Here is a 225,497-nt window from a genome sequence, read left to right as displayed (position 1 = left end):
GATGCGCGGGCTGGCTTGGGCCGACGGTTTCATGGCCGTTCCCCCTGGCGGAGTGGAAGCAGGCGAACCCGTCCCGGTCATGCCGCTGCCCTGGACCAGCGCCTGGACAAAGGCGCAAGCAACCACAGATTTCCCCAACTTGTCAGGAAGGTACGCACCATGGCACGGATGACACAGCGCCGGAAGATACACCGCTTCCATCTGGACGGGACAGGTACCGAATATCCGGTGCGGTTCAAGGAAGATGTCCTCGCCGCCGAGGAGCCCCTGGAAATCAGGATCGGCGGCCGCTCCTTCGCCGTGACCATGAGGACTCCAGGAGACGACTTTGACCTCGTAGCCGGATTCCTGGTGTCCGAGGGCATCATCCGCAGCCAGTCCGAGCTGATATCCCTGCGTTTTTGTGCCGGCGAGAAGGACGGAACGCAAACCTTCAACGTTGTGGAGGCCCAGCTTCGCTCCGACGTGCAGATGCCCGACACCATGCGGCACGTCTACACCTCCAGCTCGTGCGGCATCTGTGGAACGGACTCCATCGAAGCCGTCCGCAAAACCCTCCACTTCGATCCCTCCCAGGACCCGCTCCGGGTTCCCGTTGACATCCTGGCCGAACTGCCTGAGCGCCTCCGGGAAGCCCAGGCGGTGTTCGACAGGACCGGTGGCGTCCACGCCGCCGGGCTCTTCAGGGTGGACGGCGCCACCCCCGAGCTCCTCTGTTTGCGGGAGGACGTGGGCCGCCACAACGCCGTGGACAAAGTAGTGGGCTGGGCACTGCGCCAGGATCTGCTGCCCCTGACGGGCTTGGTCCTGCAGGTTTCAGGACGTGCATCGTTCGAGCTGGTCCAGAAGGCTGCCCTCGCCGGCATCCCCGTCCTGTCAGCCGTGAGCGCACCCTCCAGCCTTGCCGCGGACCTCGCTACTGAGACCGGCGTGACCCTGGTTGGCTTCAGCCGTGGTCACAGCCTCAACGTCTACGCCGGACGCGACAGATTGATCCGCCCCCGCAAAGCAGCACGTGAGGAGGTCTACGCCGGGCTCTGACCGCCCGTTTTCCGCGTTTGCACGCAGCTAAAGCCCTGTTGATGCCGATAGGGTGCGTTTGCTGTGCACAAACTCCCCGCGTGTTTCAAGGCCCGTGTCCGTGTCGGACTAGGATGAGGAAAGACGAGGAGCATGCCGGGCAGGGCTTTACAGCCCCGGCCGCCTGCTTGGGACAACGACACGAGGCATCATGGCCCCACGCAACAATCCAGACATCGAGAAGGACGCAGACGCCCAAGGCGGCGGCGTCCAATCAGTGGACCGCGCGCTGCAAATCCTGGAAATCCTTGCACGCGAAGGGGATGCCGGCGTCAGTGAAATCGCTGACGAAATGGGCGTCCATAAATCCACGGTGTCCAGGCTTGTGGGCTCGCTGGTAAACCGCGAGCTTGTCCGGCAGAACAGCGAGAGGGGCAAGTACCAGCTGGGCTTCGGAATCCTTCGGCTGGCGACCTCCATCCCCGGCAGGCTGAGCGTCGTGCACGAGGCCAGGGAAGTACTGGAAGCACTTGCGGGTGAGTACAAGGAAACGGTCAACCTTGCCGTGCTTCGGTCCAACTACGCAGTCAACGTGGATCAGGCCATGGGCCCCTCAACGCTTGCCACCTACGACTGGGTGGGCAGCCTGACCCCGCTGCATGCGACATCCAGCGGCAAAGTGCTTTTGGCCGCGCTGACGGCCGATGAGCGGAACCAGGTCCTCAAGACAGTCGGCCTGCCTGCCCGCACACCCCGCACCATCACCAATCGCGCGGAGCTGGAGAAGCAGCTGCTCGACGTCGCACGGAACGGCTACGCAGTCGTGCATGAAGAGTTCGAGATCGGCCTGACGGCGGTAGCCGTGCCCATCTTTAACCACATGGGCAATGTCATCGCTGCGGTGAGTATCTCCGGCCCCGCCTTCCGCTTTGCCCCGGAGGAGCACCCAGGGCTCATAGACGCCCTCCGTGAGGCTGGCTTCACCATCAGCGCCAAAATGGGCTACCGACGCCGCTAGGCGCTGCCAGGCCGCTTCTCGACGCTTCAAACCGCTGGCATCAGCATGCCCATTTTTGGGTGGGAAAATCGCTTGTTACGCAACAGTAGGCACGATATGCAACAGACTGCGCATGTCGGCGGCGCTGTCAAGGTGCCGCGAAATGGAACAGAAACACCTTGACATTGCCCTGTGACGGGGCGCACTCTGTTGCTTAGCGCGAGAACTGTTGATTCTTGCGAAACGCACGAAGGCGATTCAGCCAAAGCGACCAGAAACCCGTTCCCCGACTAAAAGAGGTGCACATGCGCAAGGCCTGCCCCACTGGTGAACCCGCTCCCGGGGAGGCGCTGCGGCTCGATACTGCTCCAACCATCATGGTCATCCAACCGGAGGAAGCCCCCAACCTTCCATCCGGCCCCACCCTCCAGGGCCATGTATAAACCCAAGCCCATGACTCGCCGAGCAAAGGACCCGCTCATGGCTATAAATAGCGATTTAAAGCCTTTAACTCCCGAGGAATTGCCCGCCAACGATAACCTGGCTGACACTCCCTCATCACGTAAGACAAACCGTCTGGAGAACCCTGGAGACGTCATCAGCGTCTCCCCAGATGAAACCAACCCCGCAGTCCTCGACGATGAGGGCGAAGGCGCAGAAGCACTCCCGGATACTGAGGAATACGCACAGATCCTGGAAGAACTGCGCCATGCCAGGACCGAGCAGGCAGTCAGCGCCCGCCGGAACCGCAAACTTACGCTGGACAAAGTCACCTTCGGAATCACGGGCGCCATCGCCGTCGCCTTCGTGGTCTGGGGCTTCGTCGGCCGGGACAGCCTTTCCGAATCTTCCAAAGGCGCCCTGAACTGGGTCATGGAATACACCGGCTGGCTCTTCATGGTTCTTGCCTCTTTGTTCGTCGTCTTCGTCCTCTGGCTCGCGCTGGGCAAGTTCGGCAACATCCCACTGGGCAAGGACGGCGAGAAGCCGGAATTCCGTACTGTCTCCTGGGTAGCGATGATGTTCGCCGCCGGCATGGGCATCGGGCTCATGTTCTATGGCGTGGCTGAACCCCTCTACCACTACATCTCGCCACCACCAGGCACTGTGGACGGCCGCACCCCTGCTGCCATTCAGACTGCCATGGCCACCTCGATCTTCCACTGGACCCTGCACCCATGGGCCATGTACGCAGTGGTGGGCATTGCCATGGCATACGGCACCTACCGCCTGGGCCGCAGGCAGCTGGTCTCCGCAGCGTTCACATCGCTGTTCGGCATCAGGATGGTGGAAGGCCCCCTCGGGAAATTCATCAACATCCTGGCCATCTTTGCCACGCTGTTCGGTACCGCCGCTTCCCTGGGCCTTGGCGCCCTTCAGATCGGCAGCGGCATGACCTCCAACGGCTGGGTGGGCGAGATCGGCACCCCGGTACTCGTGGTCATCGTGGCCATCCTCACCTTCTGCTTCGTCGCATCAGCAGTCTCCGGAATCAGCCGTGGCATCCAGTGGCTTTCCAACATCAACATGGTGCTGGCAGTCGTCCTGGCAATCATCGTCTTTGTTGCCGGCCCTACCCTGTTCATCCTCAACCTGATCCCTTCCGCAATCGGCGACTACGCCAGGGACCTGGCAGAAATGTCGTCCCGGACCGAAGCGGTCGGGGACGAAGCATTGCGTAGCTGGATGACCAGTTGGACCATTTTCTACTGGGCCTGGTGGATCTCCTGGACGCCCTTCGTCGGCATGTTCATTGCGCGCATCAGCCGCGGCCGGACCATCCGCCAGTTCGTCACCGGCGTCCTGCTGGTGCCAAGCATCGTCAGCGTTATCTGGTTCGGTATCTTCGGTGGAGCTGCCTTCCATGTCCAGCAGGAAGCTGACAAGGCCGGCACACCCGGCCTGGTGACCATGACCAACGGCGTGCCTTCCGTCAATTTCGACGGCGCACTCTTCGATCTCGTCAAGAACCTGGGCATGCCCGGCTGGGCCACCGCAGCAGTGATCGTGCTGGCCGTGGTGCTGGTGGCAATCTTCTTCATCACTGGTGCCGACGCAGCCTCCATCGTCATGGGGTCGCTCAGCTCCAACGGAGCCGAACATCCCCGCCGCGGAGTAGTGATCTTCTGGGGAAGCCTTACCGGTGCAGTAGCAGCGGTTATGCTCCTGGCCGGCGGCGACGAACCATCCGAGGCATTGGCCGGGCTCCAAAGAGTCACGATTGTTGCCGCCCTGCCGTTCGTCATTGTCATGCTGCTGCTCTGTTTCGCCCTGACGAAGGATCTGCGCCGTGATCCTCTGTCACTGCGGAAGCGCTTGGCGACATCCGTAGTTGAACGTGCGATTCGTACGGGCGTGGAACAACATCGGGGCGTTCAATTCGATCTGGTCACGAGGCACGAGTGTGCGGAAGACTGCCCGGATTCCGACTGTCCCGGGGGAACTCCGACCGGAACCATCCCCACGGTTCAGCCTCCCCGCACCCAGCCGACCGACAAGTAAGGTATCCCGCCATGTCGCAAACCCATGAACACCAAAGCACCCTGCGTGTCTCCAGCGATTCCGGGGACACCGTGAGCTTCACCCTGGATGCAACGAAACCCGTAACGGTCAAGCTCCAGGTTGACGGTGGTTGCACTTGTGGAACCACCGCCACGGTCCAGGGCTCCTACGTCGATAGCGACCTGGGCAAGCGCTGACCATTCATTTCCAGACCCAAAACAGCAGGCGCCGGAATCTGAGCAGTACAGATTCCGGCGCCTGCTTTTTGTTTGCGGACTGGCGGGTTACTTGGGCATCGGGTTACTTGGGCATCAGCACGGAGTCGATCAGGTAAACCGTTGCGTTGGCCGTGTGGACGCCGCCACAGATCACGTTGGCTCCGTCAACTGTGAGGGCATCTTTGCTACCGCCAACCGTCACTTCGCCACCCTGGACCGTCTTGTGGGTTCCGACCACCTGGTCCGGAGTCAGCTGGCCTGGGACTACGTGGTAGGTGAGGATCTTGCTCAGCAGGGCATCGTCCGTCTTGAGCGTTTCAATCGTGGCGGGGTCGATCTTTGCGAAAGCATCGTCAACAGGTGCAAAGACTGTGAATTCACTGCCGTTCAGGGTGGAGACCAGGTCCACTTTCGGGTTGAGCTTGCCGGAAACAGCGGCAGTGAGGGTCTTAAGCAGCGGGTTGTTCGAAGCAGCAACGGCCACCGGGTCCTGGGCCATTCCCACTACCGAACCGGCACCATCCGGAACCTGCGCGGCGTAACCGGCACAGCCGGGGCCAACAAGATCACGCGCGGGATCCATGGCTGCACTGGTCATGGATGAAGCCGACGGCGACGGTGCCGCGGACGTCATCTCCGGGGCGGCGGACGACGACGAAGGTGTGCTGGAACTGCTTGAACCACCACAAGCGGTGAGTCCGAGAAGGGCGGCGGCAGTGAGGCCAACGAAGGCGAGGGCGGGGCGCTTTGTGGACAACATGTCATTCTCCTTGTTCGTGGAACCAGGGCATTGGGTCCATTGGGTGTGGGCACTGGCTCCCCGGCGCTGCATCTGCGTTGCCAGCGGTTTGTGCCTCACCAGCTATTCGGAGGTCGCACCGGCGTGGATGGGTGCGGATTGAAAAAGTTTTTAAACCAAGCCATCGCGGCTGCGGCTCCGAACTGCCTACAGATATCCGGAGCCGGCACCCTTAAGGGCCGGTCCGGCGAACGTTGGGAGACGCAATGCTGCAACTAGCACTTATCGGCCTGTTGGGCGGGTTGATTACAGGTATCTCGCCCTGCATCCTGCCCGTCCTGCCCGTCATCTTTCTTTCCGGAGGTGTTCAGGGTGCACGCAAAGGCTCTCCAACCAGCTCCGCGGTAACAGAGGTGCCGCCATCCGCCGTCGAACTTAAGACCCGGTCCAGGCAGCGACGGCGGGCGGGCCTGCGCCCGTACCTGGTGATCCTGGGCCTGGTCATCAGCTTCAGCACCTTTACGCTGGTTGGTTCGTTCCTGCTGACCCTGGTGAACCTGCCGCAGGACCTGCTTCGATGGATCGGGCTGGTGGTGCTGGTGCTGATTGGTTGCGGCCTGATTTTCGATCGCTTCCAGCACATCCTGGAGAAGCCGTTCTCCTGGATCCCGCAGCGAAAGGTTGGTACTGGGAACGGTGGGTTGGTGCTGGGACTGGCGCTCGGCGTCGTCTATGTCCCCTGTGCAGGACCAGTGCTTGCCGCCATTGCCGTGGCCGGTGCCACGGGACAAGTGGGCCCCGAAACTATCGTCCTCACGTTGACATTTGCCGTGGGGGCGGCCGTTCCGCTGTTGGTGTTCGCGCTGGCTGGGCGTCGCGTCGCAGAGCGGGTCAAGGCGTTTCGCAAGAACCAGCGCAAGATCCGCATAGCCGGTGGCATCATGATGATCGCCCTGGCAATCGGGTTGGTGTTCAACCTTCCCCAGCTACTGCAGAAACTGGTGCCCGACTACACGTCCACACTCCAGGAACAGGTTCAGGACAACGAGGCCGTGAAGAAGGCCCTCGATCTTGGTGGACTGGTAAATGACCAAAACCGTGATCTGGACAAGTGCAGCAACGGTGCCACCGAGCTCGAATCGTGTGGCATAGCGCCGGATATCAAGGGCATCCAGGAATGGTTCAACACCCCTGGCGGCCAGGCCGTGAACTTGAAGGACCTTAAGGGCAAGGTAGTCCTGGTGGATTTCTGGGCCTACTCCTGCATCAACTGCCAGCGCTCCGTTCCGCACCTCACGGATTGGTACAGCAAGTACAAGGACTCCGGCCTGGAAATCATCGGGATCCACTCCCCCGAGTACGCGTTCGAGAAAGAGACCCGCAACGTCATGTCCGGTGCGATGGACCTGGGCATCACGTACCCCGTAGCCATCGACAACACCCTGTCCACGTGGACCAACTACCGCAACCGTTACTGGCCTGCCCACTACCTGATCGACTCCGAAGGAACAGTCCGGCACATCAAATTCGGCGAGGGCGGCTACCAGACCACTGAGAAACTGATCCGCAAACTACTGCAAGAGGCCAACCCTTCAGCGGCGCTCCCCGCGCCCACTGAATCGTCCGACGACGGGCCGGTAGCAGGTGCCACCACTCCGGAGACGTACTTGGGCACCACCAAGAAGGTCAACTATGCGGGCACGGAACCCTATAAAGCCGGGGTTGGGCTGTATACAGTGCCGGCAGACCAGCCCGGTGACAGCTTTTCCTTGAAAGGTTCGTGGGATCTCGGGACACAATCCATAACTCCTGCCGGCGACGGCTCCTCTATTGCCCTGAACTACCACGCCAAGCAGGTGTACATCGTGGTCAGTGGTGAAGGCATGATCGATGTTGTCCGCGATGGCAAGACCACGTCCGTGGCGGTCTCAGGGACGCCCACGCTACATCAGATCGTGGACGACCCCGAAATCCGCGGGGGCAAGCTCGAGGTCAAGGTCCCGCAGGGCATCCAGGCGTACTCCTTCACGTTCGGATAGGGTGCGCGCTGGAAGCTGGATAGGGGCCTTGCCGCTTCGCGATGCCCTCCACGCCGCGGCCCCCTATCCAGCTTCCGCTTCGTCGTTAGAAATACGGCTTCGTGATCAGCTCCAGCGCGTGGCCAGAGGGGTCCTTGAAATAGACACCGCGGCCACCGTGCTCCGTATTGGTCTCGCCTGGACGGGTCATCTGAGGATCCGCCCAATGCTCGACGCCGGCACTCACCAGCCGCTGGTAGGCACGGTCAAAATGCTGGTCGTCAACGAGGAAGGCATAATGCTGCATCTGGATCTCGACCGGGGGCTCAGCGAATTGGAGCATTACGCCGCCAGCCAAGGTCAGGTTGGTGAAGGGTCCCCAACCGGGTGCTTCGTCCGCTTCGAGGATGTCCCTGTAGAACCCGGCCGAGACGGCGCGATCGATGGACGCAATGATGGTGTGGTTGAAATGTGCGGGCATGCATGACTCCTTGGATGTGGGTTTGAAATCGATGGGCTGAAATTCATCGATCCACAGGGAGGAGCGCGCGGGACGCCACCGCTCTGGCTGACAGAGCGCGTCAGAGGTCGGCCGGGTAGCCAATCCGTGCAGGGCAGGTGCCCGATCCGGTCATCACGTCCGCCAGTCTAGCGAAGAGTCGGGCGGCGGTGACAGGATGGGCGGCATGGCAATCGAGGTTCGCCCGGCAACGGTGTTCGAGGACGTGAAAACCATCGTCGGCCCCAAACGTCCGGACGCCAACGTGTGCTGGTGCCTGAGCTACCGGATTCCCTCGAAACAAAATCTTGCGCTCCAGCGGGAGGAACGGGGAAAGTTCGTGGAAAAGCTGGTGGCGGAGGATCCGCCACCAGGCGTTCTCGCTTACGACGGCGGCGAAGTAGTTGGGTGGGCTGCCGTGCACCCCCGGGCCGACACCAGCTTCGCAACCAACCGGAAGATTCCACACGTGGACGACGCCGCCGTCTGGTCTGTCTGGTGCATCAGGGTGCGGCCCGGGCATCGAGGCAAGGGCATCTCCCATCATCTGCTGGAGGGTGCCATCGAGATGGCCCGCGAGTACGGCGCGCCAGCCATTGAGGGCTATCCAGTGGACAACAAGGGCAGCAAGGTGGACTTGACCATGGCGTACGTGGGGACCCGCAGACTGTTCGAGAAAGCCGGCTTCACAAAGGTCGCAGAGACAACGTCCGTCCTCAACGGTTTCCCCAGGGTACTCATGCGCCTGGACCTGCGCTGACCCAACTGAGTCGCATTAGAGCGCGTTTAGAGCCGTCAAAACGCGACAAATGCGACTCAGTTGGGTCAGCTTTGCAGTTTCGCGGTCATTCGGTGAGCTTCCTCAAGCAGCAACTTGCCGAGGAATTCCTGTCGATCAGGACGGAACCGGGGTTCGATCCCCGTCAAGGAAAGGGCCCATGCGGGGCGCCCCTGTTGGTCAAAGACGGCTGCGCCCATCCCCCAGCTTCCTTCAAGGATCAGCCCCGGATTTACCGAGTAGCCCGTGAGCCGGGTGCGCTCAAGGTTGTCCCGAACCACGTCGGCCGGGTGTCCCACGGCAAAGTCGCCAGCGTGCGCCGGCCAGTCGTTCAGCAGGGTTTCCTGCTCATCGGCGGGCAGGAAAGCCATGATCGCAGTCCCTGCCGACGCAACTCCCAACGGAAAACGTACGCCTTCATGCAGCACGAAGGATCTCACCGGGAACGAGCCTTCCTCGCGCAACACGCAGACGGTTTCGTTGCCGCGACGGATGGAGAAGAACGCGCTCTCGCCGGTCTCCGCGGCGAGCCGGCGCAGGCTGGGCCGGGCAATATCCTCCATGGGGAAGCGTGCCGCCGCTACCGATCCAAGGAGGAAGATCTCCGGCCCCAGAACCCACTTCCCGGCGGCTGAATCGTGCTCCAGCAAACCCTCCGCGGCAAGGGACGTCAGCAGCCGGTGCACTGTTGGCCGCGTCAGCCCTGATTCCCGAACCAATCCGGCCAACGACGTCCCCTCGGGTTTGCGCCCAACAAGCCTCAGCAACAGGGCGACCCGGCCCACGACCTGGGCACCCTGCACTGGGTTTTGCGTGGATTTCTGTTCCGGCATAGGGCCTCCTATGAAGATTCATCCACAATATGGACACGACTGAGCCTACAGTCCACACCATGAGTAGCCAAGCGGTCTGGTCGTTGACCCTGGGTGGGATGAAACCTAGGCTCCTCTACAGGTCACAAGTCCACAAAGTGGATACGTCCACCACGAACACTCAAAGAGGAGCTCCCATGTCGAAGATGCACGCCAGCGCAACCCAAGCGCTCCAGGACTTGATGGCAGACGGCCTGACGATCGCCGTCGGGGGTTTTGGCCTGAGTGGCATCCCCGCCGACCTGATCGATGCCGTCCGTGAGTCGGGCGCCAAGGATCTCACCATCGTCTCCAACAACATGGGGGTGGATGGCAAGGGGCTCGGTGTGCTGATCGAGGCAGGCCAGGTCAGGAAGGTCATCGCTTCCTACGTCGGCGAGAACAAGCTTTTCGCCGAGCAGTACCTCGCAGGCAAGCTCGACGTCGAGTTCACTCCCCAAGGCACCCTTGCCGAACGCCTCCGTGCGGGCGGCGCCGGCATCCCTGCCTTCTACACGCGGACCGGCGTGGGCACGCTTGTTGCCGAGGGCAAGCCGTTGGAGGAGTTCGACGGCGTGACTTACGTCCGCGAGCGCGCCATCACCGCCGACGTCGCGCTGGTTCATGCGCACACCGCGGACACTGATGGAAACCTGATCTACCGCTACACGGCGAGGAACTTCAACCCGGTGGTGGCAACGGCCGGCGCCGTCACCATCGCTGAGGCGGAGGTCATTGTGCAGCCCGGCGGGCTCGACCCCAATCACATCGTCACTCCAGGCGTCTACGTCCAGCGACTGGTGCAGGCCAGCGCACGGGTTAAGGACATCGAACAGCGCACAGTCCGCCCCCGGCGCGAAGCAGTAACGGTCTAAAGAAGCGCTAACGGTTTAAGGAACAAGGAGCACAATCATGGCTTGGACACGAGACCAGATGGCCGCCATCGCGGCTGAAGAATTGAACGACGGCGACTACGTCAACCTCGGCATCGGCATCCCCACGCTGGTTGCCAATAACCTGCCCGATGGCGTGCGGGTTGTCCTCCAGAGCGAGAACGGCCTGCTCGGAATGGGCCCGTTTCCGTACGAGGGCGAGGAAGACGCCGACCTCATCAACGCCGGCAAGCAGACCGTGACCATCACCCCGGGAGGCAGCATCTTCGATTCCGCTACCTCGTTCGGCATGATCCGTGGCGGGCACGTAAAGGTGGCCATCCTGGGCGCGATGCAGGTGTCCGGCGGCGGCGACCTCGCCAACTGGACCATCCCCGGCAAGATGGTCAAGGGCATGGGCGGCGCGATGGACCTGGTGGCCGGGACGCCGCGGGTGGTGGTCCTCACCGAGCACAACGCCAAGGACGGCTCGGCAAAGATCGTCACCGAATGCACACTGCCGCTCACGGGGCTCAAGTGCGTTGACCGGATCATCACGGACCTCGCCGTCTTCGACATAGCACCGGACCCGGAAAACCACGACGGCGGCACGCGACTTCTGCTGACCCGCCTCGCCCCGGGCGTCACCGTGGAAGAGATACGCAGTAAGACCGAAGCCGAGTTCGCTGTTGCGCTCGAGTCTGAAGACGAAAGCACCCTTGAAGGAGTAAACGCATGAGCCTGAAAGACCAGTTCGGCAAGGACGTCCTGCTCACAGGATGGGGCCACAGCAAATTTGGCAAGCTCACCGACGAGACCCTGGAGTCCCTGATCGTCCAGGTGGCCGGGGAAGCCATCCGTAACTCGGGGCTGGAACCGAAGGACATCGACGAGATCTACCTCGGCCAGTTCAACTCAGGCATGCAACCGCTGGGTTTCGCGTCGTCCTTGGCCCTCCAGCTCTCCGCAGACCTGGCCAACGTTCCCGCGACTCGCACCGAGAATGCTTGTGCTTCGGGTTCCGCAGCGTTCCAGCAAGGCGTGAAAGCTGTGCTCGCCGGAACTGCGCGCAATGTTTTGGTGATCGGCGCGGAAAAGATGACCGACGCCGGAGCGGACGTCGTGGGGGCGGCTTTGCTTGGTGCGTCGTACGAGATGGCGGGCAAGGCCTCCACCACAGGGTTCACGGGGTTGTTCGCCGAGGTGGCGAAGCACTACGGGAAGCGGTACGGCACGGGCATTGACGCCGCCAACTACCCCGGGGGCCTGGGCGATGTCCTCGGTTCCATTGCAGCCAAGAACCACCACAATGGCATGGACAATCCTTACGCCCAGATGCACCGGGACTTTGGCGAGGAATTCTGCCGCACCATCTCGGACAAGAACCCGATGGTTGCCGAACCCTTGCGCCGCACGGACTGTTCGCCGGTCTCGGACGGTGCGGCCGCCGTCGTGATTTCAGCTACGGCTACCGGCGGCACAACCGCCCCGGTGCGGCTGGCTGGCTTCGGTCATGCGAACGATTTCTTCCCCGCGGAGAAGCGCGATCCCACCGAATTCGCTGCCACCCGAGCATCGTGGGAGCGCGCGCTGGGCATGGCGGGCGTAGGCATCGATGGACTGGACTTCGCCGAAGTCCACGACTGCTTCACCATCGCCGAGCTCATCATGTACGAGGCCATGGGCCTGACTCCCCGCGGCGAGGGCTCGCGCGCTGTCCAGGAGGGCTGGGTATACAAGGACGGCAAACTTCCCGTGAACGTGTCTGGAGGCCTTAAGGCGAAGGGGCATCCTGTGGGCGCAACTGGAGTGTCGCAGCATGTCATTGCGGCCATGCAGCTCACGGGGACCGCCGGCGACATGCAGCTTCCCAATGCCCGGCGGGGCGCCGTCCAGAACATGGGCGGAGTGGGCATCGCCAACTACGTCAGCATCCTCGAGTCCCTTTAGCCCATCTGAGTCGCAGTAGTGCGCGTTTAGAGCCGTCAAAACGCGCACTAATGCGACCTAGTTGGGCTGGCGGGCACGGGCGGGGGGGCGGGCGGGGCCGGTCAGCGGTTCCGGATCAGAGCCGCGATCTCCGTGAACCCGAGCCGCTCTGCGTTCTGCAGGGCGGTTCGGCCTTGCGGATCACGGATATCCGGATCAGCTCCCGCGGCCAGCAGCTGCCGGACCACGTCCTGCTGGTTCGGCCCGCCGTTGTTGAGCAGGATGGCTTCCTGCATGGCCGTCCAGCCCAGGTTGTTCACGTGGTTCACAGGCACGCCCGCGGCGATCAGGATCCGTACAGTTTCGGTGTGGCCATGCTCGCTCGCCGGAATCAGGGCTGTGCCGCCGTATCGGTTGATGCTGTCGACGTCGGCCCCGGCCGCCAACGTCAGTTGCAGCACCTCGTTGAAGCCTTCCGCCCCCGCGTAAAGGAACGCCGAGTCCTGGATGTCGTCCTTGGCATTGACGTTGCCACCTGCCGCGATCAGTTCCCGCACCCGCACGGGATCGTTGGCTTTCGCGGCGAGGATCAGGAGCCTGTCGGTTTCCATTTGAGCCTCCGGTGACAGCTTGGGCGGCAAGGCAACGGACGACGCCGGGACAGGACTGACACTCGACGGTGCCGCTTGGGTGGGTGCCGGGCTGTCAGGTGAGGCGGCCGCCGTCGTACTCGATGTTTGCGAACCGGACGTCTGTGAGTCAACAGGCGAGGACGGCCCGCAGCCAGCCAGAAGCCCGGCGACCACCAAACCTGCGCCGATTGCCGAGCCCACAGCCAGCCCGCGCGCCTTCATGGAACCCATACCTTCGAGGCTACTTCGCAGCTGTGGCCAAGACCTCGGCACCAGCAGTCGCGCACGCCTCGTCCAAGGCGCCGTCGGGAGCACCGCCGACGCCGATGCCAGCCACGGATACGCCGTTGACCTTCAACGGGACACCGCCAGCCAGGAAAAGCGTGCCGGGAAGGTCCGCTATGGACGGTCCGGTGCCGTTGATGCGCTTGGCCAGTTCGCTGGTGGGGGCACCAAAGGCAGCCGCCGTGTAGGCCTTCTGCTTGGCGGCTTCGATGGTGTGCTCGGCGGCGTTGTCGCCGCGGAGAAGGGCCTGGACCGTACCGAAGCGATCCACCAGGGCGACCGTCACGAACGGAAGCTTGTCCGTCTGGCACTTGGAAAGCGCCGCATTTACGGCCGCACTCGAAGCACCCACTGTGATTCGGTTCTGGGCAACCACATTCTCCGGAGCAGGCTGGACTTCGGCAGCTACCGGCGCGGCAGGTGCGGTAACAGGCGCGGCCGCGGGGGCCACGGCATTGGCTACTGCGGTAACCCCGCCTGTGAGCAACAGCGCTCCAGCAGCGGCGGCAGCAATCATCTTGTTGGACTTCTTCATGGAGTTCTCCTCGTGGCACGCATCGGCAATTTCGGGTACATATCCATGCTTCCGGGGCAGCTCCGGGCAGGCATCGGCCGTGAGCCGGTTCCAAGGTCAGCCTTTCCGCCAGCCGTATCAGCCAAAAGGTGGAGAGACCAGCAATCACACGGGATCTAGCATGGAAAGAGCGCCTACTACCGACCGGAACGGAAACGGGAACCACCCAATGCCAGAAGCCCTTCAGCGGCCGGATTCCAGCACCCGGCCCGAGCCCAGCAGTATCGAGCCAAGTCGGATCGATACCCGCATCGATGCGGTGGTGCACCTGGGCTTTGCCGTGCTGATGGTCGCCTCTGCTGTCCGTTACGTCATGCGCCACTCCCCCGCGGACAACCTGTGGACTGTGGCCTTGGCGGTCGCCGTGTGTGCTCTGTACGTCGTGACAGCGTTGCTGGCCCAACACCGCCAGCCTGGGCAGAGCCAACACCGCCACCTCACCCAAATCCGCCCTGGGCAGAGCCAACAAACCCTGAACCGCAAGCTGTGGATGTTTGCCTTGGTGGCGGTTTGGTCGGCTCTGGTGATCGCGGCGCCCAGCTTCGCGTGGTGTTCCTTCGCCATTTTCTTCCTCAGCCGCACCGCGTTCCGAGGGTGGGCCGCGTATCTGGCTGGTGGCGCGACGGCGGCGGCCACCGCCGTCGGGCTTTTCCGTATGAGCGGATGGACGGACGTCGCCATGCTGCTTGGACCGCTGGCTGCCGGCGCGCTGTTGACGCTGGTTTACGACAAGATCGAGCGCGACGGCGCCCTCCAGCGAAAACTCTTCGAAGACGTAACCCAGGCCCAGGAACGGCTGGCGGCGAGTGAACGAACGGCAGGAATCGCGGCGGAGCGCGAGCGTGTTTCACGTGAAATCCACGACACCATCACCCAAGGCCTCGCGAGCGGCTTGCTCCACTTGGAGGCAGCCCAACGTTCCTGGCCTGATCCCGCGGCGCACCACGAGGTCAGCAAAGCAACCAGCCTCCTCCGCGGAAATCTTGCCGACACCCGGAGCCTGGTGCACGAGCTCTCGGCACCTGGCCTGGAAACTGCGCCCCTTCACGAGGCCTTGGAACGCGCCGCCCGGACGTATCTGGACCACGTCCGCGTGCAGGTCACCGGCGAGACCCGTCCCATCCCGGCCGAGGCCCGGCACGCCCTGCTCCGCGTGGCCCAGAGCGCCGTGGCCAACATCAAACTTCATGCCCACGCCGACAACGCCAGCGTGACTCTTGGGTACCTGCCGAACGCAGTCACCCTGGACGTGTTCGACGACGGCCGCGGCTTTGATCCGGGAGCGGTACCTCCGCCGTCGGAATCGGGAGGATACGGCCTGCGCGCCATGCGGCAACGCATTGAGCAACTGGGCGGAGAATTGTCCGTGGAGAGCGCCCCGGGTGAAGGTACGATCATCGCGGCGCAGCTTCCGCTGACAAGGTCGCCCGAGGACACCTGGCCCGAAGATCCATCGAAGGAGTCCCTGTGACTACCATTTCCGTACTCCTTGTGGACGACCATACGGTGGTCCGGAGCGGGCTGAAGGCGCTGTTGGGCACCCAGGCGGATATCGTCGTCGTCGGCGAAGCGGCATCCGGTGAGGAAGCGCTGGAGGCGGCACAACAGCACTCACCGGCAGTGGTTCTCATGGACCTTGCGATGGGCGCGGGAATGGACGGCATCGAGGCCATCAAACAGTTGCGGCAGCGCAACCCCGGCCAGGCGGTGATCGTGTTCACCACCTACGATTCCGACGCCGACATCGTCCGTGCCGTCGATGCCGGCGCCATGGGGTACCTGCTCAAGGACGCAGCACCGGAAGAGATCTTTGCAGCTGTGCGAGGCGCCGTGCAGGGCAAAAGCGTGATGAGCGCGCCCGTTGCGTCCCGGCTTTTCCAACAGCTGCGGAACCCGGACGAAATCCTCACACCCCGGGAGGCAGAGCTCCTGAGCCTCCTGACGGAGGGCCTCAGCAACCGCGATCTGGGCAAACGCCTCTTCATTTCGGAAGCAACCGTCAAAACCCATCTGGCCCACATCTATGCCAAGCTCGGCGTGGAGACGCGGGCGGCGGCCATCGCAACGGCCATCCGTCGTGAGGGCATGCGGTAGGCAGGCCGCGCCTGGCGATTCAAGGCTCATTGCTATATATCCGCAGCCCGCCTTCGATTAAGCTGGCACTATGTCCGACGCTTCGGCACGCAAGATGTTCAAACATTCCGGAACCGCCCTGCTGGTCCGCGGAATTCTGGCCGTACTCTTTGCCTTCCTCGTGGCATCTTTGCCGGTAGCCACGGTCTTCGGGCTGGTTATCGTGTTCGGTATCTTCGCAATCGTGGACGGCCTCACCAACGTAGCCCACTACTTTTATGACCCTTCACGCCATTCCGGCTGGACGATGGTGGGCGGCTTCATCTCCATCGCCGCGGGTTTGGTGGCGGTTGCATGGCCGGGAATCACAGCTGCAGCACTTGGCATCCTGATTGGGCTCTGGGCCTTGGTCCTGGGGCTTTCCGAGATCGTCTTCGCGTTTGCTGCAAGGAACTCGGTCAATGGTTGGGGCGTCTGGTTGCTGACAGGTCTTGTGACTGCGGTATTTGGACTCTTTGTCCTGATCAATCCCAGCCTCGGGTTCCTGGGCGTGGTGGGTTTGCTGGCAGCATTCTCCGCTGTTGCGGGGCTGTTGTTGATCGTTTGCGGCATCAAGATGCGCAGGGGCGCCTCGTCTGCCTTCATGTACGCCCACTAATCGGCCTGTCACGCTCAATCCTTCATGAGGGGATGCGCTCGGCGCTAAGTTCGGTAAGTTAGTGGCTGTGAAGATAGCTACCTGGAATGTGAACTCCCTCCGTGCCCGTGCCGACCGCGTGGAAGCGTGGCTTGAGCGCAGCGACTGTGATGTCCTGGCCATCCAGGAGACCAAGTGCAAGGACGATAACTTCCCGTGGGAGCTCTTTGAGCGCATGGGCTACGAGGTTGCGCACTTCGGCGTGAACCAGTGGAACGGCGTCGCCATTGCGTCCCGCGTTGGGCTGGAGGATGTAGAACGCACTTTCCTGGACCAGCCGATGTTCGGCAAGGCCGGCAAGGATCCCGCGCAGGAAGCCCGCGCTATTGCCGCCACCTGCGGCGGCATCCGCATTTGGAGCCTGTATGTTCCCAATGGCCGCTCCCTGGACGACGAACACATGCCGTATAAGCTCAAGTGGCTTGACGTCCTTCAAGGCAACGCCGCGGAGTGGCTCAAGACCGAGCCCACCGCCCAGGTGGCGCTCATGGGCGACTGGAACATTGCACCGTTCGATGACGACGTCTGGGACATCGAACTGTTCCGCAACAACAACTTCACGCACGTCAGCGAGCCGGAGCGCGCCGCTTTCCACGCCTTCGAAGCGGCCGGTTACACAGATGTCGTTCGCCCCTACACACCCGGCCCTGGCGTCTACACGTACTGGGACTACACGCAGCTGCGCTTCCCCAAGAAGGAAGGCATGCGCATCGACTTCTGCCTGGCTTCACCGGCGCTTGCTGCCCGGGTCACCGGTGCCTCCATCGACCGCGAGGAACGTAAGGGCAAGGGCGCTTCCGACCATGCTCCCGTGATCGTGGAGCTTGCAGACTAATCACCGCTAATGGACGAAAGGGGCCGGCTGGAGATGACTGGAAACCTGTATAGGGGCCAGGCAGGACTGCCGTTCTCTTCGTCCCTGCGCATCTACGAGCCCCTTGAGGCGTTTCCGCCGGAGCAGCAGCGCCAGCTCGTGGCGGACAGCAGCAAGATCCGGTCCCGGGCCGCCGTCGAAAACGCTGAGCTCCAAGCCTCGCTGGGGCGCATCACCCGGACGGGCGGGGACCCCTTCCCCACCGGCCGGACTGATCTGGTGCGAATGACGCGCGTCCCTGGCGGGCGGCACACTGCGGCGGACAGTTCCACAGATGCCGCCACCGGCGCGTCGGCCCAGGATAAGGACGCCCACGACGCCGGACGGCTGCTTTACTGCCCCAGCCAACTGGTGATTCGCGCCGGGTTGGCAGCGAATGCCCTCATGGATGGTGTGCACAGCCCGCTGGCCGATCTGCTGATTCCGGTTTCGCAGCGGGACAAGCACCAAGCGCGGATCGATCGCATCAACGCCGGGGAGGAAGCCAAGCGGGTCCACACCCGGGCCTCCACCTGGGGTATCCCTTTTAGTTGGTTCTCGCTTTTCGCTGAGTCTGACCGCAAGGATGTGGTGGAATCGGACGGGCATATCCTCACTGTCCGGGTGTGGACGCCGTTGACGGAGGCCCTGGACAGGGCACGCTTCGCCGTAGCCCATCTGGCTTTGGCAGCCCCGGACCTGGACATGCTGGACGATCTCACGCAGCTCACCGAGTGGCTGGAGCTGTTCCATGTCCAGTCCATGGTGGAGTTGGATTACGGAGCTGTGGCGGACAAGGTGTACCCGGACGAATCCCCCATGGATGTTCGCCTCGGGATCGAGTGCCTTGCTGAGGGAGATATGACGGGCGCAGCGGCAGCTTATCGCCGGCTGGCCTCGCGCTGGATCCCCATCCGGCAGTTGGCGCGGGCCTCGTAGGCTGTCATCACCGGCACGGCGGTGCTGTTGTCTCCCGGACAATCAATTGGTGCGGCGCTACCTCTGAATGCACGGCACCGGCGATGCCATCGAGTTCGTCCAAAAGCATCTTGGTGCCCAGTTCGGCTTGGTCGTCCGGCCGTTGCCCCACCGTTGTCAGGCCCAGGGCTTCGGAGAAGTCGTGGTCGTCGATTCCGATGACTGAGAGGTCCGCGGGCACTCGAACGCCGTGTCGCGTGGCTTCGAAGATGACCCCCATGGCCATTTCATCGGAGGAACAGAAAATGGCCGTAGGCTTGCGTCCGGGCTGGCTCCAGAGGCGGTTGAATGCCTGCTGCCCGCTGGCAACCGTGAAGTCACCCCATTCGTCCCACTCGGGACGGACTTCCAAACCGGCGTCGGTCATGACGTCCTGGAAGGCGCGGATCCGGACGCGGGGAACGTCGAAGTTCAGGTCTGTCTCGTCATCGCCATGGAGCAGGGCAATGTCCTTGTGTCCGAGGTCCAGCAGGTGCCGCACGGCGGTGGTTGCGGCGTCGTAATCGTTGATACCGATGTAGGCACAATCCTCAACGTGTCCGCCAACAACCACCAACGGGATGTCGATCTTGTGGAGGTGTTCCAGTTCGTCCTCGCTGAGCGCCATACACAGCACCAGCAGGGCGTCGATCTGTTTGTAAACCATGGTGGAGCTGAAGAGCCGCTCGCGATTGCTGCCATGGCCGCCAAGGTTGAACAGGGAGAGGTTGTACTTGCGTGAGTGCAGTTCCCTGTCCGCGCCTTCGATTGCCTTGGAGAAGAACCAACGGCTGACGAAGGGCGCCAGGACACCGATGGTGCGCGTGCGCCCGGTGGCCAGACCCGACGCCGACGACGACGCCACATAACCCAGCGACGCCGCCACTTCCAGGATCTTTTCACGGGTTGCCGGCGAAACCCGTGGCAGTCCCCTGACGGCCCTGGAAACGGTAGCCGTGGACACTCCCGCTGCTGCTGCGACGTCCTCGATGCTGACGCCTGTATGACCACCGCGCTGGGACCTACCCGTTGTTCGTGTCACAGGCCCCCCTCTCCGGCTGCCTTCACTTCGCCGTTCTCTGTCTCATGGCGAAGAATCAGTCTATTTTGTGCAGGCCTTGGTTACGCAGCGGAGTCGTTCCGCTGCGTAACCAACGCTGCAATTGTCTAGCCCTTGAGACCGCCGGACAGCAGGCCCCGGACGAAGTACCGCTGCAGGCCGAAGAACACCAGAAGCGGGATGATGATCGACACGAAGGCCGCGGCCGGGTTCAAGTAGTCCCTGGCACCGCGCGTGCCGGAAATCTCGGCCAGACGCTGGGTGATAGGTGCTACGTCGGCCGTTCCGCCGGAGAACACCAGCGCAACCAGGAGGTCGTTCCAGACCCACAGGAACTGGAAGATCGCCAGAGAAGCCAGGGCCGGAACGGAAAGCGGCAGGATGATCCGCCAGAAAATGGTGCTGTGTCCCGCACCGTCCACCCTTGCCGCCTCGATAACCTCACCCGGGATCTCGGAGATGAAGTTGTGGAGGAGGAAAATACCCAGGGGAAGGCCGAACATGGTGTGGGCAATCCACAGCTGCGCATACGAACCCGCAGGCAAATGCAGGGTTTGCGTGAAGAGTTGCAGGAGCGGAATCAGTGCCATCTGGAGCGGGATGATCTGCAGGGCAAAGACGAAAATGAAGAGTGCGTCGCGGCCCTTGAACTTCCCCCATGCGAAAACATAGGCGGCCATGGACGCCAATACCAGCACAAAGATGGTGACTGGAATGACGATCGCCACGGAGTTGATGAAGTACTGGGAAAGGTTGGCGGACTGCGAGCCCGCCGGGGTAAGGACATCCACATAGTTCTTGAAGGTGAAGTCCCAGTCAAGGAAGGCATTCCACCAGCCGTTTGAGCGGGGGCCTACTTGCTTGGCTGCGGGCCTGAATGAGGTAACAAAGAGGCCAAAAGTCGGGACAGACCATACGACGGCGATGATGATCGCTGCCGCTGTGGCCCACTTGGAAGTGAGCTTGGTCTTGACCCTGCGCATCATCGGCTGGGCGTCCTCCGTGGGGTCCGATCCAGGACGCTGCCGGGTGGCGGCCTTGGACGCCTCTTTCGGGGCTGGCGTGGCTGTCAATGGATCTCCCTTTGCTTGCGAAGGACTCGAGCGTTGTACACGACGATGGGCAGCACCATGAGGAACAGGATCAGGGCCAATGCGGCACCTCGTCCCGGCTCACCGGCACGGAAGGCCTGCGTATACATTTCGTTGGCCACAACCGACGTGTCGTAGTTACCGGCCGTCATGGTTCGAACAATGTCGAATACCTTCAACGTGGCGATCGTAATAGTAGTCAGGACCACCACCAGCGCCCCACGGATACCCGGGACCGTCACGTTGCGGAACTGCTGCCAGGCGTTGGCCCCATCCAAGCGGGCCGCCTCGATGAGTTCCACGGGGACACCCTTGATGGCCGCGGAGAGAATCACCATGGCGAAGCCGGTTTGGATCCAGACCATCACGATGATCAGGAACACCGTGTTTTCCGGGGCGTCGAGGAGGAACTGCTTGGGGTTCATTCCCAACGCGTCACGGATGAAGTTGATCACACCAGTCTGTTCGATGCCGGGGCCGCGGTAGTCATACACGAGCTTCCAGATGATACCGGCGCCTACAAAGGAGATGGCCATCGGCATGAAGACCAGGGACTTCAGAACCCGCTCTCCGCGGGCCTTATCGATAAAGACGGCGTAGGCCAAGCCGAAAGAGGTTGACAACAGGGGGACCAGGACGGTCCAGATAATGGTGTTACGCAGCGTGGTCAAAGCCTCAGGCTGGGTAAACATCCAAACAAAGTTGTCGAATCCGTTGCCTTGGCCACTGGCGTCCGTGAAGGCCAACATTGACGTGCGCACCGCTGGGTACACGAGGCCCACCAGCATCAGGATTCCGGCGGGAGCCAGGAATCCTGCCACCGTAACTTTGTCCTTGACTGATTTCGGTGCTCTGTCCACCACCAGCATGAGGATGCCGATAATAGCGGCAAAGATCGCGAGGGCGATCACTACTTGAAGGAGTTTTCCTCCGATAAATTCCATACCCAACCTCCGGGGCGTGAGTGAATCACTAGGTTCCGGGAAAAACGCTGCCTCCCCGACTGGGCAAACCAGCCAGGGGAGGCAGCGCTTTCGGAGTTAGCCCTTGGGCCAGCTGGACTCGATGCTGTCAGTTACCTGCTGGGCGGAGCTGCCATTGATCCAGGCAACGATGCCCTTCCAGAACGAGTTGGAACCCACGGCGCTCGGCATCAGGTCCGAACCGTCAAAACGGAAGACGGTCTTGGGATCCTGAAGGAGCTTGATGGACTGCTTGTCCAGGGCCGACTGTGCGTTGTTCGGGTCAAGGCCCTTGTTTGCGCTGATGGCGCCGCCGAGCTTCACACGGTTGTTGGCGAAGTCGGCGCTAGCCATGAATGCCAGGTATGCCTGGACCTCAGGGGTGTCCTTGTACGCGGCAACCGACTCGCCACCACCGGTGATGGCAGTGCCCTTGGATTCATCCACCGGAGGCGTCATGAATGCCCAGACGTCGCCGTCTTCGGCCACGTTGGTACCGGCAGGCCAGTTGGCTGCCTGGAACGATGCCTGGTGGTGCATGGCGCACTGTCCGTCCAGAACCGGCTGGCCAGCCTGGGCAAACGCGGTGCTCAAGATCGAGCGTGGGTCACCGAAGCCGCCGTTGACGTAATCCGGGTTGAGGAGGATGTCGCCAACCTTGTTGAAGGAGTTGACGATCTTGGGGTCATTGAACGGAATCTGGTGCGTGATCCACTTGTCATAGACTTCCGGGCCTTCGGCACGCAGGACAACGTCCTCGATCCAGTCGGTACCCGGCCAACCCGTGGCTTCGCCCGATTCAAATCCGGCACACCATGGCTTCATGGTCTTGTCGTCTGCGATCTTCTTGGTCAGGTCCATCATTTCGTCCCACGTCTTGGGGACCTGCCAACCCTTGTCCTTGAAGGTCTTGGGCGAGTACCAGACGTATCCCTTGACGTTCGCAAGCATCGGGGCGGCGTAGAACGTGCCATCCACCGTGCCGTACTTCTTCCAGTCTGCGGACCAGTTCTTGTCCACAAGATCGGACACAGTCTTGGGAGCGGGCTTCAGGTAACCGGCCTTGGCCTGCGTTGCCAGAAGACCGGGCTGGGGGAAGATCGCTACGTCAGGGGCCGTACCGGACTGGGCCCGGACACCGATCTGGGTCTCGAACTCCTTGCTGCCCTCGTACTTGACCGTAATGCCGGTGCACTTTTCGAACTGTGCCCAGGATTCCTCGAGGTTTGTCGCTTCGACGTCGACGATCGTGGAGTACACGGAGACCGTCTTGCCGTCGTGCTTGCCGTAGGTTTCGTATGCGGAACAGTCGTCCGACGCGGTGCTTCCGCCGCCGCCGCCGCTGTTTCCGCTACATGCGGACATGGTAAGTGCCAGAACGCCGGCCGCTGCGACCGGGAGCAGGTACTTGGTTTTTTTCATGCTGAAGACTCCTCGCTGAGTACAAGAAAATCGTGGCGCGATTGATGTGGTGGCCCTCACACTAGCGAGGTTGTCCATAGAAATGCAAGCGCTTACACCGACCGTAACCACAACGATACAAAGTAACCTTTGCATCGCGCCGGAACTGCACCGCAGCGATTGCCGGGCGCCGTCGTCGACGTCTTGAAACCGCCGCCTGCAGCCGCCGCCACCGCACGGGCAAGAGGAAGGCGAGGGTCCAACATGCACGTCATGAGATTTGTTTGCCCAGTATTGCCTATGCAACAGTGGGAAGTGTGGATGAACTTGAAGCACTCCAGACTATCGGCCGCCTGATCAAAGAAGAACGGCTGGCCCAAGGGCTGAGCCAGGTGCAGTTGGCCAAGCAGGCTGGAACGGCAATCAAGACTGTACGAACGCTGGAATCCGGTACGCGCCGCACCCAGGAAATCAATCAGCGCAAGCTCGAGCACGCCCTGGGGTGGCGCGCTGGATCCATGTCTGAAGTCCTCAAGGGAAAATCCAGCTTCGCTCCGGACCAAATCACTCCGGACGACATGCGCAGCAGCGACGAGCCACGGCAGTCCCCGGGGCCTCGCGTCATGGTACCGGCAGCCCCTATAGCCCGGGCCTCGCATCTTTCAGACGAGGAACTCCTCGCAGAACTGACGTACCGGATGATGCACCGCAACAGGGGCTAGCTGGTTGCTGACAGTTGCTGCCGGCGCACCATCTCGTTGATCCAGGCAGGCGCGAACGGAGAGGTGCAGTTGGGCGGAGTTGGGTAATCCTTCAGAACCTCCAAGCGCTCACCAATACTCAAGGCGCGGGCGCGATACTCCGGGTGTTCGATGCCGATCTGGGCAAGACAGGTGTTCATCGCCCACTGCAGGCGGTCCGGGGCGTCCTTCATCCCCTCCTCGATGGCATCCAGCAGCCCGGTAAGGTCCAGGCCGGCCGGATCCTTGACGACGCGCTCCGAGGTCAGCGCCCAACCGGCACTCGCCACCAAGGGATCCTTGTCCGCAAACCAGGCCACCCGCAGCTCTTCGGCGTGCGGATTCTTCTTGACCACGTAATTCACGAGCCAGTCATGGACTTTGGGGGTTCGGGCCTCGCGCAGCATGGTGTCCAGATCATCGGATCCGTACGACTTAGGCCGGCAGATCAGCAGTGCCAGCAGCTTCGCCGCGGTGTCATCGGTCTCCCAAAGCTCGCGGGAAAGTTCCGGCTGTATCTTCAACCGCTTCGCAATCGCGCGCAACTTAGTGAGGTTCACACCGTGATCGTCACCGTGTTTTTCGTTCACCTCGCGCGACCTCGGGTCTTCCAGCGCGGCCAGCTCGGCCATGACGCCAGCCAGCGTCGTCCCAGTTGCAGCCGTACCAGTCGCAGTTTTCCCGACCACTGGAGCCTCCCATCCATCGCGTGTGAAACTCAGCCTACTAGGCGTGGATGTGCGGGTTCGCCGATTAGCCGCAAGGCGGGATGACAGCTCATAAGGTGCGGTCCACCACGTTCCTGAACTGCCATCCCCGCACCATGCGGTTAGGGCTACTTCCCGCCCTTGAACAGGCCTGCGATCTTGGAGCCGAGACCCTTCACGTTTTCGGTAACATCTCCGGCGATTTCCCTGGATTTCCCGGCAACGTCACCAGCAAGTTCCTTAGCATTCTCACTCACGTCACCGGCGAAAAATTCCTTGACGTTTTCTGCTGCATCGCCTGCGAATTCCTTGACGTTTTCTGCAGCCGCTCCAGCAAACTCCTTGACATTTTCAGCGGCCTCGCCGGCAAATTCCTTCGCATTTTCAAGTGCCTCGCCAGCTACATCCTTGGCCTTGCCCGCAGCGCCTTCCACTGCTTCCGATCCCGTGGTTTCTTCACTCATGGTGCTCTCCTTCGTGACGGTTGAACGCTGATCACTCCCGGTATTTACCCTGCAAAGCAATCAATCGCATCAGGGAGTTTCCCCCTCTACTTTCAAACTATTGGCATCCACGCGGGTTACGCAACGCAAAACACCCGGAGTGAAATATTCGGCAAAATTAGCCAGGACAGTCAGCGAACCCGTTCAGCTTTTGTAAATTTCGCACGGGCCCCTGATGCCATATGGACCAATACGGGCGTCTTCTTGCCGATCACCAGGTCCAGGGCTTCGACCAGCCGTGAAATTTCGGCGGCAAGGAGGTGCGGTGCCACGCCCTGCCGGGGCTGGATGCGCACCCTTAATCCGGGCTGGCCTTTGACCTCATACGTGGCCACAGACGCGCCGGCGAGGTCCGGCCGATCTGCCAAAGCTGCCCGGAGCGCCTGTTCCGCGACGCCGCCACCGATCTGGACCTCACCGTCCACATGGCTCTCATCGTCGCTGGCCACCAGAAGGTTGGCCCGGCCTTTACCCTGTTGCGACACCCAGGCGACCATCGCAATAATGATGGCCACCAAAACCACACCGGCCACAATCCACAGCCAACTTTCCTCACGGCCGGGGAACCGGGTTCGCTGGAATGCATCCTCGGCACGGGCCCACATGTCCGCGGCCCAGCCGTGCCACCACGTTGCTACGGCCGGAACAGTCGCCAGCAGGAGAAGAAGCAGCCCAACGGCCAGGAGTTTCACGCCAATGATGAAGAGAAGCACCCGGTTGAGGGCACGCGGTGTTTCGTTCATGCGCCGACCACCCCCGACGTAGAGAGGTTCACCCGAACAGTGGGCATGGGAAAGGGGGACATTTCATCGAGTTCGGACTGCACTGCCTGTAGGACGGCTTCCTCGCTGACCCTGCTGCCGGAGGTGGGCCGGACGTTGACCACCACTGACTGCCTGGACACAATCACCATGACCTGTTCCGGTGTCACGTTGGCGGCAGTCCGCGCACGACGAGCAAGTGCCGAGGCCAGCACTTCGTCATCAACGACGACGGCGGTGCGTGGGTCCCGCAGCAAATGCCGGGCCCGTCTGCCTGGTAAAACAGCGTGAAGGAGGAAAAACAGTCCGACCATGGCAATGACAGCACCGCTGGCGCCAAGCAGAAGAGGCGGCATGCCCGCCGGAAGTGCGATGATGCGCTCCGCTGCCGTGCTTGGGTCAATAAGCCATGGCGGTTGGCCGATGGCTCGGAGCGCAGATTCCAGAAGCGCGAGGACGCAGAGAATGATCACCAGCACGGCGGCGATGGTGGCTGCTCCAGCCCGGGACGAGTGCGTTTCCCTGCGCAGGACACGGCTCATTGCCGGGTCCTCGCCGGCGATGGGGCCGGCTCCGGAGCCAGCGTCAGAAGGTTCAATGATCGTTTGCTGGTCCTGTGTCACCGGACGCGGCCTCCCTCTGAAACGTGGGCTCCACTGATCCTGATATCCACCCTGCTTATGCGGAAACCACTGAGCCGGGTCACACGCTCCAACACCGTTGCCTTTGCGGCCACAGCACGGTCCCAGATGGAGCCGCCGAAGCCCTGGACACGCTCCGGATTGCGCAGTACTTCACTCAACGCGGGGATGCTGATAGGTGCCACGATGGACAAAGCCAGCAGGCCGTCGTCGTCCGACCAATCTGCGCGGATGTCGCTGGGTTCCACGCCGAGAGCCTCGGCGGCAGCGGCCTGTGCCAGCGATGTCAAAGCCTGGGTACTGATCCGGTTATGTCCGGCCAGGCTGGTGGTAGGTTCCACAGCCCCAGCCACGCTCATGACGAAGAGCGCCGGCCCGTAATGGCGTCCAGGACGCTGCGAAGATCAAGCTTGCCTTCAGCTGCACGGCCCAGGAGGGCGCCTATGCCCATGAAGAGCAGGGAGATAAGGAAGCCCCACAGCCCGAATTGGAAGGACATGAACGCCACGAAGGCGCCAATCGCGATTCCCACAACGGTCATGCTCATTGCAGTGCCTCCCTTTCGACCACGACGGTTTTGGGCTTGGGCGGCGGGGCCACATAGACATCGTTAATCTCGATGTTGACCTCGATGACCTGCAGCCCGACGAGTTCCTCAACAGCCCGGTAAACAGCAGCGCGGACCTGGTTGGCGACGCTGTGCAAGGGATGCCCATAGACAGCCACAAGGTTGATGTCCACCGCTACCTGGGTCTCGCCCACTTCGGCGCGAACACCCGCGGCATGGTCCGAACTGCCAACAGCGTCACGGATTGCGCCAAGCGCGCGGGATGGACCTGAGCCCAGGGAGTAGACACCTGGAACCGCGCGTGCAGCGATGCCGGCTACTTTTGCCACTGCCGCCTCGGAGATGATGGTGCGTCCGGTACCGAGGACCTCGCCCTCAGGCGCAGGGTCGATCTGCAAGTTCTGATCTGACATCGAAGCACTCCCCTTCTCTTGAGTACCACCCTAGCGTCTAGCTCCGACGCTTTGTGAGAGAAGCGAGTGTGCGCGGCGGCTACTTGCAGTTCTTATCCATCCAGTCCTGGATCGGCTTCATAAGTTCCTCGAATTCAGGCTCCCCGTACTTGCGGAAATCCGTTCCGGCGGACTCCGTATACGCCCTCAGCTTCTCAAAGCTCGGCTTCAGTTCGTCAGGCACCTTGCCCTGCATTTGCGACAGTTCTTCCTTGGCCTTCTTGATATCTTCCGGGTCGCCGCCCACCAAGGCCGCCAACGGAAGGATGGTCACGCTCAGCATGGCGGCACTGACGGAGATGCACGCTTCAGACAAGGAAGCGAACTCGCCATAGACGCCGCCTGTGCCTGTGGTCGCATCCGGGCTTGCACTGATCTCCGCGGACGGCTCGGCACTGGATTGTGGGGCGCTGGCTATTGGGGCGTTCGACGACGCAATTGGCGTCGGCTGTGCAACCGGCAGCGGGAAAGAGCAGGCACTGAGCGCCAAGGTCCCGGAGAGAAGACACCCAAGCAACAGCGGGCTTGTACCTCGCCGGCCTGCACCTTTCCTGCGATTCCTTCCAGGAAGACTGGACGTGCTGGAGCCTGTGGTTTCGATCATGGTGTCCCCCATATTGGATTGCGTGCGATGACGAACCGGCGAGGGCAAGAATACGCCTGGCGGCCTGCAGTGAACAGAGGTCGGGTTATCCACAGGCAGTTCTCTTCGAGAGGGTCCTTGAAGCCCGCGCCACCTAGACTGGCCGACACATCACCAAACAGCCGCTGGGGAGCCTGTCATGCCACGCCTTTCGTTTGCCTCTTTTACTGTTCTCATCGTCCGCGTGGCAGCTGCTGCGCTCGGGGTTTCGCTGCTGCTCACCGGCTGCCAGGGCGGCAGCCCACCGGGCAAACCATCTTCAGAAACAGGCCCGACGACGGCGTCCCCCACCTCTGGCGCGTCCGGCTCACCTTCTGCCGTTGGTCCTTCCGCGACCACCGCTCCCTCCGGCGTCTACAGGCCCGCGGATGCGAAGGGCAAAGCGCAGAACGTGCCGGTGCCCGTTATGCCCGAGCTGGCGAAGGAGAACACGAAGGAGGGGCTGGAGGCGTTTATCCGTTATTGGTTTCAGTTGTTCAGTTACGCATACGAGACGGGCGAAACGACTGGCGTAACGGAAAAATCCTCAATGACATGCGTGCTCTGCGGTCATCTCGTAAAATCCATAAACGCCAACTACACCGACAATCGCTGGCTTGTAGGGGGAACGTTTCAGACGCCGGTTGTCGAAGTCTTCTGGGATCCAGCATTGCCTTCGCAGCAGGGCAAGGTGCAGGTAATTCAGCAGGAAATTCACTACTTCGATCCCGGAGGAAGGGAGAGTCGTTCGGCAACTGCAGGAACCAATGACGCGGCTGCCTTCTTTGCTGACTATCGTGACGGTTCTTGGCAGACCACAGATGTGGGCATCATCCGATGATGTTTTTGAAGGCTGTGTGCGCTGTTGCGCTTGCGGTCACACTGCTCATTCCAGCCGTCGAGGTCGCAGCAGGCACCAAGATCGCCTTGGAACCGAAGACCCGGTCCAAAACAGAACCTGCCCCCGATGCAGGCTTCCAAGAGGGCTCGGCTTATGTGGGCGCTGTATGGCAGTTCGATCCGATCACCGGGAAGTCGTCCCCGAAGCTAGACGGCCCATCAGCCGCGGAGGATCCCAACCAGTACATGGCCGATACCCACTGCCGGGCGGACGGCCCCGACACCGTCGACCCCGGTTGCCTGGCCTTAAGCTGCCCTGCCACAACACCGGGCGGTGATGAAGGAACACCGGTGATCTGGAAACAAGCCCCCAAGTCCATCACCAACCCCGGCTGGACCAACTGGATCCCCGTCAGCGGACCCACCTGCCTGTACGACGCCCAACCCGAAAACGTTCTCGCGAACATTGCAGCCCGGATCCTGAACGACTTCCGCCAACTCCCCGTCAACGCGGGAACCCTCGAGGCCCAACCCTTCCCCCACACCCTCAAAGGCGGACCCACAAACTTCTACACCACCGCCACCGAACAAGCCTTCAACATCACCATCCTCGGCCAAACCGTCCACCTGACAGCCACCCCGGCCAGCTTCACCTACACCTTCGGCGACGGCACCAGCCTCGGCCCCACCCCCGCAGCCGGCTATTCGATCCCCGAAGCCGACTGGCTCCTCAACGACACCCGCACCAGCCACAGCTACACGGCAACAGGGAACTACCCCGCCACCATCACCACCAGCTTCACCGGCACCTACTCCGTGAACAACGGCCCACCACTGCCCATCAACGGAACCCTGGACCTGACCACCCCACCAAAAACCATCCAGGTCTGGAAAACAGAAAAAGCACTCGTCGCCGACACCTGCCAGGAAAACCCCACATCCTGGGGCTGCCCCAACGCCGAAAAATGACGGAACCCGTCGCTTCCCGACCCCCTTGAGAGAAAAAGGGACCCAGATCGCCCGAAAACAGCAGCCTTGGCCCGCAAAGAAGGTCAGGAAGCCACAGCACCCAAGAGGAACACACCCAAGGGGATCAGGAGAACCACTTGTCCGGCGGAGAAGCCGTGTGCAGCAATGGCAACGCGATGGCGCGGGACGGGGCAAGAGGCTGGCCCAATTCGCCCAGGACTTGCCGCGCCAGGGCTACATCGTTGACGCAGATCCCATCGACTCCGAGTTGGACGGCTGCGCTGATTTCATCACTTGTCGCCAGAGTCCAAGGGAACACCTTGAGGCCGGCGCCATGAGCCTCGGCGACCAATCCGGCGTCGAGAATTTCAAAGGCGGGCGCAATGGCGGAAGCGCCGGTTGCCAAAGCAGCCATCACAAATTCCTTAACGGCAGAAGGATAGAGGCCTACCGACCGGACGGGGCTCTCCCTGCTCAGCGCCACCAGCGGAACTCCAGGCAACATTCCTGACAGTGCCCGAATGATTTGAGGATCGAAGCTGCGGACGCGCAAGGCCTGTTCACCCTGGTGAGCCTTGAGCAGCCTGGACAATTCAGTCACTATTCCGTGGCCATACTGGTCCCAGGCCGCACCGTCAGTTTTGACCTCAATGTCCAGAACGACGTCGGCGGCATTGGCGAATCGCAACAACGCAAGGGTCTCGGACAGCGACGGCGCACGCGTTTCAGGATCGACGTCGGTAATCGTCGCCGGGTGCTTCTCAACTACAGCCTGAAGCATGCTTTCCAACCTGATGTCGGCGGTTCCGATGACGGCGTCGTGCCTCAATACCAGTTGCATGTCAGACGTGAGCCAGACATCGACTTCTATGGCATCAACGCCAAGGCGAAGTGCCTCGACGAAGCTCGCCAACGTATTCCCGTGCCGTGTGGCAAGAACGCCCCGGTGGCCCTGAATTTCGATCATTGATCTTCCTATTCCGATTCGTCCACGACGGAAACTTCAATAACAGTGGTGAGCTGGGACAGTTGGGCCACGATGTCCGACGCTGCCATGGTGCCTTCAATCTCCAGCTCTATCTCAATGAGGTCAGCTGTGGCGGCGGTTTCGGTAGCAGTCATCAACCGGTCCATCACGCCCTTGGACTCGGCCGAACCCCGCGTCGTAGCGAAACCTTGAACACGGAAACCTTGCTCGGTGCACGTTCGAAGCACGTCCCTCAGGGCTCCGACACCGTCCATATAGGTAACTTTCAACATCCACTGGCTTGGCAAACCAAAGCGGAGCTTCGCAGTCACCACGGGATAGACATAGACGATGACGAAGTGGGCTGCGGTGACGAATACCGCGGGAAGCAGGAGGCCTGCCCCGGCGGACGTTCCGACTGCTGCTGTAACCCAGATGGAGGCTGCTGTCGTCAATCCGCGGACTTGGTTCCGCCGCACGAACACTAGCCCCGCCCCTATGAAGCCAATGCCGGAAACCACTTGAGCCGCCAGGCGGGAGGGATCCAGCCTCACCAGGTCCACCGTCAGGACGTCGCTAAAGCCATATTTGCTCACCACCATGAACAGTGCGGCTCCAAGTCCTACCATGGCATGAGTTCTCATGCCCGCCGACTTGTTCTTGCTCTGGCGTTCAAACCCTATGGCTGTGGATAGGACGAGTGCTGCGGCCAAGGCCAGACACATCTGCCACCACTGTGTATCCGCGCTGAAGATCACTTACTGCTCCGATTCGGTTATCAACCCCCTTCTTCTGTCCTCTTTGTGGAAGATCCAGTCCGATACGGATGTTCCATGCAAAAGCAGCCCAAGGTAGGCACGACGCGAGCCGGTCCTCCCGCTAATTCTTCAAGCCACGGAACGTACCAGTCAACGCTTCTGCACATTCGTGCAAATTGACCGACGAACTTTGTAAGGACGTATTAGCATGATATTTTCAGCCAGTATTTGTGGCTGGAATGCCCGGCAACACGCCACGGAAGCCTATTTCCACCGTCGCGGAATCGGGTCTTGTGATCAGCCATCTTTGTGTGTAGGTTGACCATGACCTGAAGTTAGGTTGTCAGGTCAAATTTGAAACAAATGCTTTTTTGCAAGTGCTAAGTCGCCCGGACAGCGATGACGAGGGGGTCAACGTGAGGGTTTTCCATGGGCAGATTAGGTACAAGTGATGCGCAAACCAGCAGGGCACCGGTCCACAGACCGCCAATAAGCACCCCGAAGAACCGACGGTGGAACCGGAGAACACGCAGGGACGCATGGGTTTTTGCCGCTTTTGCGGCACCCAATGTCCTGCTCATCCTCCTCTTTACATACCGTCCGCTGGTCACCAACTTCTACTATTCCACCCTCGACTGGACGCTCGGGGCGGCCACAGCAACGAGTGTGGGACTGGGTAACTATGTGGAGTTCTTTACCTCCCCCGACGCTTCAAGCGTGCTGGGCGTAACTGCCATATTTACGATCACCACCGTTGGCGGTGCGATGATGCTGGGCCTGCTGGTGGCGTTGGCTCTTAACCAGAGGCTGAAGGGCACAACATTCGCCCGGGCAGTGGTTTTCGCGCCCTATGTCCTTTCCGGCGTCGGCGTCGGCTTGGTGTGGTTGTTCATTTTCGATCCGACGTACGGCGTCCTTTCATGGATGCTCCGCACAGTTGGCCAGGCGAGTCCCCAGTGGGTCAACGATCCTAAGCTCGCGCTGCTCATGGTCATCATCGTGTACGTGTGGAAGAACCTCGGCTATTGCGCAGTGGTATATCTGGCAGGTCTGCAATCCATTCCCACCCAGCTCCTGGAGGCTGCCTCGTTGGATGGTGCCAGTAGCCTGCGGCGCTTCACGTCGGTGGTGCTTCCCCTTCTTTCCCCCACCACCTTCTTCCTCCTGATCACCTCACTGCTGAGCTCCCTGCAGGCGTTCGACATCATCCGCATCATGACTCCATCCGGCAACGGAACCAGCACGCTGATCTTTGACTCCTACCTTCAGGCATTCGGCTCCTACAACCGGGCCGGATACTCCGCGGCCATCTCGGTTGTGCTGTTCGCCGGATTGCTCGTCATGACGGCCGTGCAGTTGCGCTTCGTGGAGCGAAAGGTTCACTACTCATGAGCACCAACACCGTTGAAGCCACACCACGCCGTGACCGCCCGTTCTCCTGGCAAAACCTTGGCAAGACGATTGCCGGGGGTTACGTCCCCCTTCTGCTTGCAACCATGGTTGTCTTCGTGCCCCTCCTATGGATGATGTTGTGTTCCCTCAAAGCGCCCGGCGAGATCGTGACAACAAACCTGACCTGGCTGCCGAAGAGCCCCAGCTTTCAGAACTACGCAGACGCAGCATCCACCGTGCCCTTCGCGCGATTCTTCCTCAACAGCGTGATCGTCACGGTCATCGGATCCACCATTAAGTGCGTACTTGCAGTCTTCACGGCCTACGCACTCGTGTTTGTCCGTTTCCCCTTCAAGAGGGTGATCTTCCTCCTGATTCTGGTTGCGCTGATGGTCCCGCCGCAGGTTTCCGTGCTTCCCAACTACGTTTTGATCGCAGGCATGGGAGGGCTCAACACGTATTGGGGAATTATCCTTCCAGGCCTCGGAACGGCGTTTGGCACTTTCCTCCTCCGGCAGCATTTCCTCACACTGCCGCCGGCAATCCTGGAATCGGCGGAAATCGACGGAGCGGGCCACTGGCGCAAGCTCTGGAAGATCGTTGTCCCGGTGTCCGTGCCGAGCATCGCAACCGTGGCTTTGGTGACAATCGTTTCTGAATGGAACGAGTACATCTGGCCACTGATCGTCACCGACCATCCAGACATGATGACCCTTCCTGTGGGTCTAACGCAGCTGGTTAACAGCGATGGCAGCACCCAGAACTGGGGCATGCTCATGGCCGGCGCGGTGATCGTCCTTCTACCGATCTTGCTCATCTTTGCCGCACTGCAGCGATACATCGTCTCCGGACTCACCCAGGGCTCGGTTACAGGCTAAAACTCCACCCTTCGAGGTTGCTTGGGCACCTCGATCACTAGAAAGGCACTTCCCCTATGTCAAAAACACTTTCCCGGAAGCATTTCCTCGGCTTGGCTGGTGCTTCAGTCACCGCCGTCGCGCTTGCAGCCTGTGGCGGTCCCTCGACTGATGCCGGAAGCACATCCGCAAAGGCGCTCTCCCCGGAGGATTGGTCCAAGATCAAACCTGCCCCAAGCATCAGTTTCATGTCCAGCCATCCCGGTAAGTCCCGGGATACGGAGCAGAAGCTGATAGAGGCCTTCCAAGCGGCCAATCCGGATATCAAAGTCAACCTCATCACCGGAGGCTCAAACTACGAGGAAGTGGCGCAAAAGTTCCAAACCTCCCAGGCCGGGAGCGAAGTACCGGACGTGGTCGTGGCGTCGGACGTGTGGTGGTTCCGCTACGCCGTTTCAGGTGCCATCCTTCCGATTAATGCGCTTCTCAAAGCCGTCAATGTCAGCTCCTCCGACTACAAGTCCGGTTTGATCGCCGATTACGAATATTCTGATCAGCTGTGGGCAGTCCCCTACGCCCGTTCAACCCCGTTGTTCTACTTCAATAAGGACCACTTCAAGGCGGCCGGAGTTCCCGAGCGGGCGCCAAAAACCTGGGAAGAGTTCGCCGAGTGGGCACCCAGGATCAAGTCGGCGAATGCTTCAGCTTCCGGATACCAAAACGCCTACCAGTACCCGGCGATCGCAGGTTACGCCGGCTGGACCCTGCAAAACGTCCTGTGGGGCCAAGGCGGCGGCTGGTCCAAGGAGTGGGAGATTACGGCAAATTCAAGCCAATCTGTTGCCGCGATGCAGTGGGTGCAGGACTCCATTGTGAAGAATGGCTGGGCCGGGGTCTCCTCCAAGAACGCCATTACCGACCTTCAAGCCGGTGCAATCAGCGCCACGATCAGCTCGTCCGCCGACCTCGCCGCCACCCTAAAGGCTGCGAAAGAAGCCAACATGAGGATCGACGTCGGATTTTTGCCGGGCGGTTCGGCCGCGGCGTCGCAGGTTTGTCCCACTGGCGGTTCCGGTTTGGTGATCGCCAGCAAAACGTCGCCCGAACGGCAGCTTGCAGCGGCCAAGTTCGTCACGTTCATGACGAACGCGCAGAGCACGTCAACTCTGTCTGCCGCAACCGGCTACCTACCTGTGGCCGAGGCGGCAGATATCTCGGCGATTGTTGCCCAGACACCGGAATTCCAAACTGTCGTAGACCAGCTCAAAGAGACCCGCACCCAGGACTTTGCCCGAACGTTCCTTCCCGGCGGAGACCAGGAGCTGGCCAAGGCAGCCACCAGGATCATGAATGAAAAGGCCGATGTGCAAGCAACGCTGACCGAGCTGAAGGGAACGTTGGAAGGCATTTACAACAAGGATGTGAAACCGAAGCTGAAGTCGTAAGCCCCGGCGGCGTAAGCGTAGGCATCGTTGGGGGTGCCTACGCTTACGCACGAGGATTAACGAACCGGATTGCTGCCCTTTCCGGGGTGCCACGGTGCTTGTATGCTGTGGAGCGGAGAGCCGGGAAGCCTGGTCGGCCCGTGGCTGAAAGCCGCGGAACGCTCTGGCGTCCGCCGGTCGCGTTCGTCTGTGGACCCGAGGAGCGGACCGGCCATGAACGCATTACTCCACCCCATCATTGAATCGACGCAGCTCACCAAAGACTTCGGCCGGACACGTGCCTTGAACGGTCTCAATCTCAAAGTCTCCGACGGGGAGATCCACGGATTTCTTGGTCCCAATGGGGCCGGAAAATCAACAACGCTCAGGGTGCTGCTGGGACAGATCCGCCCTTCATCGGGAACCGTTCGCGTCTTCGGCCGCGATCCTTGGGTGGAACCCGTCCGTGCCCGCCAGGATATTGCCTATGTTCCCGGCGACGTCGCACTGTGGCCGAACCTCACCGGCGGTGAAGTCATTGACCTGCTTACAGGGCTGCGAGGCGGGGCTGATGAGGCTTTGCGCAGACGACTCATCACCGACTTTGAGTTTGATCCGCGGAAAAAATCGCGAACCTATTCCAAGGGCAACCGCCAAAAGGCGGCACTCATCGCCGCCTTCGCCCGCACCGCCCGGCTTTACCTGCTCGATGAACCCAGTTCCGGGTTGGATCCCATCATGGATGCAGTGTTCCGTGCTGAGATTCAACGGGTCCACCAGGAGGGAGCCACTATCCTGCTCTCCAGCCATATCCTCAGCGAGGTCGAACAACTGTGTGACCGGGTCACTATTATCCGGTCCGGCACGGCCGTCGAAACAGGGACCTTGGCAGACCTACGGCACCTAAGACGCACCCGCTTCCGGGTGACCGGACTGACCGGTCCAGGTCGACTGGCATCGCTTCCGGGAATCCATGACCTGAGCATTGACGGAACGAGCGCTGAATTCGATGCCGACGCCGGCGACGTTCCCGCTCTCCTCGCCGGGCTATCTGCCTTGGGATTCGATGGTTTCTCCGCCTCGCCGCCTTCCCTGGAATCGCTGTTCCTGGGCCACTATGGCCAGGCCACTCCGGAGATGCAGTGAAGCCCGGCCTGCTGCAGCTGGTGCGTTTCCAGGCCCAGCGGGACAAACTAGTGCTCCCCTTATGGGTTGGAGGCATAACGGTGCTGGAGTTCGCCACGGCAACAGCGGTCGCCACTCAATTCGGAGACACGCCCTCACGCACTGCGATCATCACGGTGGCCACGTCAAGTCCGGCCTTCCTTTTCGTCCGGGGCGTCCCGGACGGCACCAGCACCGGCGCGGTCGTATTCTTCCAGGGTTACGCGTTCACGGCCGTCCTCGCCGCGCTGATGAGCACCTTCCTGGCTGTGCGGCACACGCGCACGGATGAAGAGCTCGGACGCGCAGAACTCCTGGGTTCCACACCACACCGGAGGTCCGCGCCGTTGATCGCCACACTGGTGCTGGCTGCGGCTGCCAACCTTGTGCTGGCGGGGACAGTGGGCGCGGGATTCATCGCTGCCGGGCTACCGGTAATTGGTTCCCTGATGACCGGGGCAGCCGTGGCCTTTGTAGGGCTATTCTTCGGCGCGGTCGGCTCAGCGGTGGCCCAGGCCATGCCATCAGGGCGCAGCGCCAACGGGGTAGCTGCCGCTTTGGTGGGTGCCTCTTACCTTATGCGCGGTGTCGGGGATGCCGTGGGCACTCCCGACGCCGATCTGCAGCACGTGACAAGCTCGTGGGTCTCGTTGCTGTCGCCAATCGGGTGGGGCCAACGCTCCCGGCCTTTCACCGCTGCCGATCCACTGCCTTTGCTGGTACTTCTGGCGGCGGCTGTCCTGTTGGCCTCCGCCTCCGTTCTCGTGAGGGAACGCCGGGACCTTGAGGCCGCTCTGCTAAGCCGGCGGTACGGGAAGGAAAGAGCGGGCCTGGGAGGCGGGTCGTTGTTTGGTCTGGCTTGGCGGCTGCAGCGCTCCACCATCGTGGGCTGGTGCGTTGGAGCGGGGGTGTTGGGTGCCATGGCCGGTGCTTTTGGACCCATCGTCAGGGAAGCCCTGTCAGGCAGCTCAGCCCTCCAGGATCTGATCTCCCGGCTTGTCCCCGGCGTCCATGTTGATGCGGTGGACCTTTTCATCACAGCTTTGTTGGGAATTGTGGGGGTACTGGCTGCAGCGTCAGGGATCCAGGCCGTGCTACGCACGCGAGCCGAAGAAGCAGAAGGCAGGGCTGAGCTCCTACTCTCAACGCCCCAGTCCGTGGAACGTTGGCTCGGCGCCAACGTTCTGGTGGCGGCCGGGTCAGCCGTGCTGGTGATGATAGCCGGCGGGACGGCGGCGGCCGCGGGTCTGGGGCTCTCCGGGGCGGCTGCTCAACCGGCAGGCTACCTGCTGCCCGCGGCACTGGCGCATGCCCCTGCGGCATTCGTGTTCCTGACATTCACCGCGTTGGCATTCTCAATCGCCCCACGACTTAGCATCCCCCTGGGCTGGGGAATCCTTGTCATCTCGCTGGTGCTGGACCAGTTCGGGGACTTCTTCGGGATACCCGGATGGCTGGTGGGCCTAAGCCCGTTCCGGCACTCCTCGGCAATGCCAGTGGAGGATTTCAACGTCGCGGGTGCCATCGCACTAACGGCGGTCGCCTCCGCACTTGCGCTGTCCTCCGTCGCGCGGATCCGACGCCGGGACCTCACCGCATGAACAGACCGTCACCCGGACTGACGATGTCTGTGATGCGTTGAATAGCTGTCAAACACCTCCAGGGATGTCGTCCCAGGATGACGGAATCTGCCACGAAGAACCGTTGCGAGATCTTCCAAAGCTGCCTCCAGCATCCGCCCGGCAAACTGGAGTTCCCTGTTCTCACTCGCTTTGGCTCCCGACGCAAGGTCATGGGCATATATGACAGTGGCCGGCAGGGATCCCCTGGGCTCGACTTCATGGAAGTAATAGGTTTCGTGGAAAGAGAGCATGTCCACGCTTACGGACGCGACGCTTCCTGCCAGCGATTCGAGGAGTCCGGCGGCATGGCGCGGATCCAGTGAAGATGCGCCGGCAGGGCCTGCAGCTTCCCTGAACAGGTTCAGTTGGTGGGCAAGAGCCCGACGGCGGTTCAGGGCAGGGTACATCTGAAGGATCCAGGAGACCGTGGCCGTCAGCAAGCCGAAACCCGTGACGGCTTCGGAGGCAGAGACCAGCCTGAGCAGAGGGTTGCCTGCCACTACGTCTCCAAAACCCACCGTGGAAAGCGTGACCATCGAGACGTAAACCGCTTCGAAGAAATCACTCTGCTGCGGCACCCCCGCTTCGTAAACGAAACCCTCCGGCAGGTGCGGTAGGTAGAGCAGAGCCCAGCCCACGACTACCAGGCTTGCCCAAGCGCCGATAACTGCAGCCATTGCCACGGGAGCTGCCAACGAAGAGGCCCGTCCCCTGACTCGTTTGGAGAGAAGCCAGAATCCGCGCATTATCATCCTGCTCACCGGCCCCGAACCGTGCGGATAAAGCAGCGTGTGGAAGACGTCGACGAGCATAAGCAGAATCAGCCCGGCTCCCAACACGGTCCACAACACGTCTCCGAAGTCCATGCCTCATCATAGAATCCTCCCGGACTCAGCGGCGGTCGCTGTGTGCCGCCTGACCCCGCTGATCCTGGGTTATAGGACAAAACGTGTGTATGGGAGGGGCTTGCATTCCAGTGATCGCGGGGGAAATCCGGGTTAGCTAAGCTTTTGAAGCTTAGGGTGGCTGGGGTGCTTGCATATCTCCGGAGTGTTTGATTTGTGGTCGCGGGCTGGTTCGGAACGGGAAAACAGCTGCCGGGAAGCAGCGGTACCGGTGCCTGGAGTGCGGGGCGAGCCGCTCGGGTGAACGTCCCGATGTGAGCCGCCGGGCTGAATTGGATGCGTTCCTGGGCTGGCTGCTGGGCACGTCAAACCAGTCCGCGGCAACCTCGTTCGGCACCGCCCGTTCCTTCCGGCGCCGAACAGGGTGGTGCTGGAACATCGCCCCGAAGATTCCGGCCACGGGCGAGGTCCATGACCAGGTCCAGGTCGACGGGATTTATGTGGGCTCGTGGTGCTGTTTGATCGCTGTGGCCGGGGATTACGTGCTGGGTTGGCAGTGGTGCGATACCGAGAAGAAGGCCGCGTGGGCTGCCCTGCTCGCACGGTTCCCCGCCCCCACCGTCGTGGTCACCGATGGTGGCTCCGGCATCGCAGCGGCCCTGTCCGAGTGCTGGAGTGAGACCGCGGTTCAGCGGTGCCTGGTCCACGTCCAACGCAACGTCCGCACCTACCTGACCGGCCGGCCCAGGACTGAGGCGGGCAAGGCGTTGCTGCGGCTCGGGCGCGCCCTAACGAGGATCACCACCGCGGCCGAAGCCGCCGCGTGGCTGGGCGGGCTCCATGACTGGCACCAGAGCTACGGGAACCTGGTCAAAGCCCGCACCTATCGCAACGGCAGCGCCGTTGTGCCCGGGTGGGTCAGGGCGAATCAAACCTGGTGGTACACCCACGACAGGCTCCGTAAGGCCTACCGGCTGTTGGAACGGCTCAGCCAGGCCGGGACACTTTTCACCTACCTGCGCGCCGAGTTCGCCGGCCTCCAGATCGCCTCGACCACCAACCGCATTGAAGGCGGCACCAACGCCCAACTCCGGTTACTGCTGCGGGCCCACCGGGGCATGAGCGAAGAGCACCGCAAACGGGCGATCGAGTGGTACCTCTACCTCCACAGCGAACAGCCCCTGCCACCGGCGAAACTCATCAAAGCCCAGCACCACCACCCGGCCAAGACCGAAACCAGGACCCCGATCGAGCAGGAACCCGGGCCCGAGCTCTACAGCACCGGACTCAGCGCCGAGGAAGGCCTCTGGGACCGCAAAGGCTGGGCCGGACGCACATGACACACCCGGGATTTACACACGTTTTGTCCTATAACCCCTGATCCTCGCGATGGGCCCGGTCTGCAGAAACCCATTTCCGGGGAGCATGGAGGACGTAAAGAAAAACCCCGCCATTTCCCTTTATTGCTGGGAAAGACGGGGTTTTCGCTGGTGGCTCCGACCGGCGTCGATCCGGTGACCTTTCGATTTTCAGTCGAACGCTCTACCAACTGAGCTACAGAGCCTAGGTGACAAGTCACCTTGAGAACCGAAATTACTTCCGGCGCTCAGAGCGACCCTGACGGGACTTGAACCCGCGACCTCCGCCGTGACAGGGCGGCGCGCTAACCAACTGCGCTACAGGGCCTTGCGTTTGCAGTATCTCTACCGCGTTTTTTTCAAGGCTTCTAGCTTACCAGACTTTTTTCATCCGATTTACCACTTGCCTTGCGTACCCCCAACGGGATTCGAACCCGTGCCGCCGCCGTGAAAGGGCGGTGTCCTAGGCCGCTAGACGATGGGGGCCTGAACTCAATTCGGATTATGCGAGGAAAAACAACACTTTATGCGTTCTTTTCGGTTCTCACCCGTCCGAACTGGACTCTAAAACTTTAGAGCATAGATGGCGATATTCCCAAATCGAGGTCTGCGCGACTATGCAATAGCGACTACGGGACGTGCTCAAGGAGGTCACCGACCTGGCAATCAAGCGCCTCGCAGATGGCTGTCAGCGTGGAGAATCGAATGGCCTTCGCCCGGTCATTTTTGAGAACGGACAGGTTGACGAGGCTCACCCCAACTCGACGGCTGAGCTCCGTCAGCGTCATGCCGCGGAGCTCCAGCAACTCATCCAGCCTGCAGTGGATGGCGATCGTCTCTTCGGCTGGCATCAGACAAGGCCTTCGGTGTCGCTCTGTAGGCGTCGCCCGAATTGGAACACGCCCCCCAGCAACACAAGCACCCCGCCAGCCACCAAAGGTGCCGGGTCGAACCCGGAAATGTAGACCAACGTTTCCCCGACCCTCGCCGGCATGGCTCCAAGCTGTTCGGCCAGCCGACTCTTAGCGGTGGAATCCAGAATCTGGGCGGCGCTTCCCGAGATTGCCAGGAGCATGCCGACGGACCCAACGATGACGGCAGTGCGCAGGCCGAACAGCACCCTGCTCGTAAGCCGATAGGCCAGCAGGACCAGGAGGGAAACGACGCAGAGGACGGCCACCAGACTCATGGCTGCCGACCAACCCAGGAGTGAAGCCTCATATTCAGGAAGGGCGGGGAGGGTTGCCTGCACTTCCGAGACGCGGGCTACGGCACCGAGATCCAGCGCTTCCGACTCCCGGGTGGAAGGGTCAAGGGGCAGCCGCAGGACCACCTCTCCGTCGCCATTACTGATGATCGTCGAGACTGTTGAAAGCGAAGCGGCAATGGCCACCGCCACCGAGACGACAATGAGTACGGCCGAATCCACTCTTGACAGCACACTCACGCGCGCCAGCGAATCCACGATCCTTCTTTTTGAACCCACAGCTTCCCCCCAATGGTTATCGAAATTCGTTAATATCGAACATCGATAAGCTAACCCCGCAACCACGCGGCGTCAAAAATTGGCAGTTTCTTGCCGTGACGCGTCCGAAAACCGCCAGCCCCGCCAACCTCCCCGGCACTAGATTGGCTCTATGACAACCACCACCCCGGCCGAACCCGGCCAGCCGTCCCCGGGCATGCAACCGCGCAACACCCCCGCGCCTGCAGCTCCCATCAGCAAACTTGGCATCGCCGCCGTCGTCGTCACCGTAGTCCTTTGGGCTTCAGCGTTCGTCGGCATCCGCGCTGTGGGCCCGAGCTTCTCCCCCGGTTCCTTGACGCTCGGACGGTTGGCGGTTGCCGCCGTCGTTCTTGGAATCGTGGTGCTGCCCACCCTGAAAGTCTGGCCACGGGGCAAGGAATGGTTGCCCATCATGGCGTACGGGGTGATGTGGTTCGGCGGTTACAACGTGGCGCTGAACGCTGCGGAGCACATGCTCGACGCCGGTACCAGCGCCATGCTGATCAACGTCTCGCCGATCCTCATTGCAATCCTCGCCGGAGTAGTCCTCAAGGAAGGCTTCCCACGGTGGCTTCTGATCGGGAGCGCCGTTGCGTTCGGTGGCGTGGCGATGATCGCCCTCGGTTCGGGACAGCGTTCGACGGCGGATGTCGCCGGGGTGTTGTTGTGCTTGCTTGCCGCCGTACTCGCCTCCGTCAGCGCGATCCTGCAGAAGCCGGTGCTCCGGAAATTCACAGCCGGCCAGGCCACCTGGTTCGGCATCATGGTAGGCACCGTGTGCTGCCTGCCGTGGACGGGCCAACTGATCAGCGAGGTCCAGTCGGCGCCGCTGCCGGCCACACTCGGCTTGGTCTACCTGGGCATCTTCCCGACGGCCATCGCCTTCACCACATGGGCGTACGCGCTGTCCTTGATCTCGGCCGGAAAACTCGCCGCCACGACGTACCTGGTCCCCGGCACCACCATCCTCATCTCTTGGGCTGTGCTTCAGGAAGTCCCAACCATCTGGGGACTGATCGGTGGCGTGGTGTGCTTGATCGGCGTGGGCCTGACCCGACGAACGGCAATGGCTGCCCGGCGAACGGCAAAGTGACTAGCGGGCCATACCCGCAAGGAGCTCCCGGTGCGTGGGCGGATTGGCGCCCGGACGGCCAACGGTAATAGACGCTGCCATGGATGCCGTGGTTCCGATCCGCTCCAGGACCGTAGGCGCCAGACCGTCGCTGCCACGCAGGAGCAGGCCCATAATCAGCGCCGACATATATGAATCCCCGGCGCCGATGGTGTCGGCCACGTTCGATGGAATGGCGGGAACTGTGAGTTGCATGTGCCGGGTGGCCATGAGCGAACCGCTGGAGCCCCGGGTCACTACCGCAAGTACAGTGCCAAGGTCCAGGAGGTGACTCGCGGTGTCCTCCAAATCCTTGCCCGGGTACAGCCAACGGGCGTCGTGGGCGCTCATTTTCACGACGTCCGTCAATGGCACCAATTCTTCGAACAAGGAAAGTGCTTCGTGGTGGCTGCCAAGGAGGTCAGCACGGATGTTGGGATCGTAGGTGATCATGCAGCCGCCCTGCGCCTGCTCCAGAAGGCTCCGGACAACGCTGGCCCCAGGTTCAAGGAACGTGGCGATCGAACCCGTGTGCAGGATTCTTGGTGCATACGGCAGCGCGAGCGGAGCAAGTGCCCAATCAATTTCGAACGTGTACTCGGCCGAACCGTCGGCATCGATCCGGGCGGTCGCCGTCGCCGTCTTGCCCAAGGACTTTGATCCGGGCAGCAGTACCACGCCCGCGCCCTGAAGGTGCGAGGCAATGGCGTCGCCCCGCTGGTCCCGTCCGATGGCGGTCAGCAGGCCAGCCTTTACATCCAGGCGGCCGAGCCCATAAGCAACGTTGGCCGGCGAGCCTCCGGGATACTCGATCTGCCCCTCGGGCGACTCCACGATGTCGATGAGCGCCTCACCTACCACGACGACGTCGAGGGGCTCAGGTGCGGAGGTAGGCGTGGCGGTCATGCGGTTCCTGTTCGTTCGTTGGTGAGATGCGGGGCTGGCCTACGGATTGCCGTTCGACGAGCTCGCATTCGAACAGTTCAGCATGACCTGGGGACGGTGCACCAGCGCGTACCAGCTCCAGGGCGTCAATGTTCCTTGTTGGGACTAGAGTCGGATCATGTCCGCGAATCTCCCTCCCGGCCTGCCCATCGTTCCCGACGGCGATCTCCCCTCCTCGCCGCTTCCGGAGCGGAAAGCAGTGCATAGCCCGATCGAGCATGCCCCCACCGAGGGCGCTGGATTAGCCGGAGTTCACGCGGATATCCCTGCCGCGCCGTTCGAAATGTCGCCGGAGGAGTTCGAAGAAGCTGTGAGCGACGCCTTGCAGCTGATCCCACCCAAAGCTGCAAGCGCCATGGACAACGTGGCAATCTTCATCGAGGACGACTACACACCACGCCCGGATGAAGATCCGGACACCGTACTACTTGGTTTATACGAGGGCGTGCCGTTGACCGAACGCGACTCCTGGTGGGAAGCGGGCTCCCTGCCGGATCGGATCACTATTTTTCGCCAGCCCATCCTGGACATCTGCTCCACCCGCGAGGAAGTCATCGACGAAGTGGCCGTGACGGTGATCCACGAGATCGCCCACCACTTCGGAATTGACGACGACCGCCTGCATGAGCTCGGCTGGGGCTAGCCTTGTAAGCATGGGGCACGATCACAACCACTCCCACGGAGTAACCGCAACCGGCAAGCATCGCAAACGGCTTATTGCAGTCCTGGCCATCACCTTGGGTGTGGTGGGCATCCAGGTGGTTGGCGCGCTCATCTCTGGCTCGCTTGCGCTGCTGGCCGATGCAGGCCACATGCTGTCCGACGCCGCAGGCGTGTTCATCGCATTGATGGCGGCGTGGATCGCTACCCGCCCGGCGAGCGATCAACGGACTTACGGATATCAACGGGCCGAGGTGCTGGCGGCCTTGGCCAACGCCCTTGTACTCATCGTCATCGCAGTCGTCATCATGATCGAGGCCATCCGGCGCTTTGGGGAGTCGCCGGAAATCCACACGGACGTCATGCTGTGGGCCGCGATCCTGGGCGCCCTGGCCAACCTCATTTCCCTGATGATCCTGCAGGGGGCCCAAAAGGAAAGCCTCAACGTCCGGGGAGCCTATCTTGAGGTCCTTGGCGATCTTCTCGGATCGATTGCCGTTATCGCGGCGGCCATCGTCATCATGACCACGGGCTTCACTGCCGCTGACCCCATTGCTTCTGTCCTGATCGCCCTCATGATCATCCCCCGCGCCTGGCACCTGCTCCGCGACGTTGTGGACGTACTTCTGGAAGCTACCCCCAAGGGCGTGGACGTGAACATGATCCGCGAGCACATCCTTGCCGTGGACGGCGTAGTGGAGGCCCACGACATCCACATCTGGACCATCACATCCGGGGTGCCCGTGTTCTCCGCCCATGTTGTTGTGGAAGACGAGGTCCTTAACGCCAGCGGGGCAGACAGCATCCTGGACCAGCTTGGATCCTGCTTGGGGCGCCATTTCGACACCGAGCACTGTACCTTCCAGCTGGAACCTGTCAGCCACTCCGAGCACGAGTCACACCAGCACGCCTAGCCGGGCGCGTCACCGGGTGTCGCAGTTACCGTTCCTGCTGCTCCATCCACCGTGATGATCTGGCCTGAGCTGATCCGCAGGGTCGCGTCGGGCACGCCCACCACCGCAGGTATGCCGTATTCGCGGGCCACCACGGCGCCGTGGGAGTTGGGACCGCCCATTTCCATAACTAGGCCGCCGGCGGTGAGGAACAAGGGTGTCCAGCCGGGGTCGGTGGAGGGCGCCACGAGGATTTCCCCAGGTTCCAGATGAGCGCCAACCGGGTCCAGGATGACCCGCGCCGGGGCTGTGATGACGCCCGCCGACGCCGGACTGCCGGAGAGCGCTCCGGGAGAAGCCGGGGTTCCGCCAGCTGCGGCAGTGGCTTCAGGTTCTGTCCCGTCTGAGAGCAGTACCCGCGGAATATGCCGACGCCTCAGTTCCTGCGCGTATTCTGCGCGGCGATCTGCCACGAGTTGGTGGAGCTTGCTGCCAGCCAGGGCAGTCTCTACTTCGTTGAGGTCCAGGAAGAAGATATCCTCCGCGCTTTCAATCCGCCCCGCCTCTGCCAGTTCTGCTCCGACCAGCGAGAGTTGTTCCCTTGCCGAAGCCAAGCCGAGGACGAGGTTGTATTTGGGCAGCTCCCTCATCCCGGCAAACCTGCGCGTACGGTCCAACGCCGCACGGACCAGCTTGGCATGGAGCGGACTCTTGGCCCTTGCCCGCGCAACCAATCTGGCAACCTGTTCATCTGCCTCCCGGGCAGCTTTCCCGAACTGCTGGTCGGGTGCGTCCGCCGTGCGCTCGAGCCGCAGATAGTTGACCACGACGCCGAGTATGTGGGTTGGGTCGTCCGACCATCGGGGCATGCCGAGATCGATCTCAGCCACAGCCCTGTGCCCGTAGGTGCGGAGGAAAGCTTCAAGCCCGGATTGCGCAACTGCTGGTAGTGCTCTGTCCTTGTACTGCTGAACGAGTTCGTCGAGTGTGGGGTAACTCAGGAAGGCCAAGGCCTCCGGATCTTCCCTGATCTCCTTCGCAAGCTGCCACAGCGCAAGGTCCATCTCGGTGGTGACATTGTTGGGTAGCCCGCGGATGACTGTTTGGAGCTGGTCCCAGGAGGCTTGCCCGCCCAACACCTTCCGGACGAGTCCAAGCATCGCAAAGCCCAGAACGGGAAGGGGCAGCACTTGTGGAACCGTTGCGAATACTTCCTCCCCCAGGATTCGCTGCACGTGGGCAATTCGCTGGTGGGCGGTGACGCCCTCCGGCACCCGGAGGGCCTGATGGAGCTCTGCCTCAAGCTGCTCTTGGCGCTTCATGGCGGCGTCGGGACGGAAAAGAGCCCGGACTACCGACTCAGGGACACGGTATTTAGCAGCAACAGGCGCAACGTGCCTGATGAGTCTTATCGGAGTTTTGATGGTGACGGCGAACCGCGGGTCATCGAAGAGGCCGCGAATCACCGCCGCGGAACGGGCCTCCATGATGTCAAAGATGCGCGGCACAATGGCCCGGCCCACCTTGCTGCGCAGCACGGATGTGAAGTCGAAGAAGATCCTCTGCCCGGCCTCATAGTAGGGCGATGGTCCCGAGCGTGGATCGGGGACATCGAAAGCCGCCCTGCGGGCAACGCTGGAAGCTATCAGGCGGATACCCGCCATGCCCATGGGCGTCAGAGGCCTGGTGAGTCCTTGGGCGAGGCTGAAGTTCAGGAACGCGTGCTCACCGGGAGTCGCCGGCACCCGCGAGGTCAGCGGATAGAGGGTAGTAATGGGCCTTGCCTGCGTGAGCCAGAGTTTCCCGGACGAATCGATCGCCCATTCTGTATCCTGCGGGGCTCCATAGTGGGCCTCGACGCGCCTTCCCAACTCGGCCAGCGCGTGGATCTGGTCATCGCTGAGGCACGGCTGCACGGCGTGATTCTCGGTTGCCGCGGCCTGACCGGCCCGCTCAATTCGTTCGGTGCCACCGCCGGCAAGCGATCTGATCTCTACCTGCCGGTCACCCAGCGACCGCTTCAGGATGGAGTTGGTCTGCATATCAACTACGTACTGATCGGGATTAACGGCGCCTGACACTACGGCTTCTCCCAGACCAGGGCTGGCATCGATCACAGCTTCACGGCGCCGACCCGTCACCGGGTTGGCCGTGAACATCACACCGGCCGTCGCGGAATCCACCATCTCCTGGACAACGACGGCCAGCGTCACCGTGGCATGGTCAATACCGTTGGTTGTCCGGTAGCTCACTGCCCGGTCCGTCCAGAGGGATGCCCAACAGCGGCTTACGGCGTCCAGAACTGCGTCTGCTCCCACTACGTTCAGGAAAGTGTCCTGCTGCCCGGCGAAACTCGCGAAGGGCAAGTCCTCGGCCGTGGCTGAGGACCTCTCTGCGACGGGGGCGGCCTCTCCCAACCTCTGGTACGCCGTCCGTACCGACTCAGCGACGTCGGTGGGAACTCCGGCGTCGAGCACCAAGGATCTTGCCCGGGCGGCGAGCCTATTCAGTTCGTCAAGGTCAGAAGCTCCGGCGTCCTGTAGAAGTGCAAAGATCTCCTCCATTCCAATCGCGGAAAGGGCGTACCGGTAGGCCGACGTTGTAAGGCAAAAGCCCGGCGGCACAGGAAGGCGGGCGGCATTCAGCTCGCCGAGATTGGCGGCCTTGCCGCCTACCTCGGGGAGCATGTCCGCCCGGATGTCCGCAATATCCCGAATGAAGACTTGCCCGTTTACATCCGGGCCCGCGCTGTCTTCCTGCCTATGCTTCCCGGGCTGCTGGTTATCCATGGACGGTTCGCGCCATGGCCCTAAGCCGCGCCGAGCATGGGTCCGAATTTGGGCCGGTCTGCCAGCCGCGGATCCTCGCGGTCCGGAACAACGAGGACCGGCCCCTTGGCGTGATGGAGCACGCCATCAGAGGTGGAACCAAGGAGCATGCCTGCGAAACCACCCCGGCCCCGCGTACCCAGGACAACCAACTCCACTCCCCGGCTGGCCTCAACCAACACGTCCACTGGTGAGCCGTCCCTAAGGTCCGTTTCCACGGGCAGCTGCGGGAAGTGGCTGCGGAGCCAGGCGACGCCTGCATCCAATTGGACTTTGATATCCGCGAACAGGGCATCGCGATCCAACGGTGCCGGCACCCAGGCCAAGGAGCCGCTGTACTGCGGGACTGCGCAGATGACGCGGAGTTTGGCCCCCATCCGCTGGGCTTGTTCGGCTGCCTCGAGAACGGCGACGCGGGCCTGCTCCGAACCGTCCACACCCACGGCGACGACGTTTTCCACCGTTCGCGGCCCGGCCTTGGCGTGCTCAGCCTTGATGTGCTTGTCCTCGGTGTTCTCACCCAAACGATCGGCGCAATACAGCGGGACCGTTACGGTGGGGCATTTTGCGTGGGCCGGCAAGGCGCTGCTGACCGAGCCCAGGAGACGCCCGACAAAGCCACCACGGCCACGGCTGCCAAACACGAGGAGTGCAGCGTTCGCAGAGAGGTCAAGGAGGACACCCGCAGCATCACCATTCTCCACTGACGCATCGACGTCAATGTTGTAGCTTGAGACCTTATCCATGGCTTGCTTGACGATTGCTTCCGCGCCCTCGCGGATCACGGAATCGTCCACGGTAGCGTATCCGCCGTCGAGGCCGGACGCTGCGAAGATGGGCACCGAATAAGCCGTGACTATATGCAGGGGAAGTTGGCGCCGTTCCGCCTCACGCGCAGCCCATACAAGGGCGCATTGACCATGCTCGGAACCGTCCACTCCGACGACGATTCCACCAGGCGCCACAGCCTGGTCCCCGCCGTCCCGTGGTTCTTCAATGTGTCTGCCGTGCTGGTCCATGGGGCCCGCCTCTCCACCTACTGCTTGATGTTCCGGCCATTCTGCCAGAGGTTCTCCCTACCGGTGATCCCTTGCTGGCGCGCAACCAATAGCCGGGGCCGAAGAAACCCTCGGGGTTCTCCTTCCAATGCCCACTATTCTCGGTTGGCAATGCCGAATCAAGGCGACTTTGGGCTATGTGGATAACGGTCCGGGCTCGGTTTCCGGCACGCTCACCACGCGCCGGGTTGCGCTGCGGATGAACATCCAAAACACGCTGTCGCCGAGGCTATCCATGGCAGAAAAAGTTCGGTAGTGTTCGAGTCACCGAATGGCCGGCAAAGGTGTCCCAGGACACAACCCGGCCATTTATTTGCGGCCGCTTGGGGAACTCGGACGCGATCCAGCGCGCTGCCGAAGGCACACACGTCAAGGAGGAACCCAAGCAGTGTCACTCACTCCTGATTCCGTCACGGAACGGACTACCACCGTGGTGATCGGCACCGGCCTCTCCGGCCTGGCTGTTGCCAGCGAGCTCAGCCGCTACGGCGTCGGTTCCATCGTGCTGGATGGCTTTGGTTCTTTATCGACCACCGGACCAGCGGTCCACACGGGAATGCTCCAGCGCTGCGACGCAGCAGACCCCGCGGCAATGCAGGAGCGCAACGAGATCCTGCGCCATTTGCGCAACTACGCCGCCAGCCATCACTTGGATGTCCGCACCACCACACGCGCTGTCCGGCTGGACTTCCTGGGTGGCGACTCGTCGTTGCAGCTTGGATACGGACCTGTCGCCAGCCTGACCACGGGCAGTCTGAGGGCTGGGATGAGCGTCTATGGCCCCCTTGAATCCACCCCACGTCAATGGGCCGTGCATACAGCCAGCGGGGTTCTCCTGGCAGACCACATCGTGGTGACGCGCTGCGCCCAGAGCCAGCTGCGCCGAATGCTTGCCGATCTGGGAATCGCCATAGGCCAGAACTTCGTGGCAGCCATGCGTGCAGTCGGGATGCACTTGGTGGGCGTTGGGGAACTTATTACACCCACGCCCAAGGAAGTACTACGGCAAGCCAAGGCAGTGGGGCAAGCGATCTCATCCAAGGTGGCCCTCCCCGCCGGGCCGGGCATCGCCCTCGCGTAGAAACCTGCCTGGAGCCTTTACCTGGAACCCTGCGCGTAGATACCTGGCAGAGAACCCTGGCCTTGAAACGATCGAGCCAACCAAAGAATGTTCCTAAAAAGAACAAAAATTAACCCAAAAGGCCGGCGCCTCCGAAGACATTTGTCCTCGAAAGCACCGGCCTTTGAGTTGGAGCGTGAAGCTTAGGCGCCAGCGCGTACGTACGTGATGGGGCCGGTTGCGGTGAGCCAGCTGATCGGGTGGATGCCCGTCTGGTTGCCGTTGATGCCACCGCTGATAGCCTGGCCGTTGCCGATGTAGATGGCTACGTGGCCGGACTGGACGATCATGTCACCGGGCTGGGGGTCGCTGACAACTTTGCCGTAGTTCAGGAACTGCATGGGTGCGAGGTCGCCAACCGGGATGCCGGCAGAGCCGAGGGCCCGCTCCACCATCGCGGTGCAATCCTGCATGATGCCGATCTGGGCGTAAGCCGAGGCGACCATGGCAGCGTTGATGCCACCAACAGCCGGAGCTGCAGCAGGCGCGGATGCCACAGGGGCGGTAGCCGTAGTGGTTGCAGCGGCCTGGACGGTAGCCGTTGCGGGCGCCTTCTTGGCCGCCGGAGCCGGAGCAACAGGAGCCGGCTTTTCAATGACGGGAGCCGCTACGGAAGCAACCGCGGGGCGCTCGAAGTTGATGGTGGCCGTCGATGCGGCCGTAACAACCTTGGTGGGACCCTCGGTGACGGTTTCGGCGACAGTAGCGGGGCTGGAGTCGCGCTGAACAGGGGTCTCTGCTGCGTGGGCAGCGATGGAGCCCGTCAGGACCAGGCCTGAAGCTGCTGCGATGACAGCGGCTTGGCGACCTGCGCCGGATGCGTTGCTGGCAACAGCCTTGGAGATGGAGATGAACGGATTAGGACGTACGCTGTCCGCCTTACGACGGCCGCGAAGAATGCGTGAAGACATGAAAGAGCCTCTCCCGATGCCTGCGAGGTTAGCTGTCGGATTCGGATGGGAGTCACCCGGCCACTATCCCCCGCTGTGCAGCGGAAGCTTCGTGACTTCACCCCAAGGCGCGCTCTGAAAGTGGGCCAAAATGGGTTCCCCGTCTCTGCCGTAGGTTTGTCTGCGAACGGATTCCGGACTGCGGCAGAGCTAGGCAATCAGACCGGAATGCCTGTTACGTGGAACAGGCACAGGTACAACCGTACGGGAAGATCACCCCAAAGTCACATTTACGTAACGAGCAGTTCGTTTTTGGCGTGTCGCAGTAACCGTTTCGAGATCTTCGCAAGTATGTAGAAAACCCCGCTATTCCGGGGAATTTTCGCCATCCGGGTCGTTGGGGGCCGCCAGCTTCTTCCGGGCTGTAACAGCGAGGAAGATCACCAGACCGATCGCCACCACAGCGAGGCCAACGATGCTCCAGGGGAAGGGCTGGGAAGCTGCCGGAGCCGGCTCAGTATTTTCCGTACCGGGGGCCGCTGTGCCCGCCGTCGGAACAGCCGCCGAAGCCGGGGCGGAGGCACCTGCCGAGCCGCTCGCCGTCGTCGTGCTTGTCCCGGAAACTGTGAACTTGAAGGTTCCCTCGATCGGGTGGGAGTCTGAACTGACCACACGCCACACCACGGTGTATTCGCCGGCTGGAGCGCCCTGACGCAGCTTCTGGACAGCCATGTTGTCGATGATTTCCACTGCGCCATCTGCCCAGTTTTCGCCCCCGGCGGTGACGGTCACCCCGGAACCGATGGCCAGTGGCTGGTTGTTGAACGTGATGGATACCGACGCCGGCGCTTCAGCCACCCTGGCACCGTTGGCCGGAGTTGTTGATTCGGCGACGTCGTGCGCGGAGGCCGGAGCAGCTCCAAGCAGCAACGCGGAAGCGAAAGCAAGAGCGGCTACGACGGCGGCCAGAAGCGGGCGGATGGTACGCATGGGGCGGTTTCTCCTAGTGTTGGCTTCCTTACAGACTAGGCGAATCGTTCCAGTACCCCACATTGGCGGGCATAGGATTTGAGAGCAAACTCCCCCGATCCCCGGAGACCTTCATGCTTAAACAAGGTTCTGCAATCGACCGCTACTTCAAGATCTCCGAGCGCGGGTCCACATACTCGCGGGAAATCCGCGGCGGCTTCGCGACCTTCTTCGCCATGAGCTACATCGTGGTGCTGAACCCGCTGATCCTCTCCGGGGCAGACTCGAGCGGAGCATCGCTCGGCTTCACGGCCGTAGCGGCAACCACTGCCTTCGTTGCGGGCATCCTCACGATCCTCATGGGCGCCTGGGCGAAGCACCCCTTCGCGGTGGCAACGGGCCTGGGAGTGAACGCATTCGTCGCCGTGACGGTTGCCTCCCACCCGGAACTGACCTGGCCGGACATGATGGGGCTGGTGGTGCTTTCGGGTGTCACCATGCTCATCCTGGTACTCACCGGATTCCGCACCGCCGTTTTCAGGGCCGTCCCGGAAGCGCTCAAGACGGCAATCGTGGTGGGCATTGGCCTGTTCATCGCCTTGATCGGGCTGGTCAACGCTGGTTTTGTCCGACGCATCCCGGATGCCGCCGGCACCACGGTCCCGCTGGGCCTTGGCGTGGATGGCAAGCTGATGGGCTGGCCGACGTTGGTGTTCGCTGTCGGCCTGGTCCTGACCATTGCGTTGGTGGTGCGAAAGGTCCGCGGGGCAATCCTGATCGGCATCGTGGTGTCCACCGCTCTGGCCGCCATCCTCGAATTCACGCTTCACATTGGTCCCAGCTTCGACGGTAAGAACGTCAACCCCCGTGGCTGGTCACTTGTGGCACCGACGCTTTCCGAATGGGGCGCCCCTGACCTCTCCCTGATCGGCAAAGCCAACCCCTTCGGAGCCTTCGAACACCTCGGTTTTGTGGCTGCTGCGCTGTTGGCGTTCGTGATCCTCCTTAGCATCTTCTTCGACGCCATGGGCACTATGGTGGGCCTGGCCAACGAGGCAGGAACCGTGGACGAACACGGCAACATTCCCAATGTGGACCGCGTCCTGCAGGTTGATGCCCTGGGCGCAATCGTCGGCGGCGGTGCCTCCGTTTCGTCCAACCAGATCTTCGTTGAATCGGGCGCGGGCATTGGCGAGGGCGCCCGCACCGGTCTCGCCTCCATTGTCACGGGCCTGCTCTTCCTGGTGGCCATGTTCTTCACGCCGCTCATCAACCTGGTCCCGTTCGAAGCCGTGGCTCCTGCGCTTGTGGTGGTGGGCTTCATGATGGTGTCCCAGGTTGGGAAGATCGACTGGCAGGACTGGGGCGTTGGCATTCCCGCCTTCCTGACTATCGCCCTGATGCCATTCACGTACTCGATTGCCAACGGCCTGGGCGCCGGCTTCATCTCCTACGTCCTGATCCGCACTTTCCAGGGCCGTGCCCGTGAAGTCCACCCCCTGATGTGGGCAGTGGCGGCTGCGTTCCTGCTGTTCTTTGGCATTGGAACTGTGGAGGAGTTGTTGGGCGTCAAGTAGCGATGTCCGGCATCCCGGACACTGCAGCGCGCTGTAGCTGTTTTTTGGCCCGCTGGTGGGGTGTGCTTAAAGCATGGCTCCAAACACCAGCACCAACCCTTCCGTAGACGTCCTTCCCGCACCATGGACCGGCCGCTTTGACGGCGACGGCGACGAACATCGCCGCTGGTGGCAGGCCATCCAACCCCTTACGTCCCCGGCCATTCCCGGCGCCTCGCGTCCCGCCGTCGTGCTGGGTTTCTGCAGCGACGCCGGAGTGCGGCGCAACAAGGGCCGTGTGGGTGCCTCCGCGGCTCCGGCCGCCATCCGCTCGGCGCTGGCTCCGCTGGCTTTCCACCTGGACCGTGACGTGTTCGACGCCGGTGACGTGGTTGTGGAGGACGACTCACTGGAAGAAGGCCAGCAGCGCGCCGGACGCGCCGTCTCGGAACTGCTCGACGCCGGAAACCTCACCGTGATGCTGGGCGGCGGCCACGAGACGGCATTTGCCAGCTACCTGGGCGTTGCCGGATCCAATGCCGTGCGCAGTGGAAAGCGCTTGGGTGTCTTGAACCTGGATGCCCACTTTGACCTGCGCGACGAGCCGACCCCGAGCTCCGGGACTCCATTCCTGCAGATGGCGCAGGAGGAAACCGCCGCTGGACGCGAACTGAGGTACGCCGTCGTCGGAATCTCGGAGCCCAACAACACGCGGACGCTCTTTGACACCGCTGACCGCCTGGGCGTGAAGTACTTGCTGGACGAGGACTGTTCCGCGGAGCGCGTCGAGACGTTCGTAGCCGATTTCGTGGCTGGAATCGATGTGCTGTACTTGACGATCGACCTGGACGTCCTGCCTGCTTCGGTGGCGCCCGGCGTCAGTGCCCCCGCCGCGTTTGGGGTGCCGCTGTCCGTGATCAGTGCCGTTTGCCGTCAGGTAGCGGCAAGCGGGACGCTGTTGCACCTGGACGTTGCCGAATTGAACCCGGAGTTCGATATTGATGGACGAACCGCGAAAGTGGCAGCAAGGCTGGTAAACACGCTGTTGGCATAGAGGCCTGTTCCCGGTCCCTGTCCTGCGTTTAGCCTGAGGGGAAGGGAAGGACGGCGATGGGCGCAACTCCTGTGCAGGACAAGTGGGCCTGGGTGGCAGGACCCGTTGCGGTCGCTTTGGGCCTTGCCGCACACGTCGTTTCCGGTGGGGGCGCCCCGGCGATGCCCGTTCTTCTGGGCTTCGTTGCCCTCTCTGCCTTGGCCGCGCAGCTGGTTGCCCGCTGGATCCATGGGCCCATCTTGTTGCTGCTGCTGTCCGGCGTGGCACAGCAGTTGCTGTTCTTCGGTTTCGAGGCTTTGGGGGGTTCATTTTCCGGGGTCGGGTTCCTTGACCATCTGCACGGGCAGCCCCAGCAGCCCGTGGCGGTTCCTGCCGATAGTCAGCCGGCTTCAGGGGAACTGCATGCTGCTGACCTGATGCTCTACACCCACGCAGCTGCCGCCATTCTCACCCTCGTGGTGGCCGCGGGCGTTTCGAGGCTGGCCAGACCAAGGGCAACGTTCCGCAGCTTTTCGGTAGCCGGGCCTCCGCGAGATGGCAGTTAATGCCAATGTCTTGCCCAAACACTGTCATCAACTGTCATCTCGCGGGATTTAAGCGATCATGAAATGAGGCGCATGGACTTTGCCGACCGCAGCAGCACGGCCGCTCCTTTGCGCAGCGGAGGCGCAGCGACATGGCACCAATTACGGAGCCGGCGGACGGATTCCTGACCGACTACTACGAGCACGTCACGGACGACGACGTCCGCAGCTACACACCTGAAACTTTGTTGGAACGGGCCCGCTATCACCGCTCGTTGGCAGAACGCCGTGAGACTGGACAAGCAGTCATCGGGGTCCTGAACGAAACAGATACCAGCCTGGTGGCAATCGTCACGGACGACATGCCCTATCTCCTTCCCTCCGTCACGGCCGAGATCTCTCGCGACACCGCTTCCATCCGGCTTCTGGTCCACCCGACTTTCAGCGTCACGCGGGACCCCGCCACCCACCGCCTGATCGATATCCACAGGGGACCCCACCGCGCGGGGCTGCCCACCGGCGTCGAACGTTCCGAAGATCATGCGCGGGCGACGCCGGCACCTTCGACGGACGGGAACGACGGCGGACGGCTCACGGAGGCGTGGATAGCGATCGAGATCCCCCGGATTCCGGACAACTCGAGCGCGGAGCTGCTGGTGGGCAGGTTGAACAAGGTCCTGGGTGATGTCCGGGCCGCAGCCGAGGACGCTGATGCCATCCACGAGGAACTGCTGCACGAAATCGGTGCACTGGAGGGGTCTGCGGCAAAAGACCGGACGGCGGGTGAAGCGCAGGAGCTGCTGCGGTGGCTGGACGACGGGAACTTTGTGTTCCTGGGATTCCGCGGGCGCCGCGGGCTCGGACTCCTCCGTGATGCGGCCGGTCCTGCGGCGCCGGGCGAGGTTTCCGGCCAGGTGCTTACACTCACCAAATCCACGCTTCGCTCAACGGTTCTTCGCCGTGCCTACCTTGACGAGATCAGCATTGCCACAGCGGACGGGAACGGCACCAACACCAGCGCGTGCACTTTTGTTGGCCTCTTCTCCCCTAGTTCAACAGCCCGCCCGGCCCAGCAGATCCCGGTCATCCGGGACACAGTGCAGGAAGTGCTGCGGGCCTTCGGCTACCCGGCGTCGTCACATCATGCCAAGGAGCTCCTTGCGGTGTTGGAGGCGTATCCGCGGGACGAACTGTTCCATGTTGATGCCGGGCAGCTGGCCATCCGTGCGCGCGAGATCCTCCGGCTCCAGGAACGCCATAACACCCGGCTCTTTCTTCGTCCTGACTCCTTCGGCCGGTTCATGACAGCACTGGTTTTCCTCCCCAGGTACAGGTACAGCACGGCCGTCAGGCTCAACATCGAGCGCGAGTTGCGCGAGGCATTTGGCTCGGATTCCATAGAGTTCGAACTTCGGTTGGGCGAATCCGCCATGGCTCGCGTATTCTTCCGGATCCTTTTGCCACAGGACCCTTCACGGCACGAAGGTGCTCCGGCGGTGGTGGACGCGGCAGCGCTCGAGCAGCGGATCATCGCCGCTACGAGGTCCTGGGCGCAAGGCCTGGACGAGGCCCTCCAAACGAGGTATCCGCGGGAAGAGGCAGCCAGGTTGTCCAGGCAGTGGGCAGCCGCGTTTCCGGCCAGCTACAAGGCCGATTATGAGGTGGAGGACGCAGTTGAGGACATTGCCAGGTTCGAAAGTTTTCCGGCAGAGCCGGGATCTGTGGACGAAGCAGATCCCCTCCTCACCGTTTACCAACGTCCCGGTACGGCAGTCCTCAGTGAGGATGCCCGGATCCGGCTCTACTTAACGCGCCCGCAGAGCCTGACCGAGATCCTTCCTTTCTTCCATAACCTGGGCTTGAAGGTCCTGGACCAGCGGCCTTTCGACGTTCACCGTGCCGACGGGCGGCAGTTCTTCCTTTACGACCTCGGCCTGAAGTATCCGCGCGGGCTTGACCCTGTAGGCACGGGCGATCTGCTGGCCGGTGCGTTCTGTGCCGCGATGCGCGGTGACGCCGAGTCAGACGCTTTGGACGCGTTGGTCATCAAGGAGGGTATCGACTGGCGGCGGGTTGCCATCCTGCGCGCGTATGCCAAGTACCTCCGCCAACTCGGGAGCACCAACTCCTATGGCTTCATCGCTGACACACTCCGCGGGAACGCCCTGGCCACGCATGCCTTGCTTGAATTGTTCGAGGCAAAATTCAATCCTGACCGCTTCGCTCCGGACTTGTTTGAACCGGAACTCCTCAATTCCGGACATGGCGAGCCAAAGCCGGCCAGGGGCGATCTGTTCGAAGAGGGAAGCAGCGAACTCAGCCACAGGACCCAGGCCGTTCATGGAGCGCGGACGAAACTGATGGAAGCAATCGACGCCGTCCCTGTCCTGGACGCCGACAGGTTGCTGCGTTCCCTGGCGAGCCTGGTGGATGCCACGCTCCGCACGAACTTCTATCTCAACAAGCCCTTCATCAGCTTCAAGCTCAACCCCGCCAGCATCCCGGCTGCCCCTGCGCCCCGCCCGAAATTCGAGATCTGGGTCTATTCGCCGCGCGTTGAAGGCGTCCATCTGCGTTTCGGTCCGATAGCCCGCGGTGGCCTTCGGTGGTCGGACAGGAGGGAAGACTTCCGGACGGAAATCCTGGGGCTCGTCAAAGCCCAGACGGTCAAGAATGCCGTGATTGTTCCCACCGGCGCCAAAGGCGGGTTCTTCCCCAAACGGCTCCCGGACCCGGCAGAGGACCGTGCTGCCTGGCTCGCGGAAGGTCAGGAAAGCTACCGGACATTCATCCGCGGGTTGCTGGATATCACCGACAACCTGGTGCCGGATCCCGACGGCGGACGCAGCGGCCGCGTACTCGCGCCACCGCGGGTGGTGCGGCACGATGGCGACGACTACTACCTCGTTGTGGCCGCTGACAAGGGAACAGCAACCTTCTCCGACATTGCCAACGCCGTTGCCGGGGAGTACGGCTTCTGGTTGGGTGACGCCTTCGCTTCCGGAGGGTCAGTGGGTTATGACCACAAGCAGATGGGGATCACGGCCCGGGGCGCCTGGGAATCCGTGCGGCACCATTTCAGTGAACTCCTGGTGGATTGCCGTGCCGAGGATTTCACGGTGGTTGGCATCGGAGACATGAGCGGGGACGTCTTTGGCAACGGCATGCTCCTCTCCCACCACATCAAGCTCGTAGCCGCCTTTGATCACCGGCACATTTTCCTTGACCCTACGCCGGACCCCGAGGTCTCCTACGCCGAGCGGGAACGGCTCTTCAAACTGCCACGTTCCTCCTGGGCCGATTATGACCGCACCAAGCTGAGCGAGGGCGGCGGAATCTTTGCCCGGACGGAAAAATCCATCCTGATCACGGAACAAGTCCGGCTCGCCCTGGGGTTGGCTGAAGGCACGGATGCGAATGGCCAGCTGGCGATGAGCCCGCCTGAGCTTCTCCGTGCAGTCCTCACTGCCCCTGTGGACCTCCTTTACAACGGCGGAATCGGTACCTATATCAAGGCATCCACCGAGTCCAATGCCGATGTGGGAGATAAATCAAACGACGCCATCCGGGTCAATGCCGGGGATCTGCGCGCGCACATCATTGCCGAGGGCGGCAATCTTGGAGTAACCCAGCGCGGCCGGATCGAAGCAGCTTTGGCAGGCGTCCTGGTCAATACCGATGCAATCGATAATTCAGCTGGCGTGGATTGTTCGGACCATGAAGTGAATATCAAGATCTTCCTTGACCGGATGATCTCCGCAGGCAGGATGTCTGTGGCAGAGAGAACCGGATTCCTGCACTCGCTCCAAGACGAGGTTGGACGGCTCGTCCTGAAAACCAACGATGACCAGAACGTCCTGCTCCTCAATGACAAGCAATTGGCGCTGGAATGGAGCCCCAGCTTTGAACGGACCATGGATTGGCTCGAGTCAGTCACAGATCTGGACAGGGAACTCGAATATCTTCCCAGCAACGCCGAACTTCAGGCACGGGTGCTCACGGGCAAGGGACTAACCACTCCGGAACTCGCCGTTTTGGCCGCCTACGCCAAGATCGAACTCGCCCGCGAACTCACAGAGGGCGGTTTGTCCGATGATCCTTGGTTTTCTCAAACCCTTCGCGGCTATTTCCCCAAGCAAGTCTCAGAGCGGTTCGGCGAACACCTCTCCACGCATCCCCTGCGCCGGGAAATCGTGGCCACGGTAGTGGCCAACGACATGATCAACATGGGCGGCATAGCGTTCGCCTTCCGCGCGATGGAGGAAACCACGGTTTCTGCCTCCGCGGTGGCCCGGGCGTTCGTAGTGATGCGGCAAATCTGGGACTTTGACGCCGTCACAGGCGCCATCGCCCAATTGCCGCCGAGCACTCCCCGCGAGCATGGAGCAGCCGTTGCCCTGGACATGCGGCGGTTGCTGGACCGGTCCGTCCGCTGGTACGTGACCCACGATTTCCGCGACAAGCCCATTGCCGATGCCTTCGCCCGGCTCGAGCAGCCCATGTCCTTGATGCGGGCGAACTTCACGAGCTTCCTTCATGGGATCAACCTCGCCTACTCGCAGGAGCGCCTGGCCTACACCGATTCAGTGGGCATTCCCCTCGCTTTGGGTGTCCGGGCTTCGGAACTGCTGGTCAGTTACGGCTTGCTGGATATTTCCGCGATCGCCGAGGAACTCCAGGAACCCGTTGACGCCGTGGCTGAGGTGTACTTCGCCGTCTTCGAAAGGATCTCGGCCATCCCCCTCCTGCAGCACATCACCATGCTTCCCCGGGACACTCACTGGGAGTCGCTTGCACGGGCTGCCCTTCGTGACGACATGTACCTGGTGCTCGCGGACATGACCAAAGCGGTAGTGCGGCACACGCCCCGGATCTCTGGTGCGGCGACTCCCACGACGTCAGACCCAGTGGAGCGAATCATGGACTGGGAACGTGGAAACATCGAACAACTGGCACGCGTCCAGGAGACCATCAAGGAGGCCATCAAGCCCGGTCCCGTGGACATTGCAGCGCTCTCCGTCGCGGTAAAGCTGCTTCGCGCCATGGTCCGGAGATGAGGCGTCGGTCACCAATACTGCCGGTCATCTTACAAATTTAGGCTCAAACGTCCTATGATTGACGGGTCGCCCTCGCATGCGGCAAGTAATAGGAGGCACCCAAATGACCGCTGCAATGACTGCAGAACGCGAAATTCGCCTGTCCTTTTCCAAGGCAGACGAGATCCACGACGGCCTTGAACGCGCCGTGGATGCTTTGATCAAGAACGCAGCAGCAGATGCCAACTGCGGCATTCTGGTGACCCGGCACGAGCCCGGCACCTACACAGTGGCCCTGGACGAATCCGTTCCCTTCGGCCAGACCCACGAAGTGCTCGCTGCGTAATAGTAGTAATTGCAGTTGTAGTAGAAAAGCAAAAAGCCGGGGCCCAAGCCCCGGCTTTTTGCTTCCTTACGCCCGGCGGAGAGTCACGCCGTCGGACTTCATGAACAGTTCCTTGCCTTCCTCGGTGACGCCCGGCCCTGAGTGCTCAAGCCACACCACATTCCCGCTGCCGGAGACTTCCTCGATCAGCCCTGCCGCGATCACGTGCGCGTACTTGACTACCTCCACGCGCTCGCCAACCTTGAGTTGCCTCCAGTCCGAAACCGTAACCGAGTGTGCGTTTCGTCTGGAGAGGACTGCTCCACGTGCCTTCATTGAACTTCTACCCCTTTGTGGATGTTCGCTGTTGTGTATTGAGTTATGAACGGTTGACCGTCAAGCCCACGGCGTCGTTGACGTGGACGTGACGTACACCATAAGTTCTACTACATTTGTCACGCCCCGGAGATTGCGTTGCGAACAATTTCCGGGACGTGACAAATTTGCCCATCAAATGAGCGTTTTATTCGACGTCAGGCCAAAACCCCGACGGCGGATTCGGCGGCCGCACGGACCGCACCGGAGCCAACCAGGCGGTCAGCCGCTTCGAGTTCGGGCGACAGGAACCTATCGGTTCCCGGTCCCTGGACCACTTCACGAAGCACCTCAAGCACAGCCGTGCCGGCCGGGCCCGGGGTCAGTTCGCCGTCGGACATCTGCGTGCGCATGTCGATAGCGCGGGCGCTGGTGACCAGCTCCACGGCCAGGACGCGGCGGAGATTCTCCACGGCCTTGCGAAGTTTCCGGGCAGCATGCCAGCCCATGGACACGTGGTCTTCCTGCATGGCGGAGCTCGGGATGGAGTCCACCGATGCCGGCACGGCCAGGCGCTTGTTGTCCGAAACGAGCCCGGCCTGCGTGTACTGGGCGATCATGAGGCCGGAATCGACGCCAGGGTCGCCGGCGAGGAACGCCGGGAGTCCGTGCGAGCGGGCCGGGTCCAGCATGCGGTCCGTGCGGCGCTCTGCGATGGAGCTGAGGTCCGCGACGGCGATCGCCAGGAAGTCCAGGACATAGGCCACGGGCGCACCGTGGAAGTTGCCGTTGGACGTGACGCGGCCGTCCGGCAGGACAACGGGGTTGTCGATCGCAGCGGCAAGTTCACGGGAAGCCACCAGTGCGGCGTGGTCCACGGTGTCGCGGACAGCACCGGCAACCTGAGGGGCACAACGCAGCGAGTAGGCGTCCTGGACCTTGGTGTCATTGATCCGGTGGGATGCGACGATGGGCGAGTTGGACAGCACGCGCAGCATGTTGTCCGCACTGGCAGCTTGGCCGGGGTGCGGACGCAGGGCAGCGTGGAGCTCCGGCAGGAACACCTGGTCGGTGCCCAGCAGCGCCTCAACGCTGAGCGCGGCGGTGACGTCCGCCGTCGCGAGCAACAAACGGATGTCGGCGATGGCCATCAGGAGCATGCCGAGCATGCCTTCGGTTCCGTTGACAAGGGCCAGGCCCTCCTTTTCCGCCAGCGTGACCGGTTCGATGCCGTGCTGTGCGAGCAGCTCAGCGACCGTCTGCTTACCGGGCACACCATAGAGTTCGCCGTCGGGACCGGTTGCTTCGCCTTCGCCCATCAGGACCAGTGCGCAGTGGGACAGCGGCGCGAGGTCGCCGGAGCAACCGAGCGAACCGAACTCGCGGACCAGCGGGGTAATGCCTGCATTGAGGACGTCCACCATGGTCTGCAGGACCACGGGACGGACACCCGTGCGGCCGGATGCCAGGGTCTTGGCGCGGAGGAACATGATGCCGCGGACCACTTCGCGTTCCACTGCCGGGCCCATGCCCGCTGCGTGGCTGCGGATCAGCGACTTCTGCAGCTGCGTGCGGAGGTCGTTGGGGATGTGGCGGTTGGCCAGCGCACCGAAGCCCGTGGAGATCCCATAAGCGGGGACATCGCTGGTGGCGAGGCTGTCGATGTGTGCCCGGACCTTGGCAACGTTATCCAGGGCCTCCTGGGAAATGGTCACCTTGGCGTCGTGGCGTGCGACGGCGACGACGTCTTCCGGGGTCACGCCACTGGAACCGAGGGTAACGGTGAGCTGTTCGTTCGATGTGATGGTCATGTTCTTACTTCTCGTTCATGGGGATGCGGACGCCGCGTTCGTTGGCGACTTCGACGGCGCGGTCGTAGCCGGCGTCGACGTGGCGGATGACGCCCATGCCGGGGTCGTTGGTCAGGAGCCGCTCGAGCTTCTCCGCGGCCAGGTCGGTGCCGTCAGCGACGGAAACCTGCCCGGCGTGCAGGGACCGGCCGATCCCGACCCCGCCACCGTGGTGGATCGAAACCCAGGTAGCACCCGAAGAGGTATTGATCAGCGCGTTCAGCAACGGCCAGTCGGCGATCGCGTCGGACCCGTCGGCCATGGACTCGGTCTCCCGGTACGGGGACGCCACCGAGCCGGAGTCCAGGTGGTCACGGCCGATCACGATCGGGGCCTTGACCTTGCCCTCGGCGACGAGCTGGTTGAAGAGCAGGCCGGCCTTGGCCCGTTCGCCGTACCCGAGCCAGCAAATACGCGCCGGCAAGCCCTCGAACTCCACCCGCTCCTGGGCCGCGTCGATCCACTTGTGCAGGTGCTTGTTCTCCGGGAACAACTCCTTGATCGCCTCGTCCGTGACCCTAATGTCTTCCGGGTCCCCGGACAGCGCGACCCAGCGGAACGGGCCCAGGCCCTCGCAGAACAGCGGACGGATGTAGGCCGGGACGAACCCGGGGAACTCGAACGCCCGCTCGTAGCCGCCCTTGCGTGCCTCGTCCCGGATCGAGTTGCCGTAATCAAACACCTCCGCCCCGGCGTCCTGGAACTCCACCATCGCCTGCACCTGCCGGGCCATCGAGGCCTGGGCCTTCTTCGTGAACCCTTCCGGATCAGCCTCAGCCTCGGTGTGCCACTCCGCCACGGTGATACCCTCCGGCAGGTACGACAACGGGTCATGCGCGGATGTCTGGTCGGTGACCACATCGAAGGTCACGTCCCCGGCCTTGTGGCGGCGGAGCAGTTCCGGGAACACCTCAGCGGCGTTGCCCACATACCCCACCGACCAGCCACGGCGCTCGGCCTTCGCGGCCTGGACCTTCGCGATCGCCGCGTCCAGATCCGTTTCAACCTCGTCCAGGTACCGCTTGCCCGCCCGGCGACGCAAACGGGTCTCGTCCACATCCACGATCAGGCACGCACCATCATTCAACGTCACCGCCAGCGGCTGCGCACCACCCATCCCGCCACACCCACCAGTCAGGGTCAGCGTCCCGGCCAGGGGACCCTCGGACGAGCCCTCCGCGGCGGGTGCCGGGTGGCGTCCCTCCGCCTTGAGTTTGTTGCCCACCGCGGCGAACGTCTCATAGGTGCCCTGCAGGATGCCCTGCGTGCCGATGTAAATCCAGGACCCGGCAGTCATCTGCCCGTACATCATCAAACCCTCGGCCTCGAGCCGGCGGAACTCGGGCCACGTCGCCCAGTCCCCCACCAGGTTCGAGTTCGCCAGCAGGACCCGCGGAGCCCACTCATGGGTACGGAACACACCCACCGGCTTGCCCGACTGGACCAGGAGGGTTTCGTCCTTCTCCATCGTTTCCAGGGTGCGGGTAATCGCATCAAACGCAGCCCAGGAACGCACCGCACGACCCGTACCCCCGTACACCACCAGGTCATCCGGACGCTCAGCAACCTCCGGATCCAGGTTGTTCATCAACATGCGCAACGGCGCCTCGGTCTGCCACGACTTGGCAGTAAGCTCAGTACCCCGCGCGGCCTTAACCGGACGGGCACCAGAAGTGAAATCGGCGGGTGCCATGATGACTCCTTCGTCTTTGGGAAGTGTGTAGTGGAAAGTTCTTCTGCTTCTACTAAAGCCCCTTTACGAGGCCCCAGGAATGGCTTTTCAACTGGTGCTGTCCGGGATTACAGACGCATGCCGCACTTCGCAGTTCCTCCGCCCAAGCGTCCTGGTGAAGTTCGGCCAGCCCTCGCATTCGCGGGAGAAGGAGCGCATGCTGGACCCATGGCAACGTTCCGAGTGACTACCTTGGTTGCGGCTCCGCCCGAGCGGGTTTTCGCGACCTGGACGGATCCGGACCGGTTCCAGGAATGGATCGGCGGAGTCACCCGCGTGACCGATCGCACCGGCTCGATCGACCAGGTCGGCAGCCGCTACACGGTGTGGTTCGGGCGGATGGCCAGCCCCACGGAGATCCTGGCCGTCGAACGGCCCTGGCACATCCGCACACGGTTCGGCAACGCGATCCTCAAGGGCGAGTCGGATGTGAGGTTTGCTCCGGAGGCAGGCGGCACGCGCATCCACCAGGAGTTCGTAACCCGGGGATTCATCGCGGCGATCTTCGGGCGGATTTTCGCCATGGGATCCTACCGGGGCAGCTTCCGAGGTGAACTGGAGACCTTCCGCAGGCTCGTCGAGCGCGAGGCCACGGAACCGGGCACGCTGAAGCCCGGCGAACCGAAGCCGCGTGGCGACTAGGGCGGATCGACTATGGGAATGGCCTAGCCAGCCGGTCGTCCGTGAATGCGTACCGACAGTTCGTCGGCAGCCTTGCGGATGCGCGCAGCCAGTACCGGCCATTGCTCAGCCGGCACTTTGTCCTCCAGGAACGTAACGGCGACTGCCGCCGTCGGCCATCCCACATGGTCAGTCACAGCGGCGGCGATAGAGCCGAATCCAGGCGTGATCTCGCCGTTTTCCGTGGCGTAGCCACGCTGCCGCACCTGGTCCAGATGGGAGGACAAGGCGGAGTACTTCATGATCGGGAATTCGACCTCGTGGCGCGATGTGAACGCGGCGGCGTTCGGGTACAGGGCGCGAACCTGTGACTTTGGCAGTGCGGCCAGGATCGCGCGGCCAGAGGCAGTGAGGTGGCTGGGCAGGCGGACTCCGACGTCGGTCACCAGGCTTGGGCGGTTCTTGGCACGTTCCTCCACGATGTAGAGGACGTCGCGGCCGTGAAGCACGGCGAGGTGCGCGCTTTCGCCAATCGCGTCCACGAGCGAGGCCAGCATGGGCCGGCCGAGACGCGACAAGGGCTCTTGCCGCGAATAGGCCGAGCTGAGCTCGAAGGCGCTGATGCCGAGTCCATAGCGCTGCTCTTCGTGCAGATGCAGGACGAAGCCGTTGGCCTCCATGACCCCGAGCAGGTGGTAGACGCTGGAGCGGGGCAGGCCGAGCGCCGTCGCAATGTTCGACGCCGCCATCGGTCCCCGGCGCGAGGCCAGAAGTTTCAGGATGCGCAGCGTATTTTCGGCGGCAGGGACCTTGGACGTGGCCTTGCCTGGTGCCAGTGGCGTGGTTGTCATGGTTCCTCACTGCTCAAGACTGCTGAAGGGGACACCGTCCAGCCTCTCCCGGCCCGATGTGTCCGGTATCCCGTACTCAAGCGTGCCCATTTAATCGGCGCTGCGCCAGCCCGCACTCCCACTACGGTGTCTGAAATACCAGACTTAACTAAGGTCCTCAGTTTGGGGGCGGTTCAGGCAGTGCCAAGCTCTCTACGCCGCACGGCAACGAACGCGAACACCACAAGCGCCGCGCCAATCCCGAGCATCCAAAAGCCGCCGCTCCAATCGGTTCCGCTGGTAGTAACCACTGGCGAGTGCGTAAACGGAGACAGGTCCCTGAGCGACTTGTCGAAGCCAAGCATTCCGCCGTAGACCCCCAGCACCACGCCCAACGCCAGCAACGCCCAGCCCACCGGAACAGTAGCCCGGGGAAAAGTCACAAAAACCGCCGCGGGCAACGCCAGGTAGAGCAGGGCAGCCGGGATTTGAGCCCCGGCGGTTTCCCATACGTTGCCCACTTCAACAACTGATTCACCGGAGACCAGCAAGGAATACCAGGCACCGAACGCCGCGAACACCATAACGAGCACCACCGAGGCCGCACCGAGGCCGAGGAAGCTGCCAAACCAACGAATGCGCCCCAGCGGTTCCGAAAGCACCAACTCGGCTGTGCCCGCCACTTCTTCCTGCCGCAATCGCAGAACGGCCTGGAGTCCGCAGGCCGCCGCCAGAATGCCACCAATTTCAAAGAGGACGGCGATGACCAGCTGCGTCATGGATGTGCCTTGCGCCTCGATCATTGCCCTAAGGATCGCTGTGACGGAGGAATTCGTAATGCTGACCTGCTGGATGGCAGCGCCGAGGGCGCCGGTGAGCAGGCCTGCGATGAACCCGCCAATGCACCAGCTGACGATCGCGCCCTGCTGGAGTCGTAGTGCCAGGGCGAAGGGTCCGCGGAGTGAGCGGCGGGCGTCCGTCCGGCCACGACGTCCAGCCAGCACGCTTGCGCCAACATCGCGCCTGGACATGACGACGGCGGTAAGCGAGGCGCATACGACGCCAAGGCCCAGCGGAAGCAGCAGGGGCCACAATCGGTTTCCGGTGTAGGCAAAAGTCTGTTGTCCCCAACCGATGGGCGAAACCCAGCTCGGCCAAGCTGCCGTGACAGTGAGGCCGTCCTGGCTGACCTCGCCGGTCGCGTCCCCGAAACCACGCAAAAGATAGGCGGCAACCACTAGCCCTGCCGCCGCTCCGTTTGCCCCACGCGAGGTGCTCATGAACTCGGACGCGAGCAGTCCGACCGTGAGAAAAGCCAATCCAATGGCTCCGGCCGCAAGACCGGCAACCAGCGAGCCCGCGGCATCGAGCCCGCCGGCCACAAAGCCGAACGTGACCGCCGCAGCCACCAGTACGTTTGCAGCGAGCCCATGAGTCATGGTCGCCGCAAGCGGCATCCAACGTCCCGCTGCCGTGGACGCTACGAGCTCGGCCCGGCCCGCTTCCTCTTCGGCGCGCGTATGCCGCACCGCCAGGAAGGTATTCATCAAACCGGCAAGGACACCCAGGAAGGCGAAGATCTGGAAAAACGTAAACGCGTCCAGGGCAGGGCCGCGGACCAAGCCGCGGAGTATCAAGATAGCCGGGGTGGCCGTGGCAATATGCAGGATCTCGGCGCGGGAAGCATCGTCACCATATGCCGAGGCCACCGCTGTTGTGGCGAAATAGGCGAGTGCACCTATGGAAGCAACCCAGCTCAGGAGTTGCCAACGATCGCGGCGGAGTCGTTGCCAATAAAGATCCAGGAAGCGGTTCATCTTAGAGGCCCGTCTTGGCGGGCGGCCGACGCCGCCGATGGTGAGTGCCGCCGTCGGCCTTCACTTCTTCGGTTTGGGATGGAAGGGCAACGCCATAGTGCCGGAGGAACAACTCTTCAAGCGACGGTGGAGCGACCAGGAGGCCCTGCACGCCCAGACGGCCAAGAATCGGCAGGACCTCGTGGACACGATCCGAATCGGCGCTGAACTTGACCCGCCCGGCGGACACCGTGAGGTCGTGGACCTGGGAAAGGCTTTGGAGGGCCCCGAGGTCCACCTGGTCCTGCGCGAAAGAGATCCCGGTACGCGTCAGGTGACGCAGGGAGTCAACCGTCCCGCCGTCCACTATTCGGCCTGCGCGGATGATGCTCACACTGTCGGCCAGCTGTTCCACCTCGGACAGGATGTGGCTGGAGAGGAGGACAGTAGCTCCTTTCTCACCGACGAGCCGGCGAATCTCGCGGGTAAAGACGGCCTCCATCAGGGGATCCAGACCGCTTGTCGGCTCGTCCAGAAGGTAGACCTCGGCGTCGGCAACCAGGGCTGCGATGAGCGCAACTTTCTGGCGGTTTCCCTTGGAGTAGGCACGGCCCTTCTTGGTGGGGTCAAAGTCGAAGAGCTGGCACAAACGCTCCTTTTGGCGTCGATACTCCGCCCGATCCGTCCCGCCGTCACGAAGCCGCGAAAGGAAATCGATGGTCTCTCCCCCAGAGAGATTCGGCCAGATGCTGACGTCGCCCGGGACGCTGGCAACACGCCGATGCAGTTCGACGGCGTCTGCCCATGGGTGCATTCCGAGGACGCTAGCACTGCCGGACGAGGCCCGGGCCAGGCCCAGCAGGATACGCAGCGTGGTGGACTTCCCCGCACCGTTGGGGCCGAGGAAGCCGTGGACTTGCCCCGCAGGGACTTCGAGGTCGAGGCCGTCCAGTGCCTTGACCCGGCCGAAGTTCTTATGGAGATCGACGGTCTGGATGACAGGGTCCATGGAGCCGACGTTACGCAGGATCAGCGTCCCTGTGAAGGAAGGGAGCTGGTCCGGCCCGGAGCGCGGCTGTGACTCCTGTCGCACTGTCTGCGATCAAAGACACCAAACCCCCGTGAGGCCAATCACAAGGCTGCCAAAAGTGATGTGCTGGTTAGCGATCCCCTCCCAAAGACGAGAAGGTTTTACCATGCAACAAACCACGCTGGCTTCGAAGGACACAGTCCTCCAAGCCGCCGGTACGGCACTGAGCCGTGGCCTCAACGTCCGCCACATCCGCTTCATGGCACTCGGATCCGCAATCGGCACAGGACTGTTCTACGGTTCCGCGTCCGCCATACAGAAAGCCGGCCCGGCCGTCCTTCTGGCCTACATCATCGGCGGCGCAGCCGTCTTCATGGTGATGCGTGCGCTCGGCGAAATGGCCGTCCGGCACCCCGTGTCCGGCTCGTTCGGCCAATACGCGAGCAAGTACCTTGGACCGTTCGCCGGCTTCGTGACCGGCTGGACCTATGTGTTCGAGATGGCCATTGTCGCAATCGCCGATGTCACTGCCTTCAGCATCTACATGGGCTTCTGGTTCCCGCAGGTGGACCGCTGGATCTGGGTCCTCGCGATCATTCTCTTCCTGGGTGCCATGAACCTGTTGAGCGTCAAGGTCTTCGGTGAACTGGAGTTCTGGTTCTCGCTGATCAAGGTGGTGGCCATCATCGCCATGATCGTCGGAGGCGCGGCAATCGTCGTCTTCGGCTTCCAGACGGGCGACGGCGGCGGTGTGGCACCGGGGTTGGGGAACCTGGTTCATCACGGCGGTTTGTTCCCGAACGGTTTCGAAGGGCTCCTGGCCGCGTTCGCCGTCGTGATGTTCGCCTTCGGTGGGATCGAGACAATCGGCATTACCGCCGGCGAAGCAGCCGACCCCAAGAAGGTCATTCCGCAGGCAGTCAACACTGTGCCGGTCCGCGTCCTGTTGTTCTACGTCCTGACCCTGGGCGTGTTGATGAGCATCTTCCCGTGGAACGAAATCGGCAGCAGCGGTAGCCCGTTCGTGCAGATCTTCGATGGCCTGGGCATCCCCGCTGCACCGCACATCCTCAATGCCGTGGTCATCACTGCCGCGCTGTCAGCGATCAACAGCGACATCTTCGGGGCCGGCCGCATCCTGTTCGGCCTTGCCCAGCAAGGTCACGCTCCGAAGAGCTTCGGAAAGATCTCCCGGCACGGCGTCCCCTGGATGACCGTGGTGATGATGGGCGGCATCCTCCTTGTGGGCGTCGTGTTGAATGCTGTGATCCCGGAAGACGTGTTCGTGCTGATCGCCTCGATAGCCACGTTTGCCACGGTGTGGGTTTGGGTGATGATCCTTGCTTCGCACGTTGCCATGAAGCTGGAAATCAAGCGCAAGGGGCTTCCGGCGTCGGAATTCGGTTCGCCCCTGTGGCCGGCAGCCTCCATCCTGACCATGGCGTTCATGGCCATGGTGATCGTGATCCTCGGGGTCTTCGAGGACACCCGGGTTGCACTCTATGTTGGGGGCACATGGCTTGTGCTGCTGTTCGTCGCTTACAAGCTATGGGTCCGCGGTGGCGGCCTGCGTCGTGCGGAGCTCGTGGACGAAACCGTCTAGGAACCCCGCGCCCAAGTGACAGTTAATGCCAATGTTCGCGCAGAACATTGGCATTAACTGTCACCTCGCGGACCAACTACCTCGCCGACCAACCACCGTCCATCGTGTAGCTCGCGCCAGTGACCATGCCGGCGTCGTCCGAGGCCATCCAGGCTGCCAACGACGCCACTTCCTCAACCTCCACCAGCCGCTTTACCGCGGACTCCGTCAGCATCACCTTGGCCAGGACCTCTGATTCAGGGATGCCGTGGAGCCGGGCTTGATCGGCGATCTGACGTTCCACCAAGGGCGTGCGGACGTATCCGGGGTTGATGCAGTTGGACGTCACTCCGTGCTCGCCGCCCTCCAAAGCAGTGACCTTGCTGAGGCCCTCCAGCCCATGCTTAGCGGAGACGTAGGCACTCTTGTAGGCCGAAGCCCGGAGCCCGTGAACCGAGGAGATGTTGATGATCCGGCCGAACCCGTTGGCATACATGTGCGGGAGCGAGGCACGGATGAGGAGGAACGGGGCCTCCAGCATCAGTGCGAGTATCCGCCTGAATTCAGCAGGTTCGAACTCCTCGATCGGTGCTACTTTCTGGATTCCGGCGTTGTTGACCAGGATGTCGCAGTCGAGGCTGAGGGCAGCCAGCGCCTCGACGTCCAGCAGGTCCACCGTCCACGCCGTACCGCCCAGTTCGTCGGCGAGGGCCGCAGCTCCGGAGGCATCGACGTCGGCCACTACTACTTTCGCCCCGCGTGCGGCGAGCGCCCGGGCGCAGGCCGCCCCGATTCCGCTGGCACCGCCGGTGACCAGTGCTTTGCGTCCGTTCAAGGAGTTGTCCATGGAATCAGCCTTTCGCTGCGGTGCCGGCAGCTGAAGTAGCCAGTCCGTGCCGGACGGCGTCGGCTTCGTCCACGTCCTGGAGCGCGATGCCCTTGGTTTCCTTCAGCGAAACGACTGCGACGACGGTGATAGCGCAGGCGACGACGAGGTAGATCGCGGTGGGGAGCCAGGAGCCGGTGTCCTTGAGCCATTGCGTTGCCAGCAGCGGGGCGAGCGAGCCAGCGAAGATCGATGTAACCTGCGAGCCGAGGGACACACCGGAGTAGCGCATGCGGGTAGGGAAGAGCTCGGACATGATTGCGGGCTGCCCTGCGTACATAAAGGCGTGCAGGCACAGGCCGATGGTCACGGCCAACACGATGACCACGGCGTTTTTGGTATCGAACATGGGGAACGCGAAGAACGGCCAGGTTGCGCCGGCGATCGCTCCAGCCAGGTACACGGGCTTGCGACCCCAGGCGTCAACAAGACGCCCAACCTGCGGGATGACCAGGAAGTGGATCACGTGCGCAATGAGCAATGCCAGCAGGAGTGATGAGGTGTCGTATTTGTGGACGCTCTTGAGGTACACGATCGCGAAGCTGACCACGAGGTAATACATGATGTTCTCTGCGAAGCGAAGTCCCATGGCCTGCAGGATGCCCTTGGGGTATTTGCGGATGACCTCGCCGACGCCGTAGCTGATGGCCTTCGATTCCTCCACCTGTGCCTTGGCCTCGAGGAAGATGGGTGCTTCGGTGACGTGGGTGCGGATGTAGTAGCCGACGAAGACGATCACTGCGGACAGCCAGAATGCGACCCGCCAGCCCCAACCGAGGAATGCCTCGCTGCTGAGGGTGGTGGACATGATGAACAGGACCAGCGTAGCCAGGAGGTTGCCCACGGGAACTGCTGCCTGCGGCCAGGATGACCAGAAGCCGCGCGACTTGTTGGGGCTGTGTTCAGCTACCAGGAGCACGGCACCTCCCCACTCGCCACCGAGCGCGAAGCCCTGGATGAAGCGGAGCGCCACCAGCATGGCCGGTGCCCAGTAGCCCAGCTCGGCGAAGCCGGGGAGGCAGCCCATGAGGAACGTCGAGACGCCCACGATCACAATGGTCAGCTGGAGCGTGGGCTTGCGGCCCAGTTTGTCACCGATCTGGCCGAAGACGATTCCGCCCAGCGGGCGGGCCACGAAGCCAACCGCGTAGGTCAGAAACGCCTGGATGATGCCGTCCAGTTCGTTGCCGGTGCTCGGGAAGAAGTACTTGCCGAAAACCAGTGTCGCGGCGGTGGCGTAGAGAAAGAACTCGTACCACTCCACCACTGTGCCCACCATGGACGCAGCGACGATCTTCTTAAGGCCGGAGCCCTTGCCGGATTCGTTCCCGGCCTTTGATGTGGAGCGCTGCTCTACGCTCATATCCATCTCCTCAGTGTCCTCGTTGACCCTTTTGACAGTGCCCTGATGCATGCTGTGATCCACAACACGAAATGCTCCACTGAGTATTACTGCAGATTCATCAGGCCTCAATGACCAAACCGGCACTAAGTGTGTGCAGAATTGCAGATATGAACCCCAATCCGGATGATCTCCTCATCCTCCTCGCCGTATCACGCTCAGGAAAATTCACGACGGCGGCACAGGCCCTGGGCTTGAACCACACCACCGTTTCGCGCAGGATAGCGGCCCTTGAGAAGGCCCTGGGCGGCCGCGTCCTCGCGCGCGCCGCTGGTGGCTGGGAAGTGACGGAGTTGGGGGCAGAGGCGGTACTGGTCGCCGAACGCATTGAAACTGCGGTGGGCGCGCTGGGACCCAGCGACGGCGCACCCGACCCCATTACCGGCGTCGTACGCATGACCGCAACCGATGGTTTCAGCGCCTACATCGCCGCCCCGGCAGTAGCCCGCCTTCGGCGCGACCACCCGGGGCTCAGCGTTGAGATCGTCACCGTCACCCGCAGGGCGCTTCAGCAACGCTCCGGCCTGGACATCGAGGTGGTGGTGGGGACGCCACAGGTCCACCGGGCAGAAGCAATAAGGCTCGGCGAGTATCGCCTGGGAATGTACGCCTCCCGCACATACTTGGCGGCCAACGGCACACCCCGGAGCATCGAGGAACTCACTCAGCATCAGCTGGTCTACTTCGTGGACTCCATGCTCCAAGTGGACGATCTGGACGCACCAAGAAGACTCGTGCCGTCCATGCGCGATGGGCTGAGCTCCACCAACGTGTTCGTGCATGTGGAGGCGACGAGAGCCGGCGCGGGCGTGGGCTTCCTGCCTTGCTTCATGGCCGATCGCCACCCGGATTTGGTGCGGCTCCTGCCGTCTGACTTCGCGGAGCTGCTCCCCTACTGGATGGTCCTCCGCCCGGACTCCATGCGCCGCCCTGCAGTGGCCGCCGTCGTCCAGGTCCTGCGCGAGGAGACGGAGCGCCGCCGGGAGGAGCTACTCGGGTGAAGCTGCCGGCGGGTCATGCCGAACCGGCGTCCCGGCGGCGAAGGCCCGCACTTGGGCGTCGTTCCAGATGTGTGCAGGGACGGCCCCGCCCAAGAGCTTGCGGGCAAGGGTTGGGTCGTCGCCGAATGGCACGTGGCTGCCGGCCATGATCATGTTCCCGTAGCGGCGACCCTTGAGCATGGCGGGGTCGGCGATGATCATGGTGTGCTCAAAAGTGTCGGCGATGGTGGCAGCATCAGCGCGTGCATTCTTCAGATCCGGGGCGTCGCCCGAATTGACCACGTACAAGCCATCGGGGGCCAGGACGGCGTCGGCGTGGGCGTTGAATTCGCGGGTGGTGAGGGCGCGTGGCGTGAAAGCTCCGGCGAAGACGTCCCTGATGATGAGGTCCCGCGTATCGGGGGTCAGGGACTCGGTCACTTCACGCGCTTCACCGACGCGGATCCGGAGCAAGGGCGCCTTGGGGAGTTCGAACCAGCCACGGACGTAGTCGGCGAGCTTTGCATCGAGCTCCACCACCACTTGCCGCGCATCCGGGTACGCCGCGTTGAAGTATCGGGCCATGGAGCAGGCTCCCCCGCCCAGGTGCAGGGCCCGCAGCTTTGGCTTTGTCTCCCGCGGCCACCTCGATTCCACCAGGGCAGCAATCCAGCGCATGTATTCGAAGTCAAGGAACAGTGGATCGGCGAGGTCAATGTGCGAGCTCAGCACGCCGTTGATCTTCAGGAGCCAGCCGTTGTTGTTGTCGGGATCGGGAAGCAGTTCGCAGTCGCCGGTGTCGATGTAATAGACGCCTGCTACCGGACCGTCAGGACGGATGCCGCCAGGCAGCTCAATGACTCCCGCCGTCGACCTTCCCGCCCGGCCGGACTTGCTTGCCTTGCTGGATTTACCGGATTTCGCCACTAAAACCGCCCTGCCTGAGTCATGGATCCAGCCTAGTGGAGTCGCGCATCATCCCGTTCCCATCGAAGCATTTAATAAGGATGCTTACCACTTAGCGTCAATGGGCCATAAGATCTCTTCATGGAAGCTTTGGGATCGGTTTGGGTGGAGGTGTTTACGGTCGCGTTCGCCTGGCTGACCGTGGTCTGCCTACTGATTGCCCGGGTGCCCAAACCGCCCAGCCTCCTGGAGGAACCGCCCGAGGACGACCACCCCGGCACCGTGCAACCCGCACCCGGCACACGCCAAGGACGGCTACGGCATCTCCTGCCCAGGCCACGGGCAGCCAGGCGCCCCAGGCCGCGCCATCATGAACACGCCTGAAGGCAAGAAGTCCCCACCTTAAAGCCCGACGGCGGGACGCACCATCCGATGTTCCGGCAGTAAGTACCACGAGGGATCGCACAGCTGCCGCTTGCCATCGGGCACGAAGCCGTTGCGACGGTAGAAGGCCTGGGCCCGCGGATTATCATCGAGGACCCACAGATAGGCCGGACTATCACCCAAGATCTCGTCCACCAGCGCCTGGCCTACGCCGCGGCCTTGGACCCGCTGCAGTGTGTACAGCATGAACAGCTCCACGTCACAGGGGCTATCCTCATCCCTGCCCGGTCCTGAAGCCGCGATTCCTACCAATTCACCATTGGGGTCATGGGCCAGCATTCGCGGATGGCCTGCCGCGATCAAGGCCCTGTACCGCTCGATCCTCTCTGGCAGGACAGCTTCCTGCTTCGCGAAGAATTCCGGCGGCAGCAAATGCCCATAGCTCTCCCGCCAAGACTGGACATGCATGATGGTCATGGCTTCGGCGTCCTCAACAGTTGCCGGGCGCAGCGTGAAATCCATCGGCTACCGCACCCTGGCGATGGCGAAACCGTCCCAGCCCTTGCTGCCCACAGTCTGGATGGCCGTGGAATCAAGACGTGGGTCCTGGCCAAGCATTTCCAAGGCCTTGACGATTCCCGGCGCGTTCACCTCGTCCCGCGCAGGCTCCAGGATGGAGCCGTCCCAGATGACGTTGTCGATCACGATTACCGTGCCGGGGTGGCCAAGACGGATGGCCCAGTCAAGATATTTGGGGTCGTTCTCCTTGTCCGCGTCGATGAACACAAAATCGAACGATTCCTCGCCCACCAACGTGGGCAGCGTGTCCAACGCGGCACCTACCCTGATGTCCACCTTGTGCCCCACCCCGGCCGCGTCCACGTTCGCCCGTGCGACGTCAGCATGCTTTTGGAGGTACTCGCACGTCACCAGCCGGCCGCCGTCGGGAAGTCCTTGGGCCATCCAGATACTGCTGAAACCGGCCAACGTACCAATCTCCAGGACGTGCCTGGCTCCGGACACCTGCACGAGCATCTTGAGCAGCTTGCCGGCGTTCGGCGCCACTTCTATCTGTGGCATGCCCGCCTCGACTGCAGATGCCAGGGCGCGCTTGTGGGCAGGATCAGGACGCACGACGACGTCAGTCAGGTAATGCTCGACGTCAATCCAACCGGGTTCAGCCACGTGTTCAATCATGGCCCCCAGTCTTGCACTGGTCACTGACAGGGGAAAGAGCTAATCCGTGGTGGAAATAGCCTCTTCCAGACGCTCTACCTTGCCGGTCAGTTCACCGCTGTAACCGGGCCGGATGTCCGCTTTGATCACCAAGGAGACGCGGCTGCCAAAGCGGCCCACGGCCTCCGTCGCCCGCTTAACGACGTCAAAGACCTCGTCCCATTCGCCTTCGATGGTGGTGAACATGGAGTCCGTCTGGTTCGGCAATCCGGACTCGCGGACGATCTTGACCGCGGCGGCCACGGCATCGTGCACGGAGGCGTCGGGGGTGGGTCCGCCGTTGGTGGCGGAAGCGGGCTGGCCTGAAGGGGCGACTGAGAATGCAAGCAACATGAAATCCAGTGTTTCACGTACTGGTTTGTCACATAACGGCCTACTCCCGCGTAACAAAGGCTCAACCCCTGTCCGTTGCTACCCTGACAAGCATGGAACAGCCCTCTGAACGCAAGCCCCTCAGGGCCGACGCTGCACGAAATGTGGACAAAATCATCACCGCAGCCCGGCAGTGCTTCCGGGAACACGGCCCCGAAGTTCCCCTGCAGACCATCGCCGCCACGGCAGGAGTAGGTCCGGCTACGCTGTTCCGCAACTTCTCCGATAAAGAACAATTGGTACTTGCGGCCCTGTCCCGCCAACTTCGCCAGCATGTAGATCCCGTTGCGGATGCGTCCCTCGAAGGCATGGACGCCGCCGAGGGTCTCATCAACGTCATCGATGCCGTCATGGGAGTGGCGAGCGAAGACGCCAACCTGCTCGACGCCGTCGCGGGCCGACGCGGACTCCTCATGGGCATTACCGGCGGCCTTATCGGCTCCATGGCCACGCTCCTGGAGCGCGGTCAGGGTCAGGGTTCGCTGCGCCGCGATATCACCATCGAGGACATGGTCCGGCTCCTTGCCATGTTGATCGGTGCCGTAGACACCATGGAACCCGGATCCGAAGCCTGGAAGCGTCCTGTGGCGCTCATTGAAGACGCTATCCGGACAGAACGTCCCTCCCGCCCGCTCCCGGAACAATCACCCATCCCGGGCGTTACGCTCACCGACGACGTCTAGCGGCTAGCCCCAGCCGAGCAACCTCAGGAGTGCTGCTGCGGCAGCACCCGAGATGACCACCACCAGGAACGGCGCGCGAAGCCAAAGAGCGACGGCGGCTGCCGCCAGTGCGCCAATGCGTGCGTCCAAAACGAGCCCCTGTCCTGAAGCGAGGGCGTTGACCACTGTCAGGGACGCCAGCAGCCCAATGGTCATGGTGCCTGCGATATGCATAATCCTCGGGCTCTGCAGCAGCTTGGCCGGGACAAAATAGCCCACCAGCTTGGTCAGGTACGCAAGCGCACAGGCGATGAGGATCCAGAGCCAGAGGTTCATTCGTTCCCCCTGCCGGCGGTGTGGTTATCTCCGTGCCCCTGCTTGCTCGCGTACGGGTCGAGGTCAGGCTCAAGTCCTTCATCCATCCGTGCGTGGCTGAACCAACCGATCACGCCGGCCACCAGCGCAGCCACCAAAATGGGAACTCCCGAGGGAACAAACGGCACGGCGAGAATCGTCGCAAGTGCACACGCCGCGGCGATGGCCCACGGTTCGCGTCCCTTAAGCCGCGGCCACAGCAATGCCAGGAACGCAGCAACCGCGGCGCCGTCCAAGCCCCACTGTTTGGGATCGCCCATGGCGTCGCCGGCCAGCGCACCAATGGCAGTAAAGATATTCCAGAGAATGAATATTCCGATGCCGGCTGTCCAAAAACCGCGGCGTTGCTCGTCGAGGTCCGACTGGCCGGACGCCGTCGCTGTTGACTCGTCAATCGTCACGTGGGCTGAGATGTATCGCCGCCATCCATGTGGACGCAGCATGGCATTGATCTGCATGCCATATATTCCGTTACGCAGTCCGAGCAAAGCGCTGGCCGTCATGGCTGCCACCCCGGATCCCCCACCCGCCACTACGCCGATGAACGCGAACTGGGAACCTCCACTGAACAGCAAAAGACTCAGCACCATTGTTTGCCAGAAATCGAAACCTGACGCCACGGAAAGCGCACCAAAGGACACGCCATAGAGGCCTGTGGCAATGCTCAGCGACAGGGCAATCTTGAAAGCTGGCGAGTCCTTGAGTTTCAAGGGAACTGCCGGACCTCCACTCACTTCCGCAGGCTCCAGGACCACAGGATGAGCGGAACCTGAAGAGGCAATCTCAGCGTGTGGATGCGTCGCTGGCTGGGCGTGCCGTTGGGACCATATGCACGGCGGAGGGCATCTATATGCCCTGCAAGGAATATGGTAAACATGGCTGTTGTGGCGTCCGCAGCCACTTTGCGGGTGGCTGGGATGAAAAGCCCGACGGCGGCAGTCGCCTCGAGCAGGCCGCTGGAAGCGACCCATTCCTCACGGGACATAAGAGCCAGTGGGCCATTCGGCTGGCTCCCCGGCTCGTCCCTCCTGCACAAGTAATCCGGTACAACGGGGTAATAGAACCCCGGGGTGCGGAAATGCTTCATGGCACTGGCCAGGAGGAGTGCGCCCAGACCAATGGCAGAAGTGGTTTGGGTGGCACGGGCTGACCAGCGAAATGACATGAGACCACTCAATCACAAGCGCGGTGGGGCCCAAAGTTCGGTGTTATCTGCTTGGGACCTGAAGCTGGGCCAAGACCTGCGCGGGTTTGTTCGTGGTGATCTCATGGATGCCCAGCCCCTGGCACAGAGCTACGTCCTTCTCCGAGTCCACGGTCCAGACCCTGAATACCCTGCCGGATTCCAGCCAGCGTTGGACGTTGCGGGCGTGTTCCCGCACGTAGTCGATGCCTGGTCCGGCAATTCCTACCTCGCCGTGATCCAGGATGCGTTCAGCCTCCAACTGGGTTGCCTTCATGACGTTGGCCACCGCACCTGCCGTGATCGGACCCAGGCCCAGCTCTTGCCGAAGCTCCTGCACCGAAAAGTTGTCCACCAACTGGCAAATGTACTGGGCTGGGACCTTCTTCAGCAGGTGTTGGATCGAATCGGAATCGAAGCTCATGAAAGAGACCTGAATGTTCTCAAGCCGGGACTCGCCGGGTATCCATCCCTCACTGAGCAGCACGTCAAGAACCCTGTCCTCAAGGTTGAGCTGGTAGGGGCTGGGGTGCTTGAGCTCGATCGCCAAACCGATCTCGCGCCCCGCGCCACGCAGAATGTCCAGCAGTTCCGGCAAGGTAAGGAATTGATCAGCAATCCCGCCGTAGGCATCCGGTATCCGGGCGCCCTTCCAGGAGGAGAAGTCCAAGGCCCGGAGTTCCTCAAGGGTCTTCTCCGAGACCGGGCCGGTGCCGGTGGAAGTGCGGTCCAGGTTGGCATCATGCAGAAGGACCACGTGCTGGTCCCGGGTCAAGTGGACGTCGCACTCAACGCCATCAGCTCCGTCAGCAATCGCCTTGAGGTAGGCCGCACGGGTGTGTTCCGCGAACGCAGCACTGGCGCCGCGGTGTGCGTAGACCTTGGGCCGGCGAGGGGCCAAATCGTCGCTAGTCATGCAGCCACGGTAGCCCACGCGGCTGCACGCACGGGGCTACGCTGGGCTAATGCAGGTGAACTCTGAACAAATCCCGGCCGAAGACCTCACCAACCAAGCCCAGCCAGCCCAAGCGACAGCTTCCGGAGCCACTCAACGGGGGTCCGCCGTCGTCGGCCGCTCCGCGGGTGACGAGGAAAAGGCAGCGGCTCTGCGCCGCATGAAACGGCTGGCCCTGGCGCTGTTGATAGGCATGGCCATTGTGTTCATGCTGGCGTTCGCTTTCCAGAAGCAGTACCCGTGGCTTGAGTATGTCAGGGCTGCGGCCGAGGGTGGCATGGTCGGCGCTTTGGCTGACTGGTTCGCGGTCACGGCCCTGTTCAAGTACCCCATGGGCTTGAAGATCCCGCATACAGCCATCATTCCCCGCCGGAAGGACCAGATAGGCGAATCGCTGAGTGAGTTCGTGGAGAGCAACTTCCTGTCACAGGAAGTTGTGCAGGACAAGTTGGCGAGCATAGACATTGCCCGCAAGGCGGGCCGTTGGCTATCCGGGCCGGGAGGCGCCGAACGTGTGGCCAAGGAAGGCGGCGCGATGATCCGCGGCGCGTTCACCGTGCTGAACGACGACGACGTGCAAGCAGTTATTGAGGGCATGGTCCGCAAGCACCTGCTCACCCCGCCGTGGGGACCGCCCGTGGGCCGGATGGCGGAACGGATCTTCGCTGACGGGCATCACCACAAGCTGGTGGACCTGCTGGTTGACCGTGCCGCGGATTGGATGGATGCCAACCATGCAACGGTCAACAGGCTGGTTTCGGACCGCTCGCCGGTGTGGGTGCCGACGTTCGTGGATGGGCTGGTGAGCGACAAGGTATACGTCGAACTCCTGAAGTTCGTACGCGCGGTGCAAAATGACCAGAACCATCAAGTGCGCAAATCGATCGACGCATACCTGACGGACCTGGCGCAGGACCTGCAGCATGATCCTGCCATGATCGAGCGCGCCGAGACCATCAAGGCCCAGATCCTAGGTGATCCTGAAGTCCGGGAATTGGCCTCGCGCACCTGGGGAACAGTCAAGAATGCGCTGCTCACCGCCGTCGACGATCCCGACAGCGAACTCAGCCAGCGGTTCAAGAGCGCCGTCCGGGACTTCGGTTCGCGGCTGGTCAACGACGACGAACTCGCCGGCAAAATCAACGCCTGGATTGGCGACGCTGCGGGCTACCTCGTCAACACCTACCGATCGGACATCGCAGGCGTCATCTCGGACACCGTTGCCCGATGGGATGCCCAGGAAACGTCCCAGAAGATTGAGCTGCAAGTTGGCAAGGACCTCCAGTACATCCGGATCAACGGAACCGTTGTGGGTGCCCTGGCCGGGCTCGCGATCTTCACGGTGGCGCACCTGCTGTTCGGCTAAGGCCGTCAGTGGCGGACGCGGCGGCCGGACCGTGCAGCGAAGTCGTCCAGCGCTGCGATGATGTCACGTGCCAGCCATACGCTGACCCCACGCACTTTCCCGGCGGCCGACCAGGTCTTCCATGGCTGCCATAACACGACCGTGATGGGGCGGCACGAACTCCGCTGAGTGGGGTGAGTTGCCCCGGATCCAGACTTGGCTGGCCCGGTATCACCCCAGCAAATGAACCATCTGTCCCGGCCGCGCTTGGCCCAGCAGGTCCAGGTCTTCGTCGCGAACAACTGCGATCACGGGGGACTTGCTCGTCGGCGGGTGGCCGGCGAGCGCAATGACGGGAAAGCCCGACGGCGGCAACAGGACCGAGCCTGAAAGCAACGGTTGTGTCTGGGGTGCTGGAGTCGTGGCCGGCCCAGTGGCGCCCGCCACCGCCGTCGCACCGGCGGGCTCGAGTGGGCGCCCCACCAACCGGGCACCTACCCGGTCCGATTCCGGCGAGAGGATCCATGGTTCGCTGGTCAACCGAAGCCAGGTATCGGCGTCGTAATTTTGGGCTTGCGGGCCCCGCTCCACTCGGGCCACCACCGGACGTTCGGGGTCCAGGGCCCGACGCGGGGCGTGGTTCTCCGTCGAAATATTATGGCCGTGGGCGCGCCCGAAAGTCAGGGTCCCGCCGGCGCGAAGGGGTTCCGCCTGGGGTTCGATGCCACCCTGAACGGCCAGGTAGTACCGGATCCCGAACAGCGCCGGCCCAAACTCCAATACCGCCCCCGGGCTGACGCGGACAGCCTTGTTGAACGGCAGCTCGGAGCCGTTGAGCTTGACCACGCCTTCCGCGCCCGTGACGGCCAAGGCCGAGGCCGTGACGAACCGGAGCCGGAGACCACCCAAAAGTATCTCCAGGCCGCCCGCAGAGTCAGGGTTGCCCAGCATTGCGTTGGCAAGGTGCAGGGAGGCGCGGTCCAGGGCCTGGTCAGGTGCAAGGGCCAGGGTCAAGGGGCCCGGATCAACAGCAACGGCACCCATTAAAACCTCCTCAAGTACCTCGTCTTCAAGGTGCGTTCCAGGACAAACTAGGCGAACGCATCAATTTCCACCCCTGCTTCCTCCAAGCCTGCCCGAACGGCGGCGGCCATGTTCACAGCTCCAGGAGTATCGCCATGGATGCAGAGGGAATCGGCGCTCACCGGGACAATGGTTCCGTCCACGGCCACCACTTCTTTACGCGTCGCCAGCCGAACGGCCTGGGCGACTACCGCTGCGGGGTCGTGCAGCACTGCGCCTTCCTCGGATCGCGGGACCAGTGTGCCGTCAGGAAGGTACGCCCTGTCCACGAATGCTTCCCGGAAGACCGGGTGTCCGGATTCCTCGGCCAGCTTCAGCCAGGCCGAGCCCGGCAATCCCAGCACCGGCAGCCCGGGATCGTAGGCGTGGACTGCGGCCACCACGGCCTCAGCTTGGTCGGGATCGTGGACGATCCTGTTGTACAGCGCGCCGTGCGGTTTGACGTAATCCACGGAAGCCCCCACGGCGTGGGCCATGCCGTCCAGGGCGCCGAGTTGGTAGAGGACATCGCCGAACAGTTCGTCGAAGGTCATGTCCAGCGAGCGCCGTCCAAAGCCGGCCAGGTCCCGGTACCCCACATGCGCGCCGACGCGAACGTCCAGTTCGAAAGCGGCACGGCAGCTGTCCAGCATGGTCAGTGGGTCTCCGGCGTGGAAACCGCAGGCCACGTTGGCGCTGCTCACGATGCGGAACATCGAGGCGTCGTCGCCCATGGTCCAGGAGCCGAACGACTCCCCCAGATCAGCGTTGAGGTCCACTGTTACCGCCTTCCAGCGTCAGATTGTTGTTGGTCTCGTTGGTGGGTGCGCCTGCCAGCAGTTCGCCGGGGATCGTATCGGGCAGCGGACCAAAGGCTTCCTTGGCAGTTGCGACGACGGCGCGGCCCATCATCAGGTTGCCGGCACCACCCACCACGGCACCCACGCCAAACGGCAGGGCTCGTCCCAGGAACGCGGAGCCTTGGCGCTTCAGGAGGTTCTTCAGGAACGCGCGCTGGATGGCATCGCGAATGACGCCGAAGCCACTGCCGGGAATCTTCTTGGTGAGTGTCGTGCCCCAGGCATTGGTCACGCCCTTGCCTCGTCCAAGGGACTGGCCGCTGAGGGCACCCAGCAGAGACGTGCCTTCCTCGCCGAGCATGATGGCCATGACCATCGTTCTTGCCCGTTCGGGGTCCGTCAGCCGGATGCCGTGGAGCTCCGCCAGTGTTGATGCATAGAGCGCCGTCGTCTCCAGAAACCCGACGGTGGCAAGGGCAGAGAGTCCCAGCGAAGCTGCGGTTCCGATACCGGGAACGACGGCGGTGGCCCCCACGGCAGCTCCCCCGCCGGTGATGGCGGCCAAGTAGTCGCGCTCCAGTTTCGCGGCAAGCTGCGCGGGCGACGCCTTTGGATGCCTGCGCTGCATCCTGCGCAGGTTAGCCAGGACTAGTGGCCGCTGGATTTCGACGGCGCGCAGCAAGACATTGTGCACACCCGGCTTGGTGTTGCCTTGGGCGTCGAATACTGCGTTATGGGCTGTCTCTTGGGCGATTTTCACCGCCGGGTTGGGGCGCTTGGGCATCTTCACCTCTGCATGGCAGTTAGTCGTTTCGCGGAGAACTACTGCGTTCAGCCTATGCCACCCGTAGCTTCGTATGGCCCGTTGAGAGGCCTGTTCTGCGCGTTTCCGGGCGAGGATTCAGCGCAGAGCGGACCTCTCAAGAGAGCCGGGCCGGCGTAGACTTGAGTGCACTCACGGAAGCAGTCCAAGCACGGACAGGGAGTATCCGTAATGAACGCAAACGACAAGACACAGCACATCATCCGGCACCACACCGATGCTCCTGCAGAGGGAGAGACGGAAGGCTGGGTTTCGCACGATACCGGCATCCACAGCCAGGATGCTGCCGAGGGGCCCGATTTCGACGACGACGCCCCGCCGGCGGGCGCTTCATAACTCCGGCTCCTCCCGCACTTACCGCTGGTCGCCTTCAGGGGCGGCCAGCCCTTGGCGTGCGCTAGTCATGAACCCACCGAGCCGGCCGCGGGCTATTTTGGGGCGGGCCCGGTGGTGTTGCGGATAACGAGGTGCGGTGTCCGCACAAGGTGCGCAGGCGGCGTCGAGCCTTCCAGCCGATCGATGGCACGGTCGACGGCGGCCCGCGCCAGGAGCGGGGCGTCCTGGCTCACGGAGGACAACTGGACGTAGCTAAGGCGGGCGAACTGGCTATCGTCGTAACCGAGGACGGACACATCCTCAGGGACGCTGAGCCCAGCTGCCCGGAAGCTTTCCCAGATGCCCAGTGCGCAGCGATCGTTGAAGGCAAGGACGGCGGTGGGCAGGTCCTCCAGAAGCTCCCGACCAGCCCGGAGGCCGTCTTCTTCGGTGGCGCCACCGGGAATCACCCGGGATTCCAGCCCCCGGCCAGCCATCTCTGCCCGGAATGCGTCGCGGCGTTGCGGACTCGAAACAGCGTCCCCACCGTCTACGTGGGCAATTCTCTGATGCCCCAGCGAGGTGAGATATTCCACTGCGATGCGGATACCGGCGTCGTCATCGCTGCTGACCGAGTCCAGGGATTCGCCGACGTCGTCGCGGAGCAGGCTGACCACAGGGAGCCTTGCGGCATATCCGGCCAGCTCGTCCTCCCCCAGCGCTGGAGAAATCATGATCAGGGCTTCACAACCCAGATCCAGGAGAGACTCGACGGCACGCGATTCCGGCCGGCCGTTGGCCACTGCGCTTAGCGCGATATCGTAGCCGCGCACAGTTGCTCCGGCGTAAGCGGCATCGACGATTTCGGCGTGGAACGGGTGCGACGTGGAAAAGCTGACACCCAGCAACCTCGTTCGGCTGCTGCGGAGAAGACGCGCACGGCTATCGGGACGGTAGCCGAGTTCCTTGGCAGCTTGCTGGACTTTAAGCCGCGTGGCTTCAGAGGCTCCAGGAGCGTCCCGCATCACGATGGAAACGAGCGCACGGGAAACCCCTGCCGCTTCAGCGACGTCCATCAGTGTGGGACGCTTTCCCATCGTGGCCCTCCTTCGCCCGCAGCCAGTCTATAGAACGATCTAAGACACAAACGGCGCAAACGAATCCTGCCCCCGGACATGCGGCCGGTCGCGACTCAGACGACCGACCGCACTAGCCCGGTATCGCAGTGACGGCGCCCCGGGTGGGCCCCAGAACCCACCACATCCATCACTGCCAACTCAGCGTTGTCCGCGGACATGCGCCGAAAAGGGCAACGGCACATTACGCGGCACAACGACTTGGGCACTGGATATGTGCTTTGGCCTGCGGAAACGTGACGCGGGGTTTTGGAATAATCTTCAGCGTTCCCCGATCGGCGTCCTCCGGGCAACATTCGCCCGCCGTATTCCGGCGAGCGCTCTGGCTGTTTTCCACAAGACCTGTTTAATGACCCCATGAGCACAGTGGATCCCGTCGCCCTCCGGAAACTGCGCGCCAACAAGCGCCCCGGCCCGCTTGCCGTGGTGCTGACGCTTGCCTTCCAGTTCGTCGCTGGGTTGGCGGCCGGCTTTGGCTGGCCCCACATCACAGCCATCGAGTCGGAGGAGCCTCCCGGCCTGGCACTGGCCGCCATCATCTCCAGCATCCCCCTGATTGTCCTGAGCTCCATCGCCTGGACAGCCATCGTGATGAAGCACCGCAAACTTGGGCTCACTTTGGGCGGAGCGCTGATGTGGCTTGGTGCGGCAACCGGTGTGGCGGTGGCCGCGGTCGGTCTCGAATACCCTGCCATCCTGACGTGGATAGGCGTGGGCTGCCTCGTCGTGTCACTGTTTCTTGTGCTCCTTGGGGTGATGGCAGCGCAGAAAAGGCGGCTTGTTGCCGAACGTGAGGCCGGTGTGATGAGCACAGGCATCATGACGTCCGCGAGAGTCAGCGACAAAGGCTATGTGGCATTCCGCGACAGCGCCCGGATCCTCGCCACGGTGACCTTTACCTTTCACGACTCAAGTGGCGTCCAACGATGGGTGCAGCGTCCCCTCTTGATCAATGCCGCCGATCCCGTGATTGATGGTCAGGAGACCACGCTCTGGTACGACCCCTTGGACCCCGGCAATGACAAGAAGATTGTGGTGAAACTGGCCCAGGACATGCCCCTGCGGGCTTCGTGATCCTGCAGCCCTGAACGTGTTGCCGCAACGGCGACATTTTTCTTCTCCTAAGCGCACTTAAAAAGTGTTCGAACGAGCAACCGATGCGCGTCAGGAGCCACACATGAACACCCTCAACCAGGTATCGGCAATAGCGGCCGTCCTACCGCTTGCGGATACCACCGACATCCACCTCCTGTTCATGGCCGGCCTGGTTTTCCTCACTGTCATTGTTGGCGTTGGCAGCGTCCTGCTGCTCCTTTTGCTGACCCCGCTCATCAGGCTGGCCTTCGGGCGTCATCTTCCCCATGCACGTGCCCGGCGGAACGATGCCATCCAACCAGGCACAAGAGGCATCTAGAACGATCTAGACGGCAGCGTCCCGAACATGCAACCATTGGTTCACTAGAACGATCTAGACGCGTGAATCGAGGAACAATAATGACGTACCTTCAGCACCCGGTCATCGAGGACCGGCCTGTCCGCATCGCTGTAATCGGCGCCGGCTGGATCGGCAAATTCCATGCCGAATCCATTGCCCGGAGGATTCCCAACACCCGGTTGGAAGCCATTGCTGATCCGGTCCTGCCAGCCCTGGAAGCGTTGGCAAGCCGCCTCGGCGTCACCAAAATCAGCACCGATGTTGCCGACGTCCTCGCCGATCCCGATGTGGACGCCGTACTTATCGCCACTCCCCTGCGGTTCCATTCCGAGCTGATATCCGCTGCCGCCAAAGCCGGCAAGGACGTGTTCTGCGAGAAGCCTGGCGGACGGACCATCGCCGAACTCGACTCCGCCATTGAAGCGGCGGCAAGTGCCGGCGTCGTGCTCCGTTTCGGTTTCAACCGCCGCTACTCCACGGATTTCGCCGCCGCCCGGAAGCTGATCGACGACGGTGCCGTCGGAGTCCCGCAGCTGCTCCGCTCCCTCACCCGCGATCCCGGCACCGAAGCCGGCATCAGCAACCCGGAGAGGATCGCCCCCGGCACCATCTTCCTGGAAACCCTGATCCACGATTTCGACACCCTGAACTGGCTGAATCCGGGCGCCGTCCCCGTGAAAGTCCATGCAGTCGCAGATGCTTTGATTGCTCCCGAGGCCAAGGCCGGCGGCCTCCTGGACACTGCGGTTGTCACTGTCACGTACAGCAACGGCGCCATCGCTGTAGCCGAAGCCAACTTCAACGCCCTGTACGGTTACGACGTCCGCGGCGAAGTGTTCGGCTCTGCCGGCATGGTCACCGCAGGCAGCCCACAGGCCACCAACACCACCAGCTACACAACCGCCGGCATCGGCTCGGACACCACCCGCCTGAACATCGATCTCTTCCACGATGCATATACGGCAGAGCTGGCCCACTTCGCGGACGACGTCGCCGCACGCCGCGGGCGAGCAAGTGAACGCACGACGCCGGCAAACCCGCCCGCCGCTGCAGCTGCCCCCGGGGGCGTGGATGCGCGCAACGCCCTCGCGGTCGCCCTGGCCGCTTTCACGTCAGCCCGGACGGGGCTTCCCGTTGACGTTTCATCGATTGCGGACCTTCGTCCAGCCGAAACGCATCCGACAGGACAGCTTAAGGCGGCAGCACAGCTTCAGGCCGTAGGGCACGGAGCATGAGCTTCCGACTGGCGGTCTGCGCCGAGATGGTCTACGGCGAGCTGCCATTAATCGATCGGGTACGCCGCATTCACGATCAAGGTTTCGAGGTGGAGCTTTGGGACACCCGTGGCCGGGACATCCCGGCCCTCGCAGCAACCGGCGCCACGTTCTCCTCCATGAGCGGCTACTTCGGCGGCAGCGTCATTGATCCTGCCACTGCGCATGAAGTCCTGGCCTCCGCAGAGAAGCTGATCCCCACGGCACTGGAGCTGGGCGTCGAACGCATGGTGGTTCACCCTGGCGAACTCGGTGAAGGCGGACGGGCTGTCCGCCCGCTCCAGCGGTCAACCGGTGAGATGTGGCTGACCGGCCTGCGAACCGTGGAACAGCTGGCTGGACTGGGCCAAAAGCACGGCATCGTGTTTGCCTTGGAAAACCTGAACACCATCCTGGACCACCCCGGCATTCCGCTGGCACGCGCCAAGGACACACACGCCTTGGTCAAGGCCGTCAACCATCCCAACGTGAAGATGATGCTGGACCTTTACCACGCACAGATCGGTGAAGGGAACCTTATTGAGCTGGTGCGCTCAGCCCAGCCCTTTACGGGTGAGATCCAGGTTGCCGACGTGCCGGGCCGTTTCGAACCAGGGACCGGCGAGATCAACTACCCGTCCATCGCCAAAGCACTCCGCGACGCCGGGTACACGGGTGTGATTGGCATGGAGGCCAATGCAATCGGCGGCCAGGGCATCCAGGCGGGCGACGCAGCGTTGGCAGCCTTCCGCGCCGCGTTCTCTCCCAACTGAGTCGCAGCTGAGCGCGTTTAGACGGCTCTAAACGCGCTCTAATGCGACTCAGATGGGTAGTGCTCCCGCAGCAGCACCCCGGCATTGGCGGCGACGATCAGCCCGATTCCCACCCACTGCCCCGCGGCCAGGTCCTGGTGCAGGATCACGGCGCCGATGACCGCCGCAAACACAGGGTTGATGCTCATGAGCACACCGAACATGTTCGCGGGGACCCGCCTAAGCGCGATCAGATCAGCCACGTAAGGCAGCACGGATGCGAAGATTCCCGCCGCCACGGCGCAGAGAACGGCCAGGCCGTCCAGTGGTTGACTGATGAAAACCACGACGGCGACAGGCAGGAACAGCGTCGCCGACACTCCTGTTGCGGCTGCTGTGCCCTGGATGCCCTGCACTCTTTGGCCGACAGTCCGGTTCAGGAGGATGTAGGCGGCCCAGCTGCAAGCGGCGATGAGCCCCAAGCCGATCCCTACGACGTCCATGGATGCCTCGGGCCGGGTGATGGCCAGGACGCCGAATGCAGCGACCACAGCGCAGACCGCACTGCTCTTTCGTCGCGAGCTGATCAAGGCCACAGCCAGGGGCCCAAGGAACTCGAGGGTGACGGCAAGTCCAAGGCCGATCCGTTGGATGGACGCATACAGGCCGAGATTCATGGTGCCGAACGAGACTGCGAGCAGAAGGACGGGCCACCATTGCCGCCAACTCAATTCCCTTAACCGCGGCCTGACGATAGGCAAGAGAACTGCAGCCGCCACGAGCTGGCGCACCGCCACCACACCTACAGGTCCCATGACCGGAAAGGCGAATGATGCCGTTGCGGCGCCAAGTTGGTTGGAAAGTGCGCTGGCCAGTAGCGTCGCCGCACCCCCGGCCTTCCGGGACGGCTTTACTCCAATTGCCCTCGTATCGATCATGGTGAAATTCTGCGCTCGGGCAACGTATCCGCTAAATGCATGGACGATGCTATTTATGCGGTGGGCGCATGAATAGGATGGGGCCATGGACGTCGAGGTGAGGCAATTGCGGTGCCTTCTGGCTGTAGTCGAGGAGGGTACGTTCACAGACGCAGCTATTGAACTGGGAATGTCCCAAGCTGCCGTTTCACGCAACATCTCCGGGCTCGAACAAGTTCTCGGGGTACGGCTGCTGGAACGGACCACCCGCAGCGTCGGCTTAACCCCGTCCGGCGAGCGCGTCGTGGCCAAGGCGCGGCGGATCCTCTCACTTCTGGGCGACCTCGAAAGGGAGGCCCGGTCCGGTACTGGAAAGGTCCGGATCGGCTACGCGTGGTCCGCTTTAGGCGCGCACACCATGGAGTTCCAGCGCCGATGGGCGGTCGTAATACCTGGTGTGGAGCTGCAGCTCCTGCACTCCAATTCCCCTACCGGCGGCCTGGCAGATGGAACCACCGACTTCGCTATCCTTCGACGCCTTCCGGATGCGGCCGGCGTCGAACATGTCCGGATTGGTGAGGAGAAGCGGTACTGTGCCATGTCCTCGGACGATCCGCTGGCCTCACGGCGTTCTGTGACCCTGGCGCAGGTAGCCCAGCGACCCGTGGCCATGGACTTGCGGACCGGAAGCACAACGCTTGAGCTATGGCCGAAGGAGGCGCGGCCGGACATCGTGCCCATTAATGATGTGGACGATTGGCTGACGACGATCGGCAGCGGGGCGGCGCGCGGGATGACTGCCGAGTCCACGGCCCACCAGTATCGACGTCGGGGCATCATCTATCGGCCGGTCCGTGACGTTGCGCCCGTGCCCGTGTACCTCGCGTGGTCCACGAAGGATCCACCTCAGGAGCGCGAACGGATTGTGGAACTGCTGACGGGGCTGTACGCGTGATGAGTGTTAGCTCGCCGCGCGCATCTTTTTAAGGTGGAGCCCCCGGCAGGGAATCGCTGCGGACACCAGATCCCGGCTGTGCTCGTGCTGGGGCTCGGCGAAGAACTTGTGGGTGTCGGTAAGTTCCACCAGGCGGCCCTGGAAGAGCACGGCCACGCGTTGGCACATGTGCCGCACGACGTCCATGTCGTGGGTGATGATCATCAATGACAATCCACGGTCCCGGTGCAGGCGTTGCAGCAGGTCAAGAATGGTCCGCTGGGTTAGTGCGTCCAGCGCCGAGGTGGCTTCGTCGCAGATGAGAATCTCGGGTTCCAACAGGAGCGCCCGGGCAATCGTGACGCGCTGCAGTTGCCCACCGGAGCATTGTCCAGGGCGCCTGTCCAGTAGGCACGGTTCCAGTTCCACTTCCTTCATGGCGTCGTGAAGGCGCTGTGACCGCTCGGCGGAGGAGAGACCGATGTTGCGGCGGAGGGGAGCCTCAAGGCTGGCGCGGAGCGTCATTCGGGGGTCGAAGGAATCGTGGGGTTCCTGGAAAACCAGCTGCACGGCGGTTGGCGGACTGGCCTCGCCTGCCGCCAGGGTACGGGTGATGCTGCCGCCGCTGATCCCTTCCAGCCCGACGATTGCCCTTGCGAGGGTGCTTTTCCCGGACCCGGATTGGCCGAGCACACCTAGGATCTCGCCCCGTTTGAGGTCGAGCGAAACGGAGTTCAAAGCTGGGCGGTCCATGTTGCCGCGGCCGAAGCGCTTCCGGGCCCCGAAGCGTTTGACGACGTTCGTCAGGGTCAGCACGCTACGGCCCTCCGGGGTGACGTCCGTGATGCTGGTGGGCAACAGGTTTGATGCGTCCAGGAGCTTCCGTGTGTAGGTAGTTTTGGGGCTGCCTAGAACTGCTTCCGTGGTGCCGGATTCCACGATCTTCCCGGCGTCCATCACCAGAACCCGGTCCGCAAAGGCTGCCACGGAAGCCAGGTTGTGCGTGATGTAGAGAATGCCGAGCCCACGCTGCCTGCGCTCACGGTCCAGCAATTCCAGGATCTGGCTTTCCAGCACCTTGTCCAGGGCGGAGGTGGGCTCGTCTGCCAGCAGGATTTCGGGTTGGCCGGCCAACGCCATCGCGGTCATTGCCCGTTGTGCCATCCCACCGGACAGCTGGTGCGGGTAGGCCCGCGCGCCCCATTCCGGATCTTCGAAACCCACTTCGGCGAGCAGCTCAAGTACCTTCCGGTCCGCCGGTTTGCCACCCAGGCCACCGTGAAGTTTCAGCGGTTCCTTGAGGTGCTTACGGATGGTCTTGTTCGGGTTGAACATCCTCTTGGGCTGCTGGAACAGCATGCCCAGCCGGCCCCCACGGATACGGTTTAGCTCTGCTTCAGGCGCCTGCGTTACATCCAGCGGGCCCAGCCGGATGGAGCCCGATTCAATCCGCAGCGGCTCCGGCAGCAACTGCAGGACGGACTTGGCGGTCATCGTCTTTCCCGAGCCCGAGCCTCCCACCAGGGCAACAAACTCGCCCGGCCGGACCGTCAGGCTGACGCCGGACAGGATTGGTGGCCCTGGCAGGACATGAGGCTGTGCGGCCGCGCTGCGGACGGTCAGGTCCTCGATGATGAGATCAGGCATGCTGGCCCTCCACTACAAGGACATCCACGGGATCCGCTGCCCGGCGGGAGGCCCGTTGGCCGATCAGGGTGACGCAGAGAGCCACCAGGAAGATGGCAAGTCCGGGGGCGATGATCCCCCACGGAGCACGTTCAGCGTACGGTTGGGCCGCTGCCACCATGGAGCCCCAGTCGGATTGCGGCGGTTGGACGCCCAGCCCAAGGTAGGACAGCGCTCCGACGCTGATCAGGAGCTGCCCGAACCGCAGCGTCGCCTGTCCCAGCATCGGCGCTGCCAGGTGCGGAAGGATGTGGCGGAAAATAATGAACGACGGCGAACAGCCCACCACGCGCGCCGCTTCAACGAATCCGCGTGCAGAGACGTCATAGGCAAGCGTTCGCGCAAGCCGGGCGAACGGCGTCCACCCCGTAACCGTGAGGGCCACCAGCAACGATGAGAATCCGGTACCCATCGCAGCCACGATAAACAGTGCCACCACCATCTCCGGCAAGGCGAGCAGTACATCATTCGTGCGCGTAAAGAACTCGTCCAGCCAGCCTTTGCGGCGCGCACTCAGCACGCCGATCACCAGGCCGACGAGTCCAGTCAGCACCGTGGCCAGTGCCGCCACCACCAAGGAGAAGCGGCCGCCGTCGAGCAATCTGCTGAGGGTGTCCCGCCCAAGGTGGTCCGTTCCCAGCCAATGAGTGGCGCTGGGCGATGCAAGGCGCGCGGCAAGGTCCTGGTCGTCCGGCGGGAACGGCGTCAGCCAGGGCGCGGCCGCTACAGCGGCCACCACCACGGCGAGACCGACGACGGCGGCCTTGTCTACCGCTGAGAGCTTACGCAAGGGCGCCACTCACCTTAGGGCTGAGGATCCGATGGAGGAAGTCCGCGAGGGTGGTGATTGCTACGGCCAATGCAACGACCACGACAACACCGCCCTGCGCCAGGGGAATGTCGCTGTTCACCACGGCGTCGTACAGGAGCCGTCCCATGCCCGGAATCGCGAAAATGACCTCCACAATGACCGAACCTCCCAGGAGACCGGCAAACCATACGGCGAAAAGAGTGGACAACGGGACCAACCCGTTGGGAATGACGTGCCGCATGACGGTCTGGGCGTGACTGAGACCGCGGGCCCTGGCGGCTTGTATGTGCTCTGCTTCCAAAGCATCGATCATGCCGGAGCGCACCGCTGAGGTGAAGAAGCTGATGGGTCGCAGGGCCAGGGTTACCGCCGGCAGGACTATGGAGGATGTGGTGTTCCAGCCAGCTGACGGCAGCAAGGACAGTTTGAGGGCGAATACCAGGACCAGGAGCGGCGCCAGCCAGTATTCGGGCATGGCGATGAAGGACTGGGTAATGGTGGTGATCAGTTTGTCGGCCTTGCCACCTTGTTTCAGTCCTGCGACGATCCCCAACGGCAGCGAAACCATGACCGCTATGCCCAGTGCCACGATCACCAGGCTGAGGGTGATGCCGAGAGCGGGCATTACCTGGTCAACAACGGGCGTCCGGCTGATGTGCGATAGCCCCATGTCGCCGCTGAAGAAATCTCCGAGCCAGCGGAAGTACTGGACAGGGAGTGGATCGTGGAGGCCCAGGCTTTGGCCGAGGGCCTGGACGGTGGAATCGTCCACAACATCCCCGGCCACCCGTGAGCGGATGATCTTGCGGACAGGATCGCCCGGGGTGACGTAGGGGATGAGGAAAACAGCGAAAGACGACAGCAGGACGGCGGCCACGAGGGTCGCCGTCCGCTTCGCAAGGAACATGATCATGCGGGGTTGGTTCGTTGGTCCCGGCTCGCTGCTAGGAGCCGGACTTTGCGGTCTGGGCTGTCAGGACGTAACGGGACAGCGGGTCCTGAACGTAGGAGAGGACGTTGCTGCGGATGGCGTCAGTTGCTTGTTCGTTCACCAGCCAGAGGTTCACGGCCTGGTCATCCAGGATCTGGCCGGCCTTGGCATACAGCTTGTAGCGTTCCTCGGTGTTGGACGTCCGGGCCGCTTCGGCAATGGTGGAGTCGTACTCCTCGTTGCAGAAGTGGCTGAGGTTGTAGCTGCCCTTGCACGTGTAATCCGCGGTGAGGAAGCCGATCGGATCTGCGATATCTATCAGCCTGTTCCGTTGGCTGAGGATCATGTCATAGTTGCCGGCCAGAACATCAGGCTCAGCGGAGGCGTATTCCTTGGCCTGGATAGTGACGGGGACACCAATGCTCTTCAGGTTGTCCTGAATCACGGTGGCGACGTCGGCGAATTCCGACCGTTCGACGATGGCAATGATCTCCAAGGGCCTGTCCGCGCTGTATCCAGCATCGGCGAGGAGCTTCTTTGCTTCCTCAATGTTCTGCTTCGGCGCGCTTGCTTTGCCTGTTGCCCACGGTTCGGAGGGTGCGAATGGTCCCGCTGCCGGGAGGGCTGCGCCCTCGTAGACGCTGGCCGCCAGGGCATCAAGATCCAGTGCAGACCGCAGGGCCTTGCGGAAGTCGACGTTGTTGAAGGGAACACGTCCGTTGTTCATGTAGAGCGTCGCCGTGCGGGGCGAGTTGGCTTTGAGAACAGAAACCTCGGGCGCGTTCTTAAGCGTGGAGAGGCCCGAGGCAGGGATGGAAAGGGAGATGTCGGCTTCCCCGGTTTGGACCTGGGCTGCGCGGGTTGCGCCGTTGGTGATGAAGCGGACTTCGGCTCCAGCGAGTTGCACCTCGCCGCCCCAGTAGTTCTTGTTGCGGTCCAGCGTCAGGGACTGCTTGGCCTTCTCGGACACGGGAACGAACGGCCCGGTGCAGTGACCGAAGGGGTCCACGGTTGCGCCCTGGTAAGCGGCCGGCGACAGGATGCCGGTGTTGACGCTGGCAAGCCGGTACGGCACCAGCGGGCTCTCCGCAGGAGTTGTCACACGAACTGTCTTGGCATCCATGGCCTGGACACCGCTGACAATGCCCGGGTTGAATGCCCGGGCAGGGACCTTGGCCTTGAGAACGGCGTTAAGGGCCGCAGCCACCGACTCGGCAGTGAGGTCGGTTCCGTCCTGGAACTTGACGCCCTGGCGAAGGGTGAAGTCCCACTCAAGGGGTGAGACCTGCTTCCATTCGGTTGCAAGGAACGGAACCACCTTGCCCTCGGCGGAGTCGTACTTGGTCAGCGTCTCCAGGCACCCGGACAGCGACAGGATGTACGCGGAGTCGGATTCCAGCGCCCAGTTGGCAACGGGTGCACGGAAGTTGTCCACCACAATGCGCTGGTTGGTATCCGCGACCTTCCCGGCGGTACCCGTCTGGGCCCCGCTCAGGCCACAACCCGTTAGGGCAAGGAGGGCCGCAAGACCAAGGGCTGCGAATGGGCTGAGTTTGCGCAATGGAACCGCCTGATAAGTGTGCCCGGGGAAGCACAGAGGAAATTGAAGACTATTTAGGTTAGCCTTACCTCTTTATTTCCGCGAAATGGCGTTCTCGGCGTCCGTAATAATTTGCCCTTCAGCAGGGTGCCTCAGAACGTTGTGGCGTCGATGACGAAGCGGTAGCGGACATCGCTGGCGAGTACGCGTTCAAAAGCTTCGTTGATCTGGTTTGCGTGTATGACTTCCACGTCTGCTCCGAGGCCGTGGGCGGCGCAGAAGTCCAGCATTTCCTGTGTTTGGCGGATTCCGCCCATTCTTGAGCCGCTGAGGTTGCGTCGGAATTCCACCAGCGACCAAGCGCGCTGGCTCAACGGTTTGGAGGGCAGGCCGACGAGGACCATGGTGCCGTCCAAGGCAAGCAAGGACAGATACGCATCCACATCGATGTCCGCGGAGACGGTGTTGATGACCAGATCCAGCTGGCCCTTCAGGTATTCGAAGGTGGCGGGTTCAGATGTTGCGTAGTAGCTGGTGGCGCCGAGCCTGACGGCGTCCTCCTGCTTCTTCAGCGATTGGCTGAGTACCGTGACTTCGGCTCCCAAGGCCGCTGCGATCTTCACCCCCATATGGCCCAGACCGCCCATACCTATGATGGCCACGCGCTTGCCTGGCCCGGCTTTCCAGTTACGCAGCGGCGCGTACATGGTGATTCCCGCACACAACAGCGGGGCCGCTTCCTGGAGGGGCAGGCCATCGGGAATCCGGAGGACGTAGTTCTCATCCACGACGATTCCTGTGCTGTAACCGCCTGCGGTGGGCTGCCCGTCACGGCCGAAAGAGTTGTACGTGCTCGTTGCACCTTGCAGGCAGTACTGTTCCTCCCCTGCCCGGCAATTGACGCATTCCCTGCAGGAATCAACGAAACAGCCCACCCCCACCCGGTCCCCTACCGCATGGCGGGTGACTTTTGGACCGACGGCTTCCACCACTCCGACGATCTCGTGGCCCACCACCAGGGGGTAGTTGCTGGCCCAGTCTCCGCGCGCGGCGTGGATGTCGGAGTGGCAGATTCCGGTGTACTTGATGGAAATCAGCACGTCGAAATCGCCGGGATCGCGCCGCTGCACCGTGCCGGGGGTGAGTGCCGAGGCAGCAGACGAGGCCACATAGGCCTTCACGGTAGTAGGCATGTCATCCTTCTTTCGGCAGTTGGCCCCGGAACGCGGCTGTTAGTTGGAGGGGAAGTTGTAGGAGGCTTCGGAGGCGTGGGTGGGTTCGGGCCAGCGGGAGGTGATGACTTTGCCGCGGGTGTAGAAGGAGACGCCTTCGGGGCCGTAGATGTGCTTGTCGCCGAAGAGGGAGTTCTTCCAGCCGCCGAAGGAGTGGTAGGCCACCGGGACGGGCAGGGGCACGTTGATGCCCACCATCCCGACCGTGACCGAGCGCTGGAACTTGCGGGCGTTCGCACCGGAGGAGGTGAAGATCGCGGTGCCGTTGCCGTACGGGTTGGCGTTGATCAGCGCGATGCCTTCCTCGAGGTCGGCGACGCGGACCACTACGAGGACGGGTCCGAAGATTTCCTCGGTGTAGGCGGTCATTTCGGTGCCCACGTGGTCGATCACGGTAGGACCGACCCAGAACCCTTCTTCATGGCCGGGGACGACCAGGTCGCGGCCGTCCACCACCATGGCCGCGCCGGCGGTTTCTGCTTCGGTGACGATCCTGAGGATGCGTTCCTTGGAGGCCGGGGTGATGACCGGGCCCATCTCCGCGCCGGGTTCGGTGCCGTTGCCGACCTTCACCGCCAACGCACGTTCCTGAACCTTCTTCACCAGCAACTCCGCAGCGTCCCCCACAGCCACGGCGACAGAGATCGCCATGCAGCGCTCCCCCGCGGAACCAAACGCGGCAGCCGCGAGGTGGTCCGCGGCGTTGTCCAGGTCCGCGTCGGGCATCACAATGGCGTGGTTCTTCGCACCACCCAGGGCCTGAACCCTTTTGCCGTGCTTCGTGGCGGTCTCATGCACGTACTGCGCAATCGGGGTGGAACCCACGAAACTAATGCCGTCCACGTCGGGGTGGGTCAGCAGCCCGTCAACGGTTTCCTTGCCGCCGTGCAGGACCTGGAACACCCCATCGGGCAGACCGGCCCGCTTCCACAGCCTGGCCAGCAGCATCGGCGCGGACGGGTCACGCTCGGAGGGTTTGAGGATGAACGCGTTGCCGGTGGCGATGGCCATCGGGGCCATCCACAACGGCACCATCACCGGGAAGTTGAACGGCGTGATCCCTGCAACGACTCCCAACGGTTCGCGGAAGGAAAACACATCGATTCCGGTGGAGACCTGGTCCGAGTAGTCACCCTTGAGCAGCTGCGGGATGCCACAGGCGAACTCGATCACTTCCAAACCACGGCCGATCTCACCCTTCGCGTCGGAGATCACCTTCCCGTGCTCGGCCGTGATCAACTCAGCAAGCTCATCCACGTGCGCGGCGACCAGTTCACGGAACTTGAACAACACCGCGGTGCGCTTCGCCAGGGAAATGTCACCCCAGGACTCCGCTGCTTTCTTCGCAGCAGCCACCGTGGCGTTCAGGTCAGCCTCGTTCGCCAGGCGCAACTCAGCCGTGACCTGCCCGGTCGCCGGGTTATAGACGGGCTTGGTCTGTTCCCCCTCACCTGTGGACTCGGCGCCGCCGATGAAATGGTTGATTTGGGTGAGCGTCGTCGTTGAGGTGCTCATGGCAAAGTTCCTTAGGAAAATAAAGCTGGGAAACGGGAAACAGGATCAAGACACAGGGACGAAACCAAGGTTTTTGTCCACGATGTTCAGCAGGGGTTCGCCTTGGCTGAACCGTCGCAGGTTGTCCACGAACAATTGCCCAAGATCGTCGAGGTAGTCCTCGGTGTCGCCGCTCATGTGGGGTGTGATGATGACGTTGTCCATGCTCCATAAAGGATGTCCGGCGGGAAGCGGTTCGGGATGGACCACGTCCAGTGCTGCACCGGCAATGGATCCGGAGGCCAGGGCTTCCACCAGCGCGTCGGTCCGAACCAGTTCCCCCCGGCCCACGTTGATCAGGTGCGCGGTGGATTTCATGGCGGAAAGTACGTCAGCGCCCACGAGTCCCTTGGTGTCCCCGGTCAGTGGCGCTGCCAGGACGAGATAGTCGACGTCGCCGACGATCCCGGCCAGGTCCCGGGATGAATGGATGTGCTCGAACAGTTCATCTCCCGGACGGCTGCTTCGCCCGGCGCCGCTGACCTGCAGGCCTACTGCACGGAAAAGGGACGCAATTTCCCGCCCGATGGAACCGGTGCCCACCACCAGGGCGCGTTGACCCTGGATCTTACGGGTGACCCTGTGCTGCCAGCGCTGCTGCTGCTGAAGCTTGAACGAGCCCTGCGAGTCTTTGGCAACGTCCAGGACGAAACCCAGCGTGAATTCGGCAATTGCACGGCTCAGGACTCCACGGGAATTCGTGTAGACCACGTCGCTCTGGATGAGCTCGTCGAACAGGAGTTGGCTAACGCCCGCTGCCGTTACATGGACCCACTTCAGCGATGACGCTGCGTCCCAGTTCTCCCGCAAGGCAGGGGAAAAGGAATGCCACTGGTACAGGACATCCGCACCGTCCATCGCTTCAGCCAGTCCCTCCGCCTTGGTCAGCCGGACCTCGGCCAGGGCTTCGATCTCCTCCAACCGGGGCGGCAAAGCCTCCCGATACAGTGCCGCAACAACAGGCCTCTTGCGTCCAGGGGTAACCGTCATGACGACGCCGGTGCTCCCGCGGGCTTGGTCGCCGCACTGGTCTCGATCGAGCCAGCCACATCAATCACATCGATAGCGGCCAAAACAGCGGCGGTGAATTCCGACGTCGACGACGGGCCTCCCACGTCGCGGGTCCCGAGGCCCTCGCGCAACACTGCCTCGAATGCCTGCTGCAGGTGCTCAGCGGCTTCCGGGTGGCCCAGGTGCTGCAGCATCATCGCGCCGGACCACATCTGGCCCACCGGGTTTGCCAGTCCCTTCCCTGCGATGTCCGGAGCAGATCCGTGCACCGGCTCAAAGAGGGATGGGAAATCACCGTCGGGATTCAGGTTCGCGCTGGGAGCCACACCGATGGAACCGGTGACCGAGCTGCCCAGGTCCGAGAGGATGTCGCCCAACAGGTTGGAGGCGACAATGACGTCCAGGGTCCAGGGTTTGAGGACCAGGTGCGCAGCCAAGGCGTCCACCAGTTCGCTGGTGAGCGTTACGTCAGGGTAGAGGCGGGTGGTTTCTTCCACTACCTCGTCCCAGAACGGCATGGTGTGGATGATGCCGTTGCTCTTGGTGGCCGAGGTCAGATGGCCCCTGCGGGAGGACGCGAGCGAGGCGGCGTAGTGCGCTGCCCGGGACACTCCCAGGCGGGTGAAGATGGTTTCCTGGACAGCGGTTTCGTGGGGCAGCCCGCGGTACATGCGCCCACCGACCTCCGAGTATTCCCCCTCATTGTTTTCACGCACGATGAGGATATCGATCGGTTCCTTGTTCGCCAGGGGCGACTTCACGCCGTCGAGCGTTTTTACCGGCCGCAGGTTGATGTACTGCTGGAATTCGCGGCGGATGGGAATCAGCAACCCCCACAGCGATTCAGCATCGGAGACCTCCGGGGAGCCAACGGCACCCAGGAAAATGGCGTCATGCTGAGCCAGCTGGTCCAGGCCGTCCACCGGCATCATGCGGCCGTGCTGGGCGTAGTAGTCAGATCCCCAGTCGAAGTGCGTGAACTTCAGGTTGATGGAGTGGATCGCAGCGATTCGCTCAAGGGTTTCGATGGCCGCAGGGACCACTTCCTTGCCGATACCGTCGCCCGCGATGACCGCGATTTTGTGGGTAGTCATGATGCGTTCCGTTCTGAGGTGCCCGTCAGCTGCTGCCAGCGGGTGGCGGGCTCCGCCAGTTTGATAATGGTGCTCTTGGGCTCTGTCATTTCGCGGACTGCGTGCTTGACGCCTTCACGGCCAACCCCGGACTTCTTGAACCCGCCAAAGGGCATGGAATCGATCCGGACGTCGCTTGTCTCGTTGATGACCACCGCCCCGACATGCAGCTTGTCGGCAATTGCCAGTGCCAGGTCAATGGATTCTGTGAAGACACCAGCCTGGAGCCCGTATTCGGAGGCATTGGCCGCGTGGATGGCGTCGGAGATCTGGATGAAGGGCATGATGCTGACCACGGGGCCAAACACTTCCTCAATGATGACGCGGGCGTCTGCCGGCACATCGGTGAGAACGGTCGGCTGGTAGAAGGCGCCGTGGCGCTGTCCGCCCACACGGACAGTGGCGCCGGCCGCTTTGGCCTCCTCCACCCATGCCTCCACCCGCCGGGCCTCCGCTTCACTGATGAGCGGGCCGATATCGGTACTGCGGTCCATCTTCGCTCCGACGCGGAGTGCGCTTGTCCCCGTGAGTACCTTTTCAAGGACTTCGTCGAACAGCGAAATGTGGACGTAAACGCGCTGGACCGACAGGCAGTTCTGGCCGGCCACCCCGAATGCCCCGGCGACGATCGCCCCAGCAGCAGCCGCCGGTTCAGCGTCGGCGCAGACGATCGTAGCGTTGTTGCCGCCCAGTTCCGAAAGGATCTTCTTTGCTCCCGCGGCGGCAGCAATGCGGTCGGCCGTGGCCGGCCCGCCGGTGAAAGAGATGAGGTCCACCTGGGGGTCGGTCACGATCGCTTCGGACACCCCGGGTCCCGACACGATCGCGGCGATGCGACCTGTCGGAACACCGGCCTCAAGCAACAGCTGAACGAAAGCCAGCCCGGTCAGCGGCGTGCGGCCTGAGGGTTTAAGTACGACGCCGTTGCCTCCGATCAGCGCCGGGCCCAGCTTGTGTGCCACGAGGTTCAGCGGATCGTTGAAGGGCGTAATGGCGGCGATGATGCCAACAGGCTTGCGGCTGTACCAGCCGATCTTGTTGGCTCCCGCCATGCTGTCCTCAAAGCCGAGAGTTTCCCCCACGAGTTCGCTCGACGCTGCCGCCGAAAGCCGCAACGTCTCGATGCACCGGCGCACTTCACGCTCGGCCTCGTTGATGGTCTTGCTGCTCTCGGCGGCAATGATCTCCGAAAACCGTACCGACTGCTCAGCCAGGAGCACTGCAGCCCGTTCCAGGGCCTCGCGGCGTTCCCGGAGAGGCCATTCATCGTCCAGGAGGTGGCGGTGAATGTGGGCAACCGCCCGGCGGACATCCTGCGGGGTTGAAGAACACACAGTGCCCAACAGCACGCCGTCTTCAGGGTCCCGCACTTCCAGGATCCTGTCTGCGGTCTCCCAAAGGCCTTCGAGGAATGCGCCTCCGGGAAGCGCCGCAACGCTTGCCCGCCGGTAGGCCGTTTCCTCAGCTGTTTTTAGGCGCGCTCCAGCGACGGTTGTTGATGAACTCATGGGAACCTTTACCTTGCCTGGCTAGCGGAATGTCTACTTGATACGGTCGATGATCTTCGCGGCTCCGCCAATGAACGGCAGGAACCATGGCGGGCCGAAGTGGCCGGGAACCGGCGGGTTCTTCAGGTCTTCCCACACATTTGCCGACTTGTCGCCGGCCATGTAGTGGGCCATCCGCTTACCCATGTGGGCCGCCATTTGAACGCCATGGCCGCTGTAGCAGAGGGAGTAGAACAGGCCGTCATGCTGGCCGGCATGGACCATCTGGTCCATGGATAGATCCACCAGACCGCCCCAGATGTAGTCCACCTTGGCGTTGGAGAGGTACGGGAAGAGCTCAGTCATGGCCTTGTGCAGGATTTCGGCGCTCTTGACGTCCGAATCCGGGCTGGACAAAGCGAACCGGGCCCGGCCACCGAACAGCAGCCTGTTGTCCGGCGTGATCCGGAAGTAGTACGTCAGCATCTTGCTGTCAGAGGCCTGGCGCCTGTTGGGCAGGATGCGGTTCACCACCTCTTCGGACAGAGGCTCCGTGCAGATGATGAAACTGCCAACCGGGATCACGCGGCGCTGCAGCCACGGGGTGATGTTGCCGGTGTAGCCGCTGGTGGCCACCAGGACCTGCTTGGCCCGGGTAATGCCACGGGTGGTGTGGACATCGTGCACTGTGCCCGAGACCTTGTTCAGCTCGGTGACCGACGCGTTCTCGCAAATGACTGCGCCGTTGTCGATTGCCACCTTTGCCAGGCCGTGCACGAACTTCCCTACGTGAAGACCGGCACCCAGCGGATCCATCATGGCGCCTTGGTAGAAGTCCGTGCCGATTTCGCTGTGGATCTCTGACTTGGGGATGACCTTTACATGGTGATCCACCAGGTTTGCCAGCAGCTCCTGGGACTTCAGGAAGCCATCGTAGTGGGACTTGTGGAACGCCAGGGAGAGCTTGCCGAAACGCTTGAAATCGCAGTCGATGCCGTTGTCGTGCACCAGCTTCTCGATGGTTTCGATGGCATCGTTGTATTCGCGGAACATCTCAACTGCACGGGGAGCCCCGTAGCGCTTGACTGCCGTGCTGAAGCCAATGGCCAAACCGGTCGTAGCCATTCCCCCGTTACGGCCCGAAGCGCCCCAGCCAACAGTGTGACGTTCGAAAACGGCCACACTGGCGCCCTGCTTGGCGAATTCAAGGGCTGCTGACAGCCCGGTAAAGCCGGCACCGATAATCGCAACATCAACGTTCTCCGGGACCGGAGTGCGGCGGTAATCGCCGGAAGGCTCTGCAGTATCGAGCCAGTAGGGAACAAGTTTCACGGTATGACCTTTCGCTTCGAAGCCGGTTTAGAGACCGAGGTGCTTGTTGATCTCGTCCAGGGACTTAACCGTGGTGAGGTCGTAGCCCCCGCCAATGGGGTCGTAGCCACGGTCCAGCATCCAGAGGTTACGGAAGCCCATGTCATGCATCGGATGCATGTCGTACCGGGTGTGCGAGGAGACGTGCAGGAAGTCCTCCGGCTTGGCGTTCAGGGTGTCGAGCATGTACTCGAAAGCCTGGTAGCGCGGCTTGTAGGCCTGTGCCTGCTCGGCAGTCAGGACCGCGTGGAACTCTGCACCCAGCTTCGGGATGCTGATATCCAGGAAACTGTCGTCCGCGTTGGACAACGCCACCAACTGGTAGTTGTCGCCCATGAGCTTCAGCGGGGCCGGCACGTCCTCGTGCGCAACCCAACCGCGGACGGCGTCAGCGAACGCTGCGCCGGCACCTTCGGTGGGCCCAATGCCCCAACGCTTGCACACCCGGTCAAAGGAATCCTGCAGGATCGCCTCATACGGCTTGTAGTCCCCCAGGACCTCGTCGAAGCGGTAGCCACGGAACTGCTTCTTGAACGTAGGCCACTGCTCTTCGGAGATGCGTCCATCGAGCAGCCGCCGGGTGGTGGGATCGATGTCGAAGTTGATCAGCGTGCCGTAGACATCGAAGGAGATGTACTTCGGCCGGAAGTTGGTCTCTGCCATGGGGTTTCCGTTCTTTTCGGGAGATGGAAGGGGGCTTGCCCCGTGTGTGTGGAGGTATCGAAAGAGGCGAGCTGAACCGCGAAATCGTGCCTGGCGGGCTGGAAGGTTCGTGCCCGATGATTCGACTCTAGGCCGCCAAATTGTAAATTGTCAACAGTTTCTAGTGCTGTAATTAGAACCATTCTCATAGAGAGGAAGCTTGAAAAAACTTTCTGTCAATTGTTGACAATCTACTGTTGAGGGGGTTGCATTGCATTAGATGACGGAGAGATCCGGATCACATTGCAACCTAGAACTTCTCCCTCCCCAGTGACCGACTCCCTCGAAGGGAAGCACCATGAAGATTCGTAACAAGGCCCAGACTGCAGCCGCAGGACTTGCCGTACTACTCGCCCTGAGCGCCTGTGGTGGAACAGCCAACAGCAGCGATTCCCCGGACGCGAGCAAGACCACGAACACTACAGACATCTCCGAGGGCGTCCAGCCCGACGAAAAGGCCGTAAGCCTCCTGCCGGCGTCCTATAAGGACAAGGGCGAACTGACGGTCGCCATGGACCTGCACTACCCACCGACGACGTTCCTCGCCGAAGACAACTCGACGCCGATCGGCCTGAACCCGGACATTGCCCGCCTGGTAGCAAAGAAGCTCGGCCTGAAGCTGAAGTTCCAGGACACCAAGTTCGACACGATCGTCCCCGGCCTGGACGGCGGGCGCTACGACTTCACCGCCACCACCATGTCCAAGACCGCTGAGCGGTTGAAGGTCCTGGACATGATCGACTACTTCAAGGCCGGCAACTCAGTGGCCGTGGCCGCAGGTAACCCGCTGAAGCTCAGCAACGAGACACTGTGCGGTAAGAACATTGCCGTTACCCAGGGCTCGACGGGCCAGCTCAAGCGACTCCCGGCCCTCTCGGAGCAGACCTGCACGTCCAAGGGACAGCCCGCGATCAACGCCGTGACCCTGCCCAACGTCCAGGAGGCCCTGACACAGCTGGCATCCAAGCGGATCGACGGCATCCTCTACGACACAACCTCCCTCGCCTGGGCCGAGAAGCAGCAGCCCAAATCGTTCACCATCCTGACCCCCCAGATCAACGTCGGATCCAGCGACCTCACCGCAATCGGTGTCAAAAAGGGATCTGCCCTGACTCCCGCCCTCCAGGCCGCCATCCAGTCGGTCCTGAACAGCCCGGAATACAAGAAGTCCCTCTCCACCTGGGGCCTCGATGCCGGAGCCATCACGGATGCGAAACTCAACTAGGAGAAGTGCTCCCATGGTGCAAACCATCAGTAACGGAAGCAAACCGACAATGAACGGAATTGATCCGGCACTCAAGCCCCGCCTTCGCCGCAGAAGCACTTTTGAATACGTCGCCTGGGTGGTTTCCATCCTGTTTGGCGCGGGCATCCTCTTCTCGGTCTCCACCAACCCCAACTTCAAGTGGGACGTGGTGGCCAAGTACTTCACCCACGAATCGATCCTCCGCGGGCTGATGCTCACCATCTTCCTTACGCTCGCAAGCATGGCCCTGGGTACCCTCCTGGGCCTGGTCATTGCGATCATGAGGTCCTCGAGCGTCAAGCCGATCGCGGCCACGGCAGGGGCGTTCATCACCCTGTTCCGCGGTACACCGGTCCTGGTCCAGCTGATCTTCTGGTTCAACATCTCAGCCCTGTACCCGAACCTCACCATCGGGATCCCGTTTACCGACATCGGCACCGCAATCGACACGAATGCACTCATGGGTCCGATCACCGCAGCCTTGGTCGGTTTGACGTTGAATGAAGCCGCGTACATGGCAGAAATCATCCGCGGAGGGTTCTCCTCGGTGGGCAAGGGACAAATTGAAGCCGCGGACTCCCTGGGAATGAGCGCGTCTACGAAGATGCGCAAGATCATCATTCCTCAGGCCATGCCATCGATCATTCCGGCCACCGGCAACCAGGTCATTGGAATGTTCAAGGAAACATCCCTGGTCAGTGTCCTGGGTGTTGCGGAACTTCTGCAGAGCGCCCAGCTCATCTACGCACGTACTTACGAGACCATCCCGCTGCTGATCGTGGCGAGCCTGTGGTACCTGGTGATGACACTGCTGCTGAGCTACCCGCAGTCCAAGCTCGAACAGAAGTACTCCCACACCTCCGCCCGGGTACCCCGCAAGTCCAAGAAAGTCACCCTGACCGCACCGGAAGGCATCGCACGATGAGCACCGACGGCACAATCCACGCCCGCCGAATCCGCAAGTCCTTTGGGCACAAGACCGTTCTCCACGATATCGACCTCGATATCGCCAGCGGTGAAATCTGCTGCATCATCGGACCCAGCGGCTCCGGAAAGTCCACGCTGTTGCGCTGCATCAACGGCCTGGAGACCGTGGACTCCGGAATCCTGAAAGTCAACGGCGACGATTTCGGGTACTACGAGACCGACCACGCCTACCACGCGCTGCCCCCTAAGAAGCTTGCCCAGCAACGTACACGGGTAGGCATGGTCTTCCAGCAGTTCAACCTGTTCCCGAACATGACTGCCCGCGAGAATGTCATGTCCGGTCCGGTCCTGGTCAAGGGTGCCGACAAGAAGGAATCCTCCAAGCGCGCCCAGGAACTGCTCACCAGCGTGGGCCTCGGCGCTTTCGGTGACCGCTACCCGGCCGAGCTTTCCGGCGGGCAGCAGCAGCGGGTCGCCATCGCCCGGTCTTTGGCCATGGATCCGGAAATCATCCTGTTCGACGAACCCACCAGCGCCCTTGACCCCGAAAAGGTAGGGGAAGTCCTCGGCGTCATGCAGGACCTCGCCAAGAAGGGCATGACCATGGTGGTAGTCACCCACGAGATGGGCTTCGCCCGCGAAGTGGCCGATTCCCTGATCTTCATGGATGAGGGCTACGTGGTGGAACGTGGAGATGCCCGGGAGATCCTGAAGAACCCCAAGGAAGCACGCACCCAGGCCTTCCTGAAGCAGGTGCTGTAAGCGATGGATGGAAAACTCGCCGTCATCGGCCTGGGCAGCATCGGAAGCATGGCGCTCTGGCAGGCCTCACGGCTGTCCGATTCCGTGGTCGGCTTTGAAGCACACGCCCCGGGCCATGGCAGAAGTGCGGTGGGTGGCGACACCCGGCTTTTCCGGATGCTTTACAGGGGAAGGCCGGACTACTACCCCATCCTGGAACGCTCCCGGGATCTGTGGGCCGAGCTCGAAGCAGAAACGGGACAGGACATCCTCACCCGCTGCGGCGGACTCTCCATCGGCACTGCTGATGGACCATACATTCCCAAGCTGCTGGAAACCACCCGCATCAACGGAGCGAGCCACCAGATCCTCAGCAGGGAGGAGATGGCCGAACGCTACCCGCAGCACAATCTCCGGGCTGACGATGTCGCCGTTTACGATCCCTTCGGGGGCGCACTCCGCACGGATCGGGCAGTTACCGCGGCGGTTGCAGCGGCACAGGCCAACGGGGCCACGGTCCTCGGCAATACTCCTGTCAGCAGCATCACCGAAACCAACGACGGCGTTGTGGTCACCTCCGGCGAACAGTCCTGGACGTTCGAACGGGTGATCATCGCCTCCGGTGGGTGGTCCCGGCAGCTCATGCCCGATTACCTGAAGGCGCACACGGATACCCGCAGGATTTTCCTGAGCTGGTTCGTCGCCCGCGACGCAACCCGGTTCACCCCGGAGAAGTTCCCCATCTTCATCAGGATTTCCGGCGACCGCTCCATGTATGGGGCGCCAGCGGTGGACGGCGTCACTGTGAAGGCCACCCTCGATGGCCGCGGGGCACCAACCCCCTCCGCGGACTCAGTGCCCAGGGAGCTGACCAAGGCGGAGATTGCGGAAACCATTGAGACGGTGACGGAATTCTTCCCGGACCTGGTTCCCAGCATCGTCCGTTCGGATGCCTTCCCGGATCTGTTCACTTCGGATTCGCAACCCCTCCTGGGCTTCTTCACTGAGCAGGGCAGGATCTACTCCGCCACGGGCTTCTCCGGCGCCGGCTTCAAGATGGCTTCCGGCTACGGCCAGATTGCTGCCAGCGAAGCACTTGGCAAGGGCGGCTTCGAGGGGCTGGACTTCGTCCGCCCGCAGCGGTTCAAAAAGTAAGCACCACCACTCGATTCGCGGGCTAACGGCCCGCGAATCGCGTATTGTTGACAATCTACAGTTACTAAGAAAGTATGAAGCCATGGCAACACTTAGCCCCATCCTGAAGCAGGCCACTCCAGTGGTCGTGGACTACGCGTCCGGTAGTTGGATCCACGCCACAGACGGCAAGAAATACCTGGATTTCACCACCGGAATCGGCGTCACCAGCACCGGCCACTGCCACCCGGACGTAGTGGCCGCAGCCCGCGAACAGGTGGGCAAAATTGTCCATGCCCAGTACACCACCGTGATGCACAAGCCCCTCCTGGAGCTCACGGAACTCCTGGGAGGCGTCCTGCCCCAGGGCCTGGACAGCGTCTTCTACGCAACCTCCGGCTCCGAAGCAGTCGAGGCGTCCATCCGTTTGGCCCGTATGGCAACCGGTCGCCCCAACATCATTTCCTTCCAAGGTGGTTTCCACGGGCGCACCGTAGCGGCCGCCTCCTTAACTACGGCGGGAACCAAGTTCCGCTCCGGGTTCTCCCCCATCATGAGCGGAGTGCATGTTGCCCCGTTCCCGCACTGGTACCGATACGGCTGGGACGAAGCCACCGCCGTCGAATTTGCCTTGAAGGAACTCGACCACCTTCTGATGACCATCAGCGCCCCCAGCGATACCGCCGGCTTCATCATCGAGCCAGTCCTGGGTGATGGCGGGTACATCCCAACGCCTGTCGCATTCCTCCAAGGCCTGCGTGAGCGCGCCGACAAGCACGGCATCATACTCATCCTGGACGAGGTCCAGGCCGGGGTCGGCCGCACCGGCAAGTTCTGGGGACACGACTGGGCAGGAATAAGCCCCGACGTCGTTATCACCGCCAAGGGTCTTGCCAGTGGCTTCCCCATCTCCGCAATCGCCGCCTCCGCCGATTTGATGGGCAAGGCGTGGCCTGGTTCCCAGGGTGGAACCTATGGCGGAAACGCAGTCGCGGCAGCAGCCGGCGTCGCAACTTTGGGTGTGATCCGGCGGGAGAACCTCGTGGAGAACGCCCTGCTGCGCGGTGACGAACTGCGGGCAGGACTGGACAACCTGAAAACGGAATTCGCGGGAATCGGCAATGTGCGTGGCCGCGGCTTGATGCAGGGCGTCGAATTCACCGCCGCCGACAACACCCCGGATGCGGCGACTGCCCTCGCCGTCCAACAGGCCGCCATCAAGGAAGAGCTCCTGCTCCTCACATGCGGTCCGCATGGCAACGTCATTCGCCTCATCCCCGCCCTGAATGTCAGCAGCGATGAAATTCAGCAAGGCCTGTCCAAGTTCACGCAAGCGCTCAAGACGGCCACCTCCTAGCCCCGATCACTAGCCCCCTGATCACTGAAAGAGCGACCATGACCACCTCCTTTGATCCCACCACCATCCCAACGGACCTGTTCATTGACGGAACGTGGCAGAAGGCAGCCAGTGGTGCCACCTTCGCCGTTGAGAACCCTGCTACGAACGAAGTGATTGCCCACGTTGCCGACGGCGGTCCTGAAGACGCTGCCCTGGCCATCGAGGCAGCCGGACGTGCCCAGGCTGCCTGGGGAAAGTCCACGGCCCGCGAACGAAGCGATATTCTCCGCCGCGCCTTTGAGCTGGTCATTGCCAACACGGACCGGCTCGCAGCCATCATGACCGCGGAGATGGGCAAGCCGTTGGCAGAAGCAAGGGGCGAGGTGGCCTACGGCGCCGAAATGCTCCGCTGGTTCTCGGAAGAAGCTGTCCGTATTGGTGGTGACAGTGCGGCCTCCGTTGATGGAAATACCCGCATCCTCATCACCAAGGAACCGGTTGGCCCCTCAGTCCTGGTCACTCCGTGGAACTTCCCGCTTGCCATGGGTGCCCGCAAGATCGCTCCCGCGGTCGCTGCCGGCTGCACCACGGTGTTTAAACCTGCTGAGCTGACGCCGCTGACGTCGCTGGCCTTGGTCGCCCTCTTCAAGGAGGCCGGTCTGCCCGACGGCGTGCTGAATGTTGTGACGACGTCCACCGCCTCCACGGTGGTTCGGACCTGGACCGACAGCGGCATCGCACGCAAGATCAGCTTCACCGGTTCAACCGAAGTGGGCAAGGTCCTGCTGAAGCAGGCGGCCGACAACGTGATGCGCTCCTCCATGGAACTTGGCGGTAACGCACCGTTCATCGTCCTGGCCGATGCAGACATCGAAAAAGCCGTGGACGGTGCCATGAAGGCCAAGATGCGGAACATGGGCGAGGCTTGCACGGCAGCAAACCGCTTCTTCGTCCACCGTTCAGTGGTAGAGGAATTTGGCGAGAAGTTCTCCAAAAAGATGTCAGAATTGCAGGTAGGCAACGGCGCTGTGACTGGCACCGACGTCGGGCCCCTCATCGAGCAGAAGGGCCTGGAAAAGGTCGAAAGCCTCGTTGCAGATGCGGTCTCCAAGGGAGCACGTGTGCTGACCGGCGGAAGCCGTCCGGAAGGCCCCGGCTACTTCTACACCCCCACCGTCCTGGTGGACGTGCCCATGGACGCCGCACTGATGAGCACGGAAATCTTCGGCCCCGTCGCCGCGATCACCGCGTTCGACAGTGAGGACGAAGTCCTCCGCCTGGCCAACGATACCGAGTGGGGCCTGGTGGGGTACGTATTCACGGAGAGCATGGACAAGGCACTGCGGTTCTCTGCGGAACTGGAAGTTGGAATGGTCGGACTGAACACCGGCCTGGTTTCCAACCCCGCGGCACCGTTCGGCGGCGTCAAGCAATCCGGACTCGGACGCGAGGGCGGGAAAATTGGAATCGAAGAATTCCTGGAGTACAAGTACACCGCAATAGCGGTCTAGCAGTTTCAAATTGCCGAAGCATGGAATGAGGGGATGTCAATGGCGGCACCGGAGGGAATGTTCGTATTGGAAGGCCGGCCCACGGCACAGCTGATCGCTGACCAGCTGCGTGAGCTCATTGTCCAGGGGGCGTTCAGCCCTGGACAGCAGGTCAATGAGTCTGCGTTGGCCAGCCAGCTGAACACTTCGCGGGGTCCGCTCCGCGAGGCACTCCAGCGGCTATGCCAGGAGGGCATCCTCGTGAGCAAGCGCAACCGCGGCGTCTTCGTGCTTGAGCTTTCCACGCAGGACGTCAAGGAGATCTACGCCGTTCGCGAAGCCGTGGAGTTGGCCGCTGCCAACACGCTGTTGGACTCGGACCCGGAGCACGTGGCGGACACGTGCCGGGAGCTCAAGGGCATCATCCGGAATATGGCCAAGCAGGTTGCAGCCTCCGACTGGCAGGCCATTGCCCGCCTCGACATGCAGTTTCACACCGCCTTCGTTTCAGGCACCGGAAACACGCGGCTCATACGTATCTATGAGACGCTTGCCGCGGAATCCAGGATGTGCATTTTGAGCCTGGAGGTGGCGTATCCCCGCATTGACGCGCTGGTGCAGGAACACCAGATGATCCTGGACCTTCTTGAGGCGCGTGACCATGGCGGACTTCAGCAGGCTATCAAACGCCACATGCAGAAGGCCGTAGAGGACCTCACTGCCAGCCCGGAAGCAACGGGAATTACTGCTTAGGAAAGTCCCCATAAAGGAAGGGCCCGGTTCATTGTGAACCGGGCCCTTCCTTTATGGAATTAGTTTGCGGGAACGTCCGTGACAACCCACATCTTCCGCAGCGTCTCGTGGATGGTCCAGGTGCCCGTCCATCCCGCCGGAGTAACGAACAACGTTCCGGGGCCGATGTCGAAGCTGGTTCCGTCTTCTTCAGTGATGGTCCCCTTGCCGCTGAGGATCTGGCAGATCTCGTCGTAACCCGGGCGGGTGCTCTTGAACACGCCCGGCGTAACCTCCCAGATGCCGGTCTTGTGGCCGTCGCGGGCCCACAGGCGGAACGAGACCTCAGTCTGGCCAGGTGTGCTGGTGGTTGCTTTCGGGATGTGCTCCCCCGGGTCCTGCGTTGTTGCGTCGCTCATGACAGTGGCCTTGATCATGGATTCTCCTTCTGGGACTGCGCCCATTTGAACGTGCCTGCCGTCTTTGGAAAGCACAGTTTCTATCCTAGCAATTGTCAACAATCGACGATAGGCTTAATGGAGAAATATTCACCCCGACGCCCTGTCATCCACGCCGGCCCCGTCACCAAGGAGAACACTCCCCATGAAACTCATCTGGAAAAGCAGCCTGGAAAGTACTCCTGCCGCGTGCAGCGCGCAAAGCCGGAGGATATCGCTCTGGAACTCCCTGGAAGCCGGAGATGTAGTTTCCCTCAGCCTGCGCGGCTTTGAGTACCACAGGGGAACCGTGGATGACCGGACTGCGGACGGACAAACGATCTGGGTCATAGACCGCATCGGCGAACGGCGGCTTTTCCACATCGATGATGACTACGATCTGCTGGTCGCCTCGCAAGGCTGACAGCCCCGGATTCACAGCGCAAAGCAACAGCCATCAAGGCCCTAGCCCCGGCAGCCCGGCAAGAGTACCGTCGAGGTGACGATGTAGCAGGACAGCCGGGAGCCCGGTACAGGGACTGGCCGCCCTTGGTTCTCAGAGGAGCCTTACAGTGGCTGGATGGAATGCGGATACAGCAGCAGGACCCCTCGGCGCCGGGACTGTCACCCTGGTGGAAGGCACGTCCTTCTGCATCTCCCTGCCCAATGGGGACATTCACCCGGACCATCCCCACGGCATGTTTTTCCAGGACACCCGGGTCCTGTCCGATTGGGTCCTCACCATCAACGGCCAGTCGCTGGAGCCACTGACCGCCCAGACGAAAGAGCCTTACAGGGCAGCCTTTGCCGGGCGCGTCACACGATCTGACGGATATGCGGATACGCCGCTGATCGTGGAGCGCTTGCGGGAAGTAGGCGTGGGAATGGTGGAGCATGTGACCGTCCGCAACCATTCGATGGAACCCGTGGAATGTTTGGTCGAATTCGCAGTGGGCTCGGACTTCGCGGACGTTTTCGAAGTCAAGGAAGCGCGGGTCCAGAGGCAGTGGGAGGAGTCCCGCGAGTACAACCACAACACACTGACCATCCGCTCCCGTTGGCAGGATGTCCGGAAGTCCGTCGTCGTAAGTTCCGATGTTGCCGAGGCGACCCGCGAGGGCCTCAGGCACCGGACCACTATCCCTCCACGCGGGCACTGGAGCACCGTGGTCACCATTGCTCCCGGAACCGAGGGAGGGGCGCCTGCGGCGCCTGTGGTGCGTCCCGCCGTCGGCGAACTATCCCGCAGCGATCAGCGTCGCCAGGAATGGGTGGCCAAAATTCCCGTGCTGCACATGGGCAACCACTCCATCGAGAGGACGCTGCGGCGCAGCTATGACGATCTTGGCGCCCTCCGCATTGAAGACCCCACGCACCCGGACAGGGTGGTTGTGGCAGCAGGAGCGCCGTGGTTCATGACGCTGTTTGGCCGCGACTCCCTCTGGGCTTCGGAGATGGCCATGCCCGTTGATCCTTCCCTTGCCCTGGGCACTCTGCAAACGCTTGCTGACCGGCAGGGCAAGGTGGTGGATCCCATCAGCGAGGAAGAGCCCGGGAAGATCCTGCACGAGGTCAGGCTGGACGTCTCCAGCGGTCTGTCGCTCGGCGGCAAATCCGTCTACTACGGCAGCATCGATGCCACGCCGATGTTCGTCGTGTTGCTGGGTTCGGTCAGCCGGTGGGGGTTCGCCAAGGACACCATTGCGGCCTTGCTGCCCAACGCAGACCGGGCCCTGGACTGGATCCGGGACTATGGCGACAGGGACGGCGATGGATTCGTCGAGTATCAGCGGCTCAATGACCGCGGACTGATCAACCAGGGCTGGAAGGACTCGTGGGACGGCATCAATTTCGCGGATGGGCGCCTCGCGGAGCCGCCTATAGCGCTCTGCGAAGTTCAGGCGTACGTCTATGACGCGTACATGGCCCGGGCGTGGATAGCGTACGACGCCGGAGACGCACCTTTGGCGCGGGAACTAGCCGATCGGGCAGCGGAGTTAAAAGTCCGGTTCAACGAGCAATTCTGGATGCCGGACCGGGGCTATTACGCCATCGCTCTGGATGGAAGGAAACGGCAGGTTGACGCTTGCGCGTCGAACATGGGCCACTGCCTGTGGGTGGGGTTGGTGGACGAAGACAAGGCGCCGCTCGTGGCCGAACGGCTGATGTCTCCTGAGATGTTCAGTGGCTGGGGAGTGCGCACCCTCGGAACCGACATGGGCGCTTACAACCCGGCCAGCTACCACAACGGTTCTGTTTGGCCGCATGATAACGCCGTGATTGCCGCCGGCCTGATGCGCTACGGGTTCGTGGAAGAGGCCCAACGAATTTCGACGGCACTGCTCGAAGCTGCCGACTACTCCGAGGGCCGCCTGCCGGAGCTGTTCTGCGGCTTCAGCAGGGAGCAATACAGCGAGCCCGTACCGTATCCCACCGCGTGCTCACCGCAGGCGTGGGCAGCCACTTCGCCCATCCAGCTGGTCACCAGCCTGATGAGATACGACGCCCATGTCTCCCGTGGCGGGTTCTGGATGGATCCCCAACTGCCGGCGTCCTACGGGGACCTGCATATCACCAATGCGCCTATGGGTGGTGGCAGGGTAACAATCGATATCGCGGATTCCGTTCCCACGGTGCAGGGGCTTCCGGAAGGGATGGTCTTCCATAGAGGACACCGGCCCTGGTTGACCGAACTTGTGGAGCAGGCCGGCCTTCGGAAGAAGGGCTGACTGCTATGGGGTTGGCATCAAATCGGCTGCGGGACGGGCGGCTGTTTCGCTCACGATGCCGGCTGCTTCGCGCATGATCCAGAGAGCCGGGGTGCCGTGCAGGGCAGGCATGACCTCACCCTTGATAATGAGGCGCGTGGCCCGCGGGTCTCCCGCGACAGACCACCATCCGGTCTTGGGGCAGTGGTGCCCGGTGCGCGATGTTTCAACGGGCTCTGGAGCCAGGGTAGCGGGGCGTCGCTTTTTCATGGGAGGTCCTTCACTCAAGGGGCTTTCAGCGGATGCGAAGCCCGGTTTCAGGTAGTGAACCAAGCGTAGCAATTGTCAACAATTGACGATAGTACCTAGCGAAGGGAATTTCCGGCGTGGCCCAGCGGACAGTTTCGGATCTCATCGTTGAACGCCTTCAAGCGTGGGGCGTGGACAGGGTCTTCGGATACAGCGGGGACGGCATCAACGGCTTCATGGGCGCGCTCCGCAGAGCCCAGGATGCGGTGGAATTCGTGCAGGCAAGGCACGAAGAAGCAGCCGCCTTCATGGCCGTGGGGCATGGAAAATACACGGGCGGCGTCGGGGTGGTGACTTCGACGCAAGGCCCGGGCGCCATCCACCTGCTCAACGGACTCTACGACGCCAAAATGGACAGCGTTCCAGTGGTGGCGATCATTGGCCAGCAAAGCACCACCGTCCTGGGCTCGGGCTACATGCAGGAAATCGACCTGCTGACCGTGTTCAAGGACGTTGCCGCACAATTTGCACAGCTCGCCAGCTCTACCGAACAGGTACCCATGCTCCTGGATCGCGCGTTCCGTACAGCACTGGAGACGAAGTCCCCCTGCGTCGTGATCATCCCCCACGACATCCAGTCCGCCGAGGCACCCGAGCTCGAACATGAGCACGGAATCGTTGTCACCGCCCCTGTATGGCACCCCGCACGGGTGATGCCGCGCGAGGAAGACCTGGATGCCGCCGTCGAGATCCTTTCCAAAGGTGAGCGGGTAGCGTTCCTGGTGGGCCAGGGAGCGCGGGGTGCCCGGACCGAGGTCCAAGCGCTGGCCGAAAAGCTGCAGGCAGGCATCACCACCAGCTTGCTGGGAAAGCCGTACGTCGACGAGACGCTGCCCTTCGCTGCCGGCACCATGGGCCACCTGGGCACTTCTGCCAGCGCCTACGTCCTGGACAACTGCGACACACTGCTGATTATCGGCTCCAACGATCCCTGGACGGAGTTCTATCCAAAGCCCGGGACTGCCAAAGCTGTTCAAATCGACATTGATGGCCGGAAGGTCGCCAACCGCTACCCCGTGGAGGTTGGAGTGGTGGGCGATGCGGCCGCGTCGCTGGCCGAGCTCACCCAGCGGCTCGATCAGCAGCCCAACCAGCCGGAAAGCGCAAGGGCCAAGTGGCGTTCCGACGTCGAAACGCAGGTCCGCGCCTGGCGTCACCTTTCAGAGGAACGCGCCAACATACCCGCAGATCCCGTGAACCCGGAACTCGTGGTCCGCGAACTCAACGGCAGGCTTCCGGACAACGCACAGTTGAGTATCGACGTCGGCAGTTGCGTTTACTGGTACGCCCGCCAGCTGACGCTCTCGCCAGGAGTCCCGGCCCATCTCAGCGGCACGCTCGCCAGCATGGGATGCGCGATTCCCTACGGCCTGGCTGCCAAGCTTGCTTACCCGGACCGGCCCCTGGTGGCCTTTGCCGGCGATGGCGGTATGCAGATGCTGGGCATTGCGGAGTTGATCACCGTGGCGCATCGATGGCGCAACTGGTCCGATCCCCGGTTTGTGGTGTGCGTTTTCAACAACCGCGACCTTGCCGAGGTCTCCTGGGAGCAGCGCGAAAACGAAGCCGAACCGCGGTTCAATGCCAGCCAGGAGATCCCGGACTTTCCATATGCCGCCTATGCGGAGCTGCTGGGCCTGGCCGGAATACGGGTGGAGGACCCGGCCAAGCTCGGCGATGCGTGGGATTACGCGTTCTCGCTGGACCGCCCTGCAGTCCTGGAGGTCCTGACTGACCCGGACATCCCGCTGCTTCCGCCCTTCCCTGCCGCGGAAAAGAAGCTGGAAGACATGCGGTCCGCGCTGGCAGCTGAAGGCGCCGACGGCGGCCGCGCCCGGAAGCTTCTGGACAGCTATGCGGAGGCCGGGTCCCGGCTGCGGGACCCGGCCGGAACGTAGCCTAGAGGTTTTCCACCAAAGAGACGTCGCGCACGGCGCCCTTGTCCGCCGACAATGCCATGGCGGCGTAGGCGCGAAGCGCTGGCGACACCTGGCGGTCGCGGTTCTTCGGCTTGTAACCGCCGTTGACTTCAAGTTTTTCGCGGCGTTCGGCGAGGATTTCGTCGGAGACCTGCAACTGGAGGGAGCGCGTTGTGATGTCGATGCTGATGATGTCACCGTTCTCAACCAGCGCGATGGCACCGCCGGAGGCGGCCTCAGGGGAGATGTGTCCGATCGAAAGCCCGGAGGTTCCGCCCGAGAAGCGGCCGTCCGTGATGAGGGCGCACTTCTTGCCCAGGCCGCGTCCCTTGAGGAACGACGTCGGGTAGAGCATTTCCTGCATGCCAGGGCCACCCCTGGGGCCTTCGTAGCGGATGACCACCACGTCGCCTTCCTTGACCGTCTTGTTCAGGATCATTTCCACGGCTTCGTCCTGCGACTCGCACACCACTGCCGGGCCTTCGAAGGTCCAGATGGACTCGTCCACGCCTGCGGTCTTCACCACTGCGCCGTCCACTGCTACGTTGCCGCGCAGCACCGCCAGGCCGCCGTCCTTGGAGTAGGCGTGCTCCACGGAACGGATGCAGCCGCCCTCAGCGTCGGTGTCCAGGGAGGTCCACTGGTTTGACTGCGAGAAAGCTGTGGAGGAACGGACGCCGCCGGGAGCTGCATGCCACAGGGCCTGGGCCTCCTCGGTGGCCTTGCCGCCGCGGATGTCCCAGTCGTCCAGCCAGCCGTCCAAATCGTTGGAATGCACGGAATGGACGTTCTTGTGCAGGAGGCCACCGCGGTTCAGCTCACCCAGCAGGGCGGGGATGCCCCCTGCGCGGTGCACATCTTCCATGTAGTAGGTCTTGTCTCCGGCCACGTTCGGGGCCACCTTGGCCAGGCAGGGCACCTGGCGGGACTTGGCGTCCATCTCGGCCAGCCCGTAGTCCACGCCCGCTTCCTGGGCCGCGGCCAGCAGGTGCAGGATCGTGTTGGTGGAGCCGCCCATGGAGATATCCAGGGCCATCGCGTTGTCAAAAGCCTCGGCAGTGGCGATGGAGCGCGGCAGTACGGAGTCGTCGTCGCCGTCGTAATAGCGCTTCACCAGCTCGACGATTGTGGCGCCGGCTTTCTCGTACAGCGCCTTACGGGCGGTGTGGGTCGCGAGCACTGAGCCGTTGCCGGGCAGTGCCAGGCCGATGGCCTCGGCGAGGCAGTTCATGGAGTTGGCCGTGAACATGCCCGAGCAGGAGCCGCACGTGGGGCAGGCGTTTTCTTCGATGAGGTTGATGTCTTCATCGGAGATGGATTCGTCCACGGCGTCGGCAATTGCGTTCACCAGGTCCAGGGAGCGCACGGACCCGTCTGTGAGGGTCACGCGGCCAGCCTCCATGGGACCGCCGGAAACAAACACCACGGGGATGTTCAGGCGCAGGGCTGCCATGAGCATGCCCGGGGTGATCTTGTCGCAGTTGGAGATACAGACCAGTGCGTCGGCGCAGTGGGCGTTGACCATGTACTCAACGGAATCTGCGATCAGGTCGCGGGACGGCAGGGAGTAGAGCATGCCCGAGTGGCCCATGGCGATGCCGTCGTCCACGGCGATGGTGTTGAATTCGCGCGGAACTGCACCGGCGGCGAGGATCGCATCGGAGACGATCCGGCCCACGGGAGCAAGGTGGGTGTGGCCGGGAACGAACTCGGTGAAGCTGTTGGCGACGGCGATGATCGGCTTACCGATGTCCGTGTTGGCGACGCCGGACGCGCGCAGCAGTGCGCGGGCACCGGCCATGTTGCGGCCATGGGTAACTGTTCTGGAGCGAAGTGCAGGCATGCATACCATCCTGCTTTGGTGCGCTATGGCGCGGAAGACGGTGTTGCTACTAGTAGTGAAACTAACAGAGTAATAGTGTTGTACAGGTGAAGGATGAGAGGCGCAAGGAACTGGGACTTTTCCTCAGGACGCGCCGGAACCAGGCCCTGCGTTCTGACTATGGTCTTCCTCCAGTGGGGCGGAGCCGGGAGCGCGGCCTCCGCCGGGAAGAGATCGCGTTCCTGTCCGGGGTCAGCGTCACCTGGTACACCTGGCTTGAGCAAGGCCGGGATATCAGCCCTTCCCGGCAGGTGCTCGAGGCCGTAGCCCGCACGCTGCATCTATCCGACACCGGGCTCAGCTACGTTCTGTCCTTGGGCGGCTATTCGTCCGCCATGCCAAAGGGGCCCGTTGCGGCTGATGCTCCCCCGCACGTGCAACGGCTACTGGACGCCCTGGATCCCAACCCGGCCTATGCACTTTCGCCGGACTGGGGCGTTGCCGGCTGGAACAAGGCCTACGAGGCCCTGTACCCGAACATTGGAACCTTCGACGCCTCCGATAGGAACCTGTTGTGGCTCGTGTTCACGGATCCGTACGTCCGTGACCTTCTCCCCGATTGGGACGTGACCAGCAAGCGGTTCCTTGCCGAGTTCCGCGCCGAGACCGGTCAGCGACTTGGCGATCCCGATGTTGAGTTTCAAGTTGAACGGCTTAAGCAAGCCAGCCCGGAGTTCCAGGAGAGCTGGGACCGCTACGACATCCTGGGCTTCGAGTCCCGGGAACGGCTTTTCCATCACCCGGCGGTGGGCGTACTGCAGCTGGAGCACCACCAGGTCTCTCCGTCTGACAGGCCGGATCTCCACATCGTTGTCTACACACCGGCGCCCGGCAGCGATGCAGGTGAGCAGATGCAGCGGCTGATGGGGAACGGCAACTAGCGACATTGTTGGGAAACCAGCGGCCAGGTTGCTTGACAGAACTGGCGCTTCGTCGATTTTGCAACACGCATTGCTACCTATTAGGTGTGGGTAATAATCAGAACGTGACGCAGAATATTTGTCACCTTCTGAACATATAACTATCGGCATTGCGCGCCCTCGAGACGGTCAATTGATAACCTCACCGAAGTATTGACAATAATCACGCAGACCCTTGAGACTGATCCCACGGCCAGCACGTCTACGCTTCGCCGACTACCAGGAAAGCCAGAGTTCTCCGTAATGGCAGGTTGGGTAATAACGGAAGCTTTGAATCCTGCTGGTTATCATCCACAGTCCAAGGGAAGAACTGCCGAATGAACAAGCTTGGACCATCATTGGCATGTGCGGGACTGGCGATAATGGTCGGCCTCACAGCTTGCGCGTCCGAAGCGCCGAAGCGCGGGCAAGAATTAAATCAGCAGCCTGGAGTGACTGCATCAATGCAACCCAAGGATGCCTATGCCAATATCCCTCTTGACCAAATTGAGGAGGTGGTGACAGGCATTGATTTCCTATGGGATCTCGGGGATCCCCTTTACGGATATAACAACTATCCGATCGTTGCGCGCGTTTATATCGAGTCAATCGATGGCGGACGCACATTCAGCCCCATTTCGAACCAAAGTGTCTTCCCGCAGACCGTTGGCAAGATGACGATTCGGGAAGTTTACAAGGGTGACGTCGAGCCAGGTGCACAAATAACATACTCCCGCGCCGGCGGAACCGTAACTTACGAGGATTACTGGAGCAGCCTCAATCAGGCACAAAAGGACAAGATACTCGGCTTGAATCACGGCGGGAAGCCAGGCGACACGAAGTACGTTCAAGCAAAGATCATGGACGACATCGATGTTGAGGTGGGCAAAGAATACCTGGCACTCCTCCTACCGGAGTCTTCCACTGATGGAAAACTCCACGAATATTTGATTACCGGATACCAGTACGGCCTCAGGGAAGCCAAAGGTTCCGGTGCCGCTACAACGGTCCTCAACAACCAGACGCATACCTGGGAGAGTCTCGGCAGCTTTGTAAAGTTGCCCTGGCTTTCAGCTGGATCAGTCGCAGCGCCCGCGCCTCCTGGTTCCTGCATCCAGCCGGAGTTCCCGTCAAGCAGCGCAACTCCCCGCGTAACAACTTGCCCCGCTCTGTGAGCCATGCCATATTCGTTCCATGATCAGCCTGTTGGACAGCTGGACTGCTGGACAAACCAAAGTCGTTAGGGTCGGTGCCGCCGAGGCGGTGCTTGCCACCCTGAGGGCTGCCATCGAAGACGGCAGCCTTCCAGTAGGTTCGCGCCTGGATTCGGAAGCCACGTTGGCGCAGCAGTTCGGCGTCAGCAGGACCATGGTGCGCGAGGCCCTGAAGTCTTCAAACGCCCTGGGCCTGACCGTAACCCGGACGGGCAAGGGCACATTCGTCATCGCCGACAAAGTTGGCCAGGACCTGAAACTGGGCAAGTACTCGGCGCGCGAACTCCTGCAGGCACGGCCTCACATTGAAGTGCCGGCCGCAAGCTTGGCCGCGGAACACCGCAGCCAGCAGGATGTCGAATCACTCCGGGAAATCCTGCGGGCCATGGATGAAGAAGATGATCTGGAACAGTGGGTCATCCTCAATTCAGAATTCCATGCGATCATCGCCCGCAGCAGTGGCAATGGCGTCTTCGCATCGATGCTTTCCGACATCGAGGAAGCCATGGCCAACCAGTCCAGCACCTTGAACCAGGTAGTGGACCGGAGAAAGGAATCCGGCCTCGAGCACGCGGCCATTTTTGAAGCCATCGAAAATGGCTCGGCTCAAGATGCCGGAATCGCCATGATGCGGCACCTTCATGGCGTAGAAGGATCGCTTGGGGCTGTCCTACCGGTCCCGGCGCCCTAAAGCGCTGGATCGAACGGCAGCCCACCGCACCATTCGGACGGGTTCAACGACGAATCCGCATCGCCTCAATGCGCCCCTTTGGGCGCCTGACCATAGGAAATGATGACAAAAAAGTCGACCGCTTGGACACGGCCATGACAACGACTTCCATCAAAGCCCCCACCCGAACCCAACTCACCAGAAGCCAAATCCTCAACTACCTTGCTCGCAATGGCGCAAGCAAAGTATCAGACATCACCCACGGCGTCACGGCATGCAAAGATACGGTCAAGGCCCGCCTCTCCGAGCTCGAGGAAGAGGGGTCCATCCGGGCAAACGTTCCTGCCGACATCCGCGGAAGAACCACGCCCTACTACTCGCTCACCACAGCCGGGCTTCCGCCGGAGACACCAAAAACAGTCATCACGGTGCATATCAAGCACGCTGCTGACGGCCGGTTAACCTTGGCATTCGACGACTACCCGGGGCTCACAACTACAGCCCGGAGCTTCATCGATATACCGGAGGCTGCCCGCAACGCCGCATCACGTTACACCGGCCACCCCGAGGCCAGCTTCGCAGTACACATCCGCTTCTGAAAGAACGACGGCGGTACGCGCCATAGGTGCGTCCCGCCGTCGTTCTTCTGCCTAGCGGCTTATCACCCGCCCGTGCCGCCCCCTCAACCTCCAGTGCGGTGGATGGTGAATGCGGTGAGGAAGCCTACAGCTGCAGTCAATCCGGTCAGGTTGTGGTGTTCCTCGAAGGCCTCAGGAATCATCGTGTCGGCAAGCATGGCCAGTATGCCGCCTGCGGCGATGGCGGTGATGAAGGCGATCAGGGCCTCGGGTGCATTCTCCAGCGCCGTATATCCCAGCAGGGAGGCAAGCCCGCTGAAGACGGCTATCCCGGTCCACGTTCCAAAAACGTAGACCCGGCTGCGCCCCGCCTTCTTCATCCCCGCCGTGCTGGACAGTCCTTCAGGAACATTGGAAATGAAAACTGCGGCGAGCATGGCAGGGCTGACGGTGCCTGAAGCGAGAAGCCCAAGCCCGAGGACCACCGATTCGGGCACGCCATCGATGAGTGCGCCAACCGCAATGGCCGTGCCGCTGCCTGGCGAGTCCTTCTCGGAAGGCTGCCGTCCGCCGGAGCGCTTGCGGTGCTTGGCGCCTGCACGGTTCAGGAGAACGTTCGAACCGACAAAGATCACAGCCCCCGCAAGGAATCCTCCGATCGTCGGCAACAAGCCGCCGCCCTCCACCGCCTCATCGACGAGCTCGAAGGCGAGTGCCGAAATCAGCACGCCTGCGCCGAAGGCCATGATGGTTGATACAACCTTTGGCGGGACTTTCCATAGCCAGGCGATTCCGGATCCAAGGACCAACGCCCCTCCGGCAACAGTTCCCCACATCAGCGCCTGCAGCCACATCGGCATGATTCCTTGCCCTTCCACGCAACCGGCTCGAACCTGCATGGTAAGCACACTTACTACCGATCCGCACAACCCATGGCGCTGCGCCGCGGGAGAGCGCAATATGGGGGAATGAACGCGCCCAGCGCCGACGGTCGTGGCCGGAATGGAAGTCCGGCGCAGGGTGGTCCCGCCGGATTCGGGACCCGCCTGCACCCGTGGAGCCGCTACGTGGCGATGGGCGATTCCTTTACTGAAGGGGTAGGCGATCCGGAGCCCGGCAGCCCCGGCGGTCTGAGGGGCTGGGCAGACAGGGTCGCTGAAGAATTGAGCGCCGGCCACGAGGACTTCGCGTACGCCAACCTTGCAGTGCGCGGCCGGCTGCTCCACCAGATCCTGGAAGAGCAGGTGGGCCCGGCCCTTGACCTGCAGCCGGATCTCATTACGCTCAACGCCGGTGGAAATGACCTGCTGTTCCACCGGAGCGATCCCGACAAACTGGCCCTAGAACTTGATTCCGGCGTGAAAGTCCTGGCGGACACAGGCGCAACAATCCTGCTGTTCGCGGGCCCCGACTGGGGTGCAACCCCAGTGCTCGGACATGCCCGTGGCAAAGTAGCCATCTTCAACGAAAACATGCGCATCATCGCCGCCCGCCACGACGCCGTGATCGCCGACCTCTGGGCGTTGCGCCAGCTCACCAACCCGCAAATGTGGGATCCGGACCGGCTGCATTTCTCCCCGCTGGGCCAACACACAATCGCCATGATGGTGCTGGATACGCTCAATGTCCCGCACACTTTGGAGCCGATGGTTCCCAAGACCCTGCCTCCACGCACGTGGCGGGAGGCGAGGGCGGACGACATCGTCTGGGCGCGGGAACACCTGGTTCCCTGGGTTCTTCAACGTCTCACGCAAAGGCTGGCCGAGGACAACCGACACCCCAAGCGACCGGATCCCGGGCCTGTTTTTGGCGCCGGAATGCCGCCGGGGACGTACGTGGGAACGGATCCGCACGAACAGTGATCGCGAACCCCGAAGAAACTAGCCCGTCGGCTGGGCCTCAGCTTGCGCGCGGATGCTCCAGGCGGACCAGTCCAAGGGGTGAACCGAGGGGCGTCCGAGCAAATATCCCTGGGCGGCAGTCACCTTTAACGCCGTGACTTCCTTGAGTTCTGAGGGAGTTTCAATGCCCTCCGCAACCACAGCAGCTCCAACTTCCCGGGCAAGCTCGACCACTGCCCTGGCACGGATCCGTTGTCCCTCGCTGCCTTCGATACCTTCAATGAGATGGCGGTCGAGTTTGATGATGTCCGGGCTCAGCTCGCTCAGGAGGTCCATGGAAACGAAACCTGCCCCGGAGGCGCTGACAGCAACACGCAGGCCGAGCGAGCGCAACTGGCCGAGTCCGTCGTCGCGCGTTTGGCCTTCCAGGGGTTCCAGGCTGCCGGTTAGTTCCACGATGATCCGTTCCGGCGCCAGCGAAGCAGCAGCAAGCAGGTTCCGAACCCTTGGGTCACGGGAGGTCGCCGGAGTGAGGTTCAAGGCAACATACATGTCATGGGGGACGTCCTTGGCCGCAGTCAGCGCGCAGTGGAGGGCTGCGATCTCCAATTCAGTCCCCAGGCCCGCTTCCGCGGCCTCGCGGAACCAGACATCCGCACCCGCGCCGTCCTCACCGACAAACCTGGTCAACGCTTCGACGCCCACCACATTTCCGTCAGGAAGTGCATGGACCGGCTGGAAGGCCGTCAACAAAAGCTTGTCCGCCAGTATTGCCTGGATGTCTTCCCGAACCTCCTGGCTGACGGGAACGGTTACCGTTCGCGCTGCATCGGAGGACTCAAGGTGGACACTGGAAACTTCCCGTAGAAGCGGAACCGCCGGCTCCGGGGCCGGAACCTTCCGTGTTTCCAGCAGGTGCTCCAGCAAAGCGCCCTGGGGATCATCCGGACGAGCCTCCATGAGCTGGCGAAGCTTGTTCCTGGGCCCTTCACTCTTCGGATCGGAATCACCGAGGATGGCATCGATGATGTCCATCACCTGTTCGCGCATGGTCATGTCCCGGGCAGAGGTGGACGCCTCGACGTCCTCCGCTGATGGGTGGTCAGCACCGCCGCCCGGTGGAAAAGAGCCCGCCTCTTGAGCCATTGAATATTCCTTTATGAGTATCCCCCGCTGGCTAAGCCAGACATGACCTGAACCCGAAAAAGCTTGGGCCCTGCCACGAATCTTACAGAGAAACTCCGCGTTCCAGTTAGGGGCCTGATGCAGTCCAGGAAAACCGTGTCGTGCGGCAGCCAGCACTGGGATGCTAGAGGTGTGATGTCGATTTCCACGGAATCCCGGACCGCGCTCACCTGGAAGCTTTTGCCAGCGGGGCTGCTATCCCTGTCCGGGGTGCCACTTTTCGCTCTGGGCAATGACTTTCTCGGTTACGCACTCGTGGCGGCCAGCATTGTCACCGCTGTATTCATCGACCACGGCCTGATGCGGCACCTGGCAGTGGTAGCAGCCGGAATGGTCATCATCAGCCTTGTACCCCTGAACGCGGATCTCAGCATCGGACACATGACACTCATGGGTGGCGCCCTTGCTTTGGCCGTGCTGGTTCCGTGGCTTGTATCCCGTTACCTGTACAACGAAAAGACCATCAAATTTCCGGTCAACACGGGCCGTCCATGGCCGCTCGCCGCGAAGCTATACCTGGTGGGCGTCGTAGCGCTTGGGTACTTCATCCTCCCGGCCTACCTCATTCGGACGGGCGTCTACCACAATTGGCCGGACGCGTCCGATCCCACCATTTTCTGGCGCCTCTTCCTCGGAGTGAACTCCGTGGGCATTTGGGACGAACTGTTCTTCATCTGCACCACGTTCACGCTGTTGCGCCAACACTTCCCCGACTGGTTGGCCAACCTCCTGCAAGCCGTGATCTTCTCGTCCTTCCTGTGGGAGATCGGTTACCAGGCGTGGGGTCCCCTCCTTACCTTCCCGTTCGCGCTGCTGCAGGGCTATACGTTCAAGCTGACGAAGTCCTTCACTTACGTGGTGTCAGTTCATCTGCTCTTCGATTTCGTCCTGTTCCTGGCGCTGGTCCATGCGCACAACCGCGACTGGTTGCCCATCTTCCTGTACTGACCTCGGAAACTTCCTGTGCTGAGGCCTAGGTACTGAGGCCTCCGTACTGATGCCTCCGAGGCGGTGCGCCTAAAGAACACTTTTCGGCATGCCTAACTTTCGGTTATCCTCAGAACAGATCTCCGCGAAGACGAGGATAAGACATTGGCCGTCCCCACCCTGCAAAGACGACCCGCACCAGCAAAGCTATGGTCGCGGCTTCTCCTGCTTGGCCCTGCGTTCGTGGCGGCGATCGCGTACGTCGATCCCGGCAATGTGGCCGCAAACCTGACGGCCGGAGCCAATTACGGATATTTACTGGTGTGGGTGCTGGTTGCAGCCAACGCCATGGCAGTCCTTGTGCAGTACCAATCAGCGAAGCTTGGCCTGGCTACCGGCCTGAGCCTTCCGGAGATTCTCGGCAAGCGGCTTGGCACCAGGCGCCGGCGTCTTTACTGGGCGCAGGCCGAGATCGTAGCCGGCGCCACGGACATGGCCGAGGTGATTGGCGGTGCGGTTGCACTCAATCTCTTGTTCGGGCTACCCCTACTGGCTGGCGGCATCATCGTTGGCCTCGCATCAATGATGCTCTTGGCGCTGCAGTCCCGCCGCGGCCAGCGCTCCTTCGAGTACGCGATCCTGGTATTGCTGGGAATCATTGCCGTCGGTTTTGTATCCGGCCTGTTCGTCAACCCTCCGGACGCCGGAAGCGCACTGGGCGGTTTGCTCCCCCGCTTTGAGGGCACCGATACAGTCCTGTTGGCAGCAAGCATGCTCGGTGCCACAGTGATGCCGCATGCAATCTACCTGCACTCGGCCTTGGCGCGGGACCGCCACGGCTTCTCAGAGAACCCGGCGGTGCGGACGCGGCTGATCCGCGCAACCCGCGTTGACGTTGTGGGCGCCCTTTTGCTTGCCGGTGTGGTGAACATTTCGATGCTCCTGCTGGCTGCCTCCAGCCTCCGGGGCATTGAGGGAACAGACACGATTGCCGGTGCCCACGCGGCCGTGACGTCGGCACTTGGTCCGGCTATCGGCGTCGTGTTCGCAATCGGCTTGTTGGCCTCCGGCCTCGCATCGACATCGGTAGGCTGCTATGCCGGTGCAACCATCATGGGCGGCCTGCTAAAAGTACGCATCCCCTTGCTGACCCGCCGCGTGATCACCCTCATTCCGGCATTGATCGTTCTGGGAGCAGGCGTTGAGCCCACCCTGGCCCTGGTACTGAGCCAGGTCCTGCTGAGCTTTGGTATTCCTTTCGCGCTGATCCCGCTCATAAGACTCACCGGCAAGCGGGAAGTCATGGGCATCCATGCGGACTCCAAGCCATTGAAGATAGCAGGCTGGACGAGTGCAACTTTGATCGTCGGGCTGAACATAGTGCTCATTACACTGACTATCACCGGCCATTCCTAAAGCACTAAACCGCACCGTCCCCCACAGAAAGCTCCCTGGCCATGTCATCCAGGAAGCGCATCACGGTTTCACGCTCCTCTGGAGTCAGTCGGGCGGCGGCCAGAAAACGCCGTGCTTGCTGGCGCCCTACGGTCCGCATGGCCGTCTCGTGCGTTTCAGGGGTGATCGCGATCGCAAGGGCGCGCCTGTCTGTGGGGTGCGCTTGTCTTGCGATGTGCCCCGCGCGTTCCAGCCGGTCGAGAAGTTTGGTGGTGGACGCCGTCGAAATGCCCAGATGTGCAGCAATGGCGCCGGGGGTGGCAATGACTCCGCTATTGGCGCTAACGATCAGGTAGTGCAGGGCCCGCATATCCGAGTGGTTGACCTTCATGAATTTCAGCGAGGTCTCAGAGAGCCGCTGTTCGGCCTCACGCAACCTTTCAAGCGAGGCCATGACTTGGCTGATCTGCTGAACATCGTCACGGGATAGCCCCTCACGGTCTACCAGTTCGCGCCCGGGATCATTGACGTCCATGTCATACATGCCGGTGGAAACCGAGGCTTCGATTTCATCCGGTCTGTTCATTCTGAGTATGTTACACCTAACTGCATACATGGTAGCCTTCTAGCTAGCTTGTCTAGCAATAATGGAGTGATCTCCACGTTCAAGGGGCCGGAGGAAGGGCAAAGATGAACGCGACGGAAATGGTCGTCCTTCTCGACGACGCCGGCAGGCCCATCGGCGAAACCTCCAAAGCAGCAGTCCACACCCAGGAAACTCCACTGCATCTTGCCTTTTCCTGCTACTTGCTCAATGACCTCGGCGAGCTCCTCCTTACGCGCCGCTCCCCCGAGAAGAAGACGTGGCCAGGGGTGTGGACCAACAGCTTTTGCGGGCATCCGGCTCCCGGCGAGGACCCCGAGGACGCTGTTCTCCGTCGCGCGCACTATGAACTGGGAGTGGACGTGAGGCGGATAGAGTTGGTTCTCCCTGACTTCCGTTACCGCGCCGTGGACCCCTCGGGCATCGTCGAGAATGAGCTTTGCCCTGTCTACGTGGCCCGGGTCCTGGGGTCGCTCCGGCCAAATCCGCTGGAAGTGTCTGACTACGCCTGGATGTCGCCGGGACTCCTTGCAGAAGCCTTGGACAGGACTCCTGCTGCCTTCAGCCCATGGCTGGCACTGCAATTTCCCCAGCTCGTCGAAGCCCAGGCTCTGGCGCTCGGAGCACAAGCATGACTGTCACGTCCGGTGCCACGCGCATCAAAACCGATCGCAGCAGAACCGATCTTTGCTCCGCCATCGAGGACGAACTGGGTGGACTCATGTCCGTCAGAGCCCTTGCAGCGGCCCCGTATGGTCCCCGTTTTGCCCGTCTTTGGGCCATTGCCGGCGAGAACGTGCTCGGCGGGAAATTCGTCCGCCCGCTGCTCCTGATGGAAATGTACGACGCCCTGCAAGAGCCCCGGATGCGCTCTGATCATCATCCAGACCGGCAGACCGCCATCAGCATCGCGGCCGCCGTCGAGCTCCTTCATTACGCCTTCCTCCTGCATGATGACGTGATCGACGGCGACCTCGTCCGCCGCGGCAGGCCAAACCTGATCGGGTCCCTCCTGACGGAAGCCGGCCTCCCGCTCGCGGAAGCCGGACTACCCCGCGCCGATAGCCAGCCCGGAGAACAGGCAATACTCCATTGGGCCCGCACGGGCGGAATCCTGATGGGCGATCTGTTGTTGGCCGCCACCCATCAGGCCTTCGCAAGGGCGGACCTGCCCCACCCTCTGCGTCTCCGGCTCCTCGATCTCCTGGAACACACAATCAACGAGACGGTGGCCGGAGAGCAACTCGATGTTGGCCTGGGCGACGGCGTCATCGCCCCCGAACTCGAGACAATCCTCATGATGTGCGGATACAAGACCGCCACCTACACCTTCGAACTTCCGCTTCGTGCGGCCGCCGCTTTGGCTGGCGCTGATGCTTCCATGGAATCGGTCCTCGCCACGGCGGGCCGGCATCTTGGGCTGGCCTTCCAACTCCAGGACGACTTTCTGTCCACCTTCGGGGATCCGCGCCAGCACGGCAAGGATCCCTTTTCCGATCTCCGTGAAGGCAAACAAACAGCCATCATTGCTTATGCGCGGATGACCAGCGCCTGGCCGGCGATTGAGCCATGGTTTGGTCGGTCCGAACTTAGCCGGCCGGAGGCGGAGCACGTACGCCGGCAGCTCAGCGACTGCGGGGCCGAGGCTTTCGTTCAAGGCCTGATCCGGGAGCAACTGGCACACTTCCACGAAATTTTACGAGGTCATGCCGCAAACATTCCCGAAACCGCACGCAACGTCTTGATCGATCTAGCCGCACAACTGGAAGGACGGCAATCATGAGCATCGATGTCGACACGTCCTTTGGGCATTTCACACGGACGGCCGAACGCGCCGCAAACCAGGTCATTGCTGCCTACTCCACCTCATTCGGGCTCGCAACCCGGATCCTTGGACCCCGCCACCGCCAGCATGTTCGCAACATCTACGCTTTGGTGCGTGTGGCCGATGAACTCGTTGACGGCGTCACTGCCGAAGCCGGCCTGAGTCACCAACAGCAGAACGACGCCTTGGACCACTTCATCGATGAAACCCACCGGGCGCTCCACATCGGCTACAGCAGCGATCTCATCATCCACGCCTTCGCCCAGACGGCACGGGCTGCGGGGATAGATGAGTCCCTGATAGACCCCTTTTTCGCCTCAATGCGCACGGACCTCGGCGAGCGCACGCCAACGCGCGCCGTTCCTCTCCGCTTTGATGCCGGGGCTCATCAGGGGTACGTGTACGGTTCCGCCGAGGTGGTTGGGCTGATGTGCCTTCGCGTCTTCATGCGCGGGGAGAACATCGACGACGGCGATGCCGCGGCTTTGCGGTATGGCGCCAGCAGGTTGGGCGCTGCTTTCCAGAACATCAACTTCCTGCGCGACCTCTCCGATGACACGGCCCGGCTGGGCCGCAACTATCTGGGTGTGGCAGACCATCTTGAGGACCGGGATCGTCTGGAATGGGTGAAGACGATCCGCGCCCAGTTGGACGATGCCAACGCCGTCATTCCCCTTCTTCCGCATGACGCCCGGGCCGCAGTGAGAAGTGCCCTGGCGTTGTTTGCTGCCCTGACGCGCCGCATAGAACAGACAAACATTGACGAGCTCTACCGGTCCCGTGTGCGTGTCCCTGACGTTTTCAAGGCAGGACTCGCGGCCCGGGCAGTCGCAGCAACCTGGCTGGAGCACCGATGATGATGCGCGCGCGAATGACCCGGACAGTCGTGATAGGCGGTGGCATTGCTGGGCTTGCCACCGCTGCGCTCCTGGCGCGGGAAGGGCATGAGGTGCAACTTCTGGAGCGGCTCGACCACGTGGGAGGGCGAGCCGGAACGTTGGAGCGGAACGGTTTTCGCTTCGACACCGGACCGTCGTGGTACTTGATGCCTGGCGTCTTTGACCACTTTTTCGGCCTGCTGGGAACCAGCACAGCGGAACAGCTCGATCTTCAAACACTCAATCCCGCCTACCGGGTCTTCACCGAACCAAAGCACGACGACGGGCGGCAGGATCCGCTCACTATCCCACTGGGCAGTGAACACGTCATGCGGACGTTCGAGCGGGTTGAACCAGGGAGCGCACAGCGCCTCGCAGCCTACCTGGCTTCGGCAAAGCACACCTCGGACATGGCTGAACGCTTCTTCCTCTATAACCCCTTCACCAAGCTACAATCACTCCTACAGCCCGAGATCCTGCGCGCCCTGCCGGAGCTGGCCCGCCTCCTGCTCACTCCGCTGGAAAAGTTTGTCTCCCAGCGTTTTCACCACCCTGTGCTGCGTCAGGTCCTGGGTTACCCGGCCGTCTTCCTGGGCACCAATCCTGCTGATGCGCCGGCCATGTACCACTTGATGAGCGCACTGGATCTTGGCGACGGCGTCCAGTACCCCATGGGTGGCTTCACACAGCTCGTGGAGCGTCTCGAAGCGTTAGCGCGTGAAGCCGGCGTACGCATCCAGACCGGCGCGGAGGTCGTCCAGATCACCACCCGCGAAGCAGCCCGGGCCGGAGGCAAGGGGCATCTGGGCGGCTTGGGCCGCCGTCGTCGATTGCCTGGAACCACCAAACGCGAGGTGACCGGCGTCCGGTGGCGGGAGAAGCACGGCAGTGAGCATTTCAGCGTTGCCGACATCGTCGTTTCCGGTGCGGATCTGCACCATACGGAAACCGCCCTGTTGGCCGCTGAGGACCAGAGTTATCCGGCCACGTGGTGGCAGCGCCGAACCAGCGGTCCTGGTGCCGTGCTGGTGATGCTCGGTGTGAAGGGGCGGTTGCCCGGACTCCCGCACCATTCCTTGTTCTTCACCAGGGACTGGCAAGCGAACTTCGAGTCGATCTTCGGCAATCAGCCCAGCATCCCGGATCCCGCTTCCATCTATGTTTGCAAACCCAGCGCCACAGACCCAGGCGTTGCCCCGCCGGAGCACGAGAACCTCTTTGTGCTGATCCCCATACCTGCGGACCCCGGGATCGGATCAGGCGGGCCGGACGGCGCAGGTGACTCCCTTATCGAGAGGACTGCCGACGCCGCCATCGACCAGATCTCGGAATGGGCCAACATTCCTGATCTCCGTGAACGGATCGTGGTCCGGCAGACCATCGGACCCGGAGATTTCTCCCGCGACTACAACTCCTGGCGCGGAGGCATGCTCGGCCCGGCACACACCCTGGCACAGAGCGCAATGTTCCGTGCCCAGAATACTTCCAAGCGGGTGACGGGGCTGTTCTACGCCGGTGCCACCACCGCACCAGGCGTAGGCGTGCCCATGTGCCTCATCAGTGCGGAACTGGTGCTGAAAAGGATTCGCGGTGACAACAGCCCCGGGCCCACCGTTATCGACCCCAACCGCATGAAGCGTACCGCCGGCAGGTTGCCCTGATGGGAATCGTCTATCTTGCTGTGCTGCTGATCGGCACTCTGTGCATGCTGCTGCTGGACCACCGGTTCCGACTGTTCTTCTGGCGCGACGCCAGAGCTGCGGCGATCGTGACCGCCGTCGGGGTTTTGTTCCTGCTCGGCTGGGACCTGGCCGGAATCGGTTTGGGAATCTTCCTGCGGGGTGAGGGCGCAATCGCAACCGGGGTGATGCTCGGACCGCAATTGCCCCTTGAAGAGCCTGTCTTCCTGCTGTTCCTGGTGCTGTGCACGATGGTGCTTTATACAGGAGCGCGGAAGATGCTTGCCCGCTCCATGCTGCCTCATGAGGGCGACCGGCGGCTTGAGAGTCGGTGTCTTGAGGATCGGCGACTTGAGGATCGGCGACTTGAGAAGAAGAACCTATGACTTACCTGTGGCTCTCGCTCGTGTTCGTTGCGGCAGCGGTCATTGTGGGCGTGGTTTGTGTCCGGAAGGGCGCCAACTCCCGCGAAGCCAGGCAGCATTGGACGGCGGCTGGCCTTGCCTTCGGGGCCCTGGCGGTGCTGACGGCTGTATTCGACTCCGTGATGATCGGGATGGAGCTCTTCCACTACGACGCATCACACATTCTGGGCCTGACGATCGGGCTGGCGCCGGTAGAGGACTTCGCCTACCCTTTGGCGGGCGTGCTGGTTCTTCCCGGGCTCTGGGTTTGGTTGACGCGGGGGCGGGAGGCGGCACAGCGCAGGAACCCCAAAGGTCTCATCCCCCAAGCCCTGCTCGCGTCACGGCCCATTAGTTGGATCAACACGGCATATCCGTTCGCTGCAGCCATGTTCCTGGCTACCCGAGAGGTCAACTGGGTACTGGTGGTCGGCACGCTGTATTTCCTCATCCCCTACAACCTGGCGATGTACGGGATCAACGATGTGTTCGACTACGCCTCGGACCTGCAAAACCCTCGAAAAGGCGGCATTGAAGGCGCCCTGCTTCAACCGAGGCTGCACCGGCCAATGCTATGGCTCGCCGCCATCACCAATGTGCCATTCCTTGTGGTGCTGGCGGTTGCGGGTGGCCCCGCTACTTGGCTGGGCATCGCTGTGAGCGCCTTCGCTGTGGTCGCCTATTCCGTGGCGGGACTACGTTTCAAGGAACGTCCTGTCCTGGACTCACTGACGTCGAGTACGCACTTCGTGAGTCCCGCCGTCGTGGCTCTGACGTTGGCGGGTGCCGAGATGACGCCGGGACTGATGATCCTGCTCGCCGCATTCTTCTTGTGGGGCATGGCGGCTCACGCGTTTGGAGCCGTCCAGGACATCGAACCGGACCGGCAGGCAAATATCGCCTCCATAGCGACAGTCTTCGGTGCCCGGCGAACGGTGCGGCTCGCCGTCGTACTCTGGCTTGTTGCGGGTCTCGCCATGCTGGCCACGCCGTGGCCCGGGCCGCTCGCAGCAGCAATCGCCGTCCCATATATCGCCAATTGCGCTCCCTGGTGGAACGTCACGGATACGACGGCGGCACGCACCAACACTGCATGGCGCCGTTTCATCTGGCTCAACTACGGATCGGGTTTCCTGGTCACGCTGATACTGATCCTGCAGTGGAACCTGACGTCATGAAGCGGTAGATTCCGGGCCCTTGGGTTGTTCATCAGTTGGGTCTTCGTCGATCGTGTCCACGGCCTGGCGCATGTGCTCAAGAAAGTCCATCACCACGCGTGCTTCTTCCGGGCTCAGCGCGCTTGCGACGTCCAAAATCCGGCGATGCATTCCGCCCAGTGTGTGCCGGACTTCCTGGTCCGAACCGGCTGTAGGCCGCAGAATCAAGGCCCGACGATCCGACGGATGCGATTCCCGCCGGATGTGTCCGGATTCCACCAAACGATCAATCAGTGTGGTCATTGACGCTGACGTTATGCCCAAGCGATCGCCCAGGTCCTTGGGTTTCATCACCTTGCCCGCCGCTTCCGCTTCGAAAAGGTACCGCAAGGCCAGGAGGTCCTTTTCACCCATGCCCATGGCCGAACGGGTCCGCCTGCGCATGGCCTGTTCCGAGACACGATAATCCCGGAGGGCATTCAGGACATCAACGGCAAGGGCTTTCTGCCCAGGGTCCTTGCCGTACCAATAGCCCTTAGCGTGGCCGTTTGCGTCCATCCCATGATCCTTCGATAAGCGTGAAGCTTGTTTCCCTAGCATCTGATCCTAATTCACTGCGCTGGATGAACACAGGGAAGCATGATTCGGAGGATCCTGAACAAGATTTCGAGGGTTTTCCACATAGGAATGTTGGGCTGTCCCTAACGAAAAGGAGTGGTGTCAAAGTATGGGTATGGAGCGGAACGGGGCGAGCCAAGCAGCTAAGGCGGTTTCCGCCGTGCCTGTTTCATTGCCTGTGCCTGGTGGCTCTGGGGTTCAGGAGCTGCTGTCCGTGTTGGGTTCTTTCCGGGTCAGCGCGGACAGCAACGAGTTGATCGATCAGATTCGGGGCCTGGAAGACGCGAAATCAGCGATCGCGGCGTTGCAGGCGCGGACAGCGGTCGCGTTTGACCTGGCCCAGCGCCGCGAACAAACCGCCAGCGGCGTCCCCTCCCCGGACCTCGGTCAGGGGGTTGGCGCGCAGATCGCCCTGGCGCGGCGGGAATCACCCAACCGCGGTTCCCGCCTCCTCGGACTCGCCAAGGCCCTCGTGTCCGAGATGCCCCGAACCATGGCCGCCCTGGAAACCGGACAACTGAACGAATGGCGGGCCACCCTGCTCGTGAAGGAAACAGCCTGCCTCTCCATCGAAGACCGCGCCGCCGTAGATCAGGAACTCGCCCCCGACACCGGAACCTTCAACGGCGCCGGCGACCGGACCATCACCGCCGCCGCACGAGCCGCCGCCTACCGCCGCGACCCGCGCACCATCACCCAACGCGCGGCCCGGGCCGCGTCCGAACGACACATCAGCCTCCGCCCAGCCCCGGACACCATGACCATCCTCACCGCCCTGCTCCCGGCAGCCCAAGGCGTCGCCGCCTACACCGCCCTCACCCGGGCCGCCGAATCAGCACGCGCCGGCGGAGACACCCGCACCCGAGGACAAGTCATGGCCGACACCCTCGTCCAACGCCTCACCGGCACCCCCGGCGGCATCAGCGCCATCAATATCCAGCTCGTCATGACCGACCGCACCCTCTTCCAAGCCGACACCGAACCAGCACGGCTCCAAGGCTACGGAACCGTCCCCGCCGGATGGGCCAGAACCCTCCTCACCGGAGCACAATCCGAGGGGAGCCCGGAGTCCACGGAAGATAAGGCATTCAACGTCTACCTCCGCCGGCTCTACACAGCCCCCGCCAGCGGCGAACTGCTGGCCATGGACTCCAAAGCCCGGCTCTTCCCACCCGGGATGAGACGCTTCATCCAAACCCGGGACGACACCTGCCGCACACCCTACTGCGACGCGCCCATACGCCACATCGACCACATCATCCCCTGGCACAACGGCGGACCCACCAGCCTGGAAAACGGCGCCGGGCTCTGCGAAGCCTGCAACCACACCAAAGAAAACCCCGGCCGGAACGCAAAAACAATCCCCGGCAGCCGACATCACCTCGAAATCAGCACCCCCACCGGCCACACCTACCAATCCAAAGCCCCACCACTGCCAGGCCACACGCGCTTTCCGGCAATTTCACCAACACCGCCTTCATCGGCACCCACTTCACCGGCGCCTACTTCACCCGTGCAGGCAGAGGCGCCCGAAACAGCGTCATGGTCACCAGCTTCGCCAGCCTCCCACTTCTCCATGGCTGGGATGCGGCTGGAAAACGACGTGCTGCACCGCATCAGTTGGAACTGACACCGGAGCGGATGCCGGGTACGAGGACCATGTCGAACCAGGGCTATGAAGAACCAGGACTATGTCGAACAGGGGCTATGCCGAACAAGCTTCCTTCAATGCCTGGACCGACTCAGCCGGGACGTCGTCGCCAGCCTCAGCAATCTGGTTCAGCGGAGTCGTGATTTCAGCCGGAACACCGGCGGTGCGGGCAGCAGTGACCAGCCCACTGAGTACCTGCTTGTCCTCAACACTCACCAAACCGTCCTGGACCACAGCACAAATTTGTTTGTTGACCTCCTCGGCAGCAGCAGTTGCTACCTTCGAGGCTGCATCGCTGGCAGCATTCCCGGCTGCTTCCTGCACGGAGCCGCAGCCGGCGAGGAGGAGGAAGAGGGGCACGGCGGACAATGTTGCAAGGCGGCGATTCATGCGTTCCAGCCTAACAATCCCAACCGGAGTGCAGGCTGGGGATGGCCTGGCTGCCCGCACCAACGCCCGAACCCATCCTGCCCCTTTCACAGATAACGTAATGATTGACATGACATAACTCACATTCTGTAAGCTTGATTGAAAGTCACGCAGCCGGCTTCCCTCGCACTATTTCGGGAGGTCCGCATGGCCCCCAATTCCCTCAAATCCGAGATCCTCCTCGCACATGGAGTCGCGGCTGCTGTCGCTCGAAGAAGAGCAGCAGGGCACCATGTCGCGCCCAACAAACCCGACGCCCTCCTCGGGGCGATAGCCGTACGGCAACTGTTCCACCGTTGGCCTTTGGTTCCATCCCGCGAGCTTGAGCGCATCCGCCACGTCCTCATCCATTGCGACCAGCTGGGCTCGGCCGATACCCATCATTTGTCCGAGCCGGCCCAAGCGCTTCTGGAGCTCATCAACAACGAGTTGGATCGGCGTCGCGCATTTGGTCATCAGCAAGGGGCCAACACGCAGGGGGCCGAAACAGATACGGCAGAGGCAATGCAGCCGGGTGCCGCTTAATGGCGGGGCATTTCGAAGTCGTTGACGCCACTGGCGGCGACTGCAGGGTACGCCTCGTCGATGACGACGGGATCGAACTCGCGCTAACCGTCACTTATAGGGACAAAGGCGCAGCAGCCAAGGCTATTTACACGCTGAGGGAAATCGCAGCGAGTGGCCTCATCGAGGACCACACATCGACGTTTCCCTCGCCTCACTGAGCCGCATTAGCGGTTGCTCCCGCGGGGGAACAACCGCTAATACTGCAACCGACCCAAAGAGCCGTGCCGGCCTATGCCCGAACGATTGGCAGTCCTGCCGTCGGGAAGACGCTGGGAAAGATCGACGGCGGCGGGACGGGTACAGTCTCCAGCGGCACCGTAATGGTGTCCGCGCTGACGGTGACGTCGTGATCCCGAACCCGAATCAGCAGTGGTTCATCGCTGTAGCCCGAGCCGGTAACGAGCGCCAGCGCGATGGATCCCTGAATGAGTTCCACAGACAGCAAGCGACCACGCACCTTGAGCCGGAAGGAGAGGCCGTCCCACTCCACGGGCAGCCGCGGATCGAAGCGCAGCACCTCGCCCTGGTCACGCATTCCGGCGAAACCACAGACCAACGAGCTCCAAATTCCGCCGGTGGACGCGATGTGGACGCCATCGATCGTGTTGCCGTGTGAGTTGTCCAGGTCAATGAACAACGCTTCGGTGAAATGCTTCAGTGCGACGTCGCCATACCCAACTTCGGCAGCCATGATGCCCTGCACGCAGGCGGACAGGGTGGAGTCGCCGGTGGTGATGGGATCGTAGAAGTCGAAGGCACGCTGCTTTTCCTCGGCTGAGAAGTCCTGCCACTGGAGGAACATGGCTAGGACGGTATCGGCCTGCTTAAGGACCTGGTGCCGGTAGATCACCAACGGGTGGAAGTTCAGCAGGAGAGGGTACTTGGACTTGGGCGTATTCCAATCCCAAGGCTCCAAGGTCATGAAGTCGTTGTCCTGGCTGAAGACCTCCAAGTGAGGATCGTAAGGGAGGGACATGCGCTCGGCAGCTTGGCGCCACACCAAGCGTTCCGTGTCAGCAATGCCCTCGTGTTCCAAGGCAGCGGCAGCTCGGAGGTTAAACCGTGCCATGACGTTGGTATAGAGGTTGTCGTTGACCACTGCGGTGTATTCATCGGGCCCGGTGACGCCGTGGATGTGGAAGAGGCCATCCTTGCCGAAGAAGCCCAGGGAGACCCACATGCGCGCCGTCTCAATGAGCAGGTCGGCACCGATGTCGGCGCGGAAGCTGGCGTCGCCGCTGGCCCACTCGTAGCGGTTGGCGGCAAACGCGATGGCCGCTGCGATGTGGAATTGGGCTGTTCCGGCGGCGTAGTAGGCACTCGCTTCCAGGCCATTGATGGTGCGCCACGGGAACAGGGCTCCGTCCACGCTGAGTTCCTTGGCGCGGACACGCGCGTCCGGAAGCATGGCGTGCCGTGATTCGAGCACTTTCCGGGCACCGTCTGGATTGGTGTACGTCAGATAAGGGAGCAGGTAGACCTCCTGGTCCCAGAAGTAGTGGCCCTCGTAGCCGGAGCCACTTACGCCCTTCGCGGGAATGCCGGCGACCCCGGCGCGGGCTGTTGCCTGGGCCAGCTGGAAGAGCGCCCACCGCACGGCCTGCTGGAGTTCGGGCTGGCCGCCGATTGCCACGTCCGCGGTTGTCCAGTACTGGCTGTAGTGGGCCTGGCTCTGCGCGAGGATTTCGGAGAACGGCACCAGGTTTGCCTCGGCGTCCGCCGTCAGGCTCTCGCCACCGTCGTCATCGTCCGTCAGGGTGCGCCCGGCCACGACGTAGCTGACCGTTTTCTCCAGACGGAACGCTTCACCGCTGTTGATGGCCAGGACGTAGCGGACAGACGATTCGTCCTCGGCCACGACAGTCTCGAAGGGCTGGCCTTCCGCGGAGATCCAGTGATCCACGGCCATCGCGATGCGCTGGCGGGATTCGGAGGTCTCCCATGCCAGGCGCAAGGAGCCATCGGCGCCCTGGAGGTGCAGCGGCAACAGGACACGGCCGGCGTGCCGGCCGGATCGCCTGGGGTCATGGACCGAGTGGTCCTCCACAGGCTGGTCCTGGCGGTTTACGACGCCGGAAACGATGTCCGCGGACACGTCGCGGTCAGCGCTGACGGTCAGTTCCAGGCCAAGACATCCGCGCGAATCGAACCCGACGGCGCGGCGTTCCACCGTGGTGACCGTAGCGCCGGAGCGGCAAGCCCACGTGGTGGTTTCCTCATAGACGCCTGTGGAGAAATCCACACTTCGGTGATAGTCCAGCACCGTGGATTCTGCCAGGCTCAGGGCCTCGCCATCGATTGATACCGTGAAATTGTTGGCGTCCGGGACGTACACAATCCGCTGGCCCGTACGCGCAAAGCCGTACGCATTCTCGGCATGCTTGATGTCCCAGATTTCGTGGAAGCCGTTGATGAACGTGCCGGGAAGTTCGCCGTCGCCACGCGTGGAATGGGCGCCACGGACGCCAAGGTGGCCGTTGCCAAGGGCGAACAGCGTTTCCAGGGTTCCCTCGTCACCGGGGACGTGGATACTTTCCACGAGCTTCCAAGGCTCGCAGGGAAAGCGCAGCCGATCAGAGCTGATGAGTGCCATGGGCTAAAGAGGTCCTTCGAAAAGTAGGGTCAGAGAAGATCGATGAGGTCGTCGACCACAAGCGTGGCGCCGGCGTCGAGCAGTGTTTGGCGGCCAGCGCCGCGGTCCACGCCGATGACGGCCTGGAAGTTGCCGGCACTGCCGGCCTGCACGCCGGAAACGGCGTCTTCCACCACGATGCATTCCTGGGTGGGGACGTCCAGCAGGGACGCAGCGTAGGTGAACGTGGCCGGGTCAGGCTTGCCCGGAAGTCCGACGGCGGCGGCCACCTGGCCATCGACGACCACCGTGAAGTGGTGGTCAAGTCCAGCAGCCTTCAGTACGGCGGGGGCGTTCCTCGAAGAGGACACGACGGCGACCTTGAGTCCCAGCTCAAGCGCGGCGTTGATGAACTTGACCGAGCCGGGGAAGGGCTCGACGCCGCGGGTGTCCACGATCTCGTTGAAGATTGCGTTCTTGCGGTTTCCCAGGCCCTGCACGGTTTCGTTCGTGGGGGCGTCGTCCAGCGGACCTTCCGGCAGCGTGATGCCGCGCGAGGTCAGGAAGTCCCGGACGCCGTCGAAGCGTGGCTTGCCGTCGATGTGATCGAAGTAGTCGCTTTCCTGGTATCCCTGCGGGTGCCCGGCATCGGCGAGGTAGGAGTCGAACAGCTCCTGCCAGGCTTGCTCGTGTACCACGGCAGTGGGCGTCAGCACGCCGTCGAGGTCGAACAAGAGCGCCGAAGCACCAGTCCAGGCATTACGAAGATCAGTCATGTGCATAGTTCCGTTCAGCGCTTGTGGCGCGTGGTTTTGCGTTCGATGAGCTTGGTATCGAGCAGGTGGTTGGAGGGTGGGTTGGGGGGATCTGTATTCAAAAGTCGTTCGCACAGCAGGTTCGCGGCGAAGGCACCTTGGTCGGCAACGGGTTGCGCCACAGTGCTCAGTCCAAGGAACCAGCTCATGGGGTGGTCATCGATTCCGATCACGGAAACGTTCTTGGGCACGGACAGGCCATGCTCCCGCAAGGCCATCAGCGCGCCGAACGCTGCTTCGTCACAATGGGCGAACACTCCAGTGGGCCGTGCGCCGCGGGTGATGAGTTCGGTCATTGCCCGGCGGCCGTCGTCGATGCTTGGCCCGGCAGCCACCACAAGGTCCGGGTGGACGGTGAGGTGGTGTTCATCCAGTGCACGCCTGAAGCCGTGGAACCGTGGGGTCTCAGTCACAACGGAGTGATCATTGCTCGAGAGAACGGCCAAGTCCCAATGGCCCAGCCCCAGCAGGTGTTGGGTGGCCTGCCAAGCTGCGTGCTCGTCATCGATACCAACATTGTCCCACGGAACATTCCGCATGCCCACGCTGGCGACTGGCAGCCCGGAAGCCTCCAAGGCTTCCACTTCCCCGGGGTCGAGGTCAACATTGAGCAGGAGCAGCCCGTCCACCCTTTGCGCCAACCGTTCAAGATCGCCGAAGACCTGCTTACGCACGCTGGTCTTGTTCCGAAGGCTGATCAGGACGGTGTCGTAGCCGCTGTCGCCGAAGACCTCTTCTGCCGCTTCCACCGCCTGCGCGAAGAACCAGGCTGTAGCGGTGGGGGCGATGATGGCCACGGAACCCGTCCTGCCACCCGCCAGTCTGGATGCTGCTGCCGAGGCTTTGTAGCCCAGCTTGTTTGCGGCTTCCGCCACTTGCCGTTGGGCCTTTTCGGAAACGTTGGGGAGATTCCTCAGAGCCCTGGACACCGTACAAATGGACAATCCGGAGAGGACTGCGACGTCCTGGATTGTCACCCTGTGAGTCCTAACCATGCAACACGGCCTCAACCCTTTCCATACTCGATTACACGTTGGGATAGCGGCACTGCACCCGGGGAGAGCTCCCACATTGGGGCGGCCGCAAGCCAAAAGTGTAAGCGCTTACAATTTTGTCATTCAATACTGTGTGGTCGAATGCGAATTTGTGACGCGAATCTCACGGAAAGGTTGATTCTGAGGGGCTAATGCCGTCTAATCCAGAGCCTGCGCCTAAGCTCCCGTTCGCCTTCCGTGCCCGTTCAAGACCGTCCGTGCCCGTTCAAAACCCTCAGTGACCGTTCAAAACCCTCAGTGCCCGTTCAAAACGTAGTACCGAAGGAACGCGCTGACATCCACCAGCTCCGCAGGCTCGATCCTGTGCCCCATCCCCGGGTAGGTACGCGCCGTCAAAGCCACGTTCGCGTGCAGCCACTCGTCGGTGTGGGCGATGGCGTCTTCATTGATCACCGGGTCCGCCTTGTCGCGGCCCCAAAAGAACGGCGGCGGCGAATCGAAGGATTCGCTGAGCGCCAGGAGGTCGTTGTCCAGGACGAACCCAGACAGGCCAACCGTTGCCTTGAAAGCGTGGGGCCGCAGCCGCAGGAGCGTGCTGGCCATGGCCATTCCCTGCGAGTAGCCGAGCAGGCTAACGCTGCTGTGGTTCTCTTTCACGGTGTTGATCCAGTTGAAAACGGAGTTGGTTGAAGTGATGACGTCGGCGAAGTCGTTAGTCAGGAAGTAGTCCAGGAGGAACCAACCGTAGTGGTCGCCAATTTCCTTCGGGCCGCGAAGGGCCGCACAAGTGAATTCCGCGGGAAGAAACGGAAACAGGTCCACCATGCGCTGCTCGCTGGTGCCGTAGCCATGCATCATCACCAGCAACGGGGTGCCCCCACGCTGGTTTTCGGGCTTCGACCAGACCACTGAATCCATGGAACGAGCCTAGTAGACTGGCCGCATGACACCGCAGGAACTGGCCAACCTGGCCCATCTGCGGCGCGCTCGCGATTTCATCGATCGCGAGTACGCGCGACCCTTGGATGTGCCCACCATGGCGGCCGGCGCCCTCATGTCCCCCGCGCATTTCTCCCGCCAGTTCAAGGCCGCGTACGGTGAATCTCCCTACAACTACCTCATGACCCGGCGCATCGAACGTGCCATGGCCCTGCTGCGGGCCGGAACCAGCGTCACCGATGCTTGCATGGAGGTGGGCTGTACATCCCTGGGCTCCTTCAGTTCACGCTTCACGGAGATCGTCGGCGTAACGCCCAGCGAATACCGCTCGCGCGAGCACCATGCAGTGAAGGCGATGCCCACCTGCATCGCGAAGCAGCAAACGCGCCCTGAAAGAAACGGCAATAAGAACCTGAGCAGGATTGAAGAAGCGCCCGTCTCACAGCTGCAATAGCGTGTGAGACATGAACATTTCATTGAAGTATGCACACGTCACCGTCAACGATGTCGATGAGTCGCTCGCCTTCTACCGCGACGCCCTCGGCCTGGAAGTCCGGAACGACGTCGGCTCGGACGGCCAGCGCTGGGTCACCCTGGGCAGCGATGCGCAGCCGGACCTCGAACTCGTTCTTTCCCCTCCGCACGCCGGCCGCTCCCAGGCTGATGGCGACGCCATCCAGGAGCTGCTCACCAAAGGCGTCATGCCCATGCTCGTCTTCAACACGGACGATCTCGACGCGACGTTTGAAAAGCTGCGCGCGTCGGGTGCCGAAGTGCTCCAGGAGCCGATTGTGCAGCCTTGGGGTCCCCGCGACTGCGCCTTCCGCGATCCATCCGGGAACATGATCCGCATCAACCAGGGCTAACGCCCCAGTATCAGTACGACGACGGCGGGTACCCGGCGCACTTACCGGGCCTGCCGCCGTCGTGCTTTCCGCAGGTCGTCGTACTTTCCGCGGAATGTGGGGTGCTTTTCCCGGTTCCGCAGCCACCAATCAGTGGCTCAACAGGCCCGCGCTTGAGCGTTCGCCGTACTCGTGCGTCGAGGCGATGGCGGCGGAAACGACATCGGAGAGCCTGAGCCGCCGGTTGTAAGCCTGACGTTGAAGACGTTCACCCGTGCCGCGGCGCAGGATCTTCGCCACGCCGGACCGGGCGAGTGCCAGGTCCCCGGATCTAGTCAGCGCCCCGCGTACGTGCCTCAACAAGGCCCCCGCTACATCCGCAGCAGGATAGGGCCGGTGGTCCGTCGGGTGTATCAGTTGATCGTTGATGCCAAAGCGGCTGGACCGCCAGTTGGCCATGCGCAACAGGCTGGTCAAAGCGTCCGACGGCGGCTCCCCCTTCCGCCATTGTGTCGCCGCAGTCTCCACCAAAGCCCGGGCAATCACCGCGATGGTGAGTGCGTCCTCGGCGTACAGGCAGACGTCGGCGATCCGGAGTTCAACAGTGGGATGGCCTCTGGAAAGGCGGGCATCGAAGTAGATCATGCCCTCGTCCAAGGGGACGCCTGTGCCCAGGAGGTTCGCGAGCACCCCGCGGTAGCCTTCTGCCGAACCGAAGACATCCATTGGCCCGGCCGTGGGCCACCTGTTCCAAATTTGGGTCCGGTAACTGGCAAAGCCTGTGTCGGAGCCCATCCAAAACGGAGAATTGGCACTCAATGCAAGGAGCACAGGCAGCCATTGGCGCATCCTGTCCAGGACGCCCACGCCTTCATCCGGCGATTCGATCGCCACGTGGACGTGGAATCCGCAGGTTAGCTGCTCGCGCGAAATAAGGCCGAACTCGGTGCCCATGGTTGCGTAGCGTTGATTGCCCAGGGTGGGCGTCGCATGGAATTCGGGGGGTGTGGCCAAGGCTGCCACCCTGGCGCCCAAGGTCCGTGCAGCCGAGTCGGCCAATGCCCGGCCAAGGCGGATCTCGTCGCGAAGCTCCGCTGCTGTCCGGCAAGGCCGGGAATTCACCTCAATCTGTTCCTGTTTGAACTCGGACTTGAGGGAATCCCCGGCTTCCGGATAAGTTGCCGCGTTCATGTGGGGTTGGGCAGCTATGTCCAGAATGCCGGCAGCAAGCGGAAGCGGCATCCCGTCAACGGGATCTGCGATCAGCAACTCTTCCTCGACGCCAAACGTACGCATAGCTACCCTCCCCGCAGTAACGAAATTAGATGCCGTGGTTATCCCACGTGGCGCGGAACCTCCATCTGGAAACCGCAGCGGCAATGGAGCACCTGCGTTTGCAGATAGACCTCGAACAGGCTCGGGCCGTCCGGGTCGTCGGTGCTACGGGGTGGCTCGATGATGCTCTCCGAGGGGCGTCCCAACGTCATGGGCTCGCCGCAATGCGTGCAGCTGAACCACAGGCCGGATGCGGACGTAGACAGGAATTCGGCTTGGATCTCCGGTACTAGTTCAACCAGGGGCACGGGGTGGGCGTAAAACGTATCGCACTCACTGCAGGTATAGCTGACTTCAACGATTTCGGATTGGTTCGGTTCTGCTTCTACGACGGTCTCAACAAAAATGTACGAATCAGTATTGCAAACAGTGCACCAAGGCCGTGTGGCGGTGTCAAAAGTTGCGGGTTTCGCCCCAACCATGGGTTTAGGGGCGGGAATAGGGGATCCAAGCGTCATTGCCATTCTCCTTTATGCACGTATCCACCGCGAGGTGGGTTCCGACAACATATTGAATCGCGTCGGGAGAAGCTGATTGCTCCTCGAGGAGGCCTGCATGGATGCACGCGGCGAGCCGGCCGATTGTGGCCACAGCTTAAGGTGCAGTTCTTGGACCATCTTGGATGGCTTCAGGTCATGAGTCTCCAAGGGCTATCTGCTTAACCCACCTATGAATGTAGTTCATCAGTGGCGGGCGTCACAAGTGTGCAAGGTCCGTCACAGGTCCTAACGGTGGGGATGAAAACTCCGGCGACGGCCCTTAGGGCTCAAAGTGCGCTACGGGAGCTTCGGCCGCCACAGCCTTGATGAGCTGCTCAGCCACGTCCCTGAGTTTTTGGTTGCGACCGTTGGAAGCCTTGGTGAGGATCCTGAAGGCCTCATCCTGGCTACAGCGGTTTTGGCCCATAATGATGCCGCAGGCCAAGTCGATCACTGTCCTGGACTGCATTGCCGCCTGAAGATCCTCGGCATGCTGCTGCTTGACGCCGATCCTCACGGCCAACCTCAATGAACGCTCGGCCTGGCTGGCGTACAACTCACAATTCCGGATTGTCTCGTCGTCGTAGACATTGGCCTTCGGGGCGAAGAAGTTCAGGGCTGCCGTAGCCCCCTCATCCAACTCCAGCGGGACGCAAAGGGCCGACAGGTGCCCCCGTTCCGCGATGACAGTACAGTACTCGGACCACCTTTCCTCCTTGGAGGTATCGGGCACATGCACCGTGGCATGGGTGCGCATGGCCTCCAGGCAGGGGCCATCGCCGTAAGCTTGCTGAACTTCATCGATCAGCCTCGCTTCATGGGTACTTCCGGCCACGGTTGCAGTGCGGCGTCGCCTGCTCAAAGTGATGCCGCACAGGACGTCCAGGCCTACGGCTTCGGAGACGGAGGCCGCGGAGAAGACGGCAAGATCATGCAGGAATCCTGCTACATCATCGCTGTCGATCACCAAGTCCTGAAGTTGTTCAGGCACCGAAACATCGTCAAGCGATGGGACAGTATCCGGCGGCGCTGGGACATCGTCCGGCACCGCAAAATCAACGTGCATTTCGTCCATGATTCAGTTTACGATCGTCCGGAGCCAACTCGTCACTCCCGGAAGAACAAGCTCCAGAATCCTTGCATCTGCCGTGCACCTATGTGCACAATCTAGCTAGAGTCCGCATTGCCGGACAGGCTTTACAGCTCATGCAGACGGGCACCCCGCATTAACAATGCAGAGGTAAATCCCATGTCGGCCCAGCCCGAGTCAAGAGTTCCCGACGAAGCCCACCAACCAGACGACCCCCTATGGTGTACACACTGCAATACTGACCAACATTTGGTGGTGGATTCGATCCAATCGCACTATCCTCCCTCCCCCAACACAGTAGATGTGGCCTACGAATGCCGCGCCTGCAATTACTCCTACGACCAGACCGCCACGGTACAAAGAGTGGCCGTCGTCCTGAACCGCCCCGGGGTTTCCCAGGGAGTACTGCAGTTCGGGGGCCAGTACTTGCATTGTGGGGAACCCATGAGGACCAGTAGTTGCGAGCTACGGCGGATCCAGGCCCCGCTTGTCCTGAAGCGTGGGGGCCAACTACGCATGTACGAGGTCATCATCAATACCCGCATCCTCCGCTGCCCGTGCGGCTTCCGCATGGAAATCCCGGACTAGATGCGGTAATCACGCCCCTAGCAACGAAACCAGTTTTAACAGAGGTAGAGGAACAGGAAGGGAAAACATGCAGACCGATTCAAAGAAGGACGAGTCTCCAGTTACCGGGACTGATCACAGGCCGGTTAGAAAGCACAAGCTTCCGGATCCGCCGGACCCGGACAATCTTCCGATCGACTACCCAGGCTCCGGGTGGGACATCAGCAGGTACTCGCCCAGCGTCGCGCGCGAACTTCATCGGCGTACCACGCACCTACGGGGCGTTTGACCTTGAGTGACTTCCCGCCGGACCCTTCGCAACCGGATCCCACCAGGAAAGATCCCACCAGGGAACCGGGACCCACACCGGAGCCGGTTCCCTTGCCGGAACCAGGACCTCCCCCGGTCCCGGACCCGACGCCGGGGCCAACAGTGCCGTCACCACCGGCGCGGCCAGATACTGGACAACCGCCTGGACAGCCACCTCTTTAGGAGGTTTCCAACCCCATAGACCGGATCCTGGCAAATCCCCCAGTCAGGACCCGAAGGAGGGCATGCCGCACTACAGGGAGTGTGGCATGCCCTTTCGCGTGCCCGAAACTTTGGCGTGCCCGAACTTTGGCGCGCCCCGTAGCCAGCCAGCCTCAACGCCCTACTGAACAGCTAACCCCCATCCAATCTTTGTTTATGTTGGTTTCTATTGACTTACCAACACAAACAAAGATAGAGTCAAGCAATTCCACATCGTTGTGACAGCAGTCACCTGATGGGCTGCACTGACAAATGGCTTTACCGCAATGGAGGGTAAGTGTTCGCTGAAGAGCGCCAACAACTGATCTCCGCACTCGTCGCAGAGCGCGGACGGGTGAGCGTCACTGACCTCGCCGACCGTTTCAGCATCACCACGGAAACCATCCGCCGTGATCTCGCAGCTCTCGAAGTTTCGGGGAGCCTGCGCCGCGTTCATGGTGGGGCTGTCCCCTCGGACCGCTTGAGTACCCGCGAGGAAAGCATCCTGGAGCGCGCCATCCAGCGCCAATCCGAGAAACACCGCATCGCAGCTGCCGCGCTCGCCCTGATTCCGGAACTCACCACGGGCAGCATCCTGCTGGACGCAGGCTCCACAACCGAGACCCTGGCAGACCTGCTCGCGCAGCGGACGCCCGCAGCCAACGGCAACGAAGAACTCGTGGTCATCACCCACGCCATTCCCATTGCCGGCAAGCTTTCCTCCACAGCGGGCATCGCCCTTCAGATCCTGGGTGGCCGGGTACGCGGGCTGACCCAGGCCGCCGTCGGACAGTCCACAGTGGAGGCCGCTTTCAGGCTTCGTCCTGACATCGCCTTCGTCGGCGCAAACGGCATCCACGCCACCTTCGGGCTCAGCACGCCCGATCCTGAAGAAGCCGCGGTAAAAGCCGCCTTCGTCAAGTCAGCCCGCCGCGTTGTGGCATTGGCCGATTCTTCCAAGCTGGACGCCGAGACATTGGTCCAGTTCGCCACCCTGAAGGATGTTGACACTTTGATTACAGACAGTGAACCCTCCGCTGAACTCAGCGCAGCCCTGGCCGAAGCCGGCGTTGACGTGGTGATCGCATGATCGTCACACTCACGGCCAACCCAAGCCTGGACCGCACGGTGGAGCTTCCGGCACCACTGGCCCGCGGCGAGGTACAACGTGCCGTCGCCGTCCACCAGGAGTCGGGCGGAAAAGGCGTCAACGTTTCCCGCGCCCTGGTGGCTTCCGGCCTCGAAACACTTGCCGTCCTTCCAGGCGCTGACTCGGATCCGGTACTTTCCGGACTGCACGACGCCGGTGTGCCGTTCGCTGCCCTGCCCATCGGTCAGGCGCTACGCAGCAACGTCACCCTCACCGAACCGGATGGCGTCACCACCAAGATCAACGAACCCGGCCCGGAGCTGAGCGACGAACAGCAGGAAGCCCTGATCGGGCTGCTGCTGGAGCGCTCCCGTGGCGCCAGCTGGGTGGTTCTCGCAGGCTCGCTCCCACCAGGAGTGCCCGCGGATTTCTACGCCACAATCGCTCGTCGGCTCCGGTCGAACACTGATGGATCGGCCATCCCCGGCATCGCCATCGACTCTTCCGGGGCTCCGCTTGCGGCAGCTTTGAAAGGCGATGCCGCAGGAAAACCCGATCTCCTCAAGCCCAACGCCGAAGAGCTCGCAGAGCTCGCTGCCGCTGCCGGCTTCGCCATTGTCTCCACCGCCGAAGAACTGGAAGCCGACCCGGCACGAGCCGCCCAAGCTGCTGCCGCCGTCGTCGAAAGCGGTGTGGGCGCCGTTCTGGCAACACTCGGATCCAAGGGCGCAATCCTGGTGACGGCCGATGGGGCGTGGCTTGCCACGCATCCTCCCATCCAGGCCGTCAGCACGGTGGGCGCCGGGGATTCTGCACTGGCCGGCTACTTGCTGGCTGCTATCCAAGGCGGTTCCGCCCAGGACTGCCTTCGTCAGGCCGTGGCACATGGTGCCGCTGCTGCTTCGCTGCCGGGCTCCACTGTCCCTGCAGTCCACCAGACAACCCCCAACGCCGTAACCATCACGGCCCTCCAGAAGGACTAACAGTGACCCAGCTGATCACACCCCAATTGGTCATCCTCGACCAGAACCTGGGCGACTCCCCTGCCGACGTCATCCGCGTCCTGGCCGGCAAAGTCGCCACTGCTGGCCGTGCTACCGAGGTTGAAGGGCTCTTCACTGATGCCTTCGCCCGCGAGCAGAAAACCGCTACCGGCGTGCCCGGCGGCATAGCGATTCCGCACTGCCGCTCGGCCGCAGTCACCGAGCCCGCCCTTGCCATGGCCCGCCTGTCCCACAAGGTGGACTTCGGCGCCAAGGACGGCCCGGCGGACCTCATCTTCTTCATTGCCGCCCCGGACGGCGCTGACCAGGAGCACCTGAAGTTGCTCTCCAAGCTGGCCCGCTCCCTCATCAAGAAGGACTTCACGGCAGCGTTGCGCGCGGCAGCCACTGAGCAGGACATCGTGGACCTCGTTGATGGGGCCTTGGCGGACAAGCCCGCTGCAGCTGCAGCTGCTCCGGCCACCGAAGCTGCTGCAGCACCCGCTGCCGCTGGGGCCACTGCCGGATCAACCACGAGTGCGGCTGCCGGACCCAAGCGCATCGTCGCCGTTACAGCGTGCCCCACCGGCATCGCCCACACCTACATGGCTGCTGACTCGCTCGTTGCCGCTGCCCAGGAAATGGGCGTGGATCTCCAGGTTGAGACGCAGGGCTCCTCCGGGGCCAAGCCGCTGGATCCGGCCATCATTGCCGCTGCTGACGCAGTGATTTTCGCTGTCGACGTGGACGTCCGCGGCAAGGAGCGCTTCGCCGGAAAGCCGGTCATCAACGCTCCGGTCAAGCGCGGCATCGATGAACCCACCAAGATGGTCCAGGAAGCGTTGGCTGCTGCGGATGATCCGCACGCACGCCGCGTCCCGCACTTCGGTGCCGAAGAGCAGGCCGAGCGTGCTGCTGAGGAAAAGGGCGAGCACATCGGCCAGAAGCTCAAGCGCGCACTCCTCACTGGTGTTTCGTACATGATCCCGTTCGTCGCCGGTGGCGGCCTGCTGATTGCGATCGGCTTCCTGCTTGGCGGCTACGAAATCACGGGCTTCGCTGACAAGATGCTGGTTCAGAACAGCATCTTCAACCTGCCCACCGAGTTCCCGGACAACGCCTGGGGTCCGCTTGGAGCCTACATCGGTGCTGTGCTGTTCAAGATCGGCGCACTGTCCCTCGGATTCCTGGTTCCCGCGCTGGCCGGCTACATCGCCTACGCCATCGCTGACCGTCCCGGCATTGCCCCCGGTTTTGTCGCCGGCGCTGTATCCGGGTTCATGGGCGCAGGCTTCCTCGGGGCCATTGTTGGCGGTCTGCTGGCCGGCTACATCGCCTTCCAGATCGGCAAACTCGATGTTCCCCGCTGGCTGCGTGGCCTGATGCCTGTGGTCATTATTCCGTTGCTCGCCTCCCTCGTGGCCTCCGGCCTGATGTTCCTGATCCTTGGTGCTCCGATCGTGGCACTGACCAAGGCACTGAACACCGGCCTTTCGGGCCTCACCGGCGCAGGCGCAATCGTCCTCGGCATCATCCTCGGCCTCATGATGTGCTTCGACCTTGGTGGTCCGGTCAACAAGGTTGCGTACTCCTTCGCTGTTGCGGGCCTCGGCACGGCAACGGTGGCAAACCAGGCACCGTGGCAGATCATGGCCGCCGTGATGGCAGCGGGCATGGTTCCGCCGCTCGCCATGGCCCTGGCTACCGTGCTGGACAAGAAGCTGTTCTCCTTGGCTGAGCGTGAAAACGGAAAGGCCGCCTGGCTTCTGGGTGCATCCTTCATCTCCGAGGGCGCCATCCCGTTCGCAGCTGCTGACCCGCTTCGCGTCATCCCCGCCAGCATGGTGGGTGGCGCCGTAACCGGTGCCCTGTCCATGGCCTTCGCGGTCACGTCCAAGGCTCCGCACGGTGGCATCTTCGTGTTCTTCGCAATCGACAACTTCCTGTTGTTCTTCCTGTCGATCGCTGTCGGTGTGGTCATCACCGCGCTCCTTGTAATTGCCCTCAAGCGCTGGGCTGTCCGCAAGCCGGTTGAGGCCGAGGCAGTTCCCGTCCCAGCAGGCGTGTAAGTCCCGGCAGGCGTGTAAGCGCCGGCAGATAACCCGTCAGCCCAACAGCACCCAAGCAATCAGAGGACCAGATACATGCAGACCTTCTCAGGCGTAGGCGTAGCTCCCGGGCGCGTCCTGGCACCGGTAAAGCAGATGCCGAAACCGATCCAGGAGCCGCACCCGAACGTCAACATTCCTGCCGACGTCACGGTTGAATCGCAGGGGCAGCGCATCAAGGACGCTGCCAAGGCGGTTCAGGCTGAACTGAGGGCCCGTGCGGCTACGGCCAACGGAGAAGGCAAGGAAGTTTTGGAAGCAACGGCTTTGATGGCCGCCGACCCCATGCTGGTGAAATCGGCCATCAAGCTGTTGTCTCCTGAGGCTCCAGGTGGTGCACGGACTGCTGAACGTGCAATCTGGGAGGCTGGCGGAACGGTGGCTGAGACCCTCAAGGGCCTGGGCGGGTACATGGCCGAGCGCGTGGCGGACGTCCTCGACGTCCGGGCACGCATAGTGTCTGAGCTCCGGGGCCTGCCGGCACCGGGGATCCCGGCCTCCGATGTACCGTTCATTCTGGCGGCTGAGGACCTGGCGCCTGCTGATACTGCCACGCTGGACCCATCCAAGGTAGTCGCGCTGATTACCTCCAGCGGCGGGCCGCAGTCGCATACAGCCATCCTTGCCCGTGCTCTCGGCTTGCCCGCCGTTGTAGCCGCGCTGGGCGTGGACGAGATTGCGGATGGCACCGAGGTCTATGTGGACGGCGCCGCAGGCACCATCACAGTTGAGCCCGGTGAAGACCTGCGGTTGGCTGCCAAGGCGTGGGCCACCCAGGCTTCCACGCTGGCGGCCTTCAGCGGGAACAACACCATGGCCGACGGTTTCCGGGTGCCGTTGTTGGCAAACGTTGGCACGGGTGCGGATGCGGTCAAAGCGGCCGACGCCGGCGCCGAGGGCGTTGGACTTCTGCGGACGGAATTCTGCTTCCTGGACCGCGACGACGAACCCACTGTGGAGGAACAGATCGCGGCTTACGGAGCCGTTTTTGCAGCCTTCCCGGGTAAGAAAGTTGTGGTCAGGACCCTGGACGCGGGCGCGGACAAGCCGCTGCCGTTCCTCACCAACGCCGACGAACCGAACCCCGCACTCGGTGTCCGCGGATACCGCACGGACCTCACGTCCCCCGGCGTCCTCGAACGGCAGCTCGAGGCCATCGCCGCGGCCGAAGCAGCCAACAACGCCGAGGTCTGGGTCATGGCGCCCATGATCTCGACGGCGGACGAGGCCGCGCGGTTCGCCACGCTTTGCGCCGCCGCCGGGCTCAAAACCCCTGGTGTCATGGTGGAGGTTCCGTCGGCAGCGCTGACCGCCGCCACTGTTCTGCGCGAAGTGAGCTTCGCGTCCCTCGGCACCAACGACCTCACCCAGTACGCCATGGCAGCGGACCGTCAGCTTGGGCCGCTCGCCACGCTGAACGATCCGTGGCAGCCCGCAGTTCTGCAGTTGGTCAAGCTAACGGCCGACGGCGCCGCGCAGGTCAGCGGCGAAAGCGGCACGGCCAAGCCGGTTGGCGTCTGCGGTGAGGCAGCAGCGGACCCGGCACTCGCCGTCGTACTCGTTGGACTTGGCGTGGCGACGCTGTCGATGAGTGCCCGGGCGCTTGCCGCCGTCGCGACCGTACTTGCCACTGTGACTGTTGCCCAGGCGCAACAGCTGGCAGCGATTGCCTTGACGGCCCCCAACGCAGCCGCGGCACGCAGCGCGGTCCGGGCCCAGCTTCCCATCCTGAACGAGCTCGGCCTCTAGACTTCCCCACAACCACCCACATCAAAGGAGCACCAATGCCTGAACGTACCGCCACCATCGCAAGCCGCGTCGGCCTCCACGCCCGCCCGGCAGCCATCTTCGCTGAAGCCGCAGGCGACCTTGACCTTGAGGTCACCATCGCCCGCGAAGGCGAGCCTGCCGATGACGCCATGGACGCAGCCAGCATCCTGTCCCTCATGAGCCTGGGCGCCTCCCACGGCGACGTCGTAGTGCTGCGTGCCGAAGGCGAAGGGGCAGAAGCAGCCCTGGACAGCCTGGTGAAGATCCTCGAAACGGACCACGACGCCGAGTAGGACCGCTAAACCACCCAGCGACACGTAAAAGGCCTGAAGACACCTCGATTTGGGTGGCTTCAGGCCTTTTTTGTGTCCTGGACCGGAAGACCCTGGCTCTGCTTCCCTATGAGGAAGGCCGCAATCGAGGCCTCAGTGGGCTTCACGTCCTGCAATTCCCCGGACAGATAGGCCTCCACGATCCTGGGGTCCACGTAGGAAGTACGCGCCACGGTGGGGGTGTTGCCCAGCAGTTGGGCAGCGTCCTTCATGGCCTTCACCAAAGCCTGGGGCCGCGTCATGGTGCCTTCGGACTTCAACAAGGACAGGGCTGCCGCCGCGGTCCCCTTCCAGGTACGGAAATCCTTGGAGGTGTAGGCCGCTCCGGCAATTCCGCGGAGGTACTCGTTGATCATGGCAGCGTCTATCGAAACCCATGAACCATCGGACTGGTAGGCAAGCAAGCGTTCCTTGCCGGGCCGGCGGGCCAGCGGCTCCAGGAAAGCTGCCAGCGCGGGATCCTGGATGGAGATGTCCCACCACTGCCCGCTCTTGCCCGGGAACTTCAGGCCCACGGCATTGTCCTTGATTCGCGCGTGCCGGCACCTGAGCGTGGTGAGTCCGTAGGAGCCGTTCTGACGCATGTAGCTTTCAGAGCCCACGCGGAGAGCGCCCAGATCCATGAGACGCACGGCCGCGGCCAGGGTCTGCTGCCGGGGAGACGAGGTGTCTTTCAAGTGCAGTGTGACAGTCCTGCGCACGCCAGGAAGCACCGAGCCCAATTCCGTGGCCCGCTGGAACTTCTCGGTGTCTTTACGTTCGCGCCACCGAGGGTGGTAGATGTATTGGCTTCGACCCGCCGCGTCCACCCCCGTGGCCTGGATGTGTCCATTGATGTTGGGACTGATCCACACCTCGGTCCACGCAGGCGGGATCGCCAGCGCATTAATGCGCTGGCGATCCTCTTGGCGTACCAGGCTCCCGTCGGGATACCTGTAACTGAACCCTTTGCCGGCCCTGCGGCGTTCAATACCGGGCTTGGAAAGGTCACTTCGCCGAAGCCTTGGCATTTTCAGTGATCGAGTTCAGGGGTGGGCTAGGCTTCGTCGGGATCCGTGACTGCGGCTCCCGCGCTCATGACCTCGGCGTTGATCATCCATACAAGCTGCTCCAGGCGGGCGATGAATTCGTGCAGCAGGTCCGCTGTTGTGGGATCTTCTTCGTCCACCTCGTCATGGACGTCCCGCATGGTCTGGACGGTCCGCTCCACACGCTCGGTGACCAGCTTGACTGCGTTCTTGGTGTTGACCAGCCCTCCGGGGAACTCTTCAAGGCGGGTGCCGGCGGAGATGGTCCCGCTCCGGCCATCTGGCAAGGCGTGAAGGGCCCTCATCCGTTCGGCGGTGTCATCCGCGAATTGACGGGTGGCCGCAACGAGTTCGTCCAGCTGGAGGTGGAGGTCACGGAAGTTCGGACCGACGATGTTCCAGTGCGCCTGCTTGCCCTGGAGCTGTAGCTCGATCAGGTCTGTCAGGACGATTTGAAGGTTGTCTGCAAGCTGCTGTGACGCTTTCATGTTTTCCTCTCCTTGGACGGTCGGTGCAAGCGAAAAACCCTGGTGTCGAATTCCTTCGATGTGGGTCATTCATCAAGTGGCGACTTCAATAACTCTTTCATAAGGTTGCTTAGTAGTACAATGAAGAGTGTTGCTGTTCACATCTGGCGAACTTCACCCCTCGGTGAGGGCCGGAAGTGGTAGCGATAAAAAGTACTTGGAGGCGGTGGAACGCTCCCAAGTAACCGTAGAAGTAAATAGGAATGCATAGTCAGGAATCCAAAGATTCTTTGCGGATTCCCCCAGAAAGGAATGTGCTGACCATGAACACGCTTCTGATCATTGCTGGTGTAGTTGCAATTGTCCTTCTCTTGGTGGGCGGCTTCTCGCAGGCCCTGAACTGGCTGCTGTGGGTAGGCGTCGTCCTCCTCGTTATCGCAGCTATCGGCTGGTTGCTCAGCTTCATGTCGGGCCGCAGGGGACACACGGTATAGAGCGCGCACCGCGGCAATGACCCGCACCGGCCAAGGACTTTGGTCGGCCTGCCGATGAATACCGCGGAACGTGAGGACTGTCCCACTGCAGGCGAACTGCAAGCAGGGGCAGTCCTCCGGCGCATCCGGCACCCGGATACAGGCTCCGGAACGGGCGCTTTAGCCGCCATATTCGCATGAAACGCAGTCTTTTACCCGCCCGTACTGGGAGGAGGTGCCACGTCAGGATCCCGCGGAGTAGGGAACTCGTCCGGCGACTCCGGAACGGGAGAAGTATCCGGGTCCTCCGGAGTGGGCCTGCCCTCAGGTGGCTCCCCCGGTCCGGGAGGCGTACCCGGCGATGGCCGCTCGGGTGTTTCACGCTCCGATCCCTGTCCTGGCAGTTCCTGCTCAGGCGTTGGTGTGCCATAGCCGCCGGCAGCGTCTTCAGGGTCAACGCGGTGTTCGTCCTGACTCATTTCTTCCTCCTTGGAAATCCTTTGAGGCCCCAAAAATTGTTCGAGGAATGCTGACAGTTCGACCGTAGTCCGGTGTAGTGTCGGCGTCCACCAATAGCTATCTGGAGGTGTACGAATGGTAGAGCCGGAGCAGGTTCCCAGGACCGGCAGGAACGAATCCGTTGAAGAACGGATGGACCGCAACTGGATGGAGCTGATCCAGGAACTGCGGGTGCTCCAGACCGGCGTCCAGATCCTGGGAGGCTTCCTGCTGACCTTGCCCTTCCAAGCGCGCTTTGAGCACCTGGACGAGTGGCAACGCGGACTCTACCTCTTCAATGTCATGGCAGCGGCCCTGACAACTGCTTTGATCCTTCTTCCGGTCAGCGTGCATCGCCGCCTTTTCCGCCGGGGACTCAAAGCCACTCTCGTCTCCAGCGCCGATGCCATCACCAAATGGGCCTTGGGCGGCGTAGCCATCCTGATTGTGGGTTCGGCCACCCTGGTCTTCGATGTCACCGCCGGCCGAACAGCAGCCCTGATTGCCGGTGGCTTCATCGTCCTGGTCCTGCTGCTACTCGTTGTGGGCATGCCCATATGGCTGCAGCGGCGGGCCCTGCAAAACGGGAACGGCAAGAGCGGAAATGCACCGTGAGCAAAAGGCACATCAATACGCGAAAGGAAGCGCACCATGCCTGGAAAGAAGAATTCGAGTCTGAAGGACCCGAAGCTATATGAAGAACTCCGCGACGAGGGCGCGTCCAAGGAAAAAGCGGCCCGCGTATCCAATGCTGCGGCCAAGCAGGGACGCAAGGAAGTAGGCCGCAAGGGAGGCAAGTCCGGCGACTACGACGATTGGACCGTGGACAAACTGAAGTCCCGCGCCAAGGAACTCGGAATCAAGGGATACTCCGGCAAGAAGAAGTCCGAGATCATTTCAATGCTGCGGAACCACTAAAGGTTTCGGAACCACCAACGAATAAACAAAGCCCGACGCCGGGTCACGCCTTTTTCTTGGCCCGCGTCTTTGGCTTGCTGGCAGTTTTGCTGGCGGCAGCGTCGTCGTCGGCCGCTTTTTCCTTGCCGCGCTTCTTGTCCAGGCTCCGTTTCAGCGCCTCCATGAGATCGATGACGTCGCCGCCCTCCCCTTCGCCTTCCGTGACACCGAACGTGGCCTCCGTATCCAGCGCTTCGCCCTTTTCGAGCTTGGCCTCGATCAACGTTCGGAGCTGCACCTGGTAATCGTCGGTGTATTCTTCGGGGTCGAAGTCGTGGGCCATGGAATCCACCAGGGCGGAGGACATTTCCAGTTCCTTATCGGAGATCTTGATGTCCGTCTCAAGCGAGGGGAACTTGGCCTCCCGGACTTCATCGCCCCAGAGCAGGGCCTGCAGAAGGAGTACGTCCCCGCGTACGCGCAGGGCTCCGAGCCGTGTCTTCTGCCGCAGGGCGTACTGGACGATTGCAATCCTGTCCGTGTCCTCAAGTGTCTGCCGCAGCAGCATATAGGCTTTGGGGGATTTGGAATCCGGCTCCAGGAAATAACTGCGCTCGTACATGATCGGGTCCAGTTGCTCGGCAGGAATGAATTCCACTACCTCAATTTCGCGGCTGTTCTCTTCCGGCAAGGACTTCAATTCGGCCGCCGTGAGAACAACAGTCCGGCCTTCCTCTTCGTAGGCCTTGTCGATATCTTCGTAAGCAACAACTTCGCCGCAAATTTCACACTTCCGCTGGTACCGGATGCGTCCCCCGTCCTTATTGTGGACTTGGTGAAGGCCAATATCGTGGTCCTCCGTGGCGCTGTAAAGCTTCACTGGTACGTTGACCAGACCGAACGCGATAGATCCCTTCCATATGGCCCTCATGCACCCAGTCAACAGCACAAGACAGCAGAGGAGAAGAGGTGGCAGGCAAGCAACAGGAGCGGGTGAACGTGGAAGGCCACGAGCTGACCCTCACCAACCTGGGCAAGATCATCTACCCCGAGACCGGGACAACCAAGGCCGAAGTCCTGGAATACTATGCCGCAGTCGCGCCTTTCCTCATTCCTGCCGCCGCCAACAGGCCCGTCACACGCAAGCGCTGGGTCAACGGGGTGGGCACTGCCGAGCACCCCGGACAGGTGTTCTTTCAGAAGAACCTCGAAGACTCCGCGCCCAAGTGGATCCCCCGCACGGCCATCCAGCACTCGGACCACACCAACGTCTACCCCATGGTCAACAACCTCGCCACGCTTACATGGATGGCACAGATAGCATCCCTGGAGATCCACGTCCCGCAATGGCAGGTTGACGCCGAGGGTAATCCGCTCCGGCCCGACCGCTTCGTCCTGGATCTTGACCCCGGTCCCGGCGCAGGCCTGCCTGAGTGCGTTGAAGTGGCCAAACTTGCCCGCTCCATCCTGCAGGACATGGGCATGGAACCGGTGCCAGTGACCAGCGGCAGCAAAGGAATCCACCTTTATACCGGGCTGGAGGGGACCCTGAAGTCCGAGCAAGTATCGTCCTTCGCCCATGAGCTGGCGCGTGCCCTTGAGTCCGACCATCCCGAGCTGGTGGTCAGCGACATGAAGAAATCCCTCCGCCACGGCAAAGTGTTGGTGGACTGGAGCCAGAACAGCGGGAACAAGACCACCATCGTCCCTTACTCACTCCGCGGTAAAGCCCATCCAACGGTCGCGGCGCCGCGCACGTGGCGCGAACTCTCCTCGAGCACCCTGGACCATCTTGATTACACGGCGGTGATGAAGCGGGTCAAGACCGGCAAGGACCACTTCGCCCCTATCTCGTCACGGCACCTCCCGCCGCACGGAGAGTATACGGATGATGACGACGGCGCTGGAGCCCGCAGCGGTTCGGCAACCCACAGCGGTTCGGGCGGTTCCCGCGAGCGCGTGGTGACCGTGGAGAACCGTCTCGCCAAATATGTGGGGATGCGCGATCCGGAGAAGACCCCGGAGCCGTTCCCGGCGTCGTCGGCTGCTTCTGCCTCGGCGACGCCGGGAGGATCTTCCTCTGACCAGCCGAAGCCCGGCGACCCTGCACCGCCCGGCGGGATCTTCGTCATCCAGGAGCACCATGCCCGCCGCTACCACCTGGATCTGCGGCTGGAGCACAACGGCGTACTTGCGTCGTGGGCTTTGCCGCGCGGCGTTCCGGAGACGCCCGACCGGAACAACCTTGCCGTGCATACGGAAGACCATCCGATGGAATACGCGGACTTCGCTGGCGTCATTCCCAAAGGTGAATATGGTGCAGGGACCATGACTATTTGGGACCGTGGCGAGTACACGTGCGAGAAATGGCGGGACGGCAAGGAAGTGATCGCAACGCTAACGGGCCAGCCAGGAGGTGGACTGCACGGGACCAAACGTCTGGCACTGATCAATACGGGCGACCGTTGGCTGATCCACTTGATGAAGGAGCAACCCGGAAGACGGCTTCGAAAGGGCACTGCCAATCCTTCCGACAAGGTCGCACCTGTCGCGGCATCGAGCCCAGCCGCTCCCCAGCCAATGGCGAACTACACTCCCATGCTTGCCACGTCGGGCACCGTCGCCGACCTTCGCGGCGAGGATTGGCTGTACGAACTGAAATGGGACGGAATCCGCGCCATCATCACCGGCACCGAGGGCAGGATCCGTCTCATGAGTCGCAACGGCAACGATCTCACTGCCACCTACCCCGAACTAACAGACCGATCATGCTGGCCCGACGGCGATTTCGTGGCCGACGGTGAAATCGTGGCACTTGGAAAGGGTTCGAGGCCTGATTTTGGCCGTCTGCAGCTCCGGATGAACCTGGTGAAGACCGCTGACATCGAACGAGCCCGCGCTTCGGTCCCGGTGCAGCTGATGCTGTTCGACCTTCTGTACGACGGCCGGACGGATCTGAGTGGGCTTCCTTTCCGTGAGCGTCGGGAGCGGCTTGCCGCGTTTGCCGGGGGCTTGCGCACGGGCTGCCCGCTTCACCTTTCGGCTGTGTTGGACCACGACGTCGACGACCTCATGGCAAGCGCGGCTGAACTCGGCTTGGAAGGGGTGATGGCGAAGAAAGCAGATAGCCGCTACGTGGTAGGCAGGCGTAGCCGCTCGTGGATCAAACTCAAGCTGGAGCAGAGCCAGGAAGTGGTTGTTGGTGGCTGGCGACCCGGCGCAGGTGCCCGGAATGGAACCTTTGGCTCGTTGCTGTTGGGCATTCCGCAGGGCGGGAAGTTGCATTACGTGGGCCGGGTGGGCACCGGGTTCAAGGAGTGGCAGCTGAGGGATGTCATGGAGAAACTGGAGCCCCGCCTGATACCCGATTCCCCGTTCGCCGATATCCCCCGCGAGGATGCCGCAGGTGCCCGCTGGGTAGATCCGGAGCTGGTGGCCGAAGTGACCTTCGGAGAATGGACCGGCCCGGGCAGGCTACGGCATCCCGTGTGGCGTGGGTGGCGTCCTGACAAGTCCCCGGAAGACGTAAGCCCGCCCAACTAGGTCGCACTTGAGCGCGTTTTGAGAGCCCTAAACGCGCTGTGCTGCTACCTAGTTGGGCTGGCTGTGTTCGGGTGGCTGCGGTCAGGAGGAGTGCGGCATCTGCGGGCGGCTGGTCCGGTGGATCGCCGTCACGGCTGCACCCTGGCCCACTCGTCCGTGGGCTTGGTCGCGGTCCTTCGGGTGCCGGCGTTTGCCGCTACCGTCCGGCCAGTGCTGCTCCTGGTCCAAACCCAGGGTTACATCGATGGTTGCCGGCTCAGGCATGGGAGCCATATCCATGGCCTCCACCAAGTGGCTGGCAACCTCGGGATCGATGTTTTCACCTTGATGCTTTGCAGTCATGGTTCTTCCTTTCCACAGTGAAACGAAGGAATTTCAATACTAGGTGGGCTGTCGATGGTTGTCTGCAGGATTTATCTGCATCCAGGAATCACCAACGGACCTTCTTCTCCGTCTTGGCCTGCTTGCCGCTGGTGGACGTGGGCTTATGGCCCTTGCCCGTGCTTTGCCAGCCAGCAGGAGCGCCGCCGCCGGACTTGCTGGCGAGCATTGCCTTCTGGGCATCGGTCAGTTTGGACTTGATGCCGCCCGAGGCGGACTTCGGACTTCCCGATGCTGCGGGCTCAGAGGTGTTGTTTTCGGAAGGATTGGCAGTCATAAAAGTGGACTCCTCTTCAGGCGTAAGTCCTGGAGAAGCACCAAAACCATGGCGTTGCGGTTCGAGAAAATAGCGTCGACAACGGGAACGGCATGGAGGCAGGGCCTCAACAGGCGTGGATTTTTGTCAGGTGAAACTCGGCTGTGCCGCTGCGGGCAGATGCCGGTCTACTCAAAAATCAGTGTTCCCATGCGTCATACCCTAACCAAGAATCGCCGCTTTTGTGAACCCCTCGGCTAGCATGGCACCCGTGACCTGGAGAATGTCCGTCGCCACCACCCTCCGCCATGCCGGATGCGTCTTCGCGGAGGAGGAAGCGCAACTCCTCATTGAGGCCGCCACGAGTCCGGACCATTTGGACTACATGGTGGACCAGCGCGTCAGGGGAATGCCCTTGGAACACATCCTCGGTTGGGTGGACTTCTGCGGGAGCCGCATGGTTGTTGAACCCGGCGTATTCGTTCCACGGCGTCGCACGGAGTTCCTAGTGCGCCAGGCGGCGAAAATCGCATCGCCGGGTGGCGTCGTCGTCGATCTTTGCTGTGGCTCGGGGGCGATCGGCGCGGCACTCAGCGATCTTCTGGGTAGCTGCGAGCTGTACGCCGCTGACATTGATCCGGCTGCGGTGGGCTGCGCGCGCAAGAACGTGGAGCCCCGTGGCGGGCGCGTTTTCCAAGGCGATCTATACGACGCCCTCCCCCTCGAGCTCCGGGGACGTGTGGACGTGGTGCTCGCCAATGCGCCGTACGTCCCCACGGGTTCCATCGGAATGATGCCGCCTGAGGCGCGCTTCCACGAACCGATGATGGCGCTCGACGGCGGTACTGACGGTTTGGATGTCCAGCGCCGGGTTGCGCGGCACGCTGCTGAGTGGTTGTTGCCTGGAGGTTGCCTCCTGATTGAAACCTCGGAAGACCAGGCGTCCGAAACTGCCAGGATCATGGAGGCGGGCGGGCTGGGTGCACGGGTGCTCGTTGACAAGGAATTGGATGCAACGCTGGTGCTTGGAACCGCTCCTGCGCCCGGAGGCAATCCGTAAGCTTTTGCGTCCCATTACGCCTCATCTGGTGGGCTTGGCTAAACAATTTGGTAACAACGTGCCCGGGAGGGCAAAAATCGCCCGTCTTCCGCGCCGTTGCAGGGCAAAAGCAGGTAATGAGATGCAACACAGCTAGGCAATTTGCATCCCAAAACGGCCCAAAAATCGGATCTCAACTGGGGTTTGGGCGGCAAACCCCGTAAAATTGAACACCTGCCCAGAGCGGGGCAGCAGAAGTCGCAAGCAAATGACCTCCCTAGGAGAAGCCCAAATGCCCATAGACCAAAGCAAGATCGTCTCTCCGGATGGCGCAAGGAACGTCATCGGAAACACGGAAGCAGCCCACACCCCGGCCGCTTCCAACACTGTAAAGAACGTTAAGAAAACGAAGCTCCGCACGAAGCGCCGGTTGAAGGAATCCGACGTGAACGTTGTGGACCAGCCGATGCTGAAGAAAGCACTCGGCGGCACGATCGTCGGCAACACCATGGAATGGTACGACGTCGGCGTGTTCGGCTACCTCATCACCACCATGGGCCCCGTCTTCCTTCCGGAAGCGGACAAGTCCGTCCAGACACTCTTCCTTCTCGGCACCTTCGCCGCAACCTTTATCGCCCGCCCGCTTGGCGGCGTCGTCTTTGGTTGGCTCGGCGACAAAGTGGGCCGCCAGAAGGTGCTCGCAGCAACACTGATGCTGATGGCGGCAAGCACTTTCGCCGTCGGGCTTTTGCCCGGCTATGCGCAGATCGGCATCTGGGCCGCCGCGCTGCTGGTAATCCTCAAGCTCGTCCAGGGCTTCTCCACCGGCGGTGAATACGCCGGTGCCACAACCTTCGTGAGCGAATATGCCCCGGACAAGCGCCGCGGCTTCTTCGCCAGCTTCCTGGACATGGGCAGCTACATCGGCTTCGCCCTCGGCGCCGCGCTGGTTTCAGTCCTGCAGCTCACGCTCGGACAGGCAGCCATGGAGGAATGGGGCTGGAGGCTTCCGTTCCTGATCGCCGGCCCCCTCGGCCTGATCGCTGTGTACTTCCGTAGCAAGATCGAGGAATCCCCGCAGTTCCAGGCCACCCTGGACGCCCAGGAAGCCATCGCCAAGGACGCCGCGGCACAAGATGCCAACGTCGCCAAGGGCCCGGTTGGCATCATCAAGGCCTACTGGCGCCAGATCGTGCTGGCCATGATCCTGGCAGCGGCGGCCAACACTGTTGGCTACGCCCTGACCTCGTACATGCCTACATACCTCACGGATTCCAAGGGCTACGATCCCGTTCATGGCACCCTGTTGACCATCCCGGTCCTGGTGATCATGGCACTGTGTATCCCGCTTACCGGTAAGTTGTCCGACCGCATCGGCCGCCGTCCAGTGCTGTGGATCGGTGCCGGCAGCACCATCGTGTTCTCTGTTCCCGCCTTCATGCTGATCGGCATCGGCGATATCTGGTCGACACTGGCAGGCCTTGCCCTGATCGCATTCCCTGTGACGTTCTACATCGCCAACCTGGCCTCGGCCCTCCCGGCACTGTTCCCGACGTCCAGCCGCTACGGCGGTATGGGTATCGCCTACAACTTCTCGGTGGCCATCTTCGGAGGAACCACCCCGTTCATCGTGCAGGGCCTCATTGAGGGTACCGGCGACGACATGATGCCTGCCTACTACTTGATGGCAACGTCCATCGTGGGTGCGATCGCCATCTACTTCCTGCGTGAATCAGCCCAACGTCCGCTGCCCGGCTCCATGCCCAGCGTGGACACTACGGCCGAGGCCCGCGAACTCGTAGCAACACAGGACACCAACCCGCTCATCAACCTGGACGAGATGCCGTTCGACGGCCAGCCAATTGATGATGAAGTGTTCGGCCGCCGGGACAAGGATCTGGCTCCCGCCTAGGGAACACTTGCCTGCAACTTCTGAGCAGCGCTTTCCGATAGTTCGCGGCCCCGCCGCCCACAGCAGCCACCAACGCCAAGGCGCTCTCCTTGGGGTTGGTGGCTACTGCCGTTAATGCTCGACGGCGGCACTCTACTTATGGCAGGAGGCGAACGTGCGTGTCATGCAGCTTCTCTACCAACCGGCGTGGCGAGGGACCATCGAAAGCCAGCCAGAGAACCAAGCCATTTGACGTCACTGCGTCCACAGTGCCCTGATCAATGACCCGGCCACGTTCGTGAACTTCGATCCTTTCGCCCTTAAGCCCCGTCCAATCGTCTACCGGTTGCCAAAAGATGGCAGCCTCCGAATACCCAAACCCAAGTAATTGCGTGTGGTCCATCAACTCTCCCCCTGAGTTTCCTACCTAAGACGGCGTGTAGGCCCGGCCTTGGTTCGCTGACGCAAGCCGGTCCGCGGATAGGCCTGCCGCTGCCGCCCACGCCTGGGGCGATCCCGCATGGTGATATCTCACAGGCGTCGGAAAGTCCCCGCGGGAAAAGCCGCCGAAGAGTTCCGGCAAGGAGTTGCCAAAGTGGGCCGCAGCTTCCCGGATGCCCCGGGCTACGGTGCCGGCTTCTTCACTGAATCCGTAGGCTGCCATTCCCTCTGCAGCCAGCATCGTGTCGTGGGGCCAAACTGAGCCGTTGTGATAGGACATTGGGTGGTAGAAATATTGCCCGATGGCCAGGGTTCGGATCCCCCAACCGGTGAAGAATTCTTCTCCAAGCAGGCGATCGGTTACGGTGCGAGCATCGTCCTCGTCGAGAATCCCCGACCACAAAAGGTGGCCTGCGTTGGAGGCCAGGGCATCAACTTGATGGTTGTCGCCGTCCAACGCCAGTGCGGGAAAATCGTGCTGCTGCATCCAAAACGCCTCACGGAATCTCTTCCGCAAAGAATCGGCGAGCCCGGACAGCCTGCGCGCCCACTGCTTGTCGTTCCATGTCTCGGAGGCCAGAAGTGCGCACTCATGCAGGCCACGCCATGTGTAGCCCTGAACTTCGGCCAAGGCAATCGCGCCCACTGGTTCCCGGCCGTCGGACCCCGCAACGGCATCGAATGAATCCTTCCAACCTTGGTGAATCAAGCCCTGGGTGTCTGGCATGTAGCGGACAAAACCAGTCGCTTCCAACCCACCTTCATTGCAGATCCATTCCACTGCTGCCCTGGCCGCCGGTTCCAACTCACGAATCAGTGCGGGGTCGTCCAAGTGGCCCAATGCCATGAGGAAGAGAGCCGTCGAGTCCACTGTGCCGTAGTAACGGGAGTAAGGTACAAGACCGAGTTGGGCAAGTTCGCTGACCCGAACCTCGTGCACGATCTTGCCTGGCTGTTCCAGCCGCCCAGGATGGTTAACCACTCCCTGCGTGGCTGCCAGCGCCCTGAGGACATCGCCGAGGAGCTCCGGCCGTTCCTCGCGCGCAAGCATCGAGGTCAGCAAGGAGTCCCGTCCGAAGAGAGTCAAAAACCATGGCAACCCGGCCGCAGGGATATTCAGGTTCGGCATAGTGGGACATGGCATCATCAGCGAATCAAGGTCCAGGCGGCTTTGGACACCCAAAGGGCTGGTATCCACGGCAAGTGCTGGCATGCCCAAGGGTGCATGGGGAGGCGCGGCAGCATTCTCCGCCGTGGCCGTGATCGTCAGCGTATGGGTGCCGCCTGCCGGAATGCAAAGCATCCAGGTCATGACGAATCCTACGAACCGGCCATCGCGAACATCCTGCAGAATCTCCGGAACTGAACTGACTTCCAAGGTGAGAGCCGCTTCGAATGTCTGTTGATTTAATGTATGCGTGTACCGCATCGCAACTGACCGGTCATCCAGGATCACAGCGCTACTGGTCGCGGCTCTGAGATCGAACCTTCTGCCATCTGTGCGAACTGTGAATTGGTCCGCGAAATCGGTGCCGGCCTGCAGGGCTACTTGAATCATGGCGTTCTCATGGCCGAGGTTTCGGATCTCCACAGCTTCCATCAGCCCGGACGAAGTCAGTCGCTGGGCACGCACCGCAAAAATATCGTGGGTTTGGTTCCTTTGCGACGTCGGGACAAGCGCTATTGTCCGCTTTCCCGGCTCACTGACATTGCCTACGTCCCACAAGGAAGAGGCACCAATTTCCAAGAGCCATCGTGAGAGCAGGCGGGTATCGGCGACGTATAGCCCTTGTGTTCCCTCCGCTGGAGAGTCACTGCGGCCGATGCTTCCGTCTGCAGCCCCCCGCATCATCGCCCCACGGGCTACCAGAACCGACACTGCTGACGGTGGTGCAAAGGTGGTCATCGTTTGCTCCTATCGGTTGCTGCGTCCAGAGCCAGTGCGGCTGTCCAGCTAAATTTGCGCGTCCCATGTGCAGCCCCCGTACGGGGATCTACGTACTCAGGAAAGTCATGTGATGCAGCAAGGAACGCTACGTTGTTTCGTAGCGATGTGGCGCCCTGAATGTCGCCAAGCCCTTCCAAGGCCTCTGCAATCATCCAGGACATGTTGAACCATGCCGGTCCGCGCCAATACAGGGCGGGGTCGTAGTCCATGGCAGTAGCGTCGTAACTGGGCACCATCACAGCCCCGGAGCCCATGAATCGCGGGCCACGGAGTGTTTCCAGCAGGGCCTCAGCGTTGGCATTCCCAGGCAGGAGCAAAGGGAGAAGCCCATTGATTGTCGCCTTGGGAACGAGACTTCCGTCAAGGACATCCCTGGCCACGTAACATCCCAGCTCCGGAATGAAGAGTTCGTCCAGTGCTGAGACAACTTTTTGTGCGCGTTGCACGTGGTGAGCTGACGGCAATCCCAGTTCGTTGGCGATGTCAGCCAAAGCATATTCCGACAGGGCCCAGAGTGTATTAAAGAGCGGGTCCTCCATCAGGAACGGATATTCCGGATCGACGTCGTCGCACTCGTGGTCTCTATAGCGCTCGGCCATCCAAAAATACTTTGCATATTCTTTCTGGCTTGGGCGCTCACCCGCGTCTGCGTGTTGCAGGTCGGGGCGTTCCAACGGTGTCCGGCATTCCGAAGGAATGCTCTTCATTGCCAAGTCCCATAACGGAGAATTATCCGTTCCGGATTCCCAGGGGTGGACTATGCTCGCCAGACCGGACGCGCCACGATTCCGCCTCTGGGACAGATAGTTGTGCCAGTCCAGCAACTTGGGGTAGTTGCGCTCGAGGAAGGATCGACGACGAGACTCATCAGGGTCTGCCTGATGAATCTTCCACACCGCCCAAGCATGGTTCGGCGGCTGTACGAAACCCGCGGTCTCCGCTCTCACGGGAGCATCTGCGAGGCTTCCCGACTGCCAAAAGGCGGCACCCGGCGCGTAGTCCTGATCCCTGTGAGGATCGAAAATGATTTGCGGCAAGCGGCCATCCCGCCACTGTCCAGCGAACAATGCGTCCATCTCCTGGCCCGCCCGCCGCGGTGACAACAAACTGAGCCCGATGGCAATAAACGATGAGTCCCAGCTCCACTGATGGGGGTACAGCCCACCTGCTGGAACAGTGTGGCTCGTCCGCCAGTTGGCTTCCAAGACAACCGTTGCCCGGGCACTGATCACGTCGTGCGTCATCGGGGTATCCGGCAGAGTGCTGTCCAGGGCCACCATCAGAGGTACCGTCCCAACAGCGATGCAACACGTGGCAATACGTCATCTGCCGGGCCCGATAGGCGGGACTCAATGGCGACTGTTCCTTGATATCCGATGGATTTGAGCGTGGCACCAAACAGAGCCCAATCCACGTTTCCGGCCCCGGGTTCCAGTCTGTTTGAGTCACTGGCTTGGATATGCCCAATGTAATTGGCCGCTTCCTGCAACGCAGCCGCGGGGTCGCTTTCCTCGATGTTCATGTGATAGGTATCCGGGGCCAGACGCACCGATGGCAGGCCTACCAGGCTCAACAGCTTCACCCCGTCCGCAAGCCGATTGATCATGTGATCTTCATAGCGATTCAGCGGTTCCAAGTAGATCTCAACGCCTTCGGAGGCGGCGTGCTCTCCGAGAAAGGTGAGTGCTTCCACGAGGACAGCCGTGTCCTCCTCATGCGTGCGTGGCGGAACAAAGGGAGGGAGTCGCTTGGAGAACATTCCGTAGGATGCGGGAGTCATCACGCCGCGCCCGCCGATGTCGGCCATGATGCTGATTTGAGACGTCAGTTGCTGCACGGCGTCCCTTCGAAGTGCCTCATCAAAAGCGCCGATGAAGTGGCCCATCTCCACGCATGCGGTTGGCATGACCACGCCGGCATCCCTTGCCCTGCGAAGTTCCGGAAGCCGGGAGGCGAAGTGCAGATCCCCGGCAGAGCGCAGCTCGATGCCGTCGAAACCCCATGCGAGCGCATGGTCGAACTTCTCTTCAAGGGTGCGCCCCGGAAGGTGTTGCTCCTGGACAGTTATCAGTGTCATCAGAACTCCAAAACAACTTGGAGTGCGGATGCGGGCTCGGTGTCCAGCAAATGATAGGCATCAGCTGCCGCAGCCAACGGGAACCTGTGGGTAACCAGAGAGGGAGCATCTACCAGGCCGCGGGAAAGGAAATCCACAACGGTGGTCTGTATCCGGGCAATGTCCCACCGCGGACGGAGGCGGTTCGGGACTGAGCCTATCTGGGAGGCCAGGAGCTGAACGCGGTTGTGATGAAATTCCTCGCCAAGGAAGACGCCGTTCGCATCCCCTTGATAGAAGCCGGCCGCCACCACCGTGCCATCGGCGCCGACCGCTCGAGTTGCCTGCTGCAGCCCGCGGTAGCTGCCGCTGAGTTCAATGGCGGCGTCGGTCCCGCCGAGGTGGGTCAGTTCGCGCATGTTGGCTGCAAGCTCGTCGGAAGGGGCCAGTGCGTGAGTCGCACCCCAGTCCAGGGACCGCTTACGGCGGCTTTCTATGCCGTCAACGGCGATCACGGTAGCCCCGTTCTGCACTGCAAATCTTGTCGCGAGCAGGCCAATCACCCCTTGACCGAAGATGGCCACGGTAGACCCGGGGCCAAGGTCGGCAGCAAGCACGGCATTGAGGGCTATTGCCCCGACACGGACAAAAGCTCCTGCCAGGGGATCCGTGCCGGACGGAAGAACGTGACCACGCAGAGTTTCTGCAGCGAGAACGCCCTCCTCGCGGTGACCCCAAATCCCCCAAACGATGTCGCCAACACTCACGGGCGCGGCGTCATTTCCTGCCCCTGCGGGCGGGGCAACTTCCACCACCTGGCCAACTTCCGAATAGCCCCAGGCGTCCAGAGGATAGTTGAGGCCGCCCTGTCCGGATTCAAAAAGCCGCATCGACGGGTTCCACGTGGAGGTGAGGTAAGGGTTGGTCCCCCGGTACGCCGTCATTTCCGTTCCTGCAGAAATGCCTGAGTAGAGGGTGCGCACTCTAACTTGGCCGGGTTCCAGCGTCGATGATGGGGCATCAATGATTGCAATGGTTTGCGGTGCAGCGATTCTGAGGAAGCGTGACACTTCGCATCGATCCTTAGGTCGTGAATGTGATGCAGTAGACATTAGCATCATTTGTAGGCATATTATGCATAGACTTTAGACATAACTTGGAGTAGCTTCAATTCATGATTTCCATGCCGCCCGAAGGGCACCATTCCTCCTCCTACGCGCCGGTAAGAGTCGGGCTTGTCGGCGCAGGACAATGGGCCGCCACTATGCACGCTCCTCTGCACGCTGCCGGTGCTGAAACCCAGCTTGTGGGAATCTGGTCGGCAAGTGGAAGCACTGCAGAGCAGCTCGCGGCGAGACACGGTGTGCCGGCCTTTAACACGTACGAAGAACTGCTGGCATCATGCGAGGCAGTGGATTTCGCCGTGCCCCCTGCAGTGCAAGCTGGACTCGTACCCCAGGCGGCGGACGCAGGCTTGGCGTTGCTCCTCGAAAAGCCGCTGGGCCTCACGCTGGACCAGGCAATCACGGTCGGAGATGCGGTCATGCGCAACAGTTCGCCGAACGCCGTCGTACTTACCAAGCGCTACCATCCGCGCACGCGGGATTTCCTAGCTGCGGCGGGGATCCTCAGGTCCACGGGAACATTGACCGGGGTGATGGGCACGTACCTTCATAGCGGCTTTTTAGATGAGGGCTTCCTCTCCGGGGATGCCAGGAAGGGGTGGCGGTCGGAATACGGGGCCTTGTACGACCTCGGCCCGCACCTGCTGGATCTCATGGAAATCGCGGCGGGTCCAATTCTGGCGGTCCGCACCGAAGGGAACGCTGCCTACAGAACGCTAACCACCTACCATGCGAACGGTGCCACGGGTCAAGCTGCCCTGTCAGGATCAATCAGCGGGTCCTCCGCGTCCACCACGCTGAACGTATATGCAGCTGCCGGGAGCCTTGAATACAGCACAGAGGGCATGGACCACGATCAGTGCTGGTCTGCCCTTCGCCGCGAGTTCGCGGATGCCGTCCGTCTTGGTACCGCACCAACTGTGGATGTGGAGCGCGCACTTCTCGTCCAAGAGATCGTGGAGGCGGCGGCTCTTTCCGCCAAGGAACACCGCCAGGTGTGGATTGAAGAATTGCGGAACGGGCGGTGACGGGAGCGGGCTTGCCCCTTCACGGAAATCCGGCAGCAACGCCGGTCTTGGAAATCGGCGGCACTCATGTCACGGCCGGGCTCGTCATGGCTCAACCGCACCTGTCGACGTCTTGGCGCGTGGTTCCTGGCAGCATCACTCGACGAAGTCTGCCAGCTGGGAGTTCCGCCGATGATCTGTTGGACATCTTTGCGGCCGCAGCCAACTCCTTGGGACGCGACCACGCCCGACTATGGGGCGTCGCACTGCCTGGCCCCTTCGACTACGCCACGGGCATGGGCCATTATCGGGACGTGGGTAAATTCGACCAACTGCGCGGCATCAATGTTGGTTCAGAACTTACAGGTCGATTGAACCATCCGCACAATGGCATGGCGTTCCTCAATGACGCAGATGCGTTCGGAATCGGAGCCTTCGCGTTGAGTCGGGGCGACAAAGCCAAGGGCATGGCCGAGCGAGCAGTCTGCATAACATTAGGAACCGGGATAGGGTCTACATTTCTTCAGGGTGGACTCCCGGTAAAGGGCGGACATCTGGTTCCGCCCGGTGGAAACTGCTACAACCTTTCTTTCCAAGGCCGGCCGCTGGAACACACGGCCTCTCGCCGCGCCATCCGCTGGGCCTATGCCGAGGCCACCGGATCTCTCGGCACGGAGGCACCTGACGTCCACGCCATCGCCCAACTCAGCCGTGAGGGTGACGCGGTTGCATTCCGAGTACTGCAGAGAGCCTTCGCGGCCGTCGGTGCTGTTACCGGTCCTTACTTGAGGAAGTTCGGTGCCCAGGAGTTAATGGTGGGCGGCTCGATGGCAGGCTCCTGGGACATTGTGGAGCCCGCGCTTCGCAGCGGCATCACATCTGCTGTACCTGCCTTGCGACCGCTCCTGATCACTAGCGCGGAGCATTTCCAGGAGGCTTCCCTCGCAGGAGCCGCAGCCTGGGCCAACCGGATCGTATGAGGAGACGAATTTTAGTCCCTGGCGACAGGCGGCAGTCCCGCTGCAGTTCCTCGGACATACGCCTTGACGGTTGCCAGCGGCTGTTTGACTCGCTCTCCAAGCGGCCTGATCGTATAGGCGCCCACGGCGGCGGGAACGATGAAGGTCTCCGCATAGCTGACCGTGAACGGCTGGAAGTTTCCGTCCGGACTCTCTACCAAAGCCTCAGCCCCTTCCACAAGATTCAGCACATTAACGGTCCCGTTGGTATGGTGTTGCACGGCTTCTGTAAACCAGTGCCTGCGGACCTCAATGAACTCAAGTTCGTGGAGGCCGGTACGCTCTTCCGTCCAGCCGGGGCCAGATCCCACCTGCTCCACCTGGTGGAGCAGTTCCTTCTCCGCCCACTCTGTATTGCGCTCCCACTGGATGTTCCGGCTGGCATGGTCCAGATGGACTGGACGTGGCATGCCATCCAACCCCATCCTGTCCCAGTCCCACATCTTGAAGGTGAAGATGAAAGGCGTCGCGGAGATCTCCAGCACCATCGAATTGGCTCCGGAACAATGCACGGTACCGGCGGGGATGGAGAAATGATCGTGCTTCTTGGCGGGGAAGACGTTAACATAGCGCTCCGCTGGAAAGCTGGCACCGCCGTCGGACGCTTCCGTCAAGGCGGCAATCATCGAGGCGGGTTCCGTTCCGGTCTTAAGGCCCAGATACACCACAGCATCGTCAGAACAGTCCATGAGGTAGTAGCTCTCGTCCTGCGTGTAATGCATTCCGAAGCGGTCCTGAATGTAGTCCGTCAGGGGGTGAACCTGCAAAGAGAGGTTGCCGCCGCCCATGGTGTCCAGCATGTCGAACCGGATGGGAAACTCGGCACCAAACCGTGCATAAGTCTGCGAACCCAGGAGGGCAACTGGCTGCGTCAAGACAACGTCCAGGGCGGGAAGCTCCATGATCTCCCCGCCAATATCCAACAGAATGCTGTTTTCCTCCGGGACGCAGTCGAAGCACCAGGCGTAATTATCGGCGTGGTTGTCCAGGCCACAGACTTCCTTCATCCACTGGCCGCCCCAGACTCCGGGGTCGAAGAATGGGACCACACGGAACGGAGCAGCCACCGCTGCCGCCATGCCGGCGTGGAATACTTCTCCAGTGATAAGCCTTGCATCGCGCGCGCCCCTATTGGCGTCAAGCACATAGTCGACGGCGGGAAGCAGTTGCCGCTTATGGCGATCAGCCACGCGCCACTCGACGAAGAAACTCCGCTTGTATTTGCGAAGGTTGTCCTCATTCGTATTGTCGCACCGCCAGTTTGGAGCTCCGGCACGCTGGCGTTGCTGCAGTTCCCATCGTGCCATGTCCGCCACGATGAGAACGCGCGGCGTAACAGGGACCAGGCCGGCTCCCCAACCCAGCAACACAGTGGGAACGTCCGATACAGTTACCGACTGCGCAATGTCCTCCAACTTGCTGGTGCGGTAAAAGTCGGAAAGGGTGTGGTGGCTCATAACCCCAAAAACCCTGTCCTCCGTCAAATTCGCCGCGATCAGCGCGTCGATTTCCGCAATGGGGCGCGCGGCCAGGTCCTCAACGTTCAGAACCCGATGGCCGGGCAAGGCCTCAGTGATGAACGCCTGGAGTTCCACGAGGTCCGTCCCCGGATATGTGTCGACAACAATGGGCCCTGCGCCCGCCCGGGCAATTTCCAGCCAAGCCTCCACTCCCGACCACGACTTAGGGTTACCGGGGACCACGATCTTCGGGAACTTGTTGTAGCTGGTGGGGATCATTTTTTTCCATTCATGAAGGTGACGAAGTGATGCAGATGCTTAGTTATGGACATTCCTGGATAGACGGGGACGGCGCCTCGTCGTCAGCGTCCTCAGTGGCTGCTCTCGTATCCCGCAGGTTGGGTTTGGAATTGGACAACCGGGCTGTTGGGGGAAGCATCAGTACGGCTACCGCCGATCTGATCCGGGCAGACTCTCCCCCGCAGGCCAGCATGTACCTGCTCATGACGGGCCTCAACGATCTCCGGCTGGGCGGTAGCTCGCCGGCGTTCTTCCGGAGCTACTCGGCAGCATTGGAGACCATTCTTGCCACGTTCCGAACTACGGCTCCTGAAGCCTTGACCCTGGTCATTGCCCAACCCCAGCTCGTGGATTTCAGCCGCCATGCTCCCTACAACCGCGGCTCCAACACTCTGGTGGCGAGGTACAACGCAGAACTCCGACGAATCGCCGGGAGGTTTTCGGGGGTTCTGGTGGTCGAAGCCATTGGCTGGGACCCCCAAACAATGCTGGATGCCGATACCGTCCACCCCAACGACTCCGGGCATTCTTGCTTGGCGGAAGCCACCGTCAGCCGCGCCACTACTGCATGGCAATGACAAGACCTGCCCAGGACTGGGGAACAGCACCCAAACCCTGGCCGTTCTCTGGGTTCCAGTACTCCGCAAAGCCGCTGGCGGCAGCACCAGCCTCCGTGATCCTTGCCAGTGCAAGCGCAGTCCCATCCATGCCGTGACGCCTGGCGGCCTGTTGGAAGAGATAATTCAACGGCGGCCAGGCGGGGCCTCGCCAATACGTGTCCGGTTGATAAGTAGCGTGGGTTCGAACGACATTCGACGGACCGAACACGGCACCAAACCTCACAGGATCCTGCAACTGCTGGAGCGCTGCGTTGGCCTTCTTCTCGTTCGCTGTGACAAGCGCACCCATGACGCCGTCGCTGATGGGCGTGTGCACCGAAGGTCCACCACCAACCACGGCGAGGTCGGACCACAGCCGCTCGTCCTCGTTCCACAGCAGGTCATCCATGGCAGCCGCCAACTCCCGCGCCCTCGCTTCGAGCGTCTCGTCTCCGATGACAGCTGCCAGTTCGCGGAAGTTGTATGCGGCGTAGGCATTAAAGGCCGCGGGGCAGGCCACGAAGCTGGAGGACCACACTGCGGAACCATCAAGGGCGAATGAGACGTCCTTCATGCGCTCTTTGTTCCAGGCGGTCCGCGCGGCACGATCGTAGCCTTCTTTGGTCCGTCCTGGAGCACCCCAGTCGTCCCACCGTGGCGAATGGTCGTTGCCCGCTTCCCATGGATGGACCACATAGAGAAGTCCATCCGGGGTCCGGCGGTGCTCCCATAGCCAATCGAGCCCTGCCCTTGCCTTTGCCAGAACCTCAGGGGCGAGGCAAATGCCCGCGTCGGACAGGACCTTTGCCGCGTGCCCAAACATGGGCGGCTGCGTCAAAGCAGAGGTCCGGCTCAGCGGACCGAGCCAGGTGTCCGGTCCAGCACCCGAGTAGCGCATGTGCGGGACCATTCCGTCGGTCAGTTGACCGGACAGGACTGCTTCCAGTTCGTTTACCGCCCGATCATCTCCAAGGATGGCCCAAATGATGGCGTGGAAGCATGAATCCCAAAGCCAGAGATGCGGATACGTCTCCGGGTTAGGGACGGCGTAGCCGAGCTCTGGGCGCCAATGCGACTCCATGAGCACCCGGACGTCGTCCGATAGGGCGGACAAACTTCCAGGTTGATCAGAGGGGGGTTTCATCATCCTTTCTCCGCACCTGCCGTAAGGCCCTCAGTGAGCAGCCGTTCCGAGGCGAAGAAAATGATGATGATTGGAAGGGTCAGAACCACTGACCCGGCCATCAGCACGGTAGTAGGCACTTCAATGCTGCCCGCCAATTGGGACAAGCCCAACGAGACAGTCCAGCTTGGCCTTGAGTTCACGAGGAACAGCAAGGCAAACAGGAATTCGTTCCAGGCAATCATGAACACAAACAAGGCGTTGGAAATGATCGCTGGCATTGCCAGAGGCAAGCTGATCCGGAACAACACACCGAGGCGGCTACACCCGTCCAACGCTGCCGCTTCTTCCAAGCTGGTGGGGATGGTGTCGAAGTAGTTTCGAAGCATGTAGATGGTCACTGGAATCACTTGGGCGACGTAAACGATCAGGAGCGCCACCAGTTGGCCCCGAAGGCCCACGCGTGTGAAGAAAGTGAAGAGGGGAATGGCAAGCAGAATGCTGGGGAAGAGATAGACAGCAAGGAACAACGCGCTGACTTGCCGTCGACCGAAGAAGTTCAGACGACTGATGGCGTAGGAACCAGGAATTGCCACGACCAGAGAGATCAGCACGGTGCCCACGGCCACCAGCGCACTATTACCCATAAATTGCAGGAATCCTTGCCCGCCTTCTCCCTGGGGTTTCAAGATGCTGACATAAGCGCCAAAATCCAGCTCATTGAAAGGAATGGCCAAAGCGCCGGGATCCCTTAGCAATGCATCCAGCGGCTTCATCGACAGGATGACCATGTAATAGAAGGGGAAAAGGGTTACAAGTAAGAGCCCTATGATCACAACCCAGCGGAGGACTCCGAAAATCCTGGTTTCCACGACATCCCGCGTCCAGCGGGAAGCGGGCTGCCGCACGGGTGGCGCGGCGCTGCGTCTGGTGGTGGTAGGGGCCGTCATCAGGAGACCTCCTCCTTCTTGGCGAAAAACTTGATGTAGATGCCCACAAACAGACCAAGGATCAAGGCAAGAACCAAGGCTTGGGCCGAAGCCGCGCCGATATCGCCCCGCGCTGTTAGGAAGTTGAACACTGCAACCGACACAACTTCCGTCCCGGCTCCACCACCCGTTAGCAGGTAAATGTCGTCGAAACTGTTGAAAGTCCAGATGAAACGAAGCACCGACAGCATCGCGATCGTTGGCAGCAATTGCGGAAGTAAAATGTACGCGAAGCGCTGGAGAGGTGTGGCACCGTCTACGCGGGCAGCTTCTTCAAGGCTTTCTGGTACAGCGTGAAGCCTTGCGGTGATGAAAAGGAACGCAAAGGGAAAAGACCGCCACACCTCGAACAGAATGATGGCAATGAGGGCAGTGGGAACATTGAAGTCCATTCCCAGGAATGAAACTTCCCGGGACCGTTCGCTCAGGAAGGGGATCGACTCCTCCCAGCCGAACAGTTCCTTGCCCCAGTGATTGATGAGGCCGAACTGCGGATCCAGCAGGGTGGTCCACGTGAAAGTGACTGCCACAATCGGTGAGACATATGGAATCAGCATTGAGGCCCGCACCAAGGTACGACCCTTAAAGGGCCTTCGTAGCGCGAACGTTGCGACAACGCCGAGGCCAATTGCACCAGCCGTTCCGAATATGGAGTAGGCCAGCGTGGTCCCCAACGACTGAAAGAAACTGCTGGAAAACACATTGTCGAAATTGTCGAGCGTATACGGGCCAAAGATTCCAGCCGTGCGGATATTGAGGATCCGCACACGTTGGAACGCCAGGACCAAGGTCCACAATATTGGCAGGACCACCATGACCAGCACCAGAATCAGCGTAGGTGAGAGCAAGGTCAATCCGGCCCGCCGCTCCTCCCGCGCCATGGGTGAGCGCTTGCGCTGCCCCGGCAGGGCGGACTGTGCCGACCCCCCTGCCGAGGCACTCTTCTTTGGAAGACTCACTTCAAGGAATCCTTGATGGAACGCAGAGACTCAGCTGCCTGCTTTGCTGCTGTTGCAGGGTCAACTCCGCCGGATGTCACGTCGCTGACGGCCTTGGCGATGGGCAGTTCACCCAGCGCGGCGCCCACAAGATCGCCTTGGCCTTGGGTGATTCCCCAGCGCTTCAGGTCATCGGGGCCCTTCTGCAGCACGGACAGGACGTCGGCGGAGTAAAAGTCGCCCAGCGGTTCCTTCTTGTCGACACCCGCAGGCATGGTCTTCCATTTGTCGGCGTATTCGGTGGGATTGGCCGTGGTGCCCGCCCTCACCGGGAGGCGACCTTCGGGGGCTATGGACAACCAGTCGGCATAGCCATCACCCATGAAGTATTCGATGAACTTTTTCGAGGATTCGGAAGCAGCTTCCTTCGTGACGGTCCAGGAGACAATCTCGCCGAACTGTGATGGCTGACTTCCATCGGGTCCCTGAATGCCGGTAACAACGCCAGTGTTTTTGGCAAGGAAGGCAGGGTCCGCCTCGCACTCCGGGCAAGTAGGCTTTGCATCATTTCGCAATCCGGCCATTTCATCAAGGATGAAAGTCGACCAAATAGACATCGCTGCCTGCCCGGCAAAGTAGCTTGCCCTGACCGTATCCACGTCCTGTGCACCAGCCACTGAATAGTCGTTGAGCACATCTCGGTAGAAGGTTAAGGCACCAATGCATTCCGGGCTGTCAAACGTAATTTCACCTGCTTGGTTTACCATTTCGCAGCCATTGCCCTGGGCTATGTGCTCAAAAGTCTGCTGGGTAAAGGCCTCACCCGGCTTATTGGCCGCTACGAGGCCCGCAACTTCTGGTGAATCGAGCTTTTGTGCCGCTGCCTTGATGTCGTCGTATGTTTTGGGTGCTGGGATGCCGGCCTTGTCGAAAAGGTCCTTGCGGTAATACAACAACTGCTGCCAGGAAGAGTCGGGCACGGACAACTGCTTATCACCGTCGCGCGTCAACTCAAGGGAACGGGGAGAGAAGGTCGTTTCATCCAATTCCTTGACGACTGCAGCGTTGGTCCCGGTATCCACGAGATCGTTGGCCGCCAATGTGCGCACCTGAGCCAGAGAGATGGAACCTATGACGTCAGGAAGGTCTCCCGCCGCCGCCGAGGAAGTAAGCACCTGGTTGAACTGATCTTCGGGCACGCCCACCAGGTCAACCTTGATTCCTGTGGCGGCCGTAAACTTCGCAATGATGGCCTCAGTCTTGGCTACCCGGTCAGGAAGCGTGTCCGCTGTCCAGACTGTAATTGCCTCCGCGTTGGCGTTGGATCCTGAACCACTGTCCGAACCCTCGTTGGGCGTGCAAGCTGCAAGCATGGCCACAGCGAGCGATGCTGCGGCAATCACAGCGACTTTTGCGGGTCCTCTGGTTCTCTTCACTTCGATGCTCCTGTCATGGGCGTCGCCGGAACCGGCTCCGCAAGATTCTCCCTGGTCGCCCTGATCCGGGCAGCGCCGACCGCATTGGCGGCATTTCGGGGATCAGAACTAAACAACCCCACCTGTGAGTGCAATCACAGTTCGGGACTTGTGCCTAAAGACTATCCATATGTTGTCTAACTGTCTAGCATTAGGTGGATCGTGGACTGGCGTTCCCGTACAGTCAAGGGCACCAAGGCTTACAAAGGCGTTGGTTCAAGAGCTTGCAACAGCTAGGAGTGACAAATGTATGTGGGACCAGGGGATGTACTTCACCTGATCAAGTCCGGCAAAGCCCGCACCCGTGGAGACATCCAAGAGGAAACCGGCATGTCCCGCATGACCGTGGCACAGCGCGTGGATGCATTGCTTGGCGCCGGGTTGATCCGGGAAGCCGGTGCCGATAGGGCCTCAGGCGGACGGCGACCTACACAACTGGTTTTTAACCTCCAGCACTCGTGCATTCTGGCCGCGACAGTCGAAACTACGTCCTGCACAGTGGCCCTCACTGACCTTGGCGGAGAAACCCTTGCAGTGGACCACTTGGACCTCGCCGTCAGCGATGGACCCGAAAAGGTACTTAGCGCCATCACCCACGCGGGTCGGCAACTCCTCAAAAAGACCAAGACCGCCCCCACCAAAATCTCCGGCGTGGGTATATCCATCCCAGGCCCTGTAGATCCCCACACACTGCGGCCCAGCCAGCCCCCCATCATGCCCGGATGGGATGCGTACCCTGTGGCAGACTTTCTGCACGATGCTTTCTCCGCCCCGGTCCTCGTGGAAAATGACGCAAACGCCATGGCTGCGGGCGAGTACAGCGCAGGCTTCCCGCACACTGCTTCACTGTGTCTGGTAAAGGTCTCAACGGGCATCGGGACCGGGCTGGTCATTAACGGCCAGGTGTATCAAGGAGTGGACGGCGGGGCAGGCGACATCGGACACATCCGACTCCCCGCTTTCTCCGAACTACAGTGCCAGTGCGGATCCTTTGGCTGTCTCGCTGCTGGCGCGAGCGGTGGCGCCATTGCCAGAAATCTCACCGCTATGGGCATCCCGGCCGCATCCGGCCGGGATGTTCAACGTCACTTGATGGCCGGAGAAGTGGAGGCCATGCGCCTTACTCACGAGGCTGGCAGACGACTGGGGGAAGTCATGGCCACAGTGGTCTGCCTGTTCAACCCAGCCGTGCTGCTCATTGCCGGAGATCTGGCATCGTCCTCGCTTATTGGTGGCATCCGAGAGACGCTTTATCCAATGTCGCTCCCCCGGGCTACACGCAATCTCGATGTCCGCCTTGCCACGCTGGGCGAGGATGCCGGAATTCGAGGCATGTCCTGGCTGTTGGTGAACCACGTATTCTCAGCACCTGCAATCAATACCCGGCTGGCTGCCTAAGATTCCGAGGGGTCTACTAGGAATTTCCTGTGGCACCCCAGCTTCATCTCTCAGGTGTCAGCTGCCCCTCGTATTCCAGTGGTGCCAGGCAACGCGTACGCCTCTTCTATTTCACGGATAAGCAGATTCCCCGGCTCGTCGCCTAGCCCGGCAGCAACTCCTTAACAGCCATGCCGATAATCCGCGCACCCTCCGGAAATCCGCCAGGATTGGGGCCAGCGTAGTTGAGCCGTATGTACGGGCCCTCAGGTTCCGCAGGGAACCACTCCGTTCCCGCGGCAATGAGGACCCCGCCCGCTTCGCAATCCTTGGTGAGCTGATCGACGTCGAACCCGTCCGGCATCCGGAGCCACAGGTTCAAGCCGCCTTTGGGCAAGTGGCTGAGGTGCGCCTCTGGCACGTGATCGCGGAGGCTGGTGACCAGCAGATCGCGGCGCGACTGCAGCTGATGGCCCAGGCCTCGAAGGTGCGTTTGCCAGCCGGGCTGAGTGACGACGTCGAGCGCTGCAGCCTGGAGCAGGCCGCTGACGTACATCGACTCCGCGGCCTGCGCGCCCATGATGCGCTCCCGCGCGGGTCCACGGGCGATAACCGCTGCCACGCGGATGGACGGTGAGACGCTTTTGGTCAGCGAGCGGATGTACACGACGTGGCCGGAATCGTCCCGGGCGGCGAGCGGAACGGATTGCGCGGTGATGCCAAAATCGTGGGCCCAGTCGTCCTCCACAAGGAAGGCGCCGTGCTGCCGCACAATCCGGAGGACCTCCTCGCCGCGTTCGGGTGACCATTGGGCACCCGTGGGGTTGGCAAAGTTGGGCTGGGCGTAGAACATCCGGGCTCCTGATTCCTCGAAAGCCCTCCCGAGCTCCTCCGGATCCGGCCCCTCAGGACCGGACGGCACCGGAATGACCCGAACGCCGGCCTGGCCGGCGGCCAGCAGCGCCCCCCAATAACTGGGCGACTCCACCAGCAGTGGCCGGCCGTGTCCCACCAGCCCGCGAAAAATTGAGCTAAGTCCGCTCTGGCTCCCGGGAAGCACGACGACGTCGCTCGGCTGGGGCGGCGTGACGCCAACCGGCGTTGAGGTGCTGAGCTCGTGGGCGAACCAGGATTGCAGTTCGGGAAGCCCCTGCGCGGGTGGCCGCGACAGTGCAGCGTCGCCGCGGGCGGCCCTGGTTAGCGCGGCCCGGACGAGCCGTTCAGGCAGGAGTTCCCGGTCCGGATAGCCGGAGTGGAATGCGATGACGTCGTTCGAAGCGCTGCGCATGGCGCCAGAATTAAGCAGACGCGGCGTTTGCGCGGCCCGGAGTGCCGCTGTCTGCCAGCCATAATCGGACGGCCTGGCGGTGCGGTATGCCCGCACGAAGGTGCCAACTCCGGGGCGGCTTTCTATAAGGCCTTGGGCAGTGAGGGTCCTCAACGCCTTCTGCACCGTCACCGGACTTGCCTGGTATTCGGCCACGAGTTGACGGGTGGATGGCAGTTTGGCTCCTGGCGCGGCCCCTGCGATCCATTCCTTTACTCGCGAGACAATCCGGGAACTGCTATCGTTATTCATGAGTCACAATAGTAGCGCTACTACACTTTCACGGCCAGTGGTATCCAGGCGGACGTCGACCGGCATCTGGTGGGGCCTTCTTGGCGTTGTCGCATTCTCGTTCACGGTGCCGTTCACCCGGGTTGCCGTTGAAGGCCTATCTCCGCTGTTCATTGGGGCAGGCAGGGCCGTTGTTGCGGCCATTCTTGCGGCACTGGCTTTGGGCCTGACCCGCCAACGCTTTCCGCAGGGCTTCCAGTGGGTTCGACTGATTGTGGTGGCCGGTGGCATCGTTGCGGGCTTCCCCTTGCTGACAACGTTCGCACTGACATCCACCACCGCAAGCCACGGAGCCATCGTCATCGCGCTACTGCCTGCGGCCACGGCAACGGTAGCGGTGATCCGGGGCCGTGAACGTCCGCGGCTCCTGTTCTGGGTCCTGACGGCCATAGGTGTTATCGCCGCGCTGATTTTCGCGCTGGTTCAGTCCGGCGGTTTCGGTCAGCTTCATTGGGCCGACCTGCTGCTCCTCGGCGCGGTGATTGCGGCAGCAATAGGCTACGCAGAAGGAGGTCTTCTGGCGCGCGAACTCGGCCCGTGGCAGACAATCTCGTGGGCGCTGGTTGTCGCCTCTCCTGTCATGCTGCTGCTGACCGTCCTTTCACTGGGATCGGGAGCGCCCTCTGCTACACCGGTTCAGTGGTTGTCCTTCGCTTACCTGGGAGTTGTGAGCATGTTCCTCGGATTCTTCGCCTGGTACCACGGCCTGGCGATCGGACCCATGGCACAGGTCAGCCAGATCCAACTGGTCCAACCGGTCATGACCATCGCGTGGGCAAGCCTGCTTTTGGGAGAGTCGATGACGTGGACCACCGCGGTTGGCGGGCTCGCCGTGATCCTCTGTGCAGGCGCCGCTGTCCGCGTAAGGCTCAACCCGCCGTCGAATCCCTGACGCTGCCACGCCAAGTCTCGTAGACTCGGCGCATGCCTGACGCAACTGTGGGTTCGATCCATCACCTTGAGATCTGGGTGCCGCACCTTGAACGAGCCCGGGAGGAGTGGGGCTGGCTCTTAGGCGAGCTTGGTTACAAGCCTTTCCAGGAGTGGCCCACTGGCTGCAGCTGGAAGCTCAATGGCACGTACGTGGTGGTGGAAGGCACGGATGCCATCACCGGAACGGCCCACCGGCGCACTGATCCCGGGCTCAATCATGTGGCCTTCCATGCCGGCACCCGGGAAAATGTGGACCGGATCCGCGCGCTCGGTGCCGACGCCGGCTGGTACGAGATGTTCGAGTCGAAGTACCCGCATGCCGGCGGTCCGGACCACTACGCGGCGTATTTGATCAACACTGACAGTTACGAAGTTGAGTTGGTGGCTGAATAGTAGCTACGTCGGCGGAACCACAGGACGCCACATGGCAACCCGAGGCCAACGCGTCAGCCCCAACTCAGCTTCGTGCTCCATGAGCCTGGCCAGCTCAGGACCCCAACTGCCGGCGTCGAGCGCTTGGAACCCCAACCGCCGATAGTACGGCGCATTCCACGGCACGTCGCGAAAGGTGCTCAGGGTCTGGCGCTGCATGCCATGCCCCCTTGCCCACACCCTTGCCGCATGCAGCAGTTCGCGGCCGAGTCCTTGATGCCCTTGGTCCGGGTGCACGCTAACCTGCTCCACGTGCGCGTTGCGATCAACAATGTCCGTCAATAGATACGCCAAGGGGTAGTCCAGCCCATCAACCCACACCCAGGCACGCCCGGCACCTACGTAGACGTTCATCTCGTCCAAGGAGAAGGGTTCGTCGTCCGCGATCTGATCCATGCCCAGTCCCCGAAAGGCTTCCCCCGCAGCCCGTTCGATGTCCTGCAAACGCGGGAGATCGTCTGTTCGAGCTAGCCGGATCACCGTTTATCCAGTGCGGGTGGTGCCTGTCCCACGAGAAACCCATTGCGGGTTTCGATCAAGTCCTGCAGGTATCTGGCCAGAACCAGCTTCTCCAGCAGGCGGCCCAGCGGCCCGAACGGGGCAGCGAACTCCACGGTGTCCACCATCAGCGTCCCGCTGCCGTCCTGCCGGAATTCATGGGTGTGGCGGAGGTACTTGAACGGGCCGCGCACCTGCTCGTCAGTGAACGACGCCGGTGCGTCCATATGCGTGATGCGGCTGGTCATGCGGAAACGGACTCCGAGGTGCCACGCCTGCCAGGTGACCTGCTCGCCTTCCGAGATCAGGCCTGTCGTGACGCCGTCTATGGCCTTTTCCCTGCTTTTGGTCATTGACCCCACATGGGCGTCGATGTTTCGGGAGAGGTCGAACAACTCCTGCGGTGACATGGCGGAGCGGGTTCGGCAGACGAAAGCTACGGGCATACCTTGATCTTCCCAGACTCTGCCGGGCAGCGCTCAGTGTTGCTGTTACCTTCCCACGAGGCCCATGTGTTGATCGTTGTAGCGGTTGCCCTGCACCCCGATCCGGCTGGCCATGGTATCCAGATCGGCAACTTCATCAGCGGAGAGCGCAACCTTGGTTGCGGCAGTATTTTCTTCAAGTCGTTCCCGACGCCGTGTGCCCGGGATCGGGACGATCCATGGCTGCTGCGCGAGAAGCCAAGCCAGCGCGATCTGACCGGGTGATGCACCTTTCGAGGCGGCGAGTTCGGCCACATGATCCACCAGGGCCTGGTTGGCCGCCCGGTTTTCAGCCGTGAATCGAGGGATAGTACCGCGGACGTCACCCGGCGAAAATTGGGTGGACGGATCCACAGTGCCCGTGAGGAATCCCTTGCCGAGTGGGCTGAACGGGACAAAGCCGATGCCGAGTTCCGCGAGGGCGGGCAGCACCTCCGGTTCCGGATCCCGTGTCCACAACGAATATTCACTCTGGACAGCGGTCACGGGAAAGACCGCGTGGGCCGCGCGAATAGTGCTGGCGGATGCCTCGGACAGGCCGAAGTGGCGTACTTTACCGACCTGGACCAGCTCACCCACAGCTCCCGCGACGTCCTCGATGGGCACGTTGGGATCAACACGGTGCTGATAAAAAAGGTCCAGGGTTTCCACCCCAAGCCTGCGGAGCGACTCGTCCGCCACCCGTTTGATCCGTTCAGGAGAACTGTCCAGCCCAACGGACTTGCCGTCTTCGATCCGCCAGCCGAATTTCGTGGCAATGACTACCTGGTCCTTGATAGGAGCAAGCGCCTCGCCGACGAGTTCCTCGTTGACGAACGGCCCGTACACCTCGGCCGTGTCAAAGAAATTGATTCCGATCTCCACTGCTTCGCGGAGCACCTTGATCATCGCCGCCCGGTCCCCCGGATTTGGGCCGTAGCTTTGGGACATGCCCATGCAGCCAAGCCCGATAGCGGAGACCTCCAGGCCTTGCCCAAGTGTCCGTGTGTGCATGATGCCTCCCTTTGCTTCGAATAACTCGATTGATCCAGTCAACAACCTTCCCAAGCCATTTGGGAGGCACTGACGTAAGGGGTACTGCCAGTGCCTTGCTACGGGTTGTGACCGGGCTTATGGCGGGCCAGCATGGCCTCCTGATACTTTTCGATACTGATAGTTCACCCATAGGCCTTGAATGATTGGTGGTGTTTTCCCTGCCCGCATTCATGGCACATGCCCGGGAGCTCCACAGGCTAGGGCCGCCAAACAACGACCGCCTGTCGGCGGTTCGGGTGGCCCTCAGTGTCGCAGTTCCAGGGCTGGTCCTGATTCTCGTGGGCCGTCCGGACCTCATGATGTATGCGGTGTTCGGCGCGCTCACCGGAATGTACGGACGCAACGAAACCCACCAACTGCGGCTCAAACACCAAGCCCAAGCCGCGCTTGTTCTGGTTGGCGGGCTCACGATCGGCACGCTTCTTTCCGTCAACCACATCCATTCCTGGTGGCTGGTGCTGGTGGCGACGCTCTTTGCCGGCGCAGGTTCCTTATATGCAGACGCAGTGCGTCTCAAACCGATCGGGCCTTTCTTCGGCATCCTCGCCCTGGGGGCGTGCGCGTCGGTCCCCACCAGCGTTCCGTTCCTGACGGCGGTGCTGATCGGTGCAGCTTCGGCGGCGTTCTCGATTCTGGTCGGATTCGCTGGCTGGCTTCGGCACCGAAGGTGGGAGCCGGGCGCTGCCCGCGATGTCCCCGTCCTCCGCGGACCCTTACGGCAATCTGCCCTTGTTCATGCGGCCCGCTACACTCTCGCTGTCAGTGCTGCCGGCGCTTGTGGCGTTCTGAGTGGGAGCGGCCATCCGCATTGGGCCATGGCCGCAGCAGCCGTACCCTTGGCAGGTGCTGACCTCCCGAGCCGCGTTCACCGAGGCATCCACCGCATCGTGGGAACGTTCCTCGGGTTGGCGGTGGTCGCCGTCGTACTTTTCCCAAGTCCGTTGTCACCGCTGCAGTATTTCCCCGGCCATGCTGCCATCGTCCTGGCCATTGTGGTGGTCCTTTGCCAGTTCCCCACTGAGCTGTTCATGGCGCGCCACTATGGCTGGGCCATGGTGTTCTTCACGCCCGTGGTCCTGCTCATCGCCCAACTGGCGTCGCCCATGGATCCGGGTGTGCTGGTGATGGAGCGGGCGGTCGAGACGTTTGTCGGAGCGGTGGTTGGAATCGCGGTAGCGGTGCTGGTCAGGGCACCAGTGGTTGCGGCTCCTAGGGCTGCAGGGGCCGGCGCGGCGGGCCGGAGGTAAGCTTCGCCGGCAAGATACGCGCAAAGAAGCTAACCACTTTGTATCGACGCGTCGGGATGGAAACAGCCTTGCCCGCGGCGTTGTCCTCCAGCCCTTCCCGCACCACGCGCTCGGCGGTGAGCCACAGGAATCTCGGCGCCACGGACTTATCCATGCCCATGCGGTCGTGGAATTCTGTGTGCGTGAAACCAGGGCACACCGCTGTGACCTGCACGCCGGACTTCGCATATGCAATATTCGCCCAACGGCTGAACGTCACCTGCCAGGCTTTGGCCGCCGAGTAGGTGCCCCTGTTGGCGAAGGCTGCGACGCTGGCAACGTTGATGATCCGGCCCTTGCCACGTGCCAGCATGACTTCCAGCGCCGCGTGGCACAGCTCCATCGGTGTCTGAACGTGAAGGCGTACGTGCCGCTTTTCTTCCTCCACATCGTTCTGCTCGAACGACTTCAAGAGTCCGATTCCGGCGTTGTTGACCAGGACGTCGACGGGTCGCGCCGCGTCCCGCAAGCGGTCAGCCACCAAGGAAACCCCGACGTCGGTAGTCAGGTCGACGGACAGAACCTCCGCCGAGATACTAAAGTCGCGTTCGAACTCCTCAGCCTTTTCCTTGAGGCGTTCTTCATCGCGGGCTACCAGGACAAGGTGGTGTCCGGCTTCGGCGAGCTGGCGCGCGAATTCCGCACCGAGCCCGGCCGTGGCACCGGTGACCAGGGCGGTGAGTTCATTGGCTCGAGTCGTCATGCGCCTAGACTATGCGCTGAACGCTCCCGGCGCCCCTGTCTATTCGTCAAAAGGCCAGTGCTCTTCGCCAGAGGGCCCGTGCTCTTCGTCAGAGGGCCGCCTGCGTGGCTTGGTGGCGATGATGGCGAGGGCTATCGAACCGGTGATGCCGAGAATCCACCAGGGGAATCCGGGGTCTGTTGTAGTGGACGGCAGAGTGCGGGGTCCGTCAGCGCTGGTGGGGGCAGTGGTTCGTTCGCCCCGAACCAGAAGTCTGTGGCTGTTGATGCCTTTGGGGGTGCAGGTAATGAGTGTGAGGTAATCCTTGCCCTCGACTTTGCGCAGGGCCTCGGTTTGATCTGGCAGGACCGTGAGGATTTGGTCGACCTTGTAGTAGATGGTCTCGTCGAGCACGTTGATGCTGAAAACATCGCCTTCATGGACTTTGTCCAAGTCGTCGAAAAGGGTGGCATTGACGAATCCTGAGTGGGCACTTAAGACACTATGAGTGCCTTCGCCGCCCACTGGCAGCGCGGACCCGAAGAGGTGGCCCGCACCTTTGGAGAGAGTGTCCTCGTCCGTACCGTGGAAGATGGGCAAATCCGCGTGGATGGAGGGAATGCTGATGCGGCCCATCATTCCTCCAGGGCCCACAGCCAACATCTTCTTGTACGCCTCGGAGCCGGCACCAATGGTGGTTTGCTCGCCTGCTTCGTTCAGGGAGTAAGGGTCCCGGAGGGGTCCTGAAGGCAGTTCTTCATTGAACTCCCGGGCCTGGTCCAGGAGGGACTTCTTCGCGGAAGGGTTCATGGTCTGGACAGAGTCCACGTACCCGCTGATCTCGGTGGCATGGACGCGATCCGAGAACCAGGCTGCCGCCGTGGGATAAAGCAGGATCCCGACGCCCATCACCGCGACCACCACGATCAGGAGCCGTTGCCGGCTCCAGGGTCCGGTCAGATACCGGAGTCCACGACGGGTGCGGGTTGGGGCGTGTGTCATCAAGAATCTTGTAGCTGGGGTGAGTCGATTGGAACAGTGCAGCAGTTATGGAGACTGCAGAAGGGAATGCAAGTGGGGAAGAGCGCCTGGTTGGCGTTCTTCCCCACTTGGGGTTGCTGCGGGGGCCGCGGTAGCGGCCCCCACAGGTGTTGGTGTTGGTGTTAGTTGTTGCTGGTGCGGCGGTTGCGGACGAGCATCAGGGCTGCGCCGGCGACGAACAGGGCTCCTGCTGCGTAGAGGATGCCGGTTCCGACGCCACCGGTCAGCGGCAGTTCAAAGCCGCTGTTGGAGGGGATGTTCTTGACTTGCAGGTCGATCCCGACGCCGGTGGTGGTGCTGTTGATCAGGAAGGACACCGGCTCGGCGAGCAGTTCATAGCCTGCCGGGGCGGTGGTTTCCACGAGGTAGTAGGTGCGGTAGTCCGGGGTTCCGGGTGCCACGGCTGCGCCGTTGGCCCAGTCCGAGTAACGCAGGCCCGAGATCGTCAAGGTGCCGTCCGCGGCGACGGTGAAGACACTCTGGCCGTTGAGGTCTACCGGGTTCGTTCCGGCTTTCGCGTCGGCTTCGTTGGTGTAGACGGAGAACGCGGCACCGGCAAGGGCTGCACCGTTCTCGTTGACCTTCTGCAGGGTCATTTCTCCCCACTTGGTCACGACCGGGGGCGTGACGACCGGGCCGCCGGGCTGGCCCGGGGCGATGGTGAAGCTGGCAGCGTTGGGGTAAACGAGGGCTTCGTTTTCGATTTCACCGATGGTGTTGACCTTGGTGTTGACCATGACCTGCACGCGGGTGTCGGTGTGGGCTGCCAGTTTGGCCAGGCCGGCGGGGGTGAAGATGACCGAGACGGTGTTGTTCGCGGCGTCGAAGTTCACGGTGTAGTCCGTGCCCGCGGTCAGGGGTGTGCCGTCAACGAGGGTCGCGGACGCGCCGATGTAGGTCAGCTTCTGGTCCAGGACGTCCACGATCTTGTAGCCATCGATGACGGCTTCGTTCGGGATGTCACCGGTGATGGTGAAGTCGATCTGGTCCCCGAGCTTCACGTCCGGGGCGTCCGTGACGGTCTTTTCAGCACCGGCAACGGAGTTCTTCGGGTAGACGTGGACGTCGTAGATCCAGTTGTCGTTGTTATCCGGGTCCGTCAACGGAACGGAGACCAGGAACGGGGCCGAGGGTGTCACACCGGCCGGGTAGTTCGTTTCCGTCACCAGGTACAGGCCAACCGGCAAGGCGGTGAAAGCTGCGGTGCCGGCAGCGTCGGTGGTCTTCACCTGGGCAGCACCCAGGGTGTACCCGGCGCCGGTGATCGAACCGGCCGCGTTGGCCGGGGCGAAGACGCTGGAGAGGTTGTGCGCGGCGTCCCAGCCGGCGTTGGTGGACAGGTCAATGGTGTTGACCTGCTCGATGGTGAACTCGATACCGGCCAACGGTGTCAGGCCGGTGGTGTCCACGGACGTGCCGTTGTTCGGCAGGCCCGTCGGGGTGGAGGGACGTTCGAACTTGTGGACCGTGATGGAACCGGTCGTGTCCCCGTCAACCAGGGGCGCAGCCGAAGCCGGGGCCACGGAGAAGGACATCGCCAACACCGCCCCGGCGATCGTGGCGGCGGCGGTCTTCCAAAGCCGCCCGGTGTGGTGATTACTCACAGTGTTTTCCTCTTTCATCGTGATGGTTCTTCCTACAGGTGGTACTCGGAGATGGACATGCACCGCCCGCCCCGCAACACGCACAGGACCAGGAGGGAACTCTTCTAAGTGGTAGTAACGGGCTGCTGCCGGCGGTGGTTGGCGGTCAGGGCCAGGGCGAGGGCGGCCAGTAACAGGGCCGATCCTGCGGTGGTGAAGGGCCACCAGCCGATGCCGCCGGACTCGGGCAGCTCCAGGGCCGGAACGTCCCGGACCGTGAGCAGGAAGATCCCGTCACCATCGGCGTCGGTACTGGTCACAACCCCACCACCGGAGCCTTGTCCGAGGGTTACGGTGCCGTTGGTGGCGATGGTGAATTTCACCGGTTCGGCCAGGAGGTTGAAACCGGCCGGGGCGGTGGTTTCTTCAAGCCAGTACGTTCCGGGCTGGATTCCTTCGAGTTGGAACCGGCCTGTTTGCCCGGCCACGGCGGTGATGGTGGGGCTGGCCAGCACGGCACCGGGGGTGCCGGCGTTATCGACGTGCACCGCCCAGGTGGAGCCGGCCATCGGCACCCAGGTCCCGCCGGAGGACTCGCCGATCTTCTCGATCAGGACCTTCGCCGGGGTGTGATGGGTGGTGGTGCAGTCAGGGCCGGCCGCTCCGGAAGTGGGTGCGCAGGTCTGCGGTGGTGTGGTGGTGGAGGTGCCCGTCACGACGTTGACGAGTTGTTCGTTCCATGCCCCGGCTTTGACCAGCACACTGTATTTCAGGGTGGCCGTCTGCCCGGCCGGCAGCGTGAACGCCGCCGTGGTCAGCAAGGTGGAGGGTGGTACGGGGTTGGGCACGGGTACGGGCGCTCCGGTGCCGATGACCAGGGTCGCTGACCCGGACACGAAGGTCGCGTCATCCAGGACCTCTGCCAGGTTGTCCTTCAGCACCACCCCGGTGATGGTGCCGCTGATACTGGACGCCGTCACCGTGTACACGATGGTCTGGCCAGGGCTGACGGACTGGTTTGCGGGAACGGACCCGTTGACCGTGGCGCTCTTCTTGATCTTCCACGCAGCCGGCGCGGTGACCTGCGCATCATCGGTTGCCGAGACAGGCAACCCCAGGGGCGGGTTCCCGGTGACCTTCGCCGTGTTGGTCACCAACCCCGTGGTCACATCCGGGACCGTGACCACATACGTTGCGGTCGCCGTCACGGACTGCCCCGGCAAAAGGATCCCCGGAAGGCCAGGCCAGGCATACGACAAAGCCGACATCGTGCCCGTTCCGGAGAACAGGGTTTCGGTGATCACCACCGAGGTCAGCGTCACGTTGCCCGTGTTCTTCGCCACGAACGTGTACGTGGCCGTTTCACCGGCCACCAGCGTGGTCTTGTTCACCGTCTTCACCAACGTGATCGCCGGAGCGGACGAGGGAGCAACAGTGAAGAGGTAATCCTCCACCTCACCGGAATCCGATGCACCGATCGGGACCTGGACCTGGGCCGCGGTGTAACCGACCCGAAACCGCGCATACGTCGTCCCCGCACCCACCCCCGCAGGGACAACCCACGTCAGTGTTGCGGTCGTGGCGCCAGCCAAGAAGGTGGCACACGCCCGCTCGGCAGTGTTGTCGAAGGTCCCGTTCTTGGTGAAATCAATCCACCCACAGGTCGTTCCTGCTTTGCTGGCCCCACTGATCGCCACCGTCGTCGAGTAGCTGGTAGCGCCCTGCGTCATCGGAGCCAGCACCACGCCGTCATCCATCAGATCCTGGGCCGCCGTCACACCCGCATTCGGCGAGGCAGTCCCGTTGGCAACCGTCGCGTTATCCTCAGTCACATTCGCACCAAGCGTCACATCCGAGAGGACAGCCCGCGCTGCTTCGTTTTGGGCGAGGTTGTTTTGATCGTACGAAACAGGCGCATCACCGAAATCCTGCGGAACCGTCATCGCCATCAGAAAGTTGTCCTGGTTGTGCTTCTTGGCCGACATGCTGTTTTCGGTGTACGGCGGGAGCGTACTGGTGGTCTGGACGAAGACCGCGCTGATGTCGAACGTCAACGAGGTCACAATGCCATTGATCCGGACCGAACCGCAGCCAGCGGTCGCCTGGGCGTCGGCAGGGTCGGGCGTGCCGGTCTGCACACTCGTATTACACGCCGTTCCGGCATTGTTGTTACTAGTAGAGATGGCGTTGTTTGCCACAGAAAGGTTGGCGCCGGACAGCTTGGTCATCGTCAGGCCTGGGGTTGCGAGGTTAAGGACGGCGCTCAACTGGGATTGTCGGTCAACAGTCCCGTTGTCAGTTTCGTCCAAGTCGACCTCTCCGCCGAGGCCAGCGATGTTGAGCACAGGACTCCTCACCGGCTGACTGAAAGTGATAATGATGGTCCCCAAGCCGCTACAAGGACCGGTTGCCGCGCAATTATTGACCGCGTGGGTGGCAAATTCGACGGCAGGAGCCCCAGTCCCTATGTTTTGTGAGAAATCAGATGACACATATCCACGGCTACCCATCGTTGACTGGCCCACCATGTTGGTATATCCCGACCGGCCAAAGGTGGTGGTCAGACCAGATCCAGGCATCGAAAGTGTGGCGACGGTACCGGGACCATTGAGGTTCGCCGGGGCGGTTGCGATCTCGTACGCCTGGGCCGGTGCGCCAAAGCCCACAGTCCCGAATGAAAGCCCACACAGGACCACCATTAACGCGGCAAACAACGCCGTAATCTTCACAACCGGATACTTCAAGGGGTTCCTTCCAAAGAACAAGTGACCCGGCCGACCCCTCAACCGACGAGCAAAACATTTACATCAAGGGAGACCATCCATTTGCGTCCGGCAGGGCTGGTCTCCAGTCAATGAGTGCGGTGTGGGAAAGGTTCATGCCGCAAAAAGCGGAATCTTTTTTAGCGACATCTCTCGGGTTCAAACAGGAATGTGGTGGCCGAGGCTCGGCCTCCGGTCGGAACCATGTCCAAGCGGGAACGATGTCCAGTATTTGGACGAAATTGCGTCATGACTGGGCGCTCAATGGCACTCATTGAACATGAAAGATCAACGCGCTCATCTGAAAATCGAAAGCAGGTCCTTACAGCTCCGTGGGCGCTGGCGACAACGTAGTGAGCAGGCCGGATGGCTGTTCCCGGGTGACTGGCTGGTTCCTGAAGTCGAGGACATGCTGAAGGCTCAAGCGGAGGGCGGAGAGCTGCAAATGTCCGCCAAGAACCTCGGGGCGTCCCGTGCCTATCATGGCGTTGGAGTCCGCGAAACCATGCAGGACCTCAGTGCCTTTTTCGACGCGGCGGGGGTACCTGCTGACGATGGCTCCATGCGGGATCTCGTCGAGGGATGGGCCATGGAAAATGAACGTCTTGAACCGTTCTCCTGCACCGACGTCTATACAGGGCTTGCAACCATGGCGCACTTTGAACGGCTGATCCATGAGATGTCGCAGTACCCCCGCGCCCGGCGTAGAAGCCACACGATAGCGACTCTTCATCTGGGATGGTCCAAAGACGGCAAGCTGCTTAGCTGGGAAATGTTGGCCGAAATGGGTCAGATATGCCGAGGGGAACTTGCGGCAGTGGAAGCCACTGCGGCCTATCATCGCGGAAGCATTCATACCATGATGACCCGCAAGCGGGAGAGCTACGAGGCACTGTTCCGCTGTCTGCAACTCATCGACGGGCTAAACCTGGGCGTTGGACGGCGAACGCTCGTGGAATTTTTGGATTTTCCGGCCTCGCCGGCAGAATGCGACCGGGCAATCGCCGGCCTCCGGCACAGACGCTCAGCCTGATGAAAGGAAAGGCAAGGGAATAGGAAAATGCCGTAAACCGCGTGCTTTTTGCAACACGATTCAGGGGTAACCAGTACTACATGGGCGTGGCAGCTGCCTGGGGTCGGATCAGGCAGCCAGTCACGAGGAGGCGCCACCGGATGAAGCAATTTTTCCCGGCGGCGCCTCCGCCAATTTTCCGCTAAGCGAACTTTGCCAGCGGGTTGGCCAGACGGCCAGCCATCTGCAATCCACCGGATGGATCCGAGATATCGAGCATCTGCTGGTTGTTCCGCAGTTGCAGCCTGTTAAGGCAGGACAACTCGAAGTCCGCAGCGAACAGATCATGCATGGCGAATTGGTCCGCTAGCTCCGGGTGGCGTTCCTGATATTCACGAACCACGGCAGCGGCAGTCCCCCAGAATTCGTCTTCCTGCAGCGTCCCTTCCTCCACAAGGATGGCCCCCAGGAAACGGAAGATGCAGTCGAACACGTCAGTGAAGATCGCAAGCACCATCTCTTCAGCGGGAATCTCGGCCTTGACGCGGGAGACTTCCGCGGGCAGGTCCAGCCGGTCCCCCATGACCACAATCTCCTCGGCGATATCCTTCATAATTGCCCGTGCGGGTACACCGTCTTCCAGGATCAGGATGACATTTTCGCCGTGAGGCATGAACGCGAGCTCATACTCGTAGAGGCAGTGGATCAACGGAACGAGGTAGGCCTCGAAGTAGCGGCGCAGCCACTCCGTTGGAGCCAACCCGGAGCGCTGAATCAGCGCTGAGGCCACGGAGGCGCCGGAGGAATCCACATGCAACAAGGAAGCCATGGTGGCCAACTGCTGACCGTCCTTAAGCATCGGAAGGGGACTTTCCCTCCACAGAGCCGAGAGCATCTTCCGGTAAGGCGAGCCCTTCGCCGACGCAGCCTCGTAGTAGTGGTTGTGGTAGCCGATGGCCGCCGTTTCACGGATCATGGCCAAGCCCCGGTCCTGGAGCTCCTGGTCGTTGCAGATCAGTTCCTGAAGCCAGTCATTAATGGCAGGCGTTGCCTTCATGTACTGCGGAGACAGGCCGCGCATGAAGCCCATGTTCAGCACGGACATGGCCGTTTTGACGTACGCCTTCTCCGGTGACGTGGTGTTGAAGAAGGTACGGATGGACTGCTGTGCCTGGTAGGAGTCCTCGCCGCTGCCAAGGTTCACGATGTGGCGCCGGGCGATTTCTGCCGCGAACGTCACGGCGAGCTTGTTGTCCCACTGCCAGGGGTGCACCGGCATGAGCAGGTACTCCTCGGGATCAAGGCCGGAAGCGGCAAGTTCCGCGTTGAACCACGCCAAGGTTTCCGGTCCGAGCTCGGCCTCAAAGTGCGTCCGGTAATCCAAGCCTGCGCTGGACGTGAACACGGCCTTGCTGCGATGCACTGCGATCCACTGAAGCTTCACCACGGCACCGGTTTCCGGCGCGAACGCATGGTAATCGGCGATGCCGAAACCCAGCCGGCCGTTGTTGGCAACGAAGCATGGATGCCCCTCGGTCATGCTGTGCTCTATCGCCTGGAAATCGGCCGCCCGGTCCGCGCCGCGGGTGATGCCCGCCGCCAACTCGGCAGAGCTGAAAGGCTTACCCTGTTTGTAGGCGTGGCTGGACAGCGTGCTGCTGATTTCCTCGAGGTAGACGGGCAGCATCTCCTGGCGAATGGCCAGTGACTCCTGGAACTCGGTGATGAAGTCCAAGGCATCCAGCGGCAGCTCTTCACCGTCGCGTAGCCGGGCGATCGACCCAGCGTCAACGGACCAGTGCTCAAGCTGCAGGATCCGCGCACGGAACCGGTACTCCACGGCGTCATCGTCGCTGGCAATCTTGTAGAGCCGGACGCCGTCGCCCTCCTCTCGGATCAGCTCCGGCGCCAGGATGCGCTCGTGCGAGAACTCGGCAATGGCTTTCCGGATCACGTGCCTGTTGGCGACGGCCCAACGCTCCGGGGTCAGGTGGGATACAGGTTCGGCTGCCTCGTGGAGGGTGGTGGTTTCGGCAGTAGTGGTCACAGGGAATCTCCTCTGGTCGCCGCGGCAGGCGCGGCCAGAATCGGGGTCAGGGTTGCGAGGAAATCCTCGCGCGTGCAGAAGCTCAGGAGTCCCTGCTTGAGGTCTTCGGCAGGATCGACGGCGGGAAGGGTCACCACGCCGTGCGGGCGGAAGCCCACCTTCTCGTTCAGCACATGGATCTTGTAGTTGCGGGCGTCAGGTTCGACGACGACGCGTTGGGCTGCAGGGTCAGCGAAGAGTTCCGTCATCACCGACTGCATGACGGCCGTGGTGTAGCCGGGCTGCGGGTCGCCACTTGGCGGGGACACCAGGAGGTGCATGCCCACGTCGCCGCCCTGGACCTCGTAAACGTCTGCCAACGGCGACGATTCGGGACGGTACCGCTCCATCAGGAACGCGGGCGCGCCGTCGTCGAGTCCCAGGAACGCCTGGTGGTGTCCCGATTCGGCGATCCGCGAGTACTCCTCCACAACGTCCTGCTCGGTGGCCGAAACCATCCCCCAGAACCGTGCGTACTCCTGGCTGACCCAGCTGTGGAGGACGGGTGCGTCCGCTTTGGGGTCGACTGGCCGGAATGTGAAGCTCATACGGTTGCTCCAGCCGTGACCGGAATGGCAGAAGGCACTGCAGCGGGTGCACCGAACTGCTGGAACGCGATACTCCGCTCGATCGGATAGACCTCGCGGCCCGTGATTTCCCGCAGGATGCAGGAGTTGCGGTAAGCGGCCATGCCGAGGTCCGGCGTGACGAAACCGTGGGTGTGAAGCTCAGCGTTCTGGACGAAGATTTCGCCGGGTTCGACGCCGGTTCCGTAGTTGCGCTCGACATCGAAGCGGCCCTTGGCGTCGCGGCGGATCCGGTCCTGGATGCCGGCCAGGAAGGCGGGCTCCTTGTAGGTGTAGCCGGTTGCGAGGACCACGGCTTCGGACTCCAGGCTGTAGTCGCGGCCGTGTTCCTCGTGGTGCAACTCCAGCGTGTGGGTACCCGTGGTCGCGTCCCACCTGGACGCTGTCAGCGACGAGTGTGTGTGCAACTGCGTATCCACTATGCCGGAGAGGCTCTTGGTGTAAAGGAGATCGTAAATGTCGTCGATCAGGTCCGAGTTGATGCCTTTGTACAGGTTCTTCTGATTCTTGATCAGACCGTCGCGCTGCTCGCCCGGGAGCGAGTGGAAGTAGTCCACGTACTCGGGCGAGGTCATCTCGAGCGTGAGCTTGGTGTATTCCAAGGGGAAGAAGCGGCCGGAACGTGTTACCCAGTTGAGCTGGTAGCCGTACACGTCGATTTCCTGAAGGAGTTCGTAATAGAGCTCTGCGGCGCTCTGCCCGCTACCGACGATGGTGATGCTGCGCTTGGACTGCAACTCACTCTTCCTCGACATGTACTCGGCGTTGTGGAGGACAAGTCCGCCGCCGTCCACAATCCCTGCACACGAGTCCGGAATGAACGGTGACGTGCCGGTGCCCAGGACCAGGCGGCGGGCGCGAAGCACCTCAGCGCCTCCAGGACCCCCATCACCTCCAGGACCCTGCACCGAAAGGCGGTACACGCCGTCGTCGTAAGTCACATCCAGCACATCTGTGCTAAAACGGACGGACTCCAATTGGCCGGCCACCCACTGGCAGTACTGGTTGTATTCCACCCGCAGCGGGTAGAAATTTTCCCGGATGTAGAAGCGGTACAACCGTCCGGTCTGCTTGAGGAAGTTCAAAAACGAGTACGGCGACGTCGGATCGGCCAGCGTGACGAGGTCAGCCATGAACGGGACCTGCAGATGCGCGGGCTCCAACATCATGCCGGGGTGCCAGTCGAAGGATTCGCGACGTTCAAGGAAGATGCAGTCCAGGCCTTCAACCGGCTCGCTTAGCGCGGCGAGGCCCAGATTGAATGGCCCGACGCCGATGCCGGCGACGTCGTAAATCTTGCCGTTGTCCTGGGTGCTCATGCTGCAGCCTCCGTGGTGGTCGCGAGCAGGCTGGCGCCCGTCCGGCGGATAAGTTCGATGATTTCCTGGATATCCCCCAGGGAGGCCTCGGCGTTGAGGAGGGTGAACTTGAGGTAGTGGCGGCCGGCAACCTTGGTTCCGGCAATCACGGCGTCGCCCGAAGCAAAGATCGATGCGCGAATGGCCGGGTTGACGACATCTGCTGCGTCCTCGTCCAATGCCACGCCGTCAATGGCCGGGCGGTAGCGGAATACCAAAGTGCTCAACTGGGGTGCGGCGGCGAGTTCGAACTCGGCGTCCTCCACCAACAGGGCTCCAACGCGGCCAGCAAGGTCGATCGCTTCGTCGAACAACGCGCCGATAGCGTCGGCGCCCATGATGCGCAGGGTGAGCCAGAGTTTAAGGGCGTCGAAGCGCCGGGTGGTCTGGATGCTCTTGTCCACCTGGTTGGGGATTTCGGCCTTCGCGGCGCTCTCCGGGTTCAGGTAGTCGGCGTAGTAGGTGACGTGGCGCATCATTGAGCCGTTGCGGACCAGGACTGCGCTGGAGCTGACGGGCTGGAAGAAGGTTTTGTGGAAGTCGACGGTGACGGAGTCGGCCAGGTGGATCCCGTTCAGGAGGTGGCGGTAGCGGCCGGAAACGATGAGGCCGCCACCGTAAGCAGCGTCCACGTGCAGCCAGGAATCATAGGCGCGCACCAACGCCGCCAGTTCGGAGAGAGGATCGACCGAGCCGAAGTCAGTGGTTCCAGCAGTAGCCACGACCGCCATCGGCACCAGGCCGGCGTCGTGCGCTTCCGCCAGAGCAGCCGCAAGTGCGGCGGGGTCCATTCGGTGGTCGGCAGCGGTGGGCACGGAGATCACCGCGTCGAAGCCAAGCCCGAGCATGGAAGCAGACTTCTGGATGCTGAAGTGACTGTCAACGGAGGTGAAGATCCGGAGTCGATCCAGCAGGTGCGGCAGGCGCGCGTCGCCGTTCGTGGCACGCAGCCTGGCCACGGCGTGATTGCGGGCGATCAGCAGAGCCTGGAAGTTGGACTGGCTCCCACCCGAGGTGAAGACACCATCGGCCGCGGCGTCAAAACCAATACGGCCGGCAGTCCAATCGATGAGGCGCCGCTCGATCATGGTGGCGCCGGCACTCTGGTCCCACGTGTCCATGGAGGAATTCACTGCCGAGAGCACGGCTTCACCAACCAGCGCGGGAATGACCACCGGGCAATTCAGGTGTGCCGCATAACGGGCATCGTGGAAGTAGATCGCGTCCTTGAGGTAGAGCCCGTCAAGCTCCTCAAGGGCAGCAGCCGTATCCGGCAGCGGACGTTCGAGGTCGACGGCACCAACCCGGGCCTTCAGTTCTGCATGCGCGACGCCGGTGAACGGACGGGCCGTTCGCTGGACTTTGGTGGAGACAGCGTTGACTCCCTGAAGAACCTGCGCCACATAGCTGGGCGAATTTCGAGCGTTGAACAGCTGGTTTGTGGCAGCGAGGGCCAGTTCCACCTTGGAGCCAAAGTCCTGCTCCTGAGCGATCCGCTCTTCGACACTTGGTGACGTCACGTCAGCTTCCTTCCATCATTGGGCGCTAGTTAGCAAAGGCAAGCCTTACTTAGGCTTGCCTTTTCGTCAAACTTTTGTGACCTATTTCGCCCAACGTACGTATTCTGGCCGTTTTGTGAACAGGGGAAGCGTCATTGACTTTCATTGGAAGCTGACGCCGTGGAAAATACCCCGGCTCTTGCCAAGGGCTGTAGAGTCAACGGCACAGAAACTCTACGGTTGGGGGACCAGTGGCTGACGACATCCACGAGCGGATCGGATTCCGCGAGATCGATGAACACGGGAATGCGGTGCGGGCAGTGAATCCGCATGCCCCTGAAGCCCCCGAACGGGCACGGCGCCGAGTACTCGTGAACCCGTTCGTCGCGGCCCTCTGGGTGCTGGACGCTGGGTTGGCGTGGTTTTGCATCTGGGCTTTCGACTCGGTAGCGGCAATGACCGGTCCGACGGCGACAAGTCCCCCATCCCAAGTGAATTTCATGGTCCTGCAGTCGGTGCCCTACGTCCTTCCAGGCGCCATTCTGGTCACGGCCGCCCTTCTGTTCTGGCATGCCGCGCAGTGGCAGAAGAAGCACGCCACTACCTAGGTCTACGGCTGGTTCCGGACAGTCTTGCGGCGTCCCATCAGGTAGAGGACGAGACCCGAAAGGATAAGGACGGCGACCGGCAGAATGGAGAACGCGACTCCCGTGTTGGCCAATGCCCCGGCTGACGAATTGGAAGTAATCACGGACCCGCCGGGCTGAACCGACTCGCCGGGCTGATTGGGAACGGGCCGATTCGGAGCGGGCTGATTCGAATCGGGCCGCGAGGAGGCCTGGTGTCCTGGTTGCGGTGCTATCCGCAGGAAAGCCTTTTCGATCTCCTGCTGCCCTGTTCGCGGGAAGGCCACGGCGGTTGTGGCAGGATGCGTTGTTACCAGCCCACCTGCCGAAGACGTCCCCATAGCTGTTGCCGAGTTAGCGACGTTGCCTGCCTTGACGTCCCACCACGTAAGTTCGTAGCTTGCGGAAGCCGTCACAGTTTCGCCGGGCAGCAGTTCACCCGCGGCTCCGGGCCATGCGTAGACCAGTGGCCCGGGTCCTCGCGCGTGATCCGCAATGGCGACGTTCTTGAGGGCGGTGTTTCCGGCGTTCTTCGCCGTGAAGTGATAGGTGATGACCTGGCCCACCTTTGCGGGATCACCCACCGCAGAGGCATCTGCGGTGGTGGAGAACTCAAGGCGTGCATCCGGTGACAACGGTGTATCTGTAGTCACAGGCAACGAGGCCGTGAGGCCGCCGGCGCCGGGAACACCGGCGAGCGCAGCGGAGTTGGCGACCCGACCGGCGTCGAGGTCTGTTTGGGTGATGCTGTAGGCAGCGACAGCACTCACTGTTTGACCCGGTAGCAGCTGGCCGGGGATCCCGGGCCACGAATATGCCAGCTCCGGGAGTCCGGCAAGAGTGTTGTTGATGACCACATCAGTCAGTGGCACGTTCCCACTGTTCGTTGCCCTGAAGATGTAGCGAATCACATCCCCTGCCTGCGCTGGCGAGTGGACAGCGGAGGCATCAGCGCTGTGGGTAAACCCGAGGCCGGGAAGGGGCGCAGCGGCGCCAGTCAAAATGCACTGGATGTTTGCGCCGGCGACGGGCGTCAGCGCAAAGGGTCGGTCAACGGCCGCTCCTGCGGGCAAATTCGGCTGCAGGCCAGCTGAGTCCGTACAGGTGATGTTCCGGTGGTAATTGGACGGGATGCCGCCGGCTTCCGTGAGGTAGTAGGTAGTGCCTGTGTTGGCCGTCGTCTGACCCGTGACACCAGAGCCCGCTGCGATACCTGCTACAGATCCTGAGGTAGTGGAGTGAGTAGTGGCATTTATCACTGGACCGGCGGGAGACCCCGCACGGATCTCCATGGTGAATTGGTCGGAGACCGCAGCGCGGGGGGTGGTCAGCGCCTTGCCCAGCGTAATCCTGGGAGCCCGGACCACCAGGGAAGCCGCTGCCGGAGGGTTCAAGTTGGTTGCAATGTCGGTAGGTGCGCTGGAATACGTGCCCTCGGCCGAAACTGTCACATCCACCACCACCGTGCACGAGGCCTGGCCTCGGCTGAGGTCGCCGCCGGAAATCGAAAGCGTTCCGCTGCCGGCATCCGCCGAGCGAAGGAATGGGTTGGTTCCGGGAACCTGAACGCACGTTCCCCCGATGTTCGGATCCCCGGCGATCGTCAGTCCGGAAGGAAGCACCTGGTTGATGGACCAGTCATGCTTCGCGTTGAGTTCGCTGGTATTGGTGACGGTGAGCGTGAGGGTGGAAATCCCGCCGGGGCCCACCACCGCAGGAGTGAAAGATTGCTTCAGTTCTGGAGTGACGTCAAGCAGGCGCACTTCGTCAAAGGCGCCATCGTTCCCGTTGGTGGTGCCGTTGTTATTCCACATTTCAAGCCCCAGGGAATTGCCATTGGCCCGGATCGCCGTGTTCGACGTCATCGAGTTGACGTTGACGGTCCTGGTGACGGTTCCCGGGGTTCCGCCGACGTCGCTGGTGACTTGTTGCTGGAACGAGTCCACGTTGGGATCGTCCCAGGTTTGGCACCCATTGAGTGGGTTCCCGACCGGCGTGGCTGTCCCGTCGCTGTCAATGGCGGCGAACTGATACGACGGATCGCCCGCAGCCAGGCCGCAATTCATGTACGCGGTGTTGAGGCCAAAAGCGTAATAGTGGCCCGCTGTTACCGGGATTGGGCGGGTGGTCCTGAACATCACCCCATCAGCGGGCCCGGACGGGATGGCATCGCACACTGATCCGGTGGAACTGGTAGACGGGCATTCGGTGTAAGAGCCGTTGACGTGATTAGTGGTGGGAGAGGCGGGGGTGAATTGTTGCCCCATGCCCAAGGCCAGCATGCGCATGTACTGATAGCTGCGAATATCCGCGAGCTCGGCACACCTGTTGCTTTTGCCTTCGGCCGCAGTTCCGGACTGCGCCCATGCGGGGGTGTTCGAATTCCGGTAGCTCAGGATGACGCCATTGCACCTGGCAGCGTCGATCCAACCTGGAGAACCTGTGTACGCCTGGCCGCCCTTGCCAATGTACTGCTTTGACCCTGGAGCCGAGTAAGACTGCGCGCCAAGGGCGGAGTTGGGGCTGCCGTGCTCGAAATTCTCCGAGAACACCACAGTGCCAGGCTGGGTAGCATCAGGCGTCGAGGATGTTGAAGGCATAGGTGGCGTTGACGGCGTTGTCGCCTGCGCAGGAGCAGGTTGAAGGCCTCCCAGCGCCGAGGTAGCAGCAAGGGTGGACAGCAGTATCACCAAAGTTCTGGCCAGGAGAGAATTCTTCACGGCTGTTGCTTGTCTTTCCATCGTCCCCAAGCGCCCCAGGCTCAAGACCCAGGCAGTTGCGCTTGGTGCTTCCGCTTCCAAGGAAGCCGATGCGCACAGATATTGTCAGCCTCTTAGTGTTGGCCAAAGCGGAATCGTGACGGAGAAAACAGAAAAAGATTGAGGCCCTATACGAGCTGGCCGGCGCCGGGTGCGGCAGGCGAAAGGCAGCGCGACTAGTGAAAACTACTGGCGAAGGACTTCGTAAGGATGTGTTGGCCGCTGAACTGATAGTTCAGTGTGCTGCCCGCTTCTGTATTCCGAAGGGAAACGCCGAGCTCGAACGCAAGGCTGGCTGACTCGATGGACACCGTGGTGCAGTGGATCAATCGATTGTCCGCAGCGGGATCCGAGCACGACCATCCGGCCGGTGCCGAGAATTTTCCCGGGATGAACGTGGCATTCTCCGGCAGGCTGAAGATTGCTTCACCGGAGCCTGGCGCCCGATCTCCGATGAGTGAAAAGCCAACACTGACATCGCGATCGAGTAACCCGCTGCCGGCTTCCATGCCAAAGAAAGCCTCGACCGTCTGTGACGGGGCAGCCGTTGGAGGCGTCGCCTGGGTGGTTGAGGACATCGTCCCCGAGTTCGTGACAACTGCTGCCCGCTGCCTGGCAATTTCCTCGGTGACCGGAAGCGGCGGAACCTGTACGGGCGCAAAAGGTTCCGGCAATTGCACGGCAGTCGGAGCTGGGGAGGGGACGGTGGGCACGTCAGCTGCAGCACTGGACGCCGGGGGTGATGCCGAGGCACCTGGAGCATCACCGGCGTCGCTGACCTCCACATCAGGCTGCCCGAACCACGCGGCAAGACCAAAAATCGCCACGCCTGCAGCGATAGCCGCAGCAACCTTCCATACGTGCCCGGGCGATCGAACTGTTGCAGGGGTCTGCCCGGTGGCGCCGGACGGATTCGCTGCCGCGAGCAATCCCGCAACCGCGCCGGGAGTCAACACGATGCCCGTCACCAGGGGGAAGAGAGCCGCCCGCATGGCACCTTCGATGTGGTTAAGTTCAAAGAGAAGCGCAGTGCACTTGGAGCAGGTCTCCAGATGCGCACTGACCTTTTCGCGTGAGGTCCGTTTCAGGGCGTTCCGTGCATATTTGCCCAACTGACCGGAATACTCCGAACACTCATCGTCGGGGGCCACCACCACGTGGTTTTGCAGATACGCCTGGCGGAGCCCCTCCCTTGCCCGGATCAGCAACGAGGACACTCCATTGGGGCTGACACCGATGAACGGCGCAGCAGCAGCCGGCTTCATGCCCTCAATGTCCACATGCCAAAGCACCGCTTGCCAGCGCTCGGGAAGGGACCTGAATGCCGACGCCACAGCCGAGGATTCGAATTCCCTCAAGACGGGGTCGGCGTCCACGACGGCGGTATCCAACATCGCGTCGTCAGGGGCGGACTGGGTGAGCCTTGCTTTCCGGTTCCGCGCATGCGCTGTCCGCTGCACGACCGTCAGCAGGTAGGCACGAAAGAATTCCCGTGGTCCTTTGCCGCCGCTAAGGGCCTGGAACACTGATGCGAAGGCCTCGGCAACGATGTCGTCGGCGTCACTTGGGTTATCGGTATTCGCCCGCGCGACGTATTGCGCAGCAGCCAGATGCCGCCGGTACAACGAGTCAAAGGCCTCGTTGTCACCTCCTCGGACCGCCGCAATGATTTCCTGATCGCTGACAGGTCCAGCGGTGATGGTTCCGCTGCTGGAACCAGTATCAAAATCGCTCCCCATAGGCCCAGTGTGACAGCAAATTCCGGGATGACTTGAATCGCAGGGTACTTAGGAATACGGGGTTAAATTACTTGGAATTTCCACGACACGATCCGACGGAAACGTGCACTAATCAGTTGGGAGGCGTCGCGTATCAGGCCGCCCTGGAGGCGCCAAAATAGCCTGCGAAACCCTACCCAAATGGCCCGCGAACCCTACTCGTTGTCCGGTTCGCCTACAGGTTTCTCGGCGGGCCAGTCGACGTCCTGCTCGTAGCCCTCATGCTTCTGCAGGTATGCCGCGATGTACGGGCAATGCGGAATGATGCGCTTGCCGGACGCCACCACATCGTCCAAGGCGAAGTGGGCCAGCACCTTGGCCAGCCCTTGGCCTTTGAACTGAGGTTTTGTCTCGGTATGCGTGAAATCGATGTGACCGGGCCGATCGATGAATTGGGACATCACCGCCAACTCACCGTCTACGCGGAGTTCATAGCGGTGGAACTTATCGTTGCGCACTGTGGTGACGCCAGCGCGGAATGAGTCTGCCAATGATTCAGTGTGCTCGGTCATGATTCGAGATTGGCACGTAAACCGGGCGCTGGCAATGTGGACCGTTTTCCCCCGCGTGTTTGCCTCCCGTCCGGGCCCGGTGGCGGCAGCACCGGCGTCGGGACCCTGCCAAGCAGCAGTACCGCGAGCGCGAAACATGCCGCTCCCCCGCCCAGGAGCGCCAGCGTCAGGCCGTTGAACGCGGCATCCGCAACGGGGACAAAGACCACGACGGCGGCCGTCACCACAGCGGTGCGCGAGGGACCCCGCGCGTGGCTGGCCGCCGTCGGACGGTCCTCAAGGCGACCGAGGAGCAGCACGACCGGCAGCAGCAGGGCTACGACGGCGAAGAAGACGGGGATGCGCGCCCACCACCATTCCGCTGTGCCGTCGGCCGGTTTGGGAAAGTCGGTGAGCAAGAGGAGTCCGGACATGCCCACCAGGAGAGGAAGATGCCAGAGGTAGACGGTCATGGACCGCCGGCCCGCCACCGCAATTGTCGCCTGGACCCAGCGGACAGAGGCGATCCAGCGTATGCCTTTGCCCAGAAGTTGGAGGGTGGCAGTCTGTGAAATCGCCAGCAGGAGCAGGCAAAGGTTGGGTGGGTTGATGTTCACCACCATGTTGCCCGGATATACGGCCACGCCGGTCACCAGCCCGAGCAACACGTTGCTGACTATGATCGCCCCTACCAGCCAGGTTCTGCTGCGATGCTCAAAAAAGCCGTCCGCCATGAGGAAGCCGAGCTGCTGGACTGCGCACCAGACAAACATCATGTTGACGAAGGCAAGAACCGGGACAGCGCCGCGGAGGGAGTCGACCGTAATGATCAGCGCCACGAGGACGCCCAACGTAGGCAGCGGGGCACGTTGATGAAGCCGGGCCATGAGCGGGATGCTGAGCTGGGCCGTGAGGTAGGCAGCAAGGAACCAGAGTGGCATCGCAGCCCCGGTGGTCATCAACTGGATCACCTGGGGGTCAACGCCGCTGAGCAGAGCCAGCCAGAGCCCCGCCCACATGATGGCGAGCAGGGCCATGGCTGGCCTGACCAGACGCAGCAGTCTCAGCTGGGCGAAGTCGAAGCCTGTGCCGCCGCGTGCTTGCAGGCGTCGCCACGACTGCAACCCGGTGACGCCGCCCAGGACGAAGAACAACGGCACGATCATGAGCACCCAAACCACGGGCGTGAACCAGCTTTGCTCCATGAGGGTGTTTTCCGTGGTGACTTTCCCATCCCTGTGCAGGACGGGACTGACCATCATGCAGTGGGCAGCGACCACCAGGAGCAGGCAGATGAAGCGGACGAGGTCGATCGCTGGATCACGCTGCACAACCGGTTCACGCTGCACAACTGGATCACGCTGTACAACCGGTTCACGATGCACAGCCGGCTCACGCTGCACAACCGGTTCCAGCCGCGCAGCCGAAGCTGCCGGCACAGCCGTGCTTCGGCTGGCGCCTGGATGAACCGGCTTTCCCCGCTGCATGGCCCTCCCCACGAATACACGCTCCTGCGTGTTGACTCCATTGTCCGCCCCGGGTGCCATTGGGGACCAGCGGTGCCCGCGTTGGCCGGTACTGGCGTTGGCCGATGCGGGCGTTGGCAGGTGCTAGTGGCGCGCCCTGGCCAGTAACCGCCCCCGTTCCTCCGGGTCCAAGGCACCGGCGCACGCTGCCGCGGCCAGGCCGTACGATCCGTCAAGTACTGCCTTGTCGGCGCCGGCCGAAGCGCCGAAGGCCGCGAACTCTGCTGTGTGATGGGCTGCGCCACGGACGTCGTAGCCAACCATGGGGTGGATGGTTGGCACCAGTTGGGAGACGTTGCCCATGTCCGTGGAGGCCACTGGCTCGGAATTGAAGACGACGTCCCGTCCGATGGCCGTCATGGCTGCCCGGTAGGCATCCGACAGGAACGGGTCTTGTCGGAGTTCGGCGTAGTCATTGCCCGCTGGCGTGACATCCAGGGTGCAACCGCTGGCGTGGGCGCCTGCTTCGAGGCAGCGCCGCACCTTGTCCTGGATGATGCGCAGCTTTTCGATGCTCGGAGCCCGCATCTCAATGCTCGCCCTTGCGCGCTCGGGGATGACGTTAACGGCGCTTCCGCCTTCTGTGACGATCAGCGAAATGATCGACCCGGTCGGGAGCTGTTGCCTGGCCAGCGCAACGGCCGTCTGGGCGACGACAAGTGCGTCCAGGGCGTTGACTCCTTCCATCGGGGCGGCAGCTGCGTGGGCCGGCCTGCCTTCGAACAACACGTCCCACATGGACATCGCCAGCGACGAACCGCCCACCACGTCCGTTGCCGCGGCATGGGCCATCATTGCCAGGGACACGTCGTCGAAGAACCCTTCGTCAATGAGATCGACCTTCCCACCGGTGGTCTCCTCCGCCGGCGTTCCGAGCACCTTGACAGTGATGCGGAGTTCGTCAGCGACTGCCGCCAGGGCCAGCGCTGCTCCCACCGCGCTGGCCGCGTTCACGTTGTGTCCGCATGCGTGGCCAATGGCGGGCAAGGCGTCGTACTCAACGCACAACGCCACAACCAGGTCTCCGGTTCCCAGCCGCGCACTAAAGGCGGTGGGTTGTAGTGGCTGGCGATCATCGAAGCGGAAGCCCGCCGCATGGAGTAGCCGCCTGATCCGCTTGACCGCACGGAACTCCTGCCCGCCGAGCTCAGGATCGGCGTGGATGGCGTGGCTGAGGTCCAGCAGGTCCGGTTTCCACCGCTCTGTGGCGGCCTTCAGCCTGGCCTCGATGTCGCTTTGGGATACGCGTACGACGGCGGCCCCGCGGCTTAGGCTGTTAAGTCCAGCGGCGGTCATGCGGACACCCCGGCGTTTTCGCGCTTTGGGTAGCGGGCGCTTGCGGCCGCCGCGACGAGTGCGGCCACAGCAAGGGCTCCCCAGATGCCCTGCAGCCCGGACTCTGAAATATGCCCGGACTCCACGGACGCGGAGGAGATCAGCTTCACCACGGCCGCGCCCACCGCGATCCCGACGGACAACGCGAGCTCATTGAGCCCGGCAGCAGTTGAAGTTTCCTCCAATGGGACTCCTTCCACGGACAATGCGCGGGTTCCGGCCTGGTACATTCCCAGGCTTAGGTTGAACATCGCAAAGCCCAGGCAATAGCCGGCGAGGGAACTGTGGGCCAGCATCATGACCAGGAATCCGACTGCGAGCAAGACACCGGCAAACACGAGCGTGGCCCGCTCACCGAATTTTCGCAAAGCCCGGGCCGTGAGCAGCGAGGACAAAAGGGACAGCACGGAAGCCAAGGCCAGGACAATGGCGATCATCAGGGGGCTCAGGGCAAATCCGTAACCCGTCTTTTCAGGATTGGAGTGCAGGAATATCCCGTTGGTGCCGAAGTAGCTGATGGACGCGAAGCCAAAGAAGAAAGTAGCCAGTGAGATGGAGCGGATCCGCGGAATGGCCAGCATCCGCAGGTCCATGAAGCGCTTACCCTGGTTTGCGCTGTAATCACGCTTGGCCCAGTAGGCCAGCAGGGATACTCCCAGCAGGCCAGCGGCCAAGGTGCGGGCATCCAGCCAACCCCATTCGGGCGCCATCGAGAGCGCCACAACAAAACCAATGAGACCGAGCGAGCAAGCCAGCAACGGCCCAAGGGCGATGCCCTCGCGGGTCGGCACACCGGCGTCGGGCAGTAAGAAGGAAGAAATGAACGCGACCACCGCGAAAGGAACAGCCACCCAGAAACCGAGCGTCGGGCTGGTGACCCCAACGATTCCGGCAAAAAGCCCGCCCGCTCCCACCATGATCATGAGCATCCCGATCATGACGCTCACGCCAGTGCGCGTATGCCCAGGGCTGCTAACGCGCAGGATGCCCATCATGAGGGGGATGAAGCCCACCACGCACGTAAGCATGACCACGCCGATCGTCACCGTCCACAGCGAGGGCCACAAGGCCATCTGAAGGACTCCTGCCGTCACAACCCCTGTGGACCAGCGCAGCACCAGCCTGTACCCGTAGCTGTCTCCGAGCCTTGAAATGATCGGGGTGAGGACTGCAAAGCTCACGTTGGAGATTAGGAAGATGCCGTTGATGGTGGGGTCGTCAATCTCGAAGACGGGTCCGAGCGCGGGGAGGATGGGGTTCAAGTACCCCTGGGTGACCCCGCTCAGTGATTCAATCAATGCCATTGCGAAGATCATTCCCGCAATGGACCGGCGCGTCGTTGCTGACGCCGCCGCTGGTGCTGTCTTGCTTCCCATGTGCTTCCTTGTGGTCTTGGCCTGTTGAGGGTACCGCCGATTAGTGATGCGAGTCACGACGATATTGCCCTCGTTTAGACTGGCTGGGAAATTGTTTGAAATAGACACAAGGAAGGCTTCAGTGAACGAATCAGCCATAATTTCCGAGCTGGACCTCGAAATCCTGAATGCCCTCCAAATCAATCCGCGGGCAGAGTGGAGCCGGATTGCCGACGCCCTTGAGCTGTCTGCGCCCACAGTGGCAAGGCGATGGAGCGCCCTCGCCGGCCAAGGCCAGGCTTGGATCACACCTGCCCCCGGACAGCGATATCTCAGTGCCGGGTGGTCCGCCTTCATCCATCTGTCATCCTCGCCCAGCGAGAGCGAGGCACTGATTGAGCAGCTGTGCTCCGAACCTGCATTCGGCACAGTTTCTTTGGTGACAGGCGCGCACGATCTCTTCATTGACTGCTTTGCATCCAGCCATGAAGAGTTGATGGATATCGTCACCGGCGCCTTTCCAAGGCTGCCCGGCGTCACGCATCGTGAGGTCGTTTTCGTCACCAAGTTGTATCGGCAGGCCTCAGAATGGCGCAGCGGCACGCTGGAACCCGCGCGCGCAAGGCTCGTGTCAGCGGAACCCCTGCCCGAGCAGTCGGCCTACGCGCCGGACCGGCTTGATGCAGCGTTGTTGGAGGAGCTCGCCAAGGATGGCAGGGCGAGCTGGGCGGAACTGGGTGCCGCCTGCCGCGTTTCGCCCCAAACAGCCCGACGGCGGGTGGAACGGTTCCTGGCAACCGGCTACATGACGCTGAGGTGCGATGCGTCCAGCTCCGCCCAGCAGGGCCTGAGGGAAGTGACGCTCGTCCTGAACGTTCCAGCTGACTTCGTTGACGGTGTGGGCAGCTTCTTCGCGGCGTTGCCCAATTGCCGGTTGAGCGCCCAAGTCCTTGGCGCACAGAACCTGCTGGTCACTTTGTGGGTCCGGGACTATCTGGAGGTCCAGGCCTACGAACGCGAACTTGCACAGCGGGCTCCAGGAAGTGCAGTCATCTCAAGGCAGGCGGTGGTGCGGACCTTCAAGCGGTTGGGCCACGTCCTGGACGAAGCGGGTCGCAGTCGCAGCGTGGTGCCCCTGCCGCTATGGAGGGAGACTTCGTAAGCGCTATCCACAAGGTCATACGGTGCTCTGGACGGAATGGCGAAACACCGGCAGGATCGACCCCATGACTACGTCCATTTTCGTGAACCTGCCCGTCAGCGACCTCGAGGCGTCCAAGGCGTTCTACACCTCCCTCGGCTACGCCATCAATCCGAACTTCACCGATGAGACTGCCGCTTGCGTGGTCTTTAGCGACACCATCTACACAATGCTCCTGACTCACGACAAATTCAGTCAGTTCACCGATCAGCCCATCGCGGACACCCGGAACTCGGTCGGGGCAATTGTTGCCATCTCTGCCGACAGCCGCGAAGGTGTTGATGCCCTGGCCGCTAAGGCGGTCGAGGCCGGAGGTTCCGAGACGTACGACCCCAAGGACCTCGGGTTCATGTACAGCAGGGCGTTCCGTGACCTCGACGGCCACCACTGGGAAGTTGTGTGGATGGACCAGGCCGCCGCGCAGAGCGGCCCGCCGGAGCACTAAGCAACCGGAGCACTAAGCAACCGGAGCACTAAGCAACCGGAGCACTAAGCAAGAGCGCCCTAAAGGACAGCCAGCACGCCAAGCACGACGGCGAGCAGCGGCGTTGTCCCCTGGAGAACCGCAGGGCGGAGGTACTTTTTGCCACTCGCTGCGAGCACCAGTGCCGCAAGGAGCATGGAACCGCAGCAGCTAAAGACAAGGGTCCAGCCCACCTGCGGAGCGCCCATGGCCACTGCGATGATGCCTATCAACGCGCCGATGGCCAGGAAGAGGTTGTAGAAACCCTGGTTGTAGGCAAGTGGCTTGGTGGTTTCGGCGTCGGCCTGCGATGTCACGCTGAATCGCTTCCATGTAGCTGGCTTGGTCCACGTGATGGATTCCATGGTGAAGATGTACACGTGGAGCAACGCCGCAAGCAGGGCGAAAATCAGGGAGGCCAGGATCATGGTCTGATCCTAGCCTCCCCATGATCTGGAGCAGCTGTCAGGAGCTGGGCAACTCGGGCGTGGCGCCAGCAGTCAGGCAGACACGAGGGTCCGGGCGTCTTCGGTTACCCTCCTTGATGGATGTTGAATAACCGTGAATGCCACGGCCACGCTGATCAGGACCATTGCCGGGACCAGCATTGCGCACCACAAACCGAGCTGCAGAAGGAGGGCGCCGCACATGGCGCCCAGGAACATCGACGCCACGGCCGCAAACCTGCGCGTGGTGGCCGCCGCGGTGGCCCCACCCCAAAAGCGTCCGGCTTCACTGAACAGCAAGGACAGCGTGGACGTAATGACTACGGTGGAAACGTCGGGCACGCCGACTCTGCGAGCCGCAATGGCTTGGAAACCCATCATGATCCCGATTGCGAGAGTCACGGTGTGGATCAGGAGTTCGTTCATGGGGAGGAACGCCAGCACCCCGGTGACAGCCAGCATTCCACACGCCGCAGTCCAGAAAACCGGAACCAGCGACGCGTCGCGTCCGCCAGCAAAGGGAACGCGCCGCAGGATCAACCCGAGGACCCAGGAACCAGCTGCGAAACCGCCGAGTGCTGACAACGGCCCCAGAAGTGGAACGTGTTCCGAACCCGCGAGGGAGAGGCCGATCAGGATGACGTTGCCGGTCATGTTTGCTCCGAAGACACGGTCCATACCCAGATAGGTTGCGGCATCGAGGGTCCCGGTGCCGAAACTCAGCGCGATCATCAGCCAGAAAGATAAGCGTGGATGAAGCACGCGCCTACTTCCCGTCGCTCGTCGGGCGCTGTGACGCGATCGACAGTCCATCGGAGCGCGGATCTGAACCAACAGCGAAGGCGCCTGGCGTCTCTTCTTGCCGAACCACCTGGAGGTGCCCTGCGGCGTCGTCCAGCGCTTCCAGCTCTTTCGTGTGGAAGCCGGCGTCGAGAAGGTTCAGGACGGCCGTCGTCGAGACTCCATGTTCCACCGAAATCGTGGTGGCGTCGTCCGGCGCAGCAGCTCCGGCTTCCATCTGTCCAACGATCCAACGCGGCCGGGCTGTTGCCTCGGCCGGCGACATACCCAATGCAAGGTTCAGGGCCAGGTGTGTGTGGACCTGGGGTTGAGCCCGACCTCCCATGGTGCCGTGAGCCCCGATGAGTTGCCCGTCCCGACGGACAAGCACCGGCATAAGGGTGTGGGCTGGCTTCCGTCCCGGGGCGAGCTCATTCGCGGCACCCGGCGTCAGGCTGAAGGATGCCCCGCGGTTATGCAGGAGAACGCCTGTTGCCGGATCCACCACGCACGATCCGAAAGCGTGGAATGCGCTTTGGATGAGGGAGACCCAGTTGCCGTCGGAGTCGGCGGTGACGATCGCTACTGTGTCACCGGTTCGTCGGCCGTATGCCCGGCCGTGGGAAGCAGCAGATTCCTTGCCTGCGATGGCGCCGAGGGCCAATGCCTCGGCAGACTTCGCGGAGAGCAGTCCAGCAACAGGGATTTCGGTGTGTTCCGGGTCGCCAAGGTAGCGGTCACGGTCCTTCGCAGCAGCCGCCAGCACGGACGCCACAATGCCGGCCTCGGCGCCATCCGGGTCAGGAATGTGGCCAAGTTCCTGGGCTACGACGTTGAGAGCAGCCAAGCCTTGCAGGAAGAACGTGCCTTGGCTGTTGCCGGCCGCACTGAGGTATTCAGAGCCCGCGAACATCACGGAGACCGGCGTTTCAACCGTGGCTTCGTAGGCTGCGAAATCATCCAGGGTGAGGTCACCGCCTTGCCCGCGAAGGGTCTCCACGATGCTTCGCCCAATGGAACCGCGGTAAAACACTTCGGTCCCGTGCTCCGCGATGGCTGCCAGGGTTTCTGCCAGACGATCCAGCTTCAGGGTCTCGCCTTCACGCAGGAGTACTCCATCCCGGAAGAAGACCTCGCGGCATCCCGGGTCTTGGGCCAGGAGATGCTCTTCCCGGATGAGGTCGCGGGCGACCCCTGGAGCCACTGGCACTCCGGCTGCGGCTGCTGAAGCCGCGGGAAGGAGCGCCTCGGAAAGGGGCAACATCCCCCAGGTCTCAGCGAGAACCTCCCAGGCACCAAGGAGCCCGGGCACGGTGACGCTTTTCGCACCGGATACTGGGACGAACCCGTCTGCGCCTGCGTAGTCGGCGGGGTTCAACGACCGGGCAGATCGTCCGCTGCCGTTGACCACTGTGACGTTCCGGTTGTCGGATCCCACCATGGCGATGACGTCACCGCCGATAGTGCATTGATTCGGATAGACCACCGTAAGCATGGCTGCTGCAGCCAGTGCGGCGTCCACGGCATTGCCGCCATTGGCGAATGCTGTATGGGCTGCAGCCGTCGCAGCTGAGTGTGGCGTTGCGGCCGCGCCGGTGAATTTTTGGCTCATGGCTTGTTGTGCTTTCTGCTTAATGAATCCGGGTCCCAGGCGTCAATGCCAATAGCCATCGCAACCTCGTGGATGTGACCGGACATGGCCTCGCGTGCGTCATCAGCCTGATGACCACGGATGGCCTCGTATATTCTCCGATGCGCAGCAACGGACTTTTCGATTCGTGTCATGGTCTGGTGGGCGGTCTCCCTGGAAGGCGCCATCCATTCGTTGGCGACATCGAGGAGCCTGACCAGCATGGGGTTCTGGGTGAGTTTGGCAACACCTGCGTGGAACTCGACGTCCAGCCTCACCAAGAGCTGCATGGACGGCTCGTCCCGGCGGAGTTCCGCCTCGGCCAATTCCAGCGGATGGAGCAGGGCACCCAATTCAGTAGCCCGGCCCCGAAGTGCGGCGCGCTCAGCCATCGGAGGTTCGATGACAGCACGGAGGTCCATGACTTCGCGGAGCATCCTTTGTGGGGCTTCCATCGATCCGAGCATCCCCGCGTGAAGTTCGGGACGGGTTTGGGCTTCGACGATGGTTCCACGGCCGGGTTTCCGGCTGATGAGCCCCCGAAGTTCGAGTTCACGCAGAGCTTCCCGCACGGATGTGCGCGATATTCCTGCAGTCTCTGCCAGCTCGCGTTCGTTGGGAAGTTTGTCGCCTGGGTTGAGCTCGCCGTTGGTGATCATGCGGATCAGCCTTTCGCTCAATTGCTCCGAAAGGGGACCGCTGGCTACTGAAATGCTGCTCAAGGACGACACGTCTAAAACCTCCGCTGAAGTTGGTTCGACAAACCTACCAGCCGCTGGGACTGGCCAGTCTTTTATTCGAGGATTTCCACCGTCACCCAGTTTTCAAAGCAGCTGCCGCCCGCAAGGCTCATGACGCCGATAGTGGCGCGACCGCCCAAACCCACCTCGGGTCCGAACACCTCAACAAAAAGATCAGTGGCACCCGAGGACACCTTGTGGACCTCGGTGAAATCCATGGTGGAGGTGACGAAGCACAGAGACCGGATGATCCCTTTGACGCGGTCGAGGGAACCCAGAGCAAGCCGGATTCCGCCAAGGCAGTTCAACGCGGTCAAGCGGGCGGCTTCGTAGCCTTCCTCCACAGTCAGGTTGGCGCCAAGGCGCCCTGGGTAGCGGACCGTGCCGTCACTTTTGTCCGGCGTGTGGCCGCTCAGGTACAGGACGTTGCCCACAATATGGTGGGGCTTCATGCTCCCGTAGGTGTCGGCACCGTAGTAGCCGTCAACGCTGAAGTCCGGAATCTCCAGACCCAATTCACGTACGCGGTCTTCATAGCTCGTAGCCAAGGTCTTGCTCCTTATCTGTCCTGCCGAGCCACGGCAGTTAGTCCAATGGTCCAACCAAGTTGCTATGACAGTAGTCACTCGGGGGGCTACCGTCAAGACAAAAATTAAAAATGAACGTCATTCATAAAAAACTGTTGACTTCGGTCTGAAGGTCGGACAAACTCCAGTTATGGGCGATTCGCCGCCGCCCTGCCAACCAAGTGATTACACCCCAACAGCCGGCTCCTGAACCGGCACTTCACTTGCAAAGGAACCCGTTATGTCCACTCTGGACCGCTCACTGGACCCGCTCCACGTCAGCTATGCCGACGACCCCCGTGTTGTAAAGGAAGCCGCAACCGAGGACTACACCACGCACGTTGTTCCGCTTTCATGGCGCAGCAGCAAGAAGTCACTCTCCATGTCCTGGTACTCATTGGTCAGCGGCATGTTCTATCTGGTCACCGCCGCAACACTGGCGGCAGTCGTCGGAACCGTGGACACGCTGATCGGCATTGTCCTGGCTTGCGTCGCGTTCGGTGCTCTTGGCTACATCTTCTCCGGCTACGCCGCCAAGACCGGCCTCACTGTCGCCCTGATATCGCAACGCCTGTTCGGTGCGTCGGGGTCCATCGTTGCGCCGCTCATTCTGGCCGCAACATCCATCTACTACGCGGTATTCGAAAGCTCCATGATCGCCCATGCGTTCTCCGCCTCCATCGGCGGCCTGGATATCCGTGTCTGGTATGCGATCGCTGTCGTCATGAACCTTCCCCTGGTTATGGGTGGGATCCGGCGCTGGATGGACAAGTACAACGCAGCGCTGCTCCCCGTTTATTGGGGCGGCCTTATTCTGGTCATCATTCTTGCTGCCACGCGAATGGACACCTCCGCATGGTTGGCCCACACACCCCAGCAGGCTGCAAGTCTCGCCGCCCCAGGCTGGCTCTACGCCTTCTTCATTTACCTGGGCGTACTGGTTCTCATGATGTTCACCATGGACTTTGCCCGCTTCGGCAAACCCCGCGACACCAAGATCAACGGAATCGCGACGTTCGGGCCAGTGTTCTATGTCTTCGTCTACCTGGCCAACGGCCTGATCGGCATCTTCATCGCCTACGCCGCAGGCTTGGCCGGAGGTATTTCGTCCACCGCAATCGTGGACTTCATCGTCACCCTTTTGGGCGGTTGGGGACTGTTCCTGGTGTGGGTGACCCAAGCCCGTATCAACACCGCGAACTTCTACGTCGCCTCAACCAACATGGAAGCACTCTGGACGCGCCTCTTCCGCACCAGGCTCCCGCGCGTTTGGGCCGTGCTGCTGTGCGGCGCCATCACCTACGTCTTCATGCTCACTGACGTCCTCAGCTACTTGCTTGTTGCGCTGGCTTGGCAGGGCGCCTTCATTGCATCGTGGGTCAGCATCATGTTGGTCCACATCATCTTCAGTGCCGGGGGCGACAAGAACGATTTGCCGGAATTCCGGCCGGGACGCCTGGCCCGGTTCACCTTGGGTGCTTGGGTCTGGATTGGAAGCTCGGTGCTGGGCGCGCTCTTCTACCAATTCGGTGGCGCATTCGGAGCCACCTGGTCAACACCGCTCACCTTCGCGCTTGGCGCCTTGCTTTACGCCGCTGCCTTCAAAGCACAGTCGCGGGCAGCCCTGCTCCGCCGGGCCAACGATCCCCGCGATGAGGTGGAGGACATCTGGGAGGCCCGCATCCGCTGCCATGCGTGCGACCACAGCTACATTGCGGTGGAGATGGACAGGGACCCGAGCCAAACAGGTCAGCCTGCCATTTGCACCGCCTGCGCTGGACTTAGCAAGGAGTACCTCGCGGCCTGCCGGAATGAGCACTTGAGCGCCGGTATCGCCGCAGCCGATCCAGCTCGGCAGCCCGTTCAGGGACTGCGTTAAATAAGTCGAGGAGACTGCCTTAAATAAGTTGACGACGGCGGTAAATCCCGCCGTCGTCAACTTATGTCCAGCCCGTGTCAGTCACTCAGCATGGCAAGCGTTGCGCCTGCGAAGGACCACGCGGATCCGTTCCATCGCGCCAGCAAGCCTTGGAGGTTCTCACCGTCGGCCCGGTGGGCGGCGGTTTCCGCTTCAAGGGTCGCCAGGATTCCGGTGCGCAGCTCGGTATTGAAGTTCACCTTGCCAACCTGCATGGAAGGAGCCTTTGAAAGCTGTTCAGCGGGGATGCCGGAGGCGCCGTGCAGCACCAAAGGAACCTCCGTCCGTGCAGCAACTTCCTGGAGTACATCCCAGCGGATGTTGGGCTCGCCCTTGTACTTCCCGTGGACGTTACCCACCGCAACGGCGAGCAGTTGCGCTCCGGTCCGCGCAACGAACTCGGCCACCTGCGCCGGATCGGTGAGGCCGGCGGCTGAAGTACCGGCGTCGTGCGCTGAATCTTCGGTACCGAATGCCTTGTCCTCGTCGCCCGCCAGGCCACCCAGCTCTGCCTCGATTACGACGTCGGACGCTCCTTGCGCATCCAGCGCGGCACGGACTTCGCGGACCAAGGCGATGTTGTCCTCGAACGGCAAGGACGAACCATCCGCCAGCACGGCATCGGCACCGGCAGCCACGGAGTCGCGGATGACCTGCAGGTCCGATGCGTGGTCCAGTTGGACGGACACGGGGATGCTGGCGTCGTCGGCGAGGCCGCGAAGTGCCGCGATGAGTCTGAGCCCGTTGGGGGTGGAAGCCGTCTTCGGAGCTACGAGCAGGATCACGCCGAGCCGGGCTTCCTCCGCCGCCGAAACAACGGCCAGCGCGGTAGTGAAGTCGTAGCAGGTGAAGGCCGGAACAGCAGAGCCGTCAGCGAGCGCGGAAATGACCAACTGATCCAGTTTGGCGCGCATTAGTGGGCCAGGCCTCCCACCAGGACCCAGGCAACGTACGTCAGCGCGAAGCCGGCCAGGCCCAGGATGGTAGTGAGGACGGTCCAGGTCTTGAGGCCGTCGGTGACAGTAAGGCCGTAGTAGCGGATCACGGTCCAGAATCCTGCGTCCGTCACGTGGGACAACCCCAACGCGCCGAATCCGATGGCGATCACGATCACGGCGATCTGGGCGGGCGTGTAGCCGCCTTCCATCACTGCGGAAGTGAGCAGGCCGGTAGTCGTGACAATGGCAACGGTGGCCGAGCCCTGGGCGGCGCGCAGTGCAAGGGAGATAACGAAGCCGAGAACGATCACCGGCAGGCCCAGGCTGTCCAGGGTGTGGGACAGGGCTGCGCCGATGCCGGAGGTGCGGAGGACTTCACCGAAGACGCCGCCCGCGGCGACAACCATGAGGATGGACGCAATGGGAGGAAGGGCGCCTTCGAAGATCTCGCCGGTTTCCTTGAGTGACCAGTTGCGGCGGACCGCCAGCAGGAAGAAGGAGAGGGCTACCGCCACGAGGAGCGCGAAGAACGGGTTACCGATGAACGCGGCCACGCCGTACCAGTAGTTGTCCTTGGCAATGGTCAGCGTCCCCAGCGTGCCTACGAGGATTTGGACGATCGGAGCGGCGATCAGGAACATGATCAGGCCGGGACGCGGAGGGGCGATGGCGCGGGCGCCGGGACCGTCAGAGCCCACGTGGACCAGGGACTCGGAACCGAATTCGTCCACCTGCGCCTTGACGCCTGGAAGCAGTTCGTAGTCCTTGCGGTTCATGATGCTGGCAATCCAGTAGGACAGGAAGCCAAGCGGCACGCAGATGATCAGCGAGATCAGGGTGATGAGGCCAATGTCAGCGCCGAAGACACCGGCGCCTGCAACGATTCCCGGGTGCGGCGGGACTGCCACATGGATGGACAGCATGATGCCGGCCATGGGCAGGCCGAATTTGATGGGGTGAACGTTCGCGATCTTGGCGAAGGCATAGACAATCGGGACGAGGACGATGACGCCCACCTCGAAGAACACGGGAATCGCCACGAGGAAGCCCACGGCCGTCAAGGCGATGGCAACACGCTTGGCGCCCAGCTTCTCAGTGAAGTGTGTGGCCAGCGATTGCACACCGCCGGATACCTCGATCATGCGGCCAAGAATGGCGCCGAGGGCAATCAACAAAGCAACCTTGCCCATGGTGCTGCCAACGCCGTTGGCCACCACGGTGAAGATGTCCTTGAGCGGAATCTGGGCTGCCACGCCTACCAGGATGCTGACAGCCAACAGGGCAACGAAGGCCTGGATCTTGAAGCGGATAATCAGCACGAGCAGCAGGGCAATGCCCGCAGCAGCGATGGTCAGCAACAGGGGTGTTCCCAGTTCCACAGCCGGTTTGATGGCGGGGGCATCAGCAGCCCGGACCACCAAGGAGTTGATGAGGGGATTCATTGGGGGTGTCTCCTTTGACATACCAGTCTAGAGAAGACCGGCGGGAGGTGGCGACGACGGCGAAGGGGGGACCGCCGTCGTCGCGGGTTTTTATTGGGTTAGTTGGTGCGCTTTGTGGGCGCGACAACCTTGATGACGGCGGAGTCGTCGGCGGCGGCGAGGCCTTGGGCCTGGCCGAGGAGGTAAAGCTGTTCTGCAGCGGCGGCAACGGGTGCGGCAAGGCCGGCAGCGCGGGTGGCTTTGCCGACGATGCCCATGTCTTTGACGAAGATGTCCAGGCGGCTGAGGACCTCGGCTCCGTCCTCGGTGTAGGCCTCCAGGATGCGGGGGCCGCGGTTGGACAGCATGAAGGAACCGGCAGCTCCGGCTTCCAGCGCGGCGAGGGTCTTGGCCTGATCGAGGCCGAGGGCGTCGGCAAGGGCCATGGCCTCTGCAGCTGCGGCGATGTGTACGCCGCAGAGCAACTGGTTGACGGTTTTGAGTGCTTGGCCGTCGCCGGGCTTGTCGCCAACAATGCTCAGGGTGGAAGCCAACAGTTCCAGCGCGGGCCGGGCCTTTTCCAGCGCCTCGGGCTCGGCACCAACGACGATGAGCAGATCGCCTTCACCGGCACGCGTCGGTCCACCGGACAGTGGCGCGTCCACGAGTGAAACACCGTACCCGGCCAGTTTTTCGACCGTGGCGGGGATGGCTTCGGTGCCCACCGTGCTGCCGAGGATCACGACTGCGCCCGGCTTCAGGACCGAGGCAACGCCGTTTTCGCCGAACAGGACATCGTTGAGCTGCTCACCGTTGCGAACGGCCAGGAGCAGCGCGTCGGCGTCCTGCGAGGCTTCGCGGGCAGAAGCAAAAGTCTTGATGCCGGCTGCCGCAGCGAGCTCCAGGCGGGGCTCGGCGATATCGAAACCGTGGACGGTCAACTCGGACGCGAGGCGGGTGGCCATGGGAAGGCCCATGGCGCCGAGTCCCAGAACGGTGATGGTGTAGTTGCTGCTGGTCATGGTGTTCTCCGATAAATAGGGGCCACGCTTGCCGGGTTCCCTGGCCGAGCTTGCGAGGTTAGGGGGCAAGTGGGGATGGGTTAGAAAGTGGCGCTGAGTTTGCGGGTGACCTGGGCGAGGGACTGGTCATCGCCCACATTGCCGGCGAACACGATGTACGGGATGCCCTTCGCCGGGCCATCCACCGGTTCCCAGAGCGAGACGATGCCCGGCAGCATCGGTCCGCGGACGATCGCGTGGCGGATTTCCAGTCCGTGGGCCGCAACATCCGAGGACGTGATGCCACCCTTGGCGATGACGAACCGCGGCGGGAAGGTTTTCAGCGTCCGGTTCACTACATTGACGACGGCGGCCGAGACGGTGCGTGCGATCTTCAGGCTCGCGGCGGCGTCGTCGGTCTTGATGAGCAGGCGGCTGGTGTGGACGATCACGTCGCCCTGGCGGAGTGCGTCGACGACGTCGGACACAACGGTTGCGATGTAAGCGTCGGCTTCCGCTTCGGTTTCGGCTGCGAGGAGCTTCTCGACGTCGATCTCGATGATCCGCGCCGAGCTGTGCTCTGCCGTGAGTGCGTTGAGCTGGCGGGTGGTCACGCCAACGTGCGAGCCAACCACGATCAGGCCGCCGGCTGTGGAGGGAGTGTTGCCGGCGTAGGCCTCTTCGGAGGTGAGTGCGGTGCGGATTTCCTGGCCGATGCGGCCACGGACGAACGGCGGGCCCACGCGGTAGAGGAGCTTCTTGCCGCGTCGTTCGGCTTCTTCGAGGCCCAGGGCAAGAGCACGGAAGTCGTTTTCGGTGACGATGTCGGCCACGATCGGCGTGGAGTTGGTAGCGGAATCAATGGCGTCAGCGATGGCTTTCGCGGAAATGGCCGGGTCCTGGGCTGATGCGCCGGCACGGATGGTGTTGAGGTCAAGGACGATTACATCGCTTGCCGGGAACCGGCCCTTCGACTTCTCCTCCACATACTTGGCCATCTCGGAGTTGGCGAAACCGAAGGACGCGTCCTTCGCGAATTCCGTCTCGGACACCGGGGTTAGAGTGCCGGTTTCTTCCCCGGTGCCGCGCATGTAGTGCACACCGCCGATGGTCACCCGGCCGGCGTCGGGGAATGCCGGAACGATGACGACGCCGTCGGTGACCTCACCGGTTTCGGCGGCGACCGTAGCGGCAATGACGTCCGGCTCGAGCGGGTAGTGGCCGCGCAGGGTGGAGTCGCTGCGGCTGACGAAGCCAAGGCTGACCTTCCCGGCCGCTGCTGCCAGCGCATTCCGGACGATTTCCTCGTTCCGCGCCGCTGCTTCTGCAGGGTCCAAGCTGCGGGTGTTGGTGAGGACGTAGACGGCGGGCTTGGTCTGGTTCTCGCGAATGTGATTGAGGGCCCAGGTGAAGTCCGCGACGTCCCAACGGGTGAGGACAGCGAGATCCGCGACCGACTGCGTTCCCGTGGGGTCGTCGTCGAGGACCACCAGGACGCGGGGGGACGTCGCCGAGGATGCGGCAACGGCGTCAGCAACCAGCTGGGCCGGAATCTGGACCTCCGCCGGGAAAGCGGCCAGAACGTCTGCTTCAAGGGTCACGGTGCACTCCATCGTGGGAAATCTGTGTAGCGGTTTAGTGAATGTAAGATGTCAGACATCTAACATTTCATAGCCAGTGTGACACAGCGCTCTTCACCGCGCAAGATGCCGTGCGTCACTAGTCTGGAGACATGGCCGGCACCGCAATTCCCCTCCCCTTCGTGGACGTGAGAACCCCCTCGCCTTCCCCCGGCGGGCAAATCCCCGTTGTGCTCATCCACGGCTGGGCTTCGGGATCCGTGTACTGGGAGCGGCTGGCAAAGCTACTGCTCGACGCCGGACGCGAAGTGTGGATCCTCGACCTCCCCGGCTATCACCCCGGCGAGGACACGCCACCGGACTTCGAGTGGACGCTGGACTCTGCCGCCGATTCCGTTGCAGCAGCGATCCGCGCCCGCACGAAAGGGCCGGCGCACCTGGTGGGGCATTCGATGGGCGGCAGCGTGTCACTGACCTTGGCGGCAAAGCATCCGGAACTAGTGGCAACAGTGACGCTGGTAGGAATGGTTCCGGCACCTCCAAACGAGGCCTTCAAGAACCTCCTGGTGTCACAGTTGGAGCAGGGATACTTCGACGCGGGCACCAAGCTGAAGCTCATGAACGCCTGGTACGGGCACCTCTCCCCGGAAGACATGGAGTTGCTCAGCAAAGGATTCGATACGCCGTTACATGTTCTGTCCGCCAGCGCCTGGGCGGCCATGACCGGCGTCGAACCTTCAGTGCCCAGCCGCGTTCAGGCGCCGCTGCTGGTCATCGCTGGAACGGGCGACCGCGTGCGGTCAATCGAGCAGATGACTTCGTTCGGGGCGGCAAGCCCGACGCGCACCCTGAAGGCCATTCCCGACGCCGGTCACAGCGTCCACTGGGAGCAGCCGGAAGAATGCGCCACGACTTTGTGTGAATTTTGGAAAACGAGCTGGCCACCGCCAGCGTAAGATGTCTGACAACCATCCGCGCCTGGAGGAAAACATCCATGAGGTGCGGGAGGGTCTGAATTACAGGAAATGGGGATACATGGCACGCAAGTCGCTGGTGGGCGTCGTTGCTGATGAACTGCTGGACCGGATCATCGCAGGCGAGTTTCCGCCCGGGACAATTGTGCCGGGCGAACTGGAGCTCAGCGCCCGGCACGAGGTGAGCCGCATGACCGTGCGCGAAGCCATGAAAACCCTCGAGGCACAGCGGATCCTCAGCGTGGAACGTGGCCGAGGAACATTTGTGAATCCACTGAACCAGTGGGCATCCCTGGAGGCCGTCCTGCGTGCCGCTTCCGAAGGAACAAAAGACGCGGCCGCGGCCGTCCAGCTCATTGAGCTACGCCGGATGCTGGAGACCGGCGCCTGCGAACTCGCAGCGGAACGTATCTCCGACAACGAGCTGATCGCCCTCAAAGAGCACGTTGAAAAGATGCAGGCCGCACACGAAGTCAATGACGTGGCCGCCTTCGTGGAAGCCGATCTCGCTTTCCACGATGTCATCCTCCATGCGTCGGGCAACGTGTTCGTGGCCGTACTGTTCGAGCCGCTGCATCGTGTACTCGAGGCACGGCGGACGCAGACCTCAGCTTTCGCTGACATCCAGGAGCACGCGATCGGCCATCACCGGAAAATTGCGGCGGCCCTGGAGTCGCGGAATCCGCATGAGGCCCGGCTGGCCATGGACGCCCACATGCAGCAAACCCTGGACGACCTGAAGACGTACGTCCTGGAGGCTTAACCCAGGCAGGGGACAGCAACCGTACCAATGGAAGCCCATTGGTACGTCTACTGCCCCCCTGAGTCGGGTTTAGTCGACGTCCGTGTTCACGATGTAGACGTCGCACGGAGCACCGTGTGCCACGCTGTTGGCGATGCTGCCAAGGACACGGCCCAGGCCCTTCATCCGCTTGTTTCCCACCACGATCAGCGAGGCGTTGTTGGTCTCGGCGTAGTTGATAAGCGCGTTGGCCGGCGTACCGCGGGCTGCGAAGTACTTGATGTTGCCGCTGGGAACATCAAGTTCCTCAGAGACCTTGCGGGCTACGTATTCTGCGGAGTCGGCCGAAGAAACCGTGATCCTGTCGCTGCCGCTGCCAAATTCTTCAATGCGGTCATCGGAGAACCCGCTGATGACATGCAACTCGGCGCCAAGGGCTGTGGCAAGCTTCGCTGCTGCCACGGCTGCGCGCTTGGCCGTTTCGCTGCTGTCAACGCCGACGACAATAACTTCAGACATGAGTACTCCTGGTTGTGGGAATTCACTGGTGGTGCTGCTAAAAATCTACACTCCATCCCCATCCGCCGCCGGGATCCGGGAAGAACCGGCATCTTCCAGCCTCCGTGTTTACGATCCGGCGTGTCCGGGTAGGGATAAGTCATCGGAACCATCACGCGACCGAAAGGCAAGGACATGAGCGAGGCATCATTTTCCCCGCAAACCGCCATCGTCACAGGATCTGACTCAGGGATTGGACGCGCCACGGCGGTTGCGCTGGCCAAGGCAGGCATGGATGTCGGCATCACCTGGCACACGGACCAGCAGGGTGCCGAGGACACTGCGGAAGAGGTCCGTGGCCTGGGCCGCAAGGCGGTGGTACACCATCTGGACACCACGAACGTCTCCGAAACCGCTGCCAGCATTGACAAGCTGGCCGAGGAGCTCGGCGGCCTGGACGTGTTCGTCAACAACTCCGGAACGGGCGATGGCACCAAGTTCCTGGACCTGGATTACGACACTTGGATGTCCACTTTGGACACCAACCTCAACGGCGCCTTCGTGGCCATGCAGGCAGCTGCCAAACGCATGGTCAACGCTGGCCGCGGCGGACGCATCATCGCCGTCACCAGCGTGCACGAGTTCCAGCCGCGGGTCGGAGCCTCTGCCTACGATGCCTCCAAACACGGCCTTGGCGGGCTCATCAAGACCATGGCGCTGGAGCTCGCGGAGTTCGGCATTACTGCCAACAACGTTGCTCCCGGCGAGATCGCAACACCCATGACCGGACAAACAGACGAGGACCCAAGGCAGAAGGAGCGGCCTGGCGTGCCGCTGGGGCGCCCCGGTGACGCACGCGAAATTGCGGCGGTCATCGCTTTCCTGGCCTCCCCGGATTCCAGCTACGTCACTGGCGCCTCGTGGCCTGTGGACGGCGGAATGCTCCAAATGGGACCCCATGCGGGATCGCACATCACGGGCAATGACTGGCGCGAAAGCTGAGCCTGCCGGACCTCTGGCCCGCACGGACGTCCGTGGGCTAGTCTGCATGAACGGCCTGCCGAGCGGGCCAGCATTTTCAAGATTCAGGGACGATGATGAGGAGCACCATGGCTGACCACACATATAGCGTTTCCGAAATTGTTGGCACTTCTTCCGAGGGCGTCGATGCGGCCGTCAGGAATGGCATCGCCGCTGCCGCCCAGACGTTGCGTAACCTCGACTGGTTCGAGGTGAAGGAGATCCGCGGCCACCTGGAGAACGGCGCAATTGCCGACTGGCAAGTAACCATCAAGCTTGGCTTCCGCTTGGAGCGCTGATCCCTTCCTCCGCGAGATGACAGTTAATGCCAATGTTTCAGACGAACATTGGCATTAACTGTCATCCCGGCGGGCGGGTTCGGGGGCCGGGAGGGTCTCCGCCGATACCTCGCCAAAGCTGCTGAGCAGCGTCAAGGCGTCCGACGACGGCGAACCCACCTTCGCGGAATAGACCCTCAGGTGCTGGTCGGGGTCGTCCGGGAGGCCCAGGGCTTCAAAGTTCAGTTCAAGGTCGCCCACCACAGTGTGGTGCAGGCGGACAATCCCGGCAGACCGTGTGGCCACCCTGTGTCCCGCCCACCATTGACGGAAATGCTCACTGTGCACGGCAAGTTCGCCCACGAGCTGGTTGGTCTGGGGATCGTTGG

At 62.1% G+C, this 225,497-nt stretch carries 220 protein-coding genes, 3 tRNA genes and 1 riboswitch (2 of these 224 cut by a window edge); of the genes, 102 read left to right on the top strand and 121 right to left on the bottom strand.

The annotated features are described in order from the left end of the window. From AC6I99_RS02230 to AC6I99_RS02205, 6 genes are all read left to right on the top strand, one after another. Positions 1-172, top strand: the 3' portion of a protein-coding gene (locus AC6I99_RS02230) for a molybdopterin molybdotransferase MoeA (RefSeq protein WP_497960057.1). The gene continues 1,139 nt to the left of window position 1, outside the view; the window shows 172 of its 1,311 coding nt (coding positions 1,140-1,311); its start codon lies off the left edge, out of view; the stop codon is at positions 170-172. Further along, positions 160-1,041, top strand: a complete 882-nt coding sequence (gene fdhD, locus AC6I99_RS02225) for a formate dehydrogenase accessory sulfurtransferase FdhD (protein ID WP_224166186.1) — start codon at positions 160-162, stop codon at positions 1,039-1,041. The genes AC6I99_RS02230 and fdhD overlap by 13 nt, the downstream gene beginning before the upstream one ends. A gap of 190 nt (positions 1,042-1,231) precedes the next feature. After that, entirely contained in the window at positions 1,232-2,038 is an 807-nt protein-coding gene (locus tag AC6I99_RS02220) for an IclR family transcriptional regulator (RefSeq protein ID WP_224095032.1), read from the top strand. 284 nt (positions 2,039-2,322) lie between these two features. Further along, positions 2,323-2,460, top strand: a complete 138-nt coding sequence (locus AC6I99_RS02215) for a hypothetical protein (RefSeq protein ID WP_224166185.1) — start codon at positions 2,323-2,325, stop codon at positions 2,458-2,460. A 37-nt stretch (positions 2,461-2,497) separates the two neighbouring features. Then, on the top strand, positions 2,498-4,519 hold the full coding sequence (locus AC6I99_RS02210) for a BCCT family transporter (RefSeq protein ID WP_497960051.1): 2,022 nt from the start codon (positions 2,498-2,500) through the stop codon (positions 4,517-4,519). A gap of 11 nt (positions 4,520-4,530) precedes the next feature. Next, a complete protein-coding gene (locus AC6I99_RS02205) occupies positions 4,531-4,716 on the top strand; it encodes a hypothetical protein (protein WP_224166184.1) in 186 nt (61 codons plus the stop codon). Between the two features lie 103 nt (positions 4,717-4,819). Here AC6I99_RS02205 and AC6I99_RS02200 read toward each other — a convergent pair whose 3' ends face one another. After that, complete coding sequence (locus AC6I99_RS02200; RefSeq protein ID WP_224095024.1) at positions 4,820-5,497, bottom strand: fasciclin domain-containing protein; 678 nt, start codon at positions 5,495-5,497, stop codon at positions 4,820-4,822. A 245-nt stretch (positions 5,498-5,742) separates the two neighbouring features. On the opposite strand from AC6I99_RS02200, the gene AC6I99_RS02195 reads away from it, so the two are divergent. Beyond that, positions 5,743-7,515: a cytochrome c biogenesis protein DipZ gene (locus AC6I99_RS02195; protein WP_497943713.1), complete on the top strand. Its 1,773-nt coding sequence runs from the start codon at positions 5,743-5,745 to the stop codon at positions 7,513-7,515. A gap of 85 nt (positions 7,516-7,600) precedes the next feature. Here the strand turns inward: AC6I99_RS02195 and AC6I99_RS02190 are convergent, their stop codons facing one another. After that, the gene (locus AC6I99_RS02190; RefSeq protein WP_497943714.1) at positions 7,601-7,975 is read right to left on the bottom strand and encodes a VOC family protein; all 375 of its coding nucleotides are present in this window, start codon (positions 7,973-7,975) and stop codon (positions 7,601-7,603) included. Positions 7,976-8,180: 205 nt separating this feature from the next. Between AC6I99_RS02190 and AC6I99_RS02185 the strand changes: the two genes are divergently transcribed. Continuing rightward, positions 8,181-8,753 (top strand): GNAT family N-acetyltransferase, encoded by a 573-nt coding sequence (locus AC6I99_RS02185; protein ID WP_224095021.1) that lies wholly within the window; start codon positions 8,181-8,183, stop codon positions 8,751-8,753. 65 nt (positions 8,754-8,818) lie between these two features. Here AC6I99_RS02185 and AC6I99_RS02180 read toward each other — a convergent pair whose 3' ends face one another. After that, the gene (locus AC6I99_RS02180; RefSeq protein WP_497960050.1) at positions 8,819-9,604 is read right to left on the bottom strand and encodes an IclR family transcriptional regulator; all 786 of its coding nucleotides are present in this window, start codon (positions 9,602-9,604) and stop codon (positions 8,819-8,821) included. A gap of 176 nt (positions 9,605-9,780) precedes the next feature. On the opposite strand from AC6I99_RS02180, the gene AC6I99_RS02175 reads away from it, so the two are divergent. Genes AC6I99_RS02175 through AC6I99_RS02165 form a run of 3 tightly spaced genes read left to right on the top strand, consistent with a single transcriptional unit; the run spans position 9,781 to position 12,444 of the window. After that, positions 9,781-10,497 (top strand): CoA transferase subunit A, encoded by a 717-nt coding sequence (locus AC6I99_RS02175; protein WP_497960047.1) that lies wholly within the window; start codon positions 9,781-9,783, stop codon positions 10,495-10,497. 37 nt (positions 10,498-10,534) lie between these two features. Beyond that, complete coding sequence (locus AC6I99_RS02170) at positions 10,535-11,233, top strand: CoA transferase subunit B (RefSeq protein ID WP_497960045.1); 699 nt, start codon at positions 10,535-10,537, stop codon at positions 11,231-11,233. Continuing rightward, positions 11,230-12,444: an acetyl-CoA acetyltransferase gene (locus AC6I99_RS02165; RefSeq protein ID WP_497960042.1), complete on the top strand. Its 1,215-nt coding sequence runs from the start codon at positions 11,230-11,232 to the stop codon at positions 12,442-12,444. Before AC6I99_RS02170 ends, AC6I99_RS02165 begins: the two co-directional genes overlap by 4 nt. A 101-nt stretch (positions 12,445-12,545) precedes the next feature. On the opposite strand, the gene AC6I99_RS02160 is transcribed toward AC6I99_RS02165, so the two are convergent. Further along, the gene (locus AC6I99_RS02160; RefSeq protein WP_497961909.1) at positions 12,546-13,277 is read right to left on the bottom strand and encodes an ankyrin repeat domain-containing protein; all 732 of its coding nucleotides are present in this window, start codon (positions 13,275-13,277) and stop codon (positions 12,546-12,548) included. 19 nt (positions 13,278-13,296) lie between these two features. Continuing rightward, positions 13,297-13,875 carry a GlcG/HbpS family heme-binding protein gene (locus AC6I99_RS02155; protein WP_497960040.1) on the bottom strand — a complete coding sequence of 193 codons (579 nt, stop codon included), beginning with the start codon at positions 13,873-13,875 and terminating at the stop codon, positions 13,297-13,299. A 208-nt stretch (positions 13,876-14,083) separates the two neighbouring features. Here AC6I99_RS02155 and AC6I99_RS02150 point away from each other — a divergent pair, with 208 nt between their 5' ends. The 5 genes from AC6I99_RS02150 (at position 14,084) to AC6I99_RS02130 (ending at position 18,476) form a co-directional block, all read left to right on the top strand. Then, entirely contained in the window at positions 14,084-15,385 is a 1,302-nt protein-coding gene (locus AC6I99_RS02150) for a sensor histidine kinase (protein WP_497960038.1), read from the top strand. Then, the gene (locus AC6I99_RS02145; protein WP_497943723.1) at positions 15,382-16,008 is read left to right on the top strand and encodes a response regulator; all 627 of its coding nucleotides are present in this window, start codon (positions 15,382-15,384) and stop codon (positions 16,006-16,008) included. The genes AC6I99_RS02150 and AC6I99_RS02145 overlap by 4 nt, the downstream gene beginning before the upstream one ends. A 70-nt stretch (positions 16,009-16,078) precedes the next feature. Further along, positions 16,079-16,645, top strand: coding sequence for an HdeD family acid-resistance protein (locus tag AC6I99_RS02140; RefSeq protein ID WP_497960035.1), 567 nt, complete (start codon positions 16,079-16,081; stop codon positions 16,643-16,645). A 67-nt stretch (positions 16,646-16,712) separates the two neighbouring features. Beyond that, positions 16,713-17,519: an exodeoxyribonuclease III gene (locus tag AC6I99_RS02135; protein WP_224166172.1), complete on the top strand. Its 807-nt coding sequence runs from the start codon at positions 16,713-16,715 to the stop codon at positions 17,517-17,519. A gap of 33 nt (positions 17,520-17,552) precedes the next feature. Beyond that, positions 17,553-18,476 (top strand): DUF8083 family protein, encoded by a 924-nt coding sequence (locus AC6I99_RS02130; protein ID WP_497943726.1) that lies wholly within the window; start codon positions 17,553-17,555, stop codon positions 18,474-18,476. A 7-nt stretch (positions 18,477-18,483) separates the two neighbouring features. Here the strand turns inward: AC6I99_RS02130 and AC6I99_RS02125 are convergent, their stop codons facing one another. The 4 genes from AC6I99_RS02125 to AC6I99_RS02110 all read right to left on the bottom strand — a co-directional run bounded on the left by AC6I99_RS02125 (position 18,484) and on the right by AC6I99_RS02110 (position 23,029). Further along, positions 18,484-19,536, bottom strand: coding sequence for a LacI family DNA-binding transcriptional regulator (locus AC6I99_RS02125; RefSeq protein ID WP_224095006.1), 1,053 nt, complete (start codon positions 19,534-19,536; stop codon positions 18,484-18,486). Positions 19,537-19,661: 125 nt separating this feature from the next. Beyond that, on the bottom strand, positions 19,662-20,627 hold the full coding sequence (locus AC6I99_RS02120; protein ID WP_224095005.1) for a carbohydrate ABC transporter permease: 966 nt from the start codon (positions 20,625-20,627) through the stop codon (positions 19,662-19,664). Beyond that, positions 20,624-21,589 (bottom strand): carbohydrate ABC transporter permease, encoded by a 966-nt coding sequence (locus tag AC6I99_RS02115; RefSeq protein ID WP_224095004.1) that lies wholly within the window; start codon positions 21,587-21,589, stop codon positions 20,624-20,626. The genes AC6I99_RS02120 and AC6I99_RS02115 overlap by 4 nt, the downstream gene beginning before the upstream one ends. A gap of 96 nt (positions 21,590-21,685) precedes the next feature. Then, positions 21,686-23,029 carry an ABC transporter substrate-binding protein gene (locus AC6I99_RS02110; RefSeq protein WP_497943727.1) on the bottom strand — a complete coding sequence of 448 codons (1,344 nt, stop codon included), beginning with the start codon at positions 23,027-23,029 and terminating at the stop codon, positions 21,686-21,688. Between the two features lie 296 nt (positions 23,030-23,325). Between AC6I99_RS02110 and AC6I99_RS02105 the strand changes: the two genes are divergently transcribed. After that, complete coding sequence (locus AC6I99_RS02105; RefSeq protein ID WP_224095002.1) at positions 23,326-23,730, top strand: helix-turn-helix domain-containing protein; 405 nt, start codon at positions 23,326-23,328, stop codon at positions 23,728-23,730. On the opposite strand, the gene AC6I99_RS02100 is transcribed toward AC6I99_RS02105, so the two are convergent. The 8 genes from AC6I99_RS02100 to AC6I99_RS02065 form a co-directional block, all read right to left on the bottom strand. Beyond that, positions 23,727-24,380: a DNA alkylation repair protein gene (locus AC6I99_RS02100; RefSeq protein WP_309929466.1), complete on the bottom strand. Its 654-nt coding sequence runs from the start codon at positions 24,378-24,380 to the stop codon at positions 23,727-23,729. The genes AC6I99_RS02105 and AC6I99_RS02100 overlap by 4 nt on opposite strands. 203 nt (positions 24,381-24,583) lie before the next feature. Next, positions 24,584-24,919, bottom strand: coding sequence for a hypothetical protein (locus tag AC6I99_RS02095; RefSeq protein ID WP_224166168.1), 336 nt, complete (start codon positions 24,917-24,919; stop codon positions 24,584-24,586). Positions 24,920-25,089: 170 nt separating this feature from the next. Then, positions 25,090-25,701, bottom strand: coding sequence for a hypothetical protein (locus AC6I99_RS02090; protein WP_224094999.1), 612 nt, complete (start codon positions 25,699-25,701; stop codon positions 25,090-25,092). After that, positions 25,698-26,342, bottom strand: coding sequence for a DUF6286 domain-containing protein (locus AC6I99_RS02085; protein ID WP_497960031.1), 645 nt, complete (start codon positions 26,340-26,342; stop codon positions 25,698-25,700). Before AC6I99_RS02085 ends, AC6I99_RS02090 begins: the two co-directional genes overlap by 4 nt. Then, positions 26,339-26,719, bottom strand: coding sequence for a hypothetical protein (locus AC6I99_RS02080; RefSeq protein WP_224094995.1), 381 nt, complete (start codon positions 26,717-26,719; stop codon positions 26,339-26,341). Before AC6I99_RS02080 ends, AC6I99_RS02085 begins: the two co-directional genes overlap by 4 nt. Further along, on the bottom strand, positions 26,716-26,907 hold the full coding sequence (locus AC6I99_RS02075) for a hypothetical protein (protein WP_216922303.1): 192 nt from the start codon (positions 26,905-26,907) through the stop codon (positions 26,716-26,718). Before AC6I99_RS02075 ends, AC6I99_RS02080 begins: the two co-directional genes overlap by 4 nt. After that, positions 26,904-27,341, bottom strand: coding sequence for an Asp23/Gls24 family envelope stress response protein (locus tag AC6I99_RS02070; protein WP_223947702.1), 438 nt, complete (start codon positions 27,339-27,341; stop codon positions 26,904-26,906). The genes AC6I99_RS02075 and AC6I99_RS02070 overlap by 4 nt, the downstream gene beginning before the upstream one ends. Before the next feature lie 79 nt (positions 27,342-27,420). Further along, complete coding sequence (locus AC6I99_RS02065) at positions 27,421-27,984, bottom strand: hypothetical protein (RefSeq protein WP_497960028.1); 564 nt, start codon at positions 27,982-27,984, stop codon at positions 27,421-27,423. Between the two features lie 178 nt (positions 27,985-28,162). Between AC6I99_RS02065 and AC6I99_RS02060 the strand changes: the two genes are divergently transcribed. Together AC6I99_RS02060 and AC6I99_RS02055 are read left to right on the top strand one after the other, a co-directional pair. Next, on the top strand, positions 28,163-28,843 hold the full coding sequence (locus AC6I99_RS02060; protein ID WP_497960027.1) for a DUF6318 family protein: 681 nt from the start codon (positions 28,163-28,165) through the stop codon (positions 28,841-28,843). After that, entirely contained in the window at positions 28,843-29,811 is a 969-nt protein-coding gene (locus tag AC6I99_RS02055; protein ID WP_497960025.1) for a hypothetical protein, read from the top strand. The genes AC6I99_RS02060 and AC6I99_RS02055 overlap by 1 nt, the downstream gene beginning before the upstream one ends. Before the next feature lie 124 nt (positions 29,812-29,935). Here AC6I99_RS02055 and AC6I99_RS02050 read toward each other — a convergent pair whose 3' ends face one another. Further along, positions 29,936-30,778: a glycerophosphodiester phosphodiesterase gene (locus AC6I99_RS02050; RefSeq protein WP_497960023.1), complete on the bottom strand. Its 843-nt coding sequence runs from the start codon at positions 30,776-30,778 to the stop codon at positions 29,936-29,938. An 8-nt stretch (positions 30,779-30,786) separates the two neighbouring features. After that, positions 30,787-31,503, bottom strand: a complete 717-nt coding sequence (locus AC6I99_RS02045; RefSeq protein WP_309929633.1) for an MgtC/SapB family protein — start codon at positions 31,501-31,503, stop codon at positions 30,787-30,789. Between the two features lie 462 nt (positions 31,504-31,965). Between AC6I99_RS02045 and AC6I99_RS02040 the strand changes: the two genes are divergently transcribed. The 5 genes from AC6I99_RS02040 (at position 31,966) to AC6I99_RS02020 (ending at position 37,974) form a co-directional block, all read left to right on the top strand. Continuing rightward, positions 31,966-32,928, top strand: a complete 963-nt coding sequence (locus AC6I99_RS02040; RefSeq protein ID WP_497960021.1) for a carbohydrate ABC transporter permease — start codon at positions 31,966-31,968, stop codon at positions 32,926-32,928. Further along, positions 32,925-33,806, top strand: coding sequence for a carbohydrate ABC transporter permease (locus tag AC6I99_RS02035; protein ID WP_497960019.1), 882 nt, complete (start codon positions 32,925-32,927; stop codon positions 33,804-33,806). Before AC6I99_RS02040 ends, AC6I99_RS02035 begins: the two co-directional genes overlap by 4 nt. 56 nt (positions 33,807-33,862) lie before the next feature. Next, complete coding sequence (locus AC6I99_RS02030) at positions 33,863-35,230, top strand: ABC transporter substrate-binding protein (RefSeq protein ID WP_224166160.1); 1,368 nt, start codon at positions 33,863-33,865, stop codon at positions 35,228-35,230. 213 nt (positions 35,231-35,443) lie between these two features. Beyond that, entirely contained in the window at positions 35,444-36,355 is a 912-nt protein-coding gene (locus tag AC6I99_RS02025; RefSeq protein WP_497960018.1) for an ABC transporter ATP-binding protein, read from the top strand. After that, positions 36,352-37,974: an ABC transporter permease gene (locus tag AC6I99_RS02020; RefSeq protein WP_497960017.1), complete on the top strand. Its 1,623-nt coding sequence runs from the start codon at positions 36,352-36,354 to the stop codon at positions 37,972-37,974. Before AC6I99_RS02025 ends, AC6I99_RS02020 begins: the two co-directional genes overlap by 4 nt. Before the next feature lie 8 nt (positions 37,975-37,982). Here AC6I99_RS02020 and AC6I99_RS02015 read toward each other — a convergent pair whose 3' ends face one another. Beyond that, positions 37,983-38,861 carry a potassium channel family protein gene (locus AC6I99_RS02015; protein ID WP_497960014.1) on the bottom strand — a complete coding sequence of 293 codons (879 nt, stop codon included), beginning with the start codon at positions 38,859-38,861 and terminating at the stop codon, positions 37,983-37,985. A 188-nt stretch (positions 38,862-39,049) separates the two neighbouring features. Here AC6I99_RS02015 and AC6I99_RS02010 point away from each other — a divergent pair, with 188 nt between their 5' ends. Continuing rightward, complete coding sequence (locus AC6I99_RS02010) at positions 39,050-40,180, top strand: IS1249 family transposase (protein ID WP_497943933.1); 1,131 nt, start codon at positions 39,050-39,052, stop codon at positions 40,178-40,180. A gap of 148 nt (positions 40,181-40,328) precedes the next feature. Here the strand turns inward: AC6I99_RS02010 and AC6I99_RS02005 are convergent. The 5 genes from AC6I99_RS02005 to AC6I99_RS01985 form a co-directional block, all read right to left on the bottom strand. Further along, positions 40,329-40,404 (bottom strand) — tRNA-Phe (locus AC6I99_RS02005). Between the two features lie 48 nt (positions 40,405-40,452). Next, positions 40,453-40,526: transfer RNA gene (locus tag AC6I99_RS02000), tRNA-Asp, on the bottom strand. A gap of 85 nt (positions 40,527-40,611) precedes the next feature. Then, positions 40,612-40,684 (bottom strand) — tRNA-Glu (locus tag AC6I99_RS01995). 143 nt (positions 40,685-40,827) lie between these two features. Continuing rightward, the gene (locus AC6I99_RS01990; RefSeq protein WP_224094941.1) at positions 40,828-41,049 is read right to left on the bottom strand and encodes a helix-turn-helix domain-containing protein; all 222 of its coding nucleotides are present in this window, start codon (positions 41,047-41,049) and stop codon (positions 40,828-40,830) included. Continuing rightward, on the bottom strand, positions 41,049-41,663 hold the full coding sequence (locus AC6I99_RS01985; RefSeq protein ID WP_497960009.1) for a hypothetical protein: 615 nt from the start codon (positions 41,661-41,663) through the stop codon (positions 41,049-41,051). The genes AC6I99_RS01990 and AC6I99_RS01985 overlap by 1 nt, the downstream gene beginning before the upstream one ends. Positions 41,664-41,835: 172 nt before the next feature. Between AC6I99_RS01985 and AC6I99_RS01980 the strand changes: the two genes are divergently transcribed. Next, a complete protein-coding gene (locus AC6I99_RS01980; protein ID WP_497960007.1) occupies positions 41,836-42,798 on the top strand; it encodes a DMT family transporter in 963 nt (320 codons plus the stop codon). Here AC6I99_RS01980 and AC6I99_RS01975 read toward each other — a convergent pair whose 3' ends face one another. Further along, positions 42,799-43,722 carry a carbohydrate kinase family protein gene (locus AC6I99_RS01975; RefSeq protein WP_497943739.1) on the bottom strand — a complete coding sequence of 308 codons (924 nt, stop codon included), beginning with the start codon at positions 43,720-43,722 and terminating at the stop codon, positions 42,799-42,801. Positions 43,723-43,879: 157 nt separating this feature from the next. Here AC6I99_RS01975 and AC6I99_RS01970 point away from each other — a divergent pair, with 157 nt between their 5' ends. Both AC6I99_RS01970 and AC6I99_RS01965 read left to right on the top strand, forming a co-directional pair. Continuing rightward, the gene (locus AC6I99_RS01970) at positions 43,880-44,404 is read left to right on the top strand and encodes a metallopeptidase family protein (RefSeq protein ID WP_497960006.1); all 525 of its coding nucleotides are present in this window, start codon (positions 43,880-43,882) and stop codon (positions 44,402-44,404) included. A 10-nt stretch (positions 44,405-44,414) separates the two neighbouring features. Then, positions 44,415-45,335 (top strand): cation diffusion facilitator family transporter, encoded by a 921-nt coding sequence (locus AC6I99_RS01965; RefSeq protein WP_224094936.1) that lies wholly within the window; start codon positions 44,415-44,417, stop codon positions 45,333-45,335. Here AC6I99_RS01965 and AC6I99_RS01960 read toward each other — a convergent pair. After that, positions 45,332-48,103: a PEP/pyruvate-binding domain-containing protein gene (locus AC6I99_RS01960; RefSeq protein ID WP_497960005.1), complete on the bottom strand. Its 2,772-nt coding sequence runs from the start codon at positions 48,101-48,103 to the stop codon at positions 45,332-45,334. The two genes, AC6I99_RS01965 and AC6I99_RS01960, sit on opposite strands and share 4 nt — an antisense overlap. Positions 48,104-48,123: 20 nt before the next feature. Then, entirely contained in the window at positions 48,124-49,161 is a 1,038-nt protein-coding gene (locus AC6I99_RS01955; RefSeq protein ID WP_224094934.1) for a universal stress protein, read from the bottom strand. 427 nt (positions 49,162-49,588) lie between these two features. Between AC6I99_RS01955 and AC6I99_RS01950 the strand changes: the two genes are divergently transcribed. Continuing rightward, positions 49,589-50,281, top strand: coding sequence for an NAD(P)/FAD-dependent oxidoreductase (locus tag AC6I99_RS01950; protein WP_224094933.1), 693 nt, complete (start codon positions 49,589-49,591; stop codon positions 50,279-50,281). Between the two features lie 182 nt (positions 50,282-50,463). Here AC6I99_RS01950 and AC6I99_RS01945 read toward each other — a convergent pair whose 3' ends face one another. Together AC6I99_RS01945 and AC6I99_RS01940 are read right to left on the bottom strand one after the other, a co-directional pair. After that, the gene (locus AC6I99_RS01945; protein ID WP_224166154.1) at positions 50,464-51,231 is read right to left on the bottom strand and encodes an NlpC/P60 family protein; all 768 of its coding nucleotides are present in this window, start codon (positions 51,229-51,231) and stop codon (positions 50,464-50,466) included. Between the two features lie 3 nt (positions 51,232-51,234). Beyond that, positions 51,235-51,403, bottom strand: a riboswitch (cyclic di-AMP (ydaO/yuaA leader). Positions 51,404-51,576: 173 nt separating this feature from the next. Continuing rightward, positions 51,577-52,200 (bottom strand): copper resistance CopC family protein, encoded by a 624-nt coding sequence (locus AC6I99_RS01940; protein WP_497960002.1) that lies wholly within the window; start codon positions 52,198-52,200, stop codon positions 51,577-51,579. Positions 52,201-52,313: 113 nt separating this feature from the next. Here AC6I99_RS01940 and AC6I99_RS01935 point away from each other — a divergent pair, with 113 nt between their 5' ends. From AC6I99_RS01935 to AC6I99_RS01915, 5 genes are all read left to right on the top strand, one after another. Next, positions 52,314-53,756, top strand: coding sequence for an NCS2 family permease (locus tag AC6I99_RS01935; RefSeq protein WP_224094928.1), 1,443 nt, complete (start codon positions 52,314-52,316; stop codon positions 53,754-53,756). Between the two features lie 73 nt (positions 53,757-53,829). Beyond that, the gene (hutG, locus tag AC6I99_RS01930) at positions 53,830-54,789 is read left to right on the top strand and encodes a formimidoylglutamase (RefSeq protein WP_497959998.1); all 960 of its coding nucleotides are present in this window, start codon (positions 53,830-53,832) and stop codon (positions 54,787-54,789) included. A gap of 56 nt (positions 54,790-54,845) precedes the next feature. Then, positions 54,846-55,334 carry a hypothetical protein gene (locus AC6I99_RS01925; protein WP_497943746.1) on the top strand — a complete coding sequence of 163 codons (489 nt, stop codon included), beginning with the start codon at positions 54,846-54,848 and terminating at the stop codon, positions 55,332-55,334. A gap of 131 nt (positions 55,335-55,465) precedes the next feature. Then, positions 55,466-60,370, top strand: coding sequence for an NAD-glutamate dehydrogenase (locus AC6I99_RS01920; RefSeq protein WP_497959996.1), 4,905 nt, complete (start codon positions 55,466-55,468; stop codon positions 60,368-60,370). A gap of 103 nt (positions 60,371-60,473) precedes the next feature. Continuing rightward, positions 60,474-60,695, top strand: coding sequence for a hypothetical protein (locus AC6I99_RS01915; protein ID WP_216922352.1), 222 nt, complete (start codon positions 60,474-60,476; stop codon positions 60,693-60,695). Positions 60,696-60,761: 66 nt separating this feature from the next. Here AC6I99_RS01915 and AC6I99_RS01910 read toward each other — a convergent pair whose 3' ends face one another. The 3 genes from AC6I99_RS01910 to hutU all read right to left on the bottom strand — a co-directional run bounded on the left by AC6I99_RS01910 (position 60,762) and on the right by hutU (position 64,532). Then, entirely contained in the window at positions 60,762-61,010 is a 249-nt protein-coding gene (locus AC6I99_RS01910; RefSeq protein WP_216922354.1) for a hypothetical protein, read from the bottom strand. A gap of 197 nt (positions 61,011-61,207) precedes the next feature. Next, the gene (gene hutH, locus AC6I99_RS01905) at positions 61,208-62,800 is read right to left on the bottom strand and encodes a histidine ammonia-lyase (RefSeq protein ID WP_224094925.1); all 1,593 of its coding nucleotides are present in this window, start codon (positions 62,798-62,800) and stop codon (positions 61,208-61,210) included. 4 nt (positions 62,801-62,804) lie between these two features. After that, a complete protein-coding gene (gene hutU, locus AC6I99_RS01900; protein ID WP_497959993.1) occupies positions 62,805-64,532 on the bottom strand; it encodes a urocanate hydratase in 1,728 nt (575 codons plus the stop codon). Between the two features lie 207 nt (positions 64,533-64,739). Between hutU and AC6I99_RS01895 the strand changes: the two genes are divergently transcribed. After that, positions 64,740-65,213 carry an SRPBCC family protein gene (locus AC6I99_RS01895; RefSeq protein ID WP_497959991.1) on the top strand — a complete coding sequence of 158 codons (474 nt, stop codon included), beginning with the start codon at positions 64,740-64,742 and terminating at the stop codon, positions 65,211-65,213. A 23-nt stretch (positions 65,214-65,236) separates the two neighbouring features. Here the strand turns inward: AC6I99_RS01895 and AC6I99_RS01890 are convergent, their stop codons facing one another. The 3 genes from AC6I99_RS01890 to AC6I99_RS01880 form a co-directional block, all read right to left on the bottom strand. Then, a complete protein-coding gene (locus tag AC6I99_RS01890) occupies positions 65,237-66,043 on the bottom strand; it encodes an IclR family transcriptional regulator (RefSeq protein WP_224166146.1) in 807 nt (268 codons plus the stop codon). Between the two features lie 173 nt (positions 66,044-66,216). Further along, positions 66,217-67,839, bottom strand: a complete 1,623-nt coding sequence (locus tag AC6I99_RS01885; protein WP_497959989.1) for an ABC transporter permease — start codon at positions 67,837-67,839, stop codon at positions 66,217-66,219. 1 nt (position 67,840) lies between these two features. Next, on the bottom strand, positions 67,841-68,827 hold the full coding sequence (locus AC6I99_RS01880) for an ABC transporter ATP-binding protein (protein ID WP_497959987.1): 987 nt from the start codon (positions 68,825-68,827) through the stop codon (positions 67,841-67,843). A 187-nt stretch (positions 68,828-69,014) separates the two neighbouring features. On the opposite strand from AC6I99_RS01880, the gene AC6I99_RS01875 reads away from it, so the two are divergent. Beyond that, on the top strand, positions 69,015-70,451 hold the full coding sequence (locus tag AC6I99_RS01875) for an amino acid permease (RefSeq protein WP_497959984.1): 1,437 nt from the start codon (positions 69,015-69,017) through the stop codon (positions 70,449-70,451). A 76-nt stretch (positions 70,452-70,527) separates the two neighbouring features. Here AC6I99_RS01875 and AC6I99_RS01870 read toward each other — a convergent pair whose 3' ends face one another. Both AC6I99_RS01870 and AC6I99_RS01865 read right to left on the bottom strand, forming a co-directional pair. Further along, entirely contained in the window at positions 70,528-71,277 is a 750-nt protein-coding gene (locus AC6I99_RS01870) for a 3-hydroxybutyrate dehydrogenase (RefSeq protein ID WP_497959981.1), read from the bottom strand. 4 nt (positions 71,278-71,281) lie between these two features. Next, entirely contained in the window at positions 71,282-72,679 is a 1,398-nt protein-coding gene (locus AC6I99_RS01865; protein WP_224094913.1) for an MFS transporter, read from the bottom strand. 149 nt (positions 72,680-72,828) lie between these two features. Between AC6I99_RS01865 and AC6I99_RS01860 the strand changes: the two genes are divergently transcribed. Then, positions 72,829-73,719 carry a LysR family transcriptional regulator gene (locus tag AC6I99_RS01860; RefSeq protein ID WP_497959977.1) on the top strand — a complete coding sequence of 297 codons (891 nt, stop codon included), beginning with the start codon at positions 72,829-72,831 and terminating at the stop codon, positions 73,717-73,719. Here AC6I99_RS01860 and AC6I99_RS01855 read toward each other — a convergent pair. Beyond that, positions 73,708-74,625 (bottom strand): spermidine synthase, encoded by a 918-nt coding sequence (locus AC6I99_RS01855; RefSeq protein WP_497959975.1) that lies wholly within the window; start codon positions 74,623-74,625, stop codon positions 73,708-73,710. The two genes, AC6I99_RS01860 and AC6I99_RS01855, sit on opposite strands and share 12 nt — an antisense overlap. Before the next feature lie 120 nt (positions 74,626-74,745). Here AC6I99_RS01855 and AC6I99_RS01850 point away from each other — a divergent pair, with 120 nt between their 5' ends. After that, positions 74,746-74,988 (top strand): hypothetical protein, encoded by a 243-nt coding sequence (locus AC6I99_RS01850; protein WP_497959971.1) that lies wholly within the window; start codon positions 74,746-74,748, stop codon positions 74,986-74,988. An 18-nt stretch (positions 74,989-75,006) separates the two neighbouring features. On the opposite strand, the gene AC6I99_RS01845 is transcribed toward AC6I99_RS01850, so the two are convergent. From AC6I99_RS01845 to AC6I99_RS01835, 3 genes are read right to left on the bottom strand one after another with little or no spacing between them, the layout of a single operon-like run. After that, on the bottom strand, positions 75,007-75,510 hold the full coding sequence (locus AC6I99_RS01845) for a GNAT family N-acetyltransferase (protein WP_497959968.1): 504 nt from the start codon (positions 75,508-75,510) through the stop codon (positions 75,007-75,009). Positions 75,511-75,513: 3 nt separating this feature from the next. Continuing rightward, positions 75,514-76,185 carry an O-methyltransferase gene (locus AC6I99_RS01840; RefSeq protein ID WP_497959965.1) on the bottom strand — a complete coding sequence of 224 codons (672 nt, stop codon included), beginning with the start codon at positions 76,183-76,185 and terminating at the stop codon, positions 75,514-75,516. Between the two features lie 39 nt (positions 76,186-76,224). Further along, a complete protein-coding gene (locus AC6I99_RS01835; protein WP_224094903.1) occupies positions 76,225-76,557 on the bottom strand; it encodes a thiamine-binding protein in 333 nt (110 codons plus the stop codon). Between the two features lie 92 nt (positions 76,558-76,649). Between AC6I99_RS01835 and AC6I99_RS01830 the strand changes: the two genes are divergently transcribed. Further along, entirely contained in the window at positions 76,650-77,279 is a 630-nt protein-coding gene (locus AC6I99_RS01830) for a TetR/AcrR family transcriptional regulator (RefSeq protein WP_224094902.1), read from the top strand. Between the two features lie 3 nt (positions 77,280-77,282). Here the strand turns inward: AC6I99_RS01830 and AC6I99_RS01825 are convergent, their stop codons facing one another. The 4 genes from AC6I99_RS01825 to AC6I99_RS01810 are packed head-to-tail and all read right to left on the bottom strand — an operon-like array spanning position 77,283 to position 79,732. Next, positions 77,283-77,594, bottom strand: coding sequence for an AzlD domain-containing protein (locus AC6I99_RS01825; RefSeq protein WP_223947666.1), 312 nt, complete (start codon positions 77,592-77,594; stop codon positions 77,283-77,285). After that, a complete protein-coding gene (locus AC6I99_RS01820; protein WP_497943757.1) occupies positions 77,591-78,367 on the bottom strand; it encodes an AzlC family ABC transporter permease in 777 nt (258 codons plus the stop codon). The genes AC6I99_RS01825 and AC6I99_RS01820 overlap by 4 nt, the downstream gene beginning before the upstream one ends. Next, a complete protein-coding gene (locus tag AC6I99_RS01815) occupies positions 78,364-78,798 on the bottom strand; it encodes a DoxX family protein (protein ID WP_497943758.1) in 435 nt (144 codons plus the stop codon). Before AC6I99_RS01815 ends, AC6I99_RS01820 begins: the two co-directional genes overlap by 4 nt. A 43-nt stretch (positions 78,799-78,841) precedes the next feature. Beyond that, entirely contained in the window at positions 78,842-79,732 is an 891-nt protein-coding gene (locus AC6I99_RS01810; protein WP_224094897.1) for a glycerophosphodiester phosphodiesterase, read from the bottom strand. 49 nt (positions 79,733-79,781) lie between these two features. Here AC6I99_RS01810 and AC6I99_RS01805 point away from each other — a divergent pair, with 49 nt between their 5' ends. After that, positions 79,782-81,137, top strand: a complete 1,356-nt coding sequence (locus AC6I99_RS01805; RefSeq protein ID WP_497959962.1) for a DUF445 domain-containing protein — start codon at positions 79,782-79,784, stop codon at positions 81,135-81,137. Between the two features lie 210 nt (positions 81,138-81,347). Here AC6I99_RS01805 and AC6I99_RS01800 read toward each other — a convergent pair whose 3' ends face one another. From AC6I99_RS01800 to AC6I99_RS01790, 3 genes are read right to left on the bottom strand one after another with little or no spacing between them, the layout of a single operon-like run. Continuing rightward, a complete protein-coding gene (locus AC6I99_RS01800; RefSeq protein ID WP_497943762.1) occupies positions 81,348-82,160 on the bottom strand; it encodes a 5-oxoprolinase subunit C family protein in 813 nt (270 codons plus the stop codon). A gap of 47 nt (positions 82,161-82,207) precedes the next feature. Next, a complete protein-coding gene (locus AC6I99_RS01795; RefSeq protein WP_224094888.1) occupies positions 82,208-82,957 on the bottom strand; it encodes a LamB/YcsF family protein in 750 nt (249 codons plus the stop codon). Next, entirely contained in the window at positions 82,941-83,762 is an 822-nt protein-coding gene (locus AC6I99_RS01790) for a hypothetical protein (RefSeq protein ID WP_224094886.1), read from the bottom strand. Before AC6I99_RS01790 ends, AC6I99_RS01795 begins: the two co-directional genes overlap by 17 nt. Before the next feature lie 210 nt (positions 83,763-83,972). Between AC6I99_RS01790 and AC6I99_RS01785 the strand changes: the two genes are divergently transcribed. Continuing rightward, positions 83,973-84,137, top strand: coding sequence for a hypothetical protein (locus AC6I99_RS01785; RefSeq protein ID WP_224094884.1), 165 nt, complete (start codon positions 83,973-83,975; stop codon positions 84,135-84,137). Positions 84,138-84,229: 92 nt separating this feature from the next. On the opposite strand, the gene AC6I99_RS01780 is transcribed toward AC6I99_RS01785, so the two are convergent. Further along, positions 84,230-85,213, bottom strand: coding sequence for a LacI family DNA-binding transcriptional regulator (locus AC6I99_RS01780; protein WP_497959958.1), 984 nt, complete (start codon positions 85,211-85,213; stop codon positions 84,230-84,232). Positions 85,214-85,609: 396 nt separating this feature from the next. On the opposite strand from AC6I99_RS01780, the gene AC6I99_RS01775 reads away from it, so the two are divergent. The 4 genes from AC6I99_RS01775 to AC6I99_RS01760 all read left to right on the top strand — a co-directional run bounded on the left by AC6I99_RS01775 (position 85,610) and on the right by AC6I99_RS01760 (position 88,713). Continuing rightward, a complete protein-coding gene (locus AC6I99_RS01775) occupies positions 85,610-86,326 on the top strand; it encodes a hypothetical protein (RefSeq protein ID WP_497943764.1) in 717 nt (238 codons plus the stop codon). A 103-nt stretch (positions 86,327-86,429) separates the two neighbouring features. Further along, the gene (locus tag AC6I99_RS01770; RefSeq protein ID WP_497943765.1) at positions 86,430-86,666 is read left to right on the top strand and encodes a hypothetical protein; all 237 of its coding nucleotides are present in this window, start codon (positions 86,430-86,432) and stop codon (positions 86,664-86,666) included. Positions 86,667-86,746: 80 nt separating this feature from the next. Beyond that, complete coding sequence (locus AC6I99_RS01765) at positions 86,747-87,922, top strand: Gfo/Idh/MocA family oxidoreductase (RefSeq protein WP_497943766.1); 1,176 nt, start codon at positions 86,747-86,749, stop codon at positions 87,920-87,922. Beyond that, on the top strand, positions 87,919-88,713 hold the full coding sequence (locus AC6I99_RS01760; RefSeq protein WP_497943767.1) for a TIM barrel protein: 795 nt from the start codon (positions 87,919-87,921) through the stop codon (positions 88,711-88,713). The genes AC6I99_RS01765 and AC6I99_RS01760 overlap by 4 nt, the downstream gene beginning before the upstream one ends. A gap of 38 nt (positions 88,714-88,751) precedes the next feature. Here the strand turns inward: AC6I99_RS01760 and AC6I99_RS01755 are convergent, their stop codons facing one another. Further along, positions 88,752-89,630, bottom strand: a complete 879-nt coding sequence (locus AC6I99_RS01755; RefSeq protein ID WP_497959956.1) for an EamA family transporter — start codon at positions 89,628-89,630, stop codon at positions 88,752-88,754. An 85-nt stretch (positions 89,631-89,715) separates the two neighbouring features. On the opposite strand from AC6I99_RS01755, the gene AC6I99_RS01750 reads away from it, so the two are divergent. Then, on the top strand, positions 89,716-90,564 hold the full coding sequence (locus AC6I99_RS01750; RefSeq protein ID WP_497959953.1) for a LysR family transcriptional regulator: 849 nt from the start codon (positions 89,716-89,718) through the stop codon (positions 90,562-90,564). Positions 90,565-90,570: 6 nt separating this feature from the next. Here the strand turns inward: AC6I99_RS01750 and AC6I99_RS01745 are convergent, their stop codons facing one another. The 11 genes from AC6I99_RS01745 to AC6I99_RS01695 all read right to left on the bottom strand — a co-directional run bounded on the left by AC6I99_RS01745 (position 90,571) and on the right by AC6I99_RS01695 (position 103,962). Continuing rightward, positions 90,571-92,190 (bottom strand): ATP-binding cassette domain-containing protein, encoded by a 1,620-nt coding sequence (locus AC6I99_RS01745; protein WP_497959950.1) that lies wholly within the window; start codon positions 92,188-92,190, stop codon positions 90,571-90,573. Next, complete coding sequence (locus AC6I99_RS01740) at positions 92,183-93,028, bottom strand: ABC transporter permease (protein ID WP_497959945.1); 846 nt, start codon at positions 93,026-93,028, stop codon at positions 92,183-92,185. Before AC6I99_RS01740 ends, AC6I99_RS01745 begins: the two co-directional genes overlap by 8 nt. Next, positions 93,012-93,953 carry an ABC transporter permease gene (locus AC6I99_RS01735; RefSeq protein ID WP_497959942.1) on the bottom strand — a complete coding sequence of 314 codons (942 nt, stop codon included), beginning with the start codon at positions 93,951-93,953 and terminating at the stop codon, positions 93,012-93,014. Before AC6I99_RS01735 ends, AC6I99_RS01740 begins: the two co-directional genes overlap by 17 nt. A gap of 31 nt (positions 93,954-93,984) precedes the next feature. Beyond that, on the bottom strand, positions 93,985-95,532 hold the full coding sequence (locus AC6I99_RS01730; protein ID WP_497959939.1) for an ABC transporter substrate-binding protein: 1,548 nt from the start codon (positions 95,530-95,532) through the stop codon (positions 93,985-93,987). Positions 95,533-95,663: 131 nt separating this feature from the next. After that, positions 95,664-96,704 (bottom strand): NAD(P)-dependent alcohol dehydrogenase, encoded by a 1,041-nt coding sequence (locus tag AC6I99_RS01725; RefSeq protein ID WP_497959936.1) that lies wholly within the window; start codon positions 96,702-96,704, stop codon positions 95,664-95,666. Between the two features lie 39 nt (positions 96,705-96,743). Next, positions 96,744-98,258 carry a CoA-acylating methylmalonate-semialdehyde dehydrogenase gene (locus AC6I99_RS01720; protein WP_497959933.1) on the bottom strand — a complete coding sequence of 505 codons (1,515 nt, stop codon included), beginning with the start codon at positions 98,256-98,258 and terminating at the stop codon, positions 96,744-96,746. A 45-nt stretch (positions 98,259-98,303) separates the two neighbouring features. Further along, positions 98,304-99,287 (bottom strand): D-2-hydroxyacid dehydrogenase, encoded by a 984-nt coding sequence (locus tag AC6I99_RS01715; protein WP_497943773.1) that lies wholly within the window; start codon positions 99,285-99,287, stop codon positions 98,304-98,306. Next, positions 99,284-100,402 carry a tartrate dehydrogenase gene (locus AC6I99_RS01710; protein WP_224094856.1) on the bottom strand — a complete coding sequence of 373 codons (1,119 nt, stop codon included), beginning with the start codon at positions 100,400-100,402 and terminating at the stop codon, positions 99,284-99,286. Before AC6I99_RS01710 ends, AC6I99_RS01715 begins: the two co-directional genes overlap by 4 nt. Beyond that, complete coding sequence (locus tag AC6I99_RS01705; RefSeq protein ID WP_497943775.1) at positions 100,399-101,949, bottom strand: aldehyde dehydrogenase family protein; 1,551 nt, start codon at positions 101,947-101,949, stop codon at positions 100,399-100,401. Before AC6I99_RS01705 ends, AC6I99_RS01710 begins: the two co-directional genes overlap by 4 nt. A gap of 33 nt (positions 101,950-101,982) precedes the next feature. Beyond that, on the bottom strand, positions 101,983-103,260 hold the full coding sequence (locus tag AC6I99_RS01700; RefSeq protein WP_224094854.1) for an NAD(P)/FAD-dependent oxidoreductase: 1,278 nt from the start codon (positions 103,258-103,260) through the stop codon (positions 101,983-101,985). A 27-nt stretch (positions 103,261-103,287) separates the two neighbouring features. Continuing rightward, a complete protein-coding gene (locus AC6I99_RS01695) occupies positions 103,288-103,962 on the bottom strand; it encodes a haloacid dehalogenase type II (RefSeq protein ID WP_224094853.1) in 675 nt (224 codons plus the stop codon). 337 nt (positions 103,963-104,299) lie between these two features. Here AC6I99_RS01695 and AC6I99_RS01690 point away from each other — a divergent pair, with 337 nt between their 5' ends. From AC6I99_RS01690 to AC6I99_RS01660, 7 genes are all read left to right on the top strand, one after another. Further along, positions 104,300-105,226, top strand: coding sequence for an ABC transporter substrate-binding protein (locus AC6I99_RS01690; RefSeq protein WP_224094852.1), 927 nt, complete (start codon positions 104,300-104,302; stop codon positions 105,224-105,226). 49 nt (positions 105,227-105,275) lie between these two features. Further along, positions 105,276-106,172 (top strand): amino acid ABC transporter permease, encoded by an 897-nt coding sequence (locus tag AC6I99_RS01685; protein ID WP_224094851.1) that lies wholly within the window; start codon positions 105,276-105,278, stop codon positions 106,170-106,172. Continuing rightward, positions 106,169-106,936 (top strand): amino acid ABC transporter ATP-binding protein, encoded by a 768-nt coding sequence (locus AC6I99_RS01680; RefSeq protein WP_224094850.1) that lies wholly within the window; start codon positions 106,169-106,171, stop codon positions 106,934-106,936. The genes AC6I99_RS01685 and AC6I99_RS01680 overlap by 4 nt, the downstream gene beginning before the upstream one ends. 3 nt (positions 106,937-106,939) lie before the next feature. Next, positions 106,940-108,070 (top strand): FAD-dependent oxidoreductase, encoded by a 1,131-nt coding sequence (locus tag AC6I99_RS01675; RefSeq protein ID WP_497943776.1) that lies wholly within the window; start codon positions 106,940-106,942, stop codon positions 108,068-108,070. Between the two features lie 82 nt (positions 108,071-108,152). Next, entirely contained in the window at positions 108,153-109,406 is a 1,254-nt protein-coding gene (locus tag AC6I99_RS01670; protein ID WP_309929306.1) for an aspartate aminotransferase family protein, read from the top strand. Between the two features lie 38 nt (positions 109,407-109,444). Further along, positions 109,445-110,899, top strand: a complete 1,455-nt coding sequence (locus tag AC6I99_RS01665; RefSeq protein ID WP_497943777.1) for an NAD-dependent succinate-semialdehyde dehydrogenase — start codon at positions 109,445-109,447, stop codon at positions 110,897-110,899. A 39-nt stretch (positions 110,900-110,938) separates the two neighbouring features. Continuing rightward, a complete protein-coding gene (locus AC6I99_RS01660) occupies positions 110,939-111,631 on the top strand; it encodes a GntR family transcriptional regulator (RefSeq protein ID WP_224094848.1) in 693 nt (230 codons plus the stop codon). A 59-nt stretch (positions 111,632-111,690) separates the two neighbouring features. On the opposite strand, the gene AC6I99_RS01655 is transcribed toward AC6I99_RS01660, so the two are convergent. Beyond that, positions 111,691-112,047, bottom strand: a complete 357-nt coding sequence (locus tag AC6I99_RS01655) for a cupin domain-containing protein (protein ID WP_224094847.1) — start codon at positions 112,045-112,047, stop codon at positions 111,691-111,693. Positions 112,048-112,213: 166 nt separating this feature from the next. Between AC6I99_RS01655 and AC6I99_RS01650 the strand changes: the two genes are divergently transcribed. Together AC6I99_RS01650 and AC6I99_RS01645 are read left to right on the top strand one after the other, a co-directional pair. After that, a complete protein-coding gene (locus AC6I99_RS01650) occupies positions 112,214-112,471 on the top strand; it encodes a hypothetical protein (protein WP_224094845.1) in 258 nt (85 codons plus the stop codon). Positions 112,472-112,619: 148 nt separating this feature from the next. Continuing rightward, positions 112,620-114,776, top strand: a complete 2,157-nt coding sequence (locus AC6I99_RS01645; protein WP_497943778.1) for an amylo-alpha-1,6-glucosidase — start codon at positions 112,620-112,622, stop codon at positions 114,774-114,776. Positions 114,777-114,779: 3 nt separating this feature from the next. Here AC6I99_RS01645 and AC6I99_RS01640 read toward each other — a convergent pair whose 3' ends face one another. Further along, positions 114,780-115,025 (bottom strand): hypothetical protein, encoded by a 246-nt coding sequence (locus AC6I99_RS01640; protein WP_497943779.1) that lies wholly within the window; start codon positions 115,023-115,025, stop codon positions 114,780-114,782. Between the two features lie 116 nt (positions 115,026-115,141). On the opposite strand from AC6I99_RS01640, the gene AC6I99_RS01635 reads away from it, so the two are divergent. Beyond that, positions 115,142-116,962 (top strand): thiamine pyrophosphate-requiring protein, encoded by a 1,821-nt coding sequence (locus tag AC6I99_RS01635; protein ID WP_497959931.1) that lies wholly within the window; start codon positions 115,142-115,144, stop codon positions 116,960-116,962. A gap of 1 nt (position 116,963) precedes the next feature. Here AC6I99_RS01635 and ilvD read toward each other — a convergent pair whose 3' ends face one another. After that, complete coding sequence (ilvD, locus tag AC6I99_RS01630; RefSeq protein ID WP_224094837.1) at positions 116,964-118,826, bottom strand: dihydroxy-acid dehydratase; 1,863 nt, start codon at positions 118,824-118,826, stop codon at positions 116,964-116,966. A gap of 86 nt (positions 118,827-118,912) precedes the next feature. On the opposite strand from ilvD, the gene AC6I99_RS01625 reads away from it, so the two are divergent. From AC6I99_RS01625 to AC6I99_RS01610, 4 genes are all read left to right on the top strand, one after another. Next, a complete protein-coding gene (locus AC6I99_RS01625; protein WP_224166101.1) occupies positions 118,913-119,746 on the top strand; it encodes a helix-turn-helix transcriptional regulator in 834 nt (277 codons plus the stop codon). A gap of 356 nt (positions 119,747-120,102) precedes the next feature. Then, positions 120,103-120,939 carry a hypothetical protein gene (locus AC6I99_RS01620; protein WP_497943781.1) on the top strand — a complete coding sequence of 279 codons (837 nt, stop codon included), beginning with the start codon at positions 120,103-120,105 and terminating at the stop codon, positions 120,937-120,939. Between the two features lie 22 nt (positions 120,940-120,961). Continuing rightward, on the top strand, positions 120,962-121,669 hold the full coding sequence (locus tag AC6I99_RS01615) for a FadR/GntR family transcriptional regulator (protein ID WP_224167436.1): 708 nt from the start codon (positions 120,962-120,964) through the stop codon (positions 121,667-121,669). Positions 121,670-121,803: 134 nt separating this feature from the next. Continuing rightward, the gene (locus tag AC6I99_RS01610) at positions 121,804-122,247 is read left to right on the top strand and encodes a helix-turn-helix domain-containing protein (RefSeq protein ID WP_224094833.1); all 444 of its coding nucleotides are present in this window, start codon (positions 121,804-121,806) and stop codon (positions 122,245-122,247) included. 83 nt (positions 122,248-122,330) lie between these two features. On the opposite strand, the gene AC6I99_RS01605 is transcribed toward AC6I99_RS01610, so the two are convergent. Continuing rightward, positions 122,331-123,086 (bottom strand): ZIP family metal transporter, encoded by a 756-nt coding sequence (locus AC6I99_RS01605; protein WP_224166099.1) that lies wholly within the window; start codon positions 123,084-123,086, stop codon positions 122,331-122,333. A 108-nt stretch (positions 123,087-123,194) separates the two neighbouring features. Here AC6I99_RS01605 and AC6I99_RS01600 point away from each other — a divergent pair, with 108 nt between their 5' ends. Beyond that, the gene (locus AC6I99_RS01600; protein WP_497943782.1) at positions 123,195-124,088 is read left to right on the top strand and encodes an SGNH/GDSL hydrolase family protein; all 894 of its coding nucleotides are present in this window, start codon (positions 123,195-123,197) and stop codon (positions 124,086-124,088) included. Positions 124,089-124,106: 18 nt separating this feature from the next. On the opposite strand, the gene AC6I99_RS01595 is transcribed toward AC6I99_RS01600, so the two are convergent. Continuing rightward, positions 124,107-125,213 (bottom strand): EAL domain-containing protein, encoded by a 1,107-nt coding sequence (locus AC6I99_RS01595; RefSeq protein WP_224094829.1) that lies wholly within the window; start codon positions 125,211-125,213, stop codon positions 124,107-124,109. Positions 125,214-125,384: 171 nt separating this feature from the next. Between AC6I99_RS01595 and AC6I99_RS01590 the strand changes: the two genes are divergently transcribed. Together AC6I99_RS01590 and AC6I99_RS01585 are read left to right on the top strand one after the other, a co-directional pair. Continuing rightward, complete coding sequence (locus AC6I99_RS01590; protein WP_497943783.1) at positions 125,385-126,200, top strand: CPBP family intramembrane glutamic endopeptidase; 816 nt, start codon at positions 125,385-125,387, stop codon at positions 126,198-126,200. A 144-nt stretch (positions 126,201-126,344) separates the two neighbouring features. Next, entirely contained in the window at positions 126,345-127,595 is a 1,251-nt protein-coding gene (locus tag AC6I99_RS01585; RefSeq protein ID WP_497943784.1) for an Nramp family divalent metal transporter, read from the top strand. A 4-nt stretch (positions 127,596-127,599) separates the two neighbouring features. Here the strand turns inward: AC6I99_RS01585 and AC6I99_RS01580 are convergent, their stop codons facing one another. Next, the gene (locus AC6I99_RS01580; RefSeq protein ID WP_497943785.1) at positions 127,600-128,160 is read right to left on the bottom strand and encodes a MarR family winged helix-turn-helix transcriptional regulator; all 561 of its coding nucleotides are present in this window, start codon (positions 128,158-128,160) and stop codon (positions 127,600-127,602) included. Between the two features lie 104 nt (positions 128,161-128,264). Between AC6I99_RS01580 and idi the strand changes: the two genes are divergently transcribed. Genes idi through AC6I99_RS01550 form a run of 6 tightly spaced genes read left to right on the top strand, consistent with a single transcriptional unit; the run spans position 128,265 to position 134,142 of the window. Then, positions 128,265-128,813, top strand: coding sequence for an isopentenyl-diphosphate Delta-isomerase (idi, locus tag AC6I99_RS01575; RefSeq protein ID WP_497943786.1), 549 nt, complete (start codon positions 128,265-128,267; stop codon positions 128,811-128,813). Next, positions 128,810-129,961, top strand: coding sequence for a polyprenyl synthetase family protein (locus tag AC6I99_RS01570; RefSeq protein ID WP_497943787.1), 1,152 nt, complete (start codon positions 128,810-128,812; stop codon positions 129,959-129,961). Before idi ends, AC6I99_RS01570 begins: the two co-directional genes overlap by 4 nt. Next, entirely contained in the window at positions 129,958-130,860 is a 903-nt protein-coding gene (locus tag AC6I99_RS01565) for a phytoene/squalene synthase family protein (RefSeq protein ID WP_497943788.1), read from the top strand. The genes AC6I99_RS01570 and AC6I99_RS01565 overlap by 4 nt, the downstream gene beginning before the upstream one ends. A 14-nt stretch (positions 130,861-130,874) precedes the next feature. Continuing rightward, on the top strand, positions 130,875-132,542 hold the full coding sequence (gene crtI, locus AC6I99_RS01560) for a phytoene desaturase family protein (RefSeq protein ID WP_497959929.1): 1,668 nt from the start codon (positions 130,875-130,877) through the stop codon (positions 132,540-132,542). Beyond that, complete coding sequence (locus tag AC6I99_RS01555; RefSeq protein ID WP_497943790.1) at positions 132,542-132,946, top strand: lycopene cyclase domain-containing protein; 405 nt, start codon at positions 132,542-132,544, stop codon at positions 132,944-132,946. Before crtI ends, AC6I99_RS01555 begins: the two co-directional genes overlap by 1 nt. Further along, entirely contained in the window at positions 132,943-134,142 is a 1,200-nt protein-coding gene (locus tag AC6I99_RS01550) for a prenyltransferase (protein WP_497943791.1), read from the top strand. The genes AC6I99_RS01555 and AC6I99_RS01550 overlap by 4 nt, the downstream gene beginning before the upstream one ends. Here AC6I99_RS01550 and AC6I99_RS01545 read toward each other — a convergent pair. Then, the gene (locus tag AC6I99_RS01545) at positions 134,137-134,679 is read right to left on the bottom strand and encodes a MarR family winged helix-turn-helix transcriptional regulator (protein ID WP_497943792.1); all 543 of its coding nucleotides are present in this window, start codon (positions 134,677-134,679) and stop codon (positions 134,137-134,139) included. The two genes, AC6I99_RS01550 and AC6I99_RS01545, sit on opposite strands and share 6 nt — an antisense overlap. Positions 134,680-134,854: 175 nt before the next feature. Here AC6I99_RS01545 and AC6I99_RS01540 point away from each other — a divergent pair, with 175 nt between their 5' ends. Then, entirely contained in the window at positions 134,855-136,369 is a 1,515-nt protein-coding gene (locus tag AC6I99_RS01540) for an HNH endonuclease (RefSeq protein WP_497943793.1), read from the top strand. A gap of 75 nt (positions 136,370-136,444) precedes the next feature. Here AC6I99_RS01540 and AC6I99_RS01535 read toward each other — a convergent pair whose 3' ends face one another. Next, a complete protein-coding gene (locus AC6I99_RS01535; RefSeq protein ID WP_497943794.1) occupies positions 136,445-136,780 on the bottom strand; it encodes a hypothetical protein in 336 nt (111 codons plus the stop codon). A gap of 186 nt (positions 136,781-136,966) precedes the next feature. On the opposite strand from AC6I99_RS01535, the gene AC6I99_RS01530 reads away from it, so the two are divergent. Together AC6I99_RS01530 and AC6I99_RS01525 are read left to right on the top strand one after the other, a co-directional pair. Next, positions 136,967-137,344, top strand: a complete 378-nt coding sequence (locus AC6I99_RS01530) for a hypothetical protein (RefSeq protein WP_497943795.1) — start codon at positions 136,967-136,969, stop codon at positions 137,342-137,344. Further along, the gene (locus tag AC6I99_RS01525) at positions 137,344-137,544 is read left to right on the top strand and encodes a YegP family protein (protein WP_442016350.1); all 201 of its coding nucleotides are present in this window, start codon (positions 137,344-137,346) and stop codon (positions 137,542-137,544) included. Before AC6I99_RS01530 ends, AC6I99_RS01525 begins: the two co-directional genes overlap by 1 nt. Before the next feature lie 71 nt (positions 137,545-137,615). Here the strand turns inward: AC6I99_RS01525 and AC6I99_RS01520 are convergent, their stop codons facing one another. The 4 genes from AC6I99_RS01520 to AC6I99_RS01505 all read right to left on the bottom strand — a co-directional run bounded on the left by AC6I99_RS01520 (position 137,616) and on the right by AC6I99_RS01505 (position 142,686). Further along, positions 137,616-139,979: a glycoside hydrolase family 65 protein gene (locus AC6I99_RS01520; RefSeq protein ID WP_497943796.1), complete on the bottom strand. Its 2,364-nt coding sequence runs from the start codon at positions 139,977-139,979 to the stop codon at positions 137,616-137,618. Positions 139,980-140,008: 29 nt separating this feature from the next. Then, on the bottom strand, positions 140,009-140,740 hold the full coding sequence (locus AC6I99_RS01515) for an HAD family hydrolase (protein ID WP_497943797.1): 732 nt from the start codon (positions 140,738-140,740) through the stop codon (positions 140,009-140,011). A gap of 8 nt (positions 140,741-140,748) precedes the next feature. Further along, positions 140,749-141,750, bottom strand: coding sequence for a LacI family DNA-binding transcriptional regulator (locus AC6I99_RS01510; protein WP_497943798.1), 1,002 nt, complete (start codon positions 141,748-141,750; stop codon positions 140,749-140,751). Positions 141,751-142,062: 312 nt separating this feature from the next. Next, positions 142,063-142,686: an alpha/beta hydrolase gene (locus AC6I99_RS01505; RefSeq protein WP_497943799.1), complete on the bottom strand. Its 624-nt coding sequence runs from the start codon at positions 142,684-142,686 to the stop codon at positions 142,063-142,065. A 25-nt stretch (positions 142,687-142,711) separates the two neighbouring features. Here AC6I99_RS01505 and AC6I99_RS01500 point away from each other — a divergent pair, with 25 nt between their 5' ends. Continuing rightward, positions 142,712-143,161, top strand: coding sequence for a helix-turn-helix transcriptional regulator (locus tag AC6I99_RS01500; RefSeq protein ID WP_497943800.1), 450 nt, complete (start codon positions 142,712-142,714; stop codon positions 143,159-143,161). 10 nt (positions 143,162-143,171) lie between these two features. Beyond that, positions 143,172-143,573: a VOC family protein gene (locus AC6I99_RS01495; RefSeq protein WP_216922497.1), complete on the top strand. Its 402-nt coding sequence runs from the start codon at positions 143,172-143,174 to the stop codon at positions 143,571-143,573. Positions 143,574-143,702: 129 nt separating this feature from the next. Here AC6I99_RS01495 and AC6I99_RS01490 read toward each other — a convergent pair whose 3' ends face one another. The 3 genes from AC6I99_RS01490 to AC6I99_RS01480 all read right to left on the bottom strand — a co-directional run bounded on the left by AC6I99_RS01490 (position 143,703) and on the right by AC6I99_RS01480 (position 146,441). Beyond that, positions 143,703-144,848, bottom strand: a complete 1,146-nt coding sequence (locus AC6I99_RS01490) for a glutamate--cysteine ligase 2 (protein WP_497943801.1) — start codon at positions 144,846-144,848, stop codon at positions 143,703-143,705. A gap of 38 nt (positions 144,849-144,886) precedes the next feature. Next, positions 144,887-145,345 carry a hypothetical protein gene (locus tag AC6I99_RS01485; RefSeq protein ID WP_224094801.1) on the bottom strand — a complete coding sequence of 153 codons (459 nt, stop codon included), beginning with the start codon at positions 145,343-145,345 and terminating at the stop codon, positions 144,887-144,889. Positions 145,346-145,646: 301 nt separating this feature from the next. Beyond that, positions 145,647-146,441 (bottom strand): GAF and ANTAR domain-containing protein, encoded by a 795-nt coding sequence (locus tag AC6I99_RS01480; RefSeq protein ID WP_224166079.1) that lies wholly within the window; start codon positions 146,439-146,441, stop codon positions 145,647-145,649. A gap of 270 nt (positions 146,442-146,711) precedes the next feature. On the opposite strand from AC6I99_RS01480, the gene AC6I99_RS01475 reads away from it, so the two are divergent. The 6 genes from AC6I99_RS01475 to AC6I99_RS01450 all read left to right on the top strand — a co-directional run bounded on the left by AC6I99_RS01475 (position 146,712) and on the right by AC6I99_RS01450 (position 153,777). Then, on the top strand, positions 146,712-147,044 hold the full coding sequence (locus tag AC6I99_RS01475; RefSeq protein WP_497943802.1) for a hypothetical protein: 333 nt from the start codon (positions 146,712-146,714) through the stop codon (positions 147,042-147,044). Positions 147,045-147,831: 787 nt separating this feature from the next. Beyond that, a complete protein-coding gene (locus AC6I99_RS01470; RefSeq protein ID WP_224094793.1) occupies positions 147,832-148,623 on the top strand; it encodes a DeoR/GlpR family DNA-binding transcription regulator in 792 nt (263 codons plus the stop codon). Then, positions 148,620-149,606, top strand: a complete 987-nt coding sequence (locus AC6I99_RS01465; RefSeq protein WP_224094790.1) for a 1-phosphofructokinase family hexose kinase — start codon at positions 148,620-148,622, stop codon at positions 149,604-149,606. The genes AC6I99_RS01470 and AC6I99_RS01465 overlap by 4 nt, the downstream gene beginning before the upstream one ends. Before the next feature lie 2 nt (positions 149,607-149,608). Further along, positions 149,609-151,675: a PTS fructose transporter subunit IIABC gene (locus tag AC6I99_RS01460; RefSeq protein WP_497959924.1), complete on the top strand. Its 2,067-nt coding sequence runs from the start codon at positions 149,609-149,611 to the stop codon at positions 151,673-151,675. Between the two features lie 75 nt (positions 151,676-151,750). Then, positions 151,751-153,463, top strand: a complete 1,713-nt coding sequence (gene ptsP, locus AC6I99_RS01455) for a phosphoenolpyruvate--protein phosphotransferase (protein ID WP_224166076.1) — start codon at positions 151,751-151,753, stop codon at positions 153,461-153,463. A 35-nt stretch (positions 153,464-153,498) separates the two neighbouring features. Next, positions 153,499-153,777 carry an HPr family phosphocarrier protein gene (locus AC6I99_RS01450; RefSeq protein ID WP_223935423.1) on the top strand — a complete coding sequence of 93 codons (279 nt, stop codon included), beginning with the start codon at positions 153,499-153,501 and terminating at the stop codon, positions 153,775-153,777. Between the two features lie 59 nt (positions 153,778-153,836). Here the strand turns inward: AC6I99_RS01450 and AC6I99_RS01445 are convergent, their stop codons facing one another. After that, positions 153,837-154,826 (bottom strand): DNA topoisomerase IB, encoded by a 990-nt coding sequence (locus AC6I99_RS01445; RefSeq protein ID WP_497959921.1) that lies wholly within the window; start codon positions 154,824-154,826, stop codon positions 153,837-153,839. A 26-nt stretch (positions 154,827-154,852) separates the two neighbouring features. Further along, positions 154,853-155,332: a Dps family protein gene (locus AC6I99_RS01440; protein ID WP_224094784.1), complete on the bottom strand. Its 480-nt coding sequence runs from the start codon at positions 155,330-155,332 to the stop codon at positions 154,853-154,855. A gap of 302 nt (positions 155,333-155,634) precedes the next feature. On the opposite strand from AC6I99_RS01440, the gene AC6I99_RS01435 reads away from it, so the two are divergent. After that, positions 155,635-155,805: a hypothetical protein gene (locus AC6I99_RS01435; protein WP_018778938.1), complete on the top strand. Its 171-nt coding sequence runs from the start codon at positions 155,635-155,637 to the stop codon at positions 155,803-155,805. 191 nt (positions 155,806-155,996) lie between these two features. Here the strand turns inward: AC6I99_RS01435 and AC6I99_RS01430 are convergent, their stop codons facing one another. Continuing rightward, complete coding sequence (locus tag AC6I99_RS01430) at positions 155,997-156,263, bottom strand: hypothetical protein (RefSeq protein ID WP_224094781.1); 267 nt, start codon at positions 156,261-156,263, stop codon at positions 155,997-155,999. 115 nt (positions 156,264-156,378) lie between these two features. On the opposite strand from AC6I99_RS01430, the gene AC6I99_RS01425 reads away from it, so the two are divergent. Both AC6I99_RS01425 and AC6I99_RS01420 read left to right on the top strand, forming a co-directional pair. Continuing rightward, on the top strand, positions 156,379-156,897 hold the full coding sequence (locus AC6I99_RS01425; protein ID WP_224166073.1) for a DUF6328 family protein: 519 nt from the start codon (positions 156,379-156,381) through the stop codon (positions 156,895-156,897). 36 nt (positions 156,898-156,933) lie between these two features. Continuing rightward, entirely contained in the window at positions 156,934-157,200 is a 267-nt protein-coding gene (locus AC6I99_RS01420) for a DUF7218 family protein (protein WP_224094779.1), read from the top strand. A gap of 43 nt (positions 157,201-157,243) precedes the next feature. Here AC6I99_RS01420 and ku read toward each other — a convergent pair whose 3' ends face one another. Beyond that, positions 157,244-158,110, bottom strand: coding sequence for a non-homologous end joining protein Ku (ku, locus tag AC6I99_RS01415; protein ID WP_224094770.1), 867 nt, complete (start codon positions 158,108-158,110; stop codon positions 157,244-157,246). A gap of 38 nt (positions 158,111-158,148) precedes the next feature. Here ku and AC6I99_RS01410 point away from each other — a divergent pair, with 38 nt between their 5' ends. Further along, positions 158,149-160,722 carry an ATP-dependent DNA ligase gene (locus AC6I99_RS01410; RefSeq protein ID WP_497959914.1) on the top strand — a complete coding sequence of 858 codons (2,574 nt, stop codon included), beginning with the start codon at positions 158,149-158,151 and terminating at the stop codon, positions 160,720-160,722. A gap of 81 nt (positions 160,723-160,803) precedes the next feature. Here the strand turns inward: AC6I99_RS01410 and AC6I99_RS01405 are convergent, their stop codons facing one another. Both AC6I99_RS01405 and AC6I99_RS01400 read right to left on the bottom strand, forming a co-directional pair. Further along, positions 160,804-161,064 (bottom strand): hypothetical protein, encoded by a 261-nt coding sequence (locus AC6I99_RS01405; RefSeq protein ID WP_224166067.1) that lies wholly within the window; start codon positions 161,062-161,064, stop codon positions 160,804-160,806. Positions 161,065-161,152: 88 nt separating this feature from the next. After that, entirely contained in the window at positions 161,153-161,380 is a 228-nt protein-coding gene (locus AC6I99_RS01400) for a hypothetical protein (protein WP_309929188.1), read from the bottom strand. A gap of 241 nt (positions 161,381-161,621) precedes the next feature. Here AC6I99_RS01400 and AC6I99_RS01395 point away from each other — a divergent pair, with 241 nt between their 5' ends. Both AC6I99_RS01395 and AC6I99_RS01390 read left to right on the top strand, forming a co-directional pair. After that, a complete protein-coding gene (locus AC6I99_RS01395) occupies positions 161,622-162,419 on the top strand; it encodes a putative protein N(5)-glutamine methyltransferase (protein ID WP_497961907.1) in 798 nt (265 codons plus the stop codon). Between the two features lie 271 nt (positions 162,420-162,690). Continuing rightward, on the top strand, positions 162,691-164,310 hold the full coding sequence (locus tag AC6I99_RS01390) for an MFS transporter (protein ID WP_497959912.1): 1,620 nt from the start codon (positions 162,691-162,693) through the stop codon (positions 164,308-164,310). Positions 164,311-164,716: 406 nt separating this feature from the next. On the opposite strand, the gene AC6I99_RS01385 is transcribed toward AC6I99_RS01390, so the two are convergent. Genes AC6I99_RS01385 through AC6I99_RS01370 form a run of 4 tightly spaced genes read right to left on the bottom strand, consistent with a single transcriptional unit; the run spans position 164,717 to position 169,804 of the window. Continuing rightward, positions 164,717-166,636, bottom strand: coding sequence for a glycogen debranching N-terminal domain-containing protein (locus tag AC6I99_RS01385; protein ID WP_497959911.1), 1,920 nt, complete (start codon positions 166,634-166,636; stop codon positions 164,717-164,719). Beyond that, positions 166,633-167,958 carry an MGH1-like glycoside hydrolase domain-containing protein gene (locus tag AC6I99_RS01380; RefSeq protein WP_497959908.1) on the bottom strand — a complete coding sequence of 442 codons (1,326 nt, stop codon included), beginning with the start codon at positions 167,956-167,958 and terminating at the stop codon, positions 166,633-166,635. The genes AC6I99_RS01385 and AC6I99_RS01380 overlap by 4 nt, the downstream gene beginning before the upstream one ends. Further along, on the bottom strand, positions 167,958-168,755 hold the full coding sequence (locus AC6I99_RS01375; protein ID WP_497959907.1) for a sugar phosphate isomerase/epimerase family protein: 798 nt from the start codon (positions 168,753-168,755) through the stop codon (positions 167,958-167,960). The genes AC6I99_RS01380 and AC6I99_RS01375 overlap by 1 nt, the downstream gene beginning before the upstream one ends. After that, positions 168,755-169,804 carry a zinc-dependent alcohol dehydrogenase gene (locus AC6I99_RS01370; protein WP_497959906.1) on the bottom strand — a complete coding sequence of 350 codons (1,050 nt, stop codon included), beginning with the start codon at positions 169,802-169,804 and terminating at the stop codon, positions 168,755-168,757. The genes AC6I99_RS01375 and AC6I99_RS01370 overlap by 1 nt, the downstream gene beginning before the upstream one ends. A gap of 104 nt (positions 169,805-169,908) precedes the next feature. On the opposite strand from AC6I99_RS01370, the gene AC6I99_RS01365 reads away from it, so the two are divergent. Beyond that, positions 169,909-170,886 (top strand): Gfo/Idh/MocA family protein, encoded by a 978-nt coding sequence (locus AC6I99_RS01365; protein ID WP_497959904.1) that lies wholly within the window; start codon positions 169,909-169,911, stop codon positions 170,884-170,886. 11 nt (positions 170,887-170,897) lie between these two features. Then, complete coding sequence (locus AC6I99_RS01360) at positions 170,898-171,845, top strand: ROK family protein (RefSeq protein ID WP_497959901.1); 948 nt, start codon at positions 170,898-170,900, stop codon at positions 171,843-171,845. An 11-nt stretch (positions 171,846-171,856) separates the two neighbouring features. Here the strand turns inward: AC6I99_RS01360 and AC6I99_RS01355 are convergent, their stop codons facing one another. Next, a complete protein-coding gene (locus tag AC6I99_RS01355) occupies positions 171,857-173,623 on the bottom strand; it encodes a class I mannose-6-phosphate isomerase (protein WP_497959898.1) in 1,767 nt (588 codons plus the stop codon). A gap of 29 nt (positions 173,624-173,652) precedes the next feature. Here AC6I99_RS01355 and AC6I99_RS01350 point away from each other — a divergent pair, with 29 nt between their 5' ends. Then, positions 173,653-174,222, top strand: a complete 570-nt coding sequence (locus AC6I99_RS01350) for an SGNH/GDSL hydrolase family protein (RefSeq protein WP_497959896.1) — start codon at positions 173,653-173,655, stop codon at positions 174,220-174,222. Here the strand turns inward: AC6I99_RS01350 and AC6I99_RS01345 are convergent. The 4 genes from AC6I99_RS01345 to AC6I99_RS01330 are packed head-to-tail and all read right to left on the bottom strand — an operon-like array spanning position 174,206 to position 178,729. Further along, entirely contained in the window at positions 174,206-175,357 is a 1,152-nt protein-coding gene (locus AC6I99_RS01345; protein ID WP_497959893.1) for an MGH1-like glycoside hydrolase domain-containing protein, read from the bottom strand. The genes AC6I99_RS01350 and AC6I99_RS01345 overlap by 17 nt on opposite strands. A 29-nt stretch (positions 175,358-175,386) precedes the next feature. Continuing rightward, entirely contained in the window at positions 175,387-176,316 is a 930-nt protein-coding gene (locus AC6I99_RS01340; RefSeq protein WP_497959891.1) for a carbohydrate ABC transporter permease, read from the bottom strand. Continuing rightward, a complete protein-coding gene (locus tag AC6I99_RS01335; protein ID WP_497959889.1) occupies positions 176,316-177,314 on the bottom strand; it encodes a carbohydrate ABC transporter permease in 999 nt (332 codons plus the stop codon). Before AC6I99_RS01335 ends, AC6I99_RS01340 begins: the two co-directional genes overlap by 1 nt. Next, entirely contained in the window at positions 177,311-178,729 is a 1,419-nt protein-coding gene (locus tag AC6I99_RS01330; protein WP_497959888.1) for an ABC transporter substrate-binding protein, read from the bottom strand. Before AC6I99_RS01330 ends, AC6I99_RS01335 begins: the two co-directional genes overlap by 4 nt. Positions 178,730-179,014: 285 nt before the next feature. On the opposite strand from AC6I99_RS01330, the gene AC6I99_RS01325 reads away from it, so the two are divergent. Then, the gene (locus AC6I99_RS01325; protein WP_497959887.1) at positions 179,015-180,166 is read left to right on the top strand and encodes an ROK family transcriptional regulator; all 1,152 of its coding nucleotides are present in this window, start codon (positions 179,015-179,017) and stop codon (positions 180,164-180,166) included. Positions 180,167-180,308: 142 nt separating this feature from the next. On the opposite strand, the gene AC6I99_RS01320 is transcribed toward AC6I99_RS01325, so the two are convergent. Next, positions 180,309-181,724, bottom strand: coding sequence for an aminotransferase-like domain-containing protein (locus AC6I99_RS01320; RefSeq protein WP_497959884.1), 1,416 nt, complete (start codon positions 181,722-181,724; stop codon positions 180,309-180,311). On the opposite strand from AC6I99_RS01320, the gene AC6I99_RS01315 reads away from it, so the two are divergent. Then, entirely contained in the window at positions 181,723-182,655 is a 933-nt protein-coding gene (locus AC6I99_RS01315; protein ID WP_497943820.1) for a DMT family transporter, read from the top strand. The genes AC6I99_RS01320 and AC6I99_RS01315 overlap by 2 nt on opposite strands. 32 nt (positions 182,656-182,687) lie before the next feature. After that, on the top strand, positions 182,688-183,089 hold the full coding sequence (locus AC6I99_RS01310; protein ID WP_309929177.1) for a VOC family protein: 402 nt from the start codon (positions 182,688-182,690) through the stop codon (positions 183,087-183,089). Positions 183,090-183,092: 3 nt separating this feature from the next. Here the strand turns inward: AC6I99_RS01310 and AC6I99_RS01305 are convergent, their stop codons facing one another. The 3 genes from AC6I99_RS01305 to AC6I99_RS01295 form a co-directional block, all read right to left on the bottom strand. After that, positions 183,093-183,524 (bottom strand): GNAT family N-acetyltransferase, encoded by a 432-nt coding sequence (locus tag AC6I99_RS01305; protein ID WP_497943821.1) that lies wholly within the window; start codon positions 183,522-183,524, stop codon positions 183,093-183,095. An 80-nt stretch (positions 183,525-183,604) separates the two neighbouring features. Further along, positions 183,605-184,072: an SRPBCC family protein gene (locus AC6I99_RS01300; protein ID WP_497943822.1), complete on the bottom strand. Its 468-nt coding sequence runs from the start codon at positions 184,070-184,072 to the stop codon at positions 183,605-183,607. Positions 184,073-184,117: 45 nt separating this feature from the next. Then, the gene (locus AC6I99_RS01295; protein WP_497943823.1) at positions 184,118-185,104 is read right to left on the bottom strand and encodes an aldo/keto reductase; all 987 of its coding nucleotides are present in this window, start codon (positions 185,102-185,104) and stop codon (positions 184,118-184,120) included. 212 nt (positions 185,105-185,316) lie between these two features. Here AC6I99_RS01295 and AC6I99_RS01290 point away from each other — a divergent pair, with 212 nt between their 5' ends. After that, positions 185,317-186,393, top strand: a complete 1,077-nt coding sequence (locus AC6I99_RS01290; protein WP_497946859.1) for an FUSC family protein — start codon at positions 185,317-185,319, stop codon at positions 186,391-186,393. Here AC6I99_RS01290 and AC6I99_RS01285 read toward each other — a convergent pair. From AC6I99_RS01285 to AC6I99_RS01270, 4 genes are all read right to left on the bottom strand, one after another. Continuing rightward, a complete protein-coding gene (locus tag AC6I99_RS01285; RefSeq protein ID WP_309929163.1) occupies positions 186,356-187,135 on the bottom strand; it encodes an SDR family NAD(P)-dependent oxidoreductase in 780 nt (259 codons plus the stop codon). The two genes, AC6I99_RS01290 and AC6I99_RS01285, sit on opposite strands and share 38 nt — an antisense overlap. Before the next feature lie 39 nt (positions 187,136-187,174). After that, a complete protein-coding gene (locus AC6I99_RS01280; RefSeq protein WP_497943824.1) occupies positions 187,175-188,116 on the bottom strand; it encodes a class C sortase in 942 nt (313 codons plus the stop codon). Positions 188,117-188,277: 161 nt separating this feature from the next. After that, positions 188,278-189,759, bottom strand: a complete 1,482-nt coding sequence (locus AC6I99_RS01275; RefSeq protein ID WP_497943825.1) for a SpaH/EbpB family LPXTG-anchored major pilin — start codon at positions 189,757-189,759, stop codon at positions 188,278-188,280. Positions 189,760-189,863: 104 nt separating this feature from the next. Then, the gene (locus AC6I99_RS01270) at positions 189,864-192,083 is read right to left on the bottom strand and encodes a CLIPPER-2 domain-containing protein (RefSeq protein WP_497959881.1); all 2,220 of its coding nucleotides are present in this window, start codon (positions 192,081-192,083) and stop codon (positions 189,864-189,866) included. A gap of 697 nt (positions 192,084-192,780) precedes the next feature. Between AC6I99_RS01270 and AC6I99_RS01265 the strand changes: the two genes are divergently transcribed. Beyond that, the gene (locus AC6I99_RS01265) at positions 192,781-193,533 is read left to right on the top strand and encodes a hypothetical protein (protein WP_497943827.1); all 753 of its coding nucleotides are present in this window, start codon (positions 192,781-192,783) and stop codon (positions 193,531-193,533) included. Between the two features lie 181 nt (positions 193,534-193,714). On the opposite strand, the gene AC6I99_RS01260 is transcribed toward AC6I99_RS01265, so the two are convergent. Genes AC6I99_RS01260 through AC6I99_RS01245 form a run of 4 tightly spaced genes read right to left on the bottom strand, consistent with a single transcriptional unit; the run spans position 193,715 to position 199,063 of the window. Beyond that, complete coding sequence (locus AC6I99_RS01260) at positions 193,715-195,559, bottom strand: IucA/IucC family protein (protein WP_497943828.1); 1,845 nt, start codon at positions 195,557-195,559, stop codon at positions 193,715-193,717. Next, positions 195,556-196,146, bottom strand: coding sequence for a GNAT family N-acetyltransferase (locus AC6I99_RS01255; RefSeq protein WP_497943829.1), 591 nt, complete (start codon positions 196,144-196,146; stop codon positions 195,556-195,558). Before AC6I99_RS01255 ends, AC6I99_RS01260 begins: the two co-directional genes overlap by 4 nt. Then, positions 196,143-197,504: a lysine N(6)-hydroxylase/L-ornithine N(5)-oxygenase family protein gene (locus AC6I99_RS01250; RefSeq protein ID WP_497959878.1), complete on the bottom strand. Its 1,362-nt coding sequence runs from the start codon at positions 197,502-197,504 to the stop codon at positions 196,143-196,145. Before AC6I99_RS01250 ends, AC6I99_RS01255 begins: the two co-directional genes overlap by 4 nt. After that, positions 197,501-199,063, bottom strand: a complete 1,563-nt coding sequence (locus tag AC6I99_RS01245; protein ID WP_497959874.1) for a pyridoxal phosphate-dependent decarboxylase family protein — start codon at positions 199,061-199,063, stop codon at positions 197,501-197,503. The genes AC6I99_RS01250 and AC6I99_RS01245 overlap by 4 nt, the downstream gene beginning before the upstream one ends. Positions 199,064-199,293: 230 nt before the next feature. On the opposite strand from AC6I99_RS01245, the gene AC6I99_RS01240 reads away from it, so the two are divergent. Then, positions 199,294-199,650 carry a hypothetical protein gene (locus AC6I99_RS01240; RefSeq protein WP_224094736.1) on the top strand — a complete coding sequence of 119 codons (357 nt, stop codon included), beginning with the start codon at positions 199,294-199,296 and terminating at the stop codon, positions 199,648-199,650. Between the two features lie 2 nt (positions 199,651-199,652). On the opposite strand, the gene AC6I99_RS01235 is transcribed toward AC6I99_RS01240, so the two are convergent. From AC6I99_RS01235 to AC6I99_RS01210, 6 genes are all read right to left on the bottom strand, one after another. Next, on the bottom strand, positions 199,653-202,388 hold the full coding sequence (locus tag AC6I99_RS01235; RefSeq protein ID WP_497959872.1) for a CLIPPER-2 domain-containing protein: 2,736 nt from the start codon (positions 202,386-202,388) through the stop codon (positions 199,653-199,655). Positions 202,389-202,603: 215 nt separating this feature from the next. Further along, positions 202,604-204,166, bottom strand: coding sequence for a sigma-70 family RNA polymerase sigma factor (locus AC6I99_RS01230; RefSeq protein ID WP_497943833.1), 1,563 nt, complete (start codon positions 204,164-204,166; stop codon positions 202,604-202,606). A 194-nt stretch (positions 204,167-204,360) separates the two neighbouring features. Continuing rightward, the gene (locus tag AC6I99_RS01225; RefSeq protein WP_224094728.1) at positions 204,361-204,717 is read right to left on the bottom strand and encodes a GNAT family N-acetyltransferase; all 357 of its coding nucleotides are present in this window, start codon (positions 204,715-204,717) and stop codon (positions 204,361-204,363) included. Next, entirely contained in the window at positions 204,714-206,183 is a 1,470-nt protein-coding gene (locus AC6I99_RS01220; RefSeq protein ID WP_497959870.1) for an acyltransferase family protein, read from the bottom strand. Before AC6I99_RS01220 ends, AC6I99_RS01225 begins: the two co-directional genes overlap by 4 nt. 123 nt (positions 206,184-206,306) lie before the next feature. Continuing rightward, positions 206,307-207,518, bottom strand: coding sequence for a M20 family metallopeptidase (locus AC6I99_RS01215; protein ID WP_497959867.1), 1,212 nt, complete (start codon positions 207,516-207,518; stop codon positions 206,307-206,309). Beyond that, complete coding sequence (locus AC6I99_RS01210) at positions 207,515-208,933, bottom strand: MFS transporter (RefSeq protein WP_497959866.1); 1,419 nt, start codon at positions 208,931-208,933, stop codon at positions 207,515-207,517. Before AC6I99_RS01210 ends, AC6I99_RS01215 begins: the two co-directional genes overlap by 4 nt. Positions 208,934-209,054: 121 nt before the next feature. Between AC6I99_RS01210 and AC6I99_RS01205 the strand changes: the two genes are divergently transcribed. Together AC6I99_RS01205 and AC6I99_RS01200 are read left to right on the top strand one after the other, a co-directional pair. Beyond that, positions 209,055-210,074, top strand: coding sequence for an Lrp/AsnC family transcriptional regulator (locus tag AC6I99_RS01205; protein WP_497959862.1), 1,020 nt, complete (start codon positions 209,055-209,057; stop codon positions 210,072-210,074). Between the two features lie 64 nt (positions 210,075-210,138). Continuing rightward, entirely contained in the window at positions 210,139-210,558 is a 420-nt protein-coding gene (locus AC6I99_RS01200; RefSeq protein WP_497959859.1) for a VOC family protein, read from the top strand. A gap of 59 nt (positions 210,559-210,617) precedes the next feature. Here the strand turns inward: AC6I99_RS01200 and AC6I99_RS01195 are convergent, their stop codons facing one another. From AC6I99_RS01195 to AC6I99_RS01175, 5 genes are all read right to left on the bottom strand, one after another. Next, on the bottom strand, positions 210,618-211,004 hold the full coding sequence (locus AC6I99_RS01195; RefSeq protein WP_224094716.1) for a DUF1304 domain-containing protein: 387 nt from the start codon (positions 211,002-211,004) through the stop codon (positions 210,618-210,620). Positions 211,005-211,076: 72 nt separating this feature from the next. Beyond that, positions 211,077-211,754 (bottom strand): YoaK family protein, encoded by a 678-nt coding sequence (locus AC6I99_RS01190; protein WP_497959857.1) that lies wholly within the window; start codon positions 211,752-211,754, stop codon positions 211,077-211,079. Positions 211,755-211,788: 34 nt separating this feature from the next. After that, positions 211,789-213,414, bottom strand: coding sequence for a gamma-glutamyltransferase family protein (locus tag AC6I99_RS01185; RefSeq protein WP_497959855.1), 1,626 nt, complete (start codon positions 213,412-213,414; stop codon positions 211,789-211,791). Beyond that, positions 213,411-214,163 carry a FadR/GntR family transcriptional regulator gene (locus AC6I99_RS01180; RefSeq protein WP_497943841.1) on the bottom strand — a complete coding sequence of 251 codons (753 nt, stop codon included), beginning with the start codon at positions 214,161-214,163 and terminating at the stop codon, positions 213,411-213,413. The genes AC6I99_RS01185 and AC6I99_RS01180 overlap by 4 nt, the downstream gene beginning before the upstream one ends. A 62-nt stretch (positions 214,164-214,225) precedes the next feature. Then, positions 214,226-214,720 carry a RidA family protein gene (locus AC6I99_RS01175; protein WP_224094710.1) on the bottom strand — a complete coding sequence of 165 codons (495 nt, stop codon included), beginning with the start codon at positions 214,718-214,720 and terminating at the stop codon, positions 214,226-214,228. A 259-nt stretch (positions 214,721-214,979) separates the two neighbouring features. Between AC6I99_RS01175 and AC6I99_RS01170 the strand changes: the two genes are divergently transcribed. Further along, positions 214,980-216,617, top strand: coding sequence for a purine-cytosine permease family protein (locus AC6I99_RS01170; RefSeq protein ID WP_497959854.1), 1,638 nt, complete (start codon positions 214,980-214,982; stop codon positions 216,615-216,617). Positions 216,618-216,694: 77 nt separating this feature from the next. Here the strand turns inward: AC6I99_RS01170 and AC6I99_RS01165 are convergent, their stop codons facing one another. The 4 genes from AC6I99_RS01165 to AC6I99_RS01150 form a co-directional block, all read right to left on the bottom strand. Then, positions 216,695-217,570 (bottom strand): class II fructose-bisphosphate aldolase, encoded by an 876-nt coding sequence (locus AC6I99_RS01165; protein ID WP_497959852.1) that lies wholly within the window; start codon positions 217,568-217,570, stop codon positions 216,695-216,697. Further along, a complete protein-coding gene (locus tag AC6I99_RS01160) occupies positions 217,570-219,036 on the bottom strand; it encodes a GntP family transporter (protein WP_497959850.1) in 1,467 nt (488 codons plus the stop codon). The genes AC6I99_RS01165 and AC6I99_RS01160 overlap by 1 nt, the downstream gene beginning before the upstream one ends. Before the next feature lie 98 nt (positions 219,037-219,134). Continuing rightward, the gene (locus AC6I99_RS01155) at positions 219,135-220,037 is read right to left on the bottom strand and encodes an NAD(P)-dependent oxidoreductase (RefSeq protein ID WP_497959847.1); all 903 of its coding nucleotides are present in this window, start codon (positions 220,035-220,037) and stop codon (positions 219,135-219,137) included. Between the two features lie 80 nt (positions 220,038-220,117). Continuing rightward, on the bottom strand, positions 220,118-221,617 hold the full coding sequence (locus tag AC6I99_RS01150) for a four-carbon acid sugar kinase family protein (protein ID WP_497959843.1): 1,500 nt from the start codon (positions 221,615-221,617) through the stop codon (positions 220,118-220,120). Between the two features lie 131 nt (positions 221,618-221,748). Between AC6I99_RS01150 and AC6I99_RS01145 the strand changes: the two genes are divergently transcribed. After that, positions 221,749-222,552 (top strand): alpha/beta fold hydrolase, encoded by an 804-nt coding sequence (locus AC6I99_RS01145; RefSeq protein WP_497959841.1) that lies wholly within the window; start codon positions 221,749-221,751, stop codon positions 222,550-222,552. Positions 222,553-222,631: 79 nt separating this feature from the next. Beyond that, the gene (locus tag AC6I99_RS01140; RefSeq protein ID WP_497946861.1) at positions 222,632-223,333 is read left to right on the top strand and encodes a FadR/GntR family transcriptional regulator; all 702 of its coding nucleotides are present in this window, start codon (positions 222,632-222,634) and stop codon (positions 223,331-223,333) included. A gap of 69 nt (positions 223,334-223,402) precedes the next feature. Here the strand turns inward: AC6I99_RS01140 and AC6I99_RS01135 are convergent, their stop codons facing one another. Continuing rightward, the gene (locus tag AC6I99_RS01135; protein ID WP_224094701.1) at positions 223,403-223,831 is read right to left on the bottom strand and encodes a universal stress protein; all 429 of its coding nucleotides are present in this window, start codon (positions 223,829-223,831) and stop codon (positions 223,403-223,405) included. A gap of 174 nt (positions 223,832-224,005) precedes the next feature. On the opposite strand from AC6I99_RS01135, the gene AC6I99_RS01130 reads away from it, so the two are divergent. Continuing rightward, positions 224,006-224,812 (top strand): SDR family oxidoreductase, encoded by an 807-nt coding sequence (locus AC6I99_RS01130; RefSeq protein ID WP_309931695.1) that lies wholly within the window; start codon positions 224,006-224,008, stop codon positions 224,810-224,812. Positions 224,813-224,919: 107 nt separating this feature from the next. Further along, entirely contained in the window at positions 224,920-225,129 is a 210-nt protein-coding gene (locus AC6I99_RS01125) for a dodecin (protein ID WP_224094697.1), read from the top strand. A gap of 54 nt (positions 225,130-225,183) precedes the next feature. On the opposite strand, the gene AC6I99_RS01120 is transcribed toward AC6I99_RS01125, so the two are convergent. Then, positions 225,184-225,497, bottom strand: the 3' end of a protein-coding gene (locus tag AC6I99_RS01120) for a helix-turn-helix transcriptional regulator (RefSeq protein ID WP_497959838.1). Its footprint extends 571 nt past the window's final position; the window shows 314 of its 885 coding nt (coding positions 572-885); its start codon lies beyond the right edge, outside the window; the stop codon is at positions 225,184-225,186.

The organism is Arthrobacter sp. TmtSoilC77 (assembly GCF_059739415.1).
This window is presented reverse-complemented; position numbering and strand designations above follow the sequence as displayed.

Coding starts and splice junctions, on each gene's coding strand:
- AC6I99_RS02165 (WP_497960042.1), top strand. CDS start 11,230: ATGAGCCTGAAAGACCAGTTCGGCAAGGACGTCCTGCTCACAGGATGG.
- AC6I99_RS01835 (WP_224094903.1), bottom strand. CDS start 76,557: ATGTTGCTTGCATTCTCAGTCGCCCCTTCAGGCCAGCCCGCTTCCGCC.
- AC6I99_RS01385 (WP_497959911.1), bottom strand. CDS start 166,636: ATGACCACCTTTGCACCACCGTCAGCAGTGTCGGTTCTGGTAGCCCGT.
- AC6I99_RS01960 (WP_497960005.1), bottom strand. CDS start 48,103: ATGGATAACCAGCAGCCCGGGAAGCATAGGCAGGAAGACAGCGCGGGC.
- AC6I99_RS01225 (WP_224094728.1), bottom strand. CDS start 204,717: ATGACCGAGCACACTGAATCATTGGCAGACTCATTCCGCGCTGGCGTC.
- AC6I99_RS01285 (WP_309929163.1), bottom strand. CDS start 187,135: ATGACGACTCGAGCCAATGAACTCACCGCCCTGGTCACCGGTGCCACG.
- AC6I99_RS01305 (WP_497943821.1), bottom strand. CDS start 183,524: ATGGATCAGATCGCGGACGACGAACCCTTCTCCTTGGACGAGATGAAC.
- AC6I99_RS01230 (WP_497943833.1), bottom strand. CDS start 204,166: ATGGGGAGCGATTTTGATACTGGTTCCAGCAGCGGAACCATCACCGCT.
- AC6I99_RS01720 (WP_497959933.1), bottom strand. CDS start 98,258: ATGAGCACCTCAACGACGACGCTCACCCAAATCAACCATTTCATCGGC.
- hutU (WP_497959993.1), bottom strand. CDS start 64,532: ATGGCACCCGCCGATTTCACTTCTGGTGCCCGTCCGGTTAAGGCCGCG.
- AC6I99_RS01725 (WP_497959936.1), bottom strand. CDS start 96,704: ATGCCTACTACCGTGAAGGCCTATGTGGCCTCGTCTGCTGCCTCGGCA.
- AC6I99_RS01520 (WP_497943796.1), bottom strand. CDS start 139,979: ATGGCACTCATCAGCTCTGATCGGCTGCGCTTTCCCTGCGAGCCTTGG.
- AC6I99_RS02070 (WP_223947702.1), bottom strand. CDS start 27,341: ATGTCAGATCAGAACTTGCAGATCGACCCTGCGCCTGAGGGCGAGGTC.
- AC6I99_RS01640 (WP_497943779.1), bottom strand. CDS start 115,025: ATGAAAAAGCGACGCCCCGCTACCCTGGCTCCAGAGCCCGTTGAAACA.
- AC6I99_RS01825 (WP_223947666.1), bottom strand. CDS start 77,594: ATGAACCTCTGGCTCTGGATCCTCATCGCCTGTGCGCTTGCGTACCTG.
- AC6I99_RS01135 (WP_224094701.1), bottom strand. CDS start 223,831: ATGTCTGAAGTTATTGTCGTCGGCGTTGACAGCAGCGAAACGGCCAAG.
- AC6I99_RS01970 (WP_497960006.1), top strand. CDS start 43,880: ATGTCCGCGAATCTCCCTCCCGGCCTGCCCATCGTTCCCGACGGCGAT.
- AC6I99_RS01975 (WP_497943739.1), bottom strand. CDS start 43,722: ATGACCGCCACGCCTACCTCCGCACCTGAGCCCCTCGACGTCGTCGTG.
- AC6I99_RS01610 (WP_224094833.1), top strand. CDS start 121,804: ATGACAACGACTTCCATCAAAGCCCCCACCCGAACCCAACTCACCAGA.
- AC6I99_RS02040 (WP_497960021.1), top strand. CDS start 31,966: ATGGGCAGATTAGGTACAAGTGATGCGCAAACCAGCAGGGCACCGGTC.
- AC6I99_RS01600 (WP_497943782.1), top strand. CDS start 123,195: ATGAACGCGCCCAGCGCCGACGGTCGTGGCCGGAATGGAAGTCCGGCG.
- AC6I99_RS01830 (WP_224094902.1), top strand. CDS start 76,650: ATGGAACAGCCCTCTGAACGCAAGCCCCTCAGGGCCGACGCTGCACGA.
- AC6I99_RS01125 (WP_224094697.1), top strand. CDS start 224,920: ATGGCTGACCACACATATAGCGTTTCCGAAATTGTTGGCACTTCTTCC.
- AC6I99_RS01480 (WP_224166079.1), bottom strand. CDS start 146,441: ATGGACGAAATGCACGTTGATTTTGCGGTGCCGGACGATGTCCCAGCG.
- AC6I99_RS01445 (WP_497959921.1), bottom strand. CDS start 154,826: ATGCCAAGGCTTCGGCGAAGTGACCTTTCCAAGCCCGGTATTGAACGC.
- AC6I99_RS01545 (WP_497943792.1), bottom strand. CDS start 134,679: ATGGACGCAAACGGCCACGCTAAGGGCTATTGGTACGGCAAGGACCCT.
- AC6I99_RS01580 (WP_497943785.1), bottom strand. CDS start 128,160: ATGAACAGACCGGATGAAATCGAAGCCTCGGTTTCCACCGGCATGTAT.
- fdhD (WP_224166186.1), top strand. CDS start 160: ATGGCACGGATGACACAGCGCCGGAAGATACACCGCTTCCATCTGGAC.
- AC6I99_RS02160 (WP_497961909.1), bottom strand. CDS start 13,277: ATGAAGGCGCGCGGGCTGGCTGTGGGCTCGGCAATCGGCGCAGGTTTG.
- AC6I99_RS01755 (WP_497959956.1), bottom strand. CDS start 89,630: ATGATCGATACGAGGGCAATTGGAGTAAAGCCGTCCCGGAAGGCCGGG.
- AC6I99_RS02200 (WP_224095024.1), bottom strand. CDS start 5,497: ATGTTGTCCACAAAGCGCCCCGCCCTCGCCTTCGTTGGCCTCACTGCC.
- AC6I99_RS01780 (WP_497959958.1), bottom strand. CDS start 85,213: ATGGGAAAGCGTCCCACACTGATGGACGTCGCTGAAGCGGCAGGGGTT.
- AC6I99_RS01300 (WP_497943822.1), bottom strand. CDS start 184,072: ATGCCCGTAGCTTTCGTCTGCCGAACCCGCTCCGCCATGTCACCGCAG.
- AC6I99_RS02065 (WP_497960028.1), bottom strand. CDS start 27,984: ATGATCGAAACCACAGGCTCCAGCACGTCCAGTCTTCCTGGAAGGAAT.
- AC6I99_RS01935 (WP_224094928.1), top strand. CDS start 52,314: ATGCTTAAACAAGGTTCTGCAATCGACCGCTACTTCAAGATCTCCGAG.
- AC6I99_RS01320 (WP_497959884.1), bottom strand. CDS start 181,724: ATGAATAACGATAGCAGTTCCCGGATTGTCTCGCGAGTAAAGGAATGG.
- AC6I99_RS01880 (WP_497959987.1), bottom strand. CDS start 68,827: ATGGACCCTGTCATCCAGACCGTCGATCTCCATAAGAACTTCGGCCGG.
- AC6I99_RS02035 (WP_497960019.1), top strand. CDS start 32,925: ATGAGCACCAACACCGTTGAAGCCACACCACGCCGTGACCGCCCGTTC.
- AC6I99_RS01380 (WP_497959908.1), bottom strand. CDS start 167,958: ATGGTGGCCCTGGACAGCACTCTGCCGGATACCCCGATGACGCACGAC.
- AC6I99_RS01145 (WP_497959841.1), top strand. CDS start 221,749: ATGGCCGGCACCGCAATTCCCCTCCCCTTCGTGGACGTGAGAACCCCC.
- ptsP (WP_224166076.1), top strand. CDS start 151,751: ATGCAGACCTTCTCAGGCGTAGGCGTAGCTCCCGGGCGCGTCCTGGCA.
- AC6I99_RS01375 (WP_497959907.1), bottom strand. CDS start 168,755: ATGACACTGATAACTGTCCAGGAGCAACACCTTCCGGGGCGCACCCTT.
- AC6I99_RS01745 (WP_497959950.1), bottom strand. CDS start 92,190: ATGCCTGATCTCATCATCGAGGACCTGACCGTCCGCAGCGCGGCCGCA.
- AC6I99_RS01490 (WP_497943801.1), bottom strand. CDS start 144,848: ATGCGTACGTTTGGCGTCGAGGAAGAGTTGCTGATCGCAGATCCCGTT.
- crtI (WP_497959929.1), top strand. CDS start 130,875: ATGACCCGGACAGTCGTGATAGGCGGTGGCATTGCTGGGCTTGCCACC.
- AC6I99_RS01310 (WP_309929177.1), top strand. CDS start 182,688: ATGCCTGACGCAACTGTGGGTTCGATCCATCACCTTGAGATCTGGGTG.
- AC6I99_RS01170 (WP_497959854.1), top strand. CDS start 214,980: ATGTCCACTCTGGACCGCTCACTGGACCCGCTCCACGTCAGCTATGCC.
- AC6I99_RS01495 (WP_216922497.1), top strand. CDS start 143,172: ATGAACATTTCATTGAAGTATGCACACGTCACCGTCAACGATGTCGAT.
- AC6I99_RS01530 (WP_497943795.1), top strand. CDS start 136,967: ATGGCCCCCAATTCCCTCAAATCCGAGATCCTCCTCGCACATGGAGTC.
- AC6I99_RS01605 (WP_224166099.1), bottom strand. CDS start 123,086: ATGCCGATGTGGCTGCAGGCGCTGATGTGGGGAACTGTTGCCGGAGGG.
- AC6I99_RS02210 (WP_497960051.1), top strand. CDS start 2,498: ATGGCTATAAATAGCGATTTAAAGCCTTTAACTCCCGAGGAATTGCCC.
- AC6I99_RS01920 (WP_497959996.1), top strand. CDS start 55,466: ATGGCACCAATTACGGAGCCGGCGGACGGATTCCTGACCGACTACTAC.
- AC6I99_RS01810 (WP_224094897.1), bottom strand. CDS start 79,732: ATGACTAGCGACGATTTGGCCCCTCGCCGGCCCAAGGTCTACGCACAC.
- AC6I99_RS01865 (WP_224094913.1), bottom strand. CDS start 72,679: ATGAGCGTAGAGCAGCGCTCCACATCAAAGGCCGGGAACGAATCCGGC.
- AC6I99_RS02080 (WP_224094995.1), bottom strand. CDS start 26,719: ATGAGCGTGGCTGGGGCTGTGGAACCTACCACCAGCCTGGCCGGACAT.
- AC6I99_RS01185 (WP_497959855.1), bottom strand. CDS start 213,414: ATGAGCCAAAAATTCACCGGCGCGGCCGCAACGCCACACTCAGCTGCG.
- AC6I99_RS01160 (WP_497959850.1), bottom strand. CDS start 219,036: ATGAATCCCCTCATCAACTCCTTGGTGGTCCGGGCTGCTGATGCCCCC.
- AC6I99_RS02180 (WP_497960050.1), bottom strand. CDS start 9,604: ATGCCGGAACAGAAATCCACGCAAAACCCAGTGCAGGGTGCCCAGGTC.
- AC6I99_RS02075 (WP_216922303.1), bottom strand. CDS start 26,907: ATGAGCATGACCGTTGTGGGAATCGCGATTGGCGCCTTCGTGGCGTTC.
- AC6I99_RS01355 (WP_497959898.1), bottom strand. CDS start 173,623: ATGATCCCCACCAGCTACAACAAGTTCCCGAAGATCGTGGTCCCCGGT.
- AC6I99_RS02055 (WP_497960025.1), top strand. CDS start 28,843: ATGTTTTTGAAGGCTGTGTGCGCTGTTGCGCTTGCGGTCACACTGCTC.
- AC6I99_RS01540 (WP_497943793.1), top strand. CDS start 134,855: ATGGAGCGGAACGGGGCGAGCCAAGCAGCTAAGGCGGTTTCCGCCGTG.
- AC6I99_RS01440 (WP_224094784.1), bottom strand. CDS start 155,332: ATGAAAGCGTCACAGCAGCTTGCAGACAACCTTCAAATCGTCCTGACA.
- AC6I99_RS01840 (WP_497959965.1), bottom strand. CDS start 76,185: ATGATTGAACACGTGGCTGAACCCGGTTGGATTGACGTCGAGCATTAC.
- AC6I99_RS02175 (WP_497960047.1), top strand. CDS start 9,781: ATGTCGAAGATGCACGCCAGCGCAACCCAAGCGCTCCAGGACTTGATG.
- AC6I99_RS01885 (WP_497959989.1), bottom strand. CDS start 67,839: ATGAACCGCTTCCTGGATCTTTATTGGCAACGACTCCGCCGCGATCGT.
- AC6I99_RS01770 (WP_497943765.1), top strand. CDS start 86,430: ATGAACACCCTCAACCAGGTATCGGCAATAGCGGCCGTCCTACCGCTT.
- AC6I99_RS01215 (WP_497959867.1), bottom strand. CDS start 207,518: ATGACCGCCGCTGGACTTAACAGCCTAAGCCGCGGGGCCGCCGTCGTA.
- AC6I99_RS02100 (WP_309929466.1), bottom strand. CDS start 24,380: ATGGCCGAGCTGGCCGCGCTGGAAGACCCGAGGTCGCGCGAGGTGAAC.
- AC6I99_RS01505 (WP_497943799.1), bottom strand. CDS start 142,686: ATGGATTCAGTGGTCTGGTCGAAGCCCGAAAACCAGCGTGGGGGCACC.
- AC6I99_RS01350 (WP_497959896.1), top strand. CDS start 173,653: ATGCAGATGCTTAGTTATGGACATTCCTGGATAGACGGGGACGGCGCC.
- AC6I99_RS01130 (WP_309931695.1), top strand. CDS start 224,006: ATGAGCGAGGCATCATTTTCCCCGCAAACCGCCATCGTCACAGGATCT.
- AC6I99_RS01735 (WP_497959942.1), bottom strand. CDS start 93,953: ATGATCATGTTCCTTGCGAAGCGGACGGCGACCCTCGTGGCCGCCGTC.
- AC6I99_RS01435 (WP_018778938.1), top strand. CDS start 155,635: ATGAACACGCTTCTGATCATTGCTGGTGTAGTTGCAATTGTCCTTCTC.
- AC6I99_RS01295 (WP_497943823.1), bottom strand. CDS start 185,104: ATGCACACACGGACACTTGGGCAAGGCCTGGAGGTCTCCGCTATCGGG.
- AC6I99_RS01650 (WP_224094845.1), top strand. CDS start 112,214: ATGAAACTCATCTGGAAAAGCAGCCTGGAAAGTACTCCTGCCGCGTGC.
- AC6I99_RS01945 (WP_224166154.1), bottom strand. CDS start 51,231: ATGTCTTCACGCATTCTTCGCGGCCGTCGTAAGGCGGACAGCGTACGT.
- AC6I99_RS02060 (WP_497960027.1), top strand. CDS start 28,163: ATGCCACGCCTTTCGTTTGCCTCTTTTACTGTTCTCATCGTCCGCGTG.
- AC6I99_RS01515 (WP_497943797.1), bottom strand. CDS start 140,740: ATGCACATGACTGATCTTCGTAATGCCTGGACTGGTGCTTCGGCGCTC.
- AC6I99_RS02215 (WP_224166185.1), top strand. CDS start 2,323: ATGCGCAAGGCCTGCCCCACTGGTGAACCCGCTCCCGGGGAGGCGCTG.
- AC6I99_RS01165 (WP_497959852.1), bottom strand. CDS start 217,570: ATGCGCGCCAAACTGGATCAGTTGGTCATTTCCGCGCTCGCTGACGGC.
- AC6I99_RS01925 (WP_497943746.1), top strand. CDS start 54,846: ATGGGCGCAACTCCTGTGCAGGACAAGTGGGCCTGGGTGGCAGGACCC.
- AC6I99_RS01500 (WP_497943800.1), top strand. CDS start 142,712: ATGACACCGCAGGAACTGGCCAACCTGGCCCATCTGCGGCGCGCTCGC.
- AC6I99_RS01565 (WP_497943788.1), top strand. CDS start 129,958: ATGAGCATCGATGTCGACACGTCCTTTGGGCATTTCACACGGACGGCC.
- AC6I99_RS01685 (WP_224094851.1), top strand. CDS start 105,276: ATGAACGGAATTGATCCGGCACTCAAGCCCCGCCTTCGCCGCAGAAGC.
- AC6I99_RS01265 (WP_497943827.1), top strand. CDS start 192,781: ATGAAAGATCAACGCGCTCATCTGAAAATCGAAAGCAGGTCCTTACAG.
- AC6I99_RS02115 (WP_224095004.1), bottom strand. CDS start 21,589: ATGGAATTTATCGGAGGAAAACTCCTTCAAGTAGTGATCGCCCTCGCG.
- AC6I99_RS01710 (WP_224094856.1), bottom strand. CDS start 100,402: ATGACTACCCACAAAATCGCGGTCATCGCGGGCGACGGTATCGGCAAG.
- AC6I99_RS01965 (WP_224094936.1), top strand. CDS start 44,415: ATGGGGCACGATCACAACCACTCCCACGGAGTAACCGCAACCGGCAAG.
- AC6I99_RS01955 (WP_224094934.1), bottom strand. CDS start 49,161: ATGGACCAGCACGGCAGACACATTGAAGAACCACGGGACGGCGGGGAC.
- hutG (WP_497959998.1), top strand. CDS start 53,830: ATGGCTCCAAACACCAGCACCAACCCTTCCGTAGACGTCCTTCCCGCA.
- AC6I99_RS02205 (WP_224166184.1), top strand. CDS start 4,531: ATGTCGCAAACCCATGAACACCAAAGCACCCTGCGTGTCTCCAGCGAT.
- AC6I99_RS01570 (WP_497943787.1), top strand. CDS start 128,810: ATGACTGTCACGTCCGGTGCCACGCGCATCAAAACCGATCGCAGCAGA.
- AC6I99_RS01750 (WP_497959953.1), top strand. CDS start 89,716: ATGGACGTCGAGGTGAGGCAATTGCGGTGCCTTCTGGCTGTAGTCGAG.
- AC6I99_RS01890 (WP_224166146.1), bottom strand. CDS start 66,043: ATGACAACCACGCCACTGGCACCAGGCAAGGCCACGTCCAAGGTCCCT.
- AC6I99_RS01325 (WP_497959887.1), top strand. CDS start 179,015: ATGTATGTGGGACCAGGGGATGTACTTCACCTGATCAAGTCCGGCAAA.
- AC6I99_RS01525 (WP_442016350.1), top strand. CDS start 137,344: ATGGCGGGGCATTTCGAAGTCGTTGACGCCACTGGCGGCGACTGCAGG.
- hutH (WP_224094925.1), bottom strand. CDS start 62,800: ATGACCATCACATCGAACGAACAGCTCACCGTTACCCTCGGTTCCAGT.
- idi (WP_497943786.1), top strand. CDS start 128,265: ATGAACGCGACGGAAATGGTCGTCCTTCTCGACGACGCCGGCAGGCCC.
- AC6I99_RS01695 (WP_224094853.1), bottom strand. CDS start 103,962: ATGGCAGAGACCAACTTCCGGCCGAAGTACATCTCCTTCGATGTCTAC.
- AC6I99_RS01315 (WP_497943820.1), top strand. CDS start 181,723: ATGAGTCACAATAGTAGCGCTACTACACTTTCACGGCCAGTGGTATCC.
- AC6I99_RS01365 (WP_497959904.1), top strand. CDS start 169,909: ATGATTTCCATGCCGCCCGAAGGGCACCATTCCTCCTCCTACGCGCCG.
- AC6I99_RS01910 (WP_216922354.1), bottom strand. CDS start 61,010: ATGAAGGCACGTGGAGCAGTCCTCTCCAGACGAAACGCACACTCGGTT.
- AC6I99_RS01465 (WP_224094790.1), top strand. CDS start 148,620: ATGATCGTCACACTCACGGCCAACCCAAGCCTGGACCGCACGGTGGAG.
- AC6I99_RS02015 (WP_497960014.1), bottom strand. CDS start 38,861: ATGGACTTCGGAGACGTGTTGTGGACCGTGTTGGGAGCCGGGCTGATT.
- AC6I99_RS01990 (WP_224094941.1), bottom strand. CDS start 41,049: ATGCCAGCCGAAGAGACGATCGCCATCCACTGCAGGCTGGATGAGTTG.
- AC6I99_RS01980 (WP_497960007.1), top strand. CDS start 41,836: ATGACAACCACCACCCCGGCCGAACCCGGCCAGCCGTCCCCGGGCATG.
- AC6I99_RS02195 (WP_497943713.1), top strand. CDS start 5,743: ATGCTGCAACTAGCACTTATCGGCCTGTTGGGCGGGTTGATTACAGGT.
- ku (WP_224094770.1), bottom strand. CDS start 158,110: ATGAGGGCCATATGGAAGGGATCTATCGCGTTCGGTCTGGTCAACGTA.
- AC6I99_RS01425 (WP_224166073.1), top strand. CDS start 156,379: ATGGTAGAGCCGGAGCAGGTTCCCAGGACCGGCAGGAACGAATCCGTT.
- AC6I99_RS01220 (WP_497959870.1), bottom strand. CDS start 206,183: ATGCAGCGGGGAAAGCCGGTTCATCCAGGCGCCAGCCGAAGCACGGCT.
- AC6I99_RS02140 (WP_497960035.1), top strand. CDS start 16,079: ATGTCCGACGCTTCGGCACGCAAGATGTTCAAACATTCCGGAACCGCC.
- AC6I99_RS02170 (WP_497960045.1), top strand. CDS start 10,535: ATGGCTTGGACACGAGACCAGATGGCCGCCATCGCGGCTGAAGAATTG.
- AC6I99_RS01195 (WP_224094716.1), bottom strand. CDS start 211,004: ATGATCCTGGCCTCCCTGATTTTCGCCCTGCTTGCGGCGTTGCTCCAC.
- AC6I99_RS01815 (WP_497943758.1), bottom strand. CDS start 78,798: ATGTCATTTCGCTGGTCAGCCCGTGCCACCCAAACCACTTCTGCCATT.
- AC6I99_RS01390 (WP_497959912.1), top strand. CDS start 162,691: ATGCCCATAGACCAAAGCAAGATCGTCTCTCCGGATGGCGCAAGGAAC.
- AC6I99_RS01555 (WP_497943790.1), top strand. CDS start 132,542: ATGGGAATCGTCTATCTTGCTGTGCTGCTGATCGGCACTCTGTGCATG.
- AC6I99_RS01620 (WP_497943781.1), top strand. CDS start 120,103: ATGAACAAGCTTGGACCATCATTGGCATGTGCGGGACTGGCGATAATG.
- AC6I99_RS01805 (WP_497959962.1), top strand. CDS start 79,782: ATGCAGGTGAACTCTGAACAAATCCCGGCCGAAGACCTCACCAACCAA.
- AC6I99_RS01420 (WP_224094779.1), top strand. CDS start 156,934: ATGCCTGGAAAGAAGAATTCGAGTCTGAAGGACCCGAAGCTATATGAA.
- AC6I99_RS01250 (WP_497959878.1), bottom strand. CDS start 197,504: ATGAGCACCCAGGACAACGGCAAGATTTACGACGTCGCCGGCATCGGC.
- AC6I99_RS01550 (WP_497943791.1), top strand. CDS start 132,943: ATGACTTACCTGTGGCTCTCGCTCGTGTTCGTTGCGGCAGCGGTCATT.
- AC6I99_RS01450 (WP_223935423.1), top strand. CDS start 153,499: ATGCCTGAACGTACCGCCACCATCGCAAGCCGCGTCGGCCTCCACGCC.
- AC6I99_RS01190 (WP_497959857.1), bottom strand. CDS start 211,754: ATGATCGCGCTGAGTTTCGGCACCGGGACCCTCGATGCCGCAACCTAT.
- AC6I99_RS01430 (WP_224094781.1), bottom strand. CDS start 156,263: ATGAGTCAGGACGAACACCGCGTTGACCCTGAAGACGCTGCCGGCGGC.
- AC6I99_RS02095 (WP_224166168.1), bottom strand. CDS start 24,919: ATGAGTGAAGAAACCACGGGATCGGAAGCAGTGGAAGGCGCTGCGGGC.
- AC6I99_RS01655 (WP_224094847.1), bottom strand. CDS start 112,047: ATGATCAAGGCCACTGTCATGAGCGACGCAACAACGCAGGACCCGGGG.
- AC6I99_RS02220 (WP_224095032.1), top strand. CDS start 1,232: ATGGCCCCACGCAACAATCCAGACATCGAGAAGGACGCAGACGCCCAA.
- AC6I99_RS01675 (WP_497943776.1), top strand. CDS start 106,940: ATGGATGGAAAACTCGCCGTCATCGGCCTGGGCAGCATCGGAAGCATG.
- AC6I99_RS01665 (WP_497943777.1), top strand. CDS start 109,445: ATGACCACCTCCTTTGATCCCACCACCATCCCAACGGACCTGTTCATT.
- AC6I99_RS01680 (WP_224094850.1), top strand. CDS start 106,169: ATGAGCACCGACGGCACAATCCACGCCCGCCGAATCCGCAAGTCCTTT.
- AC6I99_RS01535 (WP_497943794.1), bottom strand. CDS start 136,780: ATGAATCGCCGCCTTGCAACATTGTCCGCCGTGCCCCTCTTCCTCCTC.
- AC6I99_RS02190 (WP_497943714.1), bottom strand. CDS start 7,975: ATGCCCGCACATTTCAACCACACCATCATTGCGTCCATCGATCGCGCC.
- AC6I99_RS01850 (WP_497959971.1), top strand. CDS start 74,746: ATGGAAGCTTTGGGATCGGTTTGGGTGGAGGTGTTTACGGTCGCGTTC.
- AC6I99_RS01715 (WP_497943773.1), bottom strand. CDS start 99,287: ATGACGGTTACCCCTGGACGCAAGAGGCCTGTTGTTGCGGCACTGTAT.
- AC6I99_RS01200 (WP_497959859.1), top strand. CDS start 210,139: ATGACTACGTCCATTTTCGTGAACCTGCCCGTCAGCGACCTCGAGGCG.
- AC6I99_RS01940 (WP_497960002.1), bottom strand. CDS start 52,200: ATGCGTACCATCCGCCCGCTTCTGGCCGCCGTCGTAGCCGCTCTTGCT.
- AC6I99_RS01870 (WP_497959981.1), bottom strand. CDS start 71,277: ATGGACAACTCCTTGAACGGACGCAAAGCACTGGTCACCGGCGGTGCC.
- AC6I99_RS02130 (WP_497943726.1), top strand. CDS start 17,553: ATGACTGGAAACCTGTATAGGGGCCAGGCAGGACTGCCGTTCTCTTCG.
- AC6I99_RS01875 (WP_497959984.1), top strand. CDS start 69,015: ATGCAACAAACCACGCTGGCTTCGAAGGACACAGTCCTCCAAGCCGCC.
- AC6I99_RS01895 (WP_497959991.1), top strand. CDS start 64,740: ATGGCAACGTTCCGAGTGACTACCTTGGTTGCGGCTCCGCCCGAGCGG.
- AC6I99_RS01760 (WP_497943767.1), top strand. CDS start 87,919: ATGAGCTTCCGACTGGCGGTCTGCGCCGAGATGGTCTACGGCGAGCTG.
- AC6I99_RS01670 (WP_309929306.1), top strand. CDS start 108,153: ATGGCAACACTTAGCCCCATCCTGAAGCAGGCCACTCCAGTGGTCGTG.
- AC6I99_RS01395 (WP_497961907.1), top strand. CDS start 161,622: ATGGCACCCGTGACCTGGAGAATGTCCGTCGCCACCACCCTCCGCCAT.
- AC6I99_RS01595 (WP_224094829.1), bottom strand. CDS start 125,213: ATGGCTCAAGAGGCGGGCTCTTTTCCACCGGGCGGCGGTGCTGACCAC.
- AC6I99_RS01210 (WP_497959866.1), bottom strand. CDS start 208,933: ATGGGAAGCAAGACAGCACCAGCGGCGGCGTCAGCAACGACGCGCCGG.
- AC6I99_RS01860 (WP_497959977.1), top strand. CDS start 72,829: ATGAACCCCAATCCGGATGATCTCCTCATCCTCCTCGCCGTATCACGC.
- AC6I99_RS01340 (WP_497959891.1), bottom strand. CDS start 176,316: ATGACGGCCCCTACCACCACCAGACGCAGCGCCGCGCCACCCGTGCGG.
- AC6I99_RS01280 (WP_497943824.1), bottom strand. CDS start 188,116: ATGACACACGCCCCAACCCGCACCCGTCGTGGACTCCGGTATCTGACC.
- AC6I99_RS01775 (WP_497943764.1), top strand. CDS start 85,610: ATGAGCACAGTGGATCCCGTCGCCCTCCGGAAACTGCGCGCCAACAAG.
- AC6I99_RS02050 (WP_497960023.1), bottom strand. CDS start 30,778: ATGATCGAAATTCAGGGCCACCGGGGCGTTCTTGCCACACGGCACGGG.
- AC6I99_RS01290 (WP_497946859.1), top strand. CDS start 185,317: ATGGCACATGCCCGGGAGCTCCACAGGCTAGGGCCGCCAAACAACGAC.
- AC6I99_RS01255 (WP_497943829.1), bottom strand. CDS start 196,146: ATGAGCTTCACATTCCGGCCAGTCGACCCCAAAGCGGACGCACCCGTC.
- AC6I99_RS02045 (WP_309929633.1), bottom strand. CDS start 31,503: ATGTGTCTGGCCTTGGCCGCAGCACTCGTCCTATCCACAGCCATAGGG.
- AC6I99_RS01765 (WP_497943766.1), top strand. CDS start 86,747: ATGACGTACCTTCAGCACCCGGTCATCGAGGACCGGCCTGTCCGCATC.
- AC6I99_RS01400 (WP_309929188.1), bottom strand. CDS start 161,380: ATGACTGCCAATCCTTCCGAAAACAACACCTCTGAGCCCGCAGCATCG.
- AC6I99_RS02150 (WP_497960038.1), top strand. CDS start 14,084: ATGCCAGAAGCCCTTCAGCGGCCGGATTCCAGCACCCGGCCCGAGCCC.
- AC6I99_RS02030 (WP_224166160.1), top strand. CDS start 33,863: ATGTCAAAAACACTTTCCCGGAAGCATTTCCTCGGCTTGGCTGGTGCT.
- AC6I99_RS01155 (WP_497959847.1), bottom strand. CDS start 220,037: ATGACCAGCAGCAACTACACCATCACCGTTCTGGGACTCGGCGCCATG.
- AC6I99_RS02025 (WP_497960018.1), top strand. CDS start 35,444: ATGAACGCATTACTCCACCCCATCATTGAATCGACGCAGCTCACCAAA.
- AC6I99_RS01915 (WP_216922352.1), top strand. CDS start 60,474: ATGACCGCTGCAATGACTGCAGAACGCGAAATTCGCCTGTCCTTTTCC.
- AC6I99_RS01845 (WP_497959968.1), bottom strand. CDS start 75,510: ATGGATTTCACGCTGCGCCCGGCAACTGTTGAGGACGCCGAAGCCATG.
- AC6I99_RS01660 (WP_224094848.1), top strand. CDS start 110,939: ATGGCGGCACCGGAGGGAATGTTCGTATTGGAAGGCCGGCCCACGGCA.
- AC6I99_RS01705 (WP_497943775.1), bottom strand. CDS start 101,949: ATGAGTTCATCAACAACCGTCGCTGGAGCGCGCCTAAAAACAGCTGAG.
- AC6I99_RS01800 (WP_497943762.1), bottom strand. CDS start 82,160: ATGGGTGCCGTTGCTGTTGATCCGGGCCCCTTGACCCTGGCCCTTGCA.
- AC6I99_RS02155 (WP_497960040.1), bottom strand. CDS start 13,875: ATGAAGAAGTCCAACAAGATGATTGCTGCCGCCGCTGCTGGAGCGCTG.
- AC6I99_RS02110 (WP_497943727.1), bottom strand. CDS start 23,029: ATGAAAAAAACCAAGTACCTGCTCCCGGTCGCAGCGGCCGGCGTTCTG.
- AC6I99_RS01140 (WP_497946861.1), top strand. CDS start 222,632: ATGGCACGCAAGTCGCTGGTGGGCGTCGTTGCTGATGAACTGCTGGAC.
- AC6I99_RS01690 (WP_224094852.1), top strand. CDS start 104,300: ATGAAGATTCGTAACAAGGCCCAGACTGCAGCCGCAGGACTTGCCGTA.
- AC6I99_RS02090 (WP_224094999.1), bottom strand. CDS start 25,701: ATGAACGAAACACCGCGTGCCCTCAACCGGGTGCTTCTCTTCATCATT.
- AC6I99_RS01485 (WP_224094801.1), bottom strand. CDS start 145,345: ATGACGCTTGGATCCCCTATTCCCGCCCCTAAACCCATGGTTGGGGCG.
- AC6I99_RS01405 (WP_224166067.1), bottom strand. CDS start 161,064: ATGACTGCAAAGCATCAAGGTGAAAACATCGATCCCGAGGTTGCCAGC.
- ilvD (WP_224094837.1), bottom strand. CDS start 118,826: ATGCCTGCACTTCGCTCCAGAACAGTTACCCATGGCCGCAACATGGCC.
- AC6I99_RS02185 (WP_224095021.1), top strand. CDS start 8,181: ATGGCAATCGAGGTTCGCCCGGCAACGGTGTTCGAGGACGTGAAAACC.
- AC6I99_RS01785 (WP_224094884.1), top strand. CDS start 83,973: ATGAACGCAAACGACAAGACACAGCACATCATCCGGCACCACACCGAT.
- AC6I99_RS01790 (WP_224094886.1), bottom strand. CDS start 83,762: ATGCCCAAGCGCCCCAACCCGGCGGTGAAAATCGCCCAAGAGACAGCC.